The sequence below is a fragment of the Enemella evansiae genome, from assembly GCF_004362375.1.
Taxonomy (GTDB): domain Bacteria; phylum Actinomycetota; class Actinomycetes; order Propionibacteriales; family Propionibacteriaceae; genus Enemella; species Enemella evansiae.
On sequence record NZ_SNXA01000008.1, the window covers coordinates 1255407 to 1482103 of the forward strand.

Here is a 226697-nt window from a genome sequence, read left to right on the forward strand (position 1 = left end):
CTCGACGTGGTCGGCGTGCACCTGGTCGGCGGTCTGGTCGGCACCCTGCTGATCGGCTTCTTCGCCACCGCTTCGGTGCAGGTCGGCAGCGATGAGGCCGACCGGGTCAACGGGCTGTTCTACGGCGGCGGGCTGGACCAGCTGTGGCGGCAGGCCGTCGGCGCGGTCGCGGTGCTGATCTACTCCTTCGTGGTCAGCCTGCTGATCGCGATGGCGCTCAAGGCGATCATGGGCCTGCGGGTCAGCGCCGATGCCGAGTCCGAGGGCATCGACCAGGCCGAACACGCCGAGACCGGTTACGACCTGAACCCGCTGGGCGGCCGGCTGGGCCGCGGCGCCCTGGCCCACGCGATGGCCTCGGCTCCCCCGCCGGACCCCGCGCCCGCCGCTGACGACGACTCCGAATCCACCCCCACATCGAAGGAGGCCGCGAAGTGAAGCTCATCACCGCGATCATCAAGCCGCATCAGCTGGAGGGGGTCAAGCAGGCCCTGGAATCGTTCGGGATCTCCGGCATGACCGTCTCCGAGGCGTCCGGTTACGGCCGCCAGCGCGGGCACAGCGAGGTCTACCGCGGTGCCGAGTACGAGGTCGACTTCGTGCCGAAGGTACGCCTGGAGGTGCTCGTCGATGACACCGATGCCGACAGCGTGATCAGCCTGATCGTCAAGCAGGCCCGGACCGGCAAGATCGGCGACGGCAAGGTCTGGTCGATCCCGGTCGACGAGGTGGTCCGGGTACGCACCGCGGAGCGCGGCACCGCCGCCCTGTGATGCCCGGCGACGCACTGCCCGACCCCGAGATCGGCATCCGGGAGCGGGCGGACCGCAGCCGGCGTACCGCCGAATGGCTGGCCGGGTTGTGGGCCGGCGCGGACGCACCCACCGAGGGCGTCGCGCTGGCCTGCACCGGGTCGCTGGCCCGGCGCGAACCGGGGCCGCGGAGCGACCTGGACCTGATCGTGCTGCACGCCCCGGGTGTCGATCCGGGCCGGGTCGCGGCCATCGCCGACGGGATCTGGTATCCGATCTGGGATTCGGGGAACGCCCTGGATCACGCGGTCCGCTCGATCAAGCAGTGCCGCCAGGTCGCGGCGGCCGATCTCAATGTGGCCGGTGCCCTGCTCGAGCTGGCCCCGGTCGCCGGGGATGCCGATCTGGTCCGCCGCGCGGTCCGCCAGCTCGCCGAGGACTGGCGCGCCAATGCCCGCAAGCGGCTGCCGGAACTGGTGCAGCAGATCACCGCCCGGCACGAGCTCTCCGGTGAGCTGGCCCAGCTGCTGGAACCAGATCTGAAGGAGGCCAAGGGGGGTCTGCGGGACATGTCGATCCTGCGGGCGCTGACCGGCTCCTGGCTGGCCGACCGACCACACGGCGCGGTCGATGCGGCGTACACCTTCCTGCTCGATGTCCGCGACGCCCTGCAGCAGGTCACCGGGCGGCCCCGGAACCTGCTCACCCTGAACGACCAGGACGAGGTGGCGGAGCGGCTCGGGCTCGGGGACGCCGACGAGCTGCTCACCCGGGTCGGTCACGCGGCCCGCCGGATCAGTGCCGCCGCCGATGCGACGCTGCGGCGGGCCAGCCAGTCACAGCGGGCCCGGTTGGCGCGCCGCGGCCCGCGGCGCCCGGAGCTGACCCCGCTGCATCCGGGCTTGTACGCCCACGACGGTGAGCTGGTGCTCGGCCCGGTACGCGGCGGGCCACCGGATGCCGACGAACTCGTGCCGCTGCGGGCCGCGGCCCTGTCCGCGTCCCGGGATCTGCCGCTGGCGCCGGTCACCGCGCGCAACCTGGCCGCGCTACCGGCGCCGGCGACCCCCTGGTCGCCGCCGGCCCGGGAGCTGTTCGGCGAGCTGCTCGCCGGCCCCGGTCTGCTGCACACCTGGAACACCCTCGATCTGGCCGGGGTGGTCGACGGCTGGCTGCCGGACTGGGCCGGGATCCGTGACCGGCCACAGCGCAATCCGCTGCACCGGCACACCGTCGACCGGCACAGCCTGGCCACGGTGCTGGAGGCACAGCACCTGGTCGGCCGGGTACAGCGCCCGGACCTGCTGCTGCTGGCGGCGCTGCTGCACGACATCGGCAAACGTCCCGGTGCCGGTGACCATGCGGAGGTGGGGGCCGCGCTGGTCCGCAGGATCACCGCCGATCTCGGCCTGCCGGACGCCGACGCCGACCAGCTCACGCTGCTGGTCGCCGAACATCTGACGCTGATGGCGCTGGCCACCGGTGAGGACACCACCGATCCCGCGACGGCCGCCGAGCTGGGCCGCCGGGTCCACGACGATCCGGAGACGCTGAAGCTGCTCGCCGCGCTCACCGAGGCCGACTCGCGGGCCGCCGGGCCACGCACCTGGACCAGCGGCCGGGCCGCCCTGGCGCGCGATCTGACCGCCCGCACCCTCGCGCTGCTGGAACGTCAGCGGGCGGACCGGGAGCCCGCCGCCGGGTGACCCGGTGGCGGGGTCCTGCGGATGGTGGCTGCGGCGACGGCGGCACCGAGGACCGGCACGCCGGCGATCCGCAGCGCACGGTGCGCCTCGGCCAGGGTGGCGCCGGTGGTGGTGACGTCGTCGATGATCACCACCACCGGGGCGGTGGTCTGGGGCCGGGCGGTGAGCCGGGCCGGTACCGCGGTCAGCGCCCCGGACAGGTTGGCCCAGCGCTCCCGGGCATGCAGGCCGGCCTGATCGCGGACCACCGCGGTCTGCCGCAACCCGCGCCGCACCGGCACCCGCAGACCGGCCAGGTGGCGCACCTCGGCGGCCGCCAGCCGGGCCAGCAGACCGGTGCAGTCCAGGCCGCGTTCGCGGACCACCGCGGGTGTGGAGGGGATCGGCACCAGCGCGTACGCCTGCCCGGGTGCGCCGCGGGCCGCCAGCAACCGGGCCACCGCCAACCCGAGCCGTTGCCCGAGCAGTGGGGCCGCCGCGCGTACCCCGCGCTCCTTGAACCCGGTGACCAGGCCCTGCACGCGGTCGTCGTAGTCGGCGCCGGCCACCGTCGGCGGATAACCGGGCGGGCTGGGATCGCGGCGCGCGAAGCCGACCGGCGCGCTCGCCAGCGCGGCCCGGCAGTCGGCACAGACCCGCCATCCGGGCGTACCGCACCCAGGGCAGCGGGCGCCCAGCAGCAGATCGGCCGCGGCGTTCACCAGCGCATCCATGCCGCACCATGGTGCGTACCCCCCGGAATCGTGCACCCGCGGGCGCGCTGTTCGCCGAGGGCTGAACTCTCAGCCGGTGTAGGCGGCCACCAGCACGTCGCGGGTCAGCAGCGGCCAGCGGTAGTCGTCCTCGTAACGCCAGGCACCGGTGCGCCCGACCACCACGGCCCGGGTACCGACCCTTCGCGGCGCCACGGCCAGGCTGGTCGCCTGCCAGTTGTCGGGCTGCCCGATCTCGGTGAGCTCGGCCGCCGACTGGTCGACCCGATAGGGCTTGACCGGTTTCTTGTCGTCCTCGGAGCCGAGCACGAGCAGCGTCGACGCGTCCTGCCAGGCGACGTCCAGCAGCCGCCGCGGGCCGGGGTTGGCCTCGTCGCTGAGCGGGACCGTGCGCCAGCCGTCGATGGTCAGCTCGGGCTGGGCGCGGTTGACCCGGACCAGCCCCAGCTCGGAGATCCCGTCGCGGACGCGGATCACCGCCATCCGGGTGCCGTCGGGTGACACCCGGAAGGCCGTCACCCGGGTGCCGTCGAACCCGCTCAGCGCGACCCGCTGCACCGCCGACCCGATCCGCACCCAGGCCTGCTGGCCCAGTGGTCCGTCGAGGATCGTCCACAGCTCGAGTTCCCGGCCGGGCAGGTACTGCGGCCGCAGCAGGCCCTGGCCGTTGCTGACCAGCGGCTCCAGCGGGGTGTCGTTGGACTGCCCGACGAGCAGGTCGGTCCCGTTGCCGGTGATCACCGCGATCCGGTCACCGGTCGGGGTGGCGGCCATCCCCGACACTCCCCCGGTACGCCCCAGCGGCCCCGCGACCGGGGCCAGGGTGGCCGGGCTCGATCCGTCGGAGATCGTGACCACCCCATCGGCGGTCGCACCGAGCAGGGTCGACTGGCTGGCCGGCGGCACCGGATCGAGACTGCCGTAGGCGCTGATCGGGATCACCCCGGCCTGGTTCTGCTCCCGGACCGACCAGGGTGCCCCGTTGACGGTCAACCGGACCCCGGAGACCCCGGACACCTGCCCCAGCGTCCAGGCGATCTGGGCGGCGACCCGCGAGCGCTGGTCCTCGGCGAGTCCCTGCACCGCGTCGTTGAGGGAGATCTCCACCACGCCGAGGGAGTCCACGTAGGCGGCCTGCACGTTCAGCTTGGCCTGGGTCGGTACGGCGGTGACGACGGCCGGTTTCAGCCAGTCGGTCGGGCCGCGCAGCAGGGCCTGCAGCAGCGCGGTCGGGGTCTGGTTGCCGCGCGGCAGGAACACCGGATCGGGGACCAGGGTGCGCCAGCTCGGGTCGAAGAAGTAGACCGAGGCCTGCTGATAGAACTTGCCGAACAGGTACTGCGAGATCAGCAGACCCTGCGGCGGATGGGAGATCCGCCATTCGCCGTCCACATCGCGCACCATGCCGAAGTCGTGGCGCAGCGTGCCCTCGCCGTGGCTGAAGGCGCCGTCGGGGCCGACCTGGCCGACCTGCGGGGCCTGCAGCAGCGCCGATTCGGGACCGGAGGTGACACCGTAACCGTCGGCGTACACGGTCACCCCGTCCTCGGGCCGCCAACTGTCCCGCACGCTGGAGGCGAGGTACTGCCGCGCCACCGGATAGCCCTGCTGGTAACTGGCCATCGCCTGCAGGAAGCCCTCGGCGATGGTCCGCGGGGAGGCACCCGGTTGCGGCGCCTCGGGGGCGACCTCGACCGAGACGTCCGGTGCCTGGCTGGGCCCGGCGCCGGCCTGCACCGGGCCCTTCACCGGCAGGCTGACGCAGCCGCCGAGCAGCAGGCTGAGCAGCAGCACCAGCATGGCCAGCGGCGCGGCCGGCGTACGCCCGGTCACGACTCCCCCTCCGGGGTGCCCGGCCCGGGACGGGTCGCCGGCGTCGGGGCGGCCTGCCGCGGTTGCAGGGTGGGTGGCAGGGCGGCGAGCCGTTCCGCGGCCAGTCGCTGCGCGGATTCCAGCAGGTCCCGCGGGATCACCGGCAGCGGGGAGATCTCCAGCACCTCACCCGCGCGTCGCGGCAGCGTCAGCCGGAACTGGGCGCCCTGCCCGGGCCGCCCCCAGGCGTTCAGCCAGCCACCGTGCAACCGGGCATCCTCCATCGAGATCGACAGCCCCAGTCCGGTCCCGCCGACGGTCCGGTTGCGGGCCGGGTCGGCGCGCCAGAAGCGGTGGAAGACCTGCTTCACCTGGCTGGCCTCGAAGCCGACGCCGTGGTCGCGGACCGCGACGGCGACCGCCTTGTCGTCCCCGGCGACGAGGATGTCGATCGGCCGGGCCTCACCGTGCTCGATGGCGTTGCTGAGCAGGTTGCGCAGGATCCGGCGGACCCGGCGCACGTCCATCTCCACCGCCCCCGGGTCGCTGCCCTGCACCCGCAGCTCGATCCCGTTGCGTTCGGCGAAGGCGCGCTGGGCGGCGACCTCCGCGTTGACCACCTCGAGCAGGTCCTCGGTCTGGATGGACAGTTCCGCCGCACCGGCGTCGAAGCGGGAGATCTCCAGCAGGTCGCCGAGGAGTTCCTCGAAGCGGTCCAGCTCGTCCTGCAGCAGTTCGGCGGAACGTTTCTCCAACGGGGCGAAGTCGTCCTTGCCGTCGTGCAGCACCTCGGCCGCCATCCGCACGGTCGTCAGCGGCGTACGCAACTCGTGCGAGACGTCGGAGACGAAGCGCTGCTGCACCCGGGACAGCTCCTCCAGCTGGGTGATCTGGCCCTGCAGCTCACCGGCCATGTTGTTCATCGAGGTGGCCAACGAGGCCAGGTCGTCGGTGCCGCGGACGGTCATCCGGTCCTCCAGGTGGCCCGAGGCGATCTGCTCGGCCTGCAACCGGGCGCCGCGGATCGGGGCGACCACCTGCCGCGAGACCAGGGCGGCGATGATCGCCAGCAGGATCGTCAGCAACCCGCCGGTGGTGATCGCGGCCCGCTGCAGCACGTCCAGGGTCTGCCGCTCCTGGGTCAGCGGGAAGATCAGATAGATCGGGTAGCGCGAGGAGACCGAGGTCTCCACGGTGGCGCCGACGGCCAGCCCCGGCTCGGGCGGGCGGCCATCGGCGTAGTGCACCTCGGTCGGGGTGATCCACAGCTGCCCGGCGCCGCCCTCGCGCGCGACGGTGCTGCGCAGCTCGGCCGGTACCGAATCGGGCAGCACCCGGCCGGAGCGGATGTCGGAGACCGGGCCCTGGACGATCACCTGGTACTGCCCCGACAGGTTGCCACGGCTGGCCATCTCGAAGGCCAGCTGGGTGAGCAGGTCGTTGATCGACCCGGTGGACAGGTCGGCGGCCCGGAGCTGGCGCTGGGCGGTCTCCACCGCCACCGAGGCTTCGGCCAGCGCGGTCTGCCGTTTGCCGGCGAGTACGCCGTCGGTGGCCTGCTGCATCAACAGCCAGCCGCCCAGCAGCAGCACGATCGCGGAGGCGAGCAGGGTGGTACCGACCACTCGCAGCGGCAGCGACCCCCACCAGACCCGCACCGGGATCGAGAGGAATCGCCCCACACGCGTTGCCGCGTGGGGGCCCTCAACCAAGCTCGCCCGCCTTGTAACCGATGCCACGGACGGTCACCACGATCTTCGGGTGCTCGGGGTCCAGCTCGACCTTCGAGCGCAGCCGCTGCACGTGCACATTCACCAACCGGGTGTCGGCCGCGTGCCGATAGCCCCAGACCTGCTCCAGCAGGGTCTCCCGGCTGAACACCTGCTTGGGCCGGCGGGCCAGGGCGAGCAGCAGGTCGAACTCCAGCGGGGTGAGCGGGATCGAGGTCTGGTCCCGCTTCACCGAGTGCCCGGCGACCGAGATCGTCAGATCCCCGATCCGCAGCGTGTCGGTGTCGGAGTCGTCGGGCAACCGACGCAGCCGGGTCCGGATCCGGGCGATCAGCTCCTTGGCCTTGAACGGTTTCGCGACGTAGTCGTCGGCGCCGGCCTCCAGGCCGGCGACCACGTCGGTGGTGTCCGAGCGGGCGGTCAGCATCACGATCGGTACGCCGGATTCGGCGCGGATGTCGGTGCAGATCTCCACCCCGTCCCGACCGGGCAGCATCAGGTCGAGCAGCACCAGGTCCGGCCGGGATTCGTGGAAGGCGTCCAGCGCCGCATCACCCTGGGCGACCCAGACGGTCTCGAAGCCCTCCTGCCGCAGCACGATCTGCAGCATCTCGGCGAGGGCGGCATCGTCGTCGACGACGAGGATGCGTCCCTGGGACTTCGTTTCGGACACCTGTGCACACCTCCGGGCTGGTTCGTTGCGGTAATCCTAGACACCGATGACGAACCTGCCCGGGACCCGCGCCGGGGCGGTTCGATCAGAGCTTGGACTCCCCGTAGGCGGCATTGTCCATCTCGGTCGCGTCGTACCCGTCCGGGGTCACGGGCATCTCGGTCTCCAGATCCGGAGTGGTCGTGCTCGGACCGGGGCCGGTCGGGGTCGGCGGCATGCCCGGCATCCCGCTCGGACCGGGCTTCATATCGCTCAGATCGCCGATCTCGGGCCACTTCTGGCTCGTGAACGGGCGCTCGTTGGCGATCCCGTCCTTGAGCTTCTTGACCCCGTCGTTGACCTGGGTGGACCAGGTGCGGATGCCCTCCTGGAGCTCGTTCTGGAAGTAGTCCTTGCAGTTCTTGAACACCGAGATCGCCACCCGGGTGCGATAGCCCATGTCCTCCTTGTTGGGCGGCTGGTTCATCTCCAGCTCGTTCTGCATCTGGATCGCGCACTGGGCGACGCTCAGGTAGAAGCGCTGCAGCCCGGTGGAGCCGTCGTTGAGGGCACCACCGGAGGCCTGCACCAGCTCGGTGATCTTGGCGAAGGCCTCGGTCTGCACACCGATGGCGTTGCCGTACGCCGTCGCCCCGGGGCCGGTCCAGCTGTTCTGCAGCTGCATCTTGCCGATGTCGGTGAGCAGATTGTCCATCTCGCTGGTCTTCACCGACTTCCACAGCTCGGCCTTGTCCCACAGGGTTTTCGGCGAGTTGAGCTGGTAGAGGTAGTTCTGGTTCCAGTAGGCGACGAGCTCGTTCCAGCACTTTGTCTGGTAGTTGCGCAGGTCCAGCAGATACTGATCCCACTTGCCCGGCAGCTCCTCGAAGCTGCAGTCCTCGGTGGTGGTCCAGCTCTGGTTGTCCAGGCTGGCATCGAACTTGCGCGCCTTGAAGTCACCGCTGTTCCCATTGCCGAGGACGAAACCCACCCCTGCCCCGATCGGGCCACCCACCAGGCCGCCGACGACACCGCCCACGATTCCACCCGGGTTCACCCCGCTGCGTTCTTTCCAGGTCTTCATCAGCTCGGAGTCCTGAAGGTCCTGCTTGTCCTGATCGGCGTTCGTACCGGCCTTGTCCATCGCCTTCTTCAACTCATCGGCGATGTACTTCCCGGCGCCCTCCCAGTTCTCGATGGGAAACGAGGCCTGCTCACCCGTGGTCACGATGTCTGCTCCTCAGTCACTTCTTGGCGCCGGTCTTCTTGGCCTGATCGGAGTTGTCCTGCTCCTGGCCCTCGTACTTCTTGGCGGTCTTCTCGAGCCGGTCGGCGACATCGGTGAACGTCTTCTCACCGTCGGCGACCCAGGCATCGACCTTGTCCTGGACGTCGTTGTAACCGTCCGCCATCTTCTTGGCGTAGCCGAAGTCCGCCTCGGTGAGCTCGACCTGCTCAAGGGTCCTGCCGATCCGCTTGAACGACTCGGCGAACTCCTGCCAGAGCTTGGCGTCAGCCCTGAGCTGCTCCAGGCTCACCTTCATGTCGACCGCCCCCTGACCGGGACCACCCGGCCCACCCGGGCCGCTCGGGCTGCCGAGCGACGGCGATCCAGGCCCGCCGGGCATCTCCGGTGTCGTGGGCGCGCCCGGGCCGTTGGGGCCCAGGTTGTTGGGGCCGAGCTTGTTGGGGTCCAGCTTGTTGGGGTCCAGCTTGTTGGGGTCCAGCTTGTTGGGGTCCAGCTTGTTCGGATCCAGCTTGTTCGGATCCAGCTTGTTGGGGTCCAGACCATTGGGACCGAGACCGTTCGGGTCCAGCCCGTTCCGATCGAGCCCGTTCCGATCGAGCCCGTTCCGGTCCAGGCCGTTGCGATCGATGCCGTTCGGGTCCAGCCCGTTGCGGTCCAGATTGCTGTCCAGGCTGGGATTGCGGCTGCTTTCGAAGCCGGGGGTCCTGGTGCCGTCCAACCCCAGGCCGCGGTCGCGACCGAGGTCGGGCAGGCCGGAGCGGTCGCTGCTCAACCCGTTCGAACCGAGCCCGTCCAGGCCGCCCGATCCGAGCCCGCCCGGGCCGGAACCGAGCCGACTCGAGCCGAGCCCGTCGGTGCCGAGGCCGTTCAGCCCGGGCTGATCCCGATCGGGGATCCCATCGCCGTTCAGGTCGTCGGGAATGCCGTCGCCGTCAAGGTCCCCGCGGACCCCCGAACCGCTGCCGCCACCCAGGCCCGCCGCGCTGGTGCCGCCACCGGGCGTACCCATCGCGTCCGCCTTCAACCCGCCGGACCCCGAGCCACCGGGGCCGATGCTGCCGCCGCCGATGCCGGAGGCACCCAGCCCGGCCTTGCCGGCACCGAGGCCACCCGCGCCCGCACCGGCGCCGCCGCCGGAGCCCGCGCCACCGCCCATCATGCCGGGCGGCATCATCATCGGGGCGCCGCCCTTGCCACCCTTGCCGCCCTTGCCGTCGCCCCCGTTGGGGTCGATCAGGGCCTCATAGATGTCGAGGTCCTCGTCGGTGTCCTCCTGGCCGGCGGAGATCGAGGTGTTTCCCGCGCGATAGGTCATCCGGTCGTTCATCACAGCTCCTCGCCCTCGGAGATCCAGCCACCCGCGATCAGTACCGGCCGCAGGGTCCGCTTGCGCAGGTCGAGCACCTCGTCCTGCAGTTCGTCGTATTCACCCTTGATCACCAGCGGCTCGCGCCAGTTCTGGTACGCCCGGGCGAAGGCCTGGTGCAGGGCGGTCACGATCCGTTCCACCCGGGCCCCGGACGCCCACTGCTCGTCGATGGCCACCTTCTCCGGCCGCATCTGCAGGTCCAGTTGCACCGAGACCTTCTCGTTGTCGCTCTGCCCGACCGCCGGTTCGTAGCGGTACTCGCGCGGGCGCACGTCATCGCGCTGCGCCAACCGGTCCTGCTTCTCGAACGCCTGCAGGGTTTTCTCGAGCAGCTGGTTCACCTCGTACTGGCTCATCGGGTGATCGAGGACGGTGCCCTGCGGCTGTGGTCGCCGACCCGCGAGGAGGTTGAAGCTCGGGGTGTCGATGGCGCCCAGGCTGAGCGGCTCGGTCGCGACCCGGGCGGCACCGTGCACCGCCGCGGCCAGATCCGGCTTCACCTTGTTGCGCCAGTTGTTGGAGATCACCACGCGGACCACCCGATGATCCTCGTCGACACCCACCCGGACCGCGCCGCTCGGGTCGCTGGTCAGCTCGCCGGGCCAGTCGTCGGTCTGCTCCTCGGGCTCCGGACCGGGCGCACCGAGGCCGTCCCAGGCGCCATCGTCGTCGTCAAGATTCCAGTCGGTCATGGGTGCCCTTCTCGCTCGGTCACCCCAGTCTCACACGCTGCTGGTTCAGCGGCAGCCCAGCGGGCCGCCCAGACGGAGGATCCTTCCGGTCAGTTGCATTCGGGGTCCTCGGGGAAGGTCGAATAGATCGCCACATCGAGGGATTGGCGGCGCAGCACCCGACGCCACAGGTCCTCCTGGTCGGGGCCGAAGACGTCATCGATCTCGGCCTTCGCGACGAACCAGCCATCGCGCAGCAGCTCACCCTCCAGCTGCCCGGCCTGCCAGCCGGCGTACCCGGCGAAGATCCGCAGATCCCGGTACGCCCCGGCGACCAGTTCCAGCGGGGTGTCCAGGTGCAGCAGGCCGACATCGCCGAACACCCGCCGCCACCCGGGCGGTTCCTCCTCGCCCGCCAACCGGGCCAGGCAGATCGCGCCGTTCGGCGAGACCGGGCCGCCGTCGAAGAGCACCTGCGGTGCGCTGACCTGATCGGACCAGCCGGGCAGCACCTGGTCGAGGTCCACCTCGGAGTAGCGGTTCAGCACCACGCCGAGGGTGCCGGATTCGTCGGCGTCGAGGACCAGCACCACGGCACTGTCGAAGACGCCGTCGCGCAGTGTCACCTGGGAGATCAGCAGGTCACCCGGCCGGATCGCACTCACCGGCGTACTCCCGGGTGGGTCGGACAGGTCTGCACGTTTCGCACTGTATCGCTCGGGGGACGACCCCCGTACCCCCGCGCTCGCTCCGCTCGCAATCGCTCGGGGGACGACCCCCGTACCCCCGCGCTCGCTCCGCTCAGCCGAGTTGCCAGGATCGCTTCGACAGACCGAACCAGAAGCCACCCACCGTGGTCCGGCCGCGCAGCCCGGCACCACCGGCGCTCGCGGCGCCCAGACTGAGCAGCAGCGGTGCCCAGTGCTCGCTGCGCGGGTGGGCGTGTTCGAAACCGGGTGCGCGGTGGGCGGCGTCCAGCAGCGCATCGACGTCCTGTTTCGCGATCGCCTCGGCGGCCCACTGGTCGAACTCGACCGACACCGCAGGCGCCGGTGCGTCGGCGTCCGCGCTCGGATCGAACCAGGCCAGATTGTGGGTGGTGAAGCCCGAGCCGATGATCAGCGTGCCCTCCTCACGCAGCGGCGCCAACCGGGTGCCGAGGTCGAAGAGCTGCTGCGGGGCGAGGGTCGGCATGGAGAGCTGCAGCACCGGGACGTCGGCGTCGGGGTACATCTCGACCAGCGGCACGTACGCCCCGTGGTCCAGCCCGCGGGACTCTTCGTGGCGCACCTCACCGTCCAGCAGTTCGCCGACCCGGTCGGCCAGTTCCGGGGCGAGCGGCGAGTCGTAGCGGACGTCGTAGTAGTGCTTCGGGAAGCCCCAGAAGTCGTAGGTGAGCTCGACCCGGTTGCGGCTCGCCGACACCGTCACCGGCGCCTGCTCCCAGTGCGCGGAGACGATCAGGATCTGCTCCGGCTTCGCCAGCTCCGCCGACCAGGCCGCCAACTCCCCCGGCCAACTCGGGTCGTCGGCCAGCGGCGGGGCGCCATGGGAGAGGAACAGCACGGGTTGGCTCATGGGGGTGGAACGTCCGGGCCGCGGGGCACATTCCCGGCGCACGCAGAAGGGCCCGCCGGATCGGCGGGCCCTCGCGTACTCAAGCAGGGTGAACGTGGAGGTGCGGGGAATCGAACCCCGGTCCTCGAAGGATGAACTCAGGTCTTCTCCGGGCGCATCCGTCATCGCGGTCTACTCGGCTCCTGCACTCCTGACGGCGGGTTGCAGCCGAGCCCAGTCCTGTGAAAGTCCCCTACTGACCCCAGAACAAGGTCAGCAGAGCAAGCCTTCTCAATGAGGCCAGGAACCGGACCGAAGGCTAGTCCGGGCTGACCCTTCGATCACTGCTCAGGCAGCGAGAGCGAAGTCAGTGCGCTTGTTATCGGCACTTATTGGTTTCCACGGAGCGTTAACGAGATAACCGTGGATCCTCGGCCCGCTTCTCCTGGAACTATCGCCCCAAGTCGAAACCGATCACCCCCTGTTGAGTTGTCCCCGGTCCCTGAGGACCGGACGTCCCAGTCTACACGACCGGGTCGGTCAGCCGCCGCTGGTTTTCGGCTGCATCCGGGTGTCCGGATCCACCGCCTGGCGGGTCGCGGTGACCGCGCGCTGCAGGTTCTCCCGCCACCGGTTGCCGGTGGCGGCGTTGATGGCTCCGGTCCAGGTGAGCACCACCCAGAGCACACCGAAGATGCCTTCGATCCAGATGTTCCGACCGCCCGCGCCGAGCATGCCCAACCCGGGGACGACCAGGTTGAGATCGGCCCAGGCGACGGTGAGATAGGCGATGATGGCCGCCAGCTGGAACCAGAACGCCTTCATCGCCTCCTGCCGGACATACGACCCCTTGCTGGACAGCGCGAAGACCGCGGCCGGCCCCAGGACCAGGGTGCCCAGGCCCGAGAGGTGCGTCAGCGCGGCGATGGCCCGGCCTCGACCCTCGGGGGTCACCGGCCCCGGCGTCGGCGCCTCGATCAGCCCGTAGAAGGCGGTGTTCAGCTCGCGTCGCGTCCGGGCCGACAGCACCTGGTCCAGCCGCTGGTCGAACTCGGCCTCGGTGAGCCGACCATCGGCGTACGCCTCGGCGAACACGCCCTCGGCGCGCTCCCGTTGTTCGGTGGTGACGAACAGCGCCAGTCCGGGGGCCTCGTCGGGGGTGGGTTCACTCATGACTCCACCCTCCGCCCGGGCCGACCGAGGCGCCATCGGTGAGACCCCCGGGGCAGCCCTGAGTCGACGATAAGGGCCATTGCCGGACCGGCTCAGGGCCGCGGCTTCTCCTCCTTGAGCGGCTTCCACGGAATCACCCGGGTGAGCGGGTTCTGCCACTGCTCGCCGTGGGCGGCCTTCACGCCGCCGATCAGGGTGATCACCAGCCAAGCCACCCAGAGCATCCCGACCATCCAGTCGAGCCGCTCACCGAGGAAGCTGTTGACACCGATCGCGCCGACGAAGCCGATCGAGGCGATGGTCTGGTAGTTGAACGCCTTCGCGGCCTGCTGCCGGGCGTACGACCCCTTGCTGGAGATCGCGTACATGAACAGCGGCCCGAAGATCCACGCGAAGAACACCGAAAAGTGTGCGATCGCCGCCGCCGCCCGGCCGGTGCGGCCGTCGGCGCCCTGGTTGACCAGGGTCGGCCGGTACGCCGGGTGCAGGCCGAGCGCCGAGGTGGCCGAAGGCACCTGGACCAGGCCGTAGAAGGCGGCGTTCAGGTCGCGGCGGGTGTTGGCGGTGAGCACCTGCTCCAGCCGCTGGTCGAACTCGGGTTCGGTGAGCCGGCCGTCGGCGTACGCCTCGGCCAGGAAGCCCTGCGCCCGCTCCCGCTCCGCCGGGGTGACCATCAGCCCGAGCCCGGGCACCGTCGGGTTGGCATAGCTGCTGCCGACACCGGGGTTGGGGGCGCTGTTGGAGAGGCTGCTGCCGGTCGGCGTGTAGTCGCGGTACTGCGGGAACTCGGTGCTCATGGGTACCAGTCTCTGTCGCAATTACCCACCACGGTATGGGTCATCCCCCGGGCGCGCCCCTGACACCTCCGCGACCTCGGTCGGATCGCTAGGCTCGAGCCATGACCAATGAGAAGCCCGAAGTGGATTTTCCCGACGGCCCGCCGCCCGCGGACCTGCAGATCACCGACCTCAGCGAGGGTGACGGCGCCGAGGCGAAGGCCGGCGACACGGTGCACGTGCACTACGTCGGCGTCGCCTACTCCACCGGTGAGGAGTTCGACTCGTCCTGGAACCGCGGTGCCCCGCTCAGCTTCCCGCTCGGCGGTGGCCGGGTGATCTCCGGTTGGGACCAGGGCATCCAGGGGATGAAGGTCGGCGGCCGCCGCCAGCTGGTCATCCCGCCGGACCAGGCCTACGGCGACCGCGGCGCCGGTGGCGTGATCAAGCCCGGCGAGACGCTGATCTTCGTCTGCGATCTGGTCGGGGTGAACTGACCCGACCGCCCACCACGCCTGGGCGTACGCCCGAAACGCGCCGGTTCGGCCCATTGCGGGTCGGGCCGGCGCTTCTTCACCTGTGCACTTTCGAATATCTATTGCAGTTGCGAATGTCGTCTGCTTCAGTGAAGACATCACACCGGCGTGATGTCAGAACGGAGCACCATGACCACCGATTACGACGTCATCCAGATCGGCTTCGGTCCGGTCGGACACATCAGCACCGCCCTGCTCGCCCAGAACGACCACTCGGTGGGCATCTTCGAACGCTCGCCCGAGCAGTATCCGCTGCCGCGCGCGGGACACATCGACCACGAGATCATGCGGATCTTCCAGGGCGTCGGAGCAGCCCATGAGTTCGAGAAGTTCGCCATCCCGATCCCTGACTACGACATGCTCAACAAGCACGGCCAGGTGCTGATCCATCTGGACTGGAACGCGCCGACACCCTCGGGCTGGAAATCGGACTATCTGATCTACCAACCACACATGGAGGACGCGCTCTGCGAGGCGATGGGCAGGATCGGCGGTTACGACCTGCACCGCGGCTGGGAGGCGACCGCGATCGTGCAGCATCCCGACCACGTCGAGGTGCACGTCCGCGAGAACCGGCGGATCGACGGCAGCTGGCAGGCGGCCGGCCCGGAACGGGTGGTCACCGCGAAGTATCTGATCGGCGCGGACGGGGCGGGATCGTTCACCCGCCGCACGGTCGGCATCGAGATGGACGACCTCGGCTTCGAACATGACTGGCTGGTCACCGACATCAGGCCGCACGACCCCGACGTGTTCGTCGACATGCCCCAGGGTGGCGCCCAGGTCTGCGACCCGGCCCGGCCGACCTCGATGTTCCGCTGGCTCGGCCGCAACCATCTGCGCTGGGAGTTCAAGCTGCGTGACGACGAGAAACCCGAGGAGATGGCGACCGAGGAGAAGGTCTTCGAACTGCTGGCGAAGTGGGACGTCGGCCCGGACCGCTTCGACATCATCCGCAGGACCGTCTACACCTTCCGATCCCTGCTCGCGCGGAGTTTCCGCAAGGATCGGGTGCTGCTGATCGGCGACGCCGCCCACCTGATGCCGCCCTTCATGGGCCAGGGGATGTGTTCCGGCATCCGCGACGCGACGGCCCTCGCCTGGCGGCTCGACCTGATCCTGCGGGGCGTCGCCAGCGACGAGCTGCTGGACGGTTACACCAGCGAACGCTCCCCGCACGTGCGCAAGATCATCGACATCTCGGTGGAGCTCGGCAAGGTCATCTGCGTCACCGACGAGCAGGAGGCCGCCGAGCGGGATCGGTTCCTGCTCAGCGGCGAGGCCCCGCCGCCGGAACCCTTCCCGTGGCTGACGGACGGTTTCCTGCAACCGGATCCGACTACGCCCGAGGTCGGCCAGCTGGGTGTGCAGGGCCGGATCATCCGCGACGGCCGGACCGGGATGGCCGATGATCTGATCGGTACCGGATGGACCCTGTTCGTGCGTCGACCCGAACTGCTCGATGAGTTGGGGGCCGCGAGCCGCGGCGTACTCGAGGACCTGCGAGCGCATGCCTTCCACGTCACCCAGGCCCAGATCGACTCCCCGCGCACCGTGATCGACATCGACGCCAGCTACAGCCAGTGGTTCGCCCGGCTCGGCGCGACGGCGGTGCTGGTGCGACCGGATTACTACGTCTACGGCACCGCGAGCACGCTCGAGGAGTTGGAGGCGATGCTGTCCGGGGTACGCGAGCAGCTCGGCGTACCGGTGTCGGCAGCGTCCGCGGCCCGCTGATCGGTCGGCGTCACCAGCTGCCGACGCCGCCTCCGCCCCCGCCACCGCCGGAGAAGCCGCCGCCGCCGAAGGACGACCCGCCGCCGAAGCCGGCGCCCGAGCTCCAGCCGCTGCCCCCGCCGGCCGACGGTGCCGGCATCGGGGTGGCCGCGGTGGACAGGGTGCTGTTCAGCGCGAGGATGTTGAAGGTGGTGAAATCACCGTAGTACCAGCCCGGCGCGACGTTCGGGATCCGACCGGCGGCGATCAGCTCGCCGCAGAGCTTGGCCCAGCGTTCGGTGAGGCCGAAGATGATCGCCCACGGGAGGTACTTGGAGAAGATGTCCTCGCCCTCCTCGAACTTCAGCTGGTCCGCCTCGGCGGTGGCCAGATAGGTCCGGAAGCCCTCGATCTGATCGGTCACCGCCCGGCCGACGGCGGTGCGCTGACCGCGGCGCAGCTTCCGGCGCACCACGAGCATGGTGATGACGATCGGGATCACCGCCAGCAGCAACGGCCAGATCCCGCCGATCACGCTCCAGACGACGGCGTTGCCCATCACCACCCAGGCCATGATCAGGATCCCGAACAGCCCGCCGGGTACGCGGCTCTTCTTGCCGACCGCGATGTTCTTGGGCATCTGGGTGAACCAGCCCTGGGCCCGCACCTGTTTGCGGAGCTCGCGGGTGGTCGCGTCGTGCGCGTCGGTCAGGGTGCCGCGGTCACCGAGGGAGGCCACCGCACCCGGGGGCCGGCCCTCGAAGAGTTCGTTCAGCATCGCCACCTCGTGCGGGGCGGTGGCCACCGATGGATCGCGCAGGGTGGCCACATAGACCTTGCTGGACTCCCCTTCCGGGGACAGCGTGAGCGCACCGCGGGTGGCCAGGTCGATCAGGGTGGCGGTGGTGTCGGCGATGTCGACGACGCCGTCCTTGACCATGCCGGCCTCCCCGACCGGGATGCGGGGCGGTGAGAACGCCACCGGAATGGTGACCTTGCCCTGCTGCAGGGCGACCGGCGCGTTGCTGCCGGCCGGCGGAATGGTCCCCGGGGGTACGCCGACGAAGCGCTCGTCGCGGCCGCGGCGGCGCCAGTAGAGCCAGCCGAGCAGCGGGGCGAAGATCGCGCTCAGCCCCGCGGCGCCCGCGCCGATGATGGTGTTGCGGGTCTGCTTGTCCTTGGCCTCCTGCTCGGCGTTCGGCACCAGGGTGGGATTCGGGTTCGCGACCAGCCCGGGGTTGATCTTCACCCCGACGGTCAGCCCGGAGCCGTCGGCGATGTCGCTCTGGCTGAACTCGGCGACTTCGTTGCTGATGGTCTTGCTGGTGCACTCGGTGGTCTGGTTCCGACCGGGCGGCCCGGTGAAACAGGAGACCTCCTGGGCCCCGCCGGGCACCTCGACGGACACGGTGGCGTTGTCGATCGGCGCGTCCGAGTCGAAGCCGGTGGTGTCCCAATAGAACTCGTCGTAGTCGCCCGAGGTGCGCATCGCCCCGGTGACCTTGTAGTTGATCACATAGGTCTCGGTGGAGTCGACGGTCTGGTTCTGCGAGCCGATCTGCAGCTGCAGCTTCTCGTTCCGGCTGCCCTCACCCAGGGTGGAGGTCGTGTAGTTCGCGCTCGCACCGGTGGGGCTGCTCACCCGGATGTCGGAATAGTCGTAGACGGCGTCCTGCTCGTCGTTGCCGTAGGGCTCCCGGGAGACGAGTTGGCGGTAGATGCCGTGCCGGTTGGAGCCGGCGAAGTTGTAGGTGATCGTCTCGGTCGCGTTCACCGAGCCGTCGGTGTTGACGGTGTAACTGATGTCGAACTCGGAGATCGAATCCCCGGGCGCGGCATGGGCCAGTGGTGCCAGCTGGGGCGCACCCGGGGCGAGGACGAGCAGGGCGCCGAGCAAGAGCATCAGCGCCGCGGCCGGCAGCCTGGAGATTCGTGGCCGTCGTGTCGCTTGCACTGGGCGTCCCCCTCATCGTCCGTGGTACTCATTCCTACCGGTTTCGAGGGACCACTCCCAAATTGCCCTTGTGCCTGCGAAGCTGTATGAGACTTTCTTCATGAAGGTTCCAGATCCAACTCACCCCAGGAGGGGGTGCTTTACATCACGAGGAAGGAAGGAGGTGGTGGTGGCGGTGGCGGCAGCTGGGGATGAGCAGGTCTGGCATGGGCGCGGTTGGATCGACCTGCGCCAGGATCTGTTCGTTCCGCGGAAGACGACCCCGTGCTCCTACCTGGTCAAAGTCCCGGTGAACGTCCCCGACCAGGCCCACGAGTTGGCGCTCACGGGGCGTCGACTGGATGTCGCCGGATCATGGGACGGTCACCAGTTCACCGTATCGAGCGCTGCCTTCGCCCAGAACCAGGAAGAACCCAGCTATGTCGGCACGCCCCCACATCCGGGCGAGTCCATGAGTTGGGCTGAGGGTCGCGCCCTCGAATCGTCGCGACCACCGGAGGCGATGGAGCGGCTCCTGGGTGCCAGCGCGATGCCAGCGATCCGCGAGAACCCGAGCCACGGCGCCACCCACCTCTCCTTGGAAGTCACCTACGTGGACCGCGAGCTCGAGGACTGGCGCGCCGCGCATCCGCTCGGGCGGTTCGTGCTCTTCCGTGCGACCATCGGCCAGACCGGCCGGTGGTTATTCGACTGACCTGCGCGCGTCAGCGGCGCTGGCGGTCGGCCAGGGCGCGCTCGGCCTCGCGGTCGGCGTCCCGGCGGCGCAGCGTCTGCCGCTTGTCATACTCACGCTTGCCGCTGGCGAGCGCGATCTCGACCTTGGCGTACCCGTCGTTGAAATAGATCGCCAGCGGGACCAGGGTGCTGCCGGCGTCGCTCAGCTTGCGTTCCAGCCGGTCGATCTCGCGGCGGTGCAGCAGCAGCTTGCGGGTCCGGCGGGCGGTGTGGTTGGTCCAGGTGCCGTGGCTGTACTCGGGGATGTGCGCCTGGCGCAGCCAGACCTCCCCGTCGTCGATGGTGGCGAACGCGTCGACCAGCGACGCCCGGCCCTGACGCAGCGACTTCACCTCGGTCCCGGTGAGCACCATCCCGGCCTCGAAGGTGTCGTGGATGTTGTAGTCGTGGCGGGCCTTCTTGTTCTGGGCGACCATGGACCGACCGGTCTGCTTCTTGGCCATCGCACTCCCCTTCACACTCGCCGTGGACAACCGCCCCAGCTTACCAAGAGGTACGCCCCAGCCGCGCGGCATTTCCGCAGCGGGCCCGGGCGCCGGCTCAGTTGAAGAGGACCCCGGGGTTGCTCAGCTCGCCATCCATCCAGGTCATCAGGTGCAGGTGGCAGCCGGTCGACAGGCCGGTGGTGCCGGCGTAACCGATGATCTGGCCCTTGGTGACCCGCTGCCCCACGCTCACGGTGTAGGAGTTCGCGTGGTTGTAGCCGGTGGTGACGAACTTGCCGCCGACCTTGCCGTGGTCGATCATCAGCCGGTTGCCGTAGGCGGAGTTGAAGTACTTCTCGGTGACCACACCATCGGCCGGGGCCCGCAGCGGGGCGTTGCACTGGGCGGCGAAGTCGGTGCCGTCGTGCAGCTTGTAGATCTTGGTGATCGGGTGCAGTCGCATCCCGAACGCCGAGGTGATCGTGGTGTCGGTCGGGTAGATGAATCCGCTGCCGGCGGTCTGCGCGGTGGCGTTCTGCACCGGGGCCGCGGCGGCACCGGCCTTGGGCGCGGCTGCGGCCTTCGGGGCCGACTTCGCCTGGGCGGCCGCGGCGTCGGCGCGTGCCTTCGCGGCGGCGGCATCGGCACGGGCCTTGGCGGCAGCGGCCTCGCGGGCCTTGCGGGCCTCCTCCGCCCTGCGCGCCTCCTCGGCCTTCTGCTGCGCGATCCGCTCGGCGATCCGCTGCTCGACCTGGGCCCGCTCGGCGTTCAGGCCCTCGAGCTGCTGCTGGTCGGCGGCGAGCTGGTTGCGGGCCGCGGTCTCGGCCTCGCCGTTGCTGGTGACCAGCGCGGCCACGGCCTGCTCCTGCTGCCGCGCGGTGGACTCCAGCTGGGTGATCTGGCTCAGGTTGGCCGCGGCAGCGGCCCGCTCCTGCGCCATCTGCTTCTCGATGCCGTCCTGCTTGTCCTTGGCGGCGGTGAGCTGGGTCTGGATCTCCTTGAGCTTGTCCATCTCGGCCTGGGTCGAGTCGAACACCGTTGTCGACCACTGCACCCGGTTGGAGACGTCACCGGTGTCCTCGCCGGAGACCAGCATCCCGATGCCGACCAGGCCGGTGCGCTGCTGGTACTGGGTCCGCGCCACCTGGCCGACCTCGACCTGCTGGGCGTCGACGTTGCGCTGCCCCTCGGCCACCGCGGCCTTGGCCTTCTCCAGCTCGTCCTGGGCCTGGGAGAGCCGCTTGGCGGAGTCCTCATCGGCCTTCTTGGCCGCGCCGAGCTGGCGCTGGGTGTCGGCGAGCTGGTTGCGGGCATCGGTCAGCTGCTGCTGGGACTGGACCAGGCGGGCGGTGGCGTCGCTCAGTGCCCGGCTCGATTCACTGACCTGGCCGCTGGTGCTGGTGATCTGCTGGTTGACCCGGTCGCGCTGATCGTTCAAGGGGTCATCGGCGTACGCGGTGGGCAGCAGCGTGCTGAACCCGAGGGCCGCGACCGCCAGGGCGCTGATGCCGAGGCGTACGCCGCGAGCGCACGCGCTCCGCGATCGGCGGGCGGTGGTGGTGCCGCGGTCGACGGGTCCGCCATCGAAGGCGGGGGGAAGATCCCGTGTCACTGCTGGTCCCCAATCGGTTGTGGGCGTACCGCCCGGTCAGGTCAAACTCTCAGGTACCGCCGGGTGGCGATGAGCGTGGGAATTATGGACAGCAGAATTCCCACTATGGCAACCCCTGCCATCGCCAGACCCGCTTGTGGCCAGCCAATCCAGGGTGAAGCCTCGATCAAGACTTCAGCTTTTCTGATGATGATGAAGTAAACGCCTGCGGCCAATGTTGCGCAAGCAAGACCCGCTCCGATGATGCCCGCGATCAGCGATTCGAGCAGGAACGGGAGCATGATGTAGAGGTTGCTGGCACCGACCAGCCGCATGATCCCTATCTCGCGTCTGCGGGCGAAGGCGGCCATCCGGATCGTGTTGCCGATCTGCAGGGCCGCCGCCAGCAGCAACAGCCCGGAGGCGATGATCGTCCCCCACTGCAGCAGCCCGAGCCACTGGAACAACCGGTCGAGCACCTTGTGCAGGTCCTGCACCGCCTGCACCCCCGGCAGCCCGGCGACCGCCGACACCACGCCCTGGTACTGCTCGGGGTTCTTCAGCTTGACCCGGAAGGACTCCTGCATCTGGTCGACGGTCAGCGAGTCCTGGATCGGGCTGCCCTCATAGGCCTTGCGGAACTCCTCGAAGGCCATCGGCTTGGACTCGAAGAAGACCTCGGCGACCTCGGGATTGGCCTGCAGCGTCTGCTGGATCTGGTCCTTCTGGGGCTGGGTCACCTCCTGGCCGGGGTCGCAGTTGTCGCCGCGGGTGTCCTTGGTGCAGAGGAAGACCGAGATCTCGATCTTGTCGTACCAGCGGCCCTTCATCAGGTCGACCTGCTGATTGGCCAGCAGCCCGGCCCCGAACAGCGACAGGGAGACCCACATGGTGACGATCACCGCGATCGTCATCGTCAGGTTGCGGCGGAGCCCGGACCAGGTCTCGGCGAAGGTGTGGCGCATCTCAGCTTTCCTCTTGGTGGCTCACGGCGTGCGGGGTGGTGTCGGTCCTGGTGCTCACTGGTAGCCGTACACCCCCTTGCTCTGGTCCCGGACGACCTCGCCGTCGTCGAGCTCGATCACCCGCTTGCGCATCTGGTCGACGATCGTCGAGTCGTGGGTGGCCATCACCACGGTGGTGTCGGAGCGGTTGATCCGGTCCAGCAGCTTCATGATCCCCACGCTGGTGTTGGGGTCGAGGTTGCCGGTCGGCTCGTCGGCGATCAGGATCTTGGGCCGGTTCACGAACGCCCGGGCGATCGCCACCCGCTGCTGCTCGCCGCCGGAGAGCTCCTCGGGCAGCCGGTCGCCCTTGTTGCCCAGTCCGACCAGTTCCAGGGTCTCGGGGACCGCGCGGCGGATCGCGCCGCTGGACTTCCCGATCACCTGGAGCGCGAAGGCGACGTTCTCGTTGACGGTCTTGCCCGGCAGCAGCCGGAAGTCCTGGAAGACGGTGCCGATCTGGCGGCGCAGCTTGGGGATCTTCCAGCTCGGCAGCCGGGAGAGGTCCTTGCCGGCGACCCAGATCCGGCCGGAACTGGGTCGGTACTCACGCAGGATCAGCCGCATGAACGTCGACTTTCCGGACCCCGAGGCGCCGACGAGGAAGACGAACTCGCCCTTGTCGATCTCGACATCGACATTCTTCAGGGCGGCGCGCCGCTGGCCCTCGTAGGTCTTGGAGACGTTCTCGAATCGGATCACGGCATCTGCTCCGGCCGCGGTCGACTACATGCACTTTCGGGCATGCCCCGCAACGGGCTGCGCAGGGGAACGGCCGCCAGCGAGTCTAGGATCCGACAAAGATTTTCTTGGGATCTTCAGGCGCGTGGCGCCTGTGAATCAGGCCTCCCCGCGGGACCTACGCGTTCGCCTCGGCCTCGGTCTCGGTGCGCTTGCGCCAGCGGATGCCGGCGTCGATGAAGGGGTCGATCTCCCCGTCGAAGACCGCGTCGGTGTTGCCGGTCTCCTGCTCGGTACGCAGGTCCTTCACCATCTGGTAGGGGTGCAGCACATACGAACGCATCTGCGCACCCCAGGAGCCGGCGCCGTCGGACTTCAGCGCGTTGAGCTCGGCCTCCCGCTCCTCGCGGGCCTTCTCCAGCAACCGGGACTGCAGCACCCGCATCGCGGCGACCTTGTTCTGCAGCTGGGACTTCTCGTTCTGGCAGGAGACCACCACCCCGGTCGGCAGGTGGGTGATCCGGACCGCGGAGTCGGTGGTGTTCACCGACTGTCCGCCCGGACCGGAGGAGCGGAACACGTCGATCCGCAGGTCGGCCTCGGGGATGTCGATGTGGTCGGCCTCCTCGGTCACCGGCAGCACGTCGACGCCGGCGAAGGAGGTCTGCCGGCGGCCCTGGTTGTCGAACGGGGAGATCCGGACCAGCCGGTGGGTGCCCTGTTCGACCGACAGCGTGCCGTAGGCGAACGGCGCCTTGACGGTGAAGGTGGCCGACTTGATGCCGGCCTCCTCGGCGTAGGAGATGTCGTAGACCTCGGTCGGGTAACCGTGCCGCTCCGCCCAGCGCAGATACATCCGCAGCAACCGCTCGGCGAAGTCGGAGGCGTCCACCCCGCCGGCCTCGGCGCGGATGGTGACCACGGCCTCGCGTTCGTCGTATTCCCCCGACAGCAGGGTGCGCACCTCGAGCGCCTCGATGTCCTTGGTGAGCTTGCCGAGCTCGCGCTCGGCCTCGGCGAGCGAATCGGCGTCGTTCTCCTCGGTGCCGAGTTCGACGAGTACGCCGAGGTCGTCGAGTCGGGAGCGCAGGGCCTTGACCCGGTTCAGCTCGTTCTGCAGGTGGGACAACCGCGAGGTGACCCGCTGGGCGTTCTCCTGGTCGTCCCACAGGTCGGGCGCGGCGACCTGCTGCTCCAGATCGGCGATCTCCTCGGCCTTGGAATCGGGGTCGACGACCTTCTCGATCGAGCTCAGCGAGTGATCGAGGGTCGCCAGGGAGGATGCGAAGTCAACTGCCACAGCGCACAAGCCTACCGCTGCTCGCTGACGAGCATGGCGAGCGCGCCGCCGGGGCGGCCCTCGAAGACGTGTGGCGCGTCCCCGCGATAGCTGATGAAGTCCCCCGGTCCGAGCAGCACCGGGTCATCGGCCGGGCCGATCAGCGCCGATCCGCTGCAGAGCAGCAGGTGCTCGACGGTGCCCTGCGGGTGCGGGTCGGATTCCCGGCGAGCCCCCTCGGCCACCTCCAACCGGTAGAGGTCGCAGCGGCTGTCCGGGGCGGCGGTGGCCAACAGGGTCGCCAGATAGCCGCCAGCTCCGGAGGCGTACGCCTGCCCCTCGCCGGCGCGGACCACCGTGACCCGGCTGGCCGCCGGTTCGACCAACCGCGCGAACGGGATGCCGAGCGCGGTCGCCAGCGCCCAGAGGGTCTCCACGCTCGGATTGCCGCTGCCGGCCTCGAGCTGGGACAGCGTGGACTTGGCCACGTTGGCGCGCCGGCCGAGTTCGCTGATCGACCAGCCGGCCCGGGCTCGCTCCCGCTGCAGGTTGGTGGCCACCGCGCGGACCGCATCCGACATGTTCACTCCATCGATCGATCGTTCTTCTTGACGAACATCTCGTTCGTTGTTCAGACTGTAGAACAATCGTCCGCCAGAGAGAACACCGAGAGAAGTGACCATGGCCGAGTTGCCCCTTCGCCGGGCCCCCGGCTTCCGGGCCGGTTCGTCGATCGCGGTGGCGGTCGGCGTCTATGGCGCCTCCTTCGGCGCCCTATCGGTGGCCGCCGGGCTGAACCTGTGGCAGACCCAGGCGCTCAGCCTGCTGATGTTCACCGGCGGGTCGCAGTTCGCCTTCATCGGCGTGCTGGCCGGTGGCGGCTCCGGGCTCTCCGCACTCGGTGCGGCCAGCCTGCTGGGCATCCGCAACGGGGTCTACGGCATGCAGATCAATGCCGCGCTCGCCCCGCGGGGCTGGTGGCGGCCGCTCGCCGCCCACTTGACCATCGACGAGTCCACCGCGACCGCGCTGGGCCAGCAGGGGCGTACCGAGCAGGCGCGCGGCTTCTGGACCGCCGGGATCGGGGTGTTCCTGCTCTGGAACGCCTTCACCCTGGTGGGCGCGCTGGCCGGCAACGCGATGGGCGACCCGAAACAGTGGGGCCTGGACGGTGCCGCGGTGGCCGCCTTCGTCGGGCTGCTCTGGCCGCGGTTGAAGGGTGGCGAACCGGTGGCGGTGGCGGTGCTCTGCGCGATCGTCACCGCGGTCTGCGTACCGTTCCTGCCTGCCGGGGTACCGATCCTGGTCGCCGCCGCGGTCGCCGGACTGGTCGGCTGGTTCGGGGGTCGCTCGCGATGACGATGTGGTTGTGGGTGCTGGGTGCCAGCGCGATCGCCTTCGCGATCAAGGGATCCGGTTACCTCATCCCGGCCGAGCGGTTGGAATCGCCGCTGCTCACCCGGGTCGCCGGGGTGATGACGATCGGGCTGCTCGCCTCCCTGGTCACCATGAACACCTTCGCCGACGGCCAGCAGCTCCGCCTGGACGCCCGGGTCGCGGCCCTGGTGGTGGCGGTCATCGCCTTCGCACTGCGGGCGCCCTATCTGCTGGTGGTGATCCTGGGCGCGGCGGCCGCTGCTGGCGTACGCCTGCTGGGTTGGGGTTAACCGTCGACCGGGTGCACCGAGGTGGTGCCGAACCGGCGCAGCACCAGGGAGACCGTCTCCGCGGCGAGGGTCGCCGGAAGCACTCGCGGCCCCTGGAGGAATGCGCTGCTGATCAGCGGTCCGGTGAGGATCTCGCAGACCCATTCCCCGTCACAGTCCCGGTCGAGTTCGCCGCGTTCGATCGCCCGGGCCACGGCCTGCAGCACCCCCTCGCGACGCGGCCTGACGAAGCCTTCGTTCCAGACCTTCCGGGCCTGCTCGTCACCTCGGATGTCATCGAGCAGACCGGGCAACGCCGCCTGGAACACCGGATCGTTGTACAGCTGCAGCTGGGCCCGCTGAAGGGCCAGCAGCTCGGCCTCGATGCTGCCGGCATCAGGGACGGGAGTCAGCCCGTAACGGGCGACGAGGGCGTGCACCACGAGCAAGGCCTTGCTGGCGGACCGCCGATACAACGATGGCCGGGACACTCCCGCCACGCTGGCGACCTGGCCGTAACTCAGTTCCCGGTACCCGGCACGCTGGACGACGGTTCGGACGGCTTCGTTGATCGCCTCGTCCACCTCGGGCCGTCTGGGGCGCGCCATCGGCCTACCCGAGACCGCTGAATGCGCGCGCCAGGCCCTGACTGTCCTCGTGCATCTCATAACGCGTGATGAACCCCTGGCGCACGGTGAAGACGATGACGAACGCGCCCGCGTACCGGCCGCCACCTCGGTGAAAGGTGTAGGCGAACTCGCCTCGGACGAACCCCTGGTCGCCAGTGGCAGCGACAGGCCCGAGCCGCAGATATTCGGCCACGGCCTCCCGGGAGAGCAGTGCATAGAACGACCGGATCGCATCGCGTCCGCGATGTTCACCCGCCCACGGCAGCAGGTCCGGATCACCGGGGATCACCCAGACGGCGTCCGGCGCGCACAACTCGAGAGCACTGTCGAGATCGCCACCGGTCAGCGCTGCGAAGAACGAGGTGATGACATCTGGAACCGGGGTCATACCGTTATGTTACATGCTGTAACACAACTGGTCACGTCAGCGGCCGAGCACTTTCCGGGTCTGCTCGACATCGGCGCTGATCTGCTTGATCAACTCCGGAATCCCCTCGAACTTCACATTGCCGCGCAGCCGCTGCACGAAATCGACGCGCACCGGGACGCCATAGAGCTCCAGGTCGTCGCGGTCCAGCACGTACGCCTCGACCACGGTCTCCGGCACATCGTCGAAGGTGGGATTGGTACCGACCGAGATGGCGGCCGGCCACGACGGTGCGTCCGGCACGTCGGTACGCCGCAGCCAGCCGGCGTACACCCCATCGGCAGGGGCCGCAAAACCCTTCGGTACCGGAAGATTCGCGGTCGGGAAGCCCAGTTCGCGGCCGCGCTGATGACCGACCACGACCTCCCCGCTGAAACCGAACGGACGGCCCAGGTGCTGCGCGGCGGTCGCGACATCACCCTCGGCGAGCAGCCGGCGCACCTCGGTGGAACTGGTGGTGTGGTGCTCGGTGTCCAGCAGCTCGAGCACGCTCACCTCGAAGCCGCCCTCGACCGGGTCCCGGCCGATCTCGGCCAGGGTGTCCACGGTGCCGGCGGCCCTGTGCCCGAAGCGGAAGTTGCGACCGACGACCACCCGCACCGGATGCAGCGGCATCAGCTTCTGCCGCACGAACTCCTCCGGGGAGGTGGACATCAGCTCGTCGCTGAACCGGATCACCTCGACCTGGTCGGCGCCGGCCTCGCGCAGCATCGAGATCCGGTGGGAGAGGTCGCACAGCAGCAGCGGTTCCTGACCGGGCCGGACCACCGACATCGGGTGCGGCCAGAAGGTGACCGCGATCAGCCGCGCCCCCGGCTCCAGTCGCCGGGCGGCCTGCAGCACCGCCCGATGCCCCTGGTGGACACCGTCGAAGTTGCCGATGACGACGACGCTCGCCTCGTCCTCCACGTCCGATCCTCACTGCCGCACTGATGCTCCGGGTCGATGCTAGCGACCCGCTCGGCACCGTACGCCCCCGCGACGCAGGTCGCCCCGGTGTCCGCGCAGGACCCCGGGGCGACCGTGGTGTGGGTCGGGGCGGTTCAGACGCCGGTCTTCGCCAGACCGCCGGAGCTGGCCTTCGAGCCGGTGCTGGTGCTCGAGCTCCTGGTCGGCTTGGCGGTGCTGGACTTCGTCGGGCTCTTCGTCGGCTTGGCGGTGCTCTCACCACCGGGGCCGAAATCGGCCGTCTCGCAGGCGACCCCGTCCCGGTCGCGGTCCAGCCGCGGTGCGTAGTCGGGGTCACCGACGGGGATGTCGCGGCGCATGGTGTCGCTGCAGCTCTTCGGCGGTGCGGCCTGGGCGACGGTGGTGGGGATCAGCAGGCCGGAGCCGATCAGCGCGGCCGCGGCGAAGGCGGCGATGGTGCGGTTCTTCATGGGGTGCTCCTCGGGGTCGGGGCACCCCACAGGGGGCGGGGGTGCCGATCTCACGCTAAGTCGCGGTTAAGGAGCTGTCCGGCGTTTCGGAAAACTGACCGCTGGTGAGATTCCGGGTGCTCAGCTGAAGACGGCCTCGGCCTTCGCGTCGGGACCGTCCGGGGCATACAGCGCCAGGAAGCGGCCCTGGTGCAGCATCGCGGTCAGCGCGGTCAGCTCTACCCCGGAAAGCCGTTGTCCGTAGGAGATCGCGCGCGCCGTGGGCTCGTCGACCGCCAGCGTCGGGAAACACTCGGCGGCCACCTCGTCGATACCGATCAGGGTGAGGTGTTCGGTCTCGTTGTCGACCAGCTGGGCCCCGTCGAGGCCGAACGGCCCGACCCGGGTCCGGCGCAGCACCGTCAGGTGCCCACCGCAGCCCAGCGCGGCCCCCAGATCCCGGGCCAGGGCCCGGATGTAGGTGCCCGAGGAGCAGCGCACCCGGACCCGCAGGTCGAGCACCGGCGTACCCTCGACCTCGGCGGGATCGCTGCCCAGCAAGGAGAATTCGAAGACCGTCACCGGCCGCGCCTTCAGCTCGACCTGTTCCCCGGCGCGCACCCGGGCGTACGAACGTTTCCCGTCGATCTTGATCGCCGACACCTGGGTCGGCACCTGCAGGATGTCGCCACGGAACGGCTGCATCGCCTGGTCCAGCAGGGATTCATCGAGTACGCCGCAGCCGCGCCGTTCGATCGTCCCACCCTCGGCGTCGTCGGTGATCGTCGATTCCCCGAGCCGGATCGTCGCGGTGTACTCCTTCTCGGTCAGCATCAGATGGCCGAGCAACCGGGTCGCCCGGTTCACCCCGACCAGCAGCACCCCGGTGGCCATCGGGTCCAGGGTGCCGGCGTGGCCGACCTTGCGGGTACCGAGCAGCCGCCGGCAGCGTCCGACGATCTGGTGCGAGGTCCAGCCCTGGGGCTTGTCGACGACGACCAGGCCGGATTCGGTGCTGTCGGTCACCGCTGATCGTCGGCGTCGTCCACCTCACCGGCCTCGTCGTCGGGATGGCGGTAGGGGTCGGACTCCCCCGCGTACTGGGCGCCGGCGGCCCGCTGGGCCAGCTCGGCGTCATGGTCGCGGGTGCTGGCCAGCAGCTCCTCGATGTGCCGCGCGTTCTCCGGCATCGCATCGGGCACGAAGGTCAGCGAGGGCGCGAACCGCAGCCCGAGCTGCTTGCCGATGGTGGAGCGGATCAGACCCTTGGCCGAATCCAGCGCGACCTGCGACGACGCCAGGTCGGCCTGCTCCCCGAGCACGGTGTAGAAGATCGTCGCTTCCCGCGAATCACCGGTGAGCCGGACATCGGTCACCGTGACGAAACCCAGGCGCGGATCCTTGATCCGCCGCTCCAACATCTGCGCGGTGATCACCTTGATCTGATCGGCAAGCTTCTGCACGCGGGGGTTGCTCATAACGCCCCATCATTCCAGATCCGCGGACGGTTCCGGACCCGTCGGCGGACCCGGTTAGATTCGGTTCCGTGCGCACCCCCGGACTGCTCTGGATCGCCGCCCCGCTCTGGTATGTGCTGTGCGAGGCGATTGCCGCCTCCGCCTTCCCCGGTTACAGCTACGCCACCTTCTACATCAGCGACCTGGGGGTGCCCGAGATCGGGGACTTCCAGGGCCGGTCGCTGGACTCACCGCTCCACGCGGTGATGAACGCCGGCTTCCTCGGGACCGGACTGCTGTTCTTCCTGGGCCTCGCCCTGCTGACGCGTACGCTGCCCCGCGGCCTCGCCACCGGTGCCCTGGTGGTGCTGGGTGCGGTGCACACCGTCGGCATCAGTCTGGTGGGCCTGGTACCGGGATCGATGGCGAACCTCGCCAACGGCCTCATCCGGTTCCACGCGATCGGCGCCATCGCCGCGATCGCCGGCGGCAACCTGGCGGCGATCGTCTCGGCGCGGCCGCTGCGGCGGCTGGGTCGGTGGCGGTTCGTCGGCCCGATCCTGGGTGGCCTGGGTCTCGTCTGCGGCGTACTGCTGAGCCTGCACGTCGGCTTCCCCGACGGGGTGTGGGAGCGGGGTGCGGTGTATCCCTTCATGGCGTGGCAGCTCCTCACCGGCATCGCCCTGTGGCGGCTGGAATCGGCAACCAGCCCGGTGGACGGCCCGGAGATCGCTACGCTGCGGTCATGACCGACCCCGACCTGGCGGTGCGTACCGCCGATGAACGCGCCAGCCTGATCGGTTTCGTGGAGGACCAGCGGCTGCAGATCGAACGGCTCGCCGGTGACCTGAGCGAGGACGAGGCGCGCGCCTCGCTGGTGCCGTCGCTGACCACCGTGCTCGGGCTGCTGAAGCACGCCACCTTCGTGGAGAAGGTCTGGTTCGAGACCCGGATCGAGGGGCGTACCCGCGCCGAGGCCGGGTTGCCGGAGTCGGTCGACGAGTCATTCACCCTCTCCGACGCCGACACCCTGGCCGGTGCGCTCGCCGACTTCCGCACCGCCTGCGAGCGGTCCCGCCGGATCCTCGCCGAGGTCGACCTGGATGACACCGTGTCGGCCCGGATGGGTGAGGTCAGCGTCCGCTGGATCCTGCTGCATCTGATCCGCGAGTACGCCCGCCACGCCGGCCATGCCGACATCCTCCGCGAACAACTCCGCGCCCGCCGCTGACCCTGCGGGAGCACCCGCCGAGCGATCCACGTTTGATGCCCACCCGGGATCAAAGAAATTGCTGATGCCCACCCGGGGTCAAGGAAATCTTTGATGCCCACCCGGGATCAAGGAAATCTTTGATGCCGCTGGGGCATCAAGGAAATCTTTGATGCCTCCCAGGTATCAAACCCCTACCGATTTGCAGGGACCCCTGAGAAGAGACCAGCGCGGCATCCGGGGTGCCCTGAGGATCACTCCCGGCATCCCCTGGGTCACCCCTGAACACGCCTGAGGGCACTGGAAACCGACCCCGGGGACCGGGCATCGTTGAGGCATCACCTACAACGAAAGGCAACTCATGAGCACCCTCGCCCGTCCTCGCCAAAACCGGATGATCGCCGGCGTCTGCGCCGGACTGGGCCGCCGGTTCGGCATCAGCGCCAACACCGTCCGGCTGATCTTCGTGCTGAGCTGCCTGTTGCCCGGCCCGCAGTTCATCATCTACCTCGCGCTCTGGATCATCCTCCCCAACGACTGATCCCTCCCCGACCGCCGGTCGATCCCCGAGCGCCGGCGAGTCGAAGCCAGCGGTCCCGCGTACCCCCAGGGTGCGCGGGACCGCTGCGTCCGGCCCTTCCCGAACCCACCGCGGGGTGGTTGAGTGAGGTATGACCACTCGACGCACCCTCCTCATCCTGCTGGTCACGCTGGTCGCCCTGTTCGCGCCCACCCTGGCCCCCGCCACCGCCACACCGGCCCGGGCGAATCCCGCCCCGCGGGGTGCCGAACTCATCTCCGTCACCCCGGTCGCCGACCGACAGGTCGACCTGACCGTCCGCTCCGCCGCCCTCGGTGGCCGAGTGGTGAAGGTACGCCTGCTCACCCCGGACGGCTGGAATCCGACCGACCGCGCACAGCACTGGCCGACGCTGTGGCTGCTGCACGGCTGCTGCGGTGACTACACGAGCTGGACCAGGGCCACCGATGTGGAGAACCTCCCCGAGCTCCGCAACGTGCTGGGGGTGATGCCGGAGGCCGGCTGGAACGGCTGGTACTCCAACTGGTGGAACCAGGGCAGCAACACCGGCGATGACTGGGAAACCTTCCACACCGTCGAACTGCGCCGACTCCTGGAGAAGCAGTTCGGCGCCTCCGCCAACCGCACCGTCACCGGACTCTCGATGGGTGGCCAGGGTGCGTTGCTCTACGCCACCCGCAACCCCGGCATGTTCCGCGCCGCCGCGGCGTACTCCGGATCGGTGCATCCCCTGCTGTCCAAGGAATCCACGGATCGACTGATGGGGTTCTTCGCCCACGACGGCAACGACCCGACCGATGTCTGGGGTGATCCGGTCGCGCAGCGCGAGATCTGGGAGGCGCACGACCCGTACTACATTCCGCAGCACCTGAGGTCGATCCCGGTCTATCTCTCGGTCGGCAACGGCCAACCGGGCCCCTACGACCGGCCGGGCAGCTACGACGCCCTGGAGGCCGACTTCGCCCAGCAGAACGAGGCCCTGGCGGCCCGGCTCCGCGACCTCGGCGCGAAGAACCTCACCACCAACTTCTACGGCCCGGGCCAGCACAAGTGGGCGTACTGGGAGCGGGAACTGCGCGCCTCGCTGCCGATACTGCTGGACGCGATGAACGTCCGCTGAACGCAGCGATCCCGCGTACCCCAACCGGGATACGCGGGATCGTCGCGATCAAGGCGTACGCCTCAGCGGATCAGTCGCGTGCCTTCTCCCGCATCTCGTAGGTCTCGATGATGTCCTCGACCCGGATGTCGGAGTAGTTGGCGAGCGTGATACCGCACTCGAAGCCCTCGCGGACCTCGGTGACGTCGTCCTTCTCCCGGCGCAGCGAGTTGATGGTGGTCTCGGTGACCACCACGCCGTCGCGGAGCAGACGCGCCTTGGCGTTGCGTCGGATGAGCCCGGTCTGCACCATGCAGCCCGCGATCGTACCGATCTTGGAGGAGCGGAAGATCTCGCGGATCTCGGCGGTGCCGAGCGCCGCCTCCTCGTAGATCGGCTTGAGCATGCCCTTCAGCGCGGCCTCGATCTCGTCGATCGCGGCGTAGATCACCGAGTAGTAGCGGATGTCGACGTTCTCGCGATCCGCCTGCTCGGTGGCCTTGCCCTGGGTCCGGACGTTGTAGCCGATGATCACCGCACCGGAGGCGGCCGCCAGCGACACGTTGGTCTCGGTGATGGCACCGACACCGCGGTCGATCACGCGCAGCGACACCTCGTCGCCCACGTCGATCTTGGACAGCGCCTCCTCCAGGGCCTCCACCGAACCGGCGGAATCGCCCTTGAGGATGAGCAGCAGCTCCTGGGTCTCGCCCTTCTCCAGCTGCTCGAACAGCTGGTCGAGGGTCTTGCGGCGGGCACCGGCGGCCTGCGCGGCGGCCCGGCGACGGGCCTCCCGCTGGTCCGCGATCTGCCGCGCGGTCCGGTCGTCGGCGACCACCAGGAAGGAGTCACCGGCACCCGGGACCGAGGTCAGACCCAGCACCTGCACCGGCATCGACGGCGGCGCCTCATCGACGCTCTCACCGATGTCGTTGACCAGCGCCCGGACCCGGCCGTGGGCCGGACCGGCGACGATCGAGTCACCGACCTTCAGCGTGCCGCGCTGCACGAGCACGGTCGCCACGGGGCCGCGGCCCTTGTCCAGGTGCGCCTCGATGGCCACACCCTGGGCGTCCATGCTCGGGTTCGCGCGCAGGTCGAGGGCGGCGTCGGCGGTCAGCACGACCGCCTCCAGCAGCTCCTCGAGCCCCTGACCGGTGGTCGCCGACACGTCGACGAACATCGTCTCGCCGCCGTACTCCTCGGGCACCAGACCGTATTCGGTGAGCTGACCGCGGACCTTGGCCGGATCGGCGGTCTCCTTGTCGACCTTGTTCACCGCGACCACGACCGGCACCTCGGCCGCCGTGGCGTGGTTCAGCGCCTCGATGGTCTGCGGCATCACACCGTCATCGGCGGCCACCACGAGCACCGCGATGTCGGTGGACTTGGCGCCACGGGCACGCATCTGGGTGAACGCCTCGTGACCGGGGGTGTCGATGAAGGTGATCGCCCGCTCGTTGTCGTCGACCTCGGTCGCGACCTGGTAGGCGCCGATGGACTGGGTGATGCCACCGGCCTCCTTGGCCACCACGTTGGACTTGCGCAGCGCGTCCAGCAGCTTGGTCTTACCGTGGTCGACGTGACCCATCACGGTCACGACCGGCGGCCGGGCGGCGAGATCGGACTCGTCGCCCTCGTCCTCACCGAACTCCAGGTCGAAGCGCTCCAACAGCTCGCGGTCCTCGTCCTCGGGCGAGACCACGGTGATGTTGTAGTTCAGCTCGGCACCCAGCAGCTGCAGGGTCTCGTCGTTGACCGACTGGGTGGCGGTCACCATCTCGCCCATGCCGAAGAGCACCTGCACCAGCTGTGCGGCGTCGACGTTGATCTTCTCGGCCAGGTCGGTCAGCGAGGCACCACGGCGCAGCCGGACGGTCTGCCCGTCCCCCTGCCGGATGCGTACGCCACCGATCGTCGGCGCTTCCATCTGGTCGAACTCTTGGCGCTTCTGCCGCTTCGACTTGCGGCCCCGACGGGACTGCCCGCCACGACCGAACGCACCCTGGGTACCGGCGCCACCGCGACCACCGCGACCGCGCCCACCCCCGGGCGGACCGCCCATGGGGCCGCCACGACCGGGGCCACCGCCACCGGGACGTCCCCGACCCGGGCCGCCGCCACGGCCGCCACCGCGACCGGGAGCGGCACCGAGCTGGGAGGAGCTCTGCTTGGGCATCATCGCCGGGTTCGGCCGCGGCATCCCCGAGAGGGCACCCGGACGCGGCCCGGGACGTGCACCGTCGCCACCGCGCGGGGCACCCGGACGAGCGCCACCGCGACCCTCGCCACCACCGGGGCGAGCCCCGTCGGGACGCGGACGCCGGCTCTGGGTCCCCATCCCCTGCGAGGAGGAGAACGGGTTGTTGCCCGGACGCGGGGCGCCCGGACGCGGCCGCGGGCCACCACCGGGCAGGCCGCCGGTGGAACCGGGACGCGGCGCCGGACGCGGGCCCGGCACACCGGGACGGCCTTCGGTCGCGGGACGGGCCTCGGCCGCGGGGCGGCCCTCACCCGAGGCGGCCGGGCGCTGCGGCATACCGGTGTCACCGGAGCCGGAGCCGGAGCCGGCTGCCGGACGCGGCGCGGGGCGCGGCCCCGGACGGGTCTCGGGGCTGTTCGCCGAACGCGGCGCAGGAGCCTCGGAGCGACGGGTCTCGGTCGGCCCACCGGCGGCCTTGGGCATCCGCGGGGTCGGGCGCGGACCGGGGGTCGGCGCCTTCGGCGCGGCGGCACCCGGCTTCGGGGCGGGCTTTGCCGACGGCTCGGCGGGCTTGGCCGGGGCCGATGCCTCGGCCTTCGGCTGCGGCTTCTCGGCGCCGTCGGCCTTCGCCTTCTCGGCGGCGGGTGCGGGGGCGCTCTTGGCGGCGGCCTTCTTGGCCGGTGCCTTGGCTGCCTTCTCCTTGCTGCCGCCACCCTGTTCCGACTCGATCCGATCGCGGAGCCGCCGGACCACCGGGGCCTCCACCGTCGAGGACGCGGAGCGGACGAATTCGCCCATGTCGTTCAGGGTCTTCAGTACTTGCTTGCTTTCGAGTCCGAGTTCTTTAGCGATCTCGTAGACGCGGGGCTTGGCCACTACTCTCCTTCTCAGCCCGCGTCTGTGCGCGGACCAGCTAGTTGCGTTGCTTGCTCATCGGTGCGTACTCATCGAGTGGTCATGAGCGTCAGCCCACCTTCTGAATCGTGCCCGCCCACAGTGGCCGGGCGCTGGAACCGCACCCGCGTCGGGAACCGACGCGGGAACGCCGTCCAGTCTATGCCTACGGTGGTGATTTCGCATAAGCGGCCCGCAGCGTGGCCGCGTCCGGAACCGTACCGACCTGGCCGCGGAGCGCCCGGGCGAACGCCCGGCGGCGGAGTGCGGTCTCGATGCAGTCACCCTCGGGATGCAGGTACGCCCCGCGTCCCGGCAGCCGGTGTTCCGGATCGGGCAGCACACTCCCCTGTTGCAGCACCACCCGGAGCAGGTCACCGGCTGCTGCCGGCGTACGACACCCGATGCAGGTCCGTACCGGACCGCTCCTCTCACCCATCCACGACACCCTAGCGATCACAGCCAGCCACAGCCGACACACAGGAAACACCGATCCGATTGCCAGCCCCGAGCGACTGAATGGGGGCCAGCGATCGCAATGGGGTGAACGCTGATGGGGTGGAGTGAAGCGGACGCCGTTCACACCCACCGATCCGGACGGATCCGGTCCCTTTCCCTGAGGATCCGACCGAGTTGGTGGGGGTGGACGGCGTCCGTCCCGTCTCCGACCCGCGTCCCGTTTCGGGCCCGCGCGGCGCGGCCCGGACCGGAGCCGCCCCCGGTCGGCAACAATGGGAGGCGATGAGCATCTGGCAGGAGTTGCTGCTGCGCGCCACGGCGACCCAACCGGTACCCAGCCCGCAGACCGTCGCCCTGCTCGGACTGCTCGCCCTCGGCCTGGTCATCGCCGCGTGGCCGGCCACCAGGATGGTCGCCACCATCGCCCACGAGGCCGGTCACGGGCTGGTCGCGGTGCTCACCGGCCGCCAGCTGACCGGCATCCGGCTGCACTCCGACACCTCCGGGCTGACCCTGTCCAGGGGTCGGCCGCGCGGGCCGGGAATGGTCGCCACCCTGGCCGCGGGTTATCCGGCACCGGGTCTGCTCGGTTTCGCCGCGGCCTGGCTGCTGGCCGCCGGGCATGCGATCGGGCTGCTCTGGCTGGTGGCGTTCGCCCTGGCGGCCATGCTGCTGATGATCCGCAACTTCTATGGTCTGCTGGTGCTGCTGCCGGCGGTGGCCGGGATCGCGGCGGCCTCCTGGTATCTGCAGCCGATCCACCAGTCCTGGCTGGCCTATCTGGTCTGCTGGGTGCTGCTGCTGTCGGCCCCGCGGCCGGTCTTCGAGCTCGCCGCCCGCGGCGGGCGTACCTCCGATTCGGCGCAGCTGGCCCGCACCACCGGCATCCCGGCCGGGATCTGGACCTTCCTGTTCGGCGTACTCACCATCTCCTGCCTGATCGGCGGGATCGCCGTGCTCGCCCCTGAGGTGCTCGGCCGCTGACCGGTCATCCCTAGACTCGGCCCATGTCCGACCCCCGGGAGAATCCGCGACCCGACACCGATCCGCGGTGCATCCTGGTCCGCGGCGCCCGGGTGAACAACCTGCGCGCGGTGGATGTCGAGGTGCCGCTGCGCCGGCTCGTCGGGGTGGCCGGGGTGTCGGGTTCGGGAAAGTCGTCGTTGGCGCTCGGGGTGTTGTACGCCGAGGGCTCGCGTCGCTACATCGAGGCGCTGTCCACCTACACCCGACGCCGGATGTCCCAGGCGCCGCGCGCCGCCGTCGATTCCGTGCAATACGTGCCGGCGGCCCTGGCCCTGCGGCAACGACCCGGTATCCCCGGCGTCCGCTCCACCTTCGGCACCGCCAGCGAACTGTTGAACGTGCTGCGGTTGATGTTCTCCCGGCTCGCCCGGCACCTGTGCCCCAACGGCCACCGGGTGCCACCGACCATCGACGTCGCCGCCGAGGTGCCGTTCACCTGCCCGACCTGCGGGGCACCGGTGCACGCCCCGAGCGCGGAGGAGCTGTCGTTCAACTCCACCGGTGCCTGCCCCCGCTGCCAGGGGCTTGGCGTGGTCCGCCAGGTGGATGACGCCGCCCTGGTACCGGATCCGACGAAGACCCTCGACGGCGGTGCGGTCGTACCGTGGAACATGTTCGGTTTCAACGTGCAGCCGGCGATCGCCCGCGAGTTCGGAGTACGCACCGATGTGCCCTGGCAGGACCTGACCGATGCCGAGCGCGAGATCGTGCTGGCCGGGCCGGAGGAGAAGAAGCACATCACCGTCACCTCCCGCAACGGCGTGCACGATCTCAACTTCACCTTCCGCAATGCCCGGTTGTCGGTGACCAAGGAACTCGAACGCGCCGATACCGACAAGCGGCTGGCCCGGGTCAGCCGCTTCCTGGTCGAGGGCCCCTGCCCGGCCTGTCACGGCACCCGGTTGCGCCCGGAAGCCCGCACCCCGCAGATCGGGGACCTCGATCTGGCCGAGGCGACCGCGCTCTCGCTCGGTGCACTGGTCGAGTGGGCACCGACCGTGCCCGCGACCCTGCCCGCCGACATGCGCCGGATGGCCGACGACCTGGTCGGCGCCCTGCAGGGCATGGCCGGCCGGTTGCTGGAGCTCGGGTTGGCGTACCTGACGCTGGATCGCGCCTCCAGCAGCCTCTCCACCGGGGAGCGGCAGCGGGTGCAGCTCGCCCGCGCGGTCCGCAACCGGACCACCGGGGTGCTCTATGTGCTGGACGAACCGTCGATCGGATTGCACCCGGCCAATATGGAGGGCCTGCTCGGGGTGATGGGCGATCTGCTCCGCGACGGCAATTCGGTGGTCTTCGTCGACCACGACGTGCAGGCCCTGTGCCGGGCGGACTGGCTGATCGAGCTGGGCCCGGGGTCGGGCACCGAGGGCGGCCGGGTGATCGCCCAGGGCACCCCCGCCGAGCTGTCGGATGACCGGGATTCCTTGCTGGGTGGGTTCCTCGGCGGCACCGAGGAGGTCGTGGTACGCGAGCGGGCGGCCGCCGACGAGCTGTTCGCGCACGGTGCGATCCGGATGACGACCGAGGCGATCCACACGGTGCACCCGTTGTCGGCGGAGTTCGCGCGGGGGCGGTTGATCGCGGTGACCGGGGTGTCGGGTTCGGGGAAGACGACGATGGTGCTCGAATCGCTCGTACCGGGCCTGCGGGCCCGCGCCGAGCAGCGGCCGCTGCCGCCGCCGGTGACCTCGCTCGAGGTCAGTCCGGAGCCGCCGAAACCGTTGCGGGTGCTGGTCGTCGACGCCTCCCCGATCGGGGTCAACGTCCGCTCCACGGTGGCCACCTATTCGAAGGTGATGGACGATCTGCGGGAGGCGTACGCCGACACCGACGCGGCCCGGGCGGCGGGGCTGACGGCCTCCGATTTCTCCTACAACACAGGATCTCTGGCCTGCCCGCGCTGCGGCGGTACCGGGGAGATCTCACTGGACGTGCAGTTCCTGCCCGATGTGGACATCGAGTGCCCGGCCTGTCTCGGCAACCGGTACGCCCCCGAGGCGGCGGCGTACCGGCGGGACGGGTTGGCGCTGCCGGAGCTGTTGAAGTTGACGATCCGCGAGGCCCTCGAGACCGTCACCGGGCTCAGCCGGGTCCGACGTCGACTGCAGGCCTTCGACGAGCTGGGCCTGGGCTATCTCACCCTCGGCGAGGCGACCCCGGTCCTCTCCGGTGGCGAGGCGCAGCGGCTGAAGCTGGTGAATCAGTTGCACCGCAACCAATCCGATGCGGTCTTCGTGCTGGACGAGCCGAGCGTCGGGCTGCATCCGCTCGATGTCCGCACCCTGGTCCGGGTCCTGGATCAGCTCACCCGGCGCGGTGCGACGGTGATCGTGATCGAACACGATCTCGATCTGATCGCCAACGCCGACCAGGTCATCGACCTCGGCCCCGGCGGCGGCACCGACGGCGGCCGGATCGTCGCCACCGGTACGCCCCAGCAGGTCGCCGCCGACCCCGCCTCGATCACCGGCCGCTACCTGGCCAGCACTTGAACTGGGACCAACCCCCGAGTCGGCGAGCGTCCAGCGGCGCGCCCCCGCGATGCAGGCCCACCAAGGAGAAATCCCCGCGTCGCAGACTCGACCGACGCCCATTCCCGCGTGGATTTCGACGACTGGGCCGAAGAGCGGGGATTGGGCGCGCCGCGCGCGAGCCGACAGCTCAATTACTCCGTGTCGGGGCGGATGTCGATCCGCCATCCGGTGAGCCGCGCGGCCAACCGGGCGTTCTGCCCCTCGCGGCCGATCGCCAACGACAGTTGATAATCCGGGACGATGACGCGGGCGGCGCGCAGGTTCTCATCGACCACGGTCACCTTGCTCACCTTGGCCGGGGAGAGTGCCTGGCCGACGAACTCGGCCGGGTCGTCGGAGTAGTCGATGATGTCGATCTTCTCCTCGTTCAGCTCGTGCATCACCGCGCGTACCCGCTGCCCCATCGGGCCGATGCAGGCACCCTTCGCGGACACATTGGGGTCGGTGGACTTGACCGCGATCTTGGTGCGGTGGCCGGCCTCGCGGGCGACGGCCTTGATCTGCACGACGCCCTGCTCGATCTCGGGGACCTCCATCGCGAAGAGCTTCTCGACCAGCCCCGGGTGGGTGCGGGAGACCACGACCTGCGGGCCGCGCACCTCCTTGCGTACCGACACCACATAGACCCGCAACCGCTTGCCGTGGCTGTAGTCCTCACCGGGCACCTGCTCGGCCTGCGGCATGATCGCCTCCAGGCTGCCCAGGTCGACGCGCACGGTGCGGGCGTCGCGATCCTGCTGCACGACACCGACGACGATGTCGCCCTCGCTGGCGGCGAAGTGGCCGTATTTGCGCTCGTCCTCGGCATCGCGGAGCCGCTGGAAAATCACCTGGCGGGCGGTGGAGGCGGCGACCCGGCCGAAGTCGGCGGGGGTGTCGTCGTATTCCCCGATCCGGTTGCCGTCCTCGTCCAGCTCCGGGGAAAGCACCTGCACCTTACCGGTCTTGCGGTCCAGATGGACCCGCGACCCGGGGACCGGGTCCTCGGTCTTGTCGTAGGCGTTCAGCAACGCCTCCTCGAGCGCGGTGACCAGCACCTCGAGGGGGATCTCCTTGTCCTTCTCGATGGTGCGCAGCACCGCCATGTCGATGTCCATCAGAGATTCCCTTCCTCGTTCTTGCGGTTCAGTTCGACCTGAACCATCGCCTTGGCGATGTCGGCGTACGCCCAGCGCTGATCCTCGGTGGTCTGCTTCTTCGGGTCGACCAGGACGCTCAGGGTGGCCCCGTCGTCGTCGCTGGCGGTGATCCGGCCGGTGACCGGTTCGCCCTCGTTGGGGGTGATCTTCACGAGTCGGTCCTGATTGCGGCGCCAGTGCTTCGGCTCGGTGAGCGGGCGGCCGGTGCCGCGGCTGGAGACCTCGAGGGTGTACGCCGCATCGCCGACCGCGTCGGTGTCGTCGAGGGCGGTGGAGATCGCGCGGGTGGCCTCGGAGATGTCATCGAGGCTGGGTCCGTGACCGTCGGGTCCGTCGCCGTCGACGGTGACCCGCAGCAGCCGGCGCTTGCCGGCCGGGACGGACTCGAGGGCGTCGAGTTCCAGTCCGTGCTGGGTCAGGATGGGGGTCAGCAGGGCAGCCAACTGGGATTCCTTCACGCCACTCACCTCTCCCTGCGCGCTCCCGATGTCCACGGGGCCCGCGATCCGATTGTCGGTCTCAGTTGTGCGGTGCAGCATACCCGCCGACGCGAAGGAGTGGCAGTCCACCGACGGGCGCGTGGTGCGATAGCGTCGGCGGGTGATCTCCACCGACCGTCGCGGCTTCCTGGCCGCCGCGGGGGCCGGGATTCTCGCCCTGACCGGTTGCACGGTCAGCGATCCGCGCATCGTCGGCGGCCCCACCGCGCCTCCCCCGCAGCCCTCGCCCAGTCCGTTGCCGACCATTCCCGGCCAGCAGGTGGCGATCGGCCTGGAGAGCGAACTGGCGGCGTCGTGCGCGCGGTTGCAGCAGAACGCCGGTGGGTTGCAGCTGCCGGCCCCGCAGGCCGCTGCGGCGGGTTGGCTGGCCGCGGCGCATCAGGCGCACCTGACCGCCTTGCTGGGGGTACGCCCCAGCGACCGGCCGACCACGCTGCCCACCCCGGATGCCCGCTGGAGCCCCCGACCGGTGCCGACACCGACGGTGACGCTGCCGACGGATCGGGCGGCGGCGCTGCGGGTGGTGACCGAGCTGGAGGGCCGCGGTACCGATCCCTACCGGGAGTCTGCGCTGGCCAGCTCGGGCACCACGGCGCTGCTGTGGGGTTCGCTCGCCGCCTACACGCGCGCGGCCGCGGTGCTGCTGGGCAGCACCTCGACCCGGCCGGAGCCGCCGGCCGCGGAGATCCGCCCACCCGCGTCGGCGAGTGATGTCGAGGCACCGCAGCAGCTGCTGCGCCAGACCGATGCGCTGGTCTACGGCTATCAGGTGGCGATCGGTTGGTTGCGCGGCGCCGAGGCGCAGAATGCGCTGATCGTGCTGGGCCGCCGCCGCGCGCTGCGCGATCAGGTGACCGCGCTGCTCCGCGACCGCGGCCAGCAGGCCCCCGCCGCCGAACCGGCGTACCAGCTGACGGTGCAACCCACCGATCCCGCCACCGCCCGGGAATTGCTGTGGCGGATGGAGATCGCGTTCGCCCCGTTCGCCGGCGGCTGGCTCGCCGCCGCCACCCAGACCCCCGATCGCCGACTCGCCCAGGAGGCCCTGGAGGACACCGTCCAACTGGCCGTCGGTTGGGGCGGCCCGCTGCCGGTCTGGCCGGGTTGGCCGTTGTAGGTCATTCAGTCGAGCGACGTACGCCCGACTGGTCGACCTGATAGCGCTCCCCACGGACGACCAGATCGACCAATCGCGCCCGCGGATCGAACGAGTCGAGACAGCCCGAGGCCGTGACGGCACCGTCGATGCCGACCTCGAGGCCGAAGATCGATCCGATCACCAGCTCACACCAGGCACCGGCCGACGAGCAGCTCCAGTCGATCAGGTAGGGGTACTGGCCGGGCGCTTTCCGCGCCCCGCCGTCGATCGGCGGCACCGCATCCTCGACGAAATGTGCCTGTCCAGGCGGTCCCTGCTGCACCGTGCGCGACAACCCCTGCACCCAATCGGCGACGATCTCTGCACCGCCGAGCGCGATCGCCGACCGGGCCGCGTCGGCCGGCCAGGCGGGATACGCACCGTTCCACTGGTGATCGGGGCGGACCGAGAAGCCGGCGTCGGCGTCGGCAGCGGACAGTGCCCGCAGCCAGGCCGGGGTACGCAGCTCCCGATCGAAGAAGTCCACCATCTCGGCACGGCACGAGTCGTCGAGGTCGGCTGCAATCGTTGTGCCGACGGTGGCGAAGTCGTAGCAGTGCCGGGTCGGTTGCAGGGTGCCGTCCGGTTGCCTGGCATTGAAGAAGCCGTCACCGGGCCGGTAGAGCGCGAGCACCTCGGGCACCAGGTCCGTTGCGGCATCCCGCAGCCGTGCGGCATCCTCGGTGCGGCCCTCCAAGTCGCTCACTGCGGCCGCTGTCCGCATCGACCAGACGTTGGCAGCCTGCAGGCTGGCCACCTCGTGCACGTAGCTGGACACGCATTCGAGCAGGTTGTCGATATCTCCGTAGTCGGCCAGCGGGGAGCTGCCGCGTTTGTCCATCCAGCTCACCGCCCAGTCCCGCAGGTGATCTCCGACGCTGCGGCGATTGCCGTCCGGACCGACGATCTCCTCGGCGAGGAACGCCAGATCCCCGGTGAAGCGGAGGTAGTCGCTGACCAGCCGGACCATCGCGTACTGGTTCACCGAGTACCAGTAACCGACCGGACCGCCGGTCAACCATTCCGTGCCGAAGTGCCGGTTGATGTCCAGACCTACCCAGTGCGCCAACTGTCGGCGCAGCACGTTGGGATCGAGTTGGGCGTGCACGTGGGAGCTCAACGAGTAGTCCCAGATGAACGTGGTGGTCTGCCAGTAGCGCGGCATCAAGGTGTCGTAGGTTCGGCCGAGGACCGAGGCGGGGTTGTCGCGTCGGAACCAGATGGTTCCCAGGGCGCCCCACCAGTAGAGGGCCCGGAGCGCCGCGTTCGAGGTTTCCAACCTGGGCAGGGATCCACCGTAGAGGTCGTTGCCTGGAGTGAAGATCGCCTCCAGTTCGGCGTTCCACGCCGACTCAGCGGCTTCCACGGCCCCCGCCACATCACCACGTATCCGGTCCGCCGCGGCGCGCAATGCCTCTTCGTCGGCGCCGATGAGGTGCAGATAGGAACCCTCCCAACTGCGTCCTGCGTCGAGGTCGGTGTCGATCTCGATGAGTCGCGGGGTCGGTGAGCGATCCTCGACCGGCTCACCTGCCGAATCCAACAACACCTGCAGGCTGTGTGCCGGCGGCCCGCTCGGCACGTCCGCGACCTGCCGGCCGGCCGGTGACAGGTCCCGACGGCAGCGCACACCTTCTCCGTCGCGACCGGGCTGCGGGCTCCCCCAACGCCACGATCCCTGCCGATGCAGGGAATTGTCCTGTTGAGGCGGTTCCGCAGCGAGCCACGGATGGTCAGCCTGGGTGACCAACGAATGGACCCAGACACCGAGTCTGAGGGCACGCCGGGTCGCGGCGGTGTTGGTCACCCGGATCCGTACCAGCACGCCCGGCTCCCCCCACGGAACCACGGTCACCGTCTCGACGTGCCAGTCGTCGATGACGGTCTCTCGCAGCACCCGGTCCGGTCGCCAGGTGTGCCGCACGGGTTGCCCGGAGGCCTGCGCGAGCCGGCCGGCCAGGTAGAGCCGTCCCGAGACGGAATCCCCTTGGGAGACCGGTGGCACATTGAGGGAGCGGACAGCCAGCACGTCATGATCGACCTGCACGGTCGCCCAGTGGTTGGTCAACCCGAAGGGGCTGATCATGTCGTCGTGGCGGTCCTCGATGGTGGCGCTGGTGAAATCGTCAACGGTCGGGATCGATCGCAGATCCGGTTCGGGATCGGTCACAGACAGGGCTCCTCAGAACTGTCCCAGGGAGAGGCCCCGGGCGAAGAATCGTTGTGTCAGCAGGAAAAGGACGACTGTCGGAACAGAGACGATCAGACCGCCGGCAAGCACCACCGGCATGGTCGATCCACCGTAGGTGCTCTGCAATGCCGATAGCGCCGGCATTACCGGGCGAACGGTCTCGGACTGGCTCAGCGACAGCCCGAGCAGCAGGTCGTTCCAGACGAAGGTGGCCTGCAGGATGAAGACCGCGAAGAGCGCACTGACAGACATCGGCAGGTAGATGCTCCAGAAGGTACGCCAGACGGAGGCCCCGTCCAATGCCGCCGCCTCGAACAGGTTGTAGGCCACACCGGAGAAGAAGTTGCGCATCACGAACGCCGAGAACGGTACGGAGATCACCGTGTAGATCAGCACCATGCCGACACGGGTGTCGTACAGGTCGGTCTCGACGTAACCGATGAACAACGGCATCAGCACCATCTGCAGTGGGAACACGGTGGAACAGAAGATCACCACGAACCAGGTGAATCCGTGCCGGAGCCGTAGCGCGATGATCGCGAACCCGGCCATCGCGCCGATCAGTACGGCGATGATCGGTGACACGATCGCATAGATCGCGGTGGAAACGATGCCGTCCGAGATCCGGCCCAGAGTCCACGCCTGGCCGAGATTCTCTATCAGGCCGGTGAATCCGCCCGGTTGCCAGACATTCACCACACCGTACTCGTCCTTGCCCTTCATCGCATTGGCGACCATCAGGTATACAGGCAGCAACCAGAGCACCCCGAGAACCAGAAGCACGATCCGCCGCAGGGTGTCGCTCACTCGCGTGCTCATCAGGCCTCCGCTCCGCGGCGCAGCTGCTGTCGCAGGTAGAGCACCGAGGCGGCCACCGTGACGACGGTGAGCAGCACCGCCAGCGCGGATCCGACGCCGTAGTCGGAGGCGACGAAGGTCTGCTTGTACATGCTCAGCGCCAACGTTTCGGAATCCCGACCCGGACCACCCTTGGTCATCCCCCAGACGATGTCGAAGGTCTTCAGCGATCCGACCAGGGACAGCCCGACGACCACCGTGGTGAGCGGTGCGAGCAGCGGCCAGGTGATATGGCGGAAGAGCGACCACCCGGTCGCACCGTCCAACCGGGCGGCCTCCAGCGGCTCCTTCGGGATCGACTGCAGGCCGATACCGAAGAGCAACGCGTTCACCCCGGACCCCTGCCAGGCCGCGGCGATGATCATCATCACGGTGTTCAACGGCGTGTCCAGCAGCCAGCGGGTTCCGGCACCGGGGATGTGCAGGAAGCGCAGTGCCTCATCGAGAGCACCACCGGTCTGCAGGATGAAGGTCCAGATCACTCCGACCGCGATCCCGGAGACGGCGTACGGGATCAGGAACGGCAACCGCAGCCAGACACCGCCCCTGAGCCCGTGACTCAGCACGGCGATGAGGAGGCCGAGCGTGACCGGTAGCACCAGGGTGCCGACGACCCAGAGCAGGGTGTTCCGGATGGACACCAGGATCCCCGGGTCGGAGAACATCGTCACGTAATTGTCGAGCCCGACCCATTCGGGGGAACCGAAGCCGTTGAACTCGGTGAAGCTCAACCAGGCCGTCCATACGAAGGGCAGATAGAGCAGCACGATCGTCAACACGATGGCGGGACCGGCGAAGGCGCGAGCCTGCCACTGGTAGCCGAAACCTCTTCTGTCGTTGGTCTCTTTCGTCCGGCTCACGGATTCTCAGCCCAGTATTTGTCTGCGGAATCCTGCAGCTGCTTGAGGTAGGGCATCGGATCTCCCCCTTCGGTGACGAACTTCCCGAACACCTCGGTCTCGGTGGTGTAGATGGGCAGCGGGGTCGCCTCCAGGTAGCGCTTCTGCACTTCGATGTTCTGGGCCCCGTCGTTGATGCGGTCCACCAGCGCCTTCAGCTCGGGGTCGGTGGGTTGCACGTTGGGGTTGAACGAGATGTCTCCCCGTGCGTTGGACCAGGCCTTCTGCGCGTCGTCACCGAACCACCATTGGGAGTACGCGAGCGCGGCCGCCTCGTTCTCGGCGTTGGAACCGGTCAGCATCGGCCCGCTCTCGAGCACGACCTGAGGCCTGGTCACCGCCGGATTCACGTTCGGGGGCAGGAAGATCCCGTAATCGGTGCCGGACTTGGCGCCGATCCCGGTGAGTTGACCGGTGAAGAAGGTGCCGAAGTAGGCCATCGCACACTTCCCTGTGTTCAACAGGGTCTGCGGGTCGGTCTTCTCCCCCGGGTCGACGAAGTACTTCTTGTCGATCATCTCGCCCCATCGGGTGGCCGCCCGGACCACCTCGGGATCGGTGTACTTCGCCTTGCCGGTCTGCAGCTTCTGATAGGTCTCAGGCGATTCACCGATGAGCAGCAACTGGAACCAGACGAACTCGAAGATGGTGTTCATCTGATGGAAGGGGGTCACACCGTTGCGGAGCAGGGTGTCGCAGATGGTCATCAGTTCTGCCCAGGTGGTGGGCGGTTTCAGGTTGTACTGGTCGAAGACCTTCTTGTTGTAGTACATCGCCCAGTAGGCAATGTTCAGCGGTACCCCGTACTGCTCGCCACCGTAGGTGTAGTTGTCGATCAGCCCCTCGGGCACCAGCTTGCTGCCGGTCGCCTGTTGCCACAGGTCGGTCGTCTTCGAGACCAGCTTCTGATCGACCAGCTCCGCGAGCTGCGCCCCGGTGTGCCAGGTGAAGAGATCAGGAACCTTCTTGGTGCGGAAGGACTGCTTGACGAAGGAGTCGTAGGCGGTCGGATCGGAGTACCCGGTGAACGCAAGACTGGTGTTGATGGCGGCGGACGCCTTGTTCATTTCGGTGAAACTGGGTTCCCAGGCAGCCTTGTCGGTGAAGAACTTGATGGTGGTCGGTTGCGATGGCTGCTGCGCCGTGGCGCCGGACCCGCCCTCTGATCGCGAACAGCCGGTGGCCGTCACCGCGACCGCGGCCAGTCCAAGCCCGAGAAGTGTGCGACGGTGCATGGTTTCCTCCTGGATCGGATGGGCCGGGAAGTTCGACACCCCTGGCCCGTGGGTCGGATCATCCGGCGGGGTTCAGCGTGACGCGGATGAACCGAGGTCGGTAGATGGTGACGTCTCGGTAGAGCTCGTCGGGGTTGAAGGAGTTGACGTTGTAGGAGATCAGCAGCGAGTTGCCCGTGCGCAGTTCCGGGTGTTCGTGAGCGTTGTAGGTGAAGATGTTCGGGTTCTGATAGCTACCGCTCGCCCCGGTCTCCGGGGTGCGATAGAGCTCCACCGGACTGGTGAACGGGCCGGTCGGGCTGCAGGAGCGGTAGGCCAGAATGCGGGCCGAAAGCGGTTCGCGGGTGTCCTGGGTGATCAGCAACCAGCCGTCGCCATAAGGCGTGACGCTGTACTCGTTGGCAACGCCGTCGAGCATTCGGGCGGAGTCGCTCTCGTTCCGGCTCCAGCGCGTACCAGTCCAGTACTCCCACGCGGATGCGCGGCTGAGGTCGTTGCCCCGCACCCGGGCCAGATGTTGGTACTTGACCGACCCGAGGTCCTCCACCCCGTAGACGAGCGTCGCACCTGGCTGCCGCTGCAACCATGATCCCCATTGGATCGTCTGGGCCGACGGCACCGCTTCGAGCTCACTCACCTGCCAGGTCCTCGGGTCGATGGTGGCGACCGAGTTCGAGTCCCAGCGGAAGTCGAAGAGGCCGGGGCCGGTCCGGACGAAGTTGAGCACCATCACCTGCAGATTTCCGTTCGGCTGGCGCGTACCCGCTCCGAACCAACTCCAGGCGTCGTGGCTCCCGGGGATCAACGACTGCGGTTGATTGCGGGTTCCTCCGGTGATGGTGCGTAGCGACTGGCCGTCATCCACGACGATCGAGTTGTTGAGGAAGGCGGATTCGTTCGGTGAGAGCGTGCCGTTGTCGACCTGTCCGTAGAGCGTGTCAGAGAACAACCAGGCGACCCGTCCATCACCGAGCGGTACGGAGTAGGTGCTATCGGCACCCACCCATTGGCCCGAGGTGTTCCCCAATGTGTCGAATCGGCCCTGCGGATCGGCCGCCGGAGTCACTGAGGCCTCCAGGTTCTCACCGATGAGCGCGCACTGCCCGGATTTCGAGCCGCGCTCAGGCCCCGCACCCGGCACGGGGGCCGCCACCGCTGCCGGGCTGATGAGGGTCGTCACAGCGAGCGCCAACGAGCCGGCCAGAGTGGTGAGCAGGGTTCGGGTACCAAGCCGTGATCGGTCCATCTTTCACTCCTTCGTGAAATCGTCGGGAACCGTCTCGCGGCCATCCTGACACAAGAATGGTATCGATACCAGGGTTAGCTCTCCGTCGGGGGTGACACTGTGCGCCATAGACTCGTCCCACGGTTTCGGAGGCGAGGCAGATGCGAATCCCACGACTGCGCGGTGAGATCGAACGGCGCCTGCTGGTGAACTATCGGGTGACGCCCGAGGCCATCGCTCCCGTGTTGCCGGCCCCGTTCCGACCACAGTTGCACAACGGGTACGCCGTGGCCGGGATCTGCCTGATCCGGCTCGGTTCGTTGCGCCCGGCCGGGCTGCCTGCGGCGTTCGGGATGCGCAGTGAGAACGCCGCACATCGGATCGCGGTGGAATGGGATGAGGCGGGTGAACCTCGGGCAGGCGTCTGGATTCCACGCAGGGACAGTGATTCCCGGCTGACGGTCGCACTCGGCGGCCGCGCCTTTCCGGGTGCGCATCACCATGCCCGGTTCGAGGTGCACGAGACCGAGGACCGGTTGCGGGTCGCCTTCACCGCCGACGACGGGTCGGCGCGGGTGAGTGTCGACGTGGCGGTCGATGAGGAGTTGCCCGAGTCGTTGTTGTTCACATCGCTGGCGGAGGCCTCGGCCTTCTTCGAACAGGGCGCGGTCGGGTGGTCGGCGACGAGAGACCCGGTACGCCACGACGGCCTTCGACTGCGCACCACCGGCTGGCGGGTGGAGCCGGTCCAGGTCCGGACCCTGCGGTCGACGTTCTTCGAGGACCCAGCCCGATTCCCACCCGGCACCGCGATGCTGGACAACGCGTTGCTGATGCGCCGGGTACCGGTCGACTGGGAATCGCTGACCAGCTTGAGCGCAACCGGTCCGCGGGGTTGAGCCGACGTCCTCGACGGGTGGCCGAATCACCGCCACAAGCAACCCCGGCTCGGCGGGACCGGGGTACGGATCTGAGCGGGGCTCGGTCCAACTTCGCGGTCCAACTCTCACTCCGCGGCTTGTATGCGGTCCGCGGAGTGAGAGTTGAGCCGCAGAGTGGGGAACGCCTGTCCAAGGACGACGGTCGTTTCCGGTGGCCATGCGGAATTTGCCCGGCCCGGGCCGCGGATCTCGATGCTGCCTCGCGGCAGGTGGCTGCTCGGGCTCGCGGCACTCGCACGGGTTCATCTCGACACGCTCGCTGCGCGAGCTACTCGATGAACGTGGGGAACGGCGCCCGCTGCGCGAGCTACTCACCCGACCCACTCTGCTGTAATTGGTTTATGCATCTCAACCCTTACGGTGAGGCACCGGTCCGACTGGCCACGGAACTCGCCAATGACCCACCGCGGACGGCGATCGAGCTGGCCGAACGCTGCCGGGATGCGGACCTGGTCTTCAGCCAACGGGTACGCCGCCGCGACCTGACCGCTGTCACCGATTTCCTCGAGAACTGGTCGGCGATCGTCGATGCCACCACCGAACGCGACCGGGCCGAGTCGCTCAATCTCCTGCTGGCGAAGCATTCCCATCATCCGCGGCTCGACGACCACGCCGACGGCTGGCATCTGCACTACCGACCCGACGATGTCGACTTCGCCGAACTGCTCACCGCCCTGATCAGCGTCGGCACCGCCCTGCATCTGACCGGGCGCGGCATGCACCGGCTGGGTCGGTGCGCGGCGACCGATTGCGAACGGATCTTCGCCGATGTCAGCCGCAACGGCCGGCAGCGCTATTGCTGCACCCGCTGCAACAACCGCGCGGCGGTCCGCCGGCACCGGGACGCGACCCGCAGCAACGGATCAGCCCGATCAGCCTGATCGGACCGCTCAGTTCTTCGAACCGGACAGCGCCGCCCAGCCGGCCATCCCGAAGAACACCACGGCGGACCCCTTGGCGAGCGCACGGGTCCCGTTGCGGCTGCGGATGAAACCGCCGATCGCACCGGCGAGCAGCGACCAGATCCCATCGATGACCAGGCCGCAGGCGGTGAACACCAGACCGAGCACCAGCAGTTGCGGACCGAGCGGGCGGGCCGGATCGGCGAACTGCGGCAGAAAGGCGATGAAGAACAGTGCCACCTTCGGGTTGGTGATCCCGACCAGGAACCCGGACCTCAGCTCGGCACCCAGGCTCGGTGCCACCACGACCTCCTCGGGCGCACCCGGATCACCGTGCCGGGCGCGCAGCGCCTGGATTCCCAACCAGAGCAGGTAGACCACGCCGACCCACTTGATCACCTGGAACAGGGTGACACTCGCCGCGATCACCGCGGCCAGTCCGGCGGCGGTCGCGATCGCATAGAGCAGGGTCGCGGTCTCCACCCCGATCGCGCAGCGCAGCGCCGAGCCCCGACCGTCGCGGGCGCCACGGGCCAGCAGGAAGACCACGTTCGGCCCCGGCAGCAGCGCCAGCAGCACCGCCGCCAGCACGAAGCCCATCAGGTGGGCCTGGTCAGGCATCGCTCCCCCGCACCACCTCGGCGACCCGGGTGACCGCCTCGTCGACCGGGATCTCCTGCTTGTCCCCGGTCCGCCGATCGCGCAGCTCGACCACGCCGTCGGCGAGCCCACGGCCGACGACCAGCGAGGTCGGCATGCCCATGATCTCGGCGTCGGCGAACTTCACCCCCGGGGAGGCCTTGCGGTCATCGAGCAGCACCCGGATCCCCTGCTGGGCAAGGGATTCCGCGATCTCGGTGGCCTTGGCCAGCAGTTCCTCGCCCTTGCCGGTGGCGAGCACCTGCACGTCATAGGGTGCCAGCGCCCGCGGCCAGCTCAGCCCCTTGTCGTCGCAGGTCCCCTCGGCGACGGCGGCGACCGCACGGGAGACACCGATGCCGTAGGAGCCCATGGTCACGGTCGCCTGCTTGCCGTTGGCGTCCAGCACCTTGAGCCCCAGCGCATCGGCATACTTGCGGCCGAGCTGGAAGATGTGACCCATCTCGATCCCGCGGGCCAGCTCCAGCGGCCCCGACCCGTCGGGTGCGGGATCGCCGGCGCGGATCTCGGCCACGTCAATCACCCCGTCGGGGGTGAAGTCGCGGCCGCAGACCAGATCGAAGACGTGCTTGCCGGGCTGGTTCGCCCCGGTCACCCAGCGGGTGCCGGAGACCACCCGCGGGTCGGTCAGGTAGCGCACCCCGGGCTGCTCCGGGTCGTCGCCGACCCCGAGCGCCTGCGGGCCGATGTAACCCTTGACCAGTTCGGGATACCTCGCGAAGTCCTCCTCGGCGAAGGGCTCGACCACGGCCGGTTCGACGGCCGCCTCCAGCCGCTTGCCGTCCACCTCTCGGTCACCGGGCAGGCCGATGGCCAGCGGCGCGCGGGTCCCGTCGGGCTGGCGCAGCATGAACACCACGTTCTTCAGCGTGTCCGCAGGCCCGTAGTCGCGATCCGGGAACAGCTCCCGCGCCACCTGCACCAGGGTCTCGATGGTCGGGGTGTCGGGGGTGTCCTCGACATGCGCGGCCGGCGCGTCGTCGAAGGAGACCGGTTCGGGTGCCGCCACCTTGACCGCCTCGACGTTGGCGGCGTATCCACCCGGTGAGCGGACGAAGGTGTCCTCGCCATTCGCTGCCACGGCAAGGAATTCCTCCGAGGCGGAGCCGCCCATCGCACCCGAGGTGGCCTGCACGATGACGTAGTCGAAACCGAGCCGGTCGAAGACCTTGATGTAGGCGTCGCGGTGCTTCTGGTAGCTGGCCTCGAGACCCTCGTCGTCGATATCGAAGGAGTAGGAGTCCTTCATCACGAACTCACGGCCGCGCAGCAGTCCGGCGCGGGGCCGGGCCTCGTCGCGGTACTTGATCTGTATCTGGTAGAGCGCCAGCGGCAGGTCCTTGTAGGAGGAGTAGAGATCCTTCACCAGCAGGGTGAACATCTCCTCGTGGGTCGGTCCGAGCAGCATGTCGTTGTCCCGGCGATCCTTCAGCCGGAACAGATTGTCGCCGTATTCGGCCCAGCGGTTCGACGCCTCATAGGGCTCGCGCGGCAGCAGGGCCGGGAAGCGGACCTCCTGGGCGCCGATGGCGTTCATCTCCTCGCGGACGATCTGCTCGACCCGCTGCAGCACCATCAGCCCGAGCGGCAGCCAGGAGTAGATGCCCGGTGCCACGCGGCGGATGTAACCGGCCCGGACCAGCCAGCGGTGGCTGGGCACCTCGGCGTCGGCCGGATCCTCCCGCAGGGTCCTCACGAACAGCTCCGACATCCGTGCGACCTGGGTCACGGGCACTCCTCCACCTTGCTGCAGGGATCGGCGTACGCCGAATGCCCCGGGGCTCGAGGCACGAGCGGCAGCCTACCGCCCGGGGACCTCCGGTCCGACCTGAAATACGCCGATGGTGATCTCGTCCGGGTCGGTGACCGACAGGAACGGGAACCCACCCACCGTGGTGACCTCCCCCACCGGATGCCCGGCCGCCTGCAACCGGGCGGCGACATCGGCCAGCGGCTCCTCGGTGCGCAACCCGAGCTGGACCATGATCGGCCCCCGCTCGGGGGTCTGCCCGCGACCCTCGATGGCGATCGCCCCGCTGGCCTCATCGGCGAACATCACCAGCCAGAGGTTCTCCCCGCGGGCGATCGGGCGGAAGCCGAAGAGCTCGAACAGCCCGACCGCGTCGTCGGGATTGCTGCTGTGGTGCAGCGCCAGCACGTCCAGCGCATGGTGCGGGTAGTCCGACCCCTGGTCGTCGGGGTCGCGGAAGCTCTCTGCGACCCAGAGGGTACGCCCGTCCGGTGCGGTCACCGAGATGCCGGGGAAGTCGGTGTCGCTGATCCGTTTCGATGAGAGCCCGGCGACCCGCAGCGCCTGCTCGGCGCCGTCCAGATCAGTGGTCTCCAGGGTGAGTTCGCTGCGTCCGGGCCGCGCGGCCCCCTCGGCGGGGAAGAGTGCGACCATGCCGCCGCGGCCCCAGACGAAAGCCGCCCCGTCGACGTCGCGGCGCACCGTGCGGTGCAGCCCCACCGTCTCCAGGAAGGCGCTCATCCGCTCCACGTCGTGGGTCGGGCGGTACAGACAGACGACGAAGTCTGCGGTCACGATTCCTCCCTGGGGGCCGGTGCCGGTCGTACCCTGTCAGCCTAGCGAGCCGTCCCTCAGTAGAGGACGGTGGCGAACTCCCCCACCTGGTGAAACCCGACCCGGGCGTAGGTCGCGCGGGCCGGTGCGTTGAAGCTGTTCACATACAGCGAGATCGTCGCGGTCTGCTCGCGCGCCAGCCGCACCACCGCGGCCATCGCCGGCGCGGCCAGGCCTCGGCCCCGCAGTTCGGGGCTGAGCCACACGCCCTGCACCTGGGCGACGTCCTGGGCCACCGAACCGATGTCGGACTTGTAGATCACCCGGCCGTCCTCGACGATGCCGAACGCACGGCCCTGCTGGATCAACCGGCGGACATAGTTCAGGTAGGGCCCGCGGTCACCACCGACCAGCGGGGACACCCCGACCTCCTCGGTGTACATCCGCACGGCCGCGTCGAAATAGGCGTCCAGGTGCTCCATCCCGATCCGGATCACCCGCTCATCGGGGGCCACCACCGGCTCGGTGGAGATCGCCAGCATCGGCTGGCTGCGGCGTACCTCCCGCACCGCCGACCAGGATCGGCCCCAGTGTTCGCTGCTCAGTTCCCACAGTCCCAGGGCCTGCTCGGCCGGCCCGACGATCGAACTGCAGCGGCGTACCCCCGAACCGGAGACCACGAAGGCGGCCAGCGCCTCGGCGTCGGCCTCCACCGGAACCAGATTCGATCCGCAGTGGCACATCGCGACCAGCTCGCCGTCGCGGAAGTGACCGAGCACCGGGCAGCCCAGCCGCCAGGCATCGAGCCCGTAGGCCCGCACCCGGGCCGCGACGAAGACGTGGGCGACCGGGTCGCGGCCGAGCAGCCGCCAGGCGTCGTCCAGATCGGCGTCGTCGAGGGTGCGTACCTCGGTCTGCAGCGTGGTCACCGGGGGCTCCTCATCAACTCAGGCGCCGGCGACGCTGACCTCCGGGGAGCCGGACGGCAGGTCGTCGGCCAACCGCATCGCCTCCTCGATCAGGGTTTCCACGATGTCGGCCTCCTTGACGGTCTTGATCACCTCGCCCTTCACGAAGATCTGACCCTTGCCGTTGCCGGAGGCGACGCCCAGGTCGGCCTCGCGGGCCTCACCCGGTCCGTTGACCACACACCCCATCACCGCGACCCGCAGCGGCGCGTCGAGGCCCTCCAGGCCGGCGGTCACCTTCTCGGCGAGGGTGTAAACGTCGACCTGGGCGCGGCCGCAGGACGGGCAGGAGACGATCTCCAGCTTGCGCGGGCGCAGGTTCAGCGATTCCAGGATCTTGGTGCCGACCTTGACCTCCTCGACCGGATCGGCCGACAGCGAGACCCGGATGGTGTCGCCGATGCCCTGGCTGAGCAGCGCACCGAAGGCGGTGGCGGACTTGATCGTGCCCTGGAAGGCGGGGCCGGCCTCGGTGACGCCCAGGTGCAGCGGCCAGTCACCGCGTTCGGCGAGCAGCTGGTACGCGCGGACCATCACCACCGGGTCGTTGTGCTTGACCGAGATCTTGAAGTCGTGGAAGTCGTGCTCCTCGAACAGCGAGGCCTCCCAGACCGCCGATTCGACGAGCGCCTCGGGGGTGGCCTTGCCATACTTGGCGAGCAACCGCTTGTCCAGGGATCCGGCGTTCACCCCGATCCGGATGCTGACCCCGGCGTCCTTGGCGGCCCTGGCGATCTCACCGACCTTGTCGTCGAAGGCCTTGATGTTGCCCGGGTTGACCCGGACCGCGGCACAACCGGCGTCGATCGCGGCGAAGACATACTTCGGCTGGAAGTGGATGTCGGCGATCACCGGGATCTGCGAGTGCTGGGCGATCTGCGGCAGCGCGGCCGCGTCGTCCTGGCTGGGGCAGGCGACCCGGACGATGTCGCAGCCGGCTGCGGTCAGCTGGGCGATCTGCTGCAGGGTGGCGTTCACGTCGGTGGTCTGGGTGGTGGTCATCGACTGCACCGAGATCGGCGCGTCGCCGCCGACCAGCACGTCACCGACCTTGATCTGGCGGGTCTTGCGGCGCGGCGCCAGCACGGGCACGACCTCAGGTGTGGGCAGATCAGTCATGAGATCCATTCTCTCGTCACGGAATCAGAAGAGCTTGAGGGGGTTGAAGATGTCAGCGAGGATCAGCACCGCGCCGGAGAGCGCGATGAAGGCGAAGACGGCGTACGCCACGGGCAGCATCTTGGCGGTGTCCAGGTGCCCGGGGTCGGGCCGGTTGAACAGCTTGGCCGCCCCACGGCGGATCCCCTCGATGATCGCGCCCAGGATGTGGCCGCCGTCCAGTGGCAGCAGCGGGATGAAGTTGAAGATGGCGACGAACAGGTTGACGTTGCCGAGCAGGGCGAAGAAGGTCGCCACCTTGTCACCGGCGGTGAGCTGATCGGTCGCGGAGATCTCGCCGGCCGCGCGGCTGGCGCCGACGATGCTCATCGGGCCGTAGACGTCGCGCGGCTGGCCGGTGACCATGTCCACGGCGGTGTTCCAGACCTTGACCGGGAACTGCGCGAGCACCACCGCGGAGGTCTTGGTCATGTCGACCATCTGGTCGACGACCATCCCGGGGCCGCCGCGGACCATCTGCTGCTGCGGGACGAAGCCGAGGAAACCGGCCTCCACCTTCTTGCTGGGGTCCCAGTCGGACTGGACCCCGTTGATGACCGTGTTCACCGGGGTCAACGGCACCTGCTGACCGGCCCGTTCGACGACGATCGCGGCGGTCTGGTCGCGGTTGTCGCGGATCAGGTCCTGCAGCTGCTGCCAGTCACCGACCTGGATGCCGTTGAACGAGACGATCCGGTCCCCCGCCTGCAGTCCGGCGGCGGCCGCCGGGGTCTGCGGATCCCCGGGCTGGCAGGTCCGCTGGTCGGGCCGGTCGGCGGGGATGATGCACTGGCTGACCGAGCCGACCACCGGCTGCGGCTGGTTGATGCCGTGGATGGCGAACACGCCCCAGAGGATGACGAAGGCCAGGATGAGGTTCATCAGCGGGCCGCCGATCATCACGATCAGCTTCTGCCAGGTCTTCTTCTGGTAGAAGAATCGGCCGTCGTCGGCGGGATCGATGTCGGCCCACTCGGCCTCCCGGCCGGCGTCGATGAGCGAGGCCAGCGGATTGGCCGAGGTGCCGGAGTTGCGTACCTTGCCGGTCTTCTTCTCCGGCGGATACATCCCGATCAGCTTGACGTAACCACCGAGCGGGATGGCCTTGATCCCGTAGCTGGTCTCGCCGCGCTTGAAGGACCACAGCGTCTTGCCGAAACCGACGAAGTATTCGGTGACCTTCACCCCGAAGAGCTTGGCCGGCACCATGTGGCCGACCTCGTGCAGTGCGATGGAGGCCATGATCAGGGCGAAGAAGAGGATCGCCCCGCCGATGTAGATCAGCATGTCCATGCGCGCTCGTTACTCCTCGGGCGTGGTGGTGAGCCGGTCGGCCCGGCCGCGAGCCCATCGGTCGGCCGCGAGCACGTCGGCGACGGTGACCCGGTCCGGGGGGACCAACCTCGATCCTACGTCGCCCGCGGAAACCTCGTCGTCACCATCGGGCGTACCGGTGTGCTCGTCGAGCACCGTCTCGATGGTGTCGACGATGTCGAGAAAGCCGATCCGGCCGGCGCAGAAGGCGTCAACGCAGGCCTCGTTGGCGGCGTTGAAGACCGCCGGCGCGGTCCCGCCGAGGCGGCCGGCGCGCTTGATCAGCTCGATGGCGGGGAAGGCCTGGTGGTCGATCGGCTCGAAGGTCCAGGTCGCGGCCTGTCGCCAGTCGATCGGGTACGCCGCGTCCGCGAGCCGGTCGGGCCAGGTCAGGCCGAGGGCGATCGGCAGCTTCATGTCCGGCGGTGAGCACTGCGCCATCGTCGAGCCGTCGACGAACTCCACCATCGAGTGCACGATCGACTGCGGATGGGCGACCGGTTCGATGTCGTCCAGGTCCACGTCGTAGAGCAGGGCCGCCTCCAGCACCTCGAGTGCCTTGTTCACCAGGGTGGCGGAGTTGATGGTGATCACCCGGCCCATGTTCCAGGTCGGGTGCTGCATCGCCTGCTCGGGCGTGACGGTGCGCATCTGCTCGCGCGTCCAGCCGCGGAACGGGCCGCCGGAGGCGGTGACGATCACCCGGCGCACCTCGGCCCGGCGGCCGGCGCGCAGGCACTGGGCGATCGCGGAATGCTCGGAGTCGACCGCGACGAGCTGGCCGTCGGCGGCCTTGTCGGTGACCAGCCGGCCGCCGATCACCAGCGACTCCTTGTTCGCCAGGGCCAGTGTCGTACCGGCCTCGAGGGTGGCCAGGGTGGCCCCCAGCCCGGCGGATCCGGTGATCCCGTTGAGCACCACATCGGCACCCTCGGCGGCCAGCCGGGTGGCGGCGTCGGGGCCGGCCAGGATCTTGGGCAGCGTGGTGTCACCGGTCGCCCACCCGCGCTGCTTCGCCTCGGCGTACAGGGCAAGTTGCAGGTCCTGCACCGCCTGCGCCTGACCGACCGCGACGACGCGGGGTTGGTGGTCCAGGATCTGCTGGGCGAGCAGCGGGATGTTGCTGCCCCCGGCGGCCAGCCCGGCGATCCGGAACTGCTCGGGGCGCTCGCCGATCACCTCCAGCGCCTGGGTACCGATGGAGCCGGTACTGCCGAGAATGATGACCTCACGCACGCGTGCCAGTGTGTCATGCCCCCCCCCACGTTCCCCGAGCGAGGAGCGCAGCGACCTCCCCCACGTTCCCCGAGCGAGGAGCGCAGCGACGAGTCGAGGGGTGATGAGAGAAAGCTCACCTGGACGCCCGTTCCAGTCATCTCTTCACAAAGCACCGGCGTACTCAGTAGGTTCTTTCCACACCCCGGACACCCCAAGTCTCGGAGACCCCGAGCCGATCAAAGGAGATCCATGCAGATCCGAAACCTTCGGAGGGGCGCACTGGCGTGCGTGGCCGCGGTAGCGATGGTGCTGCCCGCCGTGCCGGCCGCCATGGCTGCCCCGCAAGCCGAACCGCCGTCGACCCCGGTGCCTTTCACCCCGGTCGAGGGCGAGATCAACAGCTACGTGGTCAACGTCAACGGGGCCAACCCGGGCAAGACCAAGCAGGCCGAGAAGGCCGTCGTCGACTCCGGTGGCACCGTGGTGCAGTCCTGGCCGCAGATCGGTGTGGTGATCGCGCACTCCACCAAGTCCGACTTCTTGACCAAGATCCGTTCGACCAAGAAGAACGTGGTCGAGTCCGCCGGTCCGTCGCGGACCGCGCCGGTCGCCGAGGGTACGCCGGGCACCAATGGTTTCCGCTCGAAGGGCGCCTCCGGTTACAAGAAGAAGCCGCAGTTCCCCAACGGTGACGAGCGCGGCACCACCGCTCCGGCGACCACCCAGGATCCGGGTGAGGCGCAGCAGTGGAACAACCAGATGATCAAGTCCGATCAGGCGAACCAGATCACCGACGGTTCGCGCAACGTGCTCGTCGGCGTACTGGACTCCGGTATCGACTACGACCACCCGGATCTGCGCCCGAATGTCGATGTGGGCAGCTCGGTGAGCTGCATCGGCGCCGGTCAGCCGAACACCGGCCGGATCGACAACAAGTACGCCTGGGAGGACACCACCTCCTATCACGGCACCCACGTGGCCGGCACCATCGCCGCCGCCCGCAACGGGCAGGGCATCGTCGGTGTCGCGCCGAACGTGCGGATGGCCTCGGTGAAGGTCGTCAACGACGACGGGTTCATCTTCCCGGAGTACGCGATCTGTGGCTTCGTCTGGGCCGCTGAGAAGAACATGGACGTCACCAACAACTCCTACTTCGTCGATCCGTTCGAGTTCTGGTGTGGCGATCAGGCCAACCAGGCCCCGGCGATGGAAGCCGTCCGCCGCTCCGTGGCGTACGCGACCGGTAAGGGTGTCGTGCACGCGGCCGCCGCTGGCAACTCCAGCTACGACCTGGCGAACAAGACGACCGACGAGAGTTCTCCGAACGACTCGACGCCGATTCCACGGCAGATCAACAGTTCCTGCAAGGACATCCCGACCGAGCTCGACGGGGTGGTCACGGTATCGGCCGTTGATCAGGCCAGGCAGAAGTCCGGCTTCTCCAACTACGGCTATGGCGTGATCGACGTGTCGGCCCCGGGATCGGCGATCCTGTCGACCATGCCGACCGATCATCCGACCGCGCCGAACTACGCCCGGTTGAGCGGCACCTCGATGGCGTCCCCGCACGTCGCCGGTGTGCTGGCACTGATGAAGTCGGCAAACCCGAACGCGACCCCGGCGCAGCTGATCTCGATGCTGCGCGCGCAGGCCCAGGACACCCCGTGCCCGACGACCTACACGGTGGATCCGCGGTACCCGCAGAACCAGACCTGCACCGGGACCGCCGCCTACAACAGCTTCTACGGTGACGGCATCGTGGACGCGCTGAAGGCTGTGCAGTCACGCAACTGATGCAGTTCTGACCCCTGCATGACAACGGGGCCGGTCCGATTCGGACCGGCCCCGTTCGCATGCCATCCCCCGTTCATCGAGCAGGACGCACAGCGACCGGTACCCACGTTCATCGAGTAGGCGGCCATGCGCAGCGAAGCGGAGCAATGGCCGCCGTGTCGAGATGAACCCCCTCGCCCACGCCGGCTGGAGCCAGGAGCGCAGCGACGAGTCGAAACCGAGCCCCAGAAAAAGATCGAAACCCGTGGGTTCAGAGTCGTACACACGTGCTATTGTTACGCATAGCAGATGAGAGGAGGTGACCAACGATGACCACCAACCCACGAGCCGAAGTGTTCGCAGCGATCCGCGCCGAGAGCGACACCATCGCAACCGCCGAAGCCCGCCGGCTGGTCGCGATCGCCGCCGCCTGCGACACCTACTCCGGGTTGAACACCCACACCGACGAGTTGACCGCCCGCGTCCTTCACGGCGAGCAGGTCGTGTTCCCCGGTGCGGACGGTACGCCCGGCATCACCGAGTTCTTCCACCTCGAACTCGCGATGTCACTGGGCTGCTCACCGGAGACCGCGCAGGTCTGGACCGCCGACGTGCTCAACCTCCGCCACCGGCACCCGATCCTGTGGCAAGCCACCCTCGACTGCGACATCCCCGTCTGGGTCGCCCGCGACATCACCCGCGCCGCCCTGCACCTGTCCTTCACCCAGGCCCGCGAATTCGACTCCCTCTGGTCACTCCGGCTGATCAACCTCACCCCGAAACGCGCGGTCGCGACCACCGAAACCCAGGTTGCGCTCATTCTCAACGACGACAAAGAAGCCGAACGCCAGGCCGCGAAGAAGCAGCGCCGCGTCGAGTTCACCCCGAACCGGACCATCGCCGGGATCACCGACCTCTACGCCAACCTCGACGCCGGTGACGCCGCCCAGTTGAACGGGACGCTTGATCGGCTCGCCGACGTGTTGAAGGCCGGTGGCGCCCACGGTTCACGTGACGAACTCCGCGCCGAAGCGCTAGGGCATCTCGCGCATCCCGAGCGTGCGCGGCAGCTACTCCAACCCTCGTTGATCGACGGAGCGATCGTCAGCCCGCGCGGAGACGTCCTCACCCGTGCCGGGGAAGTCGTCACCACCAAAGAGGGACGGTGCCGGCATGGCGCGGAGCTGATCCTGCACATGAACTCCCGCGACCTGGCCAATGGCCGGGGTGGCGAGGGTGCCACCCTCGGACCGGTCACCCTCCAGCACTTGAAAGAGCTGCTGGAGCGCTGCGCCGGCACCGTGAAGGTGCGGCCGGTGATCGACCTGGCCGCCCCAGTCATGGTCAACACCTACCGACCCAGCGACGAGTTGGCGCAACGGGTGAAGCTCCGCGACCGATACGTGATGTTCCCCCGCTCGAATCGCAGCGCATTCGGCCGCGGGATCGACCTCGACCACACCATTCCCGCCCCGGAGGGGCCCACCAGTTCGGACAACCTGGGGCCGTTGAACCGGCCAGCCCACCGCGCCAGAACCCACGCCGGATTCACCCTCGAGCAACCCTCACCCGGTGTGTTCCACTGGAAAACCCCGGCAGGGCAGGAAGCCTGGGTCACCAGCTACGGGACCTGGGACCATCCACCACCCGATCACCTGATCAACGACCCGGCCGCCTCACTCTCCCGAACCGAGCAACTCCTCCGCGACACCCTGATCAACGGGCAGGCCCAGTTGGAGAAGGAACAGGCCGAAGCCGAACAAGCCGCCGACGAAGCCCGCGAACGCGAGCGACTCCGCCGCGCCCGCAAGAACCAACGCCTCCGCGACCTACGCCAGGCTGCCCGCGAACAAGCCGAGGCCGCGAAGCCGAACAAGCCTCGTCGGAAGAAGGCGGAGCAGAGCAATGCCGCGCGGAAGATGGCCGAGCAACCGGCCTCGCCGGAACTGCAGCCTGCCCTGATTCCCGACCAGGGAAGCGAATCCGCCGACCCCGCGCCCTTCTGATCCTGGTCGGGGCATCGTCCTTCGGTCCGAGCATGGTGTGCCATGCCCCAACCGAGCTCCCATGCCCCGACCACAGGAGCGCGGCCCCCCCGTTGGTTGAGCGAGGAGCGCAGCGACGAGTCGAAGGGCGCTCCGCCAACATGGGTTCCTCTCGACACGGTCGCTGCGCGACCTGCTCGATGAACGTGAAAGACATACGCGCTGCGCGACCTACTCGATGAACATGAGGGGACCTACGCGAGGAACGTTGGCGCTTCGCCGGTGAGCCGCTCCGATTCCCACCAGAGTCGCTCTGCCGCGCCGGAGTCGATCGCGTACTCGCGTACGCCACCGTCGGCCATCGACGAATCGGCGCCGGCGACCGCGGCCACCTCGCAATCCTCCAGATAGAGACCGCCGAGCCCGGTCAACGCGGGCGAGGTCGCAGCCCAGACACCGGTCGCCGCGCCCTGGGCCGGTGACTTGAAACCCTCCCCGACCACCGCACCGTTCCGGTCGATCCAGCCGAGTTCGATCTGCTCGGCGGCGGTCAGCTCGCGCTGCAGTTCGGTGATGATCGCGCCCGGGTGCAGGGAGAAGGCGCGCACCCCGGATCCCGCGCCGAGCTCATCCAGCCAGCGCGCGAACAGCACGTTCGCGGTTTTCGACTGCCCATAGGCCAGCCACTTGTCGTAACCCCGCGCGAACTGCAGATCGTCCCAGCGGATGTCGGAAAATTGGTGACCGGCCGAGGAGTACGCCACCACCCGGGCCCCGGCGCCGGCGACCAGCAGTGGCCACAATTCCTGCACCAGCGTCAAATGCCCGAGATGGTTGATCGCGAACTGGCTCTCCCAACCCGGGCCGACGCGACGCTCGGGAGTCGCCATCACCCCGGCCGCACTGATCACGATGTCCAAGCCGGCAAGAGATTCCCGCAGCTCGCGCGCGCTGCGGCGTACGCGCGCCAGGTCGGCCAGATCCAACGGCACCACCTCGATCGCACCCAGATCAGCCAACCGGGCGCGCGCCAGCCCCGGCCGCCGGGCCGGGACCAGGACGCGTACCCCCGCCCGGATCAGCGCCCGGGTCGTCTCCAACCCCAGACCGGAGTAGCCACCGGTGACCAGCGCGGTGCGGTCGGCGCCATCCACTCCGGCCAGCACCTCGTCCGCGGTGGTCGCCGCGCCGAATCCGGACCCGATCGATCGCTGTTCTCTGCTCATGCTCCGCACGCTAGAACCTGGAGTGCACTCCAGTTCAAGGAGCACACTGGGACCATGACCAGCCAGGAATCCGCGACCTTCACCATCGGCGAGGTCGCCGAGCGTACCGGCCTGAGCGTCGACGCACTGCGCTACTACGAGCGCGAACGACTGACCCTCTCCCCCGTCGACCGGACCACCGGGGGCCGACGCAGCTACACCCGCACCGACATCGACTGGCTGCTGATCTGCGCGAAACTGCGCGAATCCGGCATGCCGCTCGCCGAGCTGCGCCGCTTCGCCGAGCTGGTACGCCGCGGCCCGGGCAACGAACGGGATCGGCTCGCACTGCTGGACGCCCACCGGGAGCGCGTCGAGGCGCAGATCACCGCCCTCGAGGAGTGCCGCGCGCTGATCGCCTGGAAGGTCGAGGTCTACACCGACCATCTCGCCGACGGCCGCGCCGAGGGGCTGTGGGATCCGAGGCGCTGATCAGGACCGTACCTGCCGCGTGGCGCGGCGTACGCCCTCGGGATTGCGGATGGTCAGGAAGGAGAGCACGCCACCGGCGGCCAGCAGGCCGGCGCACCAGAGCATCGCCGCCCGATAACCCGCCCCGAACGCGGCCGGATTCTGATAGTCGTCACCGGACAGCCCGACCAGCAACGGCAGCGCCGCCACGGCGAGCAACGACCCGGCCCGGGCGATCGCGTTGTTGATACCCGAGGCGATCCCGGCATTGTGATCCGGCGCGGCGGCCAGCACGGTCGCGGTCAGCGGCGCCACCAGGGTCGCCAGGCCCAGCCCGAAGACGACCAGGGGCAGCGCCACCTCGACCCAGTAGTTCACGCCCGCCCCCACCCGGGACAGCAGCAGCGTGCCGACCGCGCAGAGCAGCGGCCCGACCGTCATCGGCAGCCGCGGCCCGATGTGCGCAGCCAGTGCCCCGCCCCGGCCGGCCAGGAAGATCATCATCACCGTGACCGGCATCGTCGCCAGCCCGGCGGTCAGCGCGTCGAACCCCGAGACCACCTGCAGCTGCAGCACCAGGAAGAACATCACCGCACCGAGCGCGGCATAGGTGAGCAGCGTCATCGCGTTCGCGGCCGAGAACTGCCGTGAACCGAACAACCGCGGTGGCATCATCGGGTGCGGTGAGCGGCGTTCCTGGACCACGAACCCCACCCCGGCAGCCACGCCGACGATCCCCGCGACCAGGGCCACCTGGGGCAGCGTCGTCCACTCGATCAGCGCATAGGTGATCCCGGCCAGGCCGAGGCTGCCGAGCACCGCACCGGCCACATCGAAACCGGCCACCGACTGGGTGTCCCGGGTCTCCGGCACGTGCCGCGCGGCGAACAGGGTGACCGCCGCGATCGGCAGGTTGATCAGGAACACCCCGCGCCAGCTCGCGTACTGCACCAGCCACCCGCCCAGGAACGGCCCGATCGCGGTCGCCACACTGCCCAGCCCGGACCAGGTGCCGATCGCCCGCGCCCGGTCGTCGTGGACGAACGCACCCTGGATCATCGCGAGCGAACCCGGGGTGAGCAGTGCCGCCGCCACCCCCTGCAGCACCCGGGCGGCGATCAGCACCGGTGCGGTCGGCGCGATCCCGCAGGCCAGCGAGGCCACCGCGAATCCGATCACCCCGATCACGAAGATCTTCCGCCGGCCATAGCGATCGCCGAGCGATCCGCCGAGCAGGATCAGCGAGGCGAGGCTGAGCAGGTACCCGTTGGAGATCCACTGCAGATCGGACAATCCGGCGTCCAGATCCTCACCGATGCGGCGCAGCGCGACGTTCACCACGGTGCTGTCCAGCAGCGCCATCCCCGAGCCGAGGGTGGCGGCCGCCAGCACCCATCGACCCTCCGTCGATGCGATCCGGATCCCCGCTTGGTCACTCACCGACCCAGCATGGCACGGCTCCACTAGGGTGCTCAGCAGAACGCCGGCGAGTGATCGAGGTCTGTGATGGTCGACTATTTCCAGGAGATCGAGTTCGGGATCTTCCCCACCCCCTCGGCCGACAACGTGGAACGGCTGGTCGGTCTCGCCGAGCTGGCCGACGCGGTCGGCATCGACCTGATCACCATCCAGGACCACCCCTATCAGGGCAAGTTCGTCGACACCTGGACGCTGCTGTCGGTGATCGGTGCCCGCACCTCGCAGCTGCGTCTGTCGCCCAATGTCGCCAGCCTGCCGCTGCGCCCGCCGGTGATGCTCGGCAAGGCGGCCGCCACCCTGGATCTGCTCACCGCGGGCCGGGTCGAGCTCGGCCTCGGCGCCGGGGCGTTCTGGGACGCGATCGAGGCGGCCGGCGGGCCGCGGCGTACGCCCGGGGAAGCGGTCGACGCGCTGGCCGAGGCGATCGAGATCCTGCGCGGCATGTGGCGCGGTGAATCGCTGCGCTTCGACGGGGAGCACTACCAGGTCCGTGGGTTGCACGCCGGCCCGGTACCGGTGCACGAGATCCCGATCTGGATCGGCTCCTACAAACCGCGGATGCTGCGGCTCACCGGGCGGCTCGCCGACGGTTGGGTGCCGTCGATGGGGTACGCCGACCCGCCGGCCCTGCCGGAGCTCAGCTCGATCCTCGACGAGGCGGCGCTGAAGGCGGGCCGCTCCCCCGGGTCGATCAAGCGGATCTACAACGTGTTCGGGAAATTCGGCCGCGGCGGCGGGTTCCTGCAGGGTACGCCGGCCGACTGGGCCGAGCAGCTCGCCGAGCTGGCGCTGACCACCGGGATGAGCACCTTCGTCGTCGGCACCGACGATCCCGACACCGTCCGCGTGGTCGCCACCGAGGTCGCCCCGGCCGTCCGCGAACTGGTCGCCGCCGAACGCGCCAACCCGACCAGCCGCCCGGAATCCGAAGCGGAGCAGAAAAAGATCGCCTCCGCACAGCCGACGAGCACCTCCACCGGGAAGCTGCGGGTCACCCCGACACCCGACGACGGCGTACGCCTCAGCACCACCCTGCCCTGGGACGAGGCGACCCGACCGACCCGACCCGCGGAGGACCAGAGCGGGTTCACCGATGCCCAGCTCGCCGTGCCGCAGCACCTGATCGACATGCACGACGGGCTGCGCGCCGAGTTGACCCAGGTCCGCGACATCGTCGACCAGGTCCGCACCGGGCACCTGTCGGTGGGTCAGGCGCGTTCGGTGATCAACACGATGACGATGCGGCAGAACAACTGGACCCTGGGCGCGTTCTGCGAGTCCTACTGCCGGATCGTCACCGGCCATCACACCCTGGAGGATCGCAGCATCTTCCCGCACCTGCGGCATTCCGAGCCCGACCTGGCCCCGGTGCTGGACCGGCTGAAAGAGGAACACGAGGTGATCCACGAGGTCCTCGACGCCCTCGACCGGGCCCTGGTCGGACTGGTCGACGCCGAGGGGTACGGGGCGAAGGGCCGCGATGCCCTGGACCGGTTGGGTGAGCAGATCGATCTGCTCACCGACACCCTGCTCTCCCACCTCGCCTACGAGGAACGGGAACTGCTCGCCCCGCTCGCCCGCTACGGTTTCCAGTGATGCGTGAGTTCACCGAGATCGAGACACTGGCCGAGTTCGACGAGCACATCGCCCATACCGACTCGCTGCGCGGCTGGTTCCTGCAGTCGGTCGACCTGACCAGGCGGGCCGCCGAGCTGGCCCGGGTCGATGTCGCCGGGGCGGTCTTCCTGGGATGTCGGCTCGACGAGCAGACCGAGCGGGACCTGCCCGGACGTGGCGCGCTGCTGTTCCCGCAGCTGCCGGATGTGCCCTTCGATCCCTATCGCGGCACGCTGTACGCCGCCGAGGAGCTCTACGACCAGCCGCGGTACGCCGACTCGGTCGACGCCCGGGTGTACGCCTGGTCGCGCGCCGAGGGTGCGGTGCCGCCGATCCCGGACACCCTGGCCACCGCGCTGCACGACCACGCGATCAGCGATGCGCTGGACGAGCTGGAACTGGATCCGGCGAAGGTGGTCGGGGTGATGGGCGGCCACGCGCTGAAACGCGACGACCCGGCGTACGCCGCCGCGGCGCGGCTCGGTCAGCAGCTCGCCGAGGCCGGATACGTGGTGCTCACCGGCGGCGGCCCGGGGGCGATGGAGGCCGCGAATCTGGGCGCCTGGTTCGCCCACCGCGGTGACGCGCTGACCGAGGCGATCGCCGAACTCGCCGTCGCGCCGAGCTTCACCCCCGACATCGACGCCTGGGCGGGTACCGCGCTGGCGGTCCGCCGGCGCTGGCCGGCCGAGGCCGGGGTGCTCTCGATCGGCATTCCGACCTGGTTCTATGGCCATGAGCCGCCGAACGTGTTCTGCACCCACATCGCCAAGTACTTCGCGAACGCGCTGCGTGAGGACACGCTGCTGCAGCGCTGCCGCGGCGGCATCGTCTACCTGCCCGGCGCGGCGGGCACGGTGCAGGAGATCTTCCAGGCCGCGACCGGCAACTACTACGCCGCCGACGACACCCTGGTCGCGCCGATGGTGCTCGTCGGTCGCGAGCACTGGACCGTGAAGCTGCCGGCCTGGCCGCTGCTGCAGGCGCTCGGCGAGGGCCGGGAAATGGGCCGCCGGCTGCATCTGGTGGATGCAGCCGGCGACGTGATGGCCACGCTCATCGGGTGAGCCGGAGGCTCAGGCGGCGACCTTCTCCCGGTCGTTCTCCGGGGTGTCCAGCCGCTCCTCGGCGTTGCCGAAGGTGCTGGCGTCGTAGACCTTCTGGTCGAGCAGCCCGTTGCGCTTGGCGACGATGGTCGGCACCAGCGCCTGCCCGGCGACGTTGGTCGCGGTCCGCATCATGTCGATGATCGGGTCGATGGCCAGCAACAGGCCAACACCCTCGAGCGGCAGACCCAGCGTGCTCAGCGTCAGCGACAGCATCACCACCGAACCGGTGAGGCCGGCGGTGGCGGCCGAACCGATCACCGAGACCAGCGCGATCAGCAGGTACTGCTGGATGCCCAGCGGGATGCCGTAGAGCTGGGCGATGGTGATCGCGGCGATGGCCGGATAGATCGCGGCGCAGCCGTCCATCTTGGTGGTGGCACCGATCGGCACGGCGAAGGAGGCGTACTCCTCGGCGACGCCCAGGTTGCGGGTCGTCACGCGCTGGGTGAGCGGCAGCGTACCCACCGAGGACCGGGAGACGAAGCCGAACTGGATCGCCGGCCAGGCGCCGGCGAAGAACTTGATCGGGTTCAGCCCGTGCAGCTTCGCCAGCAGCGGGTAGACCACGAACAGCACGATCGCGCAGCCGAGATAGATGTCGAGGGTGAAGATTCCCAACGGGGCAAGGAGATCCCAGCCATAGCTGGCGACGGCCTTGCCGATCAGCGCGGCGGTACCGATCGGGGCGAGCCGGATCACCCACCAGGTGAGCTTGGAGAAGATCTCCAGCACACCCTCGGAGAACTTCAGCACCGGTTCGGCCTTCGGGCCGACGGCGAGCGCGGCGGCGCCGATGAAGATGCCGATCACGACCAGCTGCAGCACGTTGAACGACAGGCTCGAGGTGACCTGGATGGCCGACCCGCTGGCGGCGGCCTTGCTCGAGACCTCCAGGCCGAAGACGTTGCCCGGCACGATGGACTTCAGGAAGTCCAGCCAGCTGCCGGTGCTGCTGGGGGCCTTGCCTGCGGCGGTGTCGAGGGTCGCATTGGCGCCGGGGTTGGTGAGCAGCCCGATCGCGATGCCGATGACCACCGCGATGGCGGAGGTGATCGCGAACCAGATCAGCGTCTGGACCGCGAGCTTGGCGGCGTTGGCGACCTGGCGCAGGTTGGCGATCGAGACGATGATCGCGGTGAGCACCAGCGGGACGACGACCACCTTGAGCAGCTGCACGAAGATGGTGCCGACGGTGGTCAGCGTGGTGGTCAACCAGCCGACATCCCACTGGCGGGCGGCGAAGCCGAGGATGATGCCGACGGCGAGACCGATGAAGGTCTGCGCCCAGAAGGGTACGCCGCGGCGCTTGGGTTTGGCCGGACTGGGTTCGGCCGCAGAAGTGGTGGAAGAGGACATGGGTGTGCTCCGGGTCTGGGGTTGGTGAGAGAAGATTAGGACATCAACCGCGGTCGACAGACGGCACTGGCGGTCCGCGCCAGGTCGACATAGCGGCGGCACCACAGGCCGCAGACATGGTTGTGCACGATTGGGGAAACCCCGCGGGGGCCGAATTCATTCCGGCCGGGCGGGAGAATCTTCACATCTGCCGATGCGGGCCTCCAGCACGCTCGGCAGGGTCTGGCCCGGCCGGCGGCTGAAGGAGCGGATCAGCTCACCGCGGGAGAAACCGCCGCGGGTGGAGAGGCGGGCCGTCTCGTCGGCGAGGAAGGTCTCCCAGGAGTTCCGCCTCCCCCACGGAAAGCAGCTGGCGGTCACCGACGCCCCGGCCATGCCGAGCGTGGCGGCCTCGTCGATCCGGTCGGCGAGCCAGCGGAGCTGGGTCAGCTTCTCCTCGATCGCGGCCCGCGGATCCTCGCGGATGACGACACCGGTGCGCTCGGCGATCGCGGGATCGAGGGTGTGCACGTGGCCGTGGCCCTCCACCAGGACGCGCACGTCGAGTTCCAGCAACCGTTCCAGGGTGGTGATCCAGGCGCGGGAGTCGACCTCGGCGTTCGGCGAGGAAAAGTAGGCGCCCATGAACGAGTCACCGACCAGCGCGATCCGGTGGTCGGGGTCGAAGAGCACGATGTGGTCGGCGCAGTGGCCGGGGGCCGGATGGGTCTCGAGGCGGCGGCCGGCGCGCAGCGGTACTCCGGTGCCGGCGTCGTGGACCGGGCCGGTGAGGCTGGGCGGTTGGCCGATCACCAGGGCGCGTTCGAGCGGGATCGCCTCGGCCGGGCGGAGCCTGGCGGAGGTGGCCGCTGCGGCGTACACCCCGAGATGGTGGCGGTCGGCGACCCACTCGAGGTTGCCGATGTGTTCCTCGTGGGCGTGGGTGGCGGTGACCGCGGTCAGCGCCCCGTCGCGGGCGCGATGGGCGTCGAGGTGTCTGCCGAGGGCGCGGCGCATCACCACCGATCCGGGGTCGAGCAGCGCGCCGTCGTACCAGATGGCGCAGAACCGTTCGCCGAACGCCAGCGGCACCAGGTCACTGACCCGCCCACCGAGGAACCAGAGTTCGAGCAGGTCGGGGATCACCACGATCCGCTTGCGGAAGGTGGCGGCATGCTCCCGGATCCGTTGGGCCTGGTCGCGTACGCCGAGGGCGGCGATCAGCGGCGATCGGGCGAGCAGGCCGAGGCTCCAACAGCTCCAGAAGGCCCCGGAGTCGGCGCGTCGGCGGACCTCGGTGACATCGGCGACGTGGCAACTGCCGCCACGGCAGGTGGACAGCGCGAGCCGGTTGGCGGCGATCCAGCGATAGCCACGGTCGGCGGTGTGGTGCAGCGGGCGGATCCGGTCGAGCGCGGTCAAGGGTGTGAAGGCCGGCAGCGCGCGGGCGACGGTGACGACGGCGTCCCAGCCGACCCGCACGGCACCGGTCTGGTCGATCACGTGCAGCTGGGTGAGGCAGTCGGCTTCGGTGAGTCCGTACGCCGCCAGGTCGGCGTCCTCGATGGCGACGGGCCGGACGCGGCGGCGGGTATCGGTGGCGGCGATCCAGGAGACACCGGCCTGGCAGATCTCGCACTGGCCGTCGTAGAGCACCGTCAGCATCGAGCCATCATCACATCAGGCGGTGCCGAACGCGTTGTTGTCGAGCGCGATCGGCGGGACGGCGGCGTCGCCCTCGTCGCGCCGACGGCGGTGGTAGTCCTCCCAGACCAGCCACTTCTCGGTCATCGACGCCTCGATGTCGACGCCCATCCGGCGCGCGGTGAGCAGCGCCATCGCCACGACATCGGCACACTCGGCGGCGAGGGTGGCCCGGGCCTGCTCCGGGGACTGGTTACGGTCGCGGCCCTGACCGGAGGCGACCAGCCAGGCCTGGCTCAACTCCCCCAGTTCCTCGGTGAGCTTCAACAGCATCCACTCCGGGCTGCGATCGATGCCGTACACCTCGGCGTACCCGTCGGAGATCAGTTCCAGCCGGTCGGTCTACTCGGACATTTCCATGGGCACAGACTTCCACGGAGTGTGGGACCAAGTCCCTTTGGGCGCTCGCTCAGCGCTCGGTGGCGGCGAGCTGGCCGCAGGCGCCGTCGATCTCCTGGCCGCGGGTGTCACGGACGGTGACCGGGACGCCACCGGCCTCGAGCCGGCGTACGAACTCCTTCTCATCGGAGCGCCGCGATGCGGTCCACTTCGACCCGGGCGTGGGGTTCAGCGGGATCAGGTTCACGTGCACCCAGCCCTTGCCGCGCTGCCGCAGCACCTTGGCGAGCAGATCGGCGCGGTGGGCCTGGTCGTTGATGTCGCGGATCAGGGCGTACTCGATGGAGACCCGGCGGCCGGTCTCGCGGGCATAGAAGTACGCCGCATCGACGACCTCGTCGACCGGCCAGCGGTTGTTCACCGGCACCAGCTCATCGCGCAGCTCGTCGTCGGGGGCGTGCAGGCTCAGCGCCAGCGTGACCGGCATCCCCTCGGTCGCCAACTGGCGGATCCGCGGTACCAGGCCGACGGTCGAGACCGTCACCCCGCGCGCGGAGATGCCGAGCCCGTGCGGTTCCGGGGTGGTCAATGATCGGACCGCACCGATGACCGCCTTGTAGTTCGCGAGCGGCTCCCCCATCCCCATGAACACCACGTTGTTGATCCGGCCGACCCCGCCCGGCACCTCACCATTGCGCAGCATCCGGGCCCCGTCGGCGACCTGGGAGACGATCTCGGCGGTCGACAGATTGCGCTGCAGCCCGCCCTGACCGGTGGCGCAGAACGGGCAGGCCATCCCGCAGCCCGCCTGGGAGGAGATGCAGATGGTGGAGCGCATTCCGCGGGTGTCATCGTCGGCGAGATCGTCGGCGCTGCGTACCCCGCGGGCGTAACGCATCAGCACCGACTCGACCAGCGACCCGTCGTGCAACCGCCACAGGGTCTTCAGTGTGGTGCCGTCGTCACAGGCCTGCCGCTTCAGCGGGTTCAGCAGCGTCGGGAAGTACGCCTCGGCGACCGCCTCGCGCTGGGCGGCGGGCAGGTCGGTCCAGGTCGTCGGATCGGTCTCCAACCGCTCGAACCAGTGCCGGGACAGCTGATCGGCGCGGAACGCCGGCAGCCCCGCCTCGCTCAGCGCGGGGCGGCGTTCGGCAACGGCGAGATCGGCCCAGTGCTTGGGCGGCTTGCCGCGGCGCGGCGCGTCGAAGACGAGCTTGAGTGGCTCACCGACACTCATCGGACCCCCGGGATCAGTAGGAACATCAACAACCAGGCTGCGGGTGCGGCCACCAGCAGCGAATCGAGCCGGTCCATCACCCCGCCGTGGCCGGGCAGGATCGAGGACATGTCCTTGATCCCGATGTCGCGCTTGATCAGCGACTCGATCAGGTCGCCGCAGGCGCCGACCACGACCAGCACCACTCCGAGGATAACCCCCACCCACCAAGGGGCCTTGAGCACGAGCGTGGTCATCAGCACCGCGGCGGCGGTGCCGAAGACCAGCGAGCCGGCGAACCCCTCCCAGGTCTTCTTGGGGCTGATCCGCGGCGCCATCTTGTGCCGGCCGATCAGGATGCCGAAGACGTAACCGCCGATGTCACCGAAGGCGACCACCGCGATGAAGGTGATCACCCGCGCCCGGCCCATCTGGTCGCCGAGCATCAGCCCGACGAACGAGCCCTGCAGCGGGATGTAGCCGATGATCAGCATGCTGGCCGCGACATCGCGGACATAGCCCTGCTCACCGGCGAACATCCGCCAGATCATGCAGACCAGGGCGGTGATGCCGATCATCGCGAGCATCAGCGTATTGGTGGGGATCTCCACCGGTTGCTGGCTGCTGGCGAAATAGGACCCGGTGACGATGCTGACCGTACCGACGAGGATCGGCAGGATCGCCGAGTGCATGTCCAGGCGCTTCAGCGCCTGATGGACCTCCATCGCGCCGAGCGCCAGGAAGGCCGCCACCAGCAGGACGAATCCCGGTGGCCACCAACCGAGTGTGAGAACCAGGGCGGCGCCGAGCACCACCCCGACCCCGATCGCGGCGGGAAGGTTGCGCCCGGCCCGGCCATGGTTGCGCGGGGCCCCACCCTCACCCGGGATGGGGGTCTGTGGCTCGCGCGCACCAGGCTCGGACGTGGTCATCACACCTCGAGCAGCTCGGCTTCCTTGTTCTTCAGCACCTCATCGATCTGGTCGGTGCGGGACTTGGTCGCCGACTCCAGCTGCTTCTCGGCGCGGGTCACCTCGTCCTCGCCGACCTCCTTGTCCTTGAGCAGCTTGTCCATCGCGTCCTTGGCGTTGCGCCGGGCGTTGCGCACCGAGACGCGGGCCTCCTCGGCCTTGTTCTTGGCGAGCTTGATGTATTCCTTGCGGCGCTCCTCGGTCAGCTGCGGCAGCGCGACGCGGATGTTCTGCCCGTCGCTGGCCGGGTTGACGCCCAGGTCGGAATCCCGGATCGCCTTCTCGATGGCGTTCTGGGTGGACTTGTCGAACGGGCTGACCAGCACCATCCGCGCGTCCACCACCTGGATGGTGGCGAGCTGCTGGATCGGCATCGGCTGCCCGTACGCCTCGGCCATGATCTTGTTGAACATGGCGGGGTGGGCGCGGCCGGTGCGGATCGCTGCGAACTCCTCCTTGGCGTGCTCGACCGCGGCATCCATCTTCTGCTCGGCCTCACGCATCGTGTCAGCGATCACGGCGACCGCTCCTTTCCTGGTTCTCGGCTGGGATCGGTGGGTTGGGACGGGCTCGGACAGAGCCCGGGCGCTGCCTTCAGGCGTGCACCGTGGTACCGATCTTCTCACCACTGACGGCGCGGGCGATGTTGCCCTCGGTGTCGAGGTTGAAGAAGATCATCGGCAGAGCATAATCACGGGCCATCGAGATCGCGGTGGCGTCGGCGACCTTGAGGTCGCGGGCCAGGAACTCGTCGTAGCTCAGCTCGCTGAACATGCTCGCCTGCGGGTTGGTCCGGGGGTCGGCATCGTAGACGCCGTCGGTGCCCTGCTTGCCCATCAGCAGCACCTCGGCACCGATCTCCAGGGCCCGCTGGGCGGAGACCGTGTCGGTGGAGAAGTAGGGCATCCCGGAACCGGCGCCGAAGATCACCAGGCGGCCCTTCTCCAGGTGCCGCTCGGCCTTGCGCGGGATGTAGGGCTCGGCGACCTGGCCCATGGTGATGGCGGTCTGCACGCGGGTGTCGATCCCGGCCTTCTCGCAGAAGTCCTGCAGGGCCAGGCAGTTCATCACCGTGCCGAGCATGCCCATGTAGTCGGCGCGATCGCGGTCCATGCCGCGTTGCTGCAGTTCGGCGCCGCGGAAGAAGTTGCCACCGCCGACGACCACCGCGACCTGCACACCGCCGCGTACCACGTCGGCCACCTGGTTGGCGATCGAGGCCACCACATCGGGATCGACCCCGACACTGCCCCCTCCGAAGGCCTCACCGGACAGCTTCAGCAGCACGCGCTTGTACGCCATGGGTTCTCCCTCGCCTGTGGACACTGCTCGCCAGTATCGCGTACCCGGTTCGCCCGGCCCAAACCGGCGCGTCAGCCGCCGGTGAGCAGCTTGAACGCCACCGCGAGCACGACCGCGTTGTAGAAGAAGCCGAGCACCGAGTGCACCAGCACCTGCCAGCGGATCCGGCGGTCGGTGATGTTCACATCCGAGGTGGCGAAGCTGGTGCCGACGGTGAAGGAGAAGTAGAGGAAGTCGACCAGGTGCGGCCGCTCGGTCTCGGGGAACTGCAGCCCCCTGCCGCCGAGCTGGGCGTACCACCAGGAGTAGCGCAGCGCATAGGTGGCGTGCAGGATCAGCCAGGCCTGGATCATCGTGATCACGCCGACGACCTTGTTGGCGAGCGCCTCGTCGGGGCTGGCGTCGGTGCTCAGCACCACGGTGATGGCGGCGGTCATCCCGATCATGCTGGCCAGCAGCGGGATGGCCGCCCACAGCAGGCCGATCACCGGGAAGGTCAGCCGGCTCGCATCGGGCAGGTCGTCGACCTCGCGGTCCCGGGTCCGGCGCACCTGGATCCCGCCGACCACCAGCACCAGGAAGGCGACCAGGTTCCAGCCGAACAGGGTGATCAGCGTCCAGTTCTCCGGTGCCACCACCACGGCGAGACCGAGCACGGCGAGCAGCACCTCGGCGCTCAGCGTCGCCAGCCGCCAGACCCGATTCACCCGGTGAGCGTATCCCCCACCCGGGCCGAGCGAGCGAGGAACGCCACACCCCACGTCGGCCGAGCGAGCGAGGAGCGAACGAGCGAGTCGAGGCCCACTTGCCTCCACTAAGTTAACTAGTTAATGTAATCACCATGGACCTCTCCCTGGAACTGCATGATCTGGTGCTGACGATGGACCGACAGGCGGGCGAACTGCTCACCCCGTTCGGGGTGAGCCTGCGCCAGCACATCGCGCTGACGATCATCGGCCAGCACCCCGGACTCGCCGGCCGCGATCTCGCCGGTGGGCTGCGGGTCAGCGCCCCGGCCACCACCGGCATCGTCCGCGGACTGCTGGGCGCCGGCTGGGTCGTGGACGCGGCCGAGCCCGGTTCCGGGAACCGGCAGCAGCTGCGGCTCTCCGACAGCGGAGCCGAGCTGCTGCGGCGTACCACCGCGGCGCTGGGATCTGATTTCGACGACCTCGTACGCCGCAGCGGTCACGACCCCGAGGCCCTGGCCCGCGCGCTGCGCGACATCCACGACCTGATGCGCTCCCCCGACCCGAACTCCACGGACAAGAACTCCACCGACAAGAACTCCACCGACAAGAACGGACGCTGACATGCCCATTCCCGCCATTCCCGCCGTCGCCTTCGGCGGGGCCGCCGCCCTGCTCCTCGGCCGCCTCGGCGTCTTCGCCGCCCTGCACCGCACCTCCGACCGGCATCCGGTGCGGGAGGCGGTCAGCGATTACGGGGTCGGGCCGAGCCGGCGGCTGTTCAGCGTCATGGGTGGGCTGCAGGCGGCCGCCTGGCTGGCGCTGGCACTCGGCACCTGGTTCGCCTTCCCGAGTTGGAGCTACCGCGGCACGGCGGTGCTGATGCTCGCCGCCCTCGGCGTACTCGCCGCCGTCCTGCTGCTCGTCCCGACCGACCTGGAGGGTGAAAGGCTGACCCGGCGCGGACTGCTGCACTACCTGATCGCGGTGCTCGGATTCGGCCTCAGCTACAGCCTGACCGGCGACATCTCACAGATGATGAGCACCGGCACCGGCCTGCTGGTGGCGCTGCACCGGGTCGCGCTGATCTCCCTGGTCCTGCTCTGCGTCTGCCTGGTACCGCGGCTGCGGCGCTGGTTCGGGCTGTTCGAGCGGATCTTCCTGGTCGCGATCAGCCTGTTCTATCTGGCGTACGCCGTCGCCTCGATCCTCGGTTGAGCGCGATCGAGGCGACGGCGTCGGCGATCACGGCGTGGGCTGACCGCCGTTGACGTTCAGCGTCTCCCCGACGACGAAGCTGGACTCCGGCGAGGCCAGGAAGACGTACGCCGGGGCGAGCTCGGTCGGCTGGCCGGCCCGGCCCAGCGGGGTGGACTGGCCGAACTCCGGCAGGTCCTCGGGCAGCTGCCCGCCCGAGGGCTGGAGCGGCGTCCACACCGGGCCCGGCGCGACGGCGTTCACCCGGATGCCCTCCGGCGCCAGCTTCTGCGCCAGCCCCTTGGTGAAGTTGTTGATCGCCGCCTTGGTCGAGGCGTAGTCGATCAGCGTGGGCGAGGGCATGTACGCCTGGATCGAGGTCGAGTTGATGATCGTCGACCCGGGCTTCAGGTGCGGCAGCGCCTGCCGGACCAGCCGGAACATCGCCAGGATGTTGACGTCGTAGGTCGCCTCGAGCTGCTCGTCGTCGATGTCGTCGAACTCCTCGGTGGCCACCTGCTTGCCGCCGTTGTTGACCAGGATGTCCAGCCCGCCGAGCTCGCGGACCGCCTGGTCGACGAGCTTCTTGGCGAAGTCACGGTCCCGCAGATCACCGGGTACCAGGGCGACCACGCCACCGTCCTCGCGGATCACCTTCGCGATGTTCTGCGCATCCTCCTCTTCCTGGGGCAGGTAATTGATGCAGACATCGGCGCCCTCCCGGGAGAAGGCGATCGCGGTCGCGGCGCCGATCCCGGAGTCACCACCGGTGATCAGCGCACGCCGGCCCTTCAACCGGCCGGTCCCGCGATAGGACTTCTCCCCCAGGTCGGCCTGCGGGGTCATCTCGGCATCCAGCCCGGTCCCGGGCTGCTTCTCCGCGGGCGGGGAGATCTGCTCGTAGCGGGTGACGGGGTTCTGCAGGGTGAGCTGGTCGGTCTGCTGCTCGTTCTGGCCGTCGGCCATCGTCGACTCCTTCTCGCTTCTCGGGGGATTCACTCTGTGTGTTCCCCGAGATCAGGGGTCGTTAAACGGCCGTCGGGCGGCGAATTCCGTGGGCGCGGAGCGGGGTCACCAACGACCGGTGGTCAGTACGCCGGTGCGGAAGTTGTAACGCATCCAGCCGCCCTCGAATCGCTGGGTGACCTGGTCGGATGTCTCGTTGATCTCATCGGTCATCGGATAGCCGAAGTACCCGTTCTCCCAGCCGTTGGCCGACCAGGTGTCGCGGAACAGTCCGTGCACCGCGAACATCACGGCCGTGGGGGCCGCCTGGTAGAGCGAACCGGTCTGGAAGTGCTGACCGCATCCACCTCCGCGTAACCCGCAGAACCGGTCGGAGACCGGGAAGCCCAGCACGCCGTTCTCATAGCCGAACTCACCGTAGCGGCGCAGGAATTCATCGCGGACCACGTAGGTACCGGCGTTCGGCACGGCGTACACGGTGCCACCCTCGAAGCGCTGCACCACCCCACCGTCGCGGACCGGGAACTGGTTGCTCGTCGGCCGGGCGAGGAATCCGGTGTAGCCGTCGAGGGCGTGGTACCTGGTCCACATCCGGTCGCGGACCAGGTAGGTCTCGTATTTGTTGCCGCTGTCGAACGCGCCATTGGTGAACTCGGCGATGCACGTCGCGCTGCGCACGTAGTCACCGAGCCAGTCCTTGTTGGCGTCGTAGGTGTCCTCCATCGTGGGCCAGTAGCAGGTGAACGGCGGGTACGCCGGTGTCGGCGTGCCCCTGGGGGCCGTCGCGGGTGTGGTCGTGGACATGGTTGTCGGTGTGGGGGTGGGTGCGGCCTGCGCACTGCTCGCCCAACCACTGAGGATCAGCAGGCTGGCGAGCGTGGCAAGACCGGTCCCCCGAGCGATCTTGTTGATGAGACGACTCTCACCCCGCGGTGCGGAGCGAGTCAAGGGTTCGATCAGTTCGCGGTGCGGGCGGCGCAGGTGATGCACCGCGTCGTGGTCGGCAGGGCCTCCAGCCGCTCATCGGCGATCGGCTCACCGCAAGCGGTACAGACCCCGTAGGTGCCCTCGTCCAGCCGCTCCAGCGCCGCATCGATCCGCTCCAACTGGTCCCGGGCGCCGCGGCGCAGGGCGTCGGCCATTGCCCGGTCGACGGCGATGGTCTGCCCCTCGGTGTCGTGTTCGTCGTCGGCGTTGCTGTCCCGCAGCGCGGCGACCACGTCGTCGAAGGCGTCGTCCAGGGCCCCGGCCCGCTCCAGCACCTCACGCTGGGCGGCCACCAGCAACCGCTTCGCCCGCTCCTGCTCCATCCGGTGAGCCTAGACGGCCGCCCTGACGAAGGACTCGAACTCGGTGACGATCGGGGTGGGTTGCGGGTCGAGCATCTCGATCTGGGTGAACAGGATGCTGACCTGCCCGGTACGCGGGTTGACCCGGGCGGTGGTCCCGGTGCCACCGTCCCAGCCGTAGGACCCGTCGGCACGGGTGGAACCGCCGTAACCCCAGCCCTGGCCACCAGCGAGGAAGACGCCGGCGGAGGCGCGCTGGGCGTCGGTGAGCTGATCGGTCATCATCGCGGCGACCAGCTCGCGCGGCAGCAGTTGCTCGTTCTCGTGGGCGCCGCCGCAGAGCAGCATCGTGCCGAAGCGCAGCCAGTCATCAGCGGTGCAGACCAGCCCGCCGGCGCCGTTCGGGAAGGCCGGTGGCGCCGCCCAGGCGCCGTCGACGGGGTCACTGACGGTGAACCGGGTCGGATCGTCGGTGGGTGCGTACCGGGTCGCGAACCGGTGCCGCTGATCCGCCGACACCCACCAGCGCGCATCGGTCATGCCGAGGGGTTCGAACACCCGCTCGGTGAGGAACCCGTCGAGTCCCTGGCCGCTGGCCCGGCCGACGAGCAGCCCGAGCAGGGCGCTGCCGGTGTTGTAGCTGTAGCCCTCCCCCGGCTGGTGCAGCAGCGGGATCCGGCCGGCGGCGGCCAGCCAGGCGTCCGGTTCGGAGCCGGGTGGCAGCGGCGAACCCTCGCTCAGGTCGCTGATCAGCCGGTCCATCACCGGTCCGGTGAAGTCACCGGGGAAGCCCAGCCCGTTGCGCAGGGTGAGCAGGTCCTCGACGGTGATCTGCCGGTGCGCCGTGACGGTGTCCTCGATCGGCCCGTGCGGATCGCGGAGGACCCGTGGGTCGGCCAATTCCGGCAGCCAGCGGGTGACCGGGTCGTCGATCGCCAGGGTGCCGTCGGCGACGAGCAGCAGTGCAGCGAAGGCGGTGATCGGCTTGGTCACCGAGGCGATCGCGAACAGCGTGTCCGGCGCCATCGGCGTACCGGTCTGCAGGTCCTGCACACCGACCGCGACGGTCTCGGTACCACCGGGGTGACGGTGGATCGCCACCGCCCCGGGCAGGGTTCCGGCATCGACGTGTCGCTGCAGCAGCTCGCTCAGTTCGCTCATGTGACCAGCCTGCTCGGCGCGGGCGGGGTACCACTTCTCCGATCCTGCGGAGTGCCGAACGCTGGGACATGCACTAGTCGAATTCCGACCGGATGGAAACCCAGTCCCACTGGGTTTGATCATGGAACCTGCGGACTACTGCATGTCTGAGCGCACGCGCCACCATGCAAGCATGGGCGTGACGACCGATCGGAGGATGCGCGGTGGACGATGATGCACTCTTCGAGCTCGCCACCCGGAACCGGTTGCTTGCCGCGGACCTGTTCGACGGGCTGTCCGCGGACCAGTGGGCGACCCCGAGCCTGTGCGCGGGTTGGACGGTCCGCGAGGTGGCGGCCCACCTGGTACCACCGGTGGACGGCATCTCCGTGTGGTCACTGCTCGGCACCGTGGTCCGCTACCGCGGCGACCTGAACCGGATGGTCGATGAGACGACGCGCGAGGAGGCTCGGCGGCCGACCTCCGAACTGGTCCAGGACCTGCGCGACCGCGCGGGCGTACGCCTGAAACCACCGGTCACCGGGGCGGCGGGCCCGGCGACGGACACCGTCATCCATCTGCGGGACGCCGCCCGGCCGCTGGGCCTGGCGGCCACCCCGCCCGACGCCGACTGGCAGGCCACGCTTGATTTCCTGGTCTCGGGGCCGGCGCGCCGAGGTTTCCTGCCCAGGGATCGGCTGATCGGACTGCGCCTGGTCACCGACGATGGCGCCTGGAGCAGCGGCATGGGCACGCCGATCAGCGGCAGTCGGGAGGCACTGGCGATGGCCATCTCTGGCCGCACCGTCTACCTCACCGAACTCACCGGCCCCGGCGTCGCCATCCTCCGGAATCGCCTGTAGACACAGCAAAGGGGCGCCGCGGGTACCAGACCCACGACGCCCCTCGGCGTACGAACCAGAAACTCAGCCGATCAGGCGCCGGCCTCGAAGCGGACGAAGCGCTTCACGGTGACACCGGCGGCGTCGAGCTGCTGACCGACCGACTTCTTCTCGTCGGTGATCGACGGCTGGTCGACCAGGGTGACGTCCTTGAAGAACGCGTTCACCCGGCCCTCGACGATCTTCGGCAGCGCCTGCTCCGGCTTGCCCTCCTCGCGGGACTTGGCCTCGGCGATGCGGCGCTCGTTGTCCACCACATCGGCCGGTACCTCGTCGCGGCTGACCCACTGCGGACGCATCGAGGCGATCTGCAGGGCGACGCCGTGCAGCAGCTCGGGGTTGTCGCCCTCGGCCTCGACGAGTACGCCGACCTGCGGCGGCAGGTCGGAGGCCCGGCGGTGCAGGTAGGTGGTGGTGGTGCCGTCGAAGTAGGCGGCCTCCTTGAGCTCCAGCTTCTCGCCGATCTTGATGGCGAGCTCGCCGATGGCCTCGGCCACGGTCTTGCCGGAGTCCAGCTTGACCTCGTTGGCGGCCTCGACACCGTTGGCCTTGGCGGCCTCGACGGCCTTGGCGACCTGGTCGGCCAGCGCGACGAACTCGTCGTTCTTGGCGACGAAGTCGGTCTCGGCGGCGAGCTGGATCAGGGCATTGCCGGAGCTCGCGACCAGGCCGTTGGAGGCCTCGCGGTCGGCCCGCTTGGCGGCCTTGGCCTGACCGGAGACGCGCAGCACCTCGACGGCCTTGTCGTAGTCGCCGTCGGCCTCGGTGAGGGCCTTCTTGGCGTCCATCATGCCCGCGCCGGTGGCGTCGCGGAGCTTCTTCACATCAGCAGCGGTGATCGCCATGTGATTCCTTTTCTTTCGATCGAAAGGTGGGGGTTGATCGGGTCAGTTGGACTCGGCGTCCTTGGTCGGCGCCTCGGCGGCGGCCTCGGAGCCCGGGACCTGCGGCTCGGCCGGGGCGGCGACGTCGACGCTCTCGTCGACGACCGGGCCCTTGTTCATCCCGGAGGCCTGCTCCTCGTCCACCAGCGCCTGGGCGTCCGGGTCGTTGAGGGCCGGGGTCGCGCCGGAGGCGTCGGCGGCCTGCTTGCCGTCGGTGCCGTCGCCGGCGAGCAGCTCGCGCTCCCACTCGGCCATCGGCTCGGCCTCGGACTCGGTGCCGGTGTTGCCACCGGAGCGGCTCATCAGGCCGTCGGCGACGGCGTCGGCGACGACGCGGGTGAGCAGCGCGACGGAGCGGATCGCGTCGTCGTTGCCCGGGATGGCGTAGTCGACCTCGTCGGGGTCGCAGTTGGTGTCCAGGATGCCGACGATCGGGATCCGCAGCTTGCGCGCCTCGTCGACCGCGAGGTGCTCCTTCTTGGTGTCGACGATCCAGACGGCCTGCGGGGTCTTGCCCATCTCGCGGATGCCGCCGAGGTCCTTCTCCAGCTTGTCCTTCTCACGCTTGAGCATGAGGAGTTCCTTCTTGGTCAGCCCGGAACCGGCGACCTTGTCGAAGTCCATGCCCTCCAGCTCCTTGAGCCGGCCGATGCGCTTGGAGATGGTCTGGAAGTTGGTGAGCATGCCGCCCAGCCAACGCTGGTTGACGAAGGGCATGCCGACGCGGGTGGCCTGCTCGGCGATGGCCTCCTGGGCCTGCTTCTTGGTGCCGACGAACAGGATCTGACCGCCCTTGGCGATGATGTCCTTGATGAACGCGTACGCCTGGTCGATGTAGGTCAGCGACTGCTGCAGGTCGATGATGTAGATGCCGTTGCGCTCGGTGAAGATGAAGCGCTTCATCTTGGGGTTCCAGCGACGGGTCTGGTGCCCGAAGTGGACGCCGCTCTCGAGCAGCTGGCGTGCGGTGACGACGGCCATGGCCGTTCCTCCTTGGTGGCGTGCCCGCTGGGGCGTACGCCTGTCGGTTGTTCGGTGCCGGCTCTCGGCACCGCCTGACGCAGTCGCGGTATCGGGCACCACCGTCTGGTGGACCAACGCCCGAGCGCACCTGTGTGGGCATGACTGCATGCGAAGTCAACCCGGATGGCCGGGTTGCGGGTGCCAGTGTATGCCGCGGAGAGCAGTGGTACCAACTCGGTCGGAGCCGGGTTGTCCACAGGCCCGGCGGGTCCGAAGTGTTGTCCACAGGTGGGGCGTTCGGGGTGCCCGATCTGCGCGACTGGTCCCCATCATGCCCGCGTGAGATCGATGCTGTGGCGCACCGCGGGGGTGCTGCTGGTCGCGCTGGTCCTGCTGTCTGGTTCGGTACGCCCGGGCCGGGCGGCCGGGCCGGCGCCACCGGCGGTGCCGTCGGGGCGGAGTCCGTTGACCGACGCGCCCGCGCCGAGCCGGGATTTCCAGCCGCCCGCGCGGCGCTGGCAGGCCGGGCACCGTGGGGTCGATCTGCCCGGGCGATCGGGTGAGCCGGTGCTGGCGGCCGCGGCCGGGCGGGTCAGCTATGTCGGGGTGCTGGCCGGGCGCGGAGTGGTCGTGGTCGACCACGGCTCGGTGCGCACCACCTATGAACCGGTGACCGCCCGGGTGCGGGTCGGTGATCGGGTGGCGGCGGGCCAGGTGATCGGGGAGCTGATGGCCGGCCATCCGGGATGTTCGGCCGACACCTGTCTGCACTGGGGAATGAAGGCGGGTGAGGACTATCTGGATCCGATGCTGATGATCCCCGCACCCGACCCGGGGACCACCGGTGAGGCGCGGGTACGCCTGCTCGGTGCGGATGCGGTCGCCGAGGCCGAGCGCCGGGCGGCGGAGCGCGCGCGGGCCCAGGCCGCACTGGCCGCCTCGGCCGGTGCCGGTGGCCCGGCTCCCCCACCCGGAGCCAGGGGTCTGGTGCCGCCGGTCACCGGCCCGCGCACGTCCGCCTTCGGGATGCGGTTGCACCCGATCCTGCGGGTGTGGAAGCTGCACGACGGCCTCGACTTCGGCACCGGTTGCGGGGCGCCACTGCGTGCGGTGGCCGACGGGGTGGTCTCCGAGGCCTACTTCAACACCGGCTACGGCAACCGGTTGCTGATCGACCACCAGGTCAACGGGCGGCGGCTGCGGACGGCGTACAACCATGCGATCCGCTACACCGTCTCCCCCGGTGATCGGGTCCGCGCCGGCCAGGTGATCGGGCTGAGCGGATCGACCGGATACTCGACCGGTTGCCACCTGCACCTGATGCTCTGGGTCGACGGCCAGCTCACCGACCCGGCGAAGTGGCTGTGATCAGGCCCGCGGGTGCGCCTGCCGGAACGCCTGGCGCAACCGGTCGTTGGTCACATGGGTATAGAGCTGCGTGGTCGCCAGCGAGGCATGCCCGAGCATCTCCTGCACGCTGCGCAGGTCGGCGCCACCCTCCAGCAGATGGGTGGCCATCGCGTGCCGCAGGCCGTGCGGGCCCAGATCGGGCGCACCCTCGGTGGCCAGCAGGGCCCGGTGCACGATCCGGCGAACCACCCGCTGATCGATCCGGCCACCGCGCTCCCCCAGGAACACCGCATTGCCCGACCGGTCGCCGACCAGCTCACCGCGGACCGCGAGCCAGGCATCGAGCGCCCGCCAGGCCGGGCCGCCCATCGGGACGGTGCGCTGCTTGTTGCCCTTGCCCAGCACCCGCAGCAGCCGCCGATCGGTGTCCAGGTCGGCCAGGTCCAACCCGCACAGCTCGGCCACCCGGATGCCGGTGGCGTACAGCACCTCGAGCAGCGCCACATCGCGCACCCCGACCGGCCCGGGCTCCTCGGCCGCGCGGGCCACCGCACCGCGCAGCATCTCGTCGGCCTCACCGCGGCCCAGGGTGGGCGGCAGCCTGCTCGGCAGTTTCGGTGATTTCAGGGTGGCGGCCGGATCGGTCGCGACCCGGCCGGTGCGATGGCACCAGGCGAAGAAGACCCGGGCCGCGGCGGCCCGGCGCTGCAGCGTGGTCCGCTCGGCACCGCGGCTCTGCTGATTGGCCAGCCAGCTCCGCAGATCGCGTCGGTCCACGCCGCCGAGATCGTCGTGCCCCAGCTTCTGCAGATGGGTGAACAACCCGGTCAGATCACCGCGATAGGCGCGCACGGTGTGCTCCGACAGGTGCCGCTCGGCGGCCAGGTGCCGCTCATAGTCGGCCAGCACCCGGGCGTACGCCTCGGAGAGCTCGTCGCCCTCGGGGGGCGGCTGCGCACCCTGTTCCTCGGTCACCGCCCCAGTGTGCGCGGTCGCCGGCGCAGGTTTCCGCACCGACATGCATCAGCCTAGGGCGGCCGAACCTGAGGTAATGACGATGTCTATACTTAGTACTTACTTGGTCATACGGAATGGGGGACGGCCGATGGCGAAAGAAGCGGTGTTCACGATAAAGCTCGAGAAGGAGCTTCGTGAGGAGTTCATGGCTGAGGCCGAGGCTGCCCACCGCCCGGCTTCACAGATCGCTCGGGAGTTGATGCGAGAGTTCGTGCGCCGCCAGCGCGAGGAGCGAGAGTACGAGTCGTTCTTGGCGCAGAAGGTGCAGCGCGCACGTGACTCGCTGCGCGCTGGGGACGGCATCTCCAACGACGACGTGGAGGCCGAGTTCGCCCGCCGGCGGGCCGAAACCTTGTGATGGTCATCTGGTCTCCGCAAGCCCATGACGATCGCGCTGCCATCTGGGATCACGTTGTCGCCGAGGACCCACGTGCGACGAATCGGCTCGACCAACTGTTCAGCCAAGCGGCGGCCGACCTCGCGGAGTTCCCAGCACTTGGACGCCCCGGACTCATCCCCGGGACCCGAGAGCTCTTTCCTGCGACCCACTATCGCCTGGTCTACGAGACGCGTGGGGACCAGATAGTGATTCTGGCGCTCGTGCACACCGCGCGGCGCTGGCCGACACCGTGATGGCTCCGCGCCGGAGCCACCGATACGATGCGCAGGCAGACGACAGGAGGACACACCCGATGCCAGCGACCCCGCTCGACGAGCTCACCACCGGCGGCACCGTACGCCCGATCACCCGATGGGACACCCCGGTGATGCACGCCCGGACGCGCCCGGTGACCGAGTTCGACGACGAGCTGAAGCAGCTGGTCCGCGACATGTTCGCCACCATGGAGGCCGCCTCCGGCGTCGGACTGGCCGCCACCCAGGTCGGGGTCGATCTGGCCCTGTTCGTCTACGACTGCCCCGACGAGAACGAGGACCGGCACGTCGGCGTCTTCTGCAACCCGGTGGTCACCCTGCCCGAGGGCAGGGAGCGTCGACTGGAGAGCGTCGAGGAGGGCTGCCTGTCGCTGCCCGGGGCGTACCAACCGCTCGCCCGCCCCGACCGCTCGAGCTGCACCGGCCAGGACGTCGACGGCACCGACTACACCCTGGTCGGCACCGGCGTGCTCGCCCGCTGCCTGCAGCACGAGACCGACCACCTCAACGGCATCGTCTTCGGCGACCGGCTCTCCGCCCGGTCCCGCAAGAAGCTGTACGCCCAGCACAACGACCTGGCCGCGCGCTACCTCGACGACTGGCCGGTGAGCCCCAAGCAGCCCGCCTCCTGAGGAGACGGGCTGCCCGGGTCGATCGTTCAGGCGTACGCCTGAATCGCCCTATTCGACGGCCATCGCGGCGGCCGGGGCGACCTTCGCGGCCCGGCGGGCCGGGAGCACCGATGCCAGCCAGGCGGCGACCAGCGCGACCGCGACCATCAGCAACAGCCGCAGCCAGGGCACGGCCACCTGCACCGGCAGCTGACCGCCGATCAGGGCGTACGAGGCCGCGATGCCGTAGCCGATGCCCAGTGCGGCGCCGAGCACGACCGCGACCAGTCCGAGGCTGAGTGCCTCCAGCCCGAGCATCCCGCGCAGTTGCCCACGGGTCAGACCGAGGGCCCGCAGCAGGGCCGATTCCCGGGTCCGTTCCAGCACCGACAGGCCGAGGGTGTTGCCGACCCCGACCAGGGCGATGATCACGGCCACCCCGAGCAGTGCGGTGACGATCTGCAGGGCCAGGTCGACGATCTGGGTCATCATCGCGCGGATGCTGGCGATGCCCATCACCTCGACACCGGGCCCGGCGACCTCGGCGATCTGCCGCTCCAGCGCTTCCCCGTCGGTACCGGGGTCGAATCCGACCCAGGCCTGGCTGGCCGCCGGCATCCCCAACCGGTCCCCGGTGGCGTCACTGACCAGCAGCGCGTCGGCCTCCGGGGACAGCACGACGCTCAGCTCGACCTGCCGGCCGGGTTCGCCGAGGCGCACCTTCTCCCCGGCCCGCCAACCGGACTTCTCCCCCGCGACCAGGGTCGTATCGGTGATCGATTCGACCAGCTGCGGGCGGTTCACCACCGAGCGGGCCTCGGCCGGTACGGCGACGACACCCCGGTTCTGGGCCTGCCCGTTCGCACCGGTGATCGGCAGTGCGGCGGTGCGCATCGTGACCACCCCGCGCACCCCGTCGACCCGGCGTACCGCGTCGAGCTGCTGGGCGGTGAACGGCTCGGCCGAGTTCAGCTGGGCATCCACCGGGAACTGCCGGTCGATGGCGATCTGGGTGGAGCGCTGGGCGGTCGCCGCACCGGTCACCATCATCGCGATCAGCGCGACGCCGACGAGCAGCGCCGAGGCGGTGGCGGCGGCCCGGGCCGGGTTGCGGCGGGCGTTCGCGACCGCCATCGTCCCGGTCGGCCCGGCGACCCGCAGCAGCGGACCGAGCGCCCCGACCAGTGCGGGCACCAGCATCCGGGCGAGCAGCAGGACGCCGACGAAGTTGAGGACGCCGCCGGCGATCCCGACACCCACCGAGTGCGACGTCGCACCGACGACCAGTCCGGCCGCACCGGCAAGGAACAGCAGCACCCCGAGCACGGCGGCGACGACGCCGGAGCGACGGCCCTCGGTGACCCCGATCGGACGCAGCGCGGCCAGCGGCGCGACCCGGGTGGCGGCCCGCGCCGGCCGGATCGCGGAGAGCACCGTGATCAGCACACCCAGCACGATCGGGACCAGCAGCGCCCACCACGCCAGGGCGACGCCGGTGAGCGACATCATGCCCTCGGCCAGGCGTACCCCGATCGTGGTCAGCCCGATGCCGATCAGCACCCCGACGACCGAGGCGACCACGCCCAGACCGGCGGCCTCGCCGAGCACCCGGCGGAACACCTGTTGCCTGGTCGCACCGACGCAGCGCAGCAACCCGAGCTCGCGGGTGCGCTGCACGACCAGGATCGAGAAGGTGTTGGCGATCACCAGGGCGGCGACGAACATCGACACCGCGCCGAAGGCGAGCAGGAAGGTGGCCAGCGCTTCGGTGCCCTTGGAGTAGCTGGCGACGCGGGCGGCGATCTCCTGCTCCCCGGTACGCACGGTGAGCTTGCTGCCGGCGACACCCGGCAGCTCGGCGATCCGGGTGCGCAGCTCCTCCGGATCGGTCCCGCTGATGTAGACATCGTCGTACCCGGTCATGCCGCGGAGCTCGAAGAGCAACGGGTCGGCGGCGAACAGCAGCGAATCGTGCTGCCCGGAGACCACATTCGCACCGGGTGAGAGCACACCGCTGACCTGCAGGGTCCGCGGGCCCTCCTCGGTCTGCACGACGAGCCTGCCACCGGCCTGGGTCTTGAACTCGGTCGCGGCCTGCTGGTCGATCAGCACCTCCTCCGGACCGCCGGGCAGCCGACCGGAGGTGAGCCGGGTCTGCTCGTCGAGCGCGGGCAGTGTCTGGGCCTGCACCGCCGAGGGGTACGCCCCGTTGCCGGCGAGCAGCGTGGTCTTCACGACCGGGCGTACGCCGGTGACACCGGGCACCCGCTGGATCGCGCGCACCTGGTCGGCGGAGACCAGCACCGGTTCGGCGCCGGAGGTGCCGCCGACGACGACCGCCGAACCCTCGACCGGGCTGGCTGCGGCGTCGGCCACGGACTTGTTGGCCGAGGCGGTGAACAGCAAGGTGGTGGCGACGAAGGCCACCCCGAGCGCGATCGCCAACCCGGTGGAGAGCAGTTGCCGGACCCGGCGCATCAGCGCACCCCGCTCTCGTCCGCGACGACCCGGCCGTCGCTGAGGCGCAGGATCCGGTCGCAGTAACCGGCCGCCCTCGGGTCGTGGGTGACCATCACCACCGACTGGCCCAGCCGGTCCACCGACTCGCGCAGGAAGCCGAGCAGTTCGGTGGAGCTGCGCGAATCGAGCGCACCGGTCGGTTCGTCGGCGAAGATCACCTTCGGCTTGGTGACCAGGGCGCGGGCGACGGCGACCCGCTGCTGCTGGCCGCCGGAGAGTTCGCCGGGGCGATGGCTCAACCGGTTGGCGATGCCGAGCACACCGACGATCTCGTCGAACCAGGCCTGGTCGGGCCGGCGCCCGGCGAGCTGCAGCGGCAGCAGCACGTTCTCGCGAGCGTTCAGGGTGGGCAGCAGGTTGAAGGCCTGGAAGATGAAGCCGACCCGGTCGCGGCGCAGCTCGGTGAGCTTCTTGTCCGACAGCCCGGTGATCTCGGTGGTACCGATCCAGGCCCGGCCGGCGGTGGCGGAGTCCAATCCGGCGGCGCAGTGCATCAGCGTCGACTTGCCGGAACCCGAGGGACCCATGATCGCGGTGAACTCGCCGTTGGCGATGTCGATGGTGACCCGGTCCAGTGCGGTGACCGCGGCCTCTCCCTCGCCGTAGCGGCGGGTCAGCCCCTCGGTGCGTACGGCGGCTGCGGTGGGCGGGGCGATCACAGACATCGGTCTCCTCAACGGGGCGTGGCTGGGCCGGGGTGCGGCCCGATTTCCCTGCCAACGTTAGGTTTCCGGCGTACGCCACACATCGCCCGTGCGGCGGAAAACCGTCTCCACCCCAGGGTGGAGTCAACCCCGAGGGACCACCAGTCCGGCGTCATAGGCGGCGATCACCAGATGCACCCGGTCCCGCACGCCGAGCTTGGCGAGCAGATTGCCGATATGGGTCTTGATGGTGGCCTCGGCGACGAACAGCTTCTCGGCGATCTCGGTGTTGCTGAAACCCTGACCGACCGCGATCAGCACCTCGCGCTCGCGTGCGGTCAGTGGTGCCGGCCGGTCCTCGGCCCGGTGCCGTTCCTCCGACCCGGACGGCAACCCCGGCAGCACCCGCTCGATCAGCCGTCTGGTCGGCGCCGGTGCGACCACCGCGTCCCCGGCATGGACCGCGCGGATCGCGGCCAGCAGATCGTGCGGGCCGGCGTCCTTGAGCAGGAAACCGGATGCCCCGGCACGCAGGGCGGCATAGACGTATTCGTCCAGATCGAAGGTGGTCAGCACCAGCACCCGGATGTCGGGGTTGGCGGCCACGATCCGTTCGGTGGCGGCGATTCCGTCCATCCGGGGCATCCGGATGTCCATCAGCACCACATCCGGTGGCGGGGTGGCGCGGCAGGCGGCCACCGCCTCGACACCGTCGCCGACCTCGCCGAGCACCTCCATATCGGGCTGGGCGTCCAGCACCAGTCGGAACCCGGCCCGGACCATCTGCTGGTCATCGGCCAGCAACAACCGGATCTGATCAGCCATCGTCTCGTCCCACCTTTCTGCGCGGCAGCTCGATCCGCGCCCACACCCGGTAACCACCCTCCGGCCGGTTGCCGGTTTCCAGCTCACCGTCGAAGGCCGCGACCCGTTCCCGCATGCCTACCAGACCGTTGCCGCCGATGGCCGGTTTCTCTGCCTGGGTGGGCGTACTGCCGGTTCCGTCGTCCAGGATCTCCACCTCCAGCGCGTTCTTCAGATGGCTGAGGCGCACCTCGGCGCGGGCCGGGCCGGCATGGCGCAGCACATTGGTGAGTGCCTCCTGGACGATCCGGTACGCCGCCAGCTCGGCCGCCTCGTCGCGCTGATCCGCGGCCGGCGGTTCACCGGTGATGGTGAGTTCGACCGGAAGGCCGGCGGTGCGGACGGAGGCGATCAGGTCGGGCAGTTCGTCCAGCCGGGCCCCGGGTTCCAGTTCCGCACGGCCGGGTTCGCGGAGTACGCCGACCAGCCGCCGGGTGTCGTTGAGTGCGGTTCGGGCGGTGTCGCCGATCACGGTGAGCGCGCGTTCGGCGGCGGCCAGCCGGGTCTGCGGATCGGCATCGGAGGTGACCAGGTAGTGGGCACCGTCGGTCTGCACCACGACCACCGAGAGCGAGTGCGCGACGAGGTCGTGCATCTCGCGAGCGATCCGGCTGCGTTCCTCGCTGGCGGCGAGCCGGATTCCCTGCTCCCGTTCACGTTCCAGCGCCTCGGTGCGTTCCCGCAGCGCCTGGTGGGACCGGATCTGTGCGCGCGCCAGCAACCCGGCGAACCAGCCCACCAGGGCGAGTGCGGCGGCGCTGCCGAAGATGACCGCCCGCACGATCCAGGCCTCGGCACCGGGGATCCCGCGGGACCAGTCCACGGCCGCCGCGACCGCACCGAGCAGGGCGACCGCGAGCCACACCCGTGCCCACCGGAGCGTTGACCGGGCGGCGACCGAGTGCAGCACGATCGGTACGACCGCGTTGCCGAACTGGGGTTCGTTGCTGATGATCAGCTGGATGACGTGCGGCACGACCGCCAGCCCGGCGGCCAGGTCCGGCCGGATGCGGCGGAACACGATCGGCAGCGCGAACAGCAACCCCCACAGCGCATACCAGATCCCGGGGGTCGGGCCGCGGTCGATCGCGATCGCCGAGACCAGGAAGACGGGCGCGGCCAGCAGCGCCCACCCGAGGTCCACGACCCACCGATGGCGCACGCCCCAGTCATGGATGGCACTGATCGACACCCCGCAACCCTAGGGGCTCGCTCGGCGCCGTTCATCAGTCCAGGGGTGGATTTCCCCACGTTCATCGAGTAGCCGCCATGCGCAGCGAAGCGGAGCAATGGCAGCGCTCCCCACGCTCATCGAGTAGCCGCCATGCGCAGCGATGCGGAGCAATGGCAGCGCTTGCCACGTTCATCGAGTAGCCGCCATGCGCAGCGAAGCGGAGCAATGGCAGCGCTCCCCACGTTCATCGAGTAGCCGCCATGCGCAGCGAAGCGGGAGCAATGGCGGCGCTCCCCACGTTCATCGATTAGCCGCCATGCGCAGCGAAGCGGAGCAATGGCGGCGTGTCGAGATGAACTCCCCGTCAGCCCGCAACCCCGGTGACCCGCTTGATCAAGGCGTCGAAGACCCGATCCGGCAGGAACCGGGCCAGGGTGATCATCGGCTTCGCACCGCGGCCGACCGCATACCGGGTCCGCGGCCGACGAGCGGTCGCCGCCTTCACCACCGCGGCCGCGACGACCTCTGCCTCCGAGCCGAACCGGTACCCCGGCTGGGAGGTGGCGTCCAGATTCCTGGCGGTCGCCTCGGCCGCTGCGGCGTACGGGCCACCGCCGGAGAACTCGCGCACCTTCGCCGCCGCGATCGTGCCCCACTCGGAGCGGATCGAACCGGGTTCGATGACCACTACGTCGATGCCGAACCGGTCGAGCTCGAGCCGCAGCGCGTCACTGAGGCCCTCCACCGCGTACTTGCTGGCGTGATACCAGGAGCCGAGCGGGGTGGCGAAGTGGCCGCCCATCGAACTGACGTTGATGATCGTCCCACTGCGCTGCGATCGCATCGCCGGCAGCACCAGTTGGATCAGCCGGGCCAGGCCGAGCACGTTGACATCGAGCTGGGCCTGCGCCTCGGTCAGCGGGACATCCTCGAGCGCACCGTAGGAGCCGTAACCGGCGTTGTTGACGAGCACGTCGATCCGGCCCTGTTCGGCGAGCACCGTGTCGATGGCGGCGCTCGAGGAGGCCTCGTCGGTCACGTCGAGGGCGATCGTGCGCACCCCGGCCCGGTTCAGCCCGGCCATCCGCTCGGTCCGCCGGGCCGCGGCGTACACGATGAAACCGGCCTGCTGCAGTTGCAGTGCCGCGATCTCGCCGATGCCGGAGGAGGCACCGGTGACGAGGGCGACCTTGGCGGTTGTGCTGGTGTCCATCTGCTGGGGTCCTCTGCTGTCGGGAACGGCCCGTCAGGTAACGAACCGATGGTTCCTAATTTAGAAGACCGCAGGTCTGTTTTCAAGAGACCGGGGGTCTGTAGACTGCCGGCATGACCACCTTCCAGCGCGCCCGCAGCGACGAGCAGCGGGGGATCCGGCGCCGGGCGATCCTCGAGACCGCCGCCTCGATGCTGGCCGAGATGCCGGTCTCCGAGGTCAGCCTGAACGAGCTGAGCCGCCGGGTCGGCCTGGCGAAATCCAATGTGCTGCGCTATTTCGAGTCCCGCGAGGCGGTCCTGCTGGAACTGCAGCTGAGCCTCGCCCGCGACTTCTTCGCCGAGACCGCCGAGCAGTTGTCGACCGCCGTCGACGCCGACGCCCCCGCCCCGGACCGGGTCGCCGGCATCGCCGCGGCGCTGGCTGCTGCCTTCGCCGCCCAGCCGATGCTGTGCGAGCTGATCAGCTCCCAGGCCGCGGTGCTGGAGCACAACGTGTCCACCGAGACCATCACCAGCTACAAGCTGGCCGGTTACCCGCTGCTGGTCGAGCTGGGCGCAGCGGTCCAGGCACTGCTGCCCGAGCTCAGTGACCAGGCTGTCGGTGAGGCGATCCGGACGATCCTGCTGCTGGTCGGCGCGCTGTGGACGCATTCCCATCCACCGCAGGCGGTCCAGGACGCCTACGCCGCCGACCCGCGGTTGACCTTCCTGCCCGAAGGTTTCACCGGGTCGCTGGAGCGGTCGATCCGGATCGTGCTGCGGGGACTGCTCGCCGGGGCCTGATCGCCGGGGGGCCAGGTTCGATGGTGCCGTCAACGATCACCGGCAGCAGTTCCTCGATGTACGCCCGCACCGGCGCCAGTCCCCCGACCAGTCGGACACCGATGCGCATGGCGTGCCGAACTTCACCCGCCATCACTTCCTCGGCGAAGGGTCGAAGCATTTCTTCGTGGATTGGGAATCCGGGTCGACGGCACCGTCGCGCTGCTGCGCGCCGATGCCGGCCGCGACCCCTATGACAAGACGCTTCGCGAGCTGATCGGCGAGCTGTCCACCGCGAGCCAGGAGTTCAGCGAGTTGGGCAGCATCGGACGCCGACATCCAACTGCCGCCGAGGGCCGATTCCCGCGGCACGAGGGAATGATCCTGCGACTGCTATTCACAGGTGCCGATTCGGGTCAATTCGCTGATGGAGAATGCGAATCACGTCGATCCACTGAGGACTCTCGACGTAGAAGATCTGATGGCTGCCGATCGCGTACCGTCGATAACCCGCCCGAATCTCGTCGCATGCGCGCCCCCGTCTCGGATCTTCTGCAGAACGCTCAATGGCCGCCCTGATCTCCGTCACGTAGGTCTCCGCCTGGTCGAGGCCCCAGCGCTCCTGCGTGTAGTCCCAGATTGAGGACAGGTCTCGCTGGGCAGCCGGCGTGAGCCGGTAGCGGCTCACGACTTCTTCGCAGCGATGAACGCGTCGAAGTCGAACTCCTCCGGCTCGCCACTGTCCTCACCAGCGACAAGGGCAGCGCGAAGCGCGGACATCTGAGCCTCCTGGTCCTCCAGCAGCCGCAGACCCGCGCGCACGACCTCACTGGCCGATCGATAACGGCCCGTTGCGACCTCGCGCGCGAGGAACTCCGTGAAGTGATCATCCAAGCTGATCGACGTGTTGGCACCCATGGAGCCATGTTACCAACTCTTGGTACTTACTTCTTCGCGTCACCGCGTCACATAGAACGCCACCGCGGAACTCGCGGCGACGTTCAGCGAGTCGACGCCGCCGGCCATCGGGATCCGCACCCGGGCATCCAGCTGGCGGTCCGTACCCGGGGTCATCCCGTGGCCCTCGGTACCGAACACCAGCGCCAACCGTTGGTGGTCCTGGGCAACCAACTCGTCGAGGGTGATCGCACCATCCCCCAGCGTCATCCCGGCGACCACGAAACCGGCGTCCTTGAGCAGCCCGATCCCCCGCGGCCAGGGATCGATCCGCGCCCACGGCACCTGGAAGACCGTGCCCATCGACACCTTGATCGACCGCCGGTACAGCGGATCGGCACACCGCGGCGTCACCAGCACCGCATCGACCCCGAGCGCCGCGGCGCTCCGAAAAACCGCGCCCACATTGGCGTGGTCGACCAGGTCTTCCAGCACGGCGATCCGCGACCGACCATCCGCGGCACGCCCCAACAGGTCCGGCACCGTCCACCGCGTCGCCCGGTGCAGCGACGCCAGCGCCCCACGATGCACATGAAAACCGGTCACCTGCTCGGCCAGCTCCTCGGTAACCAGATAGACCGGTACCTCCGGGTGGCGGTCGAGCACATCCGCCAACCCGGCCAGCCAGCGCTCGGCCAGCAGGAACGAGCGCGGCTGGTACCCGGCCTCCACGGCCCGCCGGATCACCTTCTCGCCCTCGGCGATGAACAACCCCTGTTCGCTCTCCAGGTGGCGCCGCAGCGAGGTCTCGCGGAGGCGTACATAGTCGGCGAGCCGGTCGTCGGCGGGGTCGGTGATCGGAATCAGCACCACGGGAGGTTACTTCACCAGCTGGTTGATGATGGCGATCACGCCGATCACCACGATGATCACCCGGTACGCCACCGCGGGCAGTCTGCGTCCCACCCGGGCGCCCAGCTGTCCGCCGATCACCGATCCGACGGCGAGCGCGCCGACGTAGGGCCAGGACACCGGTGCCACCAGGATGAACACGATCGCGGCGGTGAAGTTGATGATGCTCGCCAGCGCGTTCTTCAGCGCGTTCAGCCGCGGCCAGGACTCATCTGGCATCGCCAGCGACAGGATCGCCATGTGCAACAGGCCCTGCGCGGCGCCGAAATAGCCGCCATAGGTCGAGCTGAGCGCGATCGCCGGCAGCGGCCACCACGGTTTCCGGGACGACGGCGGCCGGCCCTCGGCGGCCAACCGCCCGGCGCGGGCGGCCATCTTCTGGGTCAGCCAGGGCTGCAGCACGACCAGGATGCAGCCGATAGCGATCAGGATCGGCACGATGGTGTCGAAGGCCGAGGACGGCAGCCAGAGCAGCAGCAACGCCCCGGCCAGCCCGCCGAGCAGCGCGAGCGGACCGAGCCGGATCAGCTCGTGCTTCAGCGCCTTCACCTCGGGCAGCATGCCGACGGTGCCGGAGATGCTGCCCGGCACCAGGCCGATGTTGTTGGTGGTGTTCGCCATCACCGGCGGCAGGCCGAGCGCCAGCAGGGTGGGGAAGGTGACCAGGCTGCCGGAGCCGACGACGGTGTTGATCATGCCCGCCCAGACGCCCGCGATGGCGGCCAGCAGCAGATCGACCCAGGTCATTGCCGCCGCCGGGCCGGCGCGGCGGGCCCGGCCGGCAGGCGGGACACCACCAGCACGCCGGTCAGCGCCGCGGCGGCACCGAATCCGGCCTGGTACCAGAACTGTGTCGGCGCCACCCAGGCGATCACCGCGGCCACCCCGGCACCCATCGCGCAGGCGGCGGCGTACCAGCGGCGCTCCAGCAGTTCCACCGCGAGACAGAGCAGCACCAGCGTCAGCCACCAGGACCAGGGATGGGCTCCCAGCCAGTCGGTGAGGTTCTTGTCCACGATCGCTCCGGTCAGCGGGCCCGGGCGGCCCACCGCCCATCGGTGTGGCTGATCGTCAGCGGCAGGTCGAAGGTGCTGCTCATCGACTCATCGGTGAGGGTCTCGGCGATCGGCCCGGCGGCGACGATCCGGCCCTGCTTGAGCAGCAGCGCGTGGGTCATCCCGGCGGGGATCTCCTCGACGTGATGGGTGACCAGCACACTCGCCGGGGCGTACTCATCGGTGGCCAGCTCACCCAGGGTCCGAACCAGGGATTCGCGGCCGGCGACATCGAGGCCGGCCGCGGGCTCGTCGAGCAGCAACAATTCCGGGTCGGTCATCAGCGCCCGGGCGATCTGCACCCGCTTGCGCTCCCCCTCCGACAAGGTGCCGAAGGTCCGGTCGGCGAGCTGATCGACCCGCAGCTGTTCCATCAGTTCGGCGGCGCGGGCGTGGTCCATCTCGTCGTACTCCTCGCGCCACCGTCCCATCACCGCATAGCTGGCCGAGACGACCACATCGCGAACCGCCTCGCCGCGCGGGATCCGGTCGGCGAGCGCGGCAGAGGTGACACCGATCCGCGGCCGGAGCTCGAACACATCGACCGCGCCGAGCACCTCACCGAGCAGGCCGACCACGCCGGTGGTCGGATGCAGCTGGGCCGCGAGCACCTGCAGCAGGGTGGTCTTGCCGGCGCCGTTCGGGCCGATCACCACCCACCGGTCGGTCTCGTCGATCTGCCAATCGATATCGGTGAGCAGGGTGGCGCCACCCCGGACGATGCTGACATCGGCAAGTTCAACGACAGGGGCCATGCGGGCAAACCTATCAACGCCGGCCACGTATCTTTGTCGGGATGGACACCCTTGCCGCGGTACGCCTGACCGCTCACCTGAACGCCCTGCGGCACACCCCGCTGAGCGCGGAGGTGGCGGCGCGCGCCGTGGTGGACGATGACGCGGCCCATCACGTCACCGACCCCGAGGGCCTGCTCGGGCTGGATCCCTTCCGGGCCAGCGAGCTGGACGAGGCGCTGCGGGCGGCGCTGCTGCTGGTGGACGCCGACTGGGTGCTGGTGCTGCCGCGGCCCGGAGCCACCGGCGCGCTGACCGGCCCGCCCGCGCTGAACGCGGCCGCAATCGAGGCCGGTGCGGTGGTGCTCTCGGCAACCGGTTCACATGCCTGGCTGCCCTATCGGGTCGGCCCGGCGATCCAGTGGCGGATCGCCGCGGCCCGCCCGCCGCGACTCACGCTGACCGCGGCGGAGGCCGACCGGGCGCTGCGGGAGGTGGTGCTCGGCGCCGGCCGGGAGCTGGAGGAACTGGAGCTCGCACCCAGCGAACGCCCGGAGGTGACCGGGTTGAGTCTGCCCGCCGGCTATGGCTCGCGGTCGCAGCAGGCGGCCGCCCGGGCCTGGTTGCTGGTGCAGGCCACCGAGGCTGCCCTGGACGACGACGGCGGGGTGCTGCACTCCCATGCCGTGCAGGCGCGGGCCCGGACCCTGACCGAGGTGCGCCGGGCCGCGATCGATTCGCTGTGTGCGGCGGTGAGCTGGACCGGCCGCTGAGGCGCCGGCCGGCCGAACAGGGCGTCAGCCCTTGACGCCGACCTCGGTCGCTCCGTGCGCCTCGACGTCGAGAACGCTGTCGAGCAGTCCCGGAAACCGATCGGTGAGCTCGTCGGCGCGCAGGCGGAGGAAGCAACGCGTGCCCTCCATCCGAGTGCGAGTGACACCGGCGGAGCGCAGCACCTTCAGGTGATGACTGAGCGTGGAGTTGGAGACCGGTGCGTCCAGCTCCCCCCACTGCCGCTCGGCACCGTCGGCGAGCAACCGCACGATGCCCATCCGCAGGGGGTCCGACAGCGCCGACAACACGGTGATCAGCGGAACCTCGGCGAGATCCGGGTGCTCAGCGTTGGCCATGACCCCATCTTTCCACTAACGTCCTTATTCGATGTTCGACGAACAACGAACAAAGGATTCGAAATCATGCGCCACCCCACCTGGACCCTCGGCCTGTTCCTGGCCACCCTCGCCCTCGGCACCGATGAGTACGTGATCGCCGGCGTGCTGCCACAGATCAGCACCGACCTCGGCGTACCGGTCGGCGCCACCGGCCAACTCGTCACCGCCTTCGCCCTGGCGTTCGCCCTCGGGGCGCCCGTCCTGGGCGTTCTTTTCGACCCACTGCCTCGCCGCCGCGTCCTGTTCGGCGGGCTCGCCGTCTTCGTGCTCGCCAATGCACTGGCCGCGGTCGCACCGGGTTACGGAACGCTGATGGCGTTGCGGATACTGGCCGGTCTCGCAGCCGCCGTCGTCTCCTCGACCGCGTTCGCGGCGGCGGCCCAGGGCGCACCCGAGGGCCAGGCGGGTCGTTATCTGTCGATGGTCACGGCGGGACTGACCACCGCACTCTTCACCGGGGTACCGGCCGGGGCCTGGGCCGGTGGTCACTGGGGCTGGCGCGCGACCTTCGTGCTGGTGGCGATCGTTGGCGCAGCGGCGGGATGCCTGCTGGCGCTCACCATGCCGCGGCTGCCGGGGTCGCCTCGGCTGGGGCTGGCGGCGCGACTCGCGCCGCTGCGCCGCCCTGCGGTGGTACGCCTGGTGCTGGCGGTATTCCTCTGCGGTGCGGGCGGGCTGATGTTCTACACCTATCTGGCACCGCTGCTGCTGCGCGCCGGGGCAGACGAGTCCGCGATTCCCTGGGTGCTCCTCGAGGTCGGCCTGGTCGGGGTACCGTCGGCGTTCTTCGGCGGCTGGCTGGCCGACCGATTCGGCGGCCGCTCAGCACGACTCGCAGTGATCGGCGGGCACGCCGTGGTCCTGGCCGGAATCGCTGTCCTGGTTGGGATCGCGAGCCCGCTGCCGGCCCTGCTCGTCGGGATCGGACTCTGGTCGGTGTTCGCCTGGGCGCTGAATCCACCCCTGCAGGCCAGCACGATGGAAGCCGCCCCGGACGCGCCGATGACCGCGGTCTCGTTGAACATCAGCGGCCTCTATCTCGGCACCGCCGCGGCCGCCGCCCTCGGCGGTCTGCTCGCCGACGGACCGGGGGTCGGCTGGATCCCAGCAGCAGCCGCGGGCCTGCTCCTGCTGGCCTTCCTCAGCGCGAGCTTCCGTCCCGCACGGATGCATGCTGTGCGGCGGTGAGCTGGACCGGTCCTGAGATCTCGGCCGACCGAACAGCTGATCTGCACACTCGACCCGGATGCTCTGCGCGCGGTGGTCGCCGTCGCCTCCTTCGGCGGGGTCCGCCGCGCCGCCCAGGCCCTCGGCCTGTCCCAGCCGGCCGTCGCCGGTCAGTTGCGGCGCCTCGAACAGGAGCTGGGATTTCCGATCGTTGCCAGACAGCGGATCGGCGCACCGGTCACGCGACGGCTCGCCGCCGCCCTGGCCGCGGCCTGAGGCTCAGGCACCCATCGCGTGCAGGCCGCCGTCGACGTGCACGATCTCCCCGGTGGTGGCCGGGAACCAGTCGCTGAGCAGGGCGACCACGGCGCGGGCGGTCGGCTCGTTGCTCTTGGGATCCCAGCCGAGCGGGGCCCGCTCACCCCAGATGTCGTTGAACTCGTTCGCCCCCGGGATCGCCTTCTTGGCAAGGGTTTCCAGCGGCCCGGCCGCGACCAGGTTGGAGCGTACGCCCTCCGCCCCCAGGTAGCGGGCGAGGTAGCGGTTGGTGGATTCCAGCGCGGCCTTGGCCACCCCCATCCAGTCGTACGCCGGCCAGGAGACGGTGGCGTCGAAGGTCAACCCGACCACCGAGGCCTGCTCGCCGTAGAGAGGCTTGCAGGCCATCGCGAGCGACATCAGCGAGTACGCCGACACCTCGACCGCGGCGGCGACGTCGGCGGCCGGGGTGCTCAGGAACTTGCCCCCCAGGGCGGTCTCCGGGTTGGCGAAGGCGATCGAGTGCACCACACCGTCGAGCCGCTCGAATCCCTCTGCGCGCAGGGATCCCGGCAGCCGCTTCAGGTGCTCCTCGTCGGTGACGTCGAGCTCGAGCAGCGCCGGTACCGGGTCGAGCTTCTGGATCACCCGACGGGTCAGGCTCATCGCCCTGCCGAAGTTGGAGACCGCGACCGTCGCCCCCTCGGCCTGCGCGATCCGTGCGACCTCGTAACCGATCGAGGTGTTGTGGGTGACGCCCGCCACCAGAATGTTCTTGCCCTCGAGAATTCCCATGTCTGCTTGCCTTTCTGCCGATCCGCCGGTGGTCCTCAGTGCCCCATGCCGAGGCCGCCGTCGACGGGGATCACCGCACCGGTGATGTAACCCGCGGAGTCGGAGGCCAGGAACTCGATGGTGGCGGCGATGTCGTCGACCTGGCCGAGCCGACCGAGCGGGATCTGCTGCTGGTAGGCCTTGACCTGGTCCTCGGACAGCGCCGCGGTCATGTCGGTCTCGATGAAGCCGGGGGCGATCACATTCGCGGTGATGTTGCGGGAGCCGAGCTCGCGGGCGATCGAGCGGGCCATCCCGACCAGCCCGGCCTTGGAGGCGGCGTAGTTGACCTGGCCCGCGGAGCCGAGCAGTCCGACCACCGAGGAGATGAAGATGATCCGGCCGAACCGGTTCCGGGTCATCGGCCGCGCCGCCCGCCGCGCGACCCGGAAGCTGCCGCCGAGGTTGGTGTCGATGACCTTGTCCCAGTCCTCGTCCTTGATGCGCATCATCAGGTTGTCGGCGGTCACCCCGGCGTTCGCGACCAGCACCTCGACGGGCCCGTTGGTCTCCTCGACCTGCTTGAACGCCGCCTCGACCTGCTCGGGGTCGGTGACATCGCACTGCACACCGAGCACCCCGTCGGGGACCTCACCGCTGCGATAGGTGGCGGCGACCTTGTGGCCGGCAGCCGCCAGTCGTTCGGCGATCGCCCGGCCGATGCCCTTGTTGCCGCCGGTCACCAGCACCGAACGCGAAGGCGCCTGGGGGCGTACGGATTCCGAGGCGGATTCTGGCTGCGCAGTCATGCGCCCAACCCTGCCACAGATCGGAATGCGCGCGGCGGAAGGCCCCAGCGTATGCTGGCGCGATGGCAACTGCAGGAGCCGGCAACGGCGCGACGCGAGTGGGCCCGCACGGCGGTCGGTCCCGGGGCGCCCAGGCGGTGATCACCAGCGTGCGTCCGGGCCGGTCCTCGGATCTGTCGGCCCGGGAGCGTCGCTACCTGCTCACCATGGGAATCCGCGTCGCCTGCTTCATCGGGATGATCTTCATCGGCGGTGTGGGGCGCTGGGTGCTGCTGGTCGGGGCGGCGTTCCTGCCCGCGATCGCGGTGATGCTGGCCAACGTCATCGACAAGCGCGGTGAGGGCAGTCGCGCAGCCCCGCTGCCGGACACCGATCGTCCCGCGCTGCCCGAACGCTCCACCGAGGTCGTACCGGGCGAAGTGGTGGACGACGACCGCTGACCCTTCGACTCGTCGCTGCGCTCCTCGCTCAGGGAACGTGCCGGGGGTCATTCGTCGCGGCGCAGCAGTTCCGGCGGAAACTCCTCGGGGACCTCGCCACGCTTCTCGGCCCGCTCGGCCAGCCACTGCGTGCGGTTGGCGACCATCACCTTCGGCGCGACCAGGTCGACCTCGGCCCGGGTACGGGCCTGCGGATAGTGCCGCAGCGCGAACTCCCGCATCGCCGGCATGGTCAGCTCGACGGTGCCGTACGCCGGGTCGAAGATCTCACCGCGGGTCATCAGCGCCTCACGGAAGGAGCTCACCTCCCCCACCCGACGCCCCAGCACCGCGGCCACCTCACCGGAACCGGCGCGCCCCTCGCAGACCGCGAGTGCGGTGAGGTATTCCCGCTGCCGGTCGCTGAGCCGATTCCAGCGCGGCGCCAGGTACTGCTCGGCGATGAACAGTTCCGCGTCCCCGGTGGCGTCGGCGACATCGGTACCGGTGACCGGTGCGGTGCCGGCGCCGCGCTGCCAGGCCAGGTCGGCGTACGCCTGCAGATGCGCGGGATAGCGCATCGTCCGTTTCAGCACGAGCTCCACCGCCTCGGGTTCCCAGCCGGACCCGATCCGCAGTGCGGGTTTGATCAGCGCGTCCCGCGCGGCGTCCGCGTCGAGATGCGCCGGCAGGTGGTGGAAGCGGAAGAGCCGTTCGGGATTGGTGATCAGCGGATGGTCCGCATCCGGGCCGACCATCCGGTCCCGCAGGTTCGGCAGCCCGGCGCCGACGAACAGGATCGGCGCCTGATCGAGATGCTGATTGAGGTGGTTGAGTACGCCGCCGAGGGTGCGCAGGTCGTCGGGCCGCGACATCTGCAGTTCGTCGACCATCAGCACCAGGCCACCACCGGCGTGGTCACGCAGTGCGGTCGCCAGGTCGGCCAGCACCTCGGCGACGGCCGCCGGGTGCACCTGATCCGGATCGGGCGGCGTACGCCCGGCGAAGTCGACCTGGGCCTTGATCCCGACCGGCCCCTGGGCGGAGACCGCGGTGATCCGGCCGAGTGCCTTGGCGGCCCGACCCCAGGCCCCGATCCCCTTCTCCGCGCGGGTGCTGGCGCTCACCTGGATCGCCCGGACCAGCGCCGAGGACTGGTCGCCCTGCAGTGCCAGCACCTCGAAGTGGTGGGCGCGCGCGTCGTCGGCCATCCGGCGCAGCAGCACCGACTTGCCGACCCCGCGCAGCCCGGTCCAGACGCGGTCCCCGCCGGCGAACCTCCCGACCACCCGGGCATCGTTGAGGGCGAGCCGCCAGCCGCGCAGCTCGTCATCGCGGCCGGCCAGTTCGGGCGGCATCAGCCCCGCCCCGGAGCGATACAGCTGGGTTCGCATCACACCACCAATCGCCTTATAACTCTGCCCAAGTTATAACTCATTCGGTGGGGTTGTCACCCATCTCGATAGCGTGCCGCCATGACCACCCCGCGGACCGACTGCCTGGAATCGGTGATCCTGCCGGTACGCCCCGGACGGGAGACCGAGTTCGAGCGGGCGTTCGCCGAGGCGGTGCCGATCATCGAACGCCAGCGGGGTTTCCGGACGCTGCGCCTGTCGCGCTGCGTCGAGCGGCCGAACGAGTATCTGCTGCAGGTCGAGTGGGATCGGCTCACCGATCACACGGTCGGCTTCCGGGAGTCCGCGGACTACCAGCTCTGGCGCGCGGCACTGCACCACTTCTACGATCCGGTGCCCGCCGTCGACCACTTCACCGAACTCATCCGCCGATAGCGCTCATCGGGCGATCCGGCTGCAGGAAGCTCGGATCGTCGATGCCATGGCCGGGCAGCTTGCCGAGCACCGCGATCCGCCAGCGCTCGGCGATCTCGGCGTCCTCGGCTCCGGAGCGCAGCGCGGCCCGCAGATCGGATTCGGTGCGGGCGAACAGGCAGTTGCGGATCTGCCCGTCGGCGGTCAACCGGACCCGGTCGCAGTTGCCGCAGAAGGGCCGGGTGACCGCAGCGATGAAGCCGACCTGATGCGGCGTACCGACGACGCGGAACAACTCCGCCGGGGCCGAACCGCGCGCCGCCGCGACCTCCGCGTCCTCGGCCAGCTCGAAGCGCTCGGCGACCAGTTCCATCGCCTCGGCCGCGGTGACCATCTCGCTGCGATCCCAACCATGCTGGGCATCCAGCGGCATCTGCTCGATGAATCGGAGCTGCACGCCCTCCTTCATCGCCCAGGCGACCAGGTCCGCCGCCTCGGTGTGATTCACCCCACGCATCAGCACGGTGTTGATCTTCACCGGGTCCAGCCCGACCAGCCGTGCGGCGGCGACCCCGGCCAGCACGTCGCCGAGCCGGTTGCGCCGACTGAGCTGGCGGAACACCTCCGGCTGCAGGGTGTCCAGGGAGATGTTCACCCGGTTCAGTCCCGCGGCGGCCAGCCCCTCCGCACGGCGGGCCAGGCCGATGCCGTTGCTGGTCAGGGCGATCCCGGGGCGCGGTTCGAGGGCCGCGATGCCGGCGACCAGATCCTCCAGGTCGGGGCGCAGCAGCGGCTCACCTCCGGTCAGCCGCACGGTGGTGATGCCGAGCCGCTCGACGCCGATCCGGATCAATCGCAGCAGTTCGTCGTTGCTCAGGATCTCGTCCTTGGGCAACCAGGGCAGGCCTTCGGCGGGCATGCAGTAGGTGCAACGCAGGTTGCACCGGTCGGTCAACGAGACCCGCAGGTCGGTCGCGACTCGACCGTGGCGATCCGCCAGCGGCAACAGGGTGCGTTCAGCCATGGGTCGATTCTACGGGCGGGCACCTCGGGGCCTCGGCGGCGGGGCCGCCGACGGCCCGCCGGATGGCCCATGTCATGATCGCTGGGACCTTGAACGGCGCGACCACGGCGCCGAACCGGCGAGAAGACAGCGGAGGAGAGCGATGGGCGAGGACTCCGTCGGCCTGCAGGAATGGTTGGACGCGCTCAGCGACCAGTTGGACAACGGCTACCGGATCGATGAGGAGTCGATGCACATCCTGCTCGATCTGGCCCGCGACGCGGCGCACGAGATCACCCGGCCCGCCGCTCCACTGACCGCCTTCCTGGTCGGCGTCTCCGTCGGCCGCGGGGAGAGCCTGGGCGCCGCCGCCGCGAAGGCCACCGAGTTGGCCCAGTCGATGGGTGAACCGGGCGACGACTGAGTACGCCGCAGTGCCAGCGAGTAGGGTGGCCGGGTGAAGAGGTTGTGGCTGCGGTGGGTCGCCCTGCTGCTGTTCGCCACCGTGATGGCGGTGACCTTCGTCAATCTCGGTGAGTGGCAGTTGCGTCGGCTCGAGGAACGACGCGAACAGAACCGCATCGTGGTCACCAACGATGCCGCCCCGGTCCGGGATTTCGAGCAGGTCTTCACCAAGCGGATCACCGACGCCGACCAGTGGCAGCGGGTCCGCGTCCGTGGCACCTTCGACACCTCGCAGCAGTTCCAGGTGCGCTATCGGGCCAACAATTCCGAGCCCGGGTACGAGATCGTGACCCCCCTGCGCACCGAGAGCGGTCAGGTGCTGCTGGTCGACCGCGGCTTCATCCCGGTGCCCCGGGGGCAACGGATCCCCGACACCCTCCCGCCCGCGCCGACGGGTCCGGTCGAGGTGGTCGGCCACGTCCGTCGCGACGAGCAGGGCAAGTCCACCGCGATCGATCCGGTGAACAACCAGGTCCGGTTGATCAACTCCGGCGCGATCGCCAAGGCGCTCCCCTATCCGGTGGTGAACGGATACCTGTCGGCGATCACCGTGCAACCCGAACAGACCGGCGGCCTGCAGCCGCTGTCGCTGCCCGACCTCGGCGAGGGCCCGCACCTGTCCTATGCGATCCAGTGGTTCCTGTTCACCGTGATCGGTGTCGTCGGCCTGGTCGTGCTGATCCGCGGTGACATCCGGGACCGCCGCAAGCTGCGCGCCGCGCGGGAGCGGGCCGCCGCCGACCCGGACCCCGATACCGATCCGCGACCGGATGAGGACCCGGATTCGCTACGCCAGCAGGAGAACGCCAGCAGCCGCTGACCCCCGAAAGGACGATCGAACCCATGGACCTCGGACTCACCGACCGCGTCTTCGTGGTCACCGCCGCCAGCTCCGGCCTCGGCTTCGCCACCGCCGAACAACTCGTCGCCGAGGGTGCCCGCGTGGTGCTGGTGGCGCGCCGCGAGGAGCTGTTGGCCGAGCGCCGGGCGCAGCTCGGTGAGGATCGGGCGGTCACGCTGACCGCTGACCTGGCCGAGCCCGGGGTCCCGGAGCAGGCCTGCCGGTTGGCCCTGGACACCTTCGGCCGGCTCGACGGTGCGATGATCTCGGTCGGTGGTCCGCCGGGTGGGAAATCGTTGGAGAACAGCGACGACCAGTGGCGGGCCGCGTTCGAGTCGGTCTTCCTGGCCGCGATCCGCACCATCGATGCGGTGGTCGAGCTCGGTACCGCCGATGACCTCGCGATCGGCCTGGTGCTGTCCACCTCGGTGAAGGTCTGGCTGCCGGGATTGACGATCTCGAACGGGTTGCGGCCCGGTCTGGCGAATCTGGTCAGCCAGTACGCCGCCGAGCTCGGCCCGCGCGGTGTGCGGCTCTTCGGGTTGATGCCGGGGTCGATCGCCACCGAACGGTTGCAATGGTCGATGGAGCAGGCAGACGATCCGGACCGGCAGCGGCAGCAGACCGCGGCCCGGATCCCGCTGGGCCGGATCGGCGACCCTGCCGAGTTCGGCCGGGTCGCGTGTTTCCTGCTCTCCCCCGCCGCCGGATACGTCAGCGGGACGACGATCCCCGTCGACGGCGGCGTCCTGGCAACCCCCTGACCGTGCTCGCCGAGGTCACCGACCTGCTCCGCTGCCCGCTCTGCCGGGACCAGGTGCGGGTCACCGAACGGGTGCTGGAGTGCACCGGCGGGCATCGTTTCGATCTGGCCAGGCAGGGTTATGTGAATCTGCTCGGCCACGCGGCCCCCGCGCACGCCGATACCGCCGAGATGGTCGCCGCGCGCGCAGATTTCCTTGCCGGTGGGCCTTTCCGGCCACTGGTGGAGCTGCTCGCCGACGCGGCCGTCGGGTCGCGGGTGGTGGAGGCGGGCGCCGGCACCGGTCACTACCTGGCCGGGGTGTTGGCTGCGCTCGGGTCCGACGCGCGCGGCGTCGCGGCCGACCTGTCGGCGTACGCCTGCCGGCGCGCCGCCCGGGTGCCGCGGGCCGGGGCGATCGTCGCGGACACCTGGGCCGGCCTCCCGGTCGCCGACGGCGTCGCGGACACCCTGCTCTGCGTCTTCGCGCCCCGCAATCCCACCGACTTCGCGCGGATGCTGGCACCCGAGGGGCGGTTGCTGGTGCTCACCCCCACCGAGCGGCACCTGGCCGAACTGCGCACCGAGCTGGGCCTGCTGGAGGTCGAAGCCGGCAAACAGGAGCGGTTGCTGCGCAGCATGACCCCGGAACTCGCTCTGCTCGACACCCGGCCCCTGGAGTTCGAGGTCACCCTGGCTGCGGAGGATCTGCGTCGGTTGGTGCTGATGGGCCCGAATGCCTTCCACCACAGCGATCCCGCCGTCCCCGACCGCGCCACCGTGACCGTCTCGGTACGCCTCTCGATCTTCGGCCACACCCCCACGCCCATCGAGTAGCTCGCGCAGCGACACTCCACCACGCTCATCGAGCAGCTCGCGCAGCGACACCCACCACGCTCATCGAGCAGCTCGCGCAGCGAGCGTGTCGAGATGGGCCCCGGCCGAGCTCCAGATCGGACCCCAGGAGCCGCGCACCGGACCACCATCCGATTACGGCGAACACCCCGCGAACACGAGCTCCCGCCGCTCGGCCCCACCGAAATCTGCGGCTCGATTTCCAATCGGTGCCAGATCGGTCGATTCGGCGATCGAGCCGCAAATTTCGCAGGCCACGCTGGAGGTGGGACGGTCCCGGACACCAGTGCCGGTGGTCGTGAAGCCGTCGCGAACCGGATCACCCGGCGCGCTACCCGAGGTGACGATCCAGCGAACCGTGCGTGCATCCAGCTCACCCCGCAGGGCTAGGGAGTTGCACGGACGGTTCGCTGGATCGCGTGGTGGGGGTGGGTACGGGTGCAGCGCGAGACCGGGCCGGCGCGGATCAGCGCCTGATCGCGAACCGGTCCAGATCGCGACCGACGGTGACCTTGCCGCTGTAGCCCTTGCGGCCGAGCCGGGTCCACTCACCGATGTTCACCGGTTTGCCCCACTCGACGAGGTGCGAGAACACCAGGTGCGGCACATCGGCCTGATGCGCGATCGGGCCGCACTCGTCCACCAGGACGTGTGACTGCAGCATGTGCTCCAGCGCCTCGTCCGACATGCCGAACTTCCGCGGGTCACCGATGGCCTCGTGCACCAGGATGTCGCTGCCCCGGGCCAACTCGATCAGGTTCTCGCTGCGCCGGGTGTCGCCGGAGAAGGTGATCGAGCCGTAGTCGGTGTCGAACCGGAAGGCGTACGCCGGGAAGATCGGCCCGTGCGGCACCAGGGTCGCAGTCACCCGGATCCGGTCGTCCTCCATCACCGTGAACGGCCGCATCCTGGGCGCGGTGTCACCGAGCGCGGACGCACCCGCCGAGGCCGGCGGCATGATCTCGGTGATGCGCCGCAGTTCCCGGATGTCGCGGAATGCGTTGTCACGCATGAAAACATTGGTGCTGTAGGCGAAGGCCTGGTCGAGATATTCGGTGAGGGCACGCGTCCCCGGGGTCGGGTTCTCCGGATTGACCGTGCCGACCTCGCCACCGCCGTAGGCAGGTGGCAGACCGCCCGCCGGACCCGGTCCGTAGACCGGGATCTGGGAGCGGATCATGTCGTTCTTCTGACTCGACGGCAGTCCGCCCAGCACCAGGAAGTTGTAGTAGTCGGCCAGGTGGTCCATGTGCAGATGGGTCAGGAAGATCGCCTCGAGCGAGTCGAACGACAGCCCGGACTTCTTGTACTGGGTGACCGATGTCCGTCCGCAGTCGATCACATAACTGCGTCCATCGACGACCAGGACGCTCGAGATGCCGGCCCGGTCGGGTTCGGGCGGCGGGCCGCCCTGGGTGCCGAGCAGCAGCAGTTCGAACTTCCCGAACGGCCGGTTGGGTCCGGTGCCCGGTTCCGCTGCGAACGCCGAGGCGCTGCCGAGCACACCGACCCCGGCGACCAGGCCGCCGATCGATGCGGTGCGCAGGAAGGTGCGCCGCCCCCACCCCGACAGCAGGGGTCGATCGGGCTCGGGATCGGGCAGCGATGTGTGCTGAACGTCGTTGTCCATCGGGTTCCTCTCGTCTCCCTGCCGCAGCGGGGATTCCGGTGATCTGGGTCCAGTCACCGAAGCAGGAGCGGCCCGAGGGCAATATCCACTTTCAACCCTGTCTCACCGCTCGGAACGCATTGTGGACAGTTGATGCTCGGCCGCCGAAACCGCTCGGGGCGTCACTCGGCGAACTGCGTCCGATACAACTCGGCGTAGAGCCCCTCGGCGGCCAGCAGGTCGGGGTGCCGGCCACGCTCGACGATCCGGCCCTGCCGCAGCACCAGGATCTCGTCGGCGTCGCGGACGGTGGACAACCGGTGTGCGATCACCAGCGAGGTACGCCCGGTCATCGCGGTGTCCAGTGCCCGCTGCACGGCCGCCTCGGATTCGGAGTCCAGATGGGCCGTGGCTTCGTCGAGGATCACGATCGGCGGCGCCTTGAGCAGCAGCCGGGCGATCGCGAGTCGCTGCCGTTCACCACCGGAGAGCCGATAGCCGCGCTCCCCGACCACCGTGTCCAGACCGTCGGCGAGCTCGTGCACCAGTCCATCGATCTGGGCCGCCCGCAGTGCCTGCCAGAGCTGCTCATCGGTGGCCTCCGGCCGCGCATAGCGGAGGTTGGCCGCGATGGTGTCGTGGAACATGTGCGCGTCCTGGGTGACGTATCCGACCGACTGCTGCAACGACTGCAGGGTCAGCTCGCGCACATCGTCGCCACCGACCTCGACCGCACCGGCGGTGACGTCGTAGAGCCGGGCCACCAGATGGGTCAGCGTCGTCTTGCCGGCACCGGATGGGCCGACCAGGGCGACGGTGTGCCCGGGCTCGGCGGTGAAGTCGATGCCGGTGAGCACCTGCTGGCCCTCGCTGCTCGCCGGCCGGGCCGTGGATTCCAATGAGGACAGCGAAACCTCGTCCGCGTCCGGGTAGTGGAAGCCGACGCCGCGGAAGCGTACGCTCGCCCGTCCGGAGAAGTCGCGGGCATCGGCGGCGTCGGCGATCGAGGGTTTGAGATCGAGGATCTCGAAGACCCGCTCGAAGCTGACCAGCGCGCTCATCACATCGACGCGCAGGTTGGTCAGCTGGGTCAGCGGCCCGTAGAGCCGGGCCAGCAACCCGGCCAGCGCGGTGAGCGTACCGACCGAGAGGGACCCGCCGATCGCCAGCCAGCCGCCGACGCCGTAGACGAGCGCGGTCGCCAACGCGGCCACCATCGTCATCGCGACCATGAAGAAGCGGGTGTTCATCGCGATCCGTACCGAGACCTGGCGGATCGCTGTGGCCCGCTCGGCGAAGGCGTCGTGCTCGGCGGCGCTGCGGCCGAAGAGCTTCACCAGCAATGCCCCGGAGACGCTGAACCGCTCGGTCATGGTCGCCGACAGGTCGGCGTTGTAGGTCATCTGTTCCCGGGTCAGCCCGGCCAACCGCGCGCCCATGATCCGTGCCGGGATCAGGAAGATCGGCAGCAGCACCAGCGCAGCCAGGGTGAGCTGCCAGGACAGCACCAGCATCGCGATCAGGGTGAGGGTGAGCGAGATGATGTTGGACACCGAGGTGGACAGGATCGAGGTGAACGCCTGCTGAGCGCCGATCACATCGGTGTTCAGCCGGGAGACCAGCTTGCCGGTCTGGGTGCGGGTGAAGAAGGCGATCGGCATCGACTGGACATGGTCGAACACCTGGGTGCGCAGGTCGAGGATCAGTCCCTCACCGATCCGGGCCGAGCACCAGCGCTGCACCAGGGACAGCACCCCGTCGAGCACCGCGATCAGCGCGACCAGCAGGGGCAGCCGGACCACCACCGCCGCGTTGCCGCCGAGCACGCCGACGTCGATGATCTGCTTGAACAGCAGCGGCGGCAGCACCCCCAGCACGGCGGCGGCGATGATCAGCAGCAGGAAGACGACGATCAGCCGGGTGTACGGCCTGGCATAACCGAGCACCCGGCGAACCACACCCTGACCCAGCTCGTGGTGCACCACCGCGCGGTCACGACGCATCCCGCCGAGTGGTCCCATGGGTCCACCACCGGGACTGCTCATCCAGACTTCTTGTCCTTCTTGTCCTTCTTGGACTTCGCGGACTTGTCCTTCTTGCCGGGCTTCTTGTCCTTCTTCCCGGATTTCTCTTTCTTGCCGGGCTTTGCGGACTTGTCGCCCTTGAGCTTCTTCGTCTTCACCGGCTCCGGTCCGGCGGCATCAGGGGCATCGATCGTGGCGGTCGGTACGCCGTCGCCGAGCTCGGCGCGGACCTGCTCCACCTGTTGCTGGACCGCCTCGCGGCGGGCGATCGCCTCGGCTCCGCGGGTGGCCCCGCCCCGCGAGCGCAGCACGATGCCCTGCTCCTTCAGCAGGGCCTGCACGAACCCGTAGGAGCGGCCCACATCGGCGGCCATCGATCGGATCGACTCCCCGGCCACGTACCGACGGCAGAGGGCGGCGGAGAGATCGGTGCGCGCGGCACCGACGATTCGCGCTCCTTTGCCGTAGGGCGGCGGGGTCGCTGCCATCGTTACCTCCTGTCAGCGTGCCGTCTCCCCGGGTACGCCGGGAACTCTATCGGATGCTCCGAAACGCCGGGGTGGGTGGAGCTCAGAACATGGTGTTGGTCCAGGGGCTGCCGAAGCCGGCGAACAGCGAACGCAACCGGCCGATCGCCTCCTCATCGCCGCGCACCCGGCCGGCGACCGCGAGCGCCCCCGGATCCACCCCGCCGAGGTAGAGCGAGGCCAGTTCCTCGGCGCCGAGCTGGACGTCGGGCTCGGCGTCGGTCGCGGTGACCGTGGCCTCACCGCCGCTGACGCTCACCTGGAAGCGCCCGTCGGCCAGGCCCATCCGGTCATCGATCTGCATCGTCAACCCGAGGTCACCACAGGCGTACGCCCGGCCCTGCAGCGCGCCGATCGGGTCGAGGACCCGCAGCCAGAGCCGGTCCGACATCGACTCCTCGTGGTAGCCGCGCTGGTTCACCAGCGCCCACTTCAGCGAGTGGTCGACCGGTGCCTCGCGCCAGGTGACCTGCTGCACCAGGTCGATCGCGCCGAGGAATTCCCACAGCGCCAGTTCGGCCTGGCCGCCGACCGCGCAGAGGTCGAGCACGTTGATGGTGATCTTGCCGCTCTCGGTGTCGTTCACGCTGTAGCTGACGAAGCCGTCGGGGCGGCCCTGCTCGTCGAAGTGCAGGGAGTTGCGGACCTTGCGGTTGCGCTTCTCCTCGTTGTGGTCGAAGAGCCCGGCCCGCTCCTCGGCGTACAGATGCTTGCGGCCGATCGATCCGTAGACCCGCTCGTGGAAGCGGGCGTAGATCTCCGGCGCGACCCGGCCCATCGTCTCCTGATCGGTCAGCTCGACGCGGCCGGTGGTCGAATGGCGCAGCTGGAAGTCCTGACCGGTGTCGACCCGGATCCGCTGCAGATAGGTCGCCGGCCCGAAGCCGAAGCGGCCGTAGATGGTCGCCTCGGTGGCGGTCAGCGCGGCCAGGGAGTGGCCGGCGTCCCGGGCGCCGGTGAGGTCCTCGGTCATCATCGTGCGGAGAATCCCGCGGCGACGATGGGTCGGCCGGACGGTGACCTCGGAGATCAGGTGGATCGGCAGCAGCTTGCCGGCGCCGACGTTGAGGGTCTTCTCGAAGCTGACGAAGGTGCCGATCGGTACGTCGCCGGAGAGCGCCTCGGCGGGCAGGTCGGTGTCGTAGACCCCGCGCAGCTGCCAGTTGTCGGCGACGCTCTGCCGCAGCGTCCACTCGATCGTCTCGTTCTGGGCAAGCCCCTGATGGAATCCCAGATGGACGGCCTGCCACCAGTCACGGAATTCGGGGTTGTCCTCGATCTGGTCCGAGGTGGTGCGGAAAGTGCGGTGCTCGAGCTCCATTCCGGACAGCCTACCGGCCGAGGGTGGAGCGCACGAACGCGCCGAACGGGCCTCAGGCCAGCTCGATCAACTCCGCGTATTCAGCGTTCCAGTGATCCTCCACCCCGTCGGGCAGCAGCAGCACGCGGTCGGGTTCGAGGGCCTCGGCGGCGCCGTCGTCGTGGGTGACCAGCACGACCGCGCCCTGGTAGGTGCGGATCGCCTCCAGCACCTCGTTGCGGGAGGCCGGGTCGAGGTTGTTGGTCGGCTCGTCGAGCAGCAGCACGTTGGCACCGGAGACCACCAGCATCGCCAGCGACAGTCGGGTCTTCTCACCACCGGAGAGCACCCGCGCCGGCTTGTCCACGTCGTCACCGGTGAACAGGAAGGAACCGAGGATCTTGCGCACCTCGGTCTCGTTCAGGTCGGGCGAGGAGGAGACCATGTTCTCCAGCACGGTACGCGAGGTGTCGATGGTGTCGTGTTCCTGCGCGAAGTAACCGATCCGCAGCCCGTGACCGGGTACCACTCCCCCGGTGTCCGGTGCCTCGACACCGGCCAGAATCCTCAGCAGGGTTGTCTTTCCGGCACCGTTGAGGCCGATCACCACGACCTTGTTGCCGCGGTCGATGGCCAGATCGACGGCGGTGAAGACCTCCAGCGAACCGTAGGACTTGGACAGTCCCTCGGCCATCAGCGGGGTCTTGCCGCAGGAGGCCGGTTCGGGGAAGCGGATCCGGGCCACCCGGTCCTGCACCCGCTCGCCCTCGATCCCGGAGAGCAGCTTCTCCGCGCGTCGGGCCATGTTCTGTGCCGCGACGGCCTTGGTCGCCTTGGCGCCCATCTTGGCGGCCTGGGTGAGCAGCTGGTCGGCCTTGCGCTCCGCATTCAGCCGTTCCCGACGGCGGCGCTTCTCGTCGGTCTCGCGCTGCTGCAGGTAGCGCTTCCAGTTCATCGAATAGATGTCCAGCTCGGCGCGATTCGCGTCCAGGTGGAAAACCTTGGTGACCGTCGCATCGAGCAGGCCGGTGTCGTGGGAGATCATCAGCACCGAACCGGGATAGCCCTGCAGGAACCCGCGCAGCCAGGTGATCGAGTCGGCGTCGAGGTGGTTGGTCGGTTCGTCCAGCAGCAGCGAATCCGCGTCGGAGAAGAGGATCCGGGCGAGTTCGACCCGGCGCCGCTGGCCGCCGGAGAGGGTGTGCAGCGGCTGGGTCAACACCCGGTCGGGCAGGCCGAGGTTCGCCGAGATCCGGGCCGCCTCGGCCTCTGCGGCGTACCCGCCGGCCGCGGTGAGCTCGGCCTCGGCGCGGGTGTAGGAGGCCATCGCCTTGTCATGGGTCTCCGGATCGCCCATCTGCTCGGAGTAGGACTCCAGCCGGCGCAGGATGCCGTCCAGTCCGCGCGCGGACAGGATCCGGTCCCGGGCCAGGACATCGAGATCACCGGTCTTCGGGTCCTGCGGCAGATAACCGATCTTGCCGGTGCGCGAGACCTGTCCGGCAGCGGGCTGGGCCTCACCGGCAAGGATCTTGGTCATCGTGGTCTTGCCGGCGCCGTTGCGGCCGACGAGGCCGATCTTGTCACCGGGGGTCACCTGGAACGACACCGGGGAGAGCAACAACCGCGCCCCGGCGCGGACCTCCAGATCCCTGACACTCAACATTTCTGCAATGATCCCGTACCGGGCGGGCGGGTCCAAATCGATTTCACCGACGGCGGACCTGGCGGGTCACCGACCCGCGTACCCAGCGACCTGGTCGGCGAGCCGACGGAGCTCCACGCGCAGCTCCGCTGGTTCGATGACCTCGAGCTCGGCATCGAGGTCGATCGCGGCCCAGGCGAGGTGCATCGCGAGCTGCTCGAGCTCGTCGGCACCGGCCACCACCTGCGTCCGGCCGTCGGGGATGGTCGCGCAGTCGGCGTACCGGGCCGGGATCCGTGCGGTCACCGCGTCCAGCGGAGCGTCGTAGACGACCGTCACGGTGTACGCCCAGGCGGGACGGTTGGCGAAGGCGCGCCGGACGTGCGCGACCGGGTCCGGGCTGGGCCGAGGCCGGAAGCGGAAGGTGGTGACGTGCAGGTCGGTGATCCGGTCCAGCCGGAAGGTGCGCCAGTCCTGTCGGTCCAGATCGAAGCAGAACAGGTACCAGAGCCGCCCGGTGGTCACCAGTCGATAGGGCTCGACGTGCCGCTCGCTGCTCTCACCGCTGCGCGCGGTGTAGCCGAGCCGGGCCCGCACGCGCTGCTGGCAGCCGTGCGCGAGCCGGGTCAGCATCCCGGTGTCCACCCGGGGGCCGGCGCCGCTGGGCAGGGCCGCGGTCGCGTCGTCGATGGCATGCACCTTGGCGCTCAGCCGCGCAGGCAGCACCTGGTCGAGCTTGGTGAGGGCCCGCAGCGCCTGCTCCTCGACCCCGAGCAGGACCCCGGCGGCCCCGGCGCGCAGGCAGAGGGCGACCGCGACGGCCTCGTCGTCGTCCAGCACCAGCGGTGGCAACCGTCGGCCGCGGCCGAGCCGGTAGCCGCCCTCGGTGCCCTGTTCACCGTGCACCGGATAGCCCAGTTCCCGGAGCCGCTCCACATCCCGCCGGATGGTCCGGGTGGTCACGCCGAGCTCCGCGGCCAGCTCCGGGCCCGACCAGGTGGCCCGGGACTCGAGCAGGCTGAGCAGGGTGAGGACCCGCCAGGTTGTTTCCGCCATGCACCGAGCTTCTCACCGATAGCGGACAGAATCTGTCCTGTACACCCGCGAGGCTGGTCCCACAGGCCAACCACAACGAGGAGGCGCCATGCAGACCCCGCCGCTGCCCGCGATCATCGAGCAGATCGACTGGCACTGGACCAACCAGCTCCGCCCCCGGTTCGAGGGACTCACCGACGAGGAATACCGCTGGGAACCGGTGCCCGGGAGCTGGACCATCCACCCCAGGGGCACCGGACACACCCCGATGGCCGCCGGTGGCGGTGAGGTGGAGATCGACTTCGCCTACCCCGAACCCGATCCCGCCCCGGTGACCACCATCGCCTGGCGGCTGGGGCACGTCATCGTCGGCGTACTCGCGGTCCGGAACGCGAGCCACTTCGGCGGCCCACCGGCCGACTACGTCGGCTGGCAGTACGCCTGGACCGCCGACGGGGCGTTGCAACAGCTCGATGAGCAGTACGCCACCTGGCTCGCCGGGGTGCGCGACCTGACCGAGGACGACCTCAGCCGCCCCGTCGGTGCGGCCGAGGGTCCGTGGGCCGAACGGCCGATGATCGACCTGCTGCTGCACATCAACCGTGAACTCATCCACCACGGAGCCGAGATCGCCCTGCTCCGCGACCTCTACGCACATCGCTGAATCCACACCCACACAGGAGAAATGACCATGCGCCCAGCCATCCTAGACGAATCCCATACCTTCGTCGGCTACATCGACGAAATGCTCTCCGGCATCCGCAACGCCGCTCACGGGCTGACCGACGAGCAGGCCCGCTCCCGCCCGCTGCGCTCGCAGCTCTCCATCGCCGGGATCATCAAACACGCGACCTGGGTGATGCGCCAGCAGTTGCCGGGATACACACCGCCGGCCGATTTCCGGGCCGCTGCCGGGGAGTTCACCGGCAGTTTCACCGCGACCGAGGAGGAGACCCTCGACGGGCTGCTGGCCGCCTTCGATGAGACCAGAATCGGTTACCTGCAGGCGATCGGCGAACTCGATCCGGGCGCCGAGGTGACGGTCGGGCCCAAGCCCTGGGACGACCAGCCCGAACCGGCTCGGGCGAGCCAGCGGCTGCTGCTCGCCCACCACATCGACGAGTTCGCCCGGCACGCCGGTCACGCCGACATCATCCGCGAGGAGCTCGACGGGGCACAGGCGATGTCCCTGCTGTTCGCCGTCGAGGGACGACCCGGCAACGACTTCATCAAGCCGTGGCGTCCGGAGCACCGGGACGCAACCGCCCAGCCAGCCGCTCGCTGAGCGCCCGCGCCGCCCGGTCGGTGGCGCTCACCAACCTGGCCAGTTCGCCGGCTGCGACACCGTCCCGATCGTGGGTGATGGCGAAGGAGGCGACCGGCATACCGGTGTGGTCGGTGGCCGCCACCGCGACCGAAGAGAACTCCGGGGTGACGGTGCCGATCTCGATCGCGTGGCCGCGCTGGCGGATGTCGGCCAACTCGGCCCGCAATGCGGTCAACGTGGTCACCCCGCCACCGTGCCGACGGACCAGGGCGGCGGCCGAGGGATAGAGCGCGCGGACCTGCCGGCGTGGTAGCGCGGCCAGCAGGGCCAGGCCGCTGGCCGTCAGGTGCGCGGGCAGGCGCACCCCGACGTCGGTGACCAGCGACGGCCGGCCGGGGTGCCGTTCCTCGATCAGATAGAGCACGTCGATGCCGTGCAGCACCGCCAGATGGGCGTTCTGCCCGGTCTGCTGGACCAGGGCGGCGATGATCGGGCGGGCCAGGCGTTGCAGCGGCGCCTGGCGGGTGTACGCCTGACCGAGCTCGTGCGCGGCCACGCCGAGCCCGAACCGGCGCTCCTCCGCGAGATGCACCACATAACCGTGCTCCTGCAACGCCTCCAGCAGCCGATAGGTGGTGGAGCGCGGAATCCCCAGCCTGGTGGCGATCGCGGACGCCGGCAGCGGTTCACCGTGCCGCGACAGCAACGTCAGCACGGCGAGCACCTGATCGGCGGCGGGCGCGGCAACCATGGGACCGATCATGCCAGCCGATACCGCCCACGCTCATCGAGTAGCCGACCATGCGCAGCGAAGCGGAGCAATGGTCGGCGTGTCGAGATGAGCGGACAGCGGGCTCCTCTCGACACGGTCGCTGCGCGACCTGCTCGAGGAGCGGGAGCACCCGGTCGCTGCCCCCACGCTCATCGAGTAGCCGACCATGCGCAGCGAAGCGGAGCAATGGTCGGCGTGTCGAGATGAGCGGACAGTGGGCTCCTCTCGACACGGTCGCTGCGCGACCTGCTCGAGGAGGTGGGGTGTCTCGGATATGAGACAGAGACCGGTCTCCGGTGGTCGCCGCGGGGGTCCGCACGGGGTTCGATGGGAGCATGCAGCAGACGCAGATCTCCCCCGTCGAACTCGGCACCGGGCCGCTGACCGAGACCGAGGTGGTGGCCATCGCGCGCGAGGGTGCCGAGGTCCGCCTCAGCGAGAGCGCCCGCACCGCGATCGCCGAGACCCGTGCGGTGATCGAGCGGCTGGCCGACAACCCGATTCCGCACTACGGCATCTCGACCGGGTTCGGGGCGCTCGCCACCCGGCACATCCCGCTGGACCAGCGCACCCAGTTGCAACGTTCGCTGATCCGCAGCCACGCCGCCGGTTCCGGGCCGGAGGTGGAGACCGAGGTCGTCCGTGCGCTGATGCTGCTGCGCCTGGCGACCCTGGCCACCGGACGGACCGGCGTACGCCTGGAGACCGCGGAAACCCTCGCTGCACTGCTGAATGCGGGCATCACCCCGGTCGTGCACGAATACGGATCGCTGGGTTGCTCCGGGGATCTCGCCCCGCTCGCCCACTGTGCCCTGGCGCTGATGGGCGAGGGCCCGGTACGCGACCGGGACGGCAACCGGCGTCCGGCCGCCGAGGCGATGGCCGCAGCCGGCATCACCCCGGTCACCCTGGCCGAGAAGGAGGGGCTGGCACTGATCAACGGCACCGACGGGATGCTCGGCATGCTGGTGCTGGCGCTGCACGATCTGCGCCGAATGGCCCGCACCGCCGACCTGGCCGCGGCGATGAGCGTCGAGGGCCTGCTCGGCACCGACGATGTCTTCGCCGCCGACCTGCAGGCACTCCGCCCCCACCCCGGCCAGGCCACCTCGGCCGCCAATCTCCGGGCCCTGCTCGCCAACTCCGAGATCCGTGAGTCGCATCGCGATCCGGCCGCCTGCACGCGGGTCCAGGACGCCTACTCGCTGCGCTGCTCCCCGCAGGTCGCCGGTGCGGTGCGGGACACCATCGAGCACGCCAGCGCAGTCGCGGGCCGGGAGCTGGCCGCCGCGATCGACAACCCGGTCGTCACTCCGGACGGCCGGGTGGAATCCAACGGCAACTTCCACGGCGCCCCGGTGGGTTACGTGCTCGACTTCCTGGCGATCGCGGTCGCCGATCTGGCCAGCATCTCCGAACGGCGCACCGACCGTTTCCTGGACCGGGCCCGCAACAACGGCCTGAATCCCTTCCTGGCCGACGATCCCGGCGTCGACTCCGGCCAGATGATCGCCCAGTACACCCAGGCAGCGATGGTCTCGGAGGCGAAGCGGTTGGCCACCCCGGCCAGTGTCGATTCGATCCCGAGCAGCGCGATGCAGGAGGACCACGTGTCGATGGGCTGGTCGGCCGCCCGTAAGCTGCGCCGCAGCATCGACCTGCTGACCCGGGTGCTGGCCGTGGAAGTGCTCACGGCAGCCCGCGGCATCGACCTGCGCGCCCCGCTGCGGCCCTCCCCCGCCACCGCCGCCGCGATCGGCGTACTCCGTGAACAGGTCGCCGGGCCCGGTCCCGACGTCTTCCTCGCCCCGCAGCTCGAGGCCACCGTGGCGCTGGTCCGCGACGGTTCGCTGCTGACCGCAGCCGAGACCGTCACCGGCCCACTGCTCTGATCACCCGAACCCGCGATCCCCATCGAACAAGGAGAAATCATGGAAGGCGCCCGCCCGGTCCGCGCTCCCCGCGGCACCACCCTGACCGCCCGATCCTGGACGACCGAGGCCCCGTTGCGGATGCTGCAGAACAACCTCGACCCCGAGGTCGCCGAGCGCCCCGACGACCTGGTCGTCTACGGCGGCACGGGTCGCGCGGCGCGGGACTGGAAGTCCTTCGACGCGATGGTGCGCACATTGACCACACTCGCCCCGGACGAGACGATGCTGGTCCAGTCGGGCCGGCCGGTCGGGGTGTTCCGCACCCACGAGTGGGCGCCCAGGGTGCTGATCGCCAACTCCAACCTGGTACCGGATTGGGCGACCTGGCCGGAATTCCGGCGGCTCGAGCAGCTCGGCCTGACCATGTATGGGCAGATGACCGCCGGATCCTGGATCTACATCGGCACCCAGGGGATCGTGCAGGGCACCTACGAGACCTTCGCGGCAGTGGCCGAGAAACGCTTCGGCGGTACGCTCGCCGGCACCCTGACACTGACCGCGGGTTGCGGCGGGATGGGCGGCGCCCAACCGCTGGCGGTCACCCTGAACGACGGCGCCTGCCTGATCGTCGACGTCGACCCGGCCCGGCTGCAGCGCCGCGTCGAGCACCGCTACCTCGATGAGGTCGCCGACGATCTGGACCAGGCGATCGAGAAAGCCCTTGCCGCCAAGGCGGAGCGGCGCGGCTGGTCGGTCGGCGTCGTCGGCAATGCCGCCGAGGTGTTCCCCGAACTGCTCCGCCGCGGCGTACCGATCGACATCGTCACCGATCAGACCTCCGCACACGACCCGTTGAGCTACCTGCCGGTCGGGATCGAACTGGACCAGTGGGCCGAGTACGCCGAGAAGAAGCCCGAGGAGTTCACCGATCGGGCCCGTGAATCGATGGCTGCGCACGTCCGGGCGATGGTCGAGTTCGCCGACGCCGGCGCCGAGGTCTTCGACTACGGCAACTCGATCCGTGACGAGGCCCGGCAGGGTGGTTACGAGCGGGCGTTCGACTTCCCCGGTTTCGTGCCCGCCTACATCCGGCCGCTGTTCTGCGAGGGCAAGGGCCCATTCCGCTGGGCCGCGCTCTCCGGCGACCCACAGGACATCGCCGCCACCGACCGCGCCGTGCTGGATCTCTTCCCAGACAATGACCGGCTGCACAAGTGGATCCGCGGCGCCCAGGAGCGGATCGCCTTCCAGGGATTGCCGGCACGGATCTGCTGGCTCGGGCAGGGTGAGCGGGACAAGGCGGGGTTGGCCTTCAACGACCTGGTCGCCAGCGGCGAGGTCAGCGCACCGATCGTGATCGGCCGCGACCACCTGGACTGCGGGTCGGTGGCCTCGCCCTATCGGGAGACCGAGGCGATGAGCGACGGCTCCGACGCGATCGCCGACTGGCCGCTGCTGAACGCCCTGGTGAACACCTCCTCGGGTGCCTCCTGGGTGTCCATCCACCACGGTGGGGGCGTCGGCATCGGCCGCTCGATCCACGCCGGTCAGGTGTCCCTCGCCGACGGAACCCCCTTGGCTGCTGAGAAACTGGCCCGCGTGTTGAGCAACGATCCCGGCATGGGCGTGATCCGGCATGTGGACGCCGGGTACCCCCGGGCCGCCGAGGTGGCCGCCGAGCAGGGCGTCCGCGTGCCGATGTCTTCTGCTCTGCAAGCAACCGCGGCGACGAGCGAGCGCTGATGTGCGCGGTCCTGCACACCGGCCTCACCGAGCTGGTCACCTGCACCGGCGAGGGTCCGGACCCGGTGGAGCGGCTCGGCATCCTGCCCGATGCCGCCCTGGTGGTACGTGAGGGTGTGGTGGACTGGATCGGCCCGGTTGCCGAGGCGCCGGCCGCCGACGAGCGGGTCGATCACGGCGGCCGCAGCATGATCCCGGCCTTCGTCGACTCGCACTCGCACCTCGTCTTCGCCGGTGACCGATCGGCGGAGTTCACCGCGCGGATGGCCGGGATTCCCTATGACGGTGGCGGAATCGCCACCACGATGACCGCGACCAGGGCCGCCTCCGAAGACGAGTTGCGCGCCCTGCTGGCTGCCCGGGTGGCCGAGCTGCGTGGCCAGGGCAGCGACCTGGTCGAGATCAAGACCGGTTACGGGTTGGATGTCGCGACCGAGACCCGGGCGGCCCGGCTGGCGGCCGAGGTGACCGACGAGGTCACCTTCCTCGGCGCCCATGTGGTACCGCCGGAATACCGCGATCACCGCACCGATTACGTCGAGCTGGTCACCGGACCGATGCTCGACGCCGTTGCCCCGTACGCCCGCTGGATCGACGTCTTCTGCGAGCCGAACAGCCCGCATTCCTTCACCGGCGAGGAATCCCGCGAGGTGCTGGAGGCCGGCCGGCGCGCGGGGCTGGGGCTGCGGGTGCACGGCAATCAGCTCGGCCCGGGTCCGGGCGTACGCCTGGCGGTCGAGCTGGGCGCGGCGAGCGTGGACCACTGCACCTTTCTCGACGAGGCCGATGTCGATGCCCTGGCGGGCGCGGACACGATCGCCACGCTGCTGCCCGGGGTGGAGTTCAGCACCCGCTCCCCCTACCCGGATGCGCGCCGGTTGCTTGATGCCGGGGTGCGGGTGGCGCTGGCCACCGACTGCAACCCGGGCACCTGCTACAGCTCCTCGATGCCGCTGATGATCGCGCTCGCGGTGCGGGAGATGGGCATGCATCCGGCCGAGGCGCTCTATGCGACGACCGCCACCGCGGCGGATTCCCTGCACCGCACGGATGCCGGCCGGATCCGGGTCGGTGACCCGGCCCGGTTGACCGTGCTCGACGCCCCCTCCTGGGAGCATCTCGCCTACCGCCCGGGCGTACCCCTGTCCCGGCCGGTCACCGGTGCGGATTCCCCATGGCCCAGCAGTCGGCGATCTGCCTAACCGCCGAAGAGCAGCCGCAGACCGAGCACCAGCATGATCACCGCGATCGCGCCATCGAGGATCCGCCAGGCGATGGGTCTGGCGAAGACCCGGCCGAGCAGGCGCGCGCCATAACCCAGCGCGGTGAACCAGATGATGCTGCCCAGGCAGGCGCCGACGGCGAACGCCCATTGGTAGGGCCGGTGTGAACTGGCCACGGCGCCGAGCAGCACCACGGTGTCGAGATAGACGTGCGGGTTCAGCCAGGTCAGCGCGGCGGCGGTCGCCACGGCCTGCCACAGTGAGGTCGGCCCACCGGCGGTCTCGGCCCGCAATCGTTCGGTCCGCACCGCGCGCCGGGCCGCCAGCACGGCATAGGCGATCAGGAAGGCCGCCCCGCCGAAGCGGATCACCCAGACCAGCAGCGGCACCCGCTGCACGATCGCTCCCATTCCGGCGACGCCGGCCACGATCAGCACCAGGTCGGAGATCGCGCAGAGCGCGACGATCGGCCCGACGTGTTCGCGGCGCAGGCCCTGACGCAGCACGTAGGCGTTCTGGGCGCCGATCGCGATGATCAGCGACAGCCCGAATCCCAGTCCGGCAAGGGCAGCAGGCACGGTCGCGGGGTCCATGCGAACAACGGTACGGACCTCGTCACGCATTAGTCCAACTATGTTTTCTTCACTTGCCTTAGCATTGCTTCATGGATTCGGAGCAACTGCGTACCCTGCTGGCGGTCGTCGACGAGGGCTCGTTCGAGGATGCGGCGTACGCCCTGGGCATCACCCCGTCGGCGGTCAGCCAGCGGATCAAGGCGCTGGAGACCCAGCTCGGCCGCACCGTGCTCGTCCGGGCCCGCCCCGTCACCGCCACCGAGTCGGGCACCGTGCTGCTCCGACTGGCCCGCCAGCAGGCCCTGCTGCAGGCCGACGCGCTTGCCGAGCTCGGCGCCGCCGAGGGCACTCGCGCGACGCTCTCGGTGGTGGTCAACGCGGACTCGCTCGCCACCTGGGCGCTCGCCCCGCTGGCCGATGTCGCAGCATCCCAACCGGTACGCCTGGAGGTGCGTCGGGAGGACCAGGACCACTCGACCCGCTGGCTGCGTACCGGTGCCGCGATGGCCGCGGTCACCTCGGTCGCCGACCCGGTTCCGGGCTGCACCGTACGCCGGCTCGGCGCGATGACCTACCGCCCGATGTGCTCCCCGGCGTACCGGGACCGCTGGTTCCCCGAAGGGGCGAGCACGGCGGCACTGGCCGAGGCCCCGCTGGTGGTGTTCGATCGCTCCGACGACCTGCAGCACCGCTGGCTCCGCCGCCGGAGCCGGCGCCTCGATCCGCCGCGGCACTACATCCCCGAATCCACCAGCTACGCGCAGGCGGTCCGGTTGGGGCTCGGGTGGGGCATGATCCCCGACCTGCAACGCACCCCCGACCTGGTGGACCTGGAACCCGGCGGTGCGGTCACGGTGCCGCTGTTCTGGCAGCAGTGGAAGCTGCGCTCCCCCGTCCTGGATGCGCTCGCCGAGGCGCTGGCGGAGGCGGCACCAAACGCCTGAGGCTCGCCGCCCTGTTGTCGCCGCGGACCGCGCGGGCATACTGGGTGACCCGATCCGCAACTCGGTGGATTCGAGAGGAGTCTCCCGATGACCGAACCGCACACCGACCAGTTCGTTCCCGACGAGGACCGCGCAGTGGAGCTGACCGAGGACGAGGTGATCCTCCCCGACGACGCCCCGGTCGACGACGAGGACCGGCACGTGCAACCGCTCGACCCCGACCTCGACGGCCCGATGGATCGCGACGCGCCCGCCCGGCCCGAGGACCAGTGATGACCAGCCGACGTGCCCTGCTGGGGGCCGCCGGTGGGCTGTCGGCGCTCGCCGTCGGCGCCCTGACCGGTTGTTCCAGCGGCGCCGGATCCCGGGATTCCCGCAGCTCGGCGCCACCCGCCGGAGACGCGAGCGCCCCGCCGGCGCCCCCGGGCGCGGTGGCGAGCACCGCGGAGATCCCGGTCGGCAGCGGCAAGATCCTCCCCGCTGCCCAGTTGGTGGTCACCCAGCCGACCGCCGGCGAGTTCGTCGGCCTCTCGGCCTTCTGCACCCATCAGGGCTGCATCGTCTCCCAGCTCCGCGGCAGCACCATCGTCTGCGGCTGCCACGGCTCCCAGTTCGGCCTGGACGGTTCGGTGCAGAAGGGTCCGGCCAACAAACCCCTGGAGAAGATCCCGGTACGCGTCCAGGGCGACGGCATCGTCAAGGGCTGACGGTTTCCGCGGTGGTGTCGTCCTGATAGTTGGTGTCCCGGGTCTCCTGAGCCAGGAACAACCCGATCATGGTGAGCACCGCGGCACCGAGGACGTAGAATCCGACATAGACGATCTTGCCGCCGTTGGCCTGCCAGAGAGCGACCAGCGCGAACGGCGCGGGCCCGGCGCCGATCACCGAGGCAAGGTTGTAGGAGACCGCCGAGCCGGTGTAGCGGACGTTGGCGGGGAACAGTTCCGGCAGGTACGCCGCCATCGGCCCGTAGGTGAGACCCATCAGGATGAACCCGACGATCAGCCCGAGCAGGGCACCGTATCGGCCGGCGTTGAACAGCGGATGCAGCACCAGGCCGTAGACGCCGATCAGCACGGTCACCCCCATCAGCATCCGCCGCCGGCCGAGGCGTTCGGCGAGCGGGCCGGAGACGACGGTGAAGATGCCGAAGAAGACCACCGCGATGATCAGATAGGTGAGGAACTCGGTGCGCGCGAAACCCAGCCCGGGAGTGAAACCGGCGGGGTTGAACGGCTTGCCCGCCTTGGCCGCCGCAGCGGCAGCCGCCTCGACGGTGGCGGCGGTGGTGCCGTAGGTGAGTGTGAACGCGGTCATCATGTAGAAGATCACGTAGGTGGCGATCATGATCACCGTGCCCAGGATCAACGGCTTCCAGGACTTCTTCAGCACGCTGGCGAGCGGGACGCGGACGACCTCACCGCGATCCAGCACCTTCTGGAACGACGGGGTCTCGATCAGCTGGAAGCGGACATAGAGACCGACGACGACCAGCAGGGCCGAGACCAGGAACGGGATCCGCCAACCCCACGAGTTGAACGCCTGCGGGCTCAGATAGGTGTTCAGCAGCAGGAACAGCAGGTTCGAGGTCAGGAAGCCGATCGGGGCACCGAGCTGCGGGAAGGTGCCATAGATGGCCCGCTTGCCGGCCGGCGCGTTCTCGGTCGCCAGCAGCGCGGCACCCGACCACTCCCCACCGAGACCGATGCCCTGGGTGAATCGCAGCACCACAAGGAAAAGCGGCGCCAGGATGGACCAGCCGGGGGTGAGTGCGGTGGGCAGGCACCCGATCAGGAAGGTGCCGATGCCCATCACCAGCAGGCTGGCCACCAGGGTCTTCTTCCGGCCGATCCGGTCGCCGAAGTGACCGAAGATCAGCGAACCCAGTGGGCGCGCCAGGAACGCCACCCCGAACACCGCGAAGGAGGCGAGCAGTTCGGTGGTGGGGTTCTTGGACGGGAAGAACAGGCTCGGGAAGACCAGCGAGGCGGCCGTCCCATAGGCATAGAAATCGAAGAACTCGATCGTGGTGCCGACCAGGCTGGCGGTCAGTACGCGGCCCCGGGTGTTCGGGTTCGCGCCCGATGGCTGCTTCGTCGCATCCTCGGCGGTGTCGGTCATGGGTCCCCTTCGTTCGGTGAGCGGGGCAACCCTAGGACCGATTTCGGGACTCGCGCCGGCGTTCCACGATCTGTCCGTTCAGCGAACAGCCCGCCATGCGCCGCGAAGCGGCAGTGGCCTCTTAGGTTCATCGAGTAGCCAGCCATGCGGAGCGCAGCGGAGCAATGGCTGGCGTGTCGAGATGAACGGGCTCATCTCGATGCTCTTCTGCCACCTACCCGGGAGCGGGCTGATCGGCGACCGGCCTGATCGGGGCTCGCGCCGACTTCGCGGCCCAACTCTCACTCCGCGGCCTGTATGCGGTCCGCGGAGTGAGAGTTGAGCCGCACAGTGGAGAACGCCTGTCAAGGAGAACGCCTGTTTCGGCTGGGCCATGCGGAATGCAGGCGGTGAGGCGGGTCGCTGCGCGAGCTGCTCGAGGGCCGTGGGGCGTACGGCTCAGACGTTGAAGCCGAGCATCCGGAGCTGGTCGCGTCCGTCGTCGCTGATCTTCTCCGGGGTCCACGGCGGCATCCAGACCCAGTTGATCGCGGTCCGGGGGGCCAGGTCCTTCAGCGCGGTGTCGGTCTGGTCCTCGATCACGTCGGTCAGCGGGCAGGCCGCCGAGGTCAGCGTCATGTCGACCGTCACCGAGGAGTCGTCGTCGACGTGCAGCCCGTAGACCAGCCCGAGGTCGACGACGTTGATCCCCAGTTCGGGGTCAACGACGTCCTTCAGCGCCTCGAGGAGCTCCTCCTCGTTGGGCTTGCCGTCGACGACCTCACCGGTCGCCGGATCGGTGACCTCGGGGGTCTGGTCGGGCAGGGTGTCGCGGACCCGGTCCGAGGGCCGGACCTGCTCGGTTTCGGTGCTCTGCTCGGTCATCGTCGTGTCCTTTCGGTCGGTCACGGTTCCACTGTATGCGCCGCCGGCGCCTTCGCTCCGGCCTGCAGGGCCGCATCCCGGAAGGCCTCCCAGCCGAGCAGGGCGCACTTGATCCGGGCGGGGAACTTGGCGACGCCGACGAACGCGATCGCGTCCTCGAAGACGTCCTCGTCGGGCTCGTAGTTGCCGCGGGAGTCCATCATCGTCTTGAACTCCTCGTGCAGCTCGAACGCCTCCGAGACCGGCTTGCCGATCACCAGGTCGGTCATCACCGAGGTGGACGCCTGGGAGATCGAACACCCCTCGGCGTCATAGGAAATGTCGGCGACCTTGTCGCCGTCCAGGTGCACCCGCAGCGTCAGCTCGTCACCGCAGGACGGGTTGACGTGGTGCACCTCGGCCTCGTGCGGATCGCGGAGACCGCTGTGGTGCTTGGCCTTGTAGTGATCCAGGATGATCTGCTGGTACAGCTCCTCGACGTTCATGCACTCACCCCTTGAAGAAGTTGATCGTGTACGCCAGCGCGTCGACGAGCGCATTGATCTCGCCACGGGTGGTGTAGAGGTAGGACGAGGCCCGGGTGGAGGACTGGATGCCCAGCCGCTCGTGCAACGGCCGGGCGCAGTGGTGCCCGCCGCGGACGGCGACCAGCCGGCTGTCCAGCAGCTGCGAGACGTCGTGGGGGTGGATCCCGTCCAGCGTGAAGGAGATCGCTCCGCCCCGCTCGACCATCTCGGTGGGACCGAGGATTCGCAACCCGGGCAGGGTTTTCAGGCCCTCCAGGGCGTACGCGGTGATCTCGGCCTCGTGCCGGGCGATGGCCGGCATGCCGACACCGGTGAGGTAGTCGACCGCGGCGCCCAAGCCGGCGGCCTGCGCGATCGGCGGCGTACCGGCCTCGAAGCGGTGCGGCGGCGGCGCCCAGGTGGAACCGGTCATCCGGACCACCTCGATCATCTCTCCCCCGCCAAGGAACGGCGGCAGCGAGGCGAGCAGATCGTAGCGGCCCCAGAGCACACCGATCCCGGTCGGCCCGACCATCTTGTGGCCGGTGAACGCGACCAGGTCGGCACCCAGCTCACTCACCGAGGTCGGCAGCTGCGGTACGCCCTGGGAGGCGTCGACGACCACGACCGCGCCGACCGCGTGCGCCTGGTCGGCGAGCTGGCGGATCGGGTTGATGGTGCCGAGCACATTGGACACCCAGGTCAGGGAGACGACCTTGGTGCGCTCATTGATCAGACCTTCGCGTTCGGCCTTCTCCAGATCCAGCCGGCCCTCGTCGGTGATGTCGAACCAGCGCAGCGTGGCACCGGTCCGCTCGGCGAGCAGCTGCCAGGGCACGATGTTGGAGTGGTGCTCCATCACCGAGACCACGATCTCGTCACCGGGGCCGAGGGCGAGGTGCTGACCGAGGGTGTGCGCGCACAGGTTCAGCGCCTCGGAGGCGTTCTTGGTGAACACCACCTCCTCGCTGCGCGCGGCGCCGATGAAGGTCCCGACCTTGGCCCGGCCGCCCTCGAACGCCTCGGTCGCCTCGGCACCGAGGACGTGCATCGCGCGGGCGACGTTCGCGTTGTGCAGCCGGTAGTGCTCGGCGATCGTCTCGATCACCGACTCCGGCTTCTGCGAGGTGTTCGCCGAGTCGAGATAGACCAGCGGCTTGCCGTCGATCGTCCGTTCCAGGACGGGAAAATCGCGGCGGATCGCCTCGACGTCGAACGGCGCGGACGCATCCGGCTGCGGTTCGACCGGCAGCGGCGCGGTGTCCGGGATCTCCTCGTTGGTGTGGGTCACCCCGCACCTCCTGTTCTGATCAATGGCCCTGTTCTGCCTGGATCGCTCAGGCGCGGGCGGCGCGCAGATACTTGTCGTAACCCTCGGCCTCCAGCTGGGCGGCCAGCTCGGGGCCACCCTGCTCGGCGAAGCGGCCGTCGACGAAGACGTGCACGAAGTCCGGCTTGATGTAGTTCAGGATCCGCGTGTAGTGGGTGATCAGCAGCACACCGCGATCACCCTGGGCGGCGTACCGGTTGACCCCCTCGGAGGCGATCCGCAGCGCATCGATGTCCAGACCGGAGTCGGTCTCGTCGAGGACCGCGAACTTCGGGTTCAGCAACTCCAGCTGGGCGATCTCGGCGCGCTTCTTCTCACCGCCGGAGAAGCCCTCGTTCACCGAGCGCTGCGCGAACGACTTGTCCAGGTTCACGTTCTCCAGGGATTCGTTGATCTCCTTGACGAACTTGCGGATGTTCGGCGCCTGGCCGTCGATGGCGGTCTTCGCGGTCCGCAGGAAGTTCGACACCGAGACACCGGGCACCTCGACCGGGTACTGCATGGCCAGGAAGAGGCCGGCGCGGGCGCGCTCGTCGACGGTGAGATCCAGGATCTCCTCGCCGTCCAGCTTCACCGAGCCCGAGGTGACCTGATACTTCGGGTGGCCGGCGATGGCGTACGCCAGGGTGGACTTGCCGGAACCGTTCGGGCCCATGATCGCGTGCACCTCGCCCGAGTTCACGGTGAGGTTCACGCCCTTGAGGATCTCCTTGGCACCGGATTCGGTGTCCACGTTGACGTGCAGGTCGTTGATCTCCAGCTTCGACATCTCAGGCTTCCTCGTTGCTCTCGGTGTTCTCGTTGCTCTCGGGGGTCTCGGTCAGGGCGGGGGTGCCCACGGTCAGGGCGAGCTCGGTCTCGATGGCGGCGAGCAGGTGCTGCTCGACCTCCGGTACGCCGATCCGGCGGATGATGTCGGCGAAGAAGCCGTGCACCACCAGGCGGCGGGCCTCGGTCTCGTCGATGCCGCGGCTGCGCAGATAGAACAGCTGCTGGTCGTCGAAGCGGCCGGTGGTTGACGCGTGGCCGGCGCCCTCGATCTCACCGGTCTCGATCTCCAGGTTCGGCACCGAGTCGGCCTTGCACCCGTCGGTGAGCAGCAGGTTCTTGTTCGACTCGTAGGTCTCGATGCCCTCGGCGACCTTGCGGATCAGCACGTCGCCGATCCACACGCTGTGCGCGCGCTTGCCCTGCAGGGCACCGCGATAGTCAACGTTGGAACGGGTTTTCGGGGCATTGTGGTCGACGAACAGCCGGTGTTCGATGTGCTGACCGGCGTCGACGAAATAGAGCCCGTACTGGTCGATCGAGCCCCCGGGCCCGGCGTACTCGGCGGTTTCGGCGATCCGGACCAGGTCCCCACCCAGGGACACGGCCACGCTGCGCACCTGCGCGTCGCGGCCGACGGTGATCGAGGTCTGGCCGGTGTGCACCGCGTCATCGGCCCAGTCGGCGACGGCGACGAAGGTGACATCGGCACCGTCCCCGACCAGCACCTGGGTGAGCCCGGCATAGGTCGCCGACCCGTTGTGGCGGACCGCGATGGTGGCCCGGGAGTGGTTGCCGATCCGGAACACCAGATGCCCGTGCACCACCGACTCCACCGAGTCACCGGTCAGCTCGACGACCACCGGCTCGTCGAGTTCGGTGTTCGCCGGCACGTCCACCAGCAGCGCCTCACCGGCGTACGCCGCGGCGACCGCGGCGAGCCGGTCACCCGGGGCGTGCCCGCCCAGCTTGCGGGCCTCGGAACTGGGCAGGTCGGTGACCGTGACGCCCTCGGGGCTGCGCACCTGGCGGCCCAGCTTCGCGCCGGTGCCCTCGGCCTCGAGCAGGCCACGCAACCGCTTCAGCGGCGTGAACCGCCAGACCTCTTCACGGCCCTGCGGCACCGGATGGTCCGCCAGGTCATAGGACGGGCGCGGGTGCAGGTGGGAGGCGATGCTGCTCTCCACCGCCCCGGCGACATTGGGCTTGGTGTCCACGGACAACGTCTGGATTCTCTTTCTGGGTTGGATCTTCGGGCTTGGCTCGGTGGCTTCGACTCGCTCGTTCCTCGCTCGCTCAGCCAGCGAGGGAACGGCGTCAGCCGACGGCGCCTTCCATCTGCAGCTCGATCAGCCGGTTGAGCTCCAGGGCGTACTCCATCGGCAGCTCCTTGGCGATCGGCTCGATGAAACCGCGCACGATCATCGCCATCGCCTCGTCCTCCTCGATGCCGCGCGACATCAGGTAGAACAGCTGGTCGTCGGAGACCTTGGAGACCGTCGCCTCGTGGGCCATCGACACATCGTCCTCGCGGACATCCACATAGGGGTAGGTGTCGGAGCGGGAGATCTGGTCGACCAGCAGCGCGTCGCACTTCACCGAGGAGGCGGAGTGCTCGGCACCGGGCTGCACCTGCACCAGGCCGCGGTAGCTGGACCGGCCACCGGCCCGCGCGACCGACTTGGAGACGATCGAGCTGGAGGTGTTGGGTGCGCAGTGCACCATCTTGGAGCCGGCGTCCTGGTGCTGGCCCTCGCCGGCGAAGGCGATGGACAGGGTCTCACCGCGGGCGTGCTCGCCCATCAGGTAGACCGCCGGGTACTTCATCGTCACCTTGGAACCGAGGTTGCCGTCGATCCACTCCATGGTGGCACCCTCGGCGCAGGTGGCGCGCTTGGTGACCAGGTTGTAGACGTTGGTGGACCAGTTCTGGATGGTCGTGTAGCGCACCCGGGCGTTCTTCTTCACCACGATCTCGACGACCGCGGAGTGCAGCGAGTCGGACTTGTAGATCGGCGCGGTGCAACCCTCGACGTAGTGCACGTAGGAGCCCTCGTCGGCGATGATCAGGGTCCGCTCGAACTGGCCCATGTTCTCGGTGTTGATCCGGAAGTACGCCTGCAGCGGGATCTCCACGTGCACACCCTTCGGCACGTAGATGAACGAGCCGCCGGACCAGACCGCTGTGTTCAGCGCGGAGAACTTGTTGTCACCGGCGGGGATGACGGTGGCGAAGTACTCCTGGAACAGCTCCGGGTGCTCCTTCAGCGCGGTGTCGGTGTCCATGAAGATGACACCCTGCCGCTCCAGCTCCTCGTTGATCTTGTGGTAGACCACCTCGGACTCGTACTGGGCGGCCACACCGGCGACCAGGCGGGCCTTCTCCGCCTCCGGGATGCCGAGCTTGTCGTAGGTGTTCTTGATGTCCTCGGGCAGGTCTTCCCAGCTCTGCGCCTGCTTCTCGGTGGAGCGGACGAAGTACTTGATGTTGTCGAAGTCGATGGCGTCGAGGTCGGCGCCCCAGGTCGGCATCGGCTTGCGGTCGAACAGCCGCAGGCCCTTGAGCCGCAGGTTGGTCATCCACTCCGGCTCGTCCTTCAACTGCGAGATGTCGCGCACGACGGCCTCGTTCAGGCCGCGGCGGGCCGAGGCACCGGCGACGTCGGGATCGTGCCAGCCCCACTCGTAGTTGCCGAGGGCGTCGAGCTGTTGGTTCTGGTCGAGCTCGGTCATGTCAGTCCTCCTGGTTCGAGGTCGAGCGGTTCTGGGGTCGGGCGGCGGCGCTGCCGTCCCTGGTGCGGGTCGAGATGTGGGTGGTGCAGACACCGTCGCCGTGGGCGATGGTGGCGAGTCGTTGCACGGGTACGCCGAGCAGTTGGCCGAAGAGCTGGGTCTCGGCCTCGCACAGCTGCGGGAACTGCTCGGCGACGTGCGCCACCGGGCAGTGGTGCTGGCAGAGCTGCTCACCGGCCAGTGCCGGGCGGGTCGAGGCCACGTAACCGTCGGCGGACAGCGCCCGGGCCAACGCCTCGACCGGATTGCCGTCGGGTTCGGTGGCCCGCAGCTCACGATAGCGCTGCTCGACGGTGGCGACGCGGGCCCGGGCCAGCTCCTCCAGGGCACCGTCACCGGCGGCCTCGACGAGCTGGGCCAGCGCGGCGACCGCGAGATCGTCATAGGCCTGGTGGAAGGACTGGCGTCCGGTGTCGGTGAGCGCGAACACCTTCGCCGGCCGGCCGCGGCCGCGGGCACCGTAGACCCGCTGCTCGCGGGAGACCAGATGGCCGCGGTCGAGCAGCACCTGCAGGTGGCGCCGGATCGCGGCCGGGGTCAGCTCCAACCGCTCGGCCAGCTCGACCGCGGTCGAGGGGCCGTGCTGCATGATCGACTGCTGCACCCGCTGGCGCGTGGAGGCATCGTCAACGGGGCCCTCCGCCCCGGCCGCCTGGTCCTCGGCGGTCTCGGCGAGGGCGACTCCGGGCGTACCCCTGTCGTCTCGCACGTTTTTCACAACGCCATTCTTGCGTTATTTCTTCCCCACGCAAGCAAGGGCACCCTAAGCCGCCGGCCCGATGGGGTCCAGGCCACCGCCACCGCGATCGTGAGGACATCGTGATCCCAATCGCCGCCAGACGATTGAATGATCATACTTAATGTGTCTAGGGTGATTCCCACGGAGCGGGTCGCAACGATGCCCCGCCGCGAGACGGGAGACGATACCCATGAGGAATCACCGCCCCAGCAAGAATCTTCGGCCCGCGACGCAGTCCCGGATGGTCCGCGGAACCGCGGCCCTGGCGACCGTCCTGGCCGGCTCCCTGCTGCTGTCCGCCTGCGGCGGCGGGGACAAGCCCGCATCGGAGACCAAGGAGATCAAGGTCACGATGGCGAACCATGTGTGGACCACCGAGATCCAGAAGGTGATCCCCGAGTTCGAGCGACAGTCCGGCATCAAGGTCAACGTGACCACCCTCGGCGAGAGCCAGCTCTCCGATCAGTACAACGTCAAGCTGAACGCCGGTACCAACGAGATCGACGTGATGATGTACCGGCCGCTGCAGGAGGGCCGCCAGTTCGCCAAGAACAAGTGGGTCGCCGACCTGACCCAGAACACCTCCGAGGCCGACTACGACTGGGGCGACTTCCAGGAGGCCGCGAAGGCGTCCACCACGATCGACGGCAAGGTCGTCGGCGTACCGCTGATCACCGAACGCCAGGTCGTCTACTACAACAAGGACATCCTCGCCCAGGCCGGCGTACAGCCGCCGAAGACGCTGGATGAACTGGAGACCGCGGCGAAGACGATCAAGGAGAAGGTGCCCGACACCTACGGCATCTCGATGCGCGGCCAGCGCGCCGCCGCGGTCACCCAGTTCTCCTCCTTCCTCTATTCCGAGGGCGGCGACTGGTCGGCCGACGGCAAGGCCACGGTCAACACTCCCGAGGCGGTCCGGGCCTACACCCGCTACGGCTCGCTGCTGAAGAACTACGGCCCGCCCGGGGCGACCAACATGAACTGGCCGGATGCGTTCGCGATATACCAGCAGGGCAAGGCGGGTTTCCTGATCGACGCCGATTCGCTCTACAAGAACGCGATCGACCCGGCGAAGTCGAAGGCCACCAATTCCACCGGTTACCTCGCCTTCCCGGCCGGCAGCGCCGGCTCCAAGCCCTACAACGTGACCTCCTGGGCGCTGGGGGTCAACAACGACTCCGAGGCCAAGGAGGCCTCCTGGCAGTTCATCAAGTGGGCGACCAGCAAGGACCTCACCCTGCGGATGCAGCAGGCCGGTACGCCCGGTGCGCGGGCCTCGGTGTGGGCCGATCCGCAGGGCACCACGAGCTTCCCGGCCGAGCTCGCCCAGGTGATCCAGGAACAGTCCAAGGTCGGCATCGGCCATGACCGTCCCGAGGTGGTCCAGGTGGGCAAGGCCCGCGACATCGTCGGTGGGCCGATCGTCGCCTCGATCGGCGGTCAGGACGTCGCCGGCTCGGCCGGTACCGCCCAGCAGGAGTTCCAGAGCTTCCTGGACGGCGAGAAGCGATAGCCCAACCAACGATCGGCGGGAGGCGACCATGTCCACCACCACCTCGGACACCCGAGGGCCAACCACCCCCGGGGTGACCAACCCGGGCGCGGGCCCGGGCGTGCGGCCGACCAGCGGGTTCGCCGGTTGGGCCAATCGGCACCGCAAATGGGTCTTCGCCGGACCGGCGATGGTCTTCGTGGTGGCCATGGTCGCCTTCCCGATCATCTACACGATCGTCCTGTCGCTCACCGACGCGTCGGGATCGGTGCGCGCCGACTTCGAGTTCATCGGCTTCGAGAACTACGCCACCGTGCTCACCGACACCCGTCGCTTCTGGCCGGCGGTCGGGCGTACCGTCTTCTTCACCGTCGTGGCGGTGGTCGTCGAGGTGGTGCTCGGCATGTGCATCGCCCTGCTGCTGCGCAAACCCTTCAAGGGCCAGGGTCTGGTCCGGGTGGTGATCCTGCTGCCGCTGGTCGCCACCCCGGTCGCGGTGGGCATGATGTGGCTGCTGATCTTCGAGCCGACCACCGGTGCGGCCAACCAGTTGATGCGCGTCCTCGGCCTGCCGGCGCAGGGCTGGATCTCCGATCCCAAGCAGGCCCTTGCCACATTGGCTTTCGTCGACATCTGGCAGTGGACGCCGATGGTGGTGCTGATCCTGCTCGCCGGGCTCACCTCGCTGCCCGAGGAGCCCGACGAGGCGGCCCGGGTGGACGGTGCGAACGCCTGGCAGCGGTTCTGGTTCATCACCGTGCCGATCCTGATGCCGACGATCATCGCCGCGGTCCTGCTGCGCTCCATCGACGCACTGAAGACCTTCGACATCCTCTACGCCACCAAGGGCAAGGGTGGCGGTTCCTCGAACGAGGCCGAGACGCTGAATGTCTACGCCTACGGGCTTTCCTTCGACTACAACGACTACGGCCTCTCCTCCACGGTGCTCGTGCTCTTCTTCGTGATGATCATGATCATCGTCTCGATCCTGGTGATCCGCCGGAACAGGAGCGCGCAGTGAGCAGCACCGTCTCCCCCAGTGTGCCGACCCGTCGACCCCGGTCCACGGCGCAGACCGCGACCAGCCTCGCCCGGGTCCTCGCCCTGGTGCTGGTGATCGCCGGTTTCCTGCTGCCGTTGCTGTGGATGGTGCTGGCCTCGCTGAAGACCAACCTGGACATCACCGATCCGAGCAAGACGCTGGTCTTCGGACCGACGCTGGACAATTACCGCACCGTGTTCGGTCAGGAGAACTTCCTGCCGTTCATCTGGAACAGCTTCGTGATCGGCTTCGCCTCCACCGGCCTGTCGCTGATCCTCGGCGTACCGGCGGCGTACGCGATGAGCCGCTTCGACATGCGGCGGTCCTCCGCACTGGTGCTGATGGCCCGGATCATCCCCGGCGTCTCGCTGCTGGTGCCGTGGTACTACGTGTTCTCCAACCTGCGGCTGGTCGGCAACTATTCGGCGCTGATCCTCTCGCACATGTTCGTCGCGCTGCCGCTGATCGTGTGGATCATGATGTCCTACTTCGACCAGATGCCGACCGAGCTCGAGGAATCGGCGCAGGTCGACGGACTCACCCCGATCGGCGCCTTCCTGCGGATCTCATTGCCCCTGTCGATGCCCGGCATCGCGACCGCGAGCATCCTGGCGTTCATCTTCTCCTGGAACAACTTCATGTTCGCGCTGGTGCTGTCCGGGGAGAACACCCGCACCCTGCCGGTGGCGATCTTCAACTTCATCGCCTACGCCAACATCGACTGGGGTGGCCTGATGGCGGCCGCCACGGTGATCACCGTTCCGATCATGGTGCTCGCCCTGTTCATGCAGCGCTACATCGTCGCCGGCATGACCGCCGGCGCCACCAAGGGGTGAGGGGGTGAGGATCACCGCGGTCGAGACCTTCCTGGTGCCGCCACGCTGGCTGTTCGTCAAGATCTCCACCGACGAAGGGATCGCGGGCTGGGGTGAGGCGGTCGTCGAGGGCCGCGCGGACACGGTGCGGGCCGCCGTCGGTGAACTCGCCGATTTGCTCATCGGTCAGCCGGCGATGCGGATCGAGGACCACTGGCAGGTGATGACCAAGTCCTCCTTCTATCGCTTCGGGGCGGTCTTCTCCAGCGCGGTGGCCGGCCTGGACCAGGCCCTGTGGGACATCCAGGGCAAGACCCTCGGCGTACCGGTGCACGTCCTTCTCGGTGGACCGGTCCGCGACCGGATCCGGGTCTACTGCTGGGTCGGCGGAGATGAACCGAGCGAGGTCGCCGAGCAGATCCGCGCCCAGGTCGAGGCCGGGTTCACCGCGGTGAAGATGAACGCCAGCGGCCGGATGTCGCGGATCGCCACGGTCGCCGAGATCGACGGGGTGGTGCAGCGGGTGGCCGCCGCCCGCGAGGTGCTCGGCGCCGATCGCGACGTGGCGGTCGACTTCCACGGCCGGGCCAGCGTCGGCAACGTACGCCGCATCGCTCCCCTGCTGGAACCGCTGCAGCCGCTGTTCATCGAGGAACCGACGCTGCCGGAGAACTCCCACCTGCTGCGTGAGGTGACCACCGCGACCACCATCCCGGTGGCCACCGGCGAGCGGCTGTTCAACCGGCAGGAGTTCCTGCCGGCACTGCAAGCCGGGATCGCGGTCGCCCAACCCGACCTGTCGCATGCCGGTGGGATCTCCGAGGTGCGCCGGATCGCCAGCCTGGCCGAGACCTTCGACGTCCAGCTCGCCCCGCACTGCCCCCTCGGCCCGCTGACCCTGGCCGCCTCGCTGCAGGTCGGGTTCGCCAGCCCCAACCACGTGATCCAGGAGCAGTCGATCGGCATCCACTACAACCAGGGCGCCGAGGTGCTCGACCACGTGCTGAACCGGGAGGTGTTCCGCTTCGTCGACGGTTACGTGGAACGCCCGCTCGGCCCGGGACTGGGGGTCGAGATCGACGAGGCCTCGGTGCGCCGGGCCGATCAGGTCGGGCACCGCTGGCGCACCCCGTGGTGGCGTTACCCGGACGGCTCCTTCGCGGAGTGGTGAGGGTTGCCGCGGTGGGCCACAATGTCGGTCGTGCCGACCGATCCCACCGCCCAGACACTGCGCCTGCCCGACGGCAGGTCGTTGGGTTTCGCCGACTACGGCACCCCGACCGGGGTGCCGATGCTGTTCCTGCACGGCCAGCCCGGGTCGCGGCTGATCGGCGCCCTGATGGACGGCGCGGCGCGCGAGGTGGGTGTCCGCCTGATCGCGGTCGACCGGCCCGGTATCGGATTGTCGGACTCGGTCGGCGAGCGCACCCATTCCCAGTTCGCCGGTGACCTGTCCGGCGCCCTGGAGGTGCTCGGGCTGGGCCCGACACCGATCGTCGCCTGGTCGGCCGGCGGGGCGTACGCCCTGGCCTGGGCGGCGGCCCGGCCCGAGCTGGTCCCGGCGGTCGGCGTACTCGGCGGGGTCGGCCCGGGTGGCGCGCTGGATGGTGCCTGGTCCGCGCTGAAGAACCGCCTCGGCGTACCGACCGGGGTGTTGAAGATGCCCGCCGAGGCCTGGAGCGTCACCCTCTCCCGGACCTGGCTGAAGACCCGCAGCGCGGCCGGTGAGCGGGTCGAACTGGCCACCGATGTCGCCCCGATCCTGGCCCGCGGCTTCCGTGAGGGCGTCCGTCAGGGCACCGCCGCGGCCCGGTTGGAGACCCGGTTGCTGGGCGGTGACTGGGACTTCGACCCGGCCACCGTGCGGGTGCCGGTGTGGCTCTGGCACGGCAAGGACGACGCCCTGGTCCCCTGGTCCCAGACCCGGGAACTGGCCGCTCGGATCCCCGACGCGCGCAGCACCCTGATCCCCGGTGAGGGCCATGTGTCGCTGCTGGTCAACCACGGTGCGGAGATCCTCACCACGATGCTGCGGACCGGCTGACTCGGTCCTGGACGGCGGTGACGAGAGAACGCCGCGCGGACTCAGCCCCTGGTGACCATCTGTTCGCGGCGCTCGGTGCCGACCGCGTCGATGACATCGGCGGGCAGCGCGTTGACCGTTTCGCGCCGGTAGCTGGTCTGCAGGGCCCGATCCCGGCCGCCGCTTTCTGCCACCACTTCCGAGCTCCGGGCGTCAAAGGTCAGTGAGGCACTGATTGCCGGTTGCGATCGGTCGGTGAACTGCGCGACCAGCACCGCCTTGCCAGCGAGTTCGGCGCGTTCGACGGTCACCAGTGGGGTCGTCATTCCGGGGTCCTTCGGCCGCGGCAGGGACTGACCGGATTCATCGGCAAGCGACGACAACACCTGGATCGCAGCCGCACGGACGGCGGGCGGAGTGGTCTCCTGACGGACCAGCTCACCAATCTCCTTGAACATCGCCTGGGTGGTGGACTCGGTGCCCGTGGCCCGCTCGCTCAGCCACCGCTGCAACGCGGCGGGATCGCTGGGGGCAACCTCCGATGTCGGTCGCAGCACCGAGTAGAAGGTCGAGCTGCCCGGACGAGTGTCCTTGCGCCAGGTCCAGCCATCACCGGCTGTGTAGGTGTTGATGGTGAGACCGTCCCCCTGGCTTCGCACGACCAGCCGGTACGCCCCAGCGGGCACGTCCACGCTCGTTCTCGCCCGCTCCGCGAGATCGCCGAGTGTGGCGGCAGCCGCGACTGGCGGGGCGAGCACCCCACCAACAGGACCGGGCTGCTGCTGTTCGGCCGGCGGCTCGTTGGGCGCCAGTTGCACCCCGATCGCAATCCCGGTGACGACCAGCACCCCAGCCGCAACAGCGATGATGCGGAATCGGGATGACGGGCGCGGGCCCGTAGTGGCGGGTGCATCGATCACCGGTTCATCCGAGCGGGCGGACAGCAACCCGTCGAGCAATTCCTGGCGCCGAGCGGTGGGAAACTCCGCCGCCAGTTCATCGTCGGTGGGACGGGCGGCCCGCAACTGCAGATCGATGTTCGTCATCTCAATACCTCGGTTCGTTGGCGGTGACGGTCGCCTGGCTGGGACCATCGGGTCGGTCATCGAGTTCGGTGAGGGCAGCCTCCAACCTCCGGCGAGCGCGGGAAATCCTTGCGGCAAACGCATTGCGACTGATGCCGAGAACCTGAGCCGCCTGCGGTTGGGTGAGCCCGTCCCAGGCAACGAGCAGGAGCGCCTCGCGGTCCCGAGGGGACAAGGAGCGCAACGCGGCGCGCATCTCCTCCCGAGCCAAGACCTCGCTCTCTGGTCCTGCCGATGACTGGGCCAGCAACTGAAACGCCGCTTCATCGACCAGCTCCCGCCGTCGTCGCTCACCACGCCAGTGAGTTTCCAGGCAGTTTCTGGCCGTGATCAGCAACCAGGGCAACAGGGGTTCCGGCAACTCGTCCCAACGCCGCCAGGCAGCGAGGAAGGTGTCCGAGACGACCTGCTCAGCGGTCTCCGGATCGCTGTGCCGCCGGGCGAATGCATAGACGCGGCCGGCGAAAGAGGCGTACACACCCCGAAAGCCCGCCTCGGCCTCGGCCGGCCCGGTCTCTCTCATCTGGTTCACACCCAGTCTGTTGCCGGCTCCGGGCTCATCGTGACACATCGCAGGCATGGCCGCTGCGGGTGTGACGAAGGACCCGCTCGCCGGCGCGGGTCCCGCGGGTCATCGGCCGTACAATGAGGCGGTGCCCGCAACCGCCCTCGACCTCGCCGACGTCCGGCTGTCGCGTGGTGGTCGGACGATCCTCGACGGGCTGTCGCTGACCGCCCCGGCGGGTGAGATCACCGCACTGCTCGGCCCCAACGGCGCCGGCAAGACCAGCACCATCCGCTGCTGCACCGGCCTCTACGGGCCGGGTGAGTTCACCGGCACGATCGAGGTCTGCGGGACCACTCCGGCCGCGGCCGCCGCCGCCGGGTTGATCGGGGTGATGCCGCAATCGGTGGGCGCCTGGTCCGGGATCAAGCCGCTCGAGCTGCTGCACCATCTCGCCGGGTTGTACGCCCACCCGCTGCCGGTCGCCGCGCTGGCCGGCGAACTCGGCATCGATCGCTTCGCCCAGACCACCTATCGCCGGCTCTCCGGCGGCCAGCAGCAGCTGGTCAATCTGGCCGGAGCGCTGATCGGGCGCCCCCAACTGGTCTTCCTCGACGAGCCCACCGCCGGCCTCGATCCGCACGTTCGCCGGCAGATCTGGCAGCTGCTGGCGAGCCTGCGGGCCGCCGGGGTCTCGGTGCTGCTGACCACCCACGCGATGGACGAGGCGCAGACACTCGCCGACGGCGTACACATCATCGATGCCGGCCGAGTGGTGCTCGCCGGATCGGTCGCCGAGCTGACCGCCGAACGCTCGATGGAGGAGCTGTTCCTGGCCGCCACCCGACCGGAGGCACGATGACCACCCTCGACCTCTCCCCCGCCCCCGGTGCCGCACCGGCCGGTACCCGGGTCTGGCGACAGGCCCGTACCGAGGCGATGCTGCTGGTCCGCAACGGCGAGCAATTGCTGCTGGCACTGGTGATCCCGATCGGCGCACTGGTGCTGGGCCGGTTGCTCGGCGACCGGTTCGGACTGGACTTCGCGCTGCTGGTGCCCTCGGTGCTGGCGCTGGCGATCTGGTCCTCGGCGTTCACCTCGCTGGCGATCGCGACCGGGTTCGAGCGGCGTTACGGGGTGCTGGAACGGCTCGCGAGTACGCCGCTGACGCGGACGGGATTGCTGCTGGGCAAGGCGATCTCGCTGCTGCTGGTCACCGCCGGTCAACTGGTGCTGCTGATGCTCGCCGCGTTCGCACTCGGCTGGCGACCGGTGCTGCAGCCACTCCCGGTGCTGATCGGGGTGCTGGCGACGGTGCTCGCCGGGGTCGCCTTCGCCGCCCTGGCGCTGCTGCTGGCCGGGACGCTGCGCGCCGAACTGACGCTGGGTCTGGCGAACCTGATCTATCTGCTGCTGGCGGTCGCCGGTGGCGTCCTGCTGCCGCTCTCCGGATATCCGGAGGCGATCCGACCGGTCGTGGCGGCGCTGCCGACCGCGGCCCTGGCCGAGGCGCTGCGTGGCGCCGGGACCGGGCAGGCGATCTGGTGGTCGCTCCCGGTGCTGCTGGCCTGGGCGGTAGCGGCCAGTCTGCTGACCAGAAAGGTGTTCCGATGGATGTCCTGACCGCCGAGCCCGCCCAGACGGCTGCCGAGGAACGCCGGTGGCGGACCTTGCGTGGCTGGGCGATCGGTTCGCTCGCCGGCAACATGGGCCTGATCCTCACCGGTGCGCTGGTTCGGTTGACCAAGTCCGGGCTCGGTTGCCCGACCTGGCCGAAGTGCACCAACCAGTCGCTGATCCCGGACAGCTTCGGGCTGCACCCGGCGATCGAGTTCGGCAACCGGCTGCTCACCTTCGCCCTGATCGCACTGGCGATCGGCACCTTCTGGGCGGCGCTGCGGGTCCGCGACAACGGCCGTCCGCGCCGCGACCTGGTCCTGATCGCGTTCTGGGCGGCGCTCGGCATCCCCGCCCAGGCAGTGATCGGTGGGATCACCGTGCTCACCCAGCTCAACCCCTATGTGGTGGCCGGGCACCTGCTGGTCTCGGTGGCGCTGGTCGTGGTGCTGGTGCTGCTCGTCCGCCGCGCGAAGCGGCTCGAACCACAACCCGTCTCGGCAGCCGGCCAATTGTGGGCCCGGATCACCTTCTGGCTGGTGATGCTCTCGGTGGTGCTCGGCACCCTGGTCACCGGCTCCGCCCCGCACGGTGGCGATGACGAGGCCGCCCGGACCGGCTTCACCCTGGAGGTCGTCGCCAAGGCACACGCCTGGAGCGTCTGGGCCGTGATCATCGCGCTGGCGATCGCCTGGTGGCTGACCCGCTCCCGCGCCGCGGCCTGGCTGGCGCTGGCGGTGGTGGCGCAGGGCCTGGTCGGCTACCTGCAGTACTTCAACGGCCTGCCGATCTGGATCGTGGCACTGCACATGATCGGGGTGTCGGTGGTCTCGGCGCTGGCGGCGAATCTCCTCTGGGGCGTACGCCGGGAGGTCACGACCCGCTGACGAAACCCTCCTGTCAGGAGGGTGTCTCTGGCTGGCTCGGGGCTGCGTTCGGCAATCGTCGGATCAGTCGCCAGACCAGATAGAGCACTCCCCCGAAAAGGACCGCAAGCATCGCCCAGATCACGAATGCGAACTGCGCCGACCAACGCTCAGCGACCAGCACCATTCCTGGCCGAGTGCCGATCATCACCACCCCGCTCAGAAAGCTCGCTGCTGAGACGGCCGTGGACCTTGCATGCGGTGGCGCCTTGATCCCGATCCACGCTTCGGTGGTCACCCAGACCAGATTGAACCCAGCACCGATGACCGGGACCCACAGCACTGGCCCGAGATCGGGCCACAAGCCCACAGCAGCGGTCGACCCGATCATCAGCACGGCGCCGAGCCCGACTGCCCAAGGCGCGAATCGCTCGGGGAGGGTCGACAACAACGCACTCGCCAACACGCCTGAGACCGCATAGAGCACATACATCAGCGCCGACCCTTCGGCACCGATTCCCAACTCCGTCGCCAGAGGTTGATAGAGGATGACCAGCGTCCAGGCGACAGTCAGCACCCAGATGCCCAGCAGCATCGCACCACCGGCCGGCAGCAGACTTCGCGGATCGGGGGTCCGCCACGGTGATCGACTGGTGACTCTGTGCCGCGGCATCGCTGGCAGCAGCAGGAGCAGCGGCAGAATCAGGCCTCCCGCCAGAGCTGTCAGCAAGAACGGGAGCCGGATGTCTGTCTGATAGAGCAACCCCGCGAAGGCCAGACTCGCCGCACCAGTCGCGGTACTGACCGCGCGCACCCGGCTCCACGCGCGATGCAATCCAACCGCCAGCCTGCCCGTGCTGGCCAACTCCGCCAGAACGGCGCTCCCCAAGCCGGAGGCGGCCGCCCACTGGATGCCCCACAGGAACCAGATGACCATCACCTGCCAGGTCGACTGGACGAAGGCAGCCCCAACGAAGGTGAACAGGGTCAGCAGCGCCAACCACAGGTACGCAATACGTTGCCCGAATCGATCTGCCAGCACTCCCATCGGAAGCTCGGAAATCACCACCGCTACTCGGAAGCAGCCGTCGGCGAGAGCGATCGTGGTGAGACTGAAACCCTGATCCAGCAGGAAGATCATCCACACGGGGAACCAGAACTGAACTGCCAGCAACCCCTCGATGGCAGTGAGGGCGATCAAATTCCGACGAGCAGTCATCAACGGTTGCTGAGCCGCCGGAAGTAGAGATAGAGGACCGTGAGAATCAGACAGGCCGCAATGGATGCCAACAGGAGCCCGTCGGCGGACTGAGCGGCGAACCAGGCGACGAGGCGGCTCCCGCCGCCGTCATAACTCGCCATCCCCGGATCACTGTTCATCGTTCGTCCGAACTCGGTCAGCGCGAGCGTTGTGCTCACCACGGAGGTGATTCCAATGGCCAGCAGGATGACATCGGTGAACAACGAGGCACGCGATGATCGAGTCTCGGAGAGCTCTGAGAGTCTCTTGTCCGCTGCATCGACCTTCTCCCTGGCGGGCTGCACGACGATCTCGTCGAACTTCCAGGATTCCAACAGTCCGTCGAACTCCCGCAACCGAGCCCGACGCAGGAACTTCCTTATCTCGGAACGCTCCATCTCGATGAACGCCACGCGGCGGGAGCCCTGCTCAAGCTCTCGGCGGAGTTCGGCCATCGGCCATGGCGGATCCTTGGCCAGGGACAGCGCCAGGATTCCCTTCAGGCGGATCTCCTCCTGTTCGGTAGCCCCGTAGAAGTACTGGGCGTATCGGAGGGCGAACATCATGTCCGGGAAGGTCTGCGGAAGGGGTTGGCGGAGCTCGTCCTCGGTCATCAGGAAGACATGGTGGAACCATCTGGCGAACTGTCGGAGGCCACTGCCGGGATCGATCAGCCGCTGCGCCACACCAGGTTCGACGGCCTCGACATCCCGCAACCACTCGTTGACGAGATCGGCAAGCGCGGGATCATTCTCCTGGATGCACAGGGATCTCGTGATCCACAACGGACGACCCAGGCAGCCATCTCGACCGGGAAGCGTACGCGCTGCTGGCTCGACGAACTCCGCACGTGGGTCGACATCACGGATACTGGTGACGATCTGCACCAGGAACCGGTCGTGCAGGAACTTGATGAACCTGGGGATCCACTCGGTGAATGCTTCGTCGATGTCATCAAGGCGGGGAGCCAGGGGTGAATCCGGACCTTCCGCCACGCTGCATTCCAGTTCGACCGAGAAGACGCCATGGTTGTACAACCGGCAGGTGATGGCGTCCTCGATGTCAATCAATTCAAGGGGTTCCGGTGGAGTCAAGGGAAACAGCTCGGGATTGAAGCGCAGCGAAAGCACTTCGACCGGTCGGTCCAGATCGTCGTCGACGATGCTGCCCCAACCCTTGTTGTCCCGACGTGCACGAGCAACGGTCATGGTGTTGGCGTCGAAGACGCTGTCCTCGAGCAACCTGCGCTCGACTGCCTGCCAGAACTCCTCATAAGCGGCGGGATTGCGCTCGGCGGCACCCAGTGTCTCGCGGAAGTCGATCGACGAGGGGACCAGTGCGCACAACTTGATCATCCGGGCTCCTTGATCAATCGCAGGGCGGCCGGGTCCACCTCGAGAATTCGTCCAGCGAGAGGACCGTCGATGACCTTCACCTCGGCACGTTCGGTCCGCGGGGCCGGCCCTGGGGTTGCATAACTTGTCGGCCAGCGGCGGACATGGACCTTTGCACCCGGCGCGGAGAGCACCACCTGCTGATCCTGGACGGTGAACAGTTCGACCGGTCCCGCACCGACCAGCTCTGCGGCCTCTTGGTTGGGCGAGGTGATCGGGGCCACAGCTCGGCGATAGTTCTCGGTCAGCTTGTACGCAGCGAGTTCCCGATTGAAGCCCGCCATGATCTCCTCACCCTGGACAGATCTCTTGATCAGGAAATGGAGGGTCTCCTTGGAACCCAGCAAGGGGTTGCCGCTGGGGTCCACTGATTCGAATGCTGCGGCATCGCCGCTGAATCGGGGATCGGTCAGGACGGCGGCTCCGGACTCAAGGCTCTCCGGAACGAGGTCGACATCACCGCGATTGAGGGCTTCGAAGGCCTCGAGACTCGAATCGAAGGTGACCTTGCCGGCAGGTGCCTGCATGAGTGAGGCCCAGTAGTCGTATCCGGGAACCACACCGATCTTCAACCCGCGCAGATCCTCCGGAATCTTGATCTGCCTGGCCCGCTCGTTGTCCCTGCGGGTGAAAAGAACGTACTCGAACTCCATCAGGGGATCCGAGGCCACGAAATCCCGGAGTCGGTCCTTGCCCGCCGTGAACACCCTGTTCCTGTGACTGCTTGGTGGCCAATGACCACGATGTGTATCGGACCGTGGGGTCGTAACCCTGTCGCTCGAGTACCTCGGTGACAATCTGTGCGGTCGGCCCACCCTGTGGCATTCCCTCACCCACGTATGGCGCCCACTCCCCGGAGGTGACGATCACTGGCTTGGAAGGACGGACCGGTTCGGGCGCGAAAACCGAGACCAGCAGGCCAGCCGCCACGACGCAGACGGCGGCCACCACGATGATCGGCAGGTAACTTCTGATCCGTTCACGAAATCGCATAGGCGCGGCGCTCTCCTACATCCCGGGGGTGGGATCGTGAGCGTATCGGCCATGGCGGTCATCCGCCGGAAGTTCGACAAATCGGAGAAATCATCCGCGCCGCTGGCGTACGCAGGGACATGCAGTAGGGCAACTATTCGCGATCGAAAACCCAGTCTCACTGGGTTTGATCATGGATTTCGCGTACTACTGCATGTCCTGGCGTTCGCCAGGTCACCCTCAGGCCTTACTGCAAGCGCAGAACTCCGCTGGCTCGGCCGTCGCGCGCGATGCCGGGTCGGTCGGGCCACGCACCGCCATCCATCGAACCCTCGGCGTACCCGTCGATTGCTGCAGGAATGGACCTTTGCACACACGATTCGATGGATCGCGATGTGGCGCGCGGGGTGATGGCGCGCTGACGCGAGCCGGGAACTAGTGGAAGATCAGCGGGTCGATCGCGGCGGCGAGGAAGATCAGCGCCAGGTAGCTGTTCGACCAGTGGAAGAGCCGCATGGGCTTCAGCGCGGCGTCCAGGGCGCCGGCGTTGGCGCGGCGCAGCAGGCCGATGGCCTCGATGAGGAAGACCGCACCGCCGAGGATGGCGACGGCCGGGTAGAGCCAGCCGGTGTCGGCGATCGGCCAGAGCGAGATGGAGGTCGCGACCATCAGGATGGAATAGATCAGGATCCGCTTGGCGACCCGCGGCGCGGACATCACCACCGGCAGCATCGGCACCTCGGCCGCGGCGTAGTCGGCGCGGTAGCGGAAGGCCAGCGCCCAGGTGTGCGGCGGGGTCCAGAAGAAGACGATCGCGAACAGCACGAACGGCGCCAGCGCGACCGAGTTGGTCACCGCGGTCCAGCCGATCAGCGGCGGGAAGCAACCGGCGATCCCGCCCCAGACGATGTTCTGCGACATCGACCGCTTCAGCCACATCGTGTAGACGAGCACATAGAACGCGTTCGCCACCAGCGCCAGCACCGCGGACAGCCAGTTCACGAAGAAGCCGAAGAGCAGCGTGGCCGCCACCCCCAGCACGATGCCGAAGATGGTGCCGGCGCGCGGCGACACCTGATGCCGGGGCATCGGGCGGCGGCGGGTGCGGCGCATCTTCTCGTCGATGTCGCGGTCCAGCACACAGTTGAAGGTGTTCGCACTGGCCGCGGCCAGGCCGCCGGCGATCAGCGTCCAGAAGACCAGCGCCAGGTGCGGTACGCCGCGGGCGGCCAGGAACATCGCGGGCGCGGTGGTGACCAGCAGCAACTCGACGATCCGGGGCTTGGTCAGCGCGACGTAGGCCTTGACCACGTCCCGCCAGGTGGCCGCCGGGACCGAACCACTCTCAACCGAACCAGCCGTGGAGACGACCGGGTGGGCATCGGTGTGGGTCACTGAACCTTCTTCTGGTCGGTGGAGGCGGCCGGGGTACGCCCGCGGGGTCCCATGCAGTCTACGACCATCGGGCAGCGGGTAGAAACCGACGTGGGCCGAAGAGACCGCGACTTGAATCACACCGACACCGACGGCGTCCGCAGGGGCTGCTGCCATGCCTTCGGAACCACGCAGTAGGGTCGGTTGTGACCGTTCCGTGACGTGCGCCGTGCCATCATGTGGCGGCCGGCCTGCGGACACCACTGCCCTGCTGGTGCTGAACCAACGCGTGAAAGGACCCCCTCCGTGACAGACGCCTCCCACCTTCCCGAAGGCTGGACCGAACTCGACTCCCGAGCGGTCGACACCGCTCGGGTACTCGCCGCGGACGCGGTGCAGAAGGTCGGCAACGGTCACCCGGGAACCGCGATGAGCCTCGCCCCCGCGGCGTACCTGCTGTTCCAGAAGAAGATGCGGCACAACCCCGCCGACACCCATTGGCCGGGCCGCGACCGGTTCGTGCTGTCCGCCGGTCACTCCTCGCTGACCCTCTACACCCAGCTCTACCTGGGCGGTTTCGGGCTGGAACTGGATGACCTGAAAGCCTTGCGCACCTGGGGTTCGGAGACCCCGGGCCACCCCGAGTACGGTCACACCGACGGTGTGGAGACCACCACCGGGCCGCTCGGCACCGGTGTCGGCAATGCCGTCGGGATGGCGATGGCGGCGCGCCGCGAGCGCGGCATGTTCGACCCGGACGCCGCGCCCGGTGAGTCGATCTTCGACCACCAGATCTACTGCCTGGCCTCCGACGGCGACATGCAGGAGGGCGTCTCCTCCGAGGCGTCCTCGCTGGCCGGCACCCAGCGGCTGGGCAACCTCACGCTGATCTGGGACGACAACCGGATCTCCATCGAGGACGACACCAACATCGCCTTCACCGAGGACGTCGCCGAGCGCTACCGGGCGTACGGCTGGCACGTGCAGACCGTGGAGTGGGTACGCGACCGCGACGAGCAGAACGCCCCCGACGGCGGCGGCGCCTACGTCGAGGATCTGAAGGCGCTCGACGCGGCACTCGACGAGGCCCGCAAGGTCACCGACCGGCCCTCGTTCATCCAGCTGCGCACGATCATCGCCTGGCCGGCGCCGAAGCTGCAGGGCACCGGCAAGTCGCACGGCTCCGCCCTCGGCGAGGAGGAGGTCGCCGCCACCAAGAAGATCCTCGGCTTCGACCCGGAGCAGACCTTCGAGGTCGCCGACGAGGTGATCGAGCACTCCCGCAAGGGCCTGGGTGAGCGTGGCAAGCAGGAGCAGGCCGAGTGGACCGAGAAGTTCGACGCCTGGAAGGCCGCCAACCCCGAGCGCGCCGAGCTGTTCGACCGGCTGGAGACCCGCTCCCTGCCCGCGGGTTGGGATGCCGATCTGCCGGTCTTCGAGGCCGACGAGAAGGGCAAGGCCACCCGCGCCGCCTCCGGTGACTTCCTCACCGCGGCCGCCAAGACGCTGCCCGAGCTGTGGGGCGGGTCGGCCGACCTGGCCGGTTCGAACAACACCACGCCGAAGGACCAGCCCAGCTTCCTGCCGGCGGACCGGCAGACCGAGATGTTCTCCGGCAACGAATACGGCCGGGTGATGCACTTCGGCATCCGCGAGCACGCCATGGGCGCGATCATGAACGGCATCACCCAGCACGGGCGGACCCGCGTCTACGGCGGCACCTTCCTGGTGTTCTCCGACTACATGCGCCCGCCGGTCCGGCTGGCGGCGCTGATGGGTCTGCCGGTCACCTTCGTCTGGACCCACGACTCGGTGGGTCTGGGTGAGGACGGCCCGACCCACCAGCCGGTCGAGCAGCTGGCCGCGCTGCGTTCGATCCCCGGCCTGGACATCGTCCGGCCGGCCGACTCGAACGAGACGGTCGCCGCCTGGAAGGCCATCCTGGCGCACACCGATCGGCCCGCCGGCCTGATCCTGACCCGGCAGAACGTGCCCACCTTCCCCCGCGACACCGACGGCTTCGCCGGTCTCGACGGGGTCGCGAAGGGCGGTTACGTGCTGAAGGAGTTCGGGGACGCCGACGCCGATCAGCGCGTGGTGCTGATCGCGACCGGCTCCGAGGTGCAGTACGCCCTCACCGCGGCCGAGCAGCTGGCCGGCGAAGGGATCGCCGCCCGGGTCGTCTCGATGCCCTGTCGCGAATGGTTCGACGAGCAGGACGACGACTACCGCAACTCGGTGATCCCGGCCGATGTGAAGGCCCGGGTCTCGGTCGAGGCCGCGGTGTCGATGTCCTGGCAGGACCTGATCGGCGACAACGGCCGCGCGGTCAGCCTGGAGCACTACGGCGCCTCCGCCTCCGGCAGCGAGCTCTTCGAGAGGCTCGGTTTCACCGCGGAGCACGTGGTCGAAGCCGCCAAGGAGAGCCTGGCCGCGGTCAAGAACCCCGGGGATGCACTCCCCCGCCGGGCGCACGGCCGGGTCCGCACCGCGGACATCGCCACCGCCCAGCAGCACTGAAAATCCCTGATCTCCAAAGAGGAGCAGCCACATGTCTGATCGACTGAAGAAGCTTTCCGACGCCGGCGTATCGATCTGGCTCGACGACCTGTCCCGGGAGCGGATCGCCACCGGCGATCTCGCCAAGCTGGTCGCCGAGTCCTCGGTCGTCGGTGTCACCACGAACCCGACCATCTTCGCCACCGCACTGTCGAACGGCGAGGCGTACGAGGCGCAGCTGCAGATCCTGCGGGACCGCGGCACCGGCGTGGACGAAGCCATCCAGGCCCTGACCACCGACGATGTCCGCGCCGCCTGCGATGTGCTCTCGGCCACCAACCGGGCCACCGACAAGGTCGACGGCCGGGTGTCCATCGAGGTCGAGCCGGGCCTGGCCCGCGACACCGCCGGCACCATCGCCCAGGCCAAGCAGCTGGCCGAGGTCGTCGGCCGGGACAACGTGCTGATCAAGATCCCCGCCACCGAGGAGGGGTTGCCGGCGATCACCGCGACGATCGCCGAGGGGATCTCGGTCAACGTCACCCTGATCTTCTCCCTGGAGCGCTACCAGGGCGTGATGGATGCCTATCTGGCCGGTCTGGAGCAGGCCGCCGAGCAGGGCCGGGACCTGTCCCGGCTGCACTCGGTCGCGTCCTTCTTCGTCTCCCGGGTGGACTCCGAGGTGGACAAGCGGCTCGACGCCATCGGCACCGAGCAGGCCACCCAGCTGAAGGGCAAGGCAGCGGTCGCCAACGCCCGGCTCGCCTACGAGCTCTACCAGCAGGTCTTCGAATCCGGTGAGCGCTTCGCCGCGCTGAAGGCCAAGGGGGCCACCGTGCAGCGGCCGCTGTGGGCGTCCACCGGTGTCAAGGATCCGGCGTACCCGGACACCCTCTATGTCGCCGAGCTGATCGCCCCGGGCACCGTGAACACGATGCCGGAGAAGACCATGCAGGCCTTCGCCGACCACGGTGAGGTGACCGCCGATGCGATCACCCCGAACCTCGATGACGCACGCCAGACGATGGCCGCGCTCGAGCAGGTCGGTATCGACCTGGACGATGTGGTCAAGGTGCTCGAGGACGAGGGCGTGGAGAAGTTCGACAAGTCCTGGGCCGAACTGGTGGAGACCGTCACCGATCAGCTGAAGCAGAGCAGCTGAGGCGTACGGCCAGAAACCGTTCCAGGCAACGAAAAGGAGCACAGCGTGGCTGACGCGACAGCGCAGGCCCCGATCAACCTGGCGCGCACGCTGGGGAAGTCCAACCCGCTTCGCGACGCACAGGATCGCCGGTTGCCGCAGATCGCCGGACCCTGCGTCCTGGTGATCTTCGGCGTCACCGGCGACCTGTCGCGGAAGAAGCTGATGCCGGCGGTCTACGACCTCGCGAACCGGGGGCTGCTGCCGCCCGGTTTCGGGCTGGTCGGCTTCGCCCGCCGGGACTGGGAGAACCAGGACTTCGAGAAGATCGTGCACGACTCGGTCAAGCAGTACGCCCGGACCCCCTTCCGCGAGGAGGTCTGGCAGCAGCTGGTCGAGGGGATCCGTTTCGTTCCGGGTGAACTGACCGACGACAACGCGTTCATCACGCTGAAGAACACGATCGCCGAACTGGATCAGGTCCGCGGCACCGGTGGCAACCACGCCTTCTATCTGTCGCTGCCGCCGGGCCTGTTCGACACGGTGGTCGGCAAGCTGCGCAAGTTCGGGCTGGCCGAGTCGACCAGCGGTTCCTGGTCCCGGGTGGTGATCGAGAAGCCGTTCGGCCACGATCTGGAGTCGGCGCGGGAGCTGGAGCGGACGGTCTCCTCGGTCTTCCCGCCCTCCTCGGTCTTCCGGATCGATCACTACCTGGGCAAGGAAACCGTGCAGAACATGCTGGCGCTGCGGTTCGCCAACCAGCTGTTCGAACCGGTCTGGAACAACAACTACATCGACCACGTGCAGATCACGATGGCCGAGGACATCGGCATCGGCGGCCGGGCCGGTTACTACGACGGCATCGGCGCGGCGCGCGATGTGATCCAGAACCACCTGCTGCAGCTGCTCGCGCTGACCGCGATGGAGGAGCCCAACTCCTTCGACGCGGCCCAGCTGCGGGTGGAGAAGCAGAAGGTGCTGGCCGCCACCCGGCCCCCGGCGGATCTGGCCGCGCACACCGCGCGGGGCCGGTACGCCGCCGGCTGGCAGGGCGGTGAGAAGGTCCGCGGTTACATCCAGGAGGAGGGCATCGACCCGAAGTCCACCACCGAGACCTTCGCCGCGATCCGGGTCGACATCGACAACCGCCGCTGGGCCGGGGTGCCGTTCTATCTGCGTACCGGCAAGCGGCTCCCCCGCCGGGTCACCGAGGTCGCCCTCGGTTTCAAGCGGGCCCCGCACCTGCCGTTCACCGACACCGACACCGAGGAGCTCGGCAACAACGCCCTGGTGATGCGGATCCAGCCCGACGAGGGTGTGACCCTGCAGTTCGGCGCGAAGGTGCCGGGCACCCAGATGGAGATCCGGCAGGTGAACATGGACTTCGCCTACGGCGGGTCGTTCACCGAGAACAGCCCGGAGGCGTACGAGCGGTTGATCCTGGATGTGCTGCTGGGTGAGCCGCCGCTCTTCCCGCAGCGCGAGGAGGTCGAGCTGTCCTGGATGATCCTCGATCCGATCCTGGACTACTGGGCCAGTCTCGGTACGCCCCCGGAGGACTACGAGGCCGGCACCTGGGGCCCGGAGAGTGCCCGCGAGATGCTCGCCCGCGACGGCCGCGCCTGGCGCCGGCCCTGATCGGAGAGACACCATGATCATCGAGCTGAACGACACCACCTCGGCCAAGATCGCCTCGTCGATCGTCAAGGCCCGCCGCAGCATCGGCTCCCCCACCTCGGGGATGGTGCTGACCCTGGTCGTCCCCACCGACGAGAAGAACTCCGAGGCCGCGCTGGAGGCCTGCCTGGCCGCCGGTCGGGAACATCCCTCCCGGATCCTGCTGGTGGTCACCGGCAAGGGCCGCCGGCACCGGCTCGACGCCGAGGTGCGGATCGGTGAGGAACCCGGTGAGATCATCGTCCTCCGGGTTGCCGGCGATGTGGCCCGGCACGCCGACTCGGTCGTGCTGCCGCTGCTGCTGCCCGATTCGCCCGTGGTCGTCTGGTGGCCCGGCGCCGCCCCCGACGATCCGGTCCGCGACCAGCTCGGCGCGCTGGCGAACCGGCGGATCACCGATGCGATGGGCTCCCCGCGGCCGCTGCAGGCCCTGGAGGCGCGGGCCCGCAACCATGCCCGCGGTGACACCGATCTGACCTGGACCCGGCTCACCCCGTGGCGGGTGCTGCTCGCGGCGTCGCTGGACCAGTACCCGGCGCCGATCATCAGCGCCAGCGTCGAGGCATCCCGGGACAACGCACCGGCCGATCTGCTGGCCTCCTGGCTGGAGGCGCGGCTCAAGGTCGACGTGCAGCGGCTCACCTCCCGCGGCCCCGGTATCACCGCGGTTCGGATGACCACACCCGCCGGGGACATCGCGATCACCCGTGCCGACGGGTTGCTGGCCTCCTACCAGGTGCCGGGCCAGCCGCATCGGCTGGTCGCGCTGCGCCGCCGGGACGTGAACCAACTGCTCGCCGAGGAGCTGCGGCGGATGGACGCCGACGACATCTTCGAGCAGGCGGCCCAGGTGCTGGTGAAGCGGCTGCAGCGCAGCAAGGACAACAGCAGCGGCACCGGCCGGCGGGCCGCGGTCAAGGGCGCCGCCCGGCGTACCCCGGAGGCGAAGGCCGCACAGGCCGCGGTGAGCGGGAAGACGCCCGCCAAGAAGACGGCCGCAAAGAAGACCACGGCCAAGAAGGCCGCGAAGAAGGCGCCCGCCAGCAAGACCGCGGCGAAGAAGGCGACCGCGAGCCGGTCCTCGACCAGCAAGGCGCCGGCCACCCGGACCTCGCCGCGGCAGACGACGGCCAAGAAGGCCGCGGTCGCGAAGAAGACACCGGCCCAGAAGTCGACGGCGAAGAAGACCGCGGCCAGGAAGACGCCCGCCAAGAAGACGACCGCCCGCAGGAACGCGCCCAGAACCGCCCCCCGCACCGGAGGAAGGACGACTGGATGACCGTGGTGACCTCTGGCGACGCCGATGAGCTCGCCGCGACGGTGGCGCACCAGCTCCGTCGATCGATCAGTCAGTTGCAGGCCGATCCGGACCGCGTGGTGCAGCTGTGCCTGACCGGTGGCCGGATCGCCAACCGGATGTACCGTCAGCTCGCCGACGGACAGGGTGATGACAACACCGTCGACTGGAAGCGGGTCGAGTTCTGGTGGGGCGACGAACGGTTCGTGGCCACCGAGAGCCCGGACCGCAACGCCGGCCAGACGCTGGCCCTGCTGGCGGCGACCATCCCGCTCGACCCGGCGCGGGTGCATCCGATGCCGGCCGAGGGTGGGCAGGCCGACCTCAACCAGGCGGCGATGCAGTACGCCGCAGAGCTCGGCGACATCCGCTTCGACATCTGCCTGCTCGGCATGGGCCCGGACGGCCACGTGGCCTCGATCTTCCCCGATCACCCGTCCTTCGAGCAGGACACCTCGTTCACGGTGGTCGGGGTGACCGACTCCCCCAAGCCGCCGCCGGAGCGGATCAGCCTCACCATCCCGGTGATCAACCAGTCCGCCGAGGTCTGGCTGATCGTCGCGGGCGCGGAGAAGGCCGACGCCGCCGCCCGCGCCATCGACGGGGATGAGAACCTGCCCGCGGGCGCGGTACACGGCCGCCTGCGTACCGTCTGGTTCCTCGACGAGGACGCCGCCGCCGATCGGTGAGGCAGGCCGCCACCGGCCTGCTGCCGGGGGTCGCGGGCCGGCTCGCCGGGCCGAATTCTGCCTGTCCCAGACCCCGGTGAATCGGTTCCCCTTTGATGCCCAGGTGGCATCAAGGAATTGTCTGATGCCCCTCAGTCATCAAAGAAATCTTTGATGCCACACGGGCATCAACAAATGGTTTGATACCGCACGGGCATCAGCAAATGGTTTGATACCGCACGGGCATCAGCAAATGGTTTGATACCGCACGGGCATCAGCAGATGGTTTGATACCGCCTGGGCATCAAACACCCATTGGTCAGCGGGTGTTCCCGTTACCAGCGGGGAGCGCGAGGTGCGGAGCCCTCGCCCGCCGAAGGGGCGAAGCCCTTCTTCGGGGCGGAACAGAGGACGTGCGAAGCACCGCTCGTCCGTATCGTTCCGGGGGGTGTGGGGGGCGCCGCCCCCACTGTCAGTAGATGACCTCGCCGGCGGCGCGGCGGGCGCGCAGGGCGGTCAGTGCCTCGTCCAGGATGGCCTCGGCCTCGGAGTCGCTGCGGCGCTCCTTCACGTACGCCAGGTGGGTCTTGTAGGGCGTGGTCTTCGGCGGCGGCGGCGGGTTCTCGGCGTCCATGTTGGCCGGCAGGCCGCAGCGCGGGCAGTCCCATGTCTCCGGCACCTGTGCGTCGGCCGCGAAGGCCGGGCGGGTCTCGTGCGAGTTGGCGCAGAAGTAGGACACATACAGCCGCGGAGCGGTGTCCCCGCGCTCCGCCTCCCCCATCGGCCCGGCACCGACTCGGCTGCCTCGGATGGCGCTCCCACCTACCACGTGTGTGTCTCCTTCTTCGGGGCCTGCGGGCCCATTGGGTCGACCGGCCGCATCCGGCCGGGGGTTCGGGGGTGGTCGGCGATCAGGCCAGGAACCGGTAGAGCGCCAGCAACGCAAGGATGCTGACGAACCAGATCGCGCCGACGATGATGGTGATCCGGTCCAGGTTGCGCTCGGCGATCGAGGTGCCACCCAGCGAGGTGGACATGCCACCGCCGAACAGGTCCGACATGCCGCCGCCACGGCTCTTGTGCAGCAGGACCATCAGCGCCAGGATCACGCTGGTAAGACCCAGCACGATGGTCACGACGAGGATCGGCCACTGCATGGCCAGCGGGAGCAGAATCACGCGCGCAACTCTAATCCCCGTGGGGCCATGGACCAAACGCAGATCCCGGCACCGCTGGTGCGGTACCGGGATCTGCTATCGATGATGCGACGCGACGGTCTCAGCCGACCCTGGGCAGGTCGTAGAAGCGCGCAATGGCGGCGAACTCCTCCGGGTCGAGGCTCGCGCCACCGACCAGGGCACCGTCGATGTCCGGCTTGTCCATGATGTCGGCGCAGTTTCCCGACTTCACCGAACCGCCGTAGAGGATCCGGACCTGATCGGCCAGGTCGATGTGCCGCTGTTCGGCGATGAATCGCCGGATCGCGCCACACACCTCCTGGGCGTCATCGGGGGTCGCCACCTCACCGGTGCCGATGGCCCAGACCGGCTCGTAGGCGATCACCACCTTGGCCAGCGCCTCGTCGCCGATCCCGGCCAGCGAGCCCTGCACCTGCTCCAGGGTGTAGGCGACCTGGTCGCCGGCCTGGCGGACGTCCAGGCCCTCGCCGACGCAGACGATCGGGATCATGTCCCACTCCAGCACCAGCCGGGCCTTGGCGGCGACCACGTCGTCGGTCTCGTCGTGGTACTGCCGGCGCTCGGAGTGCCCGACCACGACGTAACCGCAGCCGAGCTTGGCGAGCATCCCCGCCGAGATCTCCCCGGTGTAGGCGCCGCTGTCGTGCACCGACACGTCCTGGGCGCCGTAACCGATCTCCAGCCGGTCACCCTCGATCAGCGTCTGCACGGTGCGCAGATCGGTGAACGGGGGCAGCACGACGACCTCGGACTTCGCCGGGTCGTGCCGGTGATCCTTCAGCGTCCAGGCCAGTTTCTGCACCAGCCCGTTGGCCTCGACGTGGTTCAGGTTCATCTTCCAGTTGCCGGCGATCAGCGGCTTGCGATCACTCATCGATCGCCTCCCTCCAGTACGGCCAGACCGGGCAATTCCTTGCCCTCAAGGTATTCCAGCGACGCGCCACCGCCGGTGGAGATGTGCCCGAACTGGTCGTCGGAGAAGCCGAGGTGGCGTACCGCCGAGGCGGAATCCCCACCGCCGACCACCGACAGCCCGTGCACATGGGTGAGCGCCTCGGCGACCTCCCGGGTCCCGCCGGCGAAGGCGTCCATCTCGAACACGCCCATCGGGCCGTTCCAGAACACCGTCCTGGCCGAGCGGATCACGTTGGCGAACGCCAGCGCCGACTCCGGACCGATGTCCAGGCCGAGCTGATCCGCCGGCATCTCATCGGCCGGTACGACGGTCGCCGGGGCGTCCGCCTTGAACTCCGGCGCCACCACGATGTCGGTCGGCAGCACGATCTCCTTGGAGTTCTTGTTGGCGTGGTCGAGGTAGTTGCGGCAGGTCTCGACCTGGTCCTCCTCGAGCAGCGACTTGCCGACCTCGTGACCCTGGGCCTTGAGGAAGGTGAAGACCATCCCGCCACCGATCACCAGGGCATCGGCCTTGGCCAGCAGGTTGTCGATCACCTTCAGCTTGTCGGAGACCTTGGCACCACCGAGCACCACCACATAGGGCTGCTGCGGATCGTCGGTGAGCCGCTTCAGCACCTCGACCTCGTTCTCGACGAGATCACCGGCCGCGTTCGGCAGCAGCTTGGCCACGTCGTAGACCGAGGCCTGCTTGCGGTGCACCACCCCGAACCCGTCGGAGACGAAGGCACCCTCGGCACCGGCCAGGGCGGCGTACGCCTGGGCCAGCTGCTGCCGCTCAGCCTCCTCCTTGGACTCCTCGCCCGGTTCGAAGCGGACGTTCTCGCACATCATGATCTCGCCGTCGCCGAGGCCCTCGGCCAGGCCCTGGGCGGACTCGCCGACGACATCACCGGCGAGCTGCACGTCCTTGCCGAGCAGCTCGCCGAGCCGCGTCGCGGCCGGGGCGAGGGAGAACTCGGTCTTGACCTGACCCTTCGGCCGACCCAGGTGGGCGAGCACGATCACCCGCGCCCCCGCGTCGAGCAGCTTGGTCAGCGTCGGTACCGAGGCCTTGATCCGCCCGTCGTCGGTGATCCGGTCCCCGTCCAGCGGGACGTTCAGATCGCAGCGGATCAGCACCTTGCGACCGCGCAGGTCGCCCAGGTCCGCGATCGAGTTCATCCGCGGGCCCTCAGAGCTTCTCGCCGACCAGCTTGGTCAGGTCGACCAGCCGGTTGGAGTAGCCCCACTCGTTGTCGTACCAGCCGACGACCTTGACGTTGTTGCCGATCACCTTGGTCAGGCCGGAGTCGAAGATGCAGGACGCCGGGTCGGTGACGATGTCGCTGGAGACCAGCGGATCGTCGCTGTAGTTCAGGTACGGCGCCAGCGGACCGGACTCGGCGGCCTTCTTCATGATCTCGTTGACCTCCTCGACCGAGGTCTCCCGGCCGGCCTCGAAGGTGAGGTCGGTGGCGGAACCGGTGATCACCGGGACGCGCAGGGCGTAGCCGTCCAGCTTGCCCTTCAGCTCCGGCAGCACCAGGCCGATGGCCTTGGCCGCACCGGTGGAGGTCGGCACGATGTTCTGCGCGGCGGCGCGGGCCCGGCGCGGGTCCTTGTGCGGGCCGTCCTGCAGGTTCTGGTCCTGGGTGTAGGCGTGCACCGTGGTCATCAGACCCTTGTTGATGCCCAGCGCGTCGTTCAGCGCCTTGGCCAGCGGGGCCAGGCAGTTGGTGGTGCAGGACGCGTTGGAGATGATGTTCTGGGTCGCCGGATCGTAGTCCTGGTCGTTGACGCCCATCACCACGGTGATGTCCTCGTTCTTCGCCGGAGCGGAGATGATGACCTTCTTGGCACCGCCGTCGATGTGCGCCTTGGCCTTGGTGGCGTCGGTGAAGATGCCGGTGGACTCGATCACGATGTCGGCGCCGAGTTCGCCCCACGGGATGTTCGCCGGGTCCTTCTCGGAGAAGATCTTGATCAGCTTGCCGTCGACGGTGATGCCCTCGTCGTTGGCGACGATCTCACCGGGGAACCGGCCGAGCACGGTGTCGAACTTGAGCAGGTGGGCGATCGCGGCGTTGTCGGTCAGGTCATTGGCGGCGACGACCTCGATGTCGGCACCGGAGGCCATCAGGGCCCGGAAGTAGTTGCGGCCGATGCGGCCGAAGCCGTTGATTCCAACCTTCACGGTCATTCTTGGGTGCTCCTTCGCATTGCGCGATGCGGGCCATTCGGATGCTGGCGGCTGCTTGATCACCGACCACGCCGGCCCGACTTGTCGGACAGCTCCACCCTATCGGTCCCGCGGGGGTCGCCGTACAGCCGTTGAACCCCGCGGGCTAGGTTCACCGCGTGAACATCGTCACCCCCCGCGTCCGTGTCCTCACCGGTGACCAGCGGTACGCCGACCCGTGGCATCCGTTCGCCGAGACCGGGGCCGCGCTGCGCGACTGGCTGGCCGAGGCGTACCCGGTGGAGCTGCGCACCGACGAACCCGACGCCCTCGGCGAGCTGGCCGGGATCGACCTGCTGGTGGTCAACTGCGGTGTCGGCGCCGACCCGGCGAACCCGCCCGCCGCCAACGCCGAATGGGATGCCGCCTTCGCCGCCTGCGAACGCTGGCTGGCCGACGGCGGCCGGGTGCTGGGGGTGCATACCGCGGCGAACACCTTCGCCGACTGGCCGGCCTGGCGGGGCATCCTCGGCGGCCGCTGGATCCGCGGCACCTCGATGCATCCGCCGCGCGGGCCGAGCCGGTTCCGGGTGCTGGCGCCGGATCATCCGACGCTCGCCGGGTTGACCGAGGTCGAGGCCGAGGATGAGCGTTATTCCTTGCTCAGCAGGGATTCCGGCACGGTACCGCTGCTGGACCATGACCTCGACGGTTCGGCTGAGGTGATGGCCTGGGCGAGCGCGGATGGCCGCGCCGTCTATTCCGGGCTGGGTCACGATGCCCGGGCGTACGACTCCCCCACCGCGAAACGGTTCGTCACCAACGCCGCCCGCTGGCTGCTCGGGAACCGCGAGGTCAGTCCTCCAGCATCTCCGGGCTGAGGCTGGCCTCGGTGTTCGGTACGCCGAGGTCGGCGGCCCGCTTGTCGGCCATCGCGAGCAGCCGCCGGATCCGGCCGGCCACCGCGTCCTTGGTCAGCGGCGGGGTGTGCAGCTGACCGAGCTCCTCCAGCGACGCCTGCTTGTTCTCCACCCGCAGCACCCCGGCGGCCTGCAGATGCTCCGGGACATCCTCACCGAGGATCTCCAGGGCCCGCTCGACCCGCGCCCCGGCGGCGACCGCGGCCCGCGCCGAGCGGCGCAGGTTGGCGTCGTCGAAGTTCGCCAGCCGGTTGGCCGAGGCACGCACCTCGCGGCGCATCCGGCGCTCCTCCCAGACCAGCACGCACTGGTGGGCACCCATCCGGGTCAGCATCGCCGCGATCGCATCGCCGTCGCGGATCACCACCCGGTCGACATTGCGGACCTCCCGGGCCTTGGCGGAGATGTCCAGCCGGCGGGCGGCGCCGACCAGTGCCAGTGCGGCCTCCGGGCCGGGGGCGGTCACCTCCAGCGACATCGAACGGCCGGGTTCGGTCAGCGATCCGTGCGCCAGGAAGGCACCGCGCCAGGCGGCCACGCAGTCCCCGGCCCCGCCGGAGACCACCTGCGGCGGCAGCCCGCGGGCGGGCCGGCCGCGGGAGTCGATCAGTCCGGTCTGGCGGGCCAGCGCCTCACCGTCCTTGATCACCCGGACCACGTAGCGGGTGCCGCGGCGGATCCCGGAGCCGCTCACCACGACCAGGTCGGAGTCGTGCCCGAACACGTCGCTGATCGCGGTCCGCAGCCGGCGCGCGGCGGCACCGGTGTCCAGTTCGGCCTCGATCACGATCCGGCCACCGGCGAGATGCAGCCCGCCGGCGAACCGCAGCGTGGCCGCGACCTCGGCCCGCCGGGCGCTGGGCCTGGTCACCGAGATGGTCGCCAGCTCGGCCTTCACCTGTTGCGTCAGTGCCACCGGAACCGCTTCCCTCCTGTGCTGGACCTCCGGGCGCACGCCCGGATGGGCGTCCCGGTTCGAAACGCCCGGATGGGCGTACCGGTTCGAGACGCCCGGACGGGAGTCCAGGTCCGAAGCCTCGCGGACAAGAATGACATTGATATCAGACCCCCATCAGTTCAGCGAAGATCGAAGCCAGCCGCAACGGGTCGTGCCGAGGCGTCCCATCGCGCATCGCCAGATCGGCCAGCACCAGTTCGGCACCCAGCGAGACCGCGTAGTTGGCCAGGTGCTTGTCGTCGCGGGCGAAGGTCTCGTCGGCGACGATGTAGTCCAGCCGGAGCCGGGGCGCGTGGTCGGCGAGGATCTCCAGATGCTGGCTGGCGGAGTAGCCGTCGGTCTCATCGGCCGGCATCAGATTGAGGGTGAGCAGCCGGCGGGCCCGGGTCTCGATGATCGCCTCGGCCAGCTCGGGCACCAGCAGGTGCGGGATCACCGAGGTGAACCAGGAACCGGGGCCGAGGACCACGAAGTCGGTGTCGCGGACCACCTCAATGACCTCCGGGCGGGCCGGCGGGTTCTCCGGCTCCAGCCGCACGGTGTGCACCTCGCCCTCGGTCTTCGCCACCCGGGCCTGCCCGCTGACCAGGGAGACCTCGTCGGGGCTGAGCGGATCGATGCCGATCACCTCGGCGACGATCTGCAGCGGCACCGAGGACATCGGCAGCACCCGGCCCTTGGCACCGAGCAGCTCCGCGACCATGTCCAACCCGGCCACCGGGTCGCCGAACTTCTCCCACAGGCCGAGGATCAGCAGATTGCCGACCGCGTGCCCGGCGAGCGGCCCGTCGCCGGTGAACCGGGACTGCAACACATCCGCCCAGGTGCGGCCCCAGTGGTCGTCCCCACAGAGCGCGGCCAGCGCCATCCGCAGATCACCCGGCGGCAGGCAACCGAACTCCTCCCGGAGCCGGCCCGAGGAACCGCCGTCATCGGCGACCGTGACCACGGCGGTGAGCCGATCGGTGACCCGACGCAGCGCGGACAGCGAGGCGAACAGCCCGTGCCCGCCGCCGAAGGCGGTCACCGACGGCAGCCGCTCGAAAGGAAGGTCGAAGCGACGTACGCTCATTCGCGCCCCAGATCACGGTGCAGCACCTTGGTCGGCATCCCGACCTCGCGGAGCCGCCGGCCGAGCTCCTCGGCCATCGCGGTGGAGCGGTGCTTGCCGCCGGTGCAGCCGATGCCGACGGTGGCGAATCTCTTGCCCTCATTGAGATAACCGCGGGCGACGGTCATCATCAGGGCCTGCAGCTGCTGCAGGAACGGCCCGGCCGCGGGCTGGCGCAGCACATAGTCGGCGACCGGCTGGCTGAGCCCGGTCTGCGGCCGCAGCTCGGGCACCCAGTGCGGGTTCGGCAGGAAGCGCACATCGATCACCATGTCGGCATCGACCGGGATGCCGTTCTTGAAGCCGAAGGACATCAGCGTGACCCGCAGCTTGTCGGTGCCCTCACCCTCATAGGCGTGCACCACCCGCGAGGTCAGCTGGTGCACGTTCATCGCGGAGGTGTCGATCACCAGGTCGGCACCGGCGCGCAGGGTGGCGAGCAGCTCGCGCTCCCGGCGTACCCCGTCGAGCAGGCGACCGTCGCCCTGCAGCGGGTGCGGGCGCCGGGAGGACTCCTGGCGCTGCACGATCACCTCGTCGCTGGCCTCGATGAACAGGATCTCGGGCACCGTACCCGCCGATTCGAGCCGGGCGAACACACCGGGCAATTCCTCGAACAGGGTGCGCCCGCGGACGTCGAGGACGGTGGCGAGCCGGGTGATCCCCTCGGCCCGGGCCAGCTCGTAGAGCTTGGGCAGCATCACCGGCGGCAGGTTGTCGACCACGTACCAGCCGAGATCCTCCAGCGCGTGGGCGGCGGTACGCCGACCGGCGCCGGACATCCCGGTGACGATCACCACCCGGATGTCGTCTCCCGATGGGGCGGCCACCTCGACGGTGCTGGGGGCGGGATCCGGGTCGATCGATTGGGTCACCCGCTCATTATCCCCATCGATCAATCCGACAGCACCTCCCCAGTGGTCATGTTGATCGCCTCACCGGCCGGCTTGCCGGCGAGTGCCGCGTGCACCGCCTCGGCGGTGCGTACGCCGAAGCCCGGGACCGCGGCGATCTCCTCGGTACTCGCGGCACGGAGCTTCTTCAGCGAACCGAAATGGGCGATCAGCGCCTTGCGCCGCACCTCGCCCAGCCCGGGTACGTCGTCGAGCACCGATTCGACCATGGTGCGGCTGCGTCGGCCGCGGTGGTGGCCGATCGCGAAGCGGTGCGCCTCGTCGCGGAGTCGCTGCAGCAGATAGAGGCCCTCGCTGGAGCGCGGCAGGATCACCGGATACTCCTCATCGGGCAGCCACACCTCCTCGAGCCGCTTGGCCAGGCCGCAGAGGGCCACCTCGGTGATGCCGAGCTCGGCCAGCGCATCCGCGGCGGCGGCGACCTGCGGCGGACCGCCGTCCACCACGACCAGCGCCGGGGCGTACGCGAACCTGCGCGGCGCCCCGGTCGTCGGGTCGACCAGCAGCGCCTGTTCGCCACCGGAACCGTCATCGCGGCCGGCGGCCATCGCCTGCCGATCGTCGAGCAGCCGCTTGAACCGGCGGGTGATCACCTCGTGCATCGAGGCGACGTCGTTCTGGCCCTCGACGCCCCGGATCACGAACCGCCGGTACTCGCTCTTGCGCGGCAGGCCGTCCTCGAAGACGACCATCGAGGCGACCACCTCGCTGCCCTGCAGGTTGGAGATGTCGTAGCACTCGATCCGCAGCGGCGGCTCCGGCAGATCGAGGGCGGTGGCGATCTCCTCCAGCGCCCGGTTCCGGGTGGTCAGGTCGGAGGCCCGCTTGGTCTTGTGCCGGACCAGCGCCTCCCTGGCGTTGCGGGTCACGGTCTCCAGCAGGGTCTTCTTGTCACCGCGCTGGGGCACCCGGATCTGGACCCGGGCCCCGCGGCGTTCACCGAGCACCTGCTCCAGCGGCCCGACCGAGGGCGGCAGCACCGGGACCAGCACCTCCCGTGGGATCGAGCGACCGCCCTCCCCCTCGACCGGAGTGGCGCCGGCGAGCACCTCGCCGTAGAGCTGCTGCAGGAAGGTCTCGACCAGCTCACCGGTGTCGGCGTCGTCGGTGCGATCGGCGACCCAGCCGCGTTCGCCGCGGACCCGGCCACCGCGGACGTGGAAGATCTGCACCGCGACCTCCAGCGGGTCCTCGGCGAGCGCCACCACATCGGCGTCGGTGCCGTCGCCGAGCACGATCGCGTTCTGCTCGGTGGCCCGGTTCAGGGCACCGATGTCGTCGCGGATCTTCGCGGCGAGCTCGTACTCCTGGTCGTCGGAGGCGATCTTCATCCGGGTCTGCAACCGGCGCAGCATGGTGGTCGACTGGCCGCTCATGAACTGGATGAAGTCGGCGACGATCTGGCGATGGTCCTCCGCCGAGATCCGGCCGACGCAGGGCGCGGAGCACTTGTCGATGTAGCCGAGCAGGCAGGGCCGGCCGGCCGCGGCGGCGTTCCGGAAGGTGCCGTCCGAGCAGGACCGCATCGGGAACACCCGCAGCAGCAGGTCGACGGTCTCCCGGATCGCCCAGGCGTGCCCGTAGGGGCCGAAATAGCGGTTGCCCTTCCGCTTGGCACCACGGCCCACGAAGACGCGCGGATACTCCTGGGACCAGGTCACCGCCAGCCACGGATAGGACTTGTCGTCGCGGTACTTGATGTTGAACCGCGGGTCGAACTCCTTGATCCAGGAGTACTCCAGCTGCAGCGCCTCGACCTCGGTCTGCACGACGGTCCACTCCACCTTGGCCGCGGTGGTGACCATCCGCCGGGTGCGGTCCAGCAGGTTCGCCGGGTCGGCGAAGTAGGAGTTGAGCCGGGAGCGCAGGTTCTTGGCCTTGCCGACGTAGATCACCCGGCCGTGCTCGTCGGAGAAACGATAGACGCCCGGTTGGGTGGGAATGGCCCCGGGCGCGGGGCGGTAGCTGGAGGGATCGGCCATCAGGCCAGCGTAGTCACCGCCGCTGACCCCGCGCCCGCTGGCTGAGCGAGGGAGGAACGACCGAGTCGAAGCCACCGGGCCCGCGTCGGCCGGTCAGCCCGCTCATCGAGTAGTCGGCCATGCGCAGCGCAGCGGAGCAATGGCCGACGCAGCCCGCTCATCGAGTAGTCGGCCATGCGCAGCGCAGCGGAGCAATGGCCGACGTGTCGAGATGACTCCCCGACCACAGGAGGACGCGTCCCCCGATTGGGCCCCGACCTGTCCACTTGTGGCACAGGTTCCCCCTAGCATGGGCCGCATGGCGAGCGGGGAGGTACGCACCGCCCTGCGCGAGCTGGTGCAGGGCGGCGATGTGCTGTCGCTGGCGACCGCGCGGGAGTTGCCGATCGACGCCGACGCGCTGATGCGGGCGGCGGGCGTACGCCGGATCTCCGACCTGCGCCCCCGGCACGTCCGCGACCTGCCCGAACTGGGCCGGTTGACCAGCGCACCGCAGGACTTCCTGGCCGGTGATGCCGAGGGACGGCTGGTCGGCGATCTGCTCTCGGACAGCCTGGCCCGCGGCATCCAGCTCTGGATCTTCCACGCCGACACCGAGGGCCTGGAGCGGCTGCAGCAGATCTTCGGCCCCGACCAGGTGCATCTGATCGGCGAGGTGCACCACGGCCAGGAGCCGCTGGCGATCAACCCGCTGCAGCTCGCCGAGGCCTGGTCCGCCGACGACGCCGACCCGCTCCGCCGGGCCTGGCTGGCGCGTTCGCTGAGCGGGATCGACACCCTGCGTACCCCGTCGCGTCTGGTCCGCGCCCTGGAACGGCTCGAGGTGCCGCATGTCCGGCGCAGCGCGATCGGCCGGTGGCTGCGGGACCCGGCGGTCTTCTTCTATGTGGTGGTGCTGATCTATTCGGCGCTCCGGGCGCTGCCGGTGACCTTCGTCAAGGAGTTCAAGGGCCATCTCGGGATCCTCTGGGCGATCGACATGCTCACCGCGCGATCCCCTACACCTGGGGGGTGATCGCGATGGTCACCGCCAAGCGACGGCTGGTCCGGGCCCTGGGCACGCTGGTCACCGCGGTCACCTTCGTCGCGCCGTACGTCTATTTCTGGGCGACCGGGGAGGACTATCCGTGGTGGGTGGTGCTTGTCGTGGCCCTGTTGATCCTGTCCGGATTCCTGATCGAGGGGTGGAAGATCTGGACCGACCGCCGGATCACCGCCGAGTTGGCGCGCACCGGGATGGCTGCGGTCCAGACCTCCACCGCGAAGGAGAACCGATGACCGAGCACCGGCCCGGGGCCGACGGACCCGACAGCCCGACCCGCCCGGATCGGCGTCGGGTGCTGCGCGGCGGTGTGGTGGCCGCCGCCGGTCTCGGTGTCGGCCTGGCGGCCACCGCCTGCGGGGATCAGAGCCAGGCTGCCCCGTCCCCGTCCCCGACCCCGTCCGCCCCACCGGTCCAGGTGCCCAAGGACAAGGTCGCGGTGGGCGGTGGCGTGGTGCTGGAGAAGCGGTTCGTGGTGACCCAGCCGACCGCCGGTGACTTCCGGGCGTTCAGCAACATCTGCCCGCACGGCGGCTGTTCGGTGTCCTACGTCCGGCAGCAGCAGATCGTCTGCGCCTGCCACGGTTCGGAATTCTCGATCGTCGACGGCAGCCGCACCCTCGGCCCCGCGCGAACCGGGCTGCAACCGGCGACAGTCACCGACGACGGCGACAACCTGCGGATCGGCTGACCCGGTGCTGATCGGGCGTCCCTGGTCCACCGCGAAGTTGCCACTGCTGCGGGCACCGCTGGCCGACCCGGCGCGCCCGACGCGCGTGGTCGGCGTGGTCAACCCGATCCGACCGAAGGCCGAGTGGGCGGCCGGCGAACTGCGGACCGCCTGCGAGCAGGCCGGCTGGCCCGAACCGTCGATCGTCACCACCACGATCGCCGAGGCCGGTGCCGAACAGGCCGAGCAGGCCGTCGCCGACGGGGCCGACCTGGTGGTCGCGCTCGGTGGCGACGGCACGGTGCGCGAGGTGGCGCGCGGGCTCGCGCACTCCGGCGTACCGCTCGGGGTCGTGCCGCTGGGCACCGCGAACCTGTTCGCCCGGAATCTGCTGCTGCCACCGGGAAATCTGCGTCGCGCGATCCGGTTGGCGCTGCACGGCGCCACCGCCCCGGTCGACCTCGGCCGGGTGTCGGTCCGCGCCCACGCGGACACCGGTGACTGGCTGCCCGAGGAGACCTTCCTGGTGCTCGCCGGGATGGGCCACGACGCGCACACGGTGCTGGCCACCTCCGCGCACACCAAGTCCCGGCTGGGCTGGCTCGCCTATCTGGGGGCCGGCGCGCAGCATCTGCATCGCCGTCCCGTGCGGGTCCGGTTGCAGGTCGACGAGCAGGCCGCCGAGGACACCGAGGTGTGGTCGGTGCTGGTCGGCAACTGCGGCCGGATCCCCGGTGGCATCGCGGTCTTCCCGCACGCCCTGCTCGACGACGGCCGGTTGGAGCTGATGGAGGCCCGGGTACGCCACCCGGCCCAGTGGTTGCCGGTCGCCTGGCAGGGGCTGCGGCACCGACCGGTCCCCGGTTCCGGGCTGGTGCTGGGCCGCGCCCGGACCGTCCGCGTGGTACCCGAGCAGCCGCATCCGGTGCAGTTGGACGGTGACGTGCTGCCCTCGGTCGGTGAGGCCGTCTTCTCCGTCGACCCCGGCGCCCTGCTGGTCCGCCTCGATCGCCCGCGCGCCCGGCGTACCGGACGCCCCACCCCCTTCACCACCGGGACCGCCGATGCTTGAACAGAGCCAGACACCCGAACAGCGGCAGACCGACGACCCGGAGCTGGCCCGCCTCGCGCATGCCGCGCACCAGATGCAGGAGCGGCGCCGCGGCCGCGAGCGCGATGCGGCGCTCGCCGAGCTGCTGCTCGGGGTGCACGGTCCACGACTGACCCGGTTGAAGAATCTGATCAACACCCACGAGGCCCGCGATCTGGAGGATCTGGTGTTCACCGATCTGCGGGCCGGTCGGGTGCGCCAGCGGATCCTGGACCACTTCGCCGACGAGGCCGATCGGCTCGACATCGGTGATCCGAAGGTGCTCTCCGACATCGACGACACCGCACTCTGCGCGCTGAACGATCGCCGCTATCCGCGCGGCACCGTCTATCCGGGACTGCTCGCGCTCTACCAGGCTCTCGATCAGGGCCCCAGCGGCCGCCCCTTCGACACCGGTGATCTGACCTTCCTCACCGCCCGCCCGAAGGACGCCTGGGGGCTGATCGAGGGTTACTCCCGCGAGGTGCTGCGCAGGGCCGGCATCTCGAAGATGTCGATGCTCTCCGGGGGCCTGCGGAATCTGTTCAGCCATCGCTCGATGGCGACCCGCAAGCTGACCAACGTACGGCGGTACCGGCGGCTGTTTCCCGAGTACGGGTTGGTTTTCCTCGGTGATTCGGGCCAGGGCGATGTGATCGTCGGCGAGCAGTTGTACGCCCGGCACGGGCCGGCCGTCCGGCTGGTGCTGATCCACGACGTGGTGGCCACCGACCGGGCCGAGCGGCAGGCGTACGCCGAGCGCGGGATCTGGTTCGTCGACACCTATGTGGGCGCGGCCCTGGTGGCGTGGCGGCACGGGTTGATCAGCGATGGATCGCTGGCCCGGGTGGCGGCCGAGGCGGTCGCCGACTTCGAACGGTTGCGCTGGGATTCGCCGGAGCAGCGGGTGAGGATGCGGGAGCTGTTCGAACGCGACCTGGCCGCCCTGCCCGACTGAACCGCCCGACTGAACCGCCGCGCGTGGGGCGGGCCATTAGTGTGGGTCGCACGACCAGGTTGGTCGCGACGACGGGAGTCACCATGAACGACACCACCCGCAGGATCCTGGTCACGGTCGCCATGGCCGTCTGCCTGGTCGGCACCGCGTTCGGTACGGGGTTGATCGGCACCCGGGTCGAGGAGTCCTCCGGCGGTTCGCTGGCCGCCGATGCGACGCTGCTGGCTCCGGCCGGCCCCGCCTTCACGATCTGGTCGGTGATCTATCTCGGGCTGCTCGCCCATGTGGTGTGGCAGTGGCTGCCGGCGCAGCGGACGAGTGACCGGGCCCGCGCGACCGGGCCGCTGATCGCGGTCTCGATGGTGCTCAACGCCGTCTGGCTCGGCGTCACCCAGGTCGGCTGGATCTGGGTGAGCGTGCTGGTGATCATCGCGCTGCTGGCGGTGCTGTCGATCATCGGCCGGCGGCTCGCCCGCACCCGGCCCACCGGCCCGGTGGAGACCGTGGTCGTCGACGGCACGATGGGGCTCTATCTGGGCTGGGTGACCATCGCGACGGTCGCCAACATCGCGGCCGCGCTGGCCTCCTCCGGGGTGGACTTCGGTGGCGCGAACCCGATCGTGGCGGTGGTCGTGCTGGCCGTCGCCGGGGTGATCGGCCTGGCGCAGGCACGCAGCCTGGGCGGCAAGTGGGGCGTCGGCCTGGCCCTCGGCTGGGGCCTGGCCTGGATCGCGATCGGCCGGCTCACCGATGCCCCGCAGTCGGCGCTGGTCGGTGTGGTGGCGGCGCTAGTGGCGCTGCTGGTGCTGGCGGCGACGGCGCTGTTCTCCCGGCGTACCCCGGCCGTCGCGTCAGCCTGAGGTGTCGTCGGCGCGGCCGCGGATGGTGCGCAGCAGGCTGACGGCGAAGAACCAGCCGCCGCCGAGCCACCAGATCAGCTGCGCCGGCAGCGGGGCGTCCGGGTGGGCCAGCACCAGCCAGATGGTGCCGGCGAGCCAGGCGGCCACCGCGAGGATGTTGACCGCCATCAGCCGGCGTACCCGGAACGGATGCAGGAAATCGATCGGGGCCAGGGTGAGCGCGGAGAGCACGATCGTCGCGATCACGTTGAACACCGGCCCGGTGTCGAGCAGCCACAGATAGACCGCGACGATGTTCCAGGCCGCCGGGAAGCCGACGAAGTAGTAGTCGCTGGATTTCATGCCCTTGTTGCAGTAGCAGAACAACGAGGACACGTTGATCAGCAGCATCATCAGCAGCGGCATCGGCGCCGGGCCGAAGGGGATGTGCAGATAGAGGAACAGGGCCGGGATGAAGGTCCAGGTCAGATAGTCGACGACGGTGTCCAGGGCGGTCCCGTCGAACCACGGGATCCGCTGGCTCACCTCGGCACGGCGGGCGAGCGTGCCGTCCAGCCCGTCGACGACCAGCGCGACCGCGAGCCAGCCCCACATCGCCAGCAGGTCCTGCCGGAGCAGCGCGAGCAGCGCCAGGACGGCCCAGACGATGCCGGACATGGTCAGCGCGTGCACCGCCCAGGCGCCGAGGTGCTGACCGACGGTGTACGCCGACCGGCGGTCGGCGGCGGCGGGGGCTGAGCTGGGCACCCCGCGATTCTGCCTGCCGAGGAGGGCAACCGCGAACTGACCGGTGCTCAGCGGCGTGCGGTTGCGCCCCCTCCGCTGCGATCCATCGAATCGAGGGTCCATCCGTCGCGTGCTGCGGGGCTCGACGGATGCACTCAGGAATCGATGGATCGCATGGTCCATCAGCGGCGCGCGGCGGCCTTCCGCGTACCCGACTTCTTCGCCGGCGCCTTCTTCGCGGCGGCCTTCTTGGCTGCGGCCTTCTTCGCCGGTGCCGCCTTCTTCGCGGTCGCCCTGCCTGCAGCCGCCTTCTTCGTGGGGGTCTGCTTGGCCGGGGCCTTCTTGGCGGGGGGCTGCTTGGCGGGGGGCTGCTTGGCGGGGGTCTGCTTGGCGGTGCTCTGCTTCGCCGACCCGTTGGCCGCGACGGCCCGCGTGCTCGGCGACTGCTTCGCCGCACGGCGGCCCTTCGCACCCTTCACCGGCTCGGGCGCCTCGAACAGGGGCTCCTCGGGCAGCGCGACCGGCACGTGGTGACCCTCCAGCAGCGGCTTGAGGAACCGACCGGTGTGCGACTCCGGGGTGTCGGCGACGGTCTCCGGCGTACCCTCCACGAGCAGCCGGCCACCACCGGAACCACCCTCGGGACCCATGTCGATGATCCAGTCCGAGGTCTTGATGACATCGAGGTTGTGCTCGATCACCACCACCGAGTTCCCGGCGTCGACCAGTCGGCCGAGGACACCGAGCAGCTTGCGGATGTCCTCGAAGTGCAGGCCGGTGGTCGGCTCGTCGAGCACATAGAGGGTGCGACCGGTGGACCGCTTCTGCAGCTCGGCGGCCAGCTTCACCCGCTGTGCCTCGCCACCGGACAGCGTCGGTGCCGGTTGGCCGAGGCGTACATAACCCAGGCCGACATCGTTGAGCGTCTTGAGGTGCCGGGCGATCGCCGGAATGGCGGCGAAGAACTCGGCCGCCTCCTCGATCGGCATGTCCAGCACCTCGGCGATCGTCCGGCCCTTGTAGTGCACCTCGAGGGTCTCGCGGTTGTATCGCGCGCCCTTGCAGACCTCGCAGGGCACGTAGACATCGGGCAGGAAGTTCATCTCGATCTTGATCGTGCCGTCACCGGAGCACGCCTCACAGCGCCCGCCCTTGACGTTGAACGAGAACCGGCCGGGCTGGTAACCGCGCACCTTCGCCTCCGGTGCGGACGCGAACAGCTTGCGGATGTGGTCGAAGACGCCGGTGTAGGTGGCCGGGTTCGACCGCGGCGTCCGCCCGATCGGCGACTGGTCGACGTGGATCACCTTGTCGATGTGTTCGGCACCGGTGATCGACCGGTGCCGGCCGGGCACCTCGCGGGCGTTGTAGATCCGCTTGGCCAGCGCCGTGTAGAGGATCTGGTTGACCAGGGTCGACTTGCCCGACCCCGACACCCCGGTCACCGACACCAGCTGCCCGAGCGGGAAGGAGACGGTGACGTTGTCGAGGTTGTTCTCGGTGGCCTCGTGCACGGTCACCGCCAGGCCCTTGCCGGGCCGGCGATGGGTCGGCATCGGGATGCTGCGGCGCCCCGACAGGTAGGCCCCGGTGAGCGAGTCGGTGCTGGTCAGCAGCTCGTCGACCGGACCGGAGACGACGACATGGCCGCCGTGCTCCCCCGCCCCGGGGCCGATGTCGACGGCCCAGTCGGCGGTGCGGATGGTGTCCTCGTCGTGCTCGACGACGATCAGCGTGTTGCCCAGGTCGCGGAGCCGGACCAGGGTCTCGATCAGCCGGTGGTTGTCGCGCTGGTGCAGCCCGATGCTCGGCTCGTCGAGCACGTAGAGCACGCCGACCAGGCCGGCGCCGATCTGGGTGGCCAGCCTGATCCGCTGCGCCTCACCGCCGGACAGCGACCCCGCGGGCCGGGACAGGGTCAGATAGTCCAGCCCGACATCGAGCAGGAACCGGAGCCGCTCGTGGATCTCCTTGAGCACCCGTTCGGCGATCTGCCGTTCCCGGTGGCTCAGCTCCAAGGAACCGAGGAACTCGGCCGCCTCGGCGATCGACAGGTCCGACACCTCGGCGATGTTGCGGCCGCCGACGGTGACCGCCAGCGAGCTCGGCTTGAGCCGGGCGCCGCGGCAGGCGGTGCAGGGCACCTCGCGCATGTAACCGGCGAACCGCTCCCGGGAGGTGTCGGTCTCGGCCTCGGCGTGCCGCCGCTTGATGTAGGGCACCACGCCCTCGTATTTCGCCGAGTAGGACCGCTCCCGCCCGTAGCGGTTGCGGTAACGCACCAGCAGCGGATCGCCGACCCCGTGCAGCACGATCTTCTGGTCGGCGGCGCTCAGCTCGCGCCACGGGGTGTCGGTGTCGAAGCCCTCGGTCCTGGCCAGCGAGCGCAGCAGTTTGCCGAAGTAGTCGGCGACGTGCGCACCGGACCAGGGCGCGATCGCTCCCTCGTCGAGGGTCTTGGAGTCGTCGGGCACGACCAGCTCCGGGTCGACCTCCATCCGGGTGCCGAGGCCGGAGCACTCCGGGCAGGCGCCCCAGGGCGCGTTGAAGGAGAACTGCCGCGGCTCCAGCTCCTCGATCGAGATGTCGTGATCGTTGGGGCAGGCCATCTTCTCCGAGTAGCGCCGCTCCCGCTCCGGATCCTTGGGATCCAGATCGACGAAGTCGACCGCGACCACGCCGTTGGCCAGCCGCAGCGCCGTCTCCACCGAGTCGGTGAGCCGCTGCTTCGCCGACGGCTTGATCGCGATCCGGTCGACGACCACGTCGATGTTGTGCTTCTGCTGCTTGTTCAGCGTCGGCGGGCTGGTCAGCTGATGGGTCTCGCCGTCCACCCGGGCACGGGCGAAACCATCGGTGGCGAGCTGGCGGAACAGGTCGACGTATTCACCCTTGCGGCCGCGGATCACCGGTGCCAGCACCTGGAACCGGGTGCCCTCGGGCAGCGCCAGCAGCCGGTCGACGATCTGCTGCGGCGACTGCTTGGAGACCGGCTCACCGCAGATCGGGCAGTGCGGCCGCCCGGCCCGCGCGTACAACAGGCGCAGATAGTCGTGCACCTCGGTGATGGTGCCGACGGTCGAGCGCGGGTTGCGGGAGGTCGACTTCTGGTCGATCGAGACCGCAGGCGAGAGCCCCTCGATGAAATCGACGTCGGGTTTGTCGGCCTGGTCGAGGAACTGCCGGGCGTACGCCGACAGCGATTCGACGTAGCGCCGCTGGCCCTCGGCGAAGATCGTGTCGAAGGCCAGACTGGACTTGCCCGAGCCGGACAGGCCGGTGAACACGATCAGCGAGTCCCGCGGGAGATCCAGCGAGACATTGCGCAGATTGTGTTCCCGGGCACCCCGGACGATCAGCCGTTCCATCACGAGAGTCGAGCCTACGGCGCTGGTCTGACAAACCGAAAGGGACCGGTTCAGCCCTGAGCGAGCAGGCGGATCCGGCCGAACTCCGCCGCCCGTGGCGTGGCGTCGGCCGGGGCGGCGAGCCAGCGATTACGCTGCCAACGTCCGGGTGCCGCCCGCCGTCCGGCTCTTCCCACGTTCGCGGGTGAGGAGGTCGACGTGCGCAAGCGCTCCATCACGGTCGGGGCCCTGCTCGCGGTGCTGGTGATCCCTCTGCTGCTGGCGGGTTGCGCCGCCCGCCCGTCGGGGAGCCTGCTGCAGTCGAAGAGCAGTACCCAGGTGGTCCGTCAGATCGCCGACGCCGCCGACTCGAAACAGGTCCTCTCGGCGAAGTTGAGCAGCTTCGAGGCCAGCGTCCAGGTGATCCGCGACAACCAGGCCGAGACCTGGACGCTGCGGGAGGGTGCGACGGATCCGGTCCGGTCCGCGATCGCACCGCTGGATCCGGCGGCCCGGCCGATGCGGGTCAAGGACGTCGATCTCTCCGGCCCGGCGAACGCGCTGGCCGCCTCCGACATCAGCACCGGCTGCTCCGAGCGGGGCGTACGCCTGGAGGTCGACCTGCAGCTGGGCCGCCCGCTCACCCATCTGATCTGCCTGGACAACTCCCGTCACATCTGGCTCGGCGCCGACCTGCGCCCGATCTCCGATGTCGACCTCCGCTCGGCCGACGGCATCACCACCGCCCTCGGCGAACTCAAGGCCATCACCGGTGGCGGCCCGATCGGGAATCTGGCGTTGATCTATGACGAGAACACCCGCCTCGAACTGGAGCAGCCCGGGCCGTGCGGGAATCTGGTGGACTGCCCGGCGACCGTGGTGTCGCGGGCGGCGCTGTTCGGCGCGCAGCCGCCATTCGCCGCCCGGGTCGGTCCGGCGCGGTTGAATTACGCGGTACCGATCGATCCGGCGACCCTGGATCCGGCGCAGCTGCACGGCAGCATCAAGCAGGTGATGAACGACCGGAAATACAACTGGTGGCGGCAATTCACGGTCACCGTCTATCAGGTCCGGGAGAACTCACCGATGATGGAGTTCAAGGTGGGCGACGAGGTCTTCTACACCGACCTGGCCGGCCGCCCGTTGCCCAACGCCCGGTCCTGACCGACAGGAGTTCCGATGACCCAGCCCGCGTACCATGTCGAACCCGGTGGGGATCCGGTGGAGATCCCGGTCTCCGACACCGTCACGCTGACCAAGTTCTCGGTCGGGCCGATGGACAACAACGTCTATCTGCTCACCGACGGTTCGGGCACCGTGCTGGTGGATGCCGCCGACGACGCCGACCGGATCACCGACGTGCTGGCCGGCCGCACCGTGGACACCATCGTCACCACCCATCGCCATCCCGATCACATCCGGGCGCTGGCCTCGCTGGCCGGTTCGACCGGGGCCCGGCTGGTCGCCGGCCGCCCCGACGAGGAGGCGATCGCCGAGCGGACCGGGGTGTCCAGCGACCCGGTCTGGACCGGTGACACCGTGGCGCTGCCCGGCGGCGAACAGTTGGCGGTGATCGGCCTGGTCGGCCACACCCCCGGTGCCATCGCACTCGCCTACCGCCCGCCGGGAGGTGGGCAGATCCAGTTGCTGACCGGTGATTCGTTGTTCCCCGGTGGCCCCGGCAAGACGGGCAACCCGGAGGACTTCACCTCGCTGATGGACGACCTCGAGGAACGGATCTTCGGGGTGTACGACGATGACACCGCGGTGCATCCCGGTCACGGCGACAGCACCACCCTCGGTGCCGAACGCCCGCAGCTGGGTGAGTGGCGCGAGCGCGGCTACTGACGCTCATCGAGTAGCTGACCCGGCGCAGCGAAGCGGAGCCGGGTCAGCGTGTCGAGATGAGCCCTCCCTTGGTTGAGCGAGGAACGAGCCCTCCCACTCCGTTGGTTGAGCGAGCGAGGAACGAGCGAGTCGAAACCATCGGGCCGCCCGGGCCGCCACCCACTCCCACGGCCTATCTCTCACTCTGCGGCCTGCATGCAAGCCGCAGAGTGAAAGTTGGTACGCAGAGTGGAAGTTGGTACGCGGAGTGGGTCCCGCAGGCCGACCGCGCGCGCTCATCGCGGGTCGAGATGAGCGAGCGAGTCGGACCGGGGAGCAGGTGGCCCCGGGCGCCCCGCTCGGCCCGCCGAAATTTGCGGCTCGATTCCCGATCAGTGCCCAGATCGGCCGATTCCGCGATCGAGCCGCAAATTCCGCAGGTCATGCGAACTCAACCGGTGAGTCGGACACCTTCTCGATCCACGCTCTCAGAACGGTGTCTCGTCGACGAGTTCGCCAGCACCGGCGCCACCGCCGGAGCGCGAGGGCCGGCCGATGTCGAAGAGGTTCCCCTCGGGATCGCGCAGCGTCACCCACTCGATCCCGAACTCGTCGAAGGTGCCCACCTGCTCGGCGCCCAGCTCTTTCGCCCGGGCGGCGGCACCCTCCAGATCGGTGTCGTAGAGGTCCAGGTGCACCGGGTTCTTGGCGGGCTCGCGGTCACTACCGACCTTGAGGAAGAGCAGGCCGGGGCTTCCGGTCGGTTCACCGTGGGTGACGCCGATCCCGGCGAAGAACTCACTGGCCCCCGCGTCGATCGGTCGGTCCAGCAGGGCCGACCAGAACCGTGACTGGGTGGCGACGTCCTGGCAGTCGAAGGTGATGGCAGACAGAGCGGGCATGATTTCTCCTCTGGTGGTGGGGATTGCGGGCGGTCAGGGTTCGACGGGCCAGCAGACCTCGGAGCGCCAGCGCTGCGGTTCCGGGGTCTCGGTGGGGCCGATCAGGTAGTGCTCACGCATGTCCCCATCGGGGATCGCGCGGTGCTTCCCGTCGCCGGTGTGCAGTTGCGCGGCGAGCGCGGCATAGGTGGTCTGGAAGTTGTCATAGGAGCCGTCATGGACGGCCACCGCGAAGGTGCCGCCGGGCAGCCGTTCGGCACCCGGGGTCCCGGCGACGACCGGCACGATGGCCTGCACCGGTCCGCGGCCCTCTTCGAAGAAGGCGGTGCCATAGCAGGCGCCGACCGGGCCGACCGGCAGGCCGCCCGCTGCGGCGTACAACCTCGGGAAGATCTCGCCGAACCAGGCCGGGCACTCCTCGCAGGTCAGCTCGGCGCGCGCCGTGCACACCCACTGGTCGGGGATCCGGCGGATCGCCAGCGGCACCTCGGGCAGGCTCTCCAGCAGCAGCGCCGCCTCGTCGACACGGTCCCGGGCGCGTTCCAGTGCCGAGCGGGTACGCCGCAGCGCCTCGATCACCAGGTCGTGTCGGCGCTCCGGTGAGCTGAGGATCTCCCCCACCTCCGGCAGGGGCACCCCGGAGGCCCGCAATCGCTGCAGCAGCACGGCATCGGCGACCTGGTCCGGGTGGTACCAGCGGTAGCCGCTGGCTGGATCGGTCCGTGCCGCGGGTAGCACCCCGATGTCGTGGTAGTGCCGCAACCGCTTCACCGTCAGTCCACTGGCCCGGGCCAACTCGCCGATGCTCAACTCCTGCATGCGATCAGCGTGGCACCTCCCATGATGGGAGGGTCAAGCGCCGCGCCTTTTGCTCATCCGGGCACCTTGTCCAGGAAGCCACGCACGTCGCTGATCAGGCCCTGCGAATCGACGACGAGCACGTCGAAACCGATCACGACGGGTTCGCCATCGGCCGGCCCCAGCGCCCACTGGAACCGCACCTGGTCGTGATGGCCGTCCGGGGTCCCGTGCGGGCGCAGGCTCATCCCGGGGAACTGCTCCTGGACCGCACCGATCACCGCGCCCAGCTGGTCCCGCCCGGTGCTCACCGCCAGCGGATCGGTATAGGTCACGTCCTCGGCGAAGTGCCGCGCCAGCAGGCCGGAACGCTCCTCGCCCTGCGCGTTCCAGGTGGCCAGGTAGTCGGTGACGACGGTTTCCATAATGGGTCTCCTTCTCGGTCGGTTGCCCGCGGTGCGGGATGGGACGACCCTGACCCGCCATGCGGCGAGACACCATGACCTCCGAGGTCATGGGGCCGACGCCGACCCGCCCTACGCTGTCTCCCATGACCGATGCCGTGGGTGCGCTGCTGCGCGAGTGGCGGGAGAGCCGTGCGCTGAGCCAACAGGCGCTCTCGGACGTGTCCACGGTCTCCACGCGGCACCTGAGCCGGGTGGAGACCGGGCTGGCCAGGCCCACCCCGCAGATGATCCTGCGCCTCTCGGAACACCTCGATGTCCCGCTGCGGGAGCGCAATCGGCTGCTGCTGGCCGGTGGTTACGCACCCCACTACCCCGACGGAACTCCGGAGGCGGCCGACAACGCACAGATCTGGGCCGGCCTGCGCACCCTGCTCGACGCCCATCTCCCCCATCCGGCCCTGCTCCTGGACGACTACTGGGACGTCATCGACGCGAACACCGCCGTCGATGTGCTCCTCGAGGGCTGCTCGGCGGAGCTGCTGGAACCGCCGATCAACGTGATCCGGCTATGCGTGCACCCCGAAGGTCTCGCACCGCGGATTCGGAACCTGGCCGACTGGTCCGCTCAGCTCCACCGGCAGCTCCGCCATCGAGCGGCCCAGACCCGGGACCCACGACACCTGGCCCTGGCCGAGGAGGTGGCCGTCCTGATCGGCGCCCAGGACCCACCCGGCTCACCCGGTCCGGTCACCGTGCTCGAACTGACCGTGCGGGACGAGACCCTGCGGCTGTTCAGCGTGGCGTCGCGGCTCACGATGGCCACCGATGTGCTGCTCGACGGCGTACACCTGGAGACCTTCCTCCCGGGTGACGCAACGACCGCCGCCGCGCTGCACCAGCTGACCGGGCATTAGCCCCCGGTGGCCAGGTCCTCGTCGTTCTTGGACTTGATCAGGCTGGCGAAGGTGGTGATGGCCAGGGTGAGGATGATGACCAGCAGGGAGACCCAGATCGGGATCTCGAAGTTGAGACCGAAGGCGGCGTCCACCTCGTACTCGTGCAGGGCGTGCATCACCAGCTTCACGCCGATGAAGGCCAGCACCACCGACAGCCCGACGGAGAGATAGACCAGCTTCTTCAGCAGGCCGCCGATCAGGAAGTACAGCTGCCGCAGGCCCATCAGCGCGAAGACGTTGGCGGTGAAGACCAGATACGGCTCCTGGGTGAGGCCGTAGATCGCCGGGATCGAGTCCAGCGCGAACAGCAGGTCGGTCGAGCCGAGTGCGACGATCACGAACAACATCGGGGTGACCAGCCGCTTGCCGTTCTCGACCTTGGTCAACCGGGTGCCGTGGAACTCATCGCTGGCGGGGAACCGGCGCTTCACGAAGCGCATCAGCAGGTTCTCCTCGGCGTCCGGGTCGTCGCCCTGGCGGTACTCGATGACGAGCTTGATCGCGGTGTAGATCAGGAACGCGCCGAACAGGAAGAAGACCCAGCTGAAGCTCTGGATCGCGGCGGCGCCGACGGCGATGAACGCGCCGCGGAAGACCAGCGCGAGGATGATGCCGACGATCAGCGCGAACTGCTGCAGGTGCCGGGGCACCTTCAGCTTGGTCATGATGATGATGAAGATGAACAGGTTGTCGACCGACAGTGAATATTCGGTCAGCCAGCCCGCGAAGAACTCCCCCGCGTACTGCGGCCCGGAGATCCCCCAGACCCCGAAGCCGAACACGATCGCGAGCAGCACGTAGAGCGCGATGAAGATCCCGCACTCCTTCATCGATGGTTCGTGTGGGCGGCGGCCGATGATGAGGACGTCGATCGCCAGGACCGTCACCATCACCGCGACGGTGATGATCCAGGCATAGGACGTGACATGCATGGGCGGGGCCTCTCGTTCGGGTACGCGTCGTTCCCGAAGGTCTCTTCCACCGAGGCCCGCCGTGGCGGCTCCCTCGATCGACGACACCGGGGCGCCCGCCGGACGCACCGTGATGACGACATCGCCGTATCAGGAATACTCCCCTTCTCCGCGGATCAGTATGCACCTTCGGCCGCCGGGATCAGCAATCGGACAACGGGTGGGCAGGTCGGGTGTCGTTACCCTTGATCGGTGGATGTGCGGATCGGGACCTCCGGGTGGACCTACCAGCACTGGCGCGGCACCTTCTATCCCGTCGGGCTCCGGGTCGCCGACCAGCTCGACCACTACGCGGCCCGGTTCGACACCGTCGAACTCAACGGTTCGCACTACCGCTGGCCCGCGGACAAGACCGTCACCGGTTGGCGGGATCGGCTGCCGGCCGGTTTCGAGATGGCGGTCAAGGCCTCGCGCTACCTGACGCACTTCCGGAAGCTCAACAATCCCGAGGACTGGGTCGAGCGCATCACGCACACCCACGACCTATTGGGTGCGCACGCCGGGCCGCTGCTGCTGCAATTGCCGGCCGAGCTCGCCCGCGACGACGAGCGGCTGGCGCACTTCCTGGGGCTGCTGCCGGAGCGGATCCGGGTGGCGATCGAACCGCAGCACCCCTCCTGGCTCGATGACGGCGTGTTCGACCTGCTCGACCGGCACGGCGCGGGGTTCGTCGTATCGGTGATCGCCGGGCGGGAGCCGGTGCTGCGCGCCACCGGTCGGCTGGCGTACGTGCGCTTCCACAACAGCGACCCGAACTGGCGCTACGGCGGCTCCTTCGACGATGCCGCGCTGGAGCCGTGGGTGGCTCACCTGCGGGCCCTGACCAGCGGCGGCCGGCCGGCGTACTGCTATTTCAACAACGACAACCACGGGTACGCCGCGTTCAATGCGCTGCGACTCAAGGAGCTGATCGCCGCAGCCGGGTGATCATCGGGCACGCCCTACTTGGTGGCCTCCACCATCTGCCGCAGCTCCTTCTTCAGCTCGGAGATCTCGTCGCGCAGCCGGGCGGCGACCTCGAACTGCAGTTCGCCGGCGGCGGTGTGCATCTGGTCGGTGAGCTCGGTGACCAGCCCGGCCAGCTCGGCGGCCGGGAGGTTCTTCACGTCACGCTCGGACTGCGGCTCGCCCTCGCGCGGGGTCGGCGTCCGCCCACCCTTCTTGTTGTTCAGCCGGGAGTCGGCCATCAGCTCGGCGGTGTCGGCGTCCTCGCGGTTCAGCATGTCGGTGATGTCGGCGATCCGCTTGCGCAGCGGCTTGGGGTCGATGCCGTGCTCGGTGTTGTAGGCGACCTGGATCTCCCGGCGTCGGTTGGTCTCATCGATTGCGTTGGCCATGCTCGGGGTGATCTTGTCGGCGTACATGTGCACCTGGCCGGCGACGTTCCGCGCGGCGCGGCCGATGGTCTGGATCAGGGACCGGTCCGAGCGCAGGAAGCCCTCCTTGTCGGCGTCCAGGATCGCGACCAGCGACACCTCGGGCAGGTCGAGGCCCTCCCGCAGCAGGTTGATGCCGACCAGCACGTCGTATTCGCCGAGCCGCAGCTCGCGGAGCAGCTCGACCCGCTTCAGGGTGTCCACCTCGGAGTGCAGATAGCGGGTCCGCACCCCGTGTTCGAGCAGGTAGTCGGTGAGGTCCTCGGCCATCTTCTTGGTCAGCGTGGTCACCAGCACCCGCTCGTTGCGTTCGGTGCGGGTGCGGATCTCCCCCATCAGGTCGTCGATCTGGCCCTGGGTGGGTTTCACGATCACCTCGGGGTCGACCAGCCCGGTGGGGCGGATGATCTGCTGCACCGTGCCGTCGCTGCGGGCCAGTTCGTACGCCCCAGGGGTGGCGGACAGATAGACCGACTGGCCGATCCGCTCCACGAACTCCTCGAACCGCAGCGGCCGGTTGTCGGTGGCACTGGGCAGCCGGAATCCGTGCTCCACCAGGGTTCTCTTGCGGGACATGTCGCCCTCGTACATCCCGCCGATCTGGGGGACGGTGACGTGCGACTCGTCCAGCACCAGCACGAAATCCTCGGGGAAGTAGTCGAGCAGGCAGTTCGGCGGGCTGCCGGGGGCGCGGCCGTCGATGTGCCGGGAGTAGTTCTCGATGCCGGAGCAGCTGCCGATCTGGCGCATCATCTCCAGGTCGTAGGTGGTCCGCATCCGCAGCCGCTGCGCCTCCAGCAGCTTGTTCTGCCCCTCCAGCTCGGCGAGCCGCTCCTCCAGCTCCAGCTCGATGCCCTTGATCGCCCGCTCCATCCGGTCGGCACCGGCGGCGTAGTGGCTGGCCGGGAAGATGTACATCTCCTGGTCCTCCGAGACCACCTCACCGGTGAGCGGCTGGAGGGTGGACAGCGCCTCGATCTCGTCGCCGAAGAACTCGATCCGCCAGGCCAGCTCCTCATACATCGGGAACACCTCGAGGGTGTCGCCGCGGACCCGGAAGGTGCCCCGCGCACCGGACAGGTCGTTGCGGGCGTACTGGATGTCGACCAGCCGGCGGAGCAGCGAGTCGCGGTCGATCTCCTCACCGACCTTGAGCTTGATCATCTGGTCGACCCACTCGGTCGGCGTGCCCAGACCATAGATCGCGGAGACGGTCGCGACCACGATCACGTCGCGCCGGGTGAGCAGCGAATAGGTGGCGCGGTGCCGCAGCCGCTCGACCTCCTCGTTCAGCGAGGAGTCCTTCTCGATGTAGGTGTCGGTCTGCGGAACGTATGCCTCCGGTTGGTAGTAGTCGTAGTAGGAGACGAAGTATTCGACCGAATTGTCCGGGAAGAACTGTCGCAGCTCGTTGGCGAACTGGGCCGCGAGCGTCTTGTTCGGCTGCATCACCAGCATCGGCCGCTGCACCTGCTCGGCCAGCCAGGCCACCGTCGCGGTCTTGCCGGTGCCGGTCGCGCCGAGCAGCACGACATCCTGCTCGCCGTTGTTCAGGCGCCGGGTCAGCTCCTTGATCGCCGCGGGCTGGTCGCCGGCCGGCTCGAAGTCGGAGTGCACCTTGAACGGCGCCAGCCGGCGCTGCACATCTTCCACGGGTCGCATGCAATGAAGCGTACGCGGACCCTCCGACAGCGCCGGCCGGCGGCCGTTCCGGTTCAGGCCAGGGTCGACTCCACCAGTGATTTCAGGATCTCCGTGGCGTCCTGATCGAGCTGGTTGCCGGGGCTGAAGTCCTTGGCCGGGGCGGCCAGGGTGGCGGAGAAGCCGATGTTGTCGCTCTTGCGGACCGCCATCACCGTGACGGCCCCCAGATTGGCCGAACCGGACCCGTCGGCGAAGGTCCAGGTCACGGTCTGCTTGGCCGTCGACAACCGGGAATCCAGTGCGGGCTCCTCGACCTGGGACTTCTTGATGTTGGTGCCGTCCTGGGTGATGCTGTCGTTCACCTTCTCCACCGAGGCGGTCGGGCTGGTCGACCGCCCGGTCCTGATCAGCATCAACCGCCCCCTGCTGTCGGTGAGGATGGTGGAGGTGTCGGCGGAGCGGCTGGCCACCCGCCAGCCGGACGGGAGCTGCACCGTCAGGCCGTTGCCGACGCTCTCCCCGCTGCCGGACGGCGGGGTGGTGCGCGTACTCGTCGGGGTCCGGGTCGGCCGCGGCGAGCTGGTCGGCGTGCTGGTCGCCGTCGGGCTGCTGGTCGGCGGGGCCGGCGGCGGGGTGACCGGGGTGATGTCGGGGCCGTTGCCCCTGGCCGGGGCGAACATCATGAACAGCAACCCGGCCACCGTCAGCACGGCCACACCGGCGACGACGATGCCGATGATGGTGCCGTTGGACTTCTTCGGTCGCGGCGGCGGTCCACCCGGTGCCGAGCCGAAGCCCTGCCCGTACTGCTGCTGCCCGTATCCGGGTTGCTGCCCGTACCCCTGCTGCCCATAGCCCTGTTGCCCGTAGCCCTGTTGCTGCGGATATCCCTGTCCGTAACCGGGCTGCTGCGGCTGGTTCCACCCGCCCTGCGACGGCTGACCCTGCGGCGGCTGGCCGGGGTTCGGGCCCTGCGGGCCGCCCCAGCCCTGTCCACCGGCCGGATTGTTGCCGGGATTGTTCCAGTCGCTCATTTGCCTTCCTCCTCGTCATAGAAGGCGTTCCGGGCGCGTTCCTCGGGGTCGGTCGCTGGTGGTGCCGGTTGCTGGGCCGCCACCGCGGTCCTGTCCTTGTGGGCCTTGCTCCGGGTCCGTACCGCGGTCCCGCAGGCGGTGCAGAACAGCGACCCCGGGATCAGCGGCATCTCGCAGCGCGGGCAGAAGTCGAGGTCGCCCTGCGCACCGGCACCCGGCAGGCCTCCGACACCCTGGCGGGCGGTCGCCTCCAGGGCGGCCTCCATCAGCCCGTGGTGCAGCACATTGCGTACCCGGATCACCAGCACCGCCAGGATCAGCAGCGCCCAGATCAGCTGCAGCATCACCCGCAGCGTCGGGTTGTCCAGGAAGCCGAGCAGATAGATGCCGCCGGCGTACGCGATGTTCGCCGCGATCGCCTCCAGCAGGCCACGCAGGTAACGCCCGCTGAACCCGTCGTATCCCTCGCCCAGGCCGGAGAACTCGGCGCAGGCGATCCCGGTCGCGGTGCCCATCAGCAGCGGCTTCACGAAGCCCTCGAGGAAGATCAGGGTGGCCCAGGTGCCGGGATCGTTGACGCCGACGAACCCGCCGGTGAGGCTCGACCAGTGCCGGACCAGGGTGTCGGCGGTGGCGAAGGCGACACCGGAGATGATGCCGAAGGTGAGGCCGTCCATCAGGTCGTCGAACTGCGGTCGGCTGGCCAGGACGAGGGGTCCGATCTGGCGGATCAGCTCACCGACGACCGGGATCAGCAGCGCGGCCACCAGGAAGCCGCTGACGGTCGGGCCGACGCTCTGTCCGGTCTGGCCGAGCCCCGAGGTCGACGGCCCGAGCAGGCCGAGGGCGCGGAGCCCGATCAGCAGCCCGGCGCCCAGGACCGCGGTGAGCAGGAAGGCCATCGCGGTCACCGGGACCGGTTCGTCCTCCCACAGGTTCACGTCGTAGAGGTAGACGATGTAGACGATCGGGATGGCGAAGGCGGCGATCAGCACCGCGATCGGCAGTGCGCCGAAGATCGCGGCGATCAGGGCCGCGACGAGCGCGATGGTCAGCGCCAGCCGATAGGTCTGCGGGCGCTCCCCCGCGCCGCGGGGCATGATCGTGGAGACCAGCGCGAACGACGCGACCGGTTCATCGGGTTTGACGGCGAACGACTTGCGGCGAGCCAGATCCGGAGAGCGCATGTCCTGGCCACAGTTGTGGCAGAAGTGTGCGACCTCGGGCAGCTCGGCACGGCAGCGTGGGCATTCCACGGCCAACCTCCTGATCGAGGGGGATCACTCCCCCGGCGGCTGGGTCAGCGACCCGCGCACCAGAATCTCGGATCGATGGATCATCCGCACTGATCTGCGGCTGGAACCTCGATCAAGTTTTGATTTCGATCAGTCGGCGGCGAGCGCGACCCGGCGCCGCAGTTCGTGCCAGACCCGGTCGGCCTCGGCGAGCAGCTGCTCCCGGTCCCCGGAGTTGTCGACGACCAGATCGGCCACGGCGAGCCGTTCGGTGCGCCCGGCCTGGGCCTCGATCCGCGCGCCGGCCTGCTCGGCGCTCGACCCGTCGCGGGCCATCGCCCGACGCAACTGGGTCTCGGTGGGCAGGTCGACCACCACGATCGCGTCGAAACCCTCGGTACGCCCGGTCTCCGCGAGCAGCGGGATCACCTGGACCACGATCGCCTCCGGCGCCGCGGCCTGCTGCAGCTCGGCCGCCCGGGCCCGGATCAGCGGATGCAGGATGCCCTCGAGATCCTTGCGTGCCTGGGAATCCGCGAACACCACCGCACCCAGCGCCTTCCGGTCCAGGCTGCCGTCGGCGGCCAGCACCCGGTCACCGAACCGCTCCCGCACCGCCGCGAGTCCGGGCGTACCGGGCTCGACGACCTCGCGGGCGAGCACATCGGAGTCGATCAGCACCGCCCCGTGCTCGGCCCAGCGTTCGGCGACCGTCGTCTTGCCCGAGGCCAGGCCTCCGGTGAGTGCAACCCGCAGCATGCGGGCGATGTTACTCACAGCCGACCGGCGTCCAGATTCTGCAACCGGACCTGGCCCTGGGCGAGCAGCTTGCCCTGCTGGCTGACGGTGACCCGCCAGAGTTGCTGGGTCCGGCCCTGGTGGATCGGCAGGGCCTCCACCGCGGCGCGGCCACCGGTGACCGAGCGGATCAGGTCGGTGGCGTTGTGCACCCCGACCGCGACCTGGCCGCGGGCGGCGACGGCGGCCGAGCCGCCGATGCTGGCCGCGCTCTCGATGATGCTGCAGTAGACGCCGCCGTGGATCACTCCCCACGGGGTGTGCTGCCGCGGGCCGAGGTCGACCTCACCGGTCACCCGGTCGCGGCTGATGCCGAGGACCCGGAGACCGCTCTCGGCGACGAAGGCACTGGCCTGCGTCAGGTCGAAGTCAGGAAGTGGGACAGCGTCGGTGCTCATCGGTCGCCTTTCGCCAGTGCCGGTTGAGGATCCGCGGCCCGGCTGTGGGCGCGGGAGAGCAGCAGTACGCCGAGGGCGCTGAGCGCGGCGGCCACGCCGGTCACCAGGGTGACCCGCTGCCAGCCGATCCCGAGTGTCGGTGCATGGCCGACCAGGGTGGCGGCCAGCGTCACGCCGAGAGCGGCGCCCAGATAGCGGGCGGTGTTGTTGGCGCCCGATCCCATCGCGGCCCGCTCGGCCGGGACGGTGGCGACCGCCTGCCGGGCCAGCCCGGCGTTCAGCACCCCACTGGCCGCGCCGGCGAGCAGCAGTCCCGGCAGCATCCCGAGCGGACTGGTCGCCGGGATCAGCAGCAGCAGGCCGGCCGCGGTACCGGTGAGGCCGCCGGCCAGTTGGGCCGGGCCGGGCAGGTTCGCGGCCACCCGGGCGACGACCAGGGCCGCGACCGCGCTGGTACCGGACCAGGCCGCGAGCAGACAGGCGGCGGCCAGCGTGGACATCCCCAACCCCAGCACGAAGTGGCTGCAGGCGTACGACATCGCCGCGATCACGCCGAACCCGGTGCCGAAGCCGGCCAGTGTCGCGGCCAGGAAGCCGCGGTGCCGGAACAGCGCGGGGTCGATCAGGGTGCTGCGGCCGCGCCGCTGGCTGACCACCAGGGCGACGGTGAGCAGCAGCGCGGCGACCAGCAGCGCGATCGTGCCCGGGCCGGCACCGGTGCGGAAACCGACGATGGCGGTGACACCGGTGGCGAGCGCCCCGGTGAGCAGCGCGAAACCGAGCAGGTCCAGGCGCCGGCCGCTACGCCGCGGCGCCGCCGGCAGCCGCAGCCGGGCGGCGGCCAGACCGAGCAACGCCCCACCGAGCGCGAGGCCGAGATAGAACAGGTGCCAGCCGTCGATCCGGTCCAGCAACCCGGTACCGATCGGGCCCAGGGCGATTCCGGCCCCCATCGCCACGCTCCACCAGGTCGCGGTGGTGCGGCGGTGGGTGTCGTGTTCGCTGGCCGCGGCGACCAGCCCCAGCCCGGTCGCGATCATCCCGGTGGCACCCGCGCCAGCGACCAGCCGGGCGAGCACGAAGGCGGTCACCGAATCGGTCAGCCCGCAGACCAGATTGGCGGTGGCGAACAAGCAGCGCGCCGCGCACGAACACCCGTCGGTGCCCGATCTCGTCGGCGATCACACCGGCCGCGAGCAGGGTGACCGCCAGCCCGATGCTCATCGAGGCGAGCACCCAGGCCGATCCGGTCGCCGAGGTGCGCAGTGCCCGGGTCAGGGTCACCACGTTTCCGAGCGGACCGGCGTACGCCAGCATCGAGACCCAGGTGCTCAGCCCCACCACGGCCAGCACGGTGGTGTAGGAGGACGGGTTCGGTCTGCTCATGAGATCAGTCTTGTCACAGAACCGGTCCGTTGACAAGACCTGAGCGCTAGAATGTCGGCATGGCACTTGGTACCGGTTATGAGCGGCAGGGCTGCTATCTGGCCCGCGCCCTGGAGGTGGTCGGCGAACGCTGGACGCTGCTGATCCTGCGCGACGCCTTCTACGGGGTGACCCACTTCGGCGACTTCCTCGCCCATCTGGACGTCTCCCGGGCGGTGCTGGCCGACCGGCTCGACACCCTCGTCGGAGCCGGCGTGCTGACCCGCTCCCCGCAGGGCCGCAGCGTCGAATACACCCTCACTGACGCCGGTCGGGAGCTGTGGCCGGTGATCCACCGGTTGAGCCGCTGGGGCGAGGAGCATCTCGACGGCAACCACCCGCCGCGGGTGTTCAGCCATGTCGCCTGCGGCACCGATGTGGACGCCGACGGGGCCTGCCCGACCTGCCGGGTCACCCCGCCGGTCGAGGATCTGGTGGTCCGCCTGGCGCCCGGCCGGAACGCCGCGGAGCGGCACGATCCGGTGGCGGTCGCCCTGAAGCAACCGCACCGGATGCTCACCCCCCTGCCCTGACCCCGCCGCCCCGGCCGAAGCGGGCCCGGAACGACAACGGCCCGGGAACGACAACGGCCCCACTCCCGAAGGAGCGGGGCCGAAGCCTCATGCGTTCAGGCGATCAGTTGCCACCGGTCAGCTTGTCGCGCAGGGCCTGCAGCGCCTCGTCGGAGGCCAGCGAACCCTCGCTGCTCGGAGCCGAGGACGACTCCTGGTCGGCGGGCGCATTGCTGCTGCCACCGGAGCTGTACGAGGTGCCGGCGGCCACCGCAGCGTTCTGGTCGGCCTGCTCGGCCTCCTCGACCTGCTTCTTGTGGGCCTCCCAGCGGGCGTGCGCCTCGGCGTACTGCTGCTCCCAGGCGAGCCGCTGCTCGTCGTAGCCTTCCTTCCACTCCTGGGTCTCCGGATCGAAGCCCTCGGGGTAGAGGTAGTTGCCCTGGTCGTCGTAGGACGCGGCCATGCCGTAGAGGGTCGGGTCGAAGTCGTCAGCCGCGACGTCGACACCCTCGTTGGCCTGCTTCAGCGACAGAGAGATCCGGCGCCGCTCGAGGTCGATGTCGATGATCTTGACCATCACATCGTCGTTGACCGAGACGACCTGCTCGGGGATCTCCACGTGGCGCTCGGCCAGCTCGGAGACGTGCACCAGGCCCTCGATGCCCTCCTCGACACGCACGAACGCGCCGAACGGAACCAGCTTGGTGACCTTGCCCGGCACGATCTGACCGATCTGGTGCAGGCGGGCGAAGGCCTGCCACGGATCCTCCTGGGTGGCCTTCAGCGACAGCGAGACACGCTCGCGGTCCATCTCCACCGAGAGCACCTCGACGGTGACCTCCTGGCCGACCTCGACGACCTCGCTCGGGTGGTCGATGTGCTTCCAGGACAGCTCGGAGACGTGCACCAGGCCGTCGACGCCGCCCAGATCCACGAACGCACCGAAGTTGACGATCGAGGAGACCACACCCTTGCGGATCTGGCCCTTCTGCAGCTGGGTGAGGAAGTTGTGCCGGACCTCGGACTGGGTCTGCTCGAGCCAGGCGCGGCGGGACAGCACCACGTTGTTGCGGTTCTTGTCCAGCTCGATGATCTTCGCCTCGAGCTCCTGGCCGACATACGGCTGCAGGTCGCGCACCCGGCGCATCTCCACCAGCGAGGCGGGCAGGAAGCCGCGCAGGCCGATGTCGATGATCAGACCACCCTTGACGACCTCGATCACCTTGCCGGTGACCACACCGTCCTCTTCCTTGATCTTCTCGATCGTGCCCCAGGCGCGCTCGTACTGGGCGCGCTTCTTGGACAGGATCAGGCGACCTTCCTTGTCCTCCTTCTGCTGGACCAGGGCCTCGATCTCATCGCCGACCTCGACGACCTCGAACGGGTCGACATCGTGCTTGATGGAGAGTTCCTTGGAAGGAATGACACCTTCGGTCTTGTAACCGATGTCGAGGAGAACCTCGTCCCGGTCGACCTTGACGACGGTTCCGGTGACGATGTCGCCGTCGTTGAAGTACTTGATGGTCTTGTCGATGGCCTCGAGAAAGGCTTCGGGCGAACCGAGGTCGTCGACTGCGACCTGCGGGGTGGCCTCGAGGGAGGACGTCATGTAGTAGGGCTCCGATGGATGGATAGCTTCTGTGCAGCGCCACGACCCGTCAGGCGTACCCCTGCTCCGTCCGAGGAGCACGCAGGCCGAAGCGCCCCTCCACCCTACCCGCGGGGCCGACACCTGGTCAACGCCGCGGCCGCGGGCCACACTGGGTGCCCGCCCATGGAAAGACCGCCTGTTCGGAGTATGCATCATGCCCACCCCAGAAGAGCTGCAGCGGGCCCGTGGTGTCGTGATTCCGGACCTGCTCGGGCCCGACCCGCGGCTGCTGTTCGTCGGCATCAACCCCTCGCTCTGGTCGGGCGCGGTCGGCGCCCATTTCGCCCGTCCGGGCAACCGGTTCTGGCCGGCGCTGCTGGCCGCCGGGCTGGTCGATCGGCCGGTGGACCTGTCCGCGGGGATGGACGCGACCGCCGAGGCGTACCTGACCGGGCGCGGGATCGCGATCAGCAACCTGGTCCCCCGGGCCACCGCCCGGGCCGACGAGCTCTCCCGGGACGAGCTGCGGGCCGGTGCGGTCCGGCTGGCGGAACTGGTACGCCGCAGCGGCGTCCGGGTGGTCGCGGTGCTCGGGGTGACCGCGTACCGCCAGGGCTTCGACGCACCGAAAGCCATGGTCGGCCGGCAACGCGAGCCGATCGCCGGGGCCGAGCTCTGGGTGGTACCGAACCCCTCGGGTCTGAATGCGCACGAGACCGTCGACTCACTGGCGACGGCGTACGCCGAGGTGGGCCGCGCCGCGGGTCTGCTGCCTGTCGACGGCCGGGGCTGAGACCGCGCTCAGACCGCCTCGGCGCCCATCATCTCGGTGGCCAGCCAGCGGTTCGGGATGCCGAACCCCTCGACCAGGGTGCGCGCCTGCGGTCGCAGCTCGGCGCAGAGCTGGTTGACCGTCGCGGTGAGCGCCTTGGACCGGTCGGGGGTGAGCCGGTCATGCTCCAGATACCAGGCCCGGTGCTTCTCCAGGGTGCTCAGCGCGAACAGGTCGCAGAGCCGTTCCAGCAGGTGCCGGGCGTCGGCGTCGGCGGCGCCCTCGATGCCGGCGATGAAGCTCTCCAGCACATTGCGCTCGACGTGGGCGACCGCGGTCGCGACCAGGTGGTCCTGGGCGGAGTTGGCGATCGCGAAGGCGTCCTCCCCCGGATCGCCCGCGCGCCGCAGCCGCCGGGCCAGGCCCTCCAGCATGTGGGCCTCCCGGTCGGTGAACAGGCGCACCTGTTCGAGCCGGTCGGTGAACGGCAGGGCGTCGGACCAGACGTCGCGGAAGCGCTGCACCAATCCGCGGACCGAGGTCCGCTCGACGACCTGATCGGCGACCGTGCGGGAGCCGAAGCGGACCATCTCGATGGTGTCCATGGCGCCGAAGGAGCGCTGGAAGTTGGTCAGCAGCGACTTGGCGACCAGCTGCAGCAGCACGGTGTTGTCACCCTCGAAGGTGGTGAACACATCGGTATCGGCGCGCAGCACGACGAGCCGGTTGGCGGTCAGATAACCGGCGCCCCCGCAGGCCTCGCGGCAGACCTGGATGGTCTCGGTGGCGAAGTCGGTGGCGTACGCCTTGATCCCGGCGGCCATCGTCTCCAGCTCGCGCTGGGCGGCCTCGTCGAGGCCGGTCGCCGACTGCACGTCGTGCATCATCGAGACCAGGTCGTTCTGGGCGAAGATCAGCGCGTACGCCGTCGCGATGCGCGGCAGCAGCTTGCGCTGGTGGGTGCGGTAGTCGAGCAGGGCGACCTCGGTGTCGGTGCCGGGTGCGGTGAACTGGGTCCGCTGCTCGGCGTACTTGGTGGCGATCTCCAGCGCGGACCGGCTGGCGGCGTTCGCACCGCCGGCGACGCTGATCCGGCCGCGGACCAGGGTGCCGAGCATCGTGAAGAAGCGGCGCCCACGGGACTCGATCGGCGAGTGGTAGCGGCCCTGGTCGTCGATGTCGCCGTAGCGGCCGAGCAGATTGGTCCGGGGCACGCGGACCTCATCGAACATCAGCCGGCCGTTGTCGACACCGGTCAACCCACCCTTGGCGCCGCAGTCACCGATCGTCACCCCGGGCATCGGGTCGCCGTTCTCGTCGCGGATCGGGACCAGCACACAGTGCACGCCCTCGGACTCGCCGTCGACGACCAGCTGGGCGAACACCGCCGCCATCCGGGCGGATCGCGCGGCACCGCCGATGTAGTCCTTGCGGGCCGCCGGGCTCGGCGAGTGCACGAGGAGCTCGTCGGTCTCCGGGTCATAGGTGGCGGTGGTGAGCAGGCTCTGCACATCGGAGCCGTGGCCGGTCTCGGTCATCGCGAAGCAACCGGGTAGCGAGCCGTCGATGATCGCCCGGCCGAGGTGGTGATGCCGTTCGGTACCGAGGTTGGCGACCGCGCCGCCGAACAGCCCCCAGTGCACGCCGGCCTTGACCGTCAGCGACAGATCACCGTGGCCGAGCATCTCGAAACCGGTGACCGCCGCCCCGTAGTCACCGGTGCCGCCCATCTCGGGCGGGAAGCCGAGTGCCGGTACGCCGGTGCCGGCGACCCACTGCATCGCCTCGTCGGTCCAGTCCCGGTACGCCTCGACGCCGAGTGCGGTGCGGGGCGGGCGCGGCGCCTCGTCCCCGAGGGCGCGCAGTTTGCTGCGGGTGTTCCCGAACCGCCCGGCGGTGGCGTCGATCAGGGCCTGGGCGAGCCGGGGGTCGGCGGGGTGGTCGCTGGTCACTGCTGCATCGGGTTCGGTCATTGCTCCTCCAGATGGATGGACAGGCCGTCGGTGAGGAAATCGGTGAGCTGCTCGACGAGTTCGGCGCGGGGCATCGGATCGGGATCCTCCAGCCAGCGGTCGGCGCTGGCCTGCAGCGCGCCGACCAGGGCGACGGCCCAGGTGTGCGCGAGGACCGGGCCGAGGCGGGGCGCCAGGAACTCCCCCAGCACCTGGGCGGCGCGGTCGGTGATGCCGCGCACCTGCCGGTCGGCCACGGTGCCCTCGAGCGCGGGCGGGCGGACCACGAAGCGATAGACCTGCGGATCGGCCTCGGTGAGCGAGAGGTACGCCTCGGCGGCCGCCGCGACGACGGTGCGGACATCACCCTGGGTGCCGAGGGCGCGGTTCAGCCGGCGGCCGATGCGTTCGTCGACCCGCTCGGCGACGGCCCGGTAGAGGCCGGCGCGATCGGTGAAGTGCCGGTAGAGCACCGGTTTCGAGGTCTGGGCGCGGGCGGCGATCTCGTCCATCCCGACCCCGGGGCCCTGCTCGCGGATGGCGTCCAGGGCGACCTCGACCAGCGCGGCGCGGCGGGCCTGGTTGTGTTCGGTCCAGCGGGCGGCGCGTCCGTCCACCTCATTGACGGGTCCTGCCATACCGAGAAAATACCAGATACTTGGGGTTTCGACTACTTGTCGTATCGGATAGATTGGTCGTGTTCGCGTCGACAGTTCGCACACAGGAGTGACCATGACCGCAGCGCCCCGTCGGGCCGCCATCCTCGGCGGCAACCGCACCCCGTTCGCCCGCGCCAACGGCAAGTACGCCACCGCCAGCAACCAGGATCTGCTCACCGCCGCACTGGACGGGCTGATCGCCCGCTTCGGACTGGCCGGCGAGCGGCTCGGCGAGGTCGCGGCCGGTGCGGTGATGAAGCACAGCCGGGACTTCAACCTGACCCGCGAGTCGGTGCTCGGCACCGCGCTCGATCCGCACACCCCGGCGGTCGATCTGCAGCAGGCCTGCGTGACCGGCATCCAGGCCGTCAACTACATCGCGATGAAGATCAAGCTGGGCCAGATCGACGCCGGCATCGGCGGCGGCACCGACACCGCCTCGGATGCCCCGATCGCCGTCAGCGAAGGGATGCGGAGCATCCTGCTCGAGCTGAGCCGGGCCAAGACCGCCGGCCAGCGGTTCAGGGCGATCAGCCGCTTCCGGCCGGATTTCCTTGCCCCGTTGGTACCGCAGGCCGCCGAGGTACGCACCGGGCTGAGCATGGGTGAGCACATGGCCACCACCACCCGGGAGTGGGACATCAGCCGCGAGGCCCAGGACGAACTGGCCGCCGCCTCGCATCAGCACCTGGCCAAGGCCTGGGACAACGGCTTCTTCGACGATCTGGTCACCCCCTATCTGGGCCTGACCCGGGACAACAACCTGCGCCCGGATTCCACGGTGGAGAAGCTCGCGAAGCTGAAGACCGTGTTCGGCAAGGACCTCGGTGACGAGGCCACGATGACCGCCGGTAACTCCACCCCGCTCACCGACGGCGCCTCCACGGTGCTGCTGGGCAGCGAGGAGTGGGCGGCCGAGCACCGGATCAAGCCGCTGGCCTGGTTCGTCGACGCCGAGACCGCCGCGGTCGATTTCGTCGGCGGCGGTGAGGGCCTGCTGATGGCGCCGGCGTACGCCGTGCCGCGGCTGCTGGAGCGCAACGGGCTGACCCTGCAGGACTTCGACTTCTACGAGATCCACGAGGCCTTCGCCGCCACCCCGCTGGCCACCCTGAAGGCCTGGGAGTCGCCAGAGTTCAGCCGCGACAAGCTCGGCCTGGACGCGCCGCTGGGCAGCATCGACCGGGACAAGCTGAACGTGCTCGGCTCCTCGGTGGCGGCCGGCCACCCGTTCGCCGCGACCGGTGGGCGGATCGTCGCCAGCCTGGCGAAGATGCTGCACCAGAAGGGATCGGGCCGCGGCCTGATCTCCATCTGCGCGGCCGGTGGCCAGGGCGTCGCCGCGATTCTCGAGGCCTGAGGAGGACACCGATGAGTGACGGATACGCACAGTTCGCCCGCAGCCCGCTGGGCTCGCAGTTGGTCAAGCAGCTCGGCCTGCCCAACCCGGTTCCGTTGCGGCGGTGGAAGCCCGATGCCCCGTTGTGTGATTCCCCGGTCCTGGTCGCCGGGATCACCCCGAGTGGCCCGGGCGAGACCGGATACGCCGCCGCGGTGACCGAAATGCTGCAGCGCAACGAGATCCGGGCCAAAGCGCCCGGTGCGGCCGGCGACGACGCGCCCCGGCTGGGGGCGGTCGTGCTCGACCTGTCCACCCTGCGCGACCCGGGCGAACTCGAAGGCTTCCGCGCCGTCGCCGCCCCGGCGATCAAGCGGCTGGCGAGGAACGCCCGGGTGGTGCTGATCGGCACCGATCCGGATCTGCTCACCGACCCCGTCGAGGTCGCCACCCAGCGCGCCCTGGACGGCATCACCCGTTCGATCGGCAAGGAGCTGCGCGCCGGCGCCACCGCCAATCTGGTGTACGCCCCCAGCCCGCTCGGCGACGACGAGCCGAACCTGCCCTCGGTCGCGCACACGGTCGAGTTCCTGCTCTCGGGGCACTCGGCGTTCGTGGACGGGCAGCCGTTCCGGATCGACGAGAACGCTCCCCTGCCCAACTCCGAGGACCCGCAGAAACCCTTGCTGGGCAAGATCGCCGTCGTCACCGGTGCCGCCCGCGGCATCGGTGCGGCGATCGTCGAGGTGCTGGCCCGCGACGGTGCCACCGTCGTCGGGGTGGACGTCCCGGCCGCCGGTGAGGCGCTGGCCAAGGTGGTCAACAAGGTGCAGGGCAGCGCGCTCTCGGTGGACGTGACCGCCGCCGATGCCGGCCAGCGGATCCTGGACCACTGCCTGGAGCGGTACGGCCGGTTGGACATCGTGGTGCACAACGCCGGCATCACCCGCGACAAGCTGTTCGTGAACACCGACGCGGACCGCTGGGGCTCGGTGATCGCGGTGAACCTGCAGTCGATCCTGACCATGAACCAGGCCTTCCTGTCCGCCGACGGGCTCGGCGAGGGCGGCCGGATCGTCTGCCTCTCCTCGCAGTCCGGGCTGGCCGGAAACCGTGGCCAGACAAACTATTCCGCGACCAAGGCGGCGATCATCGGCCTGGTGGATGCGCTGGCCGACCAGGTCGCCGAGCGCGGGATCACCGTGAACGCGGTGGCACCGGGGCTGATCGAGACCGAGATGACCGCGAAGATGCCGTTCGCCACCCGGGAGGTGGCCCGGCGGATCAACTCGTTGCAGCAGGGTGGCCTGCCGGTGGACGTCGCCGAGCTGATCTCCTTCCTCGCCCAGCCGGCCAGCCAGGCCATCACCGGGCAGACGATCCGGGTTTGCGGGCAGAACATGGTCGGCGCATGAGTGGATCCGCCGCGCCCGAGGTCGTCGCCGAGAAACCCAATCTGGGCAGGGAGATCCTGCGCGGCGCGCTCACCGCCGCCGGCCGGCCGGGCGGCTCCGGCACGCTGCCGGAGCGGGTGCTGGAACTGCCCGGCGCCGAGATCGACCGGCAGAACCTGTACGCCTACCAGCGGCTCTGCGGATATCCGGTGAACGACCGGTTGCCGCACCCCTATCCGCATCTGGTCGGGTTCCCGCTGCAGGCGAAGCTGATGGCCGACCGGAGCTTCCCGCTGCCGCTGCCGGGGCTGGTGCACATCGAGAACGATTCGACCCTGCACCGGCCGCTGTCGGCGGCCGATCGGCTCGATATCGCCGTCCAGGCAGCGAATCTGGCGCCCCACCCGAAGGGCACCACCGTCGATCTGCTGGCGCGGGCCGAGCTGGCCGGTGAGCTGGTCTGGGAGTCACGGAGCCGCTATCTGCACCGCGGGCGTCCGTCCGGTACGACCGAGGCGACCGAGACGACCCCCGATCAACCGCAGGCTCCGGGCGTACCGGATGGACCGGTGTCGGCCCGCTGGCGGCTGCCCGCCGATCTGGGACGTCGCTATGCCGCGGTCTCCGGTGATGTGAACCCGATCCATCTGCATCCGCTGACCGCGAAGGCGATCGGGTTCCCGCGGGCGATCGCGCACGGCATGTGGTCCTCGGCGCGGGTGCTCGCCGCGCTCGGTGTCCGGACCGAGGGCCCGGGTCGGGCGCGGGTCTGGTTCCGCAAGCCGATCCTGCTGCCCGGCACGGTGGCACTGCTGCGCGAACAGGACGGCGACCGGACCGTCGCCGCACTCGTCGGCGGGAGCGTACCGGAGAAGCGGCGGACCCACCTGTTGCTCGAGTGGCAGCCCGTCTAGCCTGTGGCCATGAGCCATCTCGCTGCTGAGGACCGATACGACACGATGCAGTACCGCTTCTGCGGGCGGTCGGGGTTGAAGCTCCCGGCGATCTCGTTGGGGCTGTGGCAGAACTTCGGCGACGACCGGCCGATGGAGACCCAGCGCGCCATCGTCCGCCGGGCCTTCGATCGCGGGGTCACGCATTTCGATCTGGCGAACAACTACGGCCCGCCCTATGGCCAGGCGGAGGTGAACTTCGGCACCCTGTTGCGGCAGGATCTGGCGCCGTATCGCGATGAGCTGCTGATCTCCACCAAGGCCGGGTGGGACATGTGGCCGGGGCCGTACGGTCAGGGCGGTGGTTCGCGGAAGTATGTGCTGGCCTCCCTGGATCAGTCGCTGCAGCGGATGGGCCTGGACTATGTGGACATCTTCTACAGCCACCGCTTCGACCCGGAGACGCCGATCGAGCAGACGATGATGGCGCTGGATCATGCGGTACGCCAGGGAAAGGCCTTGCACATCGGGATTTCCTCGTATTCGGCGGCGAAGACCAAGGAGGCCGCCGACATCGCGCGTGAGCTGGGTACGCCGCTGCTGATCCATCAGCCGTCGTATTCGATGCTGAACCGCTGGATCGAGGGCGATGCCGAGGTGCCGTCGCTGCTCGACGAACTGGAGCGGCAGGGCATGGGGTGCATCGCGTTCACCGCACTGGCCCAGGGCATGCTCACCGACAAGTATCTGGACGGAATCCCGGAGGGTTCGCGGGCTTCCCGCGACGGTTCGCTGTCGAAGTCGATGACCACCGACGAGACCGTGCAGCATCTCCGCAATCTCAATGAGATCGCGAAAAACCGCGGCCAGTCGCTCGCCCAGCTGGCGCTGGTCTGGGCGCTGCGCGATCCGCGGATGACCTCGCTCGTCGTCGGCGCCTCCAGCGTCCGCCAGCTCGACAACTCCCTCGACGCCCTGAACAACACCGACCTCAGCGACGAGGAACTGAAGCAGATCGACCAGGACGCCGTCGACGCCGGCGTCAACCTCTGGGCCAAACAGACCGAGGACTGACCCCCGCGTTCATCGAGTAGGTCGCGCAGCGACCGTGTCGAGATGACCCCCGGTACGCCCTCACGTTCATCGAGTAGGTCGCGCAGCGACCGTGTCGAGATGAACCCCCTCGCCCGTGCGCCGGTTGAGCGAGGAGCGCAGCGACGAGTCGAAGCCAAGCCCCAGAAAAAGATCAAAGTCTTTGGGTGCAGTATCGTACATACGTGCTATTATTAGATGTAGCAGTCGAGAGGAGGTGACCACAGATGACCACCGAACGAGCCCAAGTCTTCGCAGCGATCCGCGCCGAAAGCGACACCATCGCCCAGGCTTCGGCCCGCCAGCTCGTCGCGATCGCCGCCGCCTGCGACACCTACTCCGGCCTCAACACCCACACCGACGAACTCACCGCGAGAGTCCTCCACGGCGAACAACTCGTCTTCCCCGGTGCCGACGGCACCCCCGGCATCACCGAGTTCTTCCACCTCGAACTCGCCCTCTCCCTGAACTGCTCACCCGAGACCGCACAGGTCTGGACCGCTGATGTATTGAACCTTCGGCATCGGCATCCGATCCTGTGGCAGGCCACCCTGGACTGCGACATCCCCGTCTGGGTCGCCCGCGACATCACCCGCGCCGCCCTGCAGCTGTCCTTCACCCAGGCCCGCGAGTTCGACTCCCTCTGGTCACTCCGGCTGGTGCCCCTCACTCCGAAGCGCGCGGTCGCGACGACCGAGACCCAAGTCGCGCTGATCCTCAACGACGACAAAGAACTCGAACGCAAGGCCGCCAAGAAACAGCGCCGCGTCGAGTTCACCCCGAACCGGACCATCGCTGGCATCACCGACCTCTACGCCAACCTCGACGCCGGTGACGCCGCCCAGTTGAACGGGACCCTGGACCGGCTCGCCGACGTGTTGAAGGCCGGTGGCTCCGCCGCGTCACGTGACGAACTCCGCGCCGAAGCCCTGGGTCACCTCGCGCATCCCGACCGGGCCCGGCAACTCCTCCAGCCCTCACTGTTCGATGGTGCCACCGTCACGCCTACGGGTGAGGTGGTCAACAAGCACGGGGAGATCGTCACACCCACCTCCGAACGCTGCCGGCACGGTGCCGAGTTGATCCTGCACGTCCACCAGAAGGACCTCGCCAACGGTCGCGGTGGCGAAGGCGAAACACTCGGACCGGTCACCCTGCAACACCTGAAGGAACTACTCGTCCAGTGCGCTGGCACCGTGAAGGTGCGGCCGGTGATCGACCTGGCCGCCCCGGTGATGGTCAACACCTACCGACCCAGCGACGAACTCGCCATGCGCGTCAAACTCCGCGACCGATATGTGATGTTCCCCCGATCGAATCGCAGTGCGTTCGGCCGCGGGATCGATCTGGACCATACGATCCCCGCACCGGAGGGACCCACCAGCTCCAGCAATCTGGGGCCGTTGAACCGGGCCTCGCACCGGGCGAGGACCCACGCCGGATTCCGGGTCGAGCAACCCTCCCCGGGGGTGTTCCACTGGAAAACACCGGCCGGGCAGGAGGCCTGGGTCAGCGCACATGGCACCTGGGACCATCCACCACCCGATCACCTGATCAACGATCCGGCCGCCTCGCTTTCCCGGACCGAACAACTCCTCCACGACACCCTGCGCAACGGCCGAACCCAGTTGGAGAGGGAACAGGTCGAAGCCGAACAAGCAGCCGACGAAGCCCGCGAACGCGAGCGACTCCGCCGCGCCCGCAAGAACCAACGCCTCCGAGACCTACGCCAGGCAGCCCGCGACCAGGCCACCGCAGCCAAGCAGAAAACGAAGAAGCAGAAGAAGGCGAAGAAGCCGGTTCCGCCGGATACTCAGCCTGCCCTGATTCCCCACCAGGGCTAGCTTTCTGCACGCTCATCGAGTAGCGCGGCATGCGCAGCGAAGCGGAGCAATGCCGAGCGTGTCGAGATGAGCAACCTACCTCGCGGTTCCTCTCGACACGGTCGCTGCGCGACCTACTCGATGAACGCGAGGGACATCGCTTGGCGCACCGGCCACGCACTACGATTCGCCCTGATGAGCGAACCCCAGCCAGGTGAGTGGCCCACCTACTCGGCGTACCGTCAGGACGACGGGTCCGATGAGGTGATCAGCGATCCCCCGCGCCGCAGACCGGTCACCGTGCTGGCGTGGATCCTGCTGTTCCACCTCACGATCATCGGCTGGACCCTCGGTTACCTGGTGGGCACCCCACAGATTCCCCTCTGGGTGGTGCTGATCGGGATGGCGGCGAGCGTGGCCATTGCGGTCTGCAGTTACTCCCTCTGGACACCTCCGACCCCGCGGGCCGGGGAATCCGAGTTGGCCAGGAGCGCCCGGCCACTCGCACCGGCAGCGGCGTTCATCCTGGCCGTCCTCACACCCGCCATGCTGTCGATCGGGATCAGCAACCTGTACGTGCTGACCATGATGCGGCCGACCGAGGCGACCGTGCTGTCGGCGGAACGGGTGCCCTCCGGCCGGCACAGCTCCGTCTGGCAGGCCACCGTCGATCTCGGCGACGGTCGGCCCCAGCAGGTGCGAGCCGGCTCAACGCTCCGGAAGCTGGACGAACGGATCCCCGTGTGGGTCGACCCCACCGGTTTCGCGGCCCCACGGGGCAGCGCCACCCGACCATTCGATGTGGCCGGCCCGCTGATGCTCGGGTTGCCGGGCGCCGGCCTCGGCTACTACGGAGTAATCCGGCACCTCAGGCGTACCCGCACGAGACATTACGATTCGCCCTGATGAGCGAACCCCAGCCAGGTGAGTGGCCCACCTACTCGGCGTACCGTCAGGACGACGGCTCCGATGAGGTGATCAGCGATCCCCCGCGCCGCAGACCGGTCACCGTGCTGGCGTGGATCCTGCTGTTCCACCTGACCATCATCGGCTGGACCGTGGGCTACCTACGAGGCGCACCGGGCATGCCGATCTGGCTGCTGGTGATCGGGCTGATCGCCACCGTCGCCGCCGCACTCTGCCTCGACAGCCTCTGGGTCCCTCGCTCCGGCCGGGTCAGGGGCACGATCAAGAAATCCAAGGGCAGCAAGTCATTCGGCGCGGCCGCGCTGATGGTGATGGTCCTCGCGCCACCGGCGATGCTGTCGATGGGCCTGAGCAGCCTGTACACGCTGACGGTGATGCGGCCCACCGAGGCCACGGTGCTGTCCGCCGAGCGGGTGAAGTCCGGGAAGTACAACTACACCTGGCAGGCGACCGTCGACCTCGGCGACGGCAGACCCCACCAGGTACGCCTCGGCAGCTCGCGGCCGGAGCTGAACGAGCGGGTCACCGTGCGCACCGATCCGGCCGGTTTCGCCGCTCCGCGCGGCAACACGGAGAGGCCGATCGATGTGGCCGGCCCGGCGGTGCTGGGTCTGCCCGGGCTGGCATTCGGCTGGTACGTGGTGATCCGCCATCTCCGTCGCACCGGTCCGCGGGCGTGAGCCAACCCGACTGACCCGCCGGCTGGCTACCGTTTTTCAATGGAAGCACAGCAGAACCAGTGGCAGACCTACCCGAGCAGGCCTCCGGCCGAACAATCTGCATCCGAGCAGTCTGCTGCCGCGCAACTTGCTTCCGAGCAACCTGCCGCCGAACCGAACGATGCATCCCAGGCACTCAGACGCCCTTGGCTGATCCTGTTCTGGATCGTGTCGTTCCACGCCATTGTCGCCGTCTGTGCGCGGCCTCAGGGGGCGAACCTCGAGTCATCCCTTGCCTGGGCATTGCCGCTCCTGCTGCTCGCGCTCCCGGTCTCCGCCCTGTGCCTGCTCGGCCTCTGGGTCCCGCGCATGACCATCAAGCAGCTTGCCACCACGCTCTGGAATCGCGACCGTCACCCCGTTGCAGCGATGAAACCCTCGATCGCCACCGCACTCGCGCTCGGCGGACCCTACATGCTCGGGCTGGGCATCGGGAATCGCGGTACCTTCGACGCCACGACCTTGGCACTGTGCCTGATTCTCGGGCTACCGGGAGTGGTCTTCGGCTGGTACGTGGTGATCCGCCACCTGAGCCGCACCCGCCCGGCTGCCGCTGCCCGACCGGACAACGCCTGACCCGTCCGCTGGTTACCGTTCTGCAGGTGAACGCGCAGAACGGGTGGCCGGTCTATCCCGGCCCCGAACCCGAGGAACCGACCGAGGAACCGGATCTGATCCCGAACCTGGAACCGGAACCAGAGGTCGAGGAGATCGTCGAGCCGCCCCGCCGGCGCCCGATGGCGATCGGGTTGTGGGCGCTGTTCCACCTGCTCGCGGTGCTCCTGATGACCTGGGCACTCCTGCTGGACTCAGAATCCGCACTCATCCTCACGCTGACGAGCATCGCCCTGATGGTCCTGGCGGGTGGCTCCCTGGTCGCCCTCTGGATCCCACGCCTGAGATTCTGGGAGGCGGCCGACGTCCTGCTCACCCGCAACGGGGGCGAACGATTCGGGGCGCGGCCCGCCCGCTACGCCGTCGCTCTCACCATCCTCACCAGCCTGGCGCTGGCCTTCGGCATCGCCGGCAGCACCGGCATCCCCACCGCTGCAGCCCCGGGGTTCCCGCAATCCCTGCTGTGCTTCGCCTTCGCGGTACCTGGCATCATCTATGCCAGGTACATGATCCGCCGCCACCTGCGGCTCACACCTCCCAGTCGGCAAGACGGCGACTAGCGCGGCACGTTCCGCAGGTTCGACCGCGCCATCGACACCGCCTCGCCCGCGCCACCGTTGAGCACGATCTTGCTCATCGCGGTGGCGAAGCCGAACACCTGCGCCGAGGTGATCTTCGGCGGGATCGACAGCGCCATCGGATCGGTCACCACATCCACCAGCGACGGCCCGCGGTGCGCGAATGCCTCGGCGTACGCCTGCTCCAGGTCCCGCGGATCCTCGACCCGCACCGAGTGCCAGCCCATCGCCCGCGCGATGGCCGCATAGTCGACCGGCGGCACGTCCACACCGAAATCCGGCAACTTGTCCACCAGCATCTCCAGCTTCACCATGCCGAGCGTCGAGTTGTTGAACACCACGACGTTCAGCGGCAGCTGGTACATCGCCACGGTCAGCATTTCGCCAAGCAGCATGGACAATCCGCCGTCCCCCGACATCGAGATCACCTGCCGGTCGGGTTCGGCGAACTGCGCCCCGATCGCCTGCGGCAGCGCGTTCGCCATCGACCCGTGCAGGAACGAACCGAGGATCTTCCGCGAACCCAACGGGTTGATGTAGCGGGCGCTCCAAACATTGCACATCCCGGTGTCGGCGGTGAACACCGCATCCTTCGCAGCCACCTTGTCCAGCACCGAGGCGGCGTACTCGGGATGGATCGGCTTGATCTTCTCGACCTTGCGGGTGTACGCCCCCACCGCCTTGTTCATCAGGTCGTCGTGCCGCTTCAGCGTCTTCTCCAGGAAACGCCGGCTCTTCTTCGGTTTCAGCAACGGCAACAGCCCGCGCAGGGTCGGCCCGACGTCACCGTGCACCGGCAGATCCACCGAGGTGCGCCGCCCGATCACGCTGGCGTCGCGGTCCACCTGGGCGGTGGTCACATCGGGCAGGAACTGGTCGTAGGGGAAGTCGGTGCCGAGCATCACCAGCAACTGCGCATCATCCATCCCGGCCGCCGCGGCACCGTAGCCGAGCAACCCGGTCATGCCGACGTCGAAGGGGTTGTCGAACTGGATATGTTCCTTGCCACGCAGGGAATGCCCGATCGGCGCCCCGATGATGTCGGCCAGCGCGACGACGGCATCATGCTCCCCGGCGATCCCGGCGCCGACGAACAGCGCCACCCGGTCCACGGAGTTGATGGCGTCGGCGAGCGCCTGCAGCGCCTCCGGTGGCGGGGTGAGTACACCGGGCTGCACCGCCACATAGGCGGGCGCCTTGGCCGCCACCGGTTCGTCGGCGACGTCACCGGGCAGGGTGACCACCGCGACACCGGGGCCGGCGACCGCGTGCCGGATCGCGGAGGCGACCACCCGCGGCGCCTGGGTCGGGGTGGAGATCAGCTCCGAATAGACCGAGCACTCGGTGAACAGCCGGTCCGGGTGGGTCTCCTGGAAGTAGCCTTCGCCGATCTGGGCGGTCGGGATGTGGCTCGCGATCGCGACCACCGGTGCTCCGGACCGGTTCGCGTCGTAGAGCCCGTTGATCAGGTGCAGGTTGCCCGGGCCGCAGGATCCCGCGCAGGCCACCAGTTCCCCGGTGAGCTGGGCGTCCGCACCGGCGGCGAAGGCCGCGCCCTCCTCGTGGCGGACGTGGATCCAGTCGATCCCACCCTTCTTCGACCCGCCCGTGCGGCGTACCGCATCGACCACCGGATTCAAGCTGTCCCCGACGATCCCGTAGATCCGGCGTACGCCGGCCTCGCGGAGCTGGGCCACCAACTGATCTGCAACCGTTTCTGCCATGGCCCAACTCAACCACCGGGCGCAACCGGTGCGTCAGCGGGGCACGGTACGCCCGAGAAAGGCCATGATCTGCTCGGTGTCGTTCGCATCGGCCGGCGGCGTGGTCTCGGGCCCGAACATACCCGGCGCCCGCATCCGCTCCGGCGGGATCCGCTCCACCCCGGCCCGCAGGAAGTCCCGCAGCTCCTGCGGCAGCTCCCGGCGCTCGCCCTGGGAGGCGGCCAGATCCCAGACATGGATGGCGAGGTCGCTGGCGGGCAGCAGCAGCTGCCGACCGACCGGGCCGCGGCCGTAACTGGTCTGACGCTCGATCCAGATCCGCCACCGCCAGCGCGTTCCGCACCTCCTCGGCCCGCTCCCCCCAGCGCGCCATCATCGTCACCGGGGTGAGCCCGACCTGCTCCGGATCGGTCGGGCTGTCACCGACCTCGCCGTCGCTGACCAGGGCGACGACCTTGCCCATCGTGCCGACGACGTGCCCGGCCACGTCGACCGCGCGCCATCCCTCGCAGGGGCTGGGCGCCTCCGGGTCGGTCACCCGGGCCAGGGTGTCGGTGAACTCGTCCAGACCGATCAGCAGCATCTCCGCGGGGGCGTCCATGATCCTCACCCTAGGGCTCGAGGGACCCCGCGAGCGGCCGGTCCGCGGCGTCCTGCAACTCGGCGCGTAGTCGCTCGGCGGTCGCCGCCTTACGGCGTGCCTCGTCCCGCGCAGCCTCATCGGTCTCGGCCATCCGCCGCTGCACGTCACCGATCTCCCGCCCCAGCGCCGCGCGCCCGTCCTCGACGGACTGCAACCCCCGACGCCGGGACACCGCGCGCGCCCACGCATAACCGGCCACACCGAGACCGAGCAGGAGCAGCACCAGTCCCGCGGGAGCCGGCCCCACGACGAACAGCACGACCGCCAGAACCAGCACTGCGGCGGCCCCGATCCCGATCGGCACCGCATGGGAGGCGGGCACCCGGTCGACGAGACTCTGGTGCGCCCGGTCCAGCTTGGTGGCATCCGGCCCGGTGGCGCTCACCGGCACCGAGAGACCATGCGTCCTCGCCTCCCGGACCGCCGGTTTGATCTCGGGCACCACGGTGGCCGCCTCGACGAGCTCCAGCAGCGGGCCGCGGGCGAGACGGAGCAGGTCGCGGTCGGCAACGGCGGTGCAGTCGGGATCTCGCAACGCCTGACGGACGGCCTCACCGACCGACACGCTGGCCACCCGGGCAGAATCCGCGGTGCGGGCCAGGGGTGACTCGACGGTCCGCCGCAGTTCGCGGATCCGTGCCACCAGCAACCCCTCCTCCCCCTGACCGCGGCCGATCAGCTCGGTGACCACCGCGGCCACCTCGGTCCGCGCCTGACCGACCGGGTCCGCCTCCGGCTTCCCGGCCTGCACCGGCTCCCCTGCCTGCGCCGGCTTCCCGGCCTGCGTCGGCTCGTCGGTCGGCACCGGTGCCGCACCGTCCCAGAGCCGTGCCAGGCCACGAACCGGGTCGCCATCGCGGCCGGTCAGCCAGTCGCGCCAGGTCTCGGCCGACTCCCGCTCCAGTGCGGGTCGCAACGCCTCCAGTGCGGGTTCGGGCCCGTAACCGCCGAGCATCAGCAACCGGAAGATCTGGAGCTGGGCGGGATTGAAGGTGCCGTCATTGGTCAGCACCCGGTCGAGGCGCCCGGTCGCCTGCTCGCCGTGTCCGAGGGCGCCGAGGGCGCAGACCCAGAAGGTGTCGAACTCGGCGCCGCCCAGCTCCGCGGCCCGCGTTTCGGCAGCGGCGTCGGCCGAACCACCCACCCGGGCGATCAGCGCATTCATTCCATGGGTCAGCCAGTAGTCGCCCTCGCCATGGGACAACGGTTCGGGAACACCGCCGGCGCGCAGCGTGTCGAATGCGCGCAGGGCCCGCACCCGCGCCTGCGAGGTGTCGGGGAAGGCGGCCAGCTGCTCGCGCACATCACCGAGTTCGACATAGGCGTCGAAGGCGCGGCTCAACGCCTCGATGCGCTGTTCGAGGCTGCCCCGGATCTGCGACAACTCGCTGCGCAGCCGCGCATTCCGGGAATGCGCCGCGGCAGCGGACGCGCTTGCCTGGTCCACCTCATCGCGCAGCATCCGGTCGCGACCGTATTCACTGGTCCACAGCCAACCGCTCCAGTCCCCTGCCATGCCGCACAGTATGAACAACGGCGGGGCCAGTGCCTCGGCCGAAGCCCACCACGCCTAGGGATCCAGGTGACGCAGGAAGCGTCGCGGGTCGGCCAGGAACGCCTTCTCGTTGACCACCAGTTCGAGATCGGCCCAGTCTGTCGGCTGCATCCCGTCGTCCCCGAACTCGAGGATGGTGGCACCGGGCAGCGCGGCGAGCACCGGCGAGTGGGTGGCGAGCACCAGTTGCACGCTGTCCTCGGTGAGCAGGTCGAGCAGCAGCGCCAACACCCGCAACGACGAGTCGAAGGAGAGCGCGGATTCCACCTCGTCGAAGAGATACAACCCCGGTTGCGGATTGCTGAGCCGGTCGAAACAGCGTTCCTCGATCACCGACAGGAAGGATTCGCCGTGGCTGCGGTCGTGGTAGTGGGAGCCACCGGCCTGCTGCAGATAGCTGTAGAGGCCGTGCATGGTCTCGGCCCGCAGGAAGAAGCCCTCCCGGCCGGCACCGGCCCCGCGGACCAGCTGCAGCTCACCGGCCAGCGCGGATTCGGTGGCGATGGTCCGGTGCTGGTGTCCGGTCGACCCGCCTTCGACGTTCAGTCCGTACGCCCCGGCGATCGCTTCCAGCACCGTCGACTTGCCGGTGCCGTTCTCCCCGACCAGCACCGTCGCCTGGTCGAACTCCAGCCCCTCGGTGAGCAGTTGTCGGACCGCCGGGACGGTGTGCGGCCACTGCCGGCCCGGGCGTCGCCCGTCGCGGGCCTCGAGCCGGCGTACCGGTCGGCGCAGCTGCCACCCCTCCATCGTGATCACATCCGAACGCTCAGTGCGCGGCCTCGTGCCAGGAGTGCCCGGTGCCCACCGAGACATCCAGCGGCACGGTCAGCTCGACCGCGTGGCCCATCTTGTCGCGGACCAGCTGATCGACCCGGTCCCGCTCCCCCGGCGCGACCTCCAGCACCAGTTCGTCGTGCACCTGGAGCAGCATCCGCGAAGCCAGCTTCTCCTTGCGCAGTTGGGATTCCACATCGAGCATCGCGACCTTGATGATGTCGGCGGCCGAGCCCTGGATCGGCGCGTTCAGCGCCATCCGCTCGGCCATCTCGCGACGCTGCCGGTTCGAACTCATCAGGTCCGGCAGGTATCGCCGGCGCCCCAGGATGGTCTCGGTGTATTCGGTGCGGCGAGCTTCCTTGACCAGCCCCTGCAGGTAGTCGCGGACCCCGCCGAACTCCTCGAAGTATTCCTCCATCAGCGCCTTCGCATCGGACACCTCGATGCCGAGCTGCTGACTCAGCCCGTAGGCGCTCAGCCCGTAGGCCAGGCCGTAGTTCATCGCCTTGATCTTCGCGCGCTGCTCACCGGTGACCTGATCGGCCGGGGTGTCGAAGACCTTCGACGCGGTGACGGTGTGGAAGTCCTTGCCGGAGCGGAACGCCTCGATCAGCGACTCATCGGCCGAGGCGTGCGCCATGATCCGCATCTCGATCTGCGAGTAGTCGGCGGTGAGCAGGGTCTCGAATCCCTTGCCGACAACGAAAGCCTCCCGGATCCGGCGGCCCTGCTCGGTGCGGATCGGGATGTTCTGCAGGTTCGGCTCGGTGCTGGACAACCGCCCGGTCGCGGCGATCGTCTGCAGATAGGTGGTGTGGATCCGGCCGTCGTCGGCCACCGACTTCAACAGCCCGTCGACGGTCTGCCGCAACCGGATCGCGTCCCGGTGCGCGAGCAGGTGTGCCAGGAACGGGTGCTCGGTCTTGGCGTACAGCCCCTGCAGGGCGTCGGCGTCGGTGGTCCAGCCCGATTTGGTACGCCGGGTCTTCGGCATCTCCAGCTCGTCGAAGAGCACCACCTGGAGCTGTTTCGGCGACCCCAGGTTGATCTGCTTGCCGAGCACCTCGTAGGCCTGGTCGGCGGCCTCGGTGACCTGCGTGTCGAAGTGTGACTCCAGCGCCTCGAGCTGGTCCACATCGACCGCGATGCCGAGCTTCTCCATCGTGGCCAGGGTTTCCTGCAGTGGCAGCTCCACCCCGGTGAGCAGATCGGACTGGTGCCGCTCGGCCAGCTCGTCGTCCAGCGATTCGGCCAGGTCGATCACCGCCCGGGCCCGCACCATCGCCGCCTGCTGTGCCTGATCGTCGGCACCCGGCTCGGCGAACAGTGCGTCCTGGGCACCGTCGTCGATGGCCCCGGTCTGCTCGACCTTCAGCTCCCGCTTGAGGTGCCGGATCGCCAGGTCGCCGAGGTCGAAGGTGCGCTGATCGGGCCGCAGGATGTAGGCGGCCAGCTGGGTGTCACAGTCCAGACCGTTGAACTCCCAGCCCCGCGCCCAGAGCGCCAGCCGCGGGCCCTTGGCGTCGTGCATCGCCTTCAACCGCTGCGGGTCGGCGAGCCACTCGGCCAGCACCCGCTCGTCGTCGGGACCCAGGTCGGCCGCCTCGACCCAGGCCGCGGCCCCGTCGATGGAGGCCAGCGCGATGCCGGCGACATCCCCGGTGCCCGCGGCCCAGTGGCCGACCACGTCGACCCCGGTGCGCTTGCCACCACTCGCGTGCTCGGCCAGCCAGTCGGCCAGCTCACCGGGTCCCAGCGCGACCCCGGTGACCTCGAAGCCACCCTCGGGTTCGGTCTCCTCCGGTGGCAGGGTCTCCAGCAGCCGGTCCCGCAGCACCCGGAACTCCAGCGCATCGAACAGCTCGTGGGTCGCCTCCCGGTTCCAGTCCCGGCGGACCAGGTCGGTGATCGTGACCGGCAGCGGCAGATCGCGGATCAGCGCATTGACCCGACGGTTCATCCGCACCTGCTCCAGATTCTCCCGCAGGTTGTTGCCGGCCACCCCCTTGATCTGCTCGGCGTGCTCCAGCAGGTTGTCCAGCCCCTCCCACTCGCCGAGCCACTTGGCGGCGGTCTTCGGGCCGACCTTGGGCACCCCGGGCAGGTTGTCGGAGGTCTCCCCGACCAGCGCGGCGAGCTCCGGATATCGGGAGGGGGCGACCAGATATTTCTCCAGCACCGCGTCGGGGGTCATCCGGGCCAGATCGGAGACCCCCTTGCGCGGATAGAGCACCGTGACCCGCTCGGTGACCAGCTGCATCGCATCCCGGTCACCGGTGCAGATCAGCACCTCCAACCCCTCCTCGGGGGCGGTGGTGGCCAGGGTGGCGATGATGTCGTCGGCCTCATAACCCTCGACCTGGACGTGCACGATGTTGAGCGCGTCGAGCACCTGCTTGACCAGCTCGACCTGGCCCTTGAACTCGTCGGGCGAGGCCGACCGGTTGGCCTTGTAGTCGGTGAACATCTCGGAGCGGAAGGTCTGCCGGGACACGTCGAAGGCGACCGCGATGTGGGTCGGCTGCTCATCGCGCAGCACATTGATCAGCATCGAGGTGAAACCGAAGACGCCATTGGTGTGCTGGCCGGTCCGGGTGGCGAAGTTCTCCACCGGGAGCGCGAAGAACGCGCGATAGGCCACCGAGTGACCATCGATCAGCAGCAACCGCTGGGGGCGCTCCTCAGCGGTCTGCGGGGCGTCGGCGGCGGTCGCCGCGGGGTCGGTCGTCTTCTTGGTCGGCACGAGGCCGAGCCTACTGGGATCGGCCGACAGTCCGTCAGCCGCGCATCTCCAGGGGCGCCGCGAGGTGGTCCCGCAGTTCGGCGAGCCCCTCCCGGGCGCTGATCAGCTGCTCCTCGGTGAGGGTCGGCAGCATCAGCGAGCAGCCCACCGAGAACGGTTCGTCACCGGCCCGCCGGGCCGGCACCACCATCGCCACCCCGTAGACCTGCGGATGGGTCTCCCGGTCGTCGACGGCGTACCCCCGCTCCCGGGTCGCGTGCAGCTTCTCCAGCAACGCCTCGACACTGGTCGGTGAGCGCTCGGTCCAGATCGCCAGACTGTGCGGTTCGGCGTACAACCGCCGGATCTCGGTGTCGTCGAGCCGGGCCAGCAGCGCGGTCCCGACGGCGGTCACCGAGGCCGGGAAGCGGTCCCCGATGCTCGCCGACAGCGGCAGCGGCGCCCGGCCCTCGTGCCGGGCCAGATAGACGACATCGCGCTGGTGCCGCAGCACCAGCTGCAGCAGCTCGTGGCTCAGCACCGGGTGGCTGGCGGTGAAGTCGTAGAACTCGCGTACCACGTCGAACCCGCGTACGTATGCCCCGCCGAGCTCCACGGTGCGCCGACCGAGCGTCCAGGCACCCTCGGGGGTACGCCGGACCAGCCCGGCCTCCTCGAGGGCGACGCACAGATTGAGCGTGGAGGACTTGGCCAGGCCGTGGACGCGCGCGATCTCGGTGAGCGTCAGCGGACCCTCGTCCGCCAGCGAGCCGAGGATGGCCGCGGCCCGGGTGACCGCCGGCGCACTCATCAGACGAAGGTCTTCGTGTCGATGCGGTTCAACAGCTCCTCGCCGTCCAGCAGGCGGCGCGCGTTCTCGGCGAAGAGTTCGGCGATCAGCCGGTCCTCGTTGCCGTGCAGGGCGGCGGTGTGCGGGGCGATCAGCACGTTTGCCATCCCCCACAGCGGCGAGTCCGCCGGCAGCGGTTCGACCGCGAACACGTCCAGGGCGGCGAACCCGACCCGGCCGTCGGCGAGCGCCGCGACCAGGGCGGGTTCGTCGATCGCGGTGCCGCGGCCGGTGGAGGCCAGCAGCGCGTCCGGACCGAGTGCGTCGAGCACCTCGGCGGAGACGATGCCGGTGGTGCCGTCGGACTGCGGCAGGGTGTTGACCAGCGCATCGGCCTGCGCCGCAGCCTCGGCGATCCGATCGGTCGGGACGACCGCATCGAACCCGTCGACCGGGTGGCCACTGCGGTTCACCCCGATCACCCGGGCGCCCAGGGCGGAGAACAACCGGGCGGTCTCGGCGCCGATGGCCCCGGTGCCCAGGATCAGCACGGTCAGGTCGAAGACCGCGCGCATCACCCAGCGGCCCGTCCACTGCCGGGCGTCCTGCTGGGCCCGCAACCGGGGCAGGTCCTTGGCACCGGCCAGGATGCCGAAGAGCGCGAACTCGGCCAGGGTCCGGGCGTGCGGCCCGCTGGAGCGGGTGAACGCGATCCGCTGCAGGTCCTCCTCGGCCAGCCCGGCGGCACGCAGCTGGGCGCCGCCACCGGCGGCCATCGTGTGCACCCAGCGCAGCCCGGGGTTCGCGGCCACGGTCCGGGCCAGCGCGGCCGGGTCGGTGTCCGGGATGCCATAGAGCGCCTCGGCCTGATCGCAGAGCCGGTCGAAGCGGGCCTGCTGTTCGGGGGTGCGGGTGTGGGCCGGGTCGCCGTCGTGGTCACCGACCCAGCGCATCGGTGGCAGCAGCTCCTGCTCTACCACCAGGTCGATCCGCGGCTCCAGCTCGACCAGCAGCTCGCAGTTCTCCGGGGTCAGCGGGGTGGCGATGAACACCCGCAGCCGGTCGCTGGCGCTCACCGCTGCTCACCTCCGCCCAGGCGGACGAGCACCTTGCCGGAGCTGTCGGAGTCCTTGGCGGTGCCGAACCCGGCCAGCGAATCGGCGAGCTCGACCTCGTGGGTGATCACCTGCTCGATCGACGGGTTCGCCGCCAGCATCTCGATCGCGGCGTCGATCTCGTCGGCGAACCGGAAGCAGCCGCGCAGCTGCAACTCCCGGGAGACCACGGTGGCCATCTCTATGGGTACGCCACCGGCGGGCAGCATTCCGATCTGGGCAAGGATTCCACGGCGTTTCAGCGATCCGATCGCGGCGTTCACGGCGGCGGGTACGCCGGCGCATTCGAGCACCACGTCGAAGTGTTCACCGGGCAGTTCGTCCATGCCGGCACGCAGCACACCGTGCACACCGAGCGCGCGGGCCCGCTCCAGCGGTCCGGGCAGCACATCGGAGCAGATCACCTCGGCGGCCCCCTCGGCGAGCGCGGCCGCGGCGGCGAGCAGGCCGATCGGGCCGGCCCCGGAGACCAGCACCGACTTCCCGGCGACGCCACCGGCGACGCGGATCCCGTGCAGCGCGACCCCGAGCGGTTCGGCGAGCGCGGCCCGGCGCAGCGGCAACCCCTCGGGCAGCACCCGGATCATCGAGGCGTCGACCAGCTTCAACTCGCTCATCCCGCCCTGGGTGTGCGGGTTGGTGGAGGCGCTGCCCAGGTAGGCACCGTTCGGCCACAGCTGCGGTTCGTCGTCCAGCCCGGGCACGGGGTCGCCGAAGGTGGCCGGATGGACGGTCACCGGTGTCCCCGGGGCGAGCTTCCCGGACGGGTCGAGGTCGACCACACCGGCGACCTCGTGGCCGGGTACCAGCGGTTCGACCACGGTGAAGGCACCGACCGCACCGTCATAGAAGTAGTGCAGGTCCGAGCCGCAGATGCCCGCGTACGCCATCTTCAGCCGCACCTGACCGGGGCCGGGTTCGGGGTCCGGCAGCTCCTCGATGCGAGCGTCCTGCTTGCCGTGGATGACCAGGGCCTTCACGCGATTCTCCTGTCCTGCTTGGTTTTTCGGCGGTGGTTCACACGACCGAGGTCATGCCACCATCGACGAAGATGTTCTGGCCGGACACGAATGCCGAGGCATCGGAGGCCAGATAGAGCAGCGTACCGATCAGCTCCTCCACCTTGCCCCAGCGCTGGGCGGGGGTGCGTTGCCGCACCCAGGCGTCGAACTCCGGATCCTGCCAGAGTGCGGTGTTCATCTCGGTGGCGAAGTAGCCTGGGGAGATCGCGTTGACCTGGATGTTGGAGCGGGCCAGGTCGGCGGCCAGCCCCTTGGTCAGCATCACCAGCCCGCCCTTGGACGCCGAATAGGGGGCGATCGTCTGGCGGGCCAGCATCGATTGCACCGAGCCGATGTTGATGATCTTGCCCGACCCGCGCTCGGCCATCGCGCGGGCGATCGGTTGGCTGACGTAGAAGGCGCTGTTCAGGTTGGTCGCGATCACCTCGTCCCAGTCGTCGGTGGCGAACTCGGTGATCGGTGCGCGGCGCTGGACGCCGGCATTGTTGACCAGGATGTCCGGTACGCCGTGTTCGGCGATCAGCGATTCGATCCCGGCGCGGACGGCGGTGGCGTCGGTGACGTCGAACTCCACCACCGGCACCGGGGTGCCGGCACGCTCGGCCACCGCGTCCCGGGCCCGGGCCAGTGCCGGCCCGCCACGGCCGTGCAGCACCACCCGGGCACCGGCGTCGGCGAGCCCGGTGGCGAGCGCCAGCCCGAGTCCGCGGGAGGAGCCGGTGACCAGGGCCAGCCGGCCGGTGACGTCGAACAGATTCATCGCAGGCACTCCTGAAGTTTTTCTTGTCAGCGTTGGGTTTCCAGGCCGGCGAAGCGATCCTCACCAGGAAAGGCGTCCTCGTTCCTGGTGACATCGCGGTGCACGGTCTCGGGGGTGATGAAGGTCGAGATCAGGGTGATCACGCAGAGTGCCGCGACATAGGTCGCCACCGGCCACCAGGCGTTGTTGGTGGTGGCGAGCAGCCAGGCGCCGATGAACGGGCCGAGGCCGCCGGCCAGGATCGCGGAGAACTCGCGGGAGACGGCGACGCCGATGTAGCGGTGCCGGGCGCCGAAGAGTTCGGGCAGGTGGGCGCACTGCGGGCCGAGCATGCTGTTCACGCCGAAGCCGATCGAGAGCGCGATGATCAGCACCGCCAGGCCGGCATTGCCCTTGCTCAGCAGGTACCAGCCGGGGAAGGCGAGCAGCAGCAGGATGATCGCACCGGCCCGGTAGACGGGTTTGCGGCCGACCCGGTCGGAGATCCAGCCGGTGAGCGGGACGGTGAAGATGCCGATCGCCGAGGCGCAGGCGACCGCCACCGGGCCCCAGGACTTGTTGACCCCCATCAGCACCATGAAGGAGACGGCCAGGTTGGAGTAGATGTAGGAGCCGCCGTTCTCGGCCATCCGCAGACCGATGCCGATCAGCACGTTGCGCTTGGAGGTCTGCAGCAGTTCGCGGATCGGGTGGTCGGCGACCTGTTCGTGCTTCTCCAGCTCGATGTAGGTCGGGGTCTCCTTGAGCCGCGCCCGGATCCAGACGGCGACGGCGATCAGCACGATGGAGATCAGGAACGGCACCCGCCACAGCCAACCCTCGATGACGTCGTTGGGGGCCTGGGTGACCAGCCAGAACACACCGGCGGCCAGCAGCGTACCCGCCTGGATGCCGATGAACGGCAGGGCGGCGAAGAAGCCGCGCTGCTTGCGCGGGGCGTACTCGGACATCAGCACCGTGGAACCGGCCTGCTCCGCGCCGGCGCCGAGGCCCTGGGCGAGCCGCAGGATGACCAGCAGCACCGGGGCGATCCAGCCGGCGCTGCCGAGCTGGTCCGCGGTGGGCAGCAGGCCGATCAGGGTGGAGGCACCACCCATCAGCGCGATGGTGACCATCAGCACCCACTTGCGGCCGATCTTGTCGCCCAGGGAGCCGAAGACCAGGCCACCGATCGGGCGGGCCACGAAGCCGACGCCCAGGGTGGCGAAGGAGGCGATCAGTGCGGCATTGGTGCCGAGCGCGGGGAAGAACAGCTTGCCGAAGATCAGGGCGGCGGCCAGGCCGTAGAGGGCGAAGTCGTAGTACTCCAGCGCGCTGCCGATCGAGCTGGCCAGCGTGGCGCGGCGCAGGTTGTGGGCGTACTCCTCGTCGGTCATCGACCGACCCGCCGCGGTGGAAGCGTCGTTGCTCATGGGTTGTCTCCGAAAGGGTCTGTTCGCGCCCCGGTGCGCGATACGCTGACCGTAACACTATGCTGAACCCAGTTCAACATATCGAACTGCGATTCTTGGACCATCCCACCGTGAGGAGCAACGATGCCCACCACCACTCTCCCCCGGGTCGGCTTCATCGGACTCGGCGTGATGGGTCGGCCGATGGCAGGCCACATCCTGACCGGGCTGGCGGGCCGGGCCCCGCTGACGATCAGCAACCGCAGCCGGGACGGCGCGGACGAACTGATCGACGGCGGCGCGGTCTGGGTGGACACCCCACGGGAAGTGGCAGCCGCCAGCGACGTGGTGCTGGTGATGGTGCCCGACCTGCCGCAGATCGCCGAGCTGGCCGAGGGCCCCGACGGCCTGCTCGCCGGGGTCGACCATCCGATGGTGCTGGTGGTCTCCTCGACCGTGGCCCCGGACGGGGTACGCCGGCTGGACCAGCAGTTCCGGATCGCCACCGACGGGCAGCTCCGGGTGATCGACGCACCGGTCTCCGGCGGCGAGCGCGGCGCGGTGGCCGGCACCCTGTCGATCATGGTCGGCGGGGACGACGAGCCGGTGGCGCGGGCGCTGCCGGTGCTGGAACTGACCGGCCGGCCGGTGCACCTCGGCGGGCTCGGCGCCGGCCAGGTGGCCAAGGCCTGCAACCAGTTGATCTGCGCGGCCAACATCGCCGCGATCGCGGAGGCGTCGGTGGTCGCCGAGCGCGCCGGCCTGGATGTCGGGATGCTGTTCGACCTGCTGCAGGGCGGGTACGCCGGATCGACGATCCTGGCGGACAAGGGACCCCGGTACGCGGCCAAGGACTACTCGGTCTCCGGGGCGGCGTACCTGTGGATCAAGGACCTGAAGGCCTACCTGGACGAGGCCCGGCGGACCGGCACCGCGACCCTGCAGGGCGACCGGTTGCTGGATGCCTTCGACGACCTCACCGAACAGGGTCTCGGCGGTGAGGACACCGCGGTGATCCAGAAGTGGTTGGCGGAGCGGCCCACCACATAGGCTGCCCCGGTGAACACCCTTCCTGACTGGTACCTGCAGCTGCGCAACGCGATGGACGAGCGCGTCGGCCTGGAGGTGCTCGAGATCTCCCCCGACCGCACCGTGGGCCGGATGCCGGTCGAGGGGAACACCCAGCCGATGGGGTTCTGGCACGGCGGCGCCACCTGCGTGCTGGCGGAGTCGCTGGGGTCGCTCGCGGCCACCGCGCACGGCGTCGAGCTGGGCAAGGTCGCCCTGGGGGTCGACATCAGCGCCACCCACCACCGCTCCGCGCGCGAGGGCTGGGTGACCGGGGTGGCGACGCCGCTGTCGCTGGGCCGCCGGGTCACCTCGCACGAGATCGTGCTCACCGACGACGGGGGCCGGCGGATCGCCACCGCGCGCCTGACCTGCCAGCTCGTCGACCCGCCCACCGGCAAGTGACCGGATGAGCCGCCCCTTCCTGTTCCTCGGCACCCGTGCCGAGGACGACATCGCGACCGAGGAATTCGAAGCAGTACGGCGTTTCTGCCAATTGCCGGAGTCCCGGTTGGACTGGCTGCGGGTGGAGCAGGCACCGCTGCCGGCGATCGACCTGGATCGGTATGCCGGCATCATCACCGGTGGCAGCCCGTTCAACTCCTCCGACCCGATCGAGATCAAGTCGGCGGTGCAGCGCCGGGTGGAGGCCGACCTCGGCCGGTTGCTCGATGAGATCGTGGCGCGCGATCTTCCCTTCTTCGGCGCCTGTTACGGCATCGGTACGCTCGGCGCGCACCAGGGTGCGACCATCGATCGCACCTTTGGCGAGCCGCCGGGCGCGAGCCACATCACCCTCACCGAGGAGGGCGCGGCCGACCCGATCTGTGCCGGACTGCCCTTGGAGTTCGACGCCTTCGTCGGGCACAAGGAGGCGGTCCGCACGCTGCCGCCGAACGGCGTGCTGCTGGCGACCTCAGGACCCTGCCCGGTGCAGATGTTCCGGATCCGCACGAACCTCTACGCGACCCAGTTCCACCCCGAGCTGGACGCGGCCGGACTGATCTCCCGGCTGGCGGCGTACCGGAACCACGGCTATTTCGAACCCAACGAGCTGGACAGGTTGGTGAACGAGGCGCAGGCGGCCAACGTCGAGCACGCCCCCACCGTGCTGCGGAACTTCGCGGAGCGGTACGGCTGAGGGTCGGTCCTTCCCCGACGTCGCGATCCATCGAATCCTGTAGGTATTCATCGCGTGCTGGAGGCAGCGACGGGTGCACTCAAGGTTCGATGGATCGCAGCGAGGAGCCAGGCCGGATCACTGCCCTGCGGCCAGGGTGACCGGGACCTCGACGGTGGAGGTGCCGCGGGCGACCTTGAGGGTCACCCGGTCGCCGACGTTGCGCTCCCGGACCTGGGCGATCAGCGCCTCGGAGTTGGGCACGGTGTCCTCATCGATGCCGAGGATCACATCACCGACACGGATTCCGGCCTGGTCGGCCGGCGACCCGGAGACGACCTGGCGTACGCCCGCCCCGGAGAACGAGCTCGCATCGACCTTGGCCGTGGCATCGGTCGAGGAGACCCCGAGATAGGCCTGCTGGACGGTGCCGCCGCTGATCAGCTGGTCGGCGACCGAACGGACCTGGTTGACCGGGATCGCGAACCCGATGCCGATGTTGCCGGAGGTCCCCTGACTGGAACCCAGGCTGGCGATCGACGAGGTGATCCCGATCAGCTTGCCGGAGACATCGACCAGCGCGCCGCCGGAGTTGCCCGGGTTGATCGCGGCATTGGTCTGGATGGCATTGGTCACCGCCTGCTGCGGCGTACCGCCGCTCAGCGGGCTGTTGCCACCGGACTGCTGCTGGGTGATCACCGGACGATCCAGGGCCGACACGATGCCGGTGGTCACGGTCTCGGACAGCCCGAGCGGGTTGCCGAGCGCCATCACCGGTTGACCCACCGTCAGGTTGTTGGCATCCCCGAGCGCGATCGGCTGCAGGTCACCCGGTGGGTTCTGCAGCCTGATCACCGCCAGGTCGGTGGAGGGATCGCTGCCGACCAGGGTGGCCGCATAGACCTGATAGTTGGAGAGCGTGACCTGCAGCTGGGCACCGGCGCCGACCCCGTTCACCACATGGTTGTTGGTGACGATGTTGCCGGAGCGGTCGTAGATCACCCCGGAGCCCTCGGCGCTGCCGGTGCGGCCCTGGACCGCGATCGAGACCACCGACGGAGCGGCGACCTTGGCGGTCTGGGTCCAGTCCGGATTGGCCGGGCTGCCCTGCACCACCGTGTTCACCTGGGTGGTGCCGCCCGCGGCCGGTGAGGAGGTGGCCTGCAGGGCCGCGACGGTGATCCCCGAGGATGCGAGCGCGGCGATCAGCGCCGTCGGCACGATCATCCGCAGCGGGCCACGCTGCCGCTTCTTCTTCGTCGGCACCGGTGCGCTCGCGTACGCGGTGGTGGCACCCGGCCCGGTGGGTCCGGTCGGTCCGGCGGGTCCGGTGCCGGGGTAGGCGTTGGTCGACGGCCCCGGGTCGGGCGCGGTGGCCTGCGGCTGCGGCCAGCCGTACTGCTCCTGCGCCGGTTGCGGCGGGACCGGCATCGACGGCGGGGTGTAATCAGGCCCGTTCCAGTAGCCGTTGTTCTGGGGGTTCTGCTCCGGATGGCTCGTCATGTCATCCAGTTGACCGCCCGTTTCTGTGCGCCCGCTGTGCGACCCACAGGACCGCGCTGAGAAGTTGCCAGCGGCATCGTCACGCTCATCGACTAGCAGGCCCGGCGCCGCGGAGCGGAACCGGGCCAGCGTGCCGAGATGGACCTCCGGGCACCCAATGGTGCGACCGGGCACCCGATTCAGCGTGACTGGATCGGGTGTCCGGTGGCATGGTCGGGTGCCCGGACGGTACCCGCGGATGGGTTGCCGCTCGAACGTCTGCCGCTCGTCCCTGTCAGATCCACCACTGTCCGCGTCCACTGTCCGCAGCCATGCGGCGACCGCCGGTCCCGGTCGCATGATGCGAACCCCCAGGGGCTTCGCGCGCTCAGCCGACGTCGGGTTCACCGCGGCGGGCACGGCGTACCCCGGTGACGGTGGCCACGGCGACCCCGGCCAGACACAATGCGCCACCGAGGAAGGCGAGCGGGGCCGGTACCTCACCGAGCAGCAGCCAGGACTGCAGCACCACCAGCGGTGGGATGACGTAGGTGGAGGCGGCCAGCCGGCCCGCGGGGACGTGCGACAGGGCGTACCCCCAGGTGAGGAAGGCGATCGCGGTCGGGAACACGCCCAGATAACCGATACCGAGCACGGCACCGGCCGGTGCTGCCGCGGCCTGCCGGAACAGTTCGGGGCCGAACGGCAGCGCGACCAGCAGGCCGGTGAGGCAACCGAGCCAGGTCAGGATGAGCGCGTCGATCCGGACCAGCAGCCGTTTCTGCGCCGTCGCGCTGCCGGCGTACAACAGCGCTCCCGCCAGCCCGCAGAGCACGCCGAGCAGCTCACCGCCGCCCCGCCACGTCGTCGCCGCGATCAGCGCCACGCCGGTGAAGGCGACCAGCAGGCCGGCCATCAAGCGACCGGAAAACCCTTCACCCAGAAGGAATCCGGCGAGCACGACGATCAGTACCGGCGCCAGGTTCACCAGCAGCGCGGTGGTCCCGGCGTCGAGATGCCGCTCGGTGGTGTTCAGCGCCAGGTTGTAGAGCCCGAACCAGGCCGCACCCCAGCCGAGCACCGCGACCAGCAGCCGGCCACGCGGCAGCCGCGGGAACCCACCCCGTCGCAGCGAGCGCGCCAGCACCACGCAGGTCAGCGCCAGCGAGCCGACCAGTTGCCGACCCAGGGTGAGCGCACCCGCGGAGAAATCTCGGCCGACGGCCCGGACCGCGACGAAGGCGGATGCCCAGAGCACCGCGGTCACCGCCGCGGCCAGGATCGGGAGTACGCCGGGCCGCAGTGCCGGTCGGGGCAGCGTGCTGGTCATGAGCCCATCCTTGGCGACGGGGACCATTCAGCACCAGCACGTATTTCTTACCGACAGTGAAGCCGTACTGAATCAGCCGCGCACCCGGCGTACCCGGGTCTCGTCCCAGATCGGCTCGTCGGACTCGATCACCCGGCCCTCGGCGGTGAACACCAGGAAGCGGTCCAGCGAGCGCGCGAACCAGCGGTCGTGGGTGACCGCGAGCACCGAGCCCTCGAAGCCGGCGAGCGCGTGCTCCAACGCCTCCGCCGATTCGATGTCCAGGTTGTCGGTGGGCTCGTCGAGCAGCAGCAGCGTGGCCCCGCCGAGTTCCAGCAGCAGGATCTGCAACCGCGCCTGCTGCCCACCGGACAGGGTCTCGAAGGGTTGCTCGGCCGACCGGGCCAACTCGTAGCGATCCAGTGCCCGGGCCGCCGGTTCCTGCGGCAGCCCGTCGCGGTGTTCGTCGCCGCGGTGCAGGATGTCCAGCAGGGTACGCCCCAGCAGTTCCGGATGGTGGTGGGTCTGGGCGAACCAACCGGGTCGCACCCGCGAGCCGAGCCGGGCCACCCCGGTGCTGGCCACCGGGGCGATCTGCTCGTGATCCACCGCCACATTGCCCGGTCCCGGATCCGAACCACCGCGGGCCAGCAGCCGCAGGAAGTGCGACTTGCCCGAACCGTTGGAGCCGAGCACCCCGACCCGGTCGCCGAACCAGATCTCGGTGTCGAAGGGCTGCATCAGCCCGGTGAGCTCCAGGTCTTCGCAGACCACGGCGCGTTTCGCGGTGCGCCCACCGGCCAGCCGCATGCTGACCTGCTGGCGCAGCGGCACCGCCTCCGGCGGCCCGGCCTGTTCGAAACGATCCAGCCGGGTCTGCGCGGCCTGGTAGCGGGAGGCCATGTCGGAGTTGTAGGCCGCTTTCTGCTTGTACATCAGCATCTGCTCGCGCAGCTTCGCGTACTCCTCGTCCCAGCGGCGGCGCAGCTCGGCGAACCGTTCGAAGCGTTGTTCACGGGCCCGCGCCAGGCTGCGGTAGCCGCCGTGGTGCACCCAGAGGGTGTTCCCGGCGCGGCCCAGTTCGAGCACGGCGAGCTGGGTGGTGGCGCGGGCCAGCAGTTCGCGGTCGTGGCTGACCAGCAGCACCGTCTTCTGGGTGCCGCGCAGTTGTTCCTCCAGCCAGCGTTTGCCGGGCACGTCGAGGTAGTTGTCCGGTTCGTCGAGGATCAGCACCTCATCGGGGCCGCGGAGCAGCACCTCCAGCGCGAGCCGCTTCTGCTCGCCGCCGGAGAGGGTGTTCACCTCGCGGTACTTCGCGAGCTCGTAACCGATGCCCAGCGCGGCGGTGCAGCAGGCGTCGAAGATCACCTCGGCGTCGTAGCCACCGGCGTCGGCGTACTCGGCGAGCGCTGCGGCGTACGCCAACTGGACGGCCTCCGCATCATCGGTCATCAGCTCCAGCTCAAGCCGGTCCACCGCGGCCGCTGCATCCCGGATTCGCTGTGGAGACAGGGAATAGAGTAGATCGGACACGGTCGAGTCGTCGCGGACCGATCCGATGAACTGGCGCATCACGCCGAGCCCGCCGGAACGGCTGATGCTCCCCCGGCTCGGCGTCAGCTCGTCGGCGACCAGCCGCAGCAGGGTGGTCTTGCCGGCACCGTTGGGCCCGATCAGCCCGACGACCGCGCCATCACCCACGCGGAACGAGATCTCGTGCAGCAGCGGTCGGCCGTCCGGCAGGTCGAACGACACACCGGACAGCTCCACATGACCCATGGGTCACGATCGTAGGAGCTGTCCGGTGCGATCGCAGCCGAGTTTCCGGGTACGCCGACTGAGCGAGCGAGACGAAGCCACCCGCAGTGGGTCCACTTCGCGGCCTATCTCTCACTCCGCGGCTTGCATGCGGTCCGCGGAGTGAGAGTTGAGCCGCAGAGTCGGGGAACGGCCGGCCAGGGAGCGGGCGAGCTGCTCGATGACCGTGACTCAGTCGGCGCCGAGGTAGGTGCGCTTCACCCGGTCGTCGGTGAGCAGGGCGCGGCCGGTGTCGGAGAACATGATCGAGCCGACCTCGAGCACGTAACCGAAGTCGGCGAGCGCGAGCGCCGCCTGGGCGTTCTGCTCGACCAGCAGGATGGTCACGCCCTCGGACTGCAGCTCGGCGATCGTGGTCATGATCGTCTGGGTCATGATCGGCGACAGGCCCATCGACGGCTCGTCCAGCATCAGCAGCCGTGGCCGGCTCATCATCGCCCGGCCGATCGCCAGCATCTGCTGCTCACCGCCGGAGAAGAGCCCGGCCGGCTGATTGCGCCGCTGGCCGAGCACCTCGAACAGGTCGTAGACGCGCTGCACGTCCTTGCGCAGGTTCGTGGTGTCCTTGCGGGCGAAGGCGCCGAGCATCAGGTTGTCCTCGACGCTCATCCGCGGGAACAGCCGCCGGCCCTCCGGCGACTGCGCGATCCCCCGGGTCACCACCTGGTGCGCGGGGACGCCGTCGAGCCGCTCGCCCTCGAACCAGATCTCCCCGGCCACCGGTTTGATCAACCCGGAGATGGTGCGCAGGGTGGTCGTCTTGCCGGCCCCGTTGGTACCGAGCAGGGAGACGACCTGCCCTTCCTCGACGGAGAACGAGATGCCCTTGACCGCCTTCACCCGGCCGTAGGCGACCTCCAGGTCCTTGACCTCAAGCATCCCGCTCCCCTTCCCGGTGCGCGCCCGAATGCCGCTGCTGATCGGTCTCCTCCTGCTGCTGGGGAACCGGATCGTCGGGCGGCACGAGCCCCTCCTCCGCCAGGCTCTCCTCCAGGTTCTCGGCCGAACCGATGTAGGCCTCGATCACCCGCGGATCGGACTGCACCTCGTGCGCGGTCCCCTCCACCAGCACCTCGCCACGGACCAGGCAGCAGACCCGGTCGCAGAGGTTGAAGATGAACCGCATGTCGTGCTCGATCACCAGCACCGCCAGCCCGAGGTCGCGGATCTTGAAGATCAGCTCCTCCGCCTGCCGGGTCTCCTGCGGGTTCATGCCGGCGGTCGGCTCGTCGAGCAACAGCAGCTTGGGATCGGTGGCCAGCGCCCGCGCGATCTCCAGCCGCCGCTGGTCACCGTAGGACAGGTTGCGCGACAGCGAATCGGCGACCTTGCCCAGGCCGACGAACTCGAGCAGTTCGTGTGCCCGCTCCCGGGTCTCCCGCTCCTCCCGCCGGTGCCGCGGCAGCCGCAGGATCGCGTCCATCGCATTGGCCCGGGTCCGCGAGTAGCGGCCGACCATGACGTTCTCCAGCGCGGTCATGTTGTGGAACAGCCGGATGTTCTGGAAGGTACGGGCCATCCCCGCCATCACCACCTTGCGTGGCTTCGGCGGCAGCACCGACCCGTTGAACATCACCCGCCCACTGGTCGGCTGGTAGAGCCCGGTGAGGCAGTTGAAGAAGGTGGTCTTGCCGGCCCCGTTGGGGCCGATCAGGCCCATGATCTCGCCGTTGTGCACCTTCAGGTCGACCTTGTTGACCGCGGTCAGACCGCCGAACTGCATGGTCACCTGCTCGGCCGAGAGCAACACCTCGGCATTGCTCAGATCCGGCCGCTCGGGCCGCTCGCTCTGGATGGCGGTGCTCATGCCGACGCTCCCTTCGCAGCCTGTCCGGACCTGTCGTCGTCGTTCACGGTGGCGGCGGCCTCGGCCGCCTCCTCCTCGGCGTCATGGAACTCCAGCTGCCGCCGGCTGTCCGGGACCAGACCCTCGGGCCGGAAGCGCATCATCACGACCAGCAGCAACCCGAAGGCCAGCAACCGGTAATCGCTGACCACACGCAACTTCTCGGGCAGCAGCTTGAGGATGGTGGCACCGGCCAGCACGCCGACGATGGTGCCCATACCGCCCAGCACCACCGCGGCCAGCAGGAACGCCGACTCCAGGAAGATGTACTGGTCGGGGGTGACCGAGACGTCGGCATGTGCCTTCACCGAACCGGCCACCCCGGCCAGGAAGGCGCCGCCGGCGAAGGCCAGCAGCTTCAGCCCGAAGGTGTTCACCCCCATCGCCTCGGCGGCCTTCTCGTCCTCACGGATCGCCACCCAGCCGCGCCCGATGCGGGACCGGTTGAGGTTGGCGAACACCAGGATGATCAGTGCCAGCACCAGCAGCATCAGCCAGTAGTAGTTGGCGAAGCGGCCGATCTCCACCCCCAGGATGGTGTGCGGCTCGCCGAAGTCGAAGCCGCCCAGCTGGAGGTCGGGGATGTTGGGGATGCCGTTCGAACCGTTGATGATGTTCGGCCCGTCGTTGCCGTCCAGGTTGAGCATCGCCAACCGGAAGATCTCACCGAAGGCCAGCGTCACGATCGCCAGATAGTCACCGGAGACGCGCAGGGTCGGCGAACCGATGATCAGACCCAGCACCGCCGAGACGCAGCCCGCGATCAGCACCACCACGATGAATGGCGGCTTCCAGGCGAAGAAGGTCGCGAACGCCGACTTCGACAGCACCGCCGCGGTGAACGCGCCGGCACCGAGGAAGGCGATGTAGCCGAGGTCGAGCAGACCGGCCAGACCGACCACGATGTTCAACCCGAGCGCGGTCGCGGCAAAGATCAGCACCTGCTGGGCGACCGACATGTTGGCATCCGAGCCGTCCTGGGTGAACGGCAGCGCGAACGCCACCACGAAGGCCGACAGCACCAGCACCTGCCGGTTCTCCCGGGCGGCCCGGGACAGCCAGCCGGAGATGCCGCTGCGGACCAGCACCATCAGCACCGCGAACACGAAGACGATGAACAGCACGAAGCTGCCGCCGTCGCTGAGGCTCAGGCCGTACGCCGTGCCGGCGAGTCCGGCGGCGAGGAGCAGCACGATCGCCACGATCTGCAACCAGTGCGGGCTTTTCAGCCGATCCAGGGTGGCATCGGCGCCACCGGGCAGCAGCCGGGTGCCGGCGAACGCGATCAGCGCGGCGACCAGCGCCACATAGGCACCGGGCTCCAGGTTGATCAGACCGCCGAGCTCCAACGCGATCGCCAGGATGGTGACGATCACGAAGACCAGGCCTCCGGTGGCGGCGGCCTTCGCGGCCCGGTACCAGTCGATCCGGGTCAGGGCGGCCACCCGGTTCCGCAGCAGCGACCCGATCAGGCTGACCAGCACGATGACGCCGAGGGCCAGGAACAGGAACTGCAGGATCGACGGCCCACCCCAGTAGGTCATGTCGTCCAGCGCGTCCGCACCGTAGGCCCACTTGAGGTAGGGGGCGATGATCATCAGCACGGCACCGACCATGGCGACGATCCGGCCCGTGCCCTGCAGGCGTTCCTGCTGTTCGGGCTTGATGAGCGACTTCATGCGCGATCCACCACCCTTGCACCGAGCAGACCCTGGGGCCGGAAGACGAGCACCAGGATCAGAATGATGAACGCCCAGACGTCCTTCCAGGCCGAGGAACCGAAGGTGCCGGGGATGTAGGTGGTGGCGAAGGTCTCCACCACGCCGAGCACCAGACCACCGACGACGGCGCCGTTGATGTTGCCGATGCCGCCGAGGACCGCCGCACAGAACGCCTTCAGACCGGAGATGAAGCCCATCCGGAAGTCGATGTTGGCGTACCGCAGTCCGTGCGCCATGCCGGCGACCGCGGCCAGCGCCGCACCGACGGCGAAGGCGACCATGATCACCTTGTCCACGTTGATGCCCATCAGCCGGGCGGTATCGGGATCCTGGGAGGTGGCCTGCATGGCGCGGCCCATCTTGGTGCGGTTGACGAAGAAGTAGAGGAAGCCGGCGCACACCACCAGGGCGACCAGGGTGAACACCGACGACATCTGCACATCGACGCCGCCGAACTTCACCGAGCGCCCCGAAATCCCTTCGATGGCAGGGAATCGCAGCGCGCTCTTGGCTCCGGGGAAGAACAGGCGTACCGCCTCCTGGAGGGCCACCGAGATGCCGATCGCGGAGATCAGCGGGGCCAACCTGGGGGCATTGCGCAGTGGCCGGTACGCCAGGCGCTCGGTCAGCAGGGCGACCCCGACCGCACAGATGATGCCGCCGACCATCATCAGCGGCATCAGTACGAGCAGGGCCATCGGCGCCGACCAGCTCGTCGGCGAGCCGAGCACCATCCAGGTGGCCAGGCTGCCGAAGGCGCCGATCATGAAGATCTCGCCGTGGGCGAAGTTGATCAGCTGAACGATGCCGTAGACCACGGTGTAGCCGACGGCGATCAGGCCGTACAGCGCACCGAGGGACAACCCGTTGATCAGCTGTTGCAGGAACAGGTCCATGGAGAGCTACTCACTCCTTCCGGCCAGCCGGAAGGGGCGGGGAGGATCACTCCCCGCCCCTTGCACGGTCCGACTCGAGGGCGGTCGGGCTCTGTTCGGCCGCGTTGCCGGCCGAGGGTCAGAGCCCGCTGGCCGTTACTTGAAGTCCTCGGTCTTGTCGGCGGTCCACTCGCCACCGCTGACCTTGTAGACGGTCAGCACGCGGGCGGTGGAATCGCCCCACTGGTCGAAGGCGACCTTGCCGGTCGCGCCCTGGAAGTCGACCTTGCCGACGGCGGCGATGGTGTCCTTGCGGGCGGACTTGGCGTCCTGCGCGGAGGCCAGCGAGGTCTTCAGACCCTGGATGATGGCGTTCGCGGCGTCGTAGGAGTACGCACCGTAGGCACCGTAGGGATCGGAGTAACCGCCGGCCTTGTAGGC

The 226697-nt window shown here is 69.3% G+C and carries 223 protein-coding genes, 1 other RNA gene and 2 pseudogenes (2 of these 226 cut by a window edge); 87 read left to right on the forward strand and 139 right to left on the reverse strand.

The features are described from left to right. The 3 genes in view from C8D81_RS06525 to C8D81_RS06535 are tightly spaced (each overlapping or abutting the next) and all read left to right on the forward strand, a layout consistent with a single transcriptional unit that may run on beyond the window. A protein-coding gene (locus tag C8D81_RS06525) for an ammonium transporter (protein WP_133625731.1) crosses the window boundary here: on the forward strand, positions 1 to 438 show its end. Its footprint begins 975 nt before the window's first position; only the last 438 of its 1413 coding nucleotides appear in the window; the start codon falls outside the window, past its left edge; the stop codon is at positions 436 to 438. Continuing rightward, positions 435 to 773, forward strand: a complete 339-nt coding sequence (locus C8D81_RS06530; RefSeq protein WP_094355500.1) for a P-II family nitrogen regulator — start codon at positions 435 to 437, stop codon at positions 771 to 773. The genes C8D81_RS06525 and C8D81_RS06530 overlap by 4 nt, the downstream gene beginning before the upstream one ends. Continuing rightward, on the forward strand, positions 773 to 2458 hold the full coding sequence (locus C8D81_RS06535; protein WP_133625732.1) for a [protein-PII] uridylyltransferase family protein: 1686 nt from the start codon (positions 773 to 775) through the stop codon (positions 2456 to 2458). Before C8D81_RS06530 ends, C8D81_RS06535 begins: the two co-directional genes overlap by 1 nt. On the opposite strand, the gene C8D81_RS06540 is transcribed toward C8D81_RS06535, so the two are convergent. The 12 genes from C8D81_RS06540 to C8D81_RS06595 form a co-directional block, all read right to left on the reverse strand. Further along, positions 2425 to 3171 (reverse strand): ComF family protein, encoded by a 747-nt coding sequence (locus C8D81_RS06540; RefSeq protein ID WP_208109130.1) that lies wholly within the window; start codon positions 3169 to 3171, stop codon positions 2425 to 2427. The two genes, C8D81_RS06535 and C8D81_RS06540, sit on opposite strands and share 34 nt — an antisense overlap. A 69-nt stretch (positions 3172 to 3240) precedes the next feature. Next, positions 3241 to 5004, reverse strand: coding sequence for an LpqB family beta-propeller domain-containing protein (locus C8D81_RS06545; RefSeq protein WP_094403722.1), 1764 nt, complete (start codon positions 5002 to 5004; stop codon positions 3241 to 3243). Next, complete coding sequence (gene mtrB / locus C8D81_RS06550; RefSeq protein ID WP_267489556.1) at positions 5001 to 6665, reverse strand: MtrAB system histidine kinase MtrB; 1665 nt, start codon at positions 6663 to 6665, stop codon at positions 5001 to 5003. Before mtrB ends, C8D81_RS06545 begins: the two co-directional genes overlap by 4 nt. Before the next feature lie 22 nt (positions 6666 to 6687). Continuing rightward, positions 6688 to 7386, reverse strand: coding sequence for an MtrAB system response regulator MtrA (mtrA, locus tag C8D81_RS06555; RefSeq protein WP_267489557.1), 699 nt, complete (start codon positions 7384 to 7386; stop codon positions 6688 to 6690). 85 nt (positions 7387 to 7471) lie between these two features. Beyond that, entirely contained in the window at positions 7472 to 8593 is a 1122-nt protein-coding gene (locus C8D81_RS06560; protein WP_094355503.1) for a hypothetical protein, read from the reverse strand. Positions 8594 to 8609: 16 nt separating this feature from the next. After that, a complete protein-coding gene (locus tag C8D81_RS06565) occupies positions 8610 to 9941 on the reverse strand; it encodes a hypothetical protein (protein ID WP_133625733.1) in 1332 nt (443 codons plus the stop codon). After that, positions 9941 to 10675 (reverse strand): hypothetical protein, encoded by a 735-nt coding sequence (locus tag C8D81_RS06570; protein ID WP_133625734.1) that lies wholly within the window; start codon positions 10673 to 10675, stop codon positions 9941 to 9943. The genes C8D81_RS06565 and C8D81_RS06570 overlap by 1 nt, the downstream gene beginning before the upstream one ends. Before the next feature lie 89 nt (positions 10676 to 10764). Continuing rightward, positions 10765 to 11319 (reverse strand): YqgE/AlgH family protein, encoded by a 555-nt coding sequence (locus tag C8D81_RS06575; RefSeq protein ID WP_094355506.1) that lies wholly within the window; start codon positions 11317 to 11319, stop codon positions 10765 to 10767. A gap of 136 nt (positions 11320 to 11455) precedes the next feature. Further along, positions 11456 to 12232 carry a DODA-type extradiol aromatic ring-opening family dioxygenase gene (locus tag C8D81_RS06580; protein ID WP_133625735.1) on the reverse strand — a complete coding sequence of 259 codons (777 nt, stop codon included), beginning with the start codon at positions 12230 to 12232 and terminating at the stop codon, positions 11456 to 11458. Between the two features lie 92 nt (positions 12233 to 12324). Continuing rightward, positions 12325 to 12693: a transfer-messenger RNA gene (gene ssrA / locus C8D81_RS06585) on the reverse strand. 58 nt (positions 12694 to 12751) lie between these two features. After that, positions 12752 to 13384: a DUF1707 and DUF4870 domain-containing protein gene (locus tag C8D81_RS06590; RefSeq protein ID WP_166646697.1), complete on the reverse strand. Its 633-nt coding sequence runs from the start codon at positions 13382 to 13384 to the stop codon at positions 12752 to 12754. Between the two features lie 92 nt (positions 13385 to 13476). Next, positions 13477 to 14181, reverse strand: coding sequence for a DUF1707 and DUF4870 domain-containing protein (locus C8D81_RS06595; protein WP_094355508.1), 705 nt, complete (start codon positions 14179 to 14181; stop codon positions 13477 to 13479). A gap of 101 nt (positions 14182 to 14282) precedes the next feature. Here C8D81_RS06595 and C8D81_RS06600 point away from each other — a divergent pair, with 101 nt between their 5' ends. Then, positions 14283 to 14657 carry an FKBP-type peptidyl-prolyl cis-trans isomerase gene (locus tag C8D81_RS06600; RefSeq protein ID WP_094403726.1) on the forward strand — a complete coding sequence of 125 codons (375 nt, stop codon included), beginning with the start codon at positions 14283 to 14285 and terminating at the stop codon, positions 14655 to 14657. 168 nt (positions 14658 to 14825) lie between these two features. Continuing rightward, on the forward strand, positions 14826 to 16433 hold the full coding sequence (gene mhpA / locus C8D81_RS06605; protein ID WP_166646698.1) for a bifunctional 3-(3-hydroxy-phenyl)propionate/3-hydroxycinnamic acid hydroxylase MhpA: 1608 nt from the start codon (positions 14826 to 14828) through the stop codon (positions 16431 to 16433). Positions 16434 to 16443: 10 nt separating this feature from the next. On the opposite strand, the gene C8D81_RS06610 is transcribed toward mhpA, so the two are convergent. Next, a complete protein-coding gene (locus C8D81_RS06610; protein ID WP_133625737.1) occupies positions 16444 to 18366 on the reverse strand; it encodes a DUF2207 domain-containing protein in 1923 nt (640 codons plus the stop codon). A 169-nt stretch (positions 18367 to 18535) separates the two neighbouring features. On the opposite strand from C8D81_RS06610, the gene C8D81_RS06615 reads away from it, so the two are divergent. Then, positions 18536 to 19060 carry a hypothetical protein gene (locus C8D81_RS06615; protein ID WP_133625738.1) on the forward strand — a complete coding sequence of 175 codons (525 nt, stop codon included), beginning with the start codon at positions 18536 to 18538 and terminating at the stop codon, positions 19058 to 19060. Positions 19061 to 19070: 10 nt separating this feature from the next. On the opposite strand, the gene smpB is transcribed toward C8D81_RS06615, so the two are convergent. The 6 genes from smpB to C8D81_RS06645 form a co-directional block, all read right to left on the reverse strand. Next, positions 19071 to 19544 (reverse strand): SsrA-binding protein SmpB, encoded by a 474-nt coding sequence (gene smpB, locus C8D81_RS06620; RefSeq protein ID WP_094405288.1) that lies wholly within the window; start codon positions 19542 to 19544, stop codon positions 19071 to 19073. 97 nt (positions 19545 to 19641) lie between these two features. Further along, positions 19642 to 21138, reverse strand: a complete 1497-nt coding sequence (locus tag C8D81_RS06625) for a M23 family metallopeptidase (RefSeq protein ID WP_133625739.1) — start codon at positions 21136 to 21138, stop codon at positions 19642 to 19644. Positions 21139 to 21179: 41 nt separating this feature from the next. Beyond that, the gene (ftsX, locus tag C8D81_RS06630; RefSeq protein WP_094355514.1) at positions 21180 to 22082 is read right to left on the reverse strand and encodes a permease-like cell division protein FtsX; all 903 of its coding nucleotides are present in this window, start codon (positions 22080 to 22082) and stop codon (positions 21180 to 21182) included. A gap of 54 nt (positions 22083 to 22136) precedes the next feature. After that, positions 22137 to 22823 (reverse strand): cell division ATP-binding protein FtsE, encoded by a 687-nt coding sequence (gene ftsE / locus C8D81_RS06635; protein ID WP_094355515.1) that lies wholly within the window; start codon positions 22821 to 22823, stop codon positions 22137 to 22139. A gap of 157 nt (positions 22824 to 22980) precedes the next feature. After that, complete coding sequence (gene prfB / locus C8D81_RS06640; RefSeq protein ID WP_094355516.1) at positions 22981 to 24102, reverse strand: peptide chain release factor 2; 1122 nt, start codon at positions 24100 to 24102, stop codon at positions 22981 to 22983. A gap of 11 nt (positions 24103 to 24113) precedes the next feature. Next, a complete protein-coding gene (locus C8D81_RS06645) occupies positions 24114 to 24662 on the reverse strand; it encodes a helix-turn-helix domain-containing protein (protein WP_094460131.1) in 549 nt (182 codons plus the stop codon). A gap of 100 nt (positions 24663 to 24762) precedes the next feature. Here C8D81_RS06645 and C8D81_RS06650 point away from each other — a divergent pair, with 100 nt between their 5' ends. Together C8D81_RS06650 and C8D81_RS06655 are read left to right on the forward strand one after the other, a co-directional pair. After that, positions 24763 to 25440 (forward strand): AzlC family ABC transporter permease, encoded by a 678-nt coding sequence (locus C8D81_RS06650; protein ID WP_133625740.1) that lies wholly within the window; start codon positions 24763 to 24765, stop codon positions 25438 to 25440. After that, on the forward strand, positions 25437 to 25748 hold the full coding sequence (locus C8D81_RS06655) for an AzlD domain-containing protein (protein WP_133625741.1): 312 nt from the start codon (positions 25437 to 25439) through the stop codon (positions 25746 to 25748). Before C8D81_RS06650 ends, C8D81_RS06655 begins: the two co-directional genes overlap by 4 nt. Here C8D81_RS06655 and C8D81_RS06660 read toward each other — a convergent pair. The 6 genes from C8D81_RS06660 to rbfA all read right to left on the reverse strand — a co-directional run bounded on the left by C8D81_RS06660 (position 25745) and on the right by rbfA (position 29619). Then, the gene (locus C8D81_RS06660; RefSeq protein ID WP_166646699.1) at positions 25745 to 26335 is read right to left on the reverse strand and encodes a TetR-like C-terminal domain-containing protein; all 591 of its coding nucleotides are present in this window, start codon (positions 26333 to 26335) and stop codon (positions 25745 to 25747) included. The two genes, C8D81_RS06655 and C8D81_RS06660, sit on opposite strands and share 4 nt — an antisense overlap. Before the next feature lie 4 nt (positions 26336 to 26339). Then, on the reverse strand, positions 26340 to 26744 hold the full coding sequence (locus tag C8D81_RS06665; protein WP_133625743.1) for a nuclear transport factor 2 family protein: 405 nt from the start codon (positions 26742 to 26744) through the stop codon (positions 26340 to 26342). Between the two features lie 36 nt (positions 26745 to 26780). Continuing rightward, positions 26781 to 27692, reverse strand: coding sequence for a bifunctional riboflavin kinase/FAD synthetase (locus C8D81_RS06670; RefSeq protein WP_133625744.1), 912 nt, complete (start codon positions 27690 to 27692; stop codon positions 26781 to 26783). Between the two features lie 134 nt (positions 27693 to 27826). After that, entirely contained in the window at positions 27827 to 28162 is a 336-nt protein-coding gene (locus C8D81_RS06675) for an excalibur calcium-binding domain-containing protein (protein ID WP_094403735.1), read from the reverse strand. Positions 28163 to 28282: 120 nt separating this feature from the next. Beyond that, the gene (truB, locus tag C8D81_RS06680) at positions 28283 to 29167 is read right to left on the reverse strand and encodes a tRNA pseudouridine(55) synthase TruB (protein ID WP_133625745.1); all 885 of its coding nucleotides are present in this window, start codon (positions 29165 to 29167) and stop codon (positions 28283 to 28285) included. After that, positions 29164 to 29619 (reverse strand): 30S ribosome-binding factor RbfA, encoded by a 456-nt coding sequence (rbfA, locus tag C8D81_RS06685; RefSeq protein WP_133625746.1) that lies wholly within the window; start codon positions 29617 to 29619, stop codon positions 29164 to 29166. Before rbfA ends, truB begins: the two co-directional genes overlap by 4 nt. Positions 29620 to 29687: 68 nt before the next feature. Between rbfA and C8D81_RS06690 the strand changes: the two genes are divergently transcribed. The 4 genes from C8D81_RS06690 (at position 29688) to C8D81_RS06705 (ending at position 32469) form a co-directional block, all read left to right on the forward strand. Continuing rightward, on the forward strand, positions 29688 to 30347 hold the full coding sequence (locus C8D81_RS06690) for a DUF998 domain-containing protein (RefSeq protein WP_133625747.1): 660 nt from the start codon (positions 29688 to 29690) through the stop codon (positions 30345 to 30347). After that, a complete protein-coding gene (locus C8D81_RS06695) occupies positions 30344 to 30829 on the forward strand; it encodes a DinB family protein (RefSeq protein ID WP_094355525.1) in 486 nt (161 codons plus the stop codon). Before C8D81_RS06690 ends, C8D81_RS06695 begins: the two co-directional genes overlap by 4 nt. A 340-nt stretch (positions 30830 to 31169) precedes the next feature. Continuing rightward, positions 31170 to 31349: a PspC domain-containing protein gene (locus tag C8D81_RS06700; RefSeq protein ID WP_094355526.1), complete on the forward strand. Its 180-nt coding sequence runs from the start codon at positions 31170 to 31172 to the stop codon at positions 31347 to 31349. 130 nt (positions 31350 to 31479) lie between these two features. Beyond that, a complete protein-coding gene (locus C8D81_RS06705; RefSeq protein ID WP_133625748.1) occupies positions 31480 to 32469 on the forward strand; it encodes an alpha/beta hydrolase in 990 nt (329 codons plus the stop codon). Between the two features lie 70 nt (positions 32470 to 32539). Here the strand turns inward: C8D81_RS06705 and infB are convergent, their stop codons facing one another. After that, on the reverse strand, positions 32540 to 35527 hold the full coding sequence (gene infB / locus C8D81_RS06710; protein ID WP_133625749.1) for a translation initiation factor IF-2: 2988 nt from the start codon (positions 35525 to 35527) through the stop codon (positions 32540 to 32542). 184 nt (positions 35528 to 35711) lie between these two features. After that, a complete protein-coding gene (locus tag C8D81_RS06715; RefSeq protein WP_094360702.1) occupies positions 35712 to 35984 on the reverse strand; it encodes a YlxR family protein in 273 nt (90 codons plus the stop codon). Positions 35985 to 36286: 302 nt separating this feature from the next. Here C8D81_RS06715 and C8D81_RS06720 point away from each other — a divergent pair, with 302 nt between their 5' ends. Beyond that, positions 36287 to 36988, forward strand: coding sequence for a M50 family metallopeptidase (locus tag C8D81_RS06720; protein WP_094403740.1), 702 nt, complete (start codon positions 36287 to 36289; stop codon positions 36986 to 36988). A gap of 23 nt (positions 36989 to 37011) precedes the next feature. Beyond that, a complete protein-coding gene (locus C8D81_RS06725) occupies positions 37012 to 39525 on the forward strand; it encodes an excinuclease ABC subunit UvrA (protein WP_133625750.1) in 2514 nt (837 codons plus the stop codon). A gap of 173 nt (positions 39526 to 39698) precedes the next feature. Here the strand turns inward: C8D81_RS06725 and nusA are convergent, their stop codons facing one another. Both nusA and rimP read right to left on the reverse strand, forming a co-directional pair. Next, entirely contained in the window at positions 39699 to 40664 is a 966-nt protein-coding gene (gene nusA / locus C8D81_RS06730) for a transcription termination factor NusA (protein WP_094360707.1), read from the reverse strand. After that, positions 40664 to 41164 (reverse strand): ribosome maturation factor RimP, encoded by a 501-nt coding sequence (gene rimP / locus C8D81_RS06735; RefSeq protein ID WP_229120161.1) that lies wholly within the window; start codon positions 41162 to 41164, stop codon positions 40664 to 40666. The genes nusA and rimP overlap by 1 nt, the downstream gene beginning before the upstream one ends. Before the next feature lie 142 nt (positions 41165 to 41306). Here rimP and C8D81_RS06740 point away from each other — a divergent pair, with 142 nt between their 5' ends. Continuing rightward, positions 41307 to 42323 (forward strand): DUF4439 domain-containing protein, encoded by a 1017-nt coding sequence (locus C8D81_RS06740; protein ID WP_133625751.1) that lies wholly within the window; start codon positions 41307 to 41309, stop codon positions 42321 to 42323. A 1-nt stretch (position 42324) separates the two neighbouring features. Here C8D81_RS06740 and C8D81_RS06745 read toward each other — a convergent pair whose 3' ends face one another. The 5 genes from C8D81_RS06745 to C8D81_RS06765 are packed head-to-tail and all read right to left on the reverse strand — an operon-like array spanning position 42325 to position 48719. Then, positions 42325 to 44514 carry a glucosidase family protein gene (locus C8D81_RS06745; RefSeq protein ID WP_208109131.1) on the reverse strand — a complete coding sequence of 730 codons (2190 nt, stop codon included), beginning with the start codon at positions 44512 to 44514 and terminating at the stop codon, positions 42325 to 42327. A gap of 12 nt (positions 44515 to 44526) precedes the next feature. After that, positions 44527 to 45342 carry a carbohydrate ABC transporter permease gene (locus tag C8D81_RS06750; protein ID WP_229237929.1) on the reverse strand — a complete coding sequence of 272 codons (816 nt, stop codon included), beginning with the start codon at positions 45340 to 45342 and terminating at the stop codon, positions 44527 to 44529. A gap of 11 nt (positions 45343 to 45353) precedes the next feature. Next, positions 45354 to 46253, reverse strand: a complete 900-nt coding sequence (locus C8D81_RS06755; RefSeq protein WP_094459552.1) for a carbohydrate ABC transporter permease — start codon at positions 46251 to 46253, stop codon at positions 45354 to 45356. After that, positions 46250 to 47527, reverse strand: coding sequence for an ABC transporter substrate-binding protein (locus tag C8D81_RS06760; protein WP_133625752.1), 1278 nt, complete (start codon positions 47525 to 47527; stop codon positions 46250 to 46252). The genes C8D81_RS06755 and C8D81_RS06760 overlap by 4 nt, the downstream gene beginning before the upstream one ends. A gap of 58 nt (positions 47528 to 47585) precedes the next feature. Continuing rightward, a complete protein-coding gene (locus tag C8D81_RS06765) occupies positions 47586 to 48719 on the reverse strand; it encodes a DUF4185 domain-containing protein (protein ID WP_229237930.1) in 1134 nt (377 codons plus the stop codon). 194 nt (positions 48720 to 48913) lie between these two features. On the opposite strand from C8D81_RS06765, the gene C8D81_RS06770 reads away from it, so the two are divergent. Next, positions 48914 to 49651, forward strand: coding sequence for a DUF2071 domain-containing protein (locus C8D81_RS06770; RefSeq protein ID WP_208109132.1), 738 nt, complete (start codon positions 48914 to 48916; stop codon positions 49649 to 49651). Positions 49652 to 50034: 383 nt separating this feature from the next. Further along, positions 50035 to 50574, forward strand: a complete 540-nt coding sequence (locus C8D81_RS06775; protein ID WP_094429045.1) for a CGNR zinc finger domain-containing protein — start codon at positions 50035 to 50037, stop codon at positions 50572 to 50574. Between the two features lie 9 nt (positions 50575 to 50583). Here the strand turns inward: C8D81_RS06775 and C8D81_RS06780 are convergent, their stop codons facing one another. The 7 genes from C8D81_RS06780 to dxr all read right to left on the reverse strand — a co-directional run bounded on the left by C8D81_RS06780 (position 50584) and on the right by dxr (position 58455). After that, positions 50584 to 51216: a LysE family translocator gene (locus C8D81_RS06780; RefSeq protein WP_133625754.1), complete on the reverse strand. Its 633-nt coding sequence runs from the start codon at positions 51214 to 51216 to the stop codon at positions 50584 to 50586. Next, positions 51209 to 52966: a proline--tRNA ligase gene (locus C8D81_RS06785; protein ID WP_094405484.1), complete on the reverse strand. Its 1758-nt coding sequence runs from the start codon at positions 52964 to 52966 to the stop codon at positions 51209 to 51211. The genes C8D81_RS06780 and C8D81_RS06785 overlap by 8 nt, the downstream gene beginning before the upstream one ends. Before the next feature lie 90 nt (positions 52967 to 53056). Continuing rightward, complete coding sequence (locus C8D81_RS06790; RefSeq protein ID WP_094360715.1) at positions 53057 to 53800, reverse strand: hypothetical protein; 744 nt, start codon at positions 53798 to 53800, stop codon at positions 53057 to 53059. A gap of 56 nt (positions 53801 to 53856) precedes the next feature. Next, the gene (locus tag C8D81_RS06795) at positions 53857 to 54699 is read right to left on the reverse strand and encodes a GNAT family N-acetyltransferase (protein ID WP_094403834.1); all 843 of its coding nucleotides are present in this window, start codon (positions 54697 to 54699) and stop codon (positions 53857 to 53859) included. 27 nt (positions 54700 to 54726) lie between these two features. After that, a complete protein-coding gene (gene ispG / locus C8D81_RS06800) occupies positions 54727 to 55866 on the reverse strand; it encodes a flavodoxin-dependent (E)-4-hydroxy-3-methylbut-2-enyl-diphosphate synthase (RefSeq protein ID WP_094361162.1) in 1140 nt (379 codons plus the stop codon). A 24-nt stretch (positions 55867 to 55890) separates the two neighbouring features. Continuing rightward, positions 55891 to 57198: a M50 family metallopeptidase gene (locus C8D81_RS06805; protein ID WP_133625755.1), complete on the reverse strand. Its 1308-nt coding sequence runs from the start codon at positions 57196 to 57198 to the stop codon at positions 55891 to 55893. A 9-nt stretch (positions 57199 to 57207) separates the two neighbouring features. Further along, entirely contained in the window at positions 57208 to 58455 is a 1248-nt protein-coding gene (gene dxr / locus C8D81_RS06810; protein ID WP_133625756.1) for a 1-deoxy-D-xylulose-5-phosphate reductoisomerase, read from the reverse strand. 270 nt (positions 58456 to 58725) lie between these two features. On the opposite strand from dxr, the gene C8D81_RS06815 reads away from it, so the two are divergent. Further along, complete coding sequence (locus C8D81_RS06815; RefSeq protein WP_229123893.1) at positions 58726 to 60231, forward strand: S8 family peptidase; 1506 nt, start codon at positions 58726 to 58728, stop codon at positions 60229 to 60231. 308 nt (positions 60232 to 60539) lie between these two features. After that, complete coding sequence (locus tag C8D81_RS06820; RefSeq protein WP_133625757.1) at positions 60540 to 62216, forward strand: hypothetical protein; 1677 nt, start codon at positions 60540 to 60542, stop codon at positions 62214 to 62216. Positions 62217 to 62449: 233 nt separating this feature from the next. On the opposite strand, the gene C8D81_RS06825 is transcribed toward C8D81_RS06820, so the two are convergent. After that, positions 62450 to 63421 (reverse strand): oxidoreductase, encoded by a 972-nt coding sequence (locus C8D81_RS06825; RefSeq protein WP_133625758.1) that lies wholly within the window; start codon positions 63419 to 63421, stop codon positions 62450 to 62452. Between the two features lie 54 nt (positions 63422 to 63475). Here C8D81_RS06825 and C8D81_RS06830 point away from each other — a divergent pair, with 54 nt between their 5' ends. Further along, positions 63476 to 63892: a MerR family transcriptional regulator gene (locus C8D81_RS06830; RefSeq protein ID WP_133625759.1), complete on the forward strand. Its 417-nt coding sequence runs from the start codon at positions 63476 to 63478 to the stop codon at positions 63890 to 63892. On the opposite strand, the gene C8D81_RS06835 is transcribed toward C8D81_RS06830, so the two are convergent. Continuing rightward, a complete protein-coding gene (locus C8D81_RS06835) occupies positions 63893 to 65311 on the reverse strand; it encodes an MFS transporter (protein ID WP_094403756.1) in 1419 nt (472 codons plus the stop codon). It abuts the gene before it with no gap. 66 nt (positions 65312 to 65377) lie between these two features. On the opposite strand from C8D81_RS06835, the gene C8D81_RS06840 reads away from it, so the two are divergent. Continuing rightward, the gene (locus C8D81_RS06840) at positions 65378 to 66946 is read left to right on the forward strand and encodes an LLM class flavin-dependent oxidoreductase (protein WP_133625760.1); all 1569 of its coding nucleotides are present in this window, start codon (positions 65378 to 65380) and stop codon (positions 66944 to 66946) included. Beyond that, a complete protein-coding gene (locus C8D81_RS06845) occupies positions 66946 to 68034 on the forward strand; it encodes an LOG family protein (protein ID WP_133625761.1) in 1089 nt (362 codons plus the stop codon). Before C8D81_RS06840 ends, C8D81_RS06845 begins: the two co-directional genes overlap by 1 nt. Positions 68035 to 68043: 9 nt before the next feature. Here the strand turns inward: C8D81_RS06845 and C8D81_RS06850 are convergent, their stop codons facing one another. From C8D81_RS06850 to C8D81_RS06885, 8 genes are all read right to left on the reverse strand, one after another. Further along, positions 68044 to 69432, reverse strand: coding sequence for a dicarboxylate/amino acid:cation symporter (locus C8D81_RS06850; RefSeq protein WP_094360735.1), 1389 nt, complete (start codon positions 69430 to 69432; stop codon positions 68044 to 68046). A 156-nt stretch (positions 69433 to 69588) separates the two neighbouring features. Then, positions 69589 to 71076: a DCC1-like thiol-disulfide oxidoreductase family protein gene (locus C8D81_RS06855; RefSeq protein ID WP_133625762.1), complete on the reverse strand. Its 1488-nt coding sequence runs from the start codon at positions 71074 to 71076 to the stop codon at positions 69589 to 69591. A 15-nt stretch (positions 71077 to 71091) separates the two neighbouring features. Further along, a complete protein-coding gene (locus tag C8D81_RS06860; RefSeq protein WP_208109133.1) occupies positions 71092 to 71418 on the reverse strand; it encodes a nucleoside triphosphate pyrophosphohydrolase family protein in 327 nt (108 codons plus the stop codon). Positions 71419 to 71524: 106 nt separating this feature from the next. Further along, positions 71525 to 72691 (reverse strand): 23S rRNA (adenine(2503)-C(2))-methyltransferase RlmN, encoded by a 1167-nt coding sequence (gene rlmN, locus C8D81_RS06865; RefSeq protein ID WP_094360739.1) that lies wholly within the window; start codon positions 72689 to 72691, stop codon positions 71525 to 71527. Continuing rightward, positions 72688 to 73602 (reverse strand): phosphatidate cytidylyltransferase, encoded by a 915-nt coding sequence (locus C8D81_RS06870; RefSeq protein WP_094360741.1) that lies wholly within the window; start codon positions 73600 to 73602, stop codon positions 72688 to 72690. Before C8D81_RS06870 ends, rlmN begins: the two co-directional genes overlap by 4 nt. Next, positions 73602 to 74156: a ribosome recycling factor gene (frr, locus tag C8D81_RS06875; protein WP_176455851.1), complete on the reverse strand. Its 555-nt coding sequence runs from the start codon at positions 74154 to 74156 to the stop codon at positions 73602 to 73604. Before frr ends, C8D81_RS06870 begins: the two co-directional genes overlap by 1 nt. Positions 74157 to 74235: 79 nt before the next feature. Next, complete coding sequence (pyrH, locus tag C8D81_RS06880; protein ID WP_094360745.1) at positions 74236 to 74943, reverse strand: UMP kinase; 708 nt, start codon at positions 74941 to 74943, stop codon at positions 74236 to 74238. A 71-nt stretch (positions 74944 to 75014) separates the two neighbouring features. Beyond that, entirely contained in the window at positions 75015 to 75650 is a 636-nt protein-coding gene (locus C8D81_RS06885; protein WP_166646700.1) for a DUF1345 domain-containing protein, read from the reverse strand. 134 nt (positions 75651 to 75784) lie between these two features. On the opposite strand from C8D81_RS06885, the gene C8D81_RS06890 reads away from it, so the two are divergent. Beyond that, positions 75785 to 76255 carry a MarR family winged helix-turn-helix transcriptional regulator gene (locus tag C8D81_RS06890; protein WP_133625764.1) on the forward strand — a complete coding sequence of 157 codons (471 nt, stop codon included), beginning with the start codon at positions 75785 to 75787 and terminating at the stop codon, positions 76253 to 76255. 1 nt (position 76256) lies between these two features. Beyond that, positions 76257 to 76850: a DUF998 domain-containing protein gene (locus tag C8D81_RS06895; protein ID WP_133625765.1), complete on the forward strand. Its 594-nt coding sequence runs from the start codon at positions 76257 to 76259 to the stop codon at positions 76848 to 76850. Positions 76851 to 76877: 27 nt separating this feature from the next. On the opposite strand, the gene C8D81_RS06900 is transcribed toward C8D81_RS06895, so the two are convergent. From C8D81_RS06900 to C8D81_RS06915, 4 genes are all read right to left on the reverse strand, one after another. Then, positions 76878 to 77795 carry an SDR family oxidoreductase gene (locus C8D81_RS06900; protein ID WP_094459538.1) on the reverse strand — a complete coding sequence of 306 codons (918 nt, stop codon included), beginning with the start codon at positions 77793 to 77795 and terminating at the stop codon, positions 76878 to 76880. Positions 77796 to 77900: 105 nt separating this feature from the next. Continuing rightward, a complete protein-coding gene (locus C8D81_RS06905; RefSeq protein WP_133625766.1) occupies positions 77901 to 78599 on the reverse strand; it encodes an LGFP repeat-containing protein in 699 nt (232 codons plus the stop codon). A 152-nt stretch (positions 78600 to 78751) separates the two neighbouring features. Beyond that, entirely contained in the window at positions 78752 to 79105 is a 354-nt protein-coding gene (locus C8D81_RS06910) for a TraR/DksA family transcriptional regulator (RefSeq protein WP_094430894.1), read from the reverse strand. A 9-nt stretch (positions 79106 to 79114) separates the two neighbouring features. Further along, positions 79115 to 80245, reverse strand: coding sequence for a serine hydrolase domain-containing protein (locus C8D81_RS06915; RefSeq protein ID WP_133625767.1), 1131 nt, complete (start codon positions 80243 to 80245; stop codon positions 79115 to 79117). 203 nt (positions 80246 to 80448) lie between these two features. Between C8D81_RS06915 and C8D81_RS06920 the strand changes: the two genes are divergently transcribed. Further along, positions 80449 to 81087 carry a maleylpyruvate isomerase family mycothiol-dependent enzyme gene (locus tag C8D81_RS06920; protein ID WP_166646701.1) on the forward strand — a complete coding sequence of 213 codons (639 nt, stop codon included), beginning with the start codon at positions 80449 to 80451 and terminating at the stop codon, positions 81085 to 81087. Between the two features lie 71 nt (positions 81088 to 81158). On the opposite strand, the gene tsf is transcribed toward C8D81_RS06920, so the two are convergent. Both tsf and rpsB read right to left on the reverse strand, forming a co-directional pair. Then, positions 81159 to 81971, reverse strand: a complete 813-nt coding sequence (gene tsf / locus C8D81_RS06925) for a translation elongation factor Ts (protein WP_094360761.1) — start codon at positions 81969 to 81971, stop codon at positions 81159 to 81161. 42 nt (positions 81972 to 82013) lie between these two features. Further along, positions 82014 to 82991 carry a 30S ribosomal protein S2 gene (rpsB, locus tag C8D81_RS06930; protein WP_094405319.1) on the reverse strand — a complete coding sequence of 326 codons (978 nt, stop codon included), beginning with the start codon at positions 82989 to 82991 and terminating at the stop codon, positions 82014 to 82016. Between the two features lie 330 nt (positions 82992 to 83321). Between rpsB and C8D81_RS21520 the strand changes: the two genes are divergently transcribed. After that, positions 83322 to 84341, forward strand: coding sequence for a M23 family metallopeptidase (locus C8D81_RS21520; RefSeq protein WP_229237942.1), 1020 nt, complete (start codon positions 83322 to 83324; stop codon positions 84339 to 84341). Here the strand turns inward: C8D81_RS21520 and C8D81_RS06940 are convergent, their stop codons facing one another. Beyond that, on the reverse strand, positions 84342 to 85298 hold the full coding sequence (locus C8D81_RS06940; RefSeq protein WP_229123895.1) for a tyrosine recombinase XerC: 957 nt from the start codon (positions 85296 to 85298) through the stop codon (positions 84342 to 84344). 130 nt (positions 85299 to 85428) lie between these two features. Here C8D81_RS06940 and C8D81_RS06945 point away from each other — a divergent pair, with 130 nt between their 5' ends. From C8D81_RS06945 to def, 3 genes are read left to right on the forward strand one after another with little or no spacing between them, the layout of a single operon-like run. After that, positions 85429 to 85698 carry an antitoxin of toxin-antitoxin stability system gene (locus C8D81_RS06945; protein WP_094403774.1) on the forward strand — a complete coding sequence of 90 codons (270 nt, stop codon included), beginning with the start codon at positions 85429 to 85431 and terminating at the stop codon, positions 85696 to 85698. Further along, on the forward strand, positions 85698 to 85973 hold the full coding sequence (locus C8D81_RS21925; RefSeq protein WP_208109134.1) for a type II toxin-antitoxin system RelE/ParE family toxin: 276 nt from the start codon (positions 85698 to 85700) through the stop codon (positions 85971 to 85973). Before C8D81_RS06945 ends, C8D81_RS21925 begins: the two co-directional genes overlap by 1 nt. A gap of 59 nt (positions 85974 to 86032) precedes the next feature. Further along, positions 86033 to 86626 (forward strand): peptide deformylase, encoded by a 594-nt coding sequence (gene def / locus C8D81_RS06955; protein ID WP_094360769.1) that lies wholly within the window; start codon positions 86033 to 86035, stop codon positions 86624 to 86626. Positions 86627 to 86674: 48 nt separating this feature from the next. Here def and C8D81_RS06960 read toward each other — a convergent pair whose 3' ends face one another. The 5 genes from C8D81_RS06960 to C8D81_RS06980 all read right to left on the reverse strand — a co-directional run bounded on the left by C8D81_RS06960 (position 86675) and on the right by C8D81_RS06980 (position 93020). Next, complete coding sequence (locus C8D81_RS06960; RefSeq protein ID WP_133625771.1) at positions 86675 to 89083, reverse strand: ABC transporter permease; 2409 nt, start codon at positions 89081 to 89083, stop codon at positions 86675 to 86677. Beyond that, positions 89083 to 89790 (reverse strand): ABC transporter ATP-binding protein, encoded by a 708-nt coding sequence (locus C8D81_RS06965; RefSeq protein ID WP_172421967.1) that lies wholly within the window; start codon positions 89788 to 89790, stop codon positions 89083 to 89085. Before C8D81_RS06965 ends, C8D81_RS06960 begins: the two co-directional genes overlap by 1 nt. 123 nt (positions 89791 to 89913) lie before the next feature. Further along, complete coding sequence (locus C8D81_RS06970; protein ID WP_094432904.1) at positions 89914 to 90594, reverse strand: response regulator transcription factor; 681 nt, start codon at positions 90592 to 90594, stop codon at positions 89914 to 89916. Then, positions 90587 to 91825 (reverse strand): sensor histidine kinase, encoded by a 1239-nt coding sequence (locus C8D81_RS06975; RefSeq protein WP_094360775.1) that lies wholly within the window; start codon positions 91823 to 91825, stop codon positions 90587 to 90589. The genes C8D81_RS06970 and C8D81_RS06975 overlap by 8 nt, the downstream gene beginning before the upstream one ends. A gap of 346 nt (positions 91826 to 92171) precedes the next feature. Continuing rightward, positions 92172 to 93020 (reverse strand): oxidoreductase, encoded by an 849-nt coding sequence (locus C8D81_RS06980; protein ID WP_094432906.1) that lies wholly within the window; start codon positions 93018 to 93020, stop codon positions 92172 to 92174. A gap of 113 nt (positions 93021 to 93133) precedes the next feature. Between C8D81_RS06980 and C8D81_RS06985 the strand changes: the two genes are divergently transcribed. Then, positions 93134 to 93805 carry a TetR/AcrR family transcriptional regulator gene (locus tag C8D81_RS06985; RefSeq protein WP_094432908.1) on the forward strand — a complete coding sequence of 224 codons (672 nt, stop codon included), beginning with the start codon at positions 93134 to 93136 and terminating at the stop codon, positions 93803 to 93805. 171 nt (positions 93806 to 93976) lie between these two features. Next, positions 93977 to 94054, forward strand: a pseudogene (locus C8D81_RS21210) (hypothetical protein); the annotation flags it as partial. Positions 94055 to 94181: 127 nt separating this feature from the next. Here C8D81_RS21210 and C8D81_RS06995 read toward each other — a convergent pair. From C8D81_RS06995 to C8D81_RS07020, 6 genes are read right to left on the reverse strand one after another with little or no spacing between them, the layout of a single operon-like run. Then, complete coding sequence (locus C8D81_RS06995; RefSeq protein ID WP_094432912.1) at positions 94182 to 94472, reverse strand: type II toxin-antitoxin system RelE/ParE family toxin; 291 nt, start codon at positions 94470 to 94472, stop codon at positions 94182 to 94184. After that, positions 94469 to 94702, reverse strand: a complete 234-nt coding sequence (locus tag C8D81_RS07000) for a type II toxin-antitoxin system ParD family antitoxin (RefSeq protein ID WP_094403785.1) — start codon at positions 94700 to 94702, stop codon at positions 94469 to 94471. Before C8D81_RS07000 ends, C8D81_RS06995 begins: the two co-directional genes overlap by 4 nt. Positions 94703 to 94741: 39 nt before the next feature. Next, on the reverse strand, positions 94742 to 95548 hold the full coding sequence (locus C8D81_RS07005; protein ID WP_229119113.1) for a TrmH family RNA methyltransferase: 807 nt from the start codon (positions 95546 to 95548) through the stop codon (positions 94742 to 94744). A 12-nt stretch (positions 95549 to 95560) separates the two neighbouring features. Beyond that, entirely contained in the window at positions 95561 to 96340 is a 780-nt protein-coding gene (locus tag C8D81_RS07010; RefSeq protein WP_094360791.1) for a sulfite exporter TauE/SafE family protein, read from the reverse strand. Then, the gene (locus C8D81_RS07015) at positions 96337 to 96609 is read right to left on the reverse strand and encodes a hypothetical protein (RefSeq protein WP_133625773.1); all 273 of its coding nucleotides are present in this window, start codon (positions 96607 to 96609) and stop codon (positions 96337 to 96339) included. The genes C8D81_RS07010 and C8D81_RS07015 overlap by 4 nt, the downstream gene beginning before the upstream one ends. 11 nt (positions 96610 to 96620) lie before the next feature. Then, on the reverse strand, positions 96621 to 97403 hold the full coding sequence (locus tag C8D81_RS07020) for an ABC transporter ATP-binding protein (protein ID WP_094405331.1): 783 nt from the start codon (positions 97401 to 97403) through the stop codon (positions 96621 to 96623). A 41-nt stretch (positions 97404 to 97444) separates the two neighbouring features. Here C8D81_RS07020 and C8D81_RS07025 point away from each other — a divergent pair, with 41 nt between their 5' ends. Beyond that, positions 97445 to 98155, forward strand: a complete 711-nt coding sequence (locus C8D81_RS07025) for a hypothetical protein (protein ID WP_094360798.1) — start codon at positions 97445 to 97447, stop codon at positions 98153 to 98155. A 24-nt stretch (positions 98156 to 98179) separates the two neighbouring features. Here C8D81_RS07025 and C8D81_RS07030 read toward each other — a convergent pair whose 3' ends face one another. Beyond that, positions 98180 to 98512 (reverse strand): ArsR/SmtB family transcription factor, encoded by a 333-nt coding sequence (locus tag C8D81_RS07030; RefSeq protein WP_094432918.1) that lies wholly within the window; start codon positions 98510 to 98512, stop codon positions 98180 to 98182. A 66-nt stretch (positions 98513 to 98578) separates the two neighbouring features. Between C8D81_RS07030 and C8D81_RS07035 the strand changes: the two genes are divergently transcribed. After that, positions 98579 to 99742, forward strand: a complete 1164-nt coding sequence (locus tag C8D81_RS07035; RefSeq protein ID WP_094432920.1) for an MFS transporter — start codon at positions 98579 to 98581, stop codon at positions 99740 to 99742. A gap of 63 nt (positions 99743 to 99805) precedes the next feature. Next, complete coding sequence (locus tag C8D81_RS07040; RefSeq protein ID WP_267489594.1) at positions 99806 to 99997, forward strand: helix-turn-helix domain-containing protein; 192 nt, start codon at positions 99806 to 99808, stop codon at positions 99995 to 99997. Between the two features lie 3 nt (positions 99998 to 100000). Here C8D81_RS07040 and fabI read toward each other — a convergent pair whose 3' ends face one another. Both fabI and fabG read right to left on the reverse strand, forming a co-directional pair. Next, on the reverse strand, positions 100001 to 100774 hold the full coding sequence (fabI, locus tag C8D81_RS07045) for an enoyl-ACP reductase FabI (RefSeq protein ID WP_094432925.1): 774 nt from the start codon (positions 100772 to 100774) through the stop codon (positions 100001 to 100003). Positions 100775 to 100809: 35 nt separating this feature from the next. After that, positions 100810 to 101562, reverse strand: a complete 753-nt coding sequence (gene fabG / locus C8D81_RS07050) for a 3-oxoacyl-[acyl-carrier-protein] reductase (RefSeq protein WP_094360810.1) — start codon at positions 101560 to 101562, stop codon at positions 100810 to 100812. A 62-nt stretch (positions 101563 to 101624) separates the two neighbouring features. Between fabG and C8D81_RS07055 the strand changes: the two genes are divergently transcribed. Continuing rightward, positions 101625 to 102002 (forward strand): DUF3099 domain-containing protein, encoded by a 378-nt coding sequence (locus tag C8D81_RS07055; RefSeq protein WP_094432927.1) that lies wholly within the window; start codon positions 101625 to 101627, stop codon positions 102000 to 102002. Between the two features lie 47 nt (positions 102003 to 102049). Here C8D81_RS07055 and C8D81_RS07060 read toward each other — a convergent pair whose 3' ends face one another. Continuing rightward, on the reverse strand, positions 102050 to 103375 hold the full coding sequence (locus tag C8D81_RS07060; RefSeq protein WP_094360814.1) for an ATP-binding protein: 1326 nt from the start codon (positions 103373 to 103375) through the stop codon (positions 102050 to 102052). A gap of 81 nt (positions 103376 to 103456) precedes the next feature. Between C8D81_RS07060 and C8D81_RS07065 the strand changes: the two genes are divergently transcribed. Continuing rightward, positions 103457 to 103771: an antibiotic biosynthesis monooxygenase family protein gene (locus C8D81_RS07065; protein ID WP_094432930.1), complete on the forward strand. Its 315-nt coding sequence runs from the start codon at positions 103457 to 103459 to the stop codon at positions 103769 to 103771. Here the strand turns inward: C8D81_RS07065 and moaA are convergent. Next, positions 103758 to 104774: a GTP 3',8-cyclase MoaA gene (moaA, locus tag C8D81_RS07070; protein WP_094360818.1), complete on the reverse strand. Its 1017-nt coding sequence runs from the start codon at positions 104772 to 104774 to the stop codon at positions 103758 to 103760. The two genes, C8D81_RS07065 and moaA, sit on opposite strands and share 14 nt — an antisense overlap. Before the next feature lie 142 nt (positions 104775 to 104916). On the opposite strand from moaA, the gene C8D81_RS21215 reads away from it, so the two are divergent. The 4 genes from C8D81_RS21215 to C8D81_RS07090 are packed head-to-tail and all read left to right on the forward strand — an operon-like array spanning position 104917 to position 107638. Continuing rightward, a complete protein-coding gene (locus C8D81_RS21215) occupies positions 104917 to 105177 on the forward strand; it encodes a DUF6457 domain-containing protein (protein ID WP_094360820.1) in 261 nt (86 codons plus the stop codon). A gap of 33 nt (positions 105178 to 105210) precedes the next feature. After that, positions 105211 to 106038 (forward strand): SURF1 family cytochrome oxidase biogenesis protein, encoded by an 828-nt coding sequence (locus C8D81_RS07080; protein WP_094432933.1) that lies wholly within the window; start codon positions 105211 to 105213, stop codon positions 106036 to 106038. Between the two features lie 23 nt (positions 106039 to 106061). Beyond that, a complete protein-coding gene (locus C8D81_RS07085) occupies positions 106062 to 106823 on the forward strand; it encodes an SDR family oxidoreductase (protein WP_094403794.1) in 762 nt (253 codons plus the stop codon). Positions 106824 to 106825: 2 nt separating this feature from the next. Further along, complete coding sequence (locus C8D81_RS07090; RefSeq protein ID WP_133625774.1) at positions 106826 to 107638, forward strand: putative RNA methyltransferase; 813 nt, start codon at positions 106826 to 106828, stop codon at positions 107636 to 107638. A 484-nt stretch (positions 107639 to 108122) separates the two neighbouring features. On the opposite strand, the gene C8D81_RS07095 is transcribed toward C8D81_RS07090, so the two are convergent. From C8D81_RS07095 to C8D81_RS07120, 6 genes are all read right to left on the reverse strand, one after another. Further along, a complete protein-coding gene (locus tag C8D81_RS07095; protein WP_133625775.1) occupies positions 108123 to 109286 on the reverse strand; it encodes an MBL fold metallo-hydrolase in 1164 nt (387 codons plus the stop codon). 161 nt (positions 109287 to 109447) lie between these two features. Further along, positions 109448 to 111310, reverse strand: a complete 1863-nt coding sequence (locus tag C8D81_RS07100; protein WP_094432938.1) for an ABC transporter ATP-binding protein — start codon at positions 111308 to 111310, stop codon at positions 109448 to 109450. Then, on the reverse strand, positions 111307 to 111777 hold the full coding sequence (locus C8D81_RS21525; RefSeq protein WP_229117798.1) for a helix-turn-helix domain-containing protein: 471 nt from the start codon (positions 111775 to 111777) through the stop codon (positions 111307 to 111309). The genes C8D81_RS07100 and C8D81_RS21525 overlap by 4 nt, the downstream gene beginning before the upstream one ends. 82 nt (positions 111778 to 111859) lie before the next feature. Continuing rightward, complete coding sequence (locus tag C8D81_RS07110; RefSeq protein WP_094360832.1) at positions 111860 to 113137, reverse strand: GNAT family N-acetyltransferase; 1278 nt, start codon at positions 113135 to 113137, stop codon at positions 111860 to 111862. A gap of 52 nt (positions 113138 to 113189) precedes the next feature. Next, the gene (locus C8D81_RS07115) at positions 113190 to 114782 is read right to left on the reverse strand and encodes an ABC-F family ATP-binding cassette domain-containing protein (RefSeq protein WP_094360834.1); all 1593 of its coding nucleotides are present in this window, start codon (positions 114780 to 114782) and stop codon (positions 113190 to 113192) included. Between the two features lie 66 nt (positions 114783 to 114848). Next, entirely contained in the window at positions 114849 to 115817 is a 969-nt protein-coding gene (locus C8D81_RS07120) for a helix-turn-helix transcriptional regulator (RefSeq protein ID WP_094432941.1), read from the reverse strand. Positions 115818 to 115905: 88 nt separating this feature from the next. On the opposite strand from C8D81_RS07120, the gene C8D81_RS07125 reads away from it, so the two are divergent. Continuing rightward, the gene (locus C8D81_RS07125; RefSeq protein ID WP_094432944.1) at positions 115906 to 116460 is read left to right on the forward strand and encodes a DinB family protein; all 555 of its coding nucleotides are present in this window, start codon (positions 115906 to 115908) and stop codon (positions 116458 to 116460) included. A 27-nt stretch (positions 116461 to 116487) separates the two neighbouring features. Further along, positions 116488 to 117081, forward strand: coding sequence for a mycothiol transferase (locus C8D81_RS07130; RefSeq protein WP_094433145.1), 594 nt, complete (start codon positions 116488 to 116490; stop codon positions 117079 to 117081). Here C8D81_RS07130 and C8D81_RS07135 read toward each other — a convergent pair. Further along, positions 117026 to 117814: an IclR family transcriptional regulator gene (locus C8D81_RS07135; protein WP_094433147.1), complete on the reverse strand. Its 789-nt coding sequence runs from the start codon at positions 117812 to 117814 to the stop codon at positions 117026 to 117028. The two genes, C8D81_RS07130 and C8D81_RS07135, sit on opposite strands and share 56 nt — an antisense overlap. Before the next feature lie 356 nt (positions 117815 to 118170). Here C8D81_RS07135 and hutH point away from each other — a divergent pair, with 356 nt between their 5' ends. Genes hutH through hutI form a run of 3 tightly spaced genes read left to right on the forward strand, consistent with a single transcriptional unit; the run spans position 118171 to position 122654 of the window. Beyond that, entirely contained in the window at positions 118171 to 119727 is a 1557-nt protein-coding gene (gene hutH, locus C8D81_RS07140; protein ID WP_133625776.1) for a histidine ammonia-lyase, read from the forward strand. Positions 119728 to 119766: 39 nt separating this feature from the next. Further along, entirely contained in the window at positions 119767 to 121452 is a 1686-nt protein-coding gene (gene hutU / locus C8D81_RS07145) for a urocanate hydratase (protein ID WP_094432948.1), read from the forward strand. Continuing rightward, positions 121452 to 122654, forward strand: a complete 1203-nt coding sequence (gene hutI, locus C8D81_RS07150; protein WP_094432950.1) for an imidazolonepropionase — start codon at positions 121452 to 121454, stop codon at positions 122652 to 122654. Before hutU ends, hutI begins: the two co-directional genes overlap by 1 nt. Here the strand turns inward: hutI and C8D81_RS07155 are convergent. Next, the gene (locus C8D81_RS07155) at positions 122651 to 123268 is read right to left on the reverse strand and encodes a LysE/ArgO family amino acid transporter (RefSeq protein ID WP_094432953.1); all 618 of its coding nucleotides are present in this window, start codon (positions 123266 to 123268) and stop codon (positions 122651 to 122653) included. The two genes, hutI and C8D81_RS07155, sit on opposite strands and share 4 nt — an antisense overlap. Before the next feature lie 71 nt (positions 123269 to 123339). On the opposite strand from C8D81_RS07155, the gene C8D81_RS07160 reads away from it, so the two are divergent. From C8D81_RS07160 to C8D81_RS07170, 3 genes are all read left to right on the forward strand, one after another. Continuing rightward, on the forward strand, positions 123340 to 124194 hold the full coding sequence (locus C8D81_RS07160; protein ID WP_094432954.1) for a LysR family transcriptional regulator ArgP: 855 nt from the start codon (positions 123340 to 123342) through the stop codon (positions 124192 to 124194). Between the two features lie 87 nt (positions 124195 to 124281). After that, entirely contained in the window at positions 124282 to 124467 is a 186-nt protein-coding gene (locus C8D81_RS07165; protein WP_094432956.1) for a hypothetical protein, read from the forward strand. Then, positions 124467 to 124901 carry a QcrA and Rieske domain-containing protein gene (locus C8D81_RS07170; RefSeq protein ID WP_094432958.1) on the forward strand — a complete coding sequence of 145 codons (435 nt, stop codon included), beginning with the start codon at positions 124467 to 124469 and terminating at the stop codon, positions 124899 to 124901. The genes C8D81_RS07165 and C8D81_RS07170 overlap by 1 nt, the downstream gene beginning before the upstream one ends. Here C8D81_RS07170 and C8D81_RS07175 read toward each other — a convergent pair. The 8 genes from C8D81_RS07175 to C8D81_RS07210 all read right to left on the reverse strand — a co-directional run bounded on the left by C8D81_RS07175 (position 124891) and on the right by C8D81_RS07210 (position 133294). After that, a complete protein-coding gene (locus tag C8D81_RS07175; RefSeq protein ID WP_094432960.1) occupies positions 124891 to 126315 on the reverse strand; it encodes an MFS transporter in 1425 nt (474 codons plus the stop codon). The two genes, C8D81_RS07170 and C8D81_RS07175, sit on opposite strands and share 11 nt — an antisense overlap. Positions 126316 to 126753: 438 nt before the next feature. Further along, positions 126754 to 127179 (reverse strand): metal-sulfur cluster assembly factor, encoded by a 426-nt coding sequence (locus C8D81_RS07180; protein ID WP_133625882.1) that lies wholly within the window; start codon positions 127177 to 127179, stop codon positions 126754 to 126756. Between the two features lie 20 nt (positions 127180 to 127199). Further along, entirely contained in the window at positions 127200 to 127664 is a 465-nt protein-coding gene (gene sufU, locus C8D81_RS07185) for a Fe-S cluster assembly sulfur transfer protein SufU (protein WP_094432963.1), read from the reverse strand. A 4-nt stretch (positions 127665 to 127668) separates the two neighbouring features. Next, positions 127669 to 128937, reverse strand: a complete 1269-nt coding sequence (locus tag C8D81_RS07190) for a SufS family cysteine desulfurase (RefSeq protein WP_094433152.1) — start codon at positions 128935 to 128937, stop codon at positions 127669 to 127671. 85 nt (positions 128938 to 129022) lie between these two features. After that, positions 129023 to 129784 carry a Fe-S cluster assembly ATPase SufC gene (gene sufC / locus C8D81_RS07195; protein WP_094403808.1) on the reverse strand — a complete coding sequence of 254 codons (762 nt, stop codon included), beginning with the start codon at positions 129782 to 129784 and terminating at the stop codon, positions 129023 to 129025. Between the two features lies 1 nt (position 129785). Then, complete coding sequence (gene sufD, locus C8D81_RS07200) at positions 129786 to 131006, reverse strand: Fe-S cluster assembly protein SufD (RefSeq protein ID WP_229117801.1); 1221 nt, start codon at positions 131004 to 131006, stop codon at positions 129786 to 129788. Between the two features lie 94 nt (positions 131007 to 131100). Continuing rightward, on the reverse strand, positions 131101 to 132516 hold the full coding sequence (gene sufB / locus C8D81_RS07205; protein WP_094432965.1) for a Fe-S cluster assembly protein SufB: 1416 nt from the start codon (positions 132514 to 132516) through the stop codon (positions 131101 to 131103). Position 132517: 1 nt separating this feature from the next. After that, the gene (locus C8D81_RS07210; protein WP_324252385.1) at positions 132518 to 133294 is read right to left on the reverse strand and encodes a helix-turn-helix transcriptional regulator; all 777 of its coding nucleotides are present in this window, start codon (positions 133292 to 133294) and stop codon (positions 132518 to 132520) included. Positions 133295 to 133505: 211 nt separating this feature from the next. Here C8D81_RS07210 and C8D81_RS07215 point away from each other — a divergent pair, with 211 nt between their 5' ends. The 5 genes from C8D81_RS07215 to C8D81_RS07235 are packed head-to-tail and all read left to right on the forward strand — an operon-like array spanning position 133506 to position 138711. Beyond that, positions 133506 to 134831, forward strand: a complete 1326-nt coding sequence (locus tag C8D81_RS07215; RefSeq protein WP_208109136.1) for an ABC transporter substrate-binding protein — start codon at positions 133506 to 133508, stop codon at positions 134829 to 134831. A gap of 28 nt (positions 134832 to 134859) precedes the next feature. Further along, positions 134860 to 135831 carry a carbohydrate ABC transporter permease gene (locus C8D81_RS07220; RefSeq protein ID WP_208109137.1) on the forward strand — a complete coding sequence of 324 codons (972 nt, stop codon included), beginning with the start codon at positions 134860 to 134862 and terminating at the stop codon, positions 135829 to 135831. Further along, on the forward strand, positions 135828 to 136688 hold the full coding sequence (locus C8D81_RS07225; protein ID WP_208109138.1) for a carbohydrate ABC transporter permease: 861 nt from the start codon (positions 135828 to 135830) through the stop codon (positions 136686 to 136688). Before C8D81_RS07220 ends, C8D81_RS07225 begins: the two co-directional genes overlap by 4 nt. Before the next feature lie 4 nt (positions 136689 to 136692). Continuing rightward, entirely contained in the window at positions 136693 to 137838 is a 1146-nt protein-coding gene (gene dgoD, locus C8D81_RS07230; RefSeq protein ID WP_133625777.1) for a galactonate dehydratase, read from the forward strand. A 30-nt stretch (positions 137839 to 137868) separates the two neighbouring features. After that, the gene (locus tag C8D81_RS07235) at positions 137869 to 138711 is read left to right on the forward strand and encodes an alpha/beta fold hydrolase (protein WP_166646703.1); all 843 of its coding nucleotides are present in this window, start codon (positions 137869 to 137871) and stop codon (positions 138709 to 138711) included. A 41-nt stretch (positions 138712 to 138752) separates the two neighbouring features. Here the strand turns inward: C8D81_RS07235 and C8D81_RS07240 are convergent, their stop codons facing one another. Beyond that, the gene (locus C8D81_RS07240; RefSeq protein WP_094432971.1) at positions 138753 to 139736 is read right to left on the reverse strand and encodes a hypothetical protein; all 984 of its coding nucleotides are present in this window, start codon (positions 139734 to 139736) and stop codon (positions 138753 to 138755) included. A gap of 1 nt (position 139737) precedes the next feature. After that, entirely contained in the window at positions 139738 to 140298 is a 561-nt protein-coding gene (locus C8D81_RS07245; RefSeq protein ID WP_166646704.1) for an RNA polymerase sigma factor, read from the reverse strand. A gap of 130 nt (positions 140299 to 140428) precedes the next feature. Here C8D81_RS07245 and C8D81_RS07250 point away from each other — a divergent pair, with 130 nt between their 5' ends. The 3 genes from C8D81_RS07250 to C8D81_RS07260 are packed head-to-tail and all read left to right on the forward strand — an operon-like array spanning position 140429 to position 142784. Then, complete coding sequence (locus tag C8D81_RS07250; protein ID WP_229119700.1) at positions 140429 to 141142, forward strand: ABC transporter ATP-binding protein; 714 nt, start codon at positions 140429 to 140431, stop codon at positions 141140 to 141142. Next, complete coding sequence (locus C8D81_RS07255) at positions 141139 to 141903, forward strand: ABC transporter permease (RefSeq protein WP_133625778.1); 765 nt, start codon at positions 141139 to 141141, stop codon at positions 141901 to 141903. Before C8D81_RS07250 ends, C8D81_RS07255 begins: the two co-directional genes overlap by 4 nt. After that, positions 141891 to 142784 carry a COX15/CtaA family protein gene (locus C8D81_RS07260; protein WP_094428935.1) on the forward strand — a complete coding sequence of 298 codons (894 nt, stop codon included), beginning with the start codon at positions 141891 to 141893 and terminating at the stop codon, positions 142782 to 142784. The genes C8D81_RS07255 and C8D81_RS07260 overlap by 13 nt, the downstream gene beginning before the upstream one ends. A 13-nt stretch (positions 142785 to 142797) precedes the next feature. On the opposite strand, the gene C8D81_RS07265 is transcribed toward C8D81_RS07260, so the two are convergent. The 4 genes from C8D81_RS07265 to C8D81_RS07280 all read right to left on the reverse strand — a co-directional run bounded on the left by C8D81_RS07265 (position 142798) and on the right by C8D81_RS07280 (position 147764). Beyond that, on the reverse strand, positions 142798 to 143982 hold the full coding sequence (locus C8D81_RS07265; protein WP_094432981.1) for an MFS transporter: 1185 nt from the start codon (positions 143980 to 143982) through the stop codon (positions 142798 to 142800). Beyond that, the gene (locus C8D81_RS07270; protein WP_094432983.1) at positions 143982 to 145358 is read right to left on the reverse strand and encodes a hypothetical protein; all 1377 of its coding nucleotides are present in this window, start codon (positions 145356 to 145358) and stop codon (positions 143982 to 143984) included. Before C8D81_RS07270 ends, C8D81_RS07265 begins: the two co-directional genes overlap by 1 nt. Next, the gene (locus tag C8D81_RS07275) at positions 145355 to 146050 is read right to left on the reverse strand and encodes a hypothetical protein (RefSeq protein WP_133625779.1); all 696 of its coding nucleotides are present in this window, start codon (positions 146048 to 146050) and stop codon (positions 145355 to 145357) included. The genes C8D81_RS07270 and C8D81_RS07275 overlap by 4 nt, the downstream gene beginning before the upstream one ends. Positions 146051 to 146804: 754 nt before the next feature. Further along, positions 146805 to 147764 carry a heme o synthase gene (locus tag C8D81_RS07280; protein WP_324252386.1) on the reverse strand — a complete coding sequence of 320 codons (960 nt, stop codon included), beginning with the start codon at positions 147762 to 147764 and terminating at the stop codon, positions 146805 to 146807. A gap of 285 nt (positions 147765 to 148049) precedes the next feature. On the opposite strand from C8D81_RS07280, the gene tkt reads away from it, so the two are divergent. From tkt to pgl, 5 genes are read left to right on the forward strand one after another with little or no spacing between them, the layout of a single operon-like run. Then, positions 148050 to 150263, forward strand: a complete 2214-nt coding sequence (gene tkt / locus C8D81_RS07285) for a transketolase (protein WP_229117804.1) — start codon at positions 148050 to 148052, stop codon at positions 150261 to 150263. Positions 150264 to 150294: 31 nt separating this feature from the next. After that, a complete protein-coding gene (gene tal / locus C8D81_RS07290; protein ID WP_094403816.1) occupies positions 150295 to 151404 on the forward strand; it encodes a transaldolase in 1110 nt (369 codons plus the stop codon). A gap of 45 nt (positions 151405 to 151449) precedes the next feature. After that, positions 151450 to 153021: a glucose-6-phosphate dehydrogenase gene (gene zwf / locus C8D81_RS07295; protein ID WP_094360902.1), complete on the forward strand. Its 1572-nt coding sequence runs from the start codon at positions 151450 to 151452 to the stop codon at positions 153019 to 153021. 13 nt (positions 153022 to 153034) lie between these two features. Beyond that, a complete protein-coding gene (locus C8D81_RS07300; protein WP_133625780.1) occupies positions 153035 to 154339 on the forward strand; it encodes a glucose-6-phosphate dehydrogenase assembly protein OpcA in 1305 nt (434 codons plus the stop codon). After that, positions 154336 to 155046 carry a 6-phosphogluconolactonase gene (gene pgl, locus C8D81_RS07305; RefSeq protein WP_094360906.1) on the forward strand — a complete coding sequence of 237 codons (711 nt, stop codon included), beginning with the start codon at positions 154336 to 154338 and terminating at the stop codon, positions 155044 to 155046. The genes C8D81_RS07300 and pgl overlap by 4 nt, the downstream gene beginning before the upstream one ends. Before the next feature lie 451 nt (positions 155047 to 155497). On the opposite strand, the gene C8D81_RS07310 is transcribed toward pgl, so the two are convergent. The 5 genes from C8D81_RS07310 to gap all read right to left on the reverse strand — a co-directional run bounded on the left by C8D81_RS07310 (position 155498) and on the right by gap (position 159321). Further along, a complete protein-coding gene (locus C8D81_RS07310) occupies positions 155498 to 155854 on the reverse strand; it encodes an RNA polymerase-binding protein RbpA (RefSeq protein ID WP_094360908.1) in 357 nt (118 codons plus the stop codon). Positions 155855 to 155936: 82 nt separating this feature from the next. Beyond that, positions 155937 to 156182 carry a preprotein translocase subunit SecG gene (gene secG / locus C8D81_RS07315; protein WP_094361187.1) on the reverse strand — a complete coding sequence of 82 codons (246 nt, stop codon included), beginning with the start codon at positions 156180 to 156182 and terminating at the stop codon, positions 155937 to 155939. Between the two features lie 121 nt (positions 156183 to 156303). Beyond that, positions 156304 to 157098: a triose-phosphate isomerase gene (tpiA, locus tag C8D81_RS07320; RefSeq protein ID WP_094405349.1), complete on the reverse strand. Its 795-nt coding sequence runs from the start codon at positions 157096 to 157098 to the stop codon at positions 156304 to 156306. After that, positions 157095 to 158303: a phosphoglycerate kinase gene (locus C8D81_RS07325; protein WP_094405350.1), complete on the reverse strand. Its 1209-nt coding sequence runs from the start codon at positions 158301 to 158303 to the stop codon at positions 157095 to 157097. Before C8D81_RS07325 ends, tpiA begins: the two co-directional genes overlap by 4 nt. 10 nt (positions 158304 to 158313) lie before the next feature. Continuing rightward, entirely contained in the window at positions 158314 to 159321 is a 1008-nt protein-coding gene (gene gap, locus C8D81_RS07330) for a type I glyceraldehyde-3-phosphate dehydrogenase (RefSeq protein WP_094360914.1), read from the reverse strand. A gap of 158 nt (positions 159322 to 159479) precedes the next feature. On the opposite strand from gap, the gene C8D81_RS07335 reads away from it, so the two are divergent. Then, positions 159480 to 160181 carry a ThuA domain-containing protein gene (locus C8D81_RS07335; protein ID WP_094405351.1) on the forward strand — a complete coding sequence of 234 codons (702 nt, stop codon included), beginning with the start codon at positions 159480 to 159482 and terminating at the stop codon, positions 160179 to 160181. Here C8D81_RS07335 and whiA read toward each other — a convergent pair. The 4 genes from whiA to uvrC form a co-directional block, all read right to left on the reverse strand. Then, complete coding sequence (whiA, locus tag C8D81_RS07340; protein WP_094360918.1) at positions 160156 to 161136, reverse strand: DNA-binding protein WhiA; 981 nt, start codon at positions 161134 to 161136, stop codon at positions 160156 to 160158. The two genes, C8D81_RS07335 and whiA, sit on opposite strands and share 26 nt — an antisense overlap. A 145-nt stretch (positions 161137 to 161281) precedes the next feature. After that, positions 161282 to 162250: a gluconeogenesis factor YvcK family protein gene (locus C8D81_RS07345; RefSeq protein ID WP_094405352.1), complete on the reverse strand. Its 969-nt coding sequence runs from the start codon at positions 162248 to 162250 to the stop codon at positions 161282 to 161284. Beyond that, a complete protein-coding gene (rapZ, locus tag C8D81_RS07350) occupies positions 162247 to 163119 on the reverse strand; it encodes an RNase adapter RapZ (RefSeq protein ID WP_094361191.1) in 873 nt (290 codons plus the stop codon). Before rapZ ends, C8D81_RS07345 begins: the two co-directional genes overlap by 4 nt. A 65-nt stretch (positions 163120 to 163184) precedes the next feature. Beyond that, positions 163185 to 165185, reverse strand: coding sequence for an excinuclease ABC subunit UvrC (gene uvrC / locus C8D81_RS07355; RefSeq protein ID WP_094361189.1), 2001 nt, complete (start codon positions 165183 to 165185; stop codon positions 163185 to 163187). A gap of 298 nt (positions 165186 to 165483) precedes the next feature. Between uvrC and C8D81_RS07360 the strand changes: the two genes are divergently transcribed. The 6 genes from C8D81_RS07360 to C8D81_RS07385 all read left to right on the forward strand — a co-directional run bounded on the left by C8D81_RS07360 (position 165484) and on the right by C8D81_RS07385 (position 169805). Further along, on the forward strand, positions 165484 to 166200 hold the full coding sequence (locus C8D81_RS07360) for a hypothetical protein (RefSeq protein WP_133625781.1): 717 nt from the start codon (positions 165484 to 165486) through the stop codon (positions 166198 to 166200). Continuing rightward, the gene (locus C8D81_RS07365) at positions 166197 to 166463 is read left to right on the forward strand and encodes a hypothetical protein (protein WP_133625782.1); all 267 of its coding nucleotides are present in this window, start codon (positions 166197 to 166199) and stop codon (positions 166461 to 166463) included. Before C8D81_RS07360 ends, C8D81_RS07365 begins: the two co-directional genes overlap by 4 nt. Further along, positions 166460 to 166918 (forward strand): Rieske (2Fe-2S) protein, encoded by a 459-nt coding sequence (locus C8D81_RS07370; RefSeq protein WP_133625783.1) that lies wholly within the window; start codon positions 166460 to 166462, stop codon positions 166916 to 166918. Before C8D81_RS07365 ends, C8D81_RS07370 begins: the two co-directional genes overlap by 4 nt. A gap of 4 nt (positions 166919 to 166922) precedes the next feature. Continuing rightward, positions 166923 to 167969, forward strand: coding sequence for a diacylglycerol/lipid kinase family protein (locus tag C8D81_RS07375; protein ID WP_133625784.1), 1047 nt, complete (start codon positions 166923 to 166925; stop codon positions 167967 to 167969). After that, positions 167962 to 168945 carry a phosphatase domain-containing protein gene (locus C8D81_RS07380; protein WP_133625785.1) on the forward strand — a complete coding sequence of 328 codons (984 nt, stop codon included), beginning with the start codon at positions 167962 to 167964 and terminating at the stop codon, positions 168943 to 168945. The genes C8D81_RS07375 and C8D81_RS07380 overlap by 8 nt, the downstream gene beginning before the upstream one ends. Before the next feature lie 83 nt (positions 168946 to 169028). After that, positions 169029 to 169805 carry a TspO/MBR family protein gene (locus C8D81_RS07385; protein WP_133625786.1) on the forward strand — a complete coding sequence of 259 codons (777 nt, stop codon included), beginning with the start codon at positions 169029 to 169031 and terminating at the stop codon, positions 169803 to 169805. Here C8D81_RS07385 and C8D81_RS07390 read toward each other — a convergent pair. Together C8D81_RS07390 and uvrA are read right to left on the reverse strand one after the other, a co-directional pair. Then, positions 169797 to 170552 carry a CDP-alcohol phosphatidyltransferase family protein gene (locus tag C8D81_RS07390; RefSeq protein WP_166646705.1) on the reverse strand — a complete coding sequence of 252 codons (756 nt, stop codon included), beginning with the start codon at positions 170550 to 170552 and terminating at the stop codon, positions 169797 to 169799. The genes C8D81_RS07385 and C8D81_RS07390 overlap by 9 nt on opposite strands. A gap of 161 nt (positions 170553 to 170713) precedes the next feature. Then, positions 170714 to 173899 carry an excinuclease ABC subunit UvrA gene (gene uvrA, locus C8D81_RS07395; protein ID WP_172421971.1) on the reverse strand — a complete coding sequence of 1062 codons (3186 nt, stop codon included), beginning with the start codon at positions 173897 to 173899 and terminating at the stop codon, positions 170714 to 170716. Between the two features lie 198 nt (positions 173900 to 174097). On the opposite strand from uvrA, the gene C8D81_RS07400 reads away from it, so the two are divergent. Both C8D81_RS07400 and C8D81_RS07405 read left to right on the forward strand, forming a co-directional pair. Next, positions 174098 to 175042, forward strand: a complete 945-nt coding sequence (locus tag C8D81_RS07400; protein WP_094360935.1) for a hypothetical protein — start codon at positions 174098 to 174100, stop codon at positions 175040 to 175042. A 15-nt stretch (positions 175043 to 175057) separates the two neighbouring features. After that, on the forward strand, positions 175058 to 175726 hold the full coding sequence (locus tag C8D81_RS07405) for an MBL fold metallo-hydrolase (protein WP_094360937.1): 669 nt from the start codon (positions 175058 to 175060) through the stop codon (positions 175724 to 175726). Positions 175727 to 176193: 467 nt separating this feature from the next. Here the strand turns inward: C8D81_RS07405 and C8D81_RS07410 are convergent, their stop codons facing one another. From C8D81_RS07410 to C8D81_RS07420, 3 genes are read right to left on the reverse strand one after another with little or no spacing between them, the layout of a single operon-like run. After that, positions 176194 to 176607, reverse strand: coding sequence for a VOC family protein (locus C8D81_RS07410; protein ID WP_094433009.1), 414 nt, complete (start codon positions 176605 to 176607; stop codon positions 176194 to 176196). A gap of 33 nt (positions 176608 to 176640) precedes the next feature. Next, complete coding sequence (locus tag C8D81_RS07415; protein ID WP_094433011.1) at positions 176641 to 177426, reverse strand: MerR family transcriptional regulator; 786 nt, start codon at positions 177424 to 177426, stop codon at positions 176641 to 176643. Between the two features lie 53 nt (positions 177427 to 177479). After that, on the reverse strand, positions 177480 to 177830 hold the full coding sequence (locus C8D81_RS07420) for a nuclear transport factor 2 family protein (RefSeq protein ID WP_094433014.1): 351 nt from the start codon (positions 177828 to 177830) through the stop codon (positions 177480 to 177482). A gap of 125 nt (positions 177831 to 177955) precedes the next feature. Here C8D81_RS07420 and C8D81_RS07425 point away from each other — a divergent pair, with 125 nt between their 5' ends. Beyond that, positions 177956 to 178726 (forward strand): helix-turn-helix domain-containing protein, encoded by a 771-nt coding sequence (locus tag C8D81_RS07425; protein ID WP_229237932.1) that lies wholly within the window; start codon positions 177956 to 177958, stop codon positions 178724 to 178726. On the opposite strand, the gene C8D81_RS07430 is transcribed toward C8D81_RS07425, so the two are convergent. Beyond that, positions 178723 to 179700 (reverse strand): TerC family protein, encoded by a 978-nt coding sequence (locus tag C8D81_RS07430; protein ID WP_133625788.1) that lies wholly within the window; start codon positions 179698 to 179700, stop codon positions 178723 to 178725. The two genes, C8D81_RS07425 and C8D81_RS07430, sit on opposite strands and share 4 nt — an antisense overlap. Before the next feature lie 231 nt (positions 179701 to 179931). Between C8D81_RS07430 and C8D81_RS07435 the strand changes: the two genes are divergently transcribed. Next, positions 179932 to 180666: a DUF72 domain-containing protein gene (locus C8D81_RS07435; protein WP_208109139.1), complete on the forward strand. Its 735-nt coding sequence runs from the start codon at positions 179932 to 179934 to the stop codon at positions 180664 to 180666. Positions 180667 to 180680: 14 nt separating this feature from the next. Here the strand turns inward: C8D81_RS07435 and uvrB are convergent, their stop codons facing one another. From uvrB to C8D81_RS07465, 6 genes are all read right to left on the reverse strand, one after another. Continuing rightward, positions 180681 to 182777, reverse strand: a complete 2097-nt coding sequence (uvrB, locus tag C8D81_RS07440) for an excinuclease ABC subunit UvrB (protein WP_094433020.1) — start codon at positions 182775 to 182777, stop codon at positions 180681 to 180683. A gap of 53 nt (positions 182778 to 182830) precedes the next feature. Further along, positions 182831 to 183793 carry a hypothetical protein gene (locus tag C8D81_RS21220; RefSeq protein WP_094433022.1) on the reverse strand — a complete coding sequence of 321 codons (963 nt, stop codon included), beginning with the start codon at positions 183791 to 183793 and terminating at the stop codon, positions 182831 to 182833. Continuing rightward, entirely contained in the window at positions 183790 to 185049 is a 1260-nt protein-coding gene (locus C8D81_RS07450) for a zinc-ribbon domain-containing protein (RefSeq protein ID WP_094405364.1), read from the reverse strand. The genes C8D81_RS21220 and C8D81_RS07450 overlap by 4 nt, the downstream gene beginning before the upstream one ends. A 129-nt stretch (positions 185050 to 185178) precedes the next feature. After that, the gene (gene coaE, locus C8D81_RS07455) at positions 185179 to 185787 is read right to left on the reverse strand and encodes a dephospho-CoA kinase (RefSeq protein WP_094360961.1); all 609 of its coding nucleotides are present in this window, start codon (positions 185785 to 185787) and stop codon (positions 185179 to 185181) included. Positions 185788 to 185801: 14 nt separating this feature from the next. Next, on the reverse strand, positions 185802 to 186224 hold the full coding sequence (locus tag C8D81_RS07460) for a PaaI family thioesterase (RefSeq protein WP_094433024.1): 423 nt from the start codon (positions 186222 to 186224) through the stop codon (positions 185802 to 185804). Then, positions 186221 to 187357, reverse strand: a complete 1137-nt coding sequence (locus C8D81_RS07465) for an MFS transporter (protein ID WP_094433026.1) — start codon at positions 187355 to 187357, stop codon at positions 186221 to 186223. The genes C8D81_RS07460 and C8D81_RS07465 overlap by 4 nt, the downstream gene beginning before the upstream one ends. Before the next feature lie 68 nt (positions 187358 to 187425). Between C8D81_RS07465 and C8D81_RS20865 the strand changes: the two genes are divergently transcribed. Beyond that, entirely contained in the window at positions 187426 to 187587 is a 162-nt protein-coding gene (locus C8D81_RS20865) for a hypothetical protein (protein ID WP_166646706.1), read from the forward strand. A gap of 82 nt (positions 187588 to 187669) precedes the next feature. Then, positions 187670 to 188182 (forward strand): winged helix-turn-helix transcriptional regulator, encoded by a 513-nt coding sequence (locus C8D81_RS07470; protein WP_094405367.1) that lies wholly within the window; start codon positions 187670 to 187672, stop codon positions 188180 to 188182. A 103-nt stretch (positions 188183 to 188285) separates the two neighbouring features. Here C8D81_RS07470 and rpsA read toward each other — a convergent pair whose 3' ends face one another. Beyond that, positions 188286 to 189770: a 30S ribosomal protein S1 gene (rpsA, locus tag C8D81_RS07475; RefSeq protein WP_133625789.1), complete on the reverse strand. Its 1485-nt coding sequence runs from the start codon at positions 189768 to 189770 to the stop codon at positions 188286 to 188288. Between the two features lie 196 nt (positions 189771 to 189966). On the opposite strand from rpsA, the gene C8D81_RS07480 reads away from it, so the two are divergent. Beyond that, positions 189967 to 190545: a mismatch-specific DNA-glycosylase gene (locus C8D81_RS07480; RefSeq protein ID WP_133625790.1), complete on the forward strand. Its 579-nt coding sequence runs from the start codon at positions 189967 to 189969 to the stop codon at positions 190543 to 190545. A gap of 8 nt (positions 190546 to 190553) precedes the next feature. Here the strand turns inward: C8D81_RS07480 and C8D81_RS07485 are convergent, their stop codons facing one another. Together C8D81_RS07485 and C8D81_RS07490 are read right to left on the reverse strand one after the other, a co-directional pair. Beyond that, complete coding sequence (locus tag C8D81_RS07485; protein ID WP_133625791.1) at positions 190554 to 192497, reverse strand: acyl-CoA dehydrogenase family protein; 1944 nt, start codon at positions 192495 to 192497, stop codon at positions 190554 to 190556. Beyond that, positions 192494 to 193114: a TetR/AcrR family transcriptional regulator gene (locus C8D81_RS07490; RefSeq protein WP_166646707.1), complete on the reverse strand. Its 621-nt coding sequence runs from the start codon at positions 193112 to 193114 to the stop codon at positions 192494 to 192496. The genes C8D81_RS07485 and C8D81_RS07490 overlap by 4 nt, the downstream gene beginning before the upstream one ends. A 94-nt stretch (positions 193115 to 193208) precedes the next feature. Here C8D81_RS07490 and C8D81_RS07495 point away from each other — a divergent pair, with 94 nt between their 5' ends. The 9 genes from C8D81_RS07495 to C8D81_RS07535 all read left to right on the forward strand — a co-directional run bounded on the left by C8D81_RS07495 (position 193209) and on the right by C8D81_RS07535 (position 202497). Continuing rightward, positions 193209 to 194495, forward strand: a complete 1287-nt coding sequence (locus C8D81_RS07495) for an acetyl-CoA C-acetyltransferase (RefSeq protein ID WP_133625792.1) — start codon at positions 193209 to 193211, stop codon at positions 194493 to 194495. An 11-nt stretch (positions 194496 to 194506) separates the two neighbouring features. Further along, positions 194507 to 195889, forward strand: coding sequence for a 3-oxoacyl-ACP reductase (locus C8D81_RS07500; protein ID WP_133625793.1), 1383 nt, complete (start codon positions 194507 to 194509; stop codon positions 195887 to 195889). Beyond that, positions 195886 to 196782 carry a MaoC/PaaZ C-terminal domain-containing protein gene (locus tag C8D81_RS07505; RefSeq protein WP_133625794.1) on the forward strand — a complete coding sequence of 299 codons (897 nt, stop codon included), beginning with the start codon at positions 195886 to 195888 and terminating at the stop codon, positions 196780 to 196782. Before C8D81_RS07500 ends, C8D81_RS07505 begins: the two co-directional genes overlap by 4 nt. Positions 196783 to 196791: 9 nt before the next feature. Continuing rightward, the gene (gene mgrA, locus C8D81_RS07510) at positions 196792 to 197835 is read left to right on the forward strand and encodes an L-glyceraldehyde 3-phosphate reductase (RefSeq protein ID WP_133625795.1); all 1044 of its coding nucleotides are present in this window, start codon (positions 196792 to 196794) and stop codon (positions 197833 to 197835) included. Positions 197836 to 198080: 245 nt separating this feature from the next. After that, a complete protein-coding gene (locus tag C8D81_RS07515) occupies positions 198081 to 199697 on the forward strand; it encodes a hypothetical protein (protein WP_133625796.1) in 1617 nt (538 codons plus the stop codon). A gap of 174 nt (positions 199698 to 199871) precedes the next feature. Next, positions 199872 to 200582 carry a hypothetical protein gene (locus tag C8D81_RS07520; protein ID WP_094433044.1) on the forward strand — a complete coding sequence of 237 codons (711 nt, stop codon included), beginning with the start codon at positions 199872 to 199874 and terminating at the stop codon, positions 200580 to 200582. After that, positions 200582 to 201283 carry a hypothetical protein gene (locus tag C8D81_RS07525; protein WP_094433045.1) on the forward strand — a complete coding sequence of 234 codons (702 nt, stop codon included), beginning with the start codon at positions 200582 to 200584 and terminating at the stop codon, positions 201281 to 201283. Before C8D81_RS07520 ends, C8D81_RS07525 begins: the two co-directional genes overlap by 1 nt. Before the next feature lie 39 nt (positions 201284 to 201322). After that, on the forward strand, positions 201323 to 201898 hold the full coding sequence (locus C8D81_RS07530; RefSeq protein WP_133625797.1) for a hypothetical protein: 576 nt from the start codon (positions 201323 to 201325) through the stop codon (positions 201896 to 201898). Between the two features lie 26 nt (positions 201899 to 201924). Continuing rightward, entirely contained in the window at positions 201925 to 202497 is a 573-nt protein-coding gene (locus C8D81_RS07535; protein WP_094433049.1) for a hypothetical protein, read from the forward strand. On the opposite strand, the gene C8D81_RS07540 is transcribed toward C8D81_RS07535, so the two are convergent. The 11 genes and pseudogenes from C8D81_RS07540 to C8D81_RS07585 form a co-directional block, all read right to left on the reverse strand. After that, entirely contained in the window at positions 202494 to 204239 is a 1746-nt protein-coding gene (locus tag C8D81_RS07540) for a pyruvate dehydrogenase (protein ID WP_133625798.1), read from the reverse strand. The genes C8D81_RS07535 and C8D81_RS07540 overlap by 4 nt on opposite strands. A gap of 33 nt (positions 204240 to 204272) precedes the next feature. Further along, positions 204273 to 204398, reverse strand: coding sequence for a hypothetical protein (locus C8D81_RS21770; RefSeq protein WP_267873110.1), 126 nt, complete (start codon positions 204396 to 204398; stop codon positions 204273 to 204275). A gap of 103 nt (positions 204399 to 204501) precedes the next feature. Further along, positions 204502 to 204960 (reverse strand): annotated as a pseudogene (locus tag C8D81_RS21930) (maleylpyruvate isomerase N-terminal domain-containing protein); the annotation flags it as partial. Next, positions 204851 to 206398, reverse strand: coding sequence for a hypothetical protein (locus C8D81_RS21530; protein ID WP_133625799.1), 1548 nt, complete (start codon positions 206396 to 206398; stop codon positions 204851 to 204853). The gene C8D81_RS21530 and the pseudogene C8D81_RS21930, both read right to left, overlap by 110 nt. A 54-nt stretch (positions 206399 to 206452) precedes the next feature. Then, positions 206453 to 207187: an AAA family ATPase gene (locus C8D81_RS07555; protein ID WP_133625800.1), complete on the reverse strand. Its 735-nt coding sequence runs from the start codon at positions 207185 to 207187 to the stop codon at positions 206453 to 206455. 19 nt (positions 207188 to 207206) lie between these two features. Beyond that, positions 207207 to 209960 carry a DNA polymerase I gene (gene polA, locus C8D81_RS07560; protein ID WP_094360997.1) on the reverse strand — a complete coding sequence of 918 codons (2754 nt, stop codon included), beginning with the start codon at positions 209958 to 209960 and terminating at the stop codon, positions 207207 to 207209. A 34-nt stretch (positions 209961 to 209994) separates the two neighbouring features. Then, positions 209995 to 210750: an IclR family transcriptional regulator gene (locus tag C8D81_RS07565; protein WP_094360999.1), complete on the reverse strand. Its 756-nt coding sequence runs from the start codon at positions 210748 to 210750 to the stop codon at positions 209995 to 209997. Then, complete coding sequence (locus tag C8D81_RS07570; RefSeq protein WP_208109140.1) at positions 210750 to 211805, reverse strand: D-2-hydroxyacid dehydrogenase; 1056 nt, start codon at positions 211803 to 211805, stop codon at positions 210750 to 210752. The genes C8D81_RS07565 and C8D81_RS07570 overlap by 1 nt, the downstream gene beginning before the upstream one ends. Beyond that, positions 211802 to 212824: a zinc-binding dehydrogenase gene (locus tag C8D81_RS07575; protein ID WP_094433057.1), complete on the reverse strand. Its 1023-nt coding sequence runs from the start codon at positions 212822 to 212824 to the stop codon at positions 211802 to 211804. The genes C8D81_RS07570 and C8D81_RS07575 overlap by 4 nt, the downstream gene beginning before the upstream one ends. Positions 212825 to 212861: 37 nt before the next feature. Next, positions 212862 to 213626, reverse strand: coding sequence for a glucose 1-dehydrogenase (locus C8D81_RS07580; RefSeq protein ID WP_094433059.1), 765 nt, complete (start codon positions 213624 to 213626; stop codon positions 212862 to 212864). Between the two features lie 26 nt (positions 213627 to 213652). Beyond that, entirely contained in the window at positions 213653 to 215038 is a 1386-nt protein-coding gene (locus tag C8D81_RS07585; protein ID WP_133625801.1) for an MFS transporter, read from the reverse strand. Positions 215039 to 215161: 123 nt separating this feature from the next. On the opposite strand from C8D81_RS07585, the gene C8D81_RS07590 reads away from it, so the two are divergent. The 3 genes from C8D81_RS07590 to C8D81_RS07600 are packed head-to-tail and all read left to right on the forward strand — an operon-like array spanning position 215162 to position 217226. Beyond that, positions 215162 to 216067 carry an NAD(P)-dependent oxidoreductase gene (locus C8D81_RS07590; protein WP_133625802.1) on the forward strand — a complete coding sequence of 302 codons (906 nt, stop codon included), beginning with the start codon at positions 215162 to 215164 and terminating at the stop codon, positions 216065 to 216067. Between the two features lie 9 nt (positions 216068 to 216076). After that, positions 216077 to 216490, forward strand: coding sequence for a PaaI family thioesterase (locus C8D81_RS07595; RefSeq protein WP_229119704.1), 414 nt, complete (start codon positions 216077 to 216079; stop codon positions 216488 to 216490). A 4-nt stretch (positions 216491 to 216494) separates the two neighbouring features. Then, complete coding sequence (locus C8D81_RS07600; RefSeq protein ID WP_094433067.1) at positions 216495 to 217226, forward strand: glutamine amidotransferase; 732 nt, start codon at positions 216495 to 216497, stop codon at positions 217224 to 217226. A gap of 117 nt (positions 217227 to 217343) precedes the next feature. Here the strand turns inward: C8D81_RS07600 and C8D81_RS07605 are convergent, their stop codons facing one another. The 8 genes from C8D81_RS07605 to C8D81_RS07640 all read right to left on the reverse strand — a co-directional run. Further along, the gene (locus tag C8D81_RS07605) at positions 217344 to 218708 is read right to left on the reverse strand and encodes a trypsin-like peptidase domain-containing protein (protein WP_094433070.1); all 1365 of its coding nucleotides are present in this window, start codon (positions 218706 to 218708) and stop codon (positions 217344 to 217346) included. A 367-nt stretch (positions 218709 to 219075) separates the two neighbouring features. Beyond that, a complete protein-coding gene (locus C8D81_RS07610) occupies positions 219076 to 220017 on the reverse strand; it encodes a DMT family transporter (protein WP_133625803.1) in 942 nt (313 codons plus the stop codon). Positions 220018 to 220089: 72 nt separating this feature from the next. Beyond that, complete coding sequence (locus tag C8D81_RS07615) at positions 220090 to 221775, reverse strand: ABC-F family ATP-binding cassette domain-containing protein (protein WP_094405386.1); 1686 nt, start codon at positions 221773 to 221775, stop codon at positions 220090 to 220092. A 210-nt stretch (positions 221776 to 221985) separates the two neighbouring features. Further along, positions 221986 to 222693, reverse strand: a complete 708-nt coding sequence (locus C8D81_RS07620) for an ABC transporter ATP-binding protein (protein WP_094361017.1) — start codon at positions 222691 to 222693, stop codon at positions 221986 to 221988. Next, positions 222686 to 223621: an ABC transporter ATP-binding protein gene (locus tag C8D81_RS07625; RefSeq protein WP_166646708.1), complete on the reverse strand. Its 936-nt coding sequence runs from the start codon at positions 223619 to 223621 to the stop codon at positions 222686 to 222688. The genes C8D81_RS07620 and C8D81_RS07625 overlap by 8 nt, the downstream gene beginning before the upstream one ends. Next, positions 223618 to 225339 (reverse strand): branched-chain amino acid ABC transporter permease, encoded by a 1722-nt coding sequence (locus C8D81_RS07630; RefSeq protein WP_094425955.1) that lies wholly within the window; start codon positions 225337 to 225339, stop codon positions 223618 to 223620. The genes C8D81_RS07625 and C8D81_RS07630 overlap by 4 nt, the downstream gene beginning before the upstream one ends. After that, positions 225336 to 226277 (reverse strand): branched-chain amino acid ABC transporter permease, encoded by a 942-nt coding sequence (locus C8D81_RS07635; RefSeq protein WP_094361021.1) that lies wholly within the window; start codon positions 226275 to 226277, stop codon positions 225336 to 225338. Before C8D81_RS07635 ends, C8D81_RS07630 begins: the two co-directional genes overlap by 4 nt. A gap of 135 nt (positions 226278 to 226412) precedes the next feature. Beyond that, positions 226413 to 226697: the end of a branched-chain amino acid ABC transporter substrate-binding protein gene (locus C8D81_RS07640; protein WP_208109141.1), read on the reverse strand. It continues 933 nt past the right edge of the window; the window shows 285 of its 1218 coding nt (coding positions 934-1218); its start codon lies beyond the right edge, outside the window; the stop codon is at positions 226413 to 226415.

Bases quoted from the DNA above. Each gene is read 5' to 3' on its own strand.
- pyrH (WP_094360745.1), bottom strand. From the start codon at position 74,943: ATGGCGTACAAGCGCGTGCTGCTGAAGCTGTCCGGTGAGGCCTTCGGA.
- C8D81_RS06600 (WP_094403726.1), top strand. From the start codon at position 14,283: ATGACCAATGAGAAGCCCGAAGTGGATTTTCCCGACGGCCCGCCGCCC.
- C8D81_RS07410 (WP_094433009.1), bottom strand. From the start codon at position 176,607: ATGCCCGCTCTGTCTGCCATCACCTTCGACTGCCAGGACGTCGCCACC.
- C8D81_RS07470 (WP_094405367.1), top strand. From the start codon at position 187,670: ATGGCACTTGGTACCGGTTATGAGCGGCAGGGCTGCTATCTGGCCCGC.
- smpB (WP_094405288.1), bottom strand. From the start codon at position 19,544: ATGGCCAAGAAGCAGACCGGTCGGTCCATGGTCGCCCAGAACAAGAAG.
- C8D81_RS07370 (WP_133625783.1), top strand. From the start codon at position 166,460: ATGACCGAGCACCGGCCCGGGGCCGACGGACCCGACAGCCCGACCCGC.
- C8D81_RS07420 (WP_094433014.1), bottom strand. From the start codon at position 177,830: ATGGAAACCGTCGTCACCGACTACCTGGCCACCTGGAACGCGCAGGGC.
- C8D81_RS07130 (WP_094433145.1), top strand. From the start codon at position 116,488: ATGCGCCCAGCCATCCTAGACGAATCCCATACCTTCGTCGGCTACATC.
- C8D81_RS07385 (WP_133625786.1), top strand. From the start codon at position 169,029: ATGAACGACACCACCCGCAGGATCCTGGTCACGGTCGCCATGGCCGTC.
- C8D81_RS06820 (WP_133625757.1), top strand. From the start codon at position 60,540: ATGACCACCAACCCACGAGCCGAAGTGTTCGCAGCGATCCGCGCCGAG.
- C8D81_RS06595 (WP_094355508.1), bottom strand. From the start codon at position 14,181: ATGAGCACCGAGTTCCCGCAGTACCGCGACTACACGCCGACCGGCAGC.
- C8D81_RS07615 (WP_094405386.1), bottom strand. From the start codon at position 221,775: ATGGGTCATGTGGAGCTGTCCGGTGTGTCGTTCGACCTGCCGGACGGC.
- C8D81_RS07490 (WP_166646707.1), bottom strand. From the start codon at position 193,114: ATGGCAGGACCCGTCAATGAGGTGGACGGACGCGCCGCCCGCTGGACC.
- C8D81_RS07020 (WP_094405331.1), bottom strand. From the start codon at position 97,403: ATGGCCCCTGTCGTTGAACTTGCCGATGTCAGCATCGTCCGGGGTGGC.
- C8D81_RS07610 (WP_133625803.1), bottom strand. From the start codon at position 220,017: ATGACCAGCACGCTGCCCCGACCGGCACTGCGGCCCGGCGTACTCCCG.
- C8D81_RS07245 (WP_166646704.1), bottom strand. From the start codon at position 140,298: ATGAGAGAGACCGGGCCGGCCGAGGCCGAGGCGGGCTTTCGGGGTGTG.
- sufC (WP_094403808.1), bottom strand. From the start codon at position 129,784: ATGTCGAAGCTGGAGATCAACGACCTGCACGTCAACGTGGACACCGAA.
- C8D81_RS07600 (WP_094433067.1), top strand. From the start codon at position 216,495: ATGAGCCGCCCCTTCCTGTTCCTCGGCACCCGTGCCGAGGACGACATC.
- C8D81_RS06775 (WP_094429045.1), top strand. From the start codon at position 50,035: ATGCATCTCAACCCTTACGGTGAGGCACCGGTCCGACTGGCCACGGAA.
- C8D81_RS07405 (WP_094360937.1), top strand. From the start codon at position 175,058: ATGACCCAGCCCGCGTACCATGTCGAACCCGGTGGGGATCCGGTGGAG.
- C8D81_RS07025 (WP_094360798.1), top strand. From the start codon at position 97,445: ATGGACACCCTTGCCGCGGTACGCCTGACCGCTCACCTGAACGCCCTG.
- pgl (WP_094360906.1), top strand. From the start codon at position 154,336: ATGACCGTGGTGACCTCTGGCGACGCCGATGAGCTCGCCGCGACGGTG.
- C8D81_RS06700 (WP_094355526.1), top strand. From the start codon at position 31,170: ATGAGCACCCTCGCCCGTCCTCGCCAAAACCGGATGATCGCCGGCGTC.
- C8D81_RS06785 (WP_094405484.1), bottom strand. From the start codon at position 52,966: ATGTCGGAGCTGTTCGTGAGGACCCTGCGGGAGGATCCGGCCGACGCC.
- uvrC (WP_094361189.1), bottom strand. From the start codon at position 165,185: ATGGCCGATCCCTCCAGCTACCGCCCCGCGCCCGGGGCCATTCCCACC.
- C8D81_RS21520 (WP_229237942.1), top strand. From the start codon at position 83,322: ATGCTGTGGCGCACCGCGGGGGTGCTGCTGGTCGCGCTGGTCCTGCTG.
- C8D81_RS06890 (WP_133625764.1), top strand. From the start codon at position 75,785: ATGGACCTCTCCCTGGAACTGCATGATCTGGTGCTGACGATGGACCGA.
- def (WP_094360769.1), top strand. From the start codon at position 86,033: ATGCCAGCGACCCCGCTCGACGAGCTCACCACCGGCGGCACCGTACGC.
- rpsB (WP_094405319.1), bottom strand. From the start codon at position 82,991: ATGGCCGTCGTCACCGCACGCCAGCTGCTCGAGAGCGGCGTCCACTTC.
- C8D81_RS07060 (WP_094360814.1), bottom strand. From the start codon at position 103,375: ATGCGAACCCAGCTGTATCGCTCCGGGGCGGGGCTGATGCCGCCCGAA.
- C8D81_RS07480 (WP_133625790.1), top strand. From the start codon at position 189,967: ATGCCCACCCCAGAAGAGCTGCAGCGGGCCCGTGGTGTCGTGATTCCG.
- C8D81_RS07580 (WP_094433059.1), bottom strand. From the start codon at position 213,626: ATGAATCTGTTCGACGTCACCGGCCGGCTGGCCCTGGTCACCGGCTCC.
- gap (WP_094360914.1), bottom strand. From the start codon at position 159,321: ATGACCGTGAAGGTTGGAATCAACGGCTTCGGCCGCATCGGCCGCAAC.
- C8D81_RS07260 (WP_094428935.1), top strand. From the start codon at position 141,891: ATGGATGTCCTGACCGCCGAGCCCGCCCAGACGGCTGCCGAGGAACGC.
- C8D81_RS07325 (WP_094405350.1), bottom strand. From the start codon at position 158,303: ATGAACTCGATCGCGGACCTGGGCGACCTGCGCGGTCGCAAGGTGCTG.
- C8D81_RS07605 (WP_094433070.1), bottom strand. From the start codon at position 218,708: ATGACGAGCCATCCGGAGCAGAACCCCCAGAACAACGGCTACTGGAAC.
- C8D81_RS06780 (WP_133625754.1), bottom strand. From the start codon at position 51,216: ATGCCTGACCAGGCCCACCTGATGGGCTTCGTGCTGGCGGCGGTGCTG.
- mhpA (WP_166646698.1), top strand. From the start codon at position 14,826: ATGACCACCGATTACGACGTCATCCAGATCGGCTTCGGTCCGGTCGGA.
- C8D81_RS07055 (WP_094432927.1), top strand. From the start codon at position 101,625: ATGGCAACTGCAGGAGCCGGCAACGGCGCGACGCGAGTGGGCCCGCAC.
- moaA (WP_094360818.1), bottom strand. From the start codon at position 104,774: ATGGCTGAACGCACCCTGTTGCCGCTGGCGGATCGCCACGGTCGAGTC.
- C8D81_RS07515 (WP_133625796.1), top strand. From the start codon at position 198,081: ATGACCACCGAACGAGCCCAAGTCTTCGCAGCGATCCGCGCCGAAAGC.
- coaE (WP_094360961.1), bottom strand. From the start codon at position 185,787: ATGCTGCGGGTTGCACTCACCGGAGGCCTGGCCTCGGGCAAGACGACG.
- C8D81_RS06720 (WP_094403740.1), top strand. From the start codon at position 36,287: ATGAGCATCTGGCAGGAGTTGCTGCTGCGCGCCACGGCGACCCAACCG.
- C8D81_RS06845 (WP_133625761.1), top strand. From the start codon at position 66,946: ATGCGTGAGTTCACCGAGATCGAGACACTGGCCGAGTTCGACGAGCAC.
- uvrB (WP_094433020.1), bottom strand. From the start codon at position 182,777: ATGCGACCCGTGGAAGATGTGCAGCGCCGGCTGGCGCCGTTCAAGGTG.
- secG (WP_094361187.1), bottom strand. From the start codon at position 156,182: ATGCAGTGGCCGATCCTCGTCGTGACCATCGTGCTGGGTCTTACCAGC.
- C8D81_RS07625 (WP_166646708.1), bottom strand. From the start codon at position 223,621: ATGAGCACCGCCATCCAGAGCGAGCGGCCCGAGCGGCCGGATCTGAGC.
- C8D81_RS07635 (WP_094361021.1), bottom strand. From the start codon at position 226,277: ATGGACCTGTTCCTGCAACAGCTGATCAACGGGTTGTCCCTCGGTGCG.
- C8D81_RS06985 (WP_094432908.1), top strand. From the start codon at position 93,134: ATGACCACCTTCCAGCGCGCCCGCAGCGACGAGCAGCGGGGGATCCGG.
- C8D81_RS06645 (WP_094460131.1), bottom strand. From the start codon at position 24,662: ATGTCGGATGCGGTCCGCGCGGTGGCCACCAACCTGCAGCGGGAGCGA.
- ispG (WP_094361162.1), bottom strand. From the start codon at position 55,866: ATGACTGATCTGCCCACACCTGAGGTCGTGCCCGTGCTGGCGCCGCGC.
- hutI (WP_094432950.1), top strand. From the start codon at position 121,452: ATGTGCGCGGTCCTGCACACCGGCCTCACCGAGCTGGTCACCTGCACC.
- C8D81_RS07215 (WP_208109136.1), top strand. From the start codon at position 133,506: ATGAGGAATCACCGCCCCAGCAAGAATCTTCGGCCCGCGACGCAGTCC.
- C8D81_RS06910 (WP_094430894.1), bottom strand. From the start codon at position 79,105: ATGGAGCAGGAGCGGGCGAAGCGGTTGCTGGTGGCCGCCCAGCGTGAG.
- C8D81_RS07170 (WP_094432958.1), top strand. From the start codon at position 124,467: ATGACCAGCCGACGTGCCCTGCTGGGGGCCGCCGGTGGGCTGTCGGCG.
- C8D81_RS06570 (WP_133625734.1), bottom strand. From the start codon at position 10,675: ATGACCGACTGGAATCTTGACGACGACGATGGCGCCTGGGACGGCCTC.
- C8D81_RS07360 (WP_133625781.1), top strand. From the start codon at position 165,484: ATGGCGAGCGGGGAGGTACGCACCGCCCTGCGCGAGCTGGTGCAGGGC.
- C8D81_RS07165 (WP_094432956.1), top strand. From the start codon at position 124,282: ATGACCGAACCGCACACCGACCAGTTCGTTCCCGACGAGGACCGCGCA.
- C8D81_RS07120 (WP_094432941.1), bottom strand. From the start codon at position 115,817: ATGGCGGAAACAACCTGGCGGGTCCTCACCCTGCTCAGCCTGCTCGAG.
- C8D81_RS07525 (WP_094433045.1), top strand. From the start codon at position 200,582: ATGAGCGAACCCCAGCCAGGTGAGTGGCCCACCTACTCGGCGTACCGT.
- C8D81_RS07630 (WP_094425955.1), bottom strand. From the start codon at position 225,339: ATGAAGTCGCTCATCAAGCCCGAACAGCAGGAACGCCTGCAGGGCACG.
- C8D81_RS06590 (WP_166646697.1), bottom strand. From the start codon at position 13,384: ATGAGTGAACCCACCCCCGACGAGGCCCCCGGACTGGCGCTGTTCGTC.
- hutU (WP_094432948.1), top strand. From the start codon at position 119,767: ATGGAAGGCGCCCGCCCGGTCCGCGCTCCCCGCGGCACCACCCTGACC.
- C8D81_RS06895 (WP_133625765.1), top strand. From the start codon at position 76,257: ATGCCCATTCCCGCCATTCCCGCCGTCGCCTTCGGCGGGGCCGCCGCC.
- C8D81_RS07220 (WP_208109137.1), top strand. From the start codon at position 134,860: ATGTCCACCACCACCTCGGACACCCGAGGGCCAACCACCCCCGGGGTG.
- C8D81_RS06660 (WP_166646699.1), bottom strand. From the start codon at position 26,335: ATGGCGCGCCCCAGACGGCCCGAGGTGGACGAGGCGATCAACGAAGCC.
- C8D81_RS07425 (WP_229237932.1), top strand. From the start codon at position 177,956: ATGACCGATGCCGTGGGTGCGCTGCTGCGCGAGTGGCGGGAGAGCCGT.
- C8D81_RS07275 (WP_133625779.1), bottom strand. From the start codon at position 146,050: ATGGAGTTCGAGTACGTTCTTTTCACCCGCAGGGACAACGAGCGGGCC.
- rpsA (WP_133625789.1), bottom strand. From the start codon at position 189,770: ATGACGTCCTCCCTCGAGGCCACCCCGCAGGTCGCAGTCGACGACCTC.
- C8D81_RS07345 (WP_094405352.1), bottom strand. From the start codon at position 162,250: ATGAGCGTACGTCGCTTCGACCTTCCTTTCGAGCGGCTGCCGTCGGTG.
- C8D81_RS06760 (WP_133625752.1), bottom strand. From the start codon at position 47,527: ATGCACCGTCGCACACTTCTCGGGCTTGGACTGGCCGCGGTCGCGGTG.
- C8D81_RS07495 (WP_133625792.1), top strand. From the start codon at position 193,209: ATGACCGCAGCGCCCCGTCGGGCCGCCATCCTCGGCGGCAACCGCACC.
- C8D81_RS07175 (WP_094432960.1), bottom strand. From the start codon at position 126,315: ATGACCGACACCGCCGAGGATGCGACGAAGCAGCCATCGGGCGCGAAC.
- C8D81_RS06905 (WP_133625766.1), bottom strand. From the start codon at position 78,599: ATGTCCACGACCACACCCGCGACGGCCCCCAGGGGCACGCCGACACCG.
- rbfA (WP_133625746.1), bottom strand. From the start codon at position 29,619: ATGAGCAACCCCCGCGTGCAGAAGCTTGCCGATCAGATCAAGGTGATC.
- C8D81_RS06650 (WP_133625740.1), top strand. From the start codon at position 24,763: ATGGCCGAGTTGCCCCTTCGCCGGGCCCCCGGCTTCCGGGCCGGTTCG.
- C8D81_RS21925 (WP_208109134.1), top strand. From the start codon at position 85,698: ATGGTCATCTGGTCTCCGCAAGCCCATGACGATCGCGCTGCCATCTGG.
- tal (WP_094403816.1), top strand. From the start codon at position 150,295: ATGTCTGATCGACTGAAGAAGCTTTCCGACGCCGGCGTATCGATCTGG.
- C8D81_RS06540 (WP_208109130.1), bottom strand. From the start codon at position 3,171: ATGGATGCGCTGGTGAACGCCGCGGCCGATCTGCTGCTGGGCGCCCGC.
- rlmN (WP_094360739.1), bottom strand. From the start codon at position 72,691: ATGAGTGTCGGTGAGCCACTCAAGCTCGTCTTCGACGCGCCGCGCCGC.
- C8D81_RS06580 (WP_133625735.1), bottom strand. From the start codon at position 12,232: ATGAGCCAACCCGTGCTGTTCCTCTCCCATGGCGCCCCGCCGCTGGCC.
- C8D81_RS06980 (WP_094432906.1), bottom strand. From the start codon at position 93,020: ATGGACACCAGCACAACCGCCAAGGTCGCCCTCGTCACCGGTGCCTCC.
- C8D81_RS07255 (WP_133625778.1), top strand. From the start codon at position 141,139: ATGACCACCCTCGACCTCTCCCCCGCCCCCGGTGCCGCACCGGCCGGT.
- C8D81_RS06960 (WP_133625771.1), bottom strand. From the start codon at position 89,083: ATGCGCCGGGTCCGGCAACTGCTCTCCACCGGGTTGGCGATCGCGCTC.
- tpiA (WP_094405349.1), bottom strand. From the start codon at position 157,098: ATGAGTGATCGCAAGCCGCTGATCGCCGGCAACTGGAAGATGAACCTG.
- C8D81_RS07565 (WP_094360999.1), bottom strand. From the start codon at position 210,750: ATGAGTGCGCCGGCGGTCACCCGGGCCGCGGCCATCCTCGGCTCGCTG.
- C8D81_RS07000 (WP_094403785.1), bottom strand. From the start codon at position 94,702: ATGGGTGCCAACACGTCGATCAGCTTGGATGATCACTTCACGGAGTTC.
- C8D81_RS06830 (WP_133625759.1), top strand. From the start codon at position 63,476: ATGACCAGCCAGGAATCCGCGACCTTCACCATCGGCGAGGTCGCCGAG.
- C8D81_RS07270 (WP_094432983.1), bottom strand. From the start codon at position 145,358: ATGATCAAGTTGTGCGCACTGGTCCCCTCGTCGATCGACTTCCGCGAG.
- C8D81_RS07085 (WP_094403794.1), top strand. From the start codon at position 106,062: ATGGACCTCGGACTCACCGACCGCGTCTTCGTGGTCACCGCCGCCAGC.
- C8D81_RS06915 (WP_133625767.1), bottom strand. From the start codon at position 80,245: ATGAGCGAACTGAGCGAGCTGCTGCAGCGACACGTCGATGCCGGAACC.
- C8D81_RS06665 (WP_133625743.1), bottom strand. From the start codon at position 26,744: ATGACCCCGGTTCCAGATGTCATCACCTCGTTCTTCGCAGCGCTGACC.
- C8D81_RS07540 (WP_133625798.1), bottom strand. From the start codon at position 204,239: ATGGCAGAAACGGTTGCAGATCAGTTGGTGGCCCAGCTCCGCGAGGCC.
- C8D81_RS06770 (WP_208109132.1), top strand. From the start codon at position 48,914: ATGCGAATCCCACGACTGCGCGGTGAGATCGAACGGCGCCTGCTGGTG.
- C8D81_RS07300 (WP_133625780.1), top strand. From the start codon at position 153,035: ATGATCATCGAGCTGAACGACACCACCTCGGCCAAGATCGCCTCGTCG.
- C8D81_RS06945 (WP_094403774.1), top strand. From the start codon at position 85,429: ATGGCGAAAGAAGCGGTGTTCACGATAAAGCTCGAGAAGGAGCTTCGT.
- C8D81_RS07110 (WP_094360832.1), bottom strand. From the start codon at position 113,137: ATGGAGCTCGAGCACCGCACTTTCCGCACCACCTCGGACCAGATCGAG.
- C8D81_RS07380 (WP_133625785.1), top strand. From the start codon at position 167,962: ATGCTTGAACAGAGCCAGACACCCGAACAGCGGCAGACCGACGACCCG.
- C8D81_RS07180 (WP_133625882.1), bottom strand. From the start codon at position 127,179: ATGACCGAGCAGAGCACCGAAACCGAGCAGGTCCGGCCCTCGGACCGG.
- C8D81_RS06870 (WP_094360741.1), bottom strand. From the start codon at position 73,602: ATGACCACGTCCGAGCCTGGTGCGCGCGAGCCACAGACCCCCATCCCG.
- hutH (WP_133625776.1), top strand. From the start codon at position 118,171: ATGCAGCAGACGCAGATCTCCCCCGTCGAACTCGGCACCGGGCCGCTG.
- C8D81_RS07240 (WP_094432971.1), bottom strand. From the start codon at position 139,736: ATGACGAACATCGATCTGCAGTTGCGGGCCGCCCGTCCCACCGACGAT.
- C8D81_RS07460 (WP_094433024.1), bottom strand. From the start codon at position 186,224: ATGAGCACCGACGCTGTCCCACTTCCTGACTTCGACCTGACGCAGGCC.
- tsf (WP_094360761.1), bottom strand. From the start codon at position 81,971: ATGGCGATCACCGCTGCTGATGTGAAGAAGCTCCGCGACGCCACCGGC.
- C8D81_RS21220 (WP_094433022.1), bottom strand. From the start codon at position 183,793: ATGAGCGACTGGAACAATCCCGGCAACAATCCGGCCGGTGGACAGGGC.
- C8D81_RS07160 (WP_094432954.1), top strand. From the start codon at position 123,340: ATGGATTCGGAGCAACTGCGTACCCTGCTGGCGGTCGTCGACGAGGGC.
- C8D81_RS07500 (WP_133625793.1), top strand. From the start codon at position 194,507: ATGAGTGACGGATACGCACAGTTCGCCCGCAGCCCGCTGGGCTCGCAG.
- C8D81_RS06695 (WP_094355525.1), top strand. From the start codon at position 30,344: ATGACCGACCCCGACCTGGCGGTGCGTACCGCCGATGAACGCGCCAGC.
- mgrA (WP_133625795.1), top strand. From the start codon at position 196,792: ATGAGCCATCTCGCTGCTGAGGACCGATACGACACGATGCAGTACCGC.
- C8D81_RS07125 (WP_094432944.1), top strand. From the start codon at position 115,906: ATGCAGACCCCGCCGCTGCCCGCGATCATCGAGCAGATCGACTGGCAC.
- C8D81_RS06655 (WP_133625741.1), top strand. From the start codon at position 25,437: ATGACGATGTGGTTGTGGGTGCTGGGTGCCAGCGCGATCGCCTTCGCG.
- uvrA (WP_172421971.1), bottom strand. From the start codon at position 173,899: ATGGAACGGCTGATCGTCCGGGGTGCCCGGGAACACAATCTGCGCAAT.
- C8D81_RS06705 (WP_133625748.1), top strand. From the start codon at position 31,480: ATGACCACTCGACGCACCCTCCTCATCCTGCTGGTCACGCTGGTCGCC.
- ftsX (WP_094355514.1), bottom strand. From the start codon at position 22,082: ATGCGCCACACCTTCGCCGAGACCTGGTCCGGGCTCCGCCGCAACCTG.
- fabG (WP_094360810.1), bottom strand. From the start codon at position 101,562: ATGACTGCGCAGCCAGAATCCGCCTCGGAATCCGTACGCCCCCAGGCG.
- C8D81_RS07010 (WP_094360791.1), bottom strand. From the start codon at position 96,340: ATGACCTGGGTCGATCTGCTGCTGGCCGCCATCGCGGGCGTCTGGGCG.
- C8D81_RS06565 (WP_133625733.1), bottom strand. From the start codon at position 9,941: ATGAACGACCGGATGACCTATCGCGCGGGAAACACCTCGATCTCCGCC.
- C8D81_RS07155 (WP_094432953.1), bottom strand. From the start codon at position 123,268: ATGGACCCCGCGACCGTGCCTGCTGCCCTTGCCGGACTGGGATTCGGG.
- C8D81_RS07620 (WP_094361017.1), bottom strand. From the start codon at position 222,693: ATGCTTGAGGTCAAGGACCTGGAGGTCGCCTACGGCCGGGTGAAGGCG.
- nusA (WP_094360707.1), bottom strand. From the start codon at position 40,664: ATGGACATCGACATGGCGGTGCTGCGCACCATCGAGAAGGACAAGGAG.
- C8D81_RS07415 (WP_094433011.1), bottom strand. From the start codon at position 177,426: ATGCAGGAGTTGAGCATCGGCGAGTTGGCCCGGGCCAGTGGACTGACG.
- C8D81_RS07065 (WP_094432930.1), top strand. From the start codon at position 103,457: ATGACCACCCCGCGGACCGACTGCCTGGAATCGGTGATCCTGCCGGTA.
- C8D81_RS06850 (WP_094360735.1), bottom strand. From the start codon at position 69,432: ATGTCCTCTTCCACCACTTCTGCGGCCGAACCCAGTCCGGCCAAACCC.
- sufB (WP_094432965.1), bottom strand. From the start codon at position 132,516: ATGACCGAGCTCGACCAGAACCAACAGCTCGACGCCCTCGGCAACTAC.
- fabI (WP_094432925.1), bottom strand. From the start codon at position 100,774: ATGGGAATTCTCGAGGGCAAGAACATTCTGGTGGCGGGCGTCACCCAC.
- C8D81_RS06970 (WP_094432904.1), bottom strand. From the start codon at position 90,594: ATGGCTGATCAGATCCGGTTGTTGCTGGCCGATGACCAGCAGATGGTC.
- C8D81_RS06675 (WP_094403735.1), bottom strand. From the start codon at position 28,162: ATGAAGAACCGCACCATCGCCGCCTTCGCCGCGGCCGCGCTGATCGGC.
- C8D81_RS06965 (WP_172421967.1), bottom strand. From the start codon at position 89,790: ATGTCTGTGATCGCCCCGCCCACCGCAGCCGCCGTACGCACCGAGGGG.
- C8D81_RS21525 (WP_229117798.1), bottom strand. From the start codon at position 111,777: ATGGCAGCGACCCCGCCGCCCTACGGCAAAGGAGCGCGAATCGTCGGT.
- C8D81_RS07555 (WP_133625800.1), bottom strand. From the start codon at position 207,187: ATGGAGGGGTGGCAGCTGCGCCGACCGGTACGCCGGCTCGAGGCCCGC.
- C8D81_RS07520 (WP_094433044.1), top strand. From the start codon at position 199,872: ATGAGCGAACCCCAGCCAGGTGAGTGGCCCACCTACTCGGCGTACCGT.
- C8D81_RS07590 (WP_133625802.1), top strand. From the start codon at position 215,162: ATGCCCACCACCACTCTCCCCCGGGTCGGCTTCATCGGACTCGGCGTG.
- C8D81_RS06535 (WP_133625732.1), top strand. From the start codon at position 773: ATGCCCGGCGACGCACTGCCCGACCCCGAGATCGGCATCCGGGAGCGG.
- C8D81_RS07530 (WP_133625797.1), top strand. From the start codon at position 201,323: ATGGAAGCACAGCAGAACCAGTGGCAGACCTACCCGAGCAGGCCTCCG.
- C8D81_RS06900 (WP_094459538.1), bottom strand. From the start codon at position 77,795: ATGGCCGACGGCCAGAACGAGCAGCAGACCGACCAGCTCACCCTGCAG.
- sufU (WP_094432963.1), bottom strand. From the start codon at position 127,664: ATGAACGTCGAGGAGCTGTACCAGCAGATCATCCTGGATCACTACAAG.
- C8D81_RS06840 (WP_133625760.1), top strand. From the start codon at position 65,378: ATGGTCGACTATTTCCAGGAGATCGAGTTCGGGATCTTCCCCACCCCC.
- C8D81_RS07585 (WP_133625801.1), bottom strand. From the start codon at position 215,038: ATGAGCAACGACGCTTCCACCGCGGCGGGTCGGTCGATGACCGACGAG.
- C8D81_RS21530 (WP_133625799.1), bottom strand. From the start codon at position 206,398: ATGGCAGGGGACTGGAGCGGTTGGCTGTGGACCAGTGAATACGGTCGC.
- C8D81_RS07030 (WP_094432918.1), bottom strand. From the start codon at position 98,512: ATGGCCAACGCTGAGCACCCGGATCTCGCCGAGGTTCCGCTGATCACC.
- C8D81_RS06855 (WP_133625762.1), bottom strand. From the start codon at position 71,076: ATGCTGACGGTGCTCTACGACGGCCAGTGCGAGATCTGCCAGGCCGGT.
- C8D81_RS21215 (WP_094360820.1), top strand. From the start codon at position 104,917: ATGGGCGAGGACTCCGTCGGCCTGCAGGAATGGTTGGACGCGCTCAGC.
- C8D81_RS06805 (WP_133625755.1), bottom strand. From the start codon at position 57,198: ATGGACATGCTGATCTACATCGGCGGGGCGATCCTCTTCTTCGCCCTG.
- C8D81_RS07505 (WP_133625794.1), top strand. From the start codon at position 195,886: ATGAGTGGATCCGCCGCGCCCGAGGTCGTCGCCGAGAAACCCAATCTG.
- C8D81_RS07035 (WP_094432920.1), top strand. From the start codon at position 98,579: ATGCGCCACCCCACCTGGACCCTCGGCCTGTTCCTGGCCACCCTCGCC.
- C8D81_RS06725 (WP_133625750.1), top strand. From the start codon at position 37,012: ATGTCCGACCCCCGGGAGAATCCGCGACCCGACACCGATCCGCGGTGC.
- C8D81_RS07135 (WP_094433147.1), bottom strand. From the start codon at position 117,814: ATGGTTGCCGCGCCCGCCGCCGATCAGGTGCTCGCCGTGCTGACGTTG.
- C8D81_RS06825 (WP_133625758.1), bottom strand. From the start codon at position 63,421: ATGAGCAGAGAACAGCGATCGATCGGGTCCGGATTCGGCGCGGCGACC.
- C8D81_RS07265 (WP_094432981.1), bottom strand. From the start codon at position 143,982: ATGACTGCTCGTCGGAATTTGATCGCCCTCACTGCCATCGAGGGGTTG.
- C8D81_RS06715 (WP_094360702.1), bottom strand. From the start codon at position 35,984: ATGGGTGAGAGGAGCGGTCCGGTACGGACCTGCATCGGGTGTCGTACG.
- C8D81_RS07095 (WP_133625775.1), bottom strand. From the start codon at position 109,286: ATGGACAACGACGTTCAGCACACATCGCTGCCCGATCCCGAGCCCGAT.
- C8D81_RS07115 (WP_094360834.1), bottom strand. From the start codon at position 114,782: ATGTTGAGTGTCAGGGATCTGGAGGTCCGCGCCGGGGCGCGGTTGTTG.
- C8D81_RS07485 (WP_133625791.1), bottom strand. From the start codon at position 192,497: ATGACCGAACCCGATGCAGCAGTGACCAGCGACCACCCCGCCGACCCC.
- C8D81_RS07430 (WP_133625788.1), bottom strand. From the start codon at position 179,700: ATGCATGTCACGTCCTATGCCTGGATCATCACCGTCGCGGTGATGGTG.
- C8D81_RS07100 (WP_094432938.1), bottom strand. From the start codon at position 111,310: ATGAGCAGTCCCGGTGGTGGACCCATGGGACCACTCGGCGGGATGCGT.